Genomic DNA, 230686 nt, shown 5'->3' on the forward strand with positions numbered 1-230686 from the left:
TTACAGCGATAGACAGTTCTTTACCGTTTGGTTTCAGCTGCTCCCTTAATTCTTTTGCAAAATCAGCCAGATAGCGGGCGTCTTCTGCTGAGCGAGGGTGCTCAAAATCGATATCGACTCCATCAAGCTTTTCTTTTTCAGTAAAACTTACAAGCTCGTGAACTAGTTTTTTTCTTGATGCAGAGTTTGATATGGCTGCTTTGAAATAATCATAAGATTCCCCGCCATTGATATGGTACCAGCCACCGATTGCCAGCATAACTTTCGTATCGTGTTTTTTAGCGTTAGTAACAATTGCCCTTAAATTTTTGACAGCATGATCCCCATTCATTAACAGGCTGCCATCCTTGTTTGGATGTGCAAAGGAAAATATCACATGAGTCAAGCTTTTGTAATCGATCTCGTCTGGCTTCCTGAAATCCTGGACATATCCAATCAAAACCTTTGATTCTTGCTTTTTCAATTGAGGTTCTTTTTTAACTGCTGGTATTTTGACTGAATGTGCAGCTTGAGCACTGGTTGCGATCGTTTTGGTTTTTTGCGTATTCGAATAGATTGTTCCAAATATAAAACCGCCCACGAAGATGAGGATAATGACCAACAGGGGCAGAAAGCGTATTTTCATATGTTGTCCTCCTGAGTTTAATCAACCTCAAAATTGTAACAGAGAATACACCGTTATAGCTGTGGAAATATCAGCCTATCTATTAAAGCGATAGATTAATAAACGAGAACCGGGGGAATATAATAAATATACTGAATGATTGGAGCGGATAATATGGACTCAAAGAAGGTTAGAGCTGGGAGTACAGAATTAAGTTATTATGATGAGGGCAAAGGAAATCGAATCGTCCTAATACATGGTTTTGCTGGCAGCAAGCAATATTGGGGCAAAATCATTCCTCAATTGGCAGACGAGCACAGGGTGATTGCACTCGATTTGCCTGGACATGGAGCCTCAGGCTTGGAGAAAGACAAAAATTCAATAGAGGATATGGCTGAAACAGTTAAAGAATTACTTGATCAATTAGAATTAGATCAAGTGACAATGTTTGGTCATTCGCTAGGCGGATATATCACCCTGGCTTTTGCCGAGCTGTATCCTCAGTATTTAAACGGTTTTTCTTTGGTACATTCGACGGCTAATCAGGATTCTGAGGAAGCGAAGGAAGCTAGAGAAACAAATGCAAAAAAGATTCAGGAAGAGGGAGCAGGACCATTTATCGAAGGACTTTCCAGGAAGCTATTTTCTCCTGATAATACTGAAGTGAATGCAAAGGAAATCGAAGAGACTGTCAAAATTGGCATGACGACGAAAGTGGAAGGCCTTGTCAGCGCATTGGTGGCTATGAAGAATAGGCCAGATCGAAATCAAGTGTTAGTGGAGACTGCACTTCCCGTACTCCTGATTGCAGGCGAACACGATCAAATCATTCCTGCTGAAAAAACATTTACTGTGACCAAGTCAAATATCGAAAAGAAGACCATTAAAGATGCAGGCCATATGAGCATGTATGAACAGACGGAAGAACTTGTTACGGTAATGAAAGATTTTCTAGAAAAAATATAATGAGTCCAAGATACCTGTCCAAGGGCAGGTGTTTTTTTTACGCAATGGATAAGTGGTAGAATGGTATTCAGCAAGTCTATAAGGAGTGGATATATTGGTTGACAGAATTATTTTAGGTGGACATCCAATCGTTATCAATAGATTTGACTTGGACAATAGTAGGGACTATGGCGCTAACCTCTTAACAAATCTCCTATTTAAGGTATAATATTATCTGTGAGCAGCTGCTGCCGGAACTTTAAGGCAGCTATCTGATATAAGTTGAAAGAGAGTGGAATTTATGGGTCGTAAATGGAACAACATTAAAGAGAAGAAAGCGTCCAAGGATGCAAATACAAGCAGGGTTTATTCAAAATTCGCGCTTGAGATTTATGTTGCAGCCAGACAAGGGGAACCAAATCCAGAATCCAACCAGGCGCTGAAATTCGTCCTCGAAAGAGCGAAGACATATAATGTACCAAGAGTTATTATTGACAGGGCAATTGAAAAAGCCAAGGGCGGAGCTGAAGAAAATTATCAGGAGCTTCGTTACGAAGGCTTTGGTCCTAATGGTTCAATGGTGATTGTTGATGCACTTACAAACAATGTAAACCGTACAGCATCAAATGTACGCGCTGCTTTTGGAAAGAATGGCGGCAATATGGGAGTAGCTGGATCCGTCTCTTATATGTTCGATAAAACCGCTGTAATCGGTTTTGAAGGAAAGTCAGCTGATGAGGCACTTGAAATATTGATGGAAGCGGATGTTGATGCACGCGATATCCTTGAAGAAGACGATTCCATCATTATTTATGGTGAGCCTGATCAATTCCACGCTATCCAGGAAGCATTTAGGAATGCGGGTATCACTGACTTTACTGTCGCTGAGCTAACAATGCTGCCTCAGAACGAGGTTACACTTGACGAAGAAACACAGGAACAATTCGAGAAGCTTATTGATGCCCTGGAAGATTTAGAGGATGTCCAGCAGGTATACCATAATGTGGATTTAGCTTAATTGAATTTTCTTATACAAAAACAAACCCATTCTACAGAGGAATGGGTTTGTTTTTTAGTTTTTGCTTTCGTTTTGCAAGCTTCAAAGTCTACAAAAAGATCCTTTAACCTGCCAATTTATATTTCGACAGTTCTTTGTCCAGTTTACGTAATAAGATTAATCGGTACATCCTAAAATCTGCACGGAGTGACCAGATGGGATGGCCAAATGTAGCGGGCTTGTTGCCTTCGATAAAGAAATGACTGAACCACGCGAACGCGTAAGCGGTAACAGGCGCCAGCAATACCAACCAAAAGTTCAAGGTAATTAACGCTGCGATTATAAATACGAAAACAAAACTTGTACCGACAAAATGCCATCCTCTTGTTGAACGTTTACTGTGCTGCGATAAATAGAAAGGCCAAAATTCTTCATAATCTTTAAACTCCATTTTCAACCTCCTAATACTATTTACTAAATATATTTCTATGTGTAATAGAAAATCCCTCTAAATTTTCCAGAAGACAGATTTCTTGCAGAATGAAGGGGTAAATTAATAAAGGATAGACGGCGGGTAAGTTTAGCCTTACAAAGCAAGATGTGTTAACAATGCTATAAAAAATTGGAGGTGCAGCATGAATTTTAATGACGGGTTGGTCCAATCAATTAAAAATCATGCAGTAAGAATTGATACATACGAGGATTTGGACTCGATTGTAAAAGCAGCAGCAAATAAACAATATGTGATGCTAGGAGAAGCTTCTCATGGAACTTCAGAATTCTATACAATCAGGGCAGAAATCAGTAAAAGATTAATTGCGGAGCATGGGTTTTCATTTATTGCTGTGGAAGGTGACTGGCCATCGTGTTTCACAGTGAATCAATATATTAAAGGACACAATAAAACCGATGCTCACACCGCCTTACAAGATTTCCACCGCTGGCCTTCTTGGATGTGGGCAAATGAAGAAATTCTGGAACTTGTAAAGTGGTTGCAGAAATACAATGATACAGCAGACAAACAAGTTGGTTTCTACGGGCTTGATGTTTATAGTTTGTGGGAGTCGATGGAAGAAATCATCAAGCAGCTTGAAAGAATTTCTCCTGAGAACGTAGAATCAGTAAAGCAGGCTTTTTCATGCTTTGAACCCTTTGAGCGGCGCGGTGAGAATTATGCGATTTCATCGGTTTATTATGGAGAAGACTGTACGGAGGAAGTAATTAAGGTTCTAATCGACCTTCAGAATAAACGCAAGAGCTACCCAAAAGAGGAGGAGGGTGACTTGAATTTGGAGGTTAACAGTCTTGTCATGCTAGATGCTGAACGTTATTACCGGGCCATGGTGAAAGGCGGTGCAGAGGACTGGAACATCCGTGATACCCACATGGTGAGCGCATTGGAAAAAGTCATGAATGCCCATGGTGAAAGAGCCAAAGCAATCATCTGGGAGCATAATACTCATATAGGAGATGCAAGAGCAACAGATATGGCGGATGATGGCATGATAAATGTAGGGCAGATTCTAAGAGAAAAATATAGTCAACAGGTTTACGCAGTTGGTTTCGGAACCCACCGTGGCACAGTGATAGCTTCTAATCAGTGGGGCAATTCTGTTAATGTGATGGAGGTACCTGATGCTAAGGTTGGCAGCTGGGAGGATGCTTTGCATCAGGCCGGGGCTTTTGATAAATATATTTTATTTAACAAGAAAAATAAAAGGGAGTTCGGAAGTGTTTTGGGCCATCGAGCCATAGGGGTTGTCTATGACCCTGAGCTTGAACATTTAGGCAACTATGTTCCTTCCTATGTTTCCAGAAGATATGATGCCTTCATTTTTATTGATGAGACCAAGGCCTTATCACCAATATTCATATGAACCGAAAAGCGTCCCTGAAATGGAACATTGGAACTATTAAGTTTAATCCGCATGTTATACAGGAATAGACAGATATATTGGAATTGCAGGTGGTAAACATGGTAGATACTTTTATTAGGGACATTTCGCGCGAGGAAATTATAAAACTTGCTATATTTTTAGTGATGATTATTTTAGGAAATTGGCTGATCAAGAGGGCCGCCAAGTTTTCGGCAGCAAAAAACTCAAGATTTTTCCAAAGAGCTCTGCCTATAATCGATTCCCTTACCGATTGGGTAACTTTTTATGGAATCATCATTTTGCTTTTATTAACCTTCTCAAAGAATGAATGGTTATTTGAAACGTTATATACTCATGGGGAAGTGAAAGTATCAATCTTTCTGATTATCATTGCATTGCTCATCGTTTCACTGGCACATAGGCTTATTAAATTATTTAATAAGTATATTTTATCCTCTGTCTATGATTACTATGGAGTAGACAGGGGTTTGGGATATACTTTCAATCAAATCATTTACTATACTGTTATGTTTGCAGCCCTGGTCGTAAGTTTGACCAGCGTAGGGATCAACCTGACTGCGCTAGGGGCAGTTTTTGGAGTTCTTGGAATTGGTATTGGTTTTGGAATGAGGAATGTTGCTGGTAACTTTGTATCGGGTATCATAATTTTGTTTGAAAGACCGATTGAGGTAGGGGAAATTATTCAGATTAATGATAAGGTCGGACGGGTTGAAAATATTCGCTTAAGATCCACCATTATCCGTACTGCAAAGGAAGGTACCTTGATTGTTCCTAACCAGTATTTTATCGAGCAGATCATCAAGAATAGAACTAGTGCAGAAATGATGGCACAGGTAAAGATCAGTGTTGCTTTTGGCACAGATACACATATGGTACAGGCTCTTCTTGAACAAGCAGTTAATGAAATCAAGGAAAATGAAAAGGGTATCCTTGATTCTCCTAAGCCAGATATCCGTTTTATTGATTTCCATAGCAAGGCGATGGAGTTCTTGATTGAAATACCGGTCGTTAACTTTGAAATTAAAGAAAAGATCGAAAGTAAACTGAGACATATGGTTGCGGCGATTTTTGTTAAACACGATATTCAGCTCCCAACCGTAAACTTTCAGATGTTGGATTCAAATTGAACTTTGGATTTTCAGCAGCAGACTAGCAAAAAGAGAGTTTACCAGCATGGGTAAACTCTCTTTTTGTTCCCTATTTAAATACTTCTAATCGCCTCTGCAATATCCATGTCTCCTGAAATTAAATCAAAAGATTTTTTGAATGCAGACTCTTCATTTAAGCAGGCTAATATGGTTTTAGCTACATCGACCCTTGGTATTGTTCCTGTTTTCAGATTTTCAGCAATCTGAACTTTTCCCGTACCAGGTTCGTTCAGTAACCCACCAGGCCTGATGATTGTATAATTCAGGCTGCTCTGCAGCAAAGCTCGATCAGCATAGTGTTTTGCGACATAATAAGGTTTGATGACTTCAGACCAATTCTCACGCTTATGTGCTTGCAGGGCACTGACCATAATGAACCGGCCAATACCCACCTGTTCTGCAGCTTCCACCGTTTTCACGGCGCCATCCAAATCTACTAAGAGAGTTTTATCCAGACCTGTATGCCCTCCTGAACCTGCTGCGAACACAATCGCATCGCAGCCTTTTGCGGCAGATGCGATATCCTCTACAGTACCTTCCAGGCTGGCGATTGTTGTTTCAACGCCTTTGTCTTCAAACTCCGGAGTTTGTTCCGGTTCTCTCAACATCGCTCTTACCTCATGTTCACTACTTTCATTAAGCAGATCAACAAGTTGTTTGCCAATCTGTCCATTTGCTCCTACAACTAATACTTTCATTTTTAAAAACCTCCTTTAATCATCCTTCTATAATCTACCCGTTATTGACTATTGTAAAAGTAATGAATTTAACATGAAAGCCAGATAAGTATGAACAATGTAAATTGGGGAAAATAACAGAAGCTTCGATTTTCCGTTCCGATATCCTATTACCAAGAATGCGCTAAAAAAGTGAAGCTGGTTATAAAGTAGATTGGCTACACACATAGAATGGAGGGCAAAGCAGATGGGTGCTGTAGAACGGGGCGGTTATATTTTCGAACCTGAATATAGTGTGATTAACCAGGACGGAGCTATCCACGTTTATCACAAAGGGGAGTTCATTGAAGAGTTGAAATTCACCTTCGTTGGCGAAGCTCCTGATCCGAGTCTTACTGAGCGATTAATCGGCCAGTATTGCGAAAAGCATGGAATAGACTCATGAGTTTTCAAAAGTCCACAGATATAACCAGCCTTGATTAATCTGAACTAAAAACAGCTGCTCTAATAAAAGGGCAGCTGCTATCATCCTAAGCATTGAAGAAAGAAATCTCTCTCCTTTTATGCAGTAATATTCTCCTCCATTTCACCCTCTCCTAATGTTTCTCCTTCAGAGCGAGCAACATAGACCGCGCAGGCAGCATCCCCGGTAATGTTCACAGCTGTTCTGCACATATCAAGGAGACGGTCAACCCCCAGCACTAAAGCAATAGCTTCGACAGGCAATCCTACTGAAGTTAATACCATTGACAGCATAATCAAACCCACTCCAGGGACGCCTGCTGTTCCGATACTTGCAAGAGTCGCAGTCAATATGACAGTCAATAGTTGGCCGAGTCCAAGTTCGGCTCCATAAACCTGGGCGATGAAGATGGTGGCAACTCCTTGCATGATGGCCGTTCCATCCATATTGATCGTGGCTCCCAGCGGCTGTACGAAACCACTGACACTTTTTGATACCTTGAGATTGTTTTGCAATGTTTTCATTGAAATAGGCAGGGTCGCTGCACTACTGGAAGTGCTGAATGCTACAATCATTGCGGGTGAGAATTCTTTGATGAATTTAATTGGATTCAGTTTTCCAAGCAAGGATACTGCTGAACCATAGGTGATTACCAGATGAAGCAGTAGTACAAACAGAACCACGAACATATATTTACCCATTGCTGCGATTGCCTCCAGTCCCTGACTGCCGATTGCTGTAGCAATCAAACCGAAAGCCCCGTATGGTGCAAATTTCATGATAGCCTGAACTATATACATCAATACTTCGTTGGCCTGTTCGACCAGTTTGATCAGTCCAGATGCTTTTTCACCAACTCTTGCTATACCAAAGCCAATGATAATCGAAAATGCGATCACCTGGAGCATAGAACCCTCGACCATGGCACCAAGAGGGTTGGCAGGAATAATATTCAATAGTGTTTCAATAACCGGCGGTGCCTCTGCAGCTTCAAAACTTGCGCCATCCAATTGGAAGCTGCCTGAACCTGGTTGAACCAGAAGTGCCATTCCAATCGCCAGAACTAAGGCAATTGCGGTGGTGATGAGAAAGAAGGAAATCGTCTTGCCGCCGATCCTGCCGAGCTTCTTAGGATCACTAATTCCCGCAGTTCCTAGTATAAGAGAAACGATGACAATAGGTACAACAAGCATTTTAATCAAATTGACAAAAATTTTACCAAGGGGGACAAATAAATAACTATTGACTGTTTCGAACACTCCAGGCAAAGCTAAGTTAAAAATAAGACCGACAATAATACCCAGTCCCATCCCATACAGGATTTTGCGTGTCAGTGACATTTCATCTCCTCCTAAAAATAAAAAATAAAAGAATGAAAGCGCTTACTAAAATAACTGTTAATTATAAATATTTAGTTACAATTAAAGTATGACTAATTTTCATTGAAATCGCAATATATTTTCTGAATATTTTAATAATATATCTATAAATGAGAGAGCAATTCATTTATGGTATATTTTTGTTAATATTTCCGAAGGTAGTGATATATTGTGAATGCTCAAGATAAATGGAATCAAAAATACAAGGATAGGCTGATAAACCGGAATCCGCCAGAACCAAATAGAAGGTTGCTAGATATGGCTGCTTATTTAAACGGAAGGAAAGCGATCGACTTTGCTTCGGGCCTGGGAGGCAATAGCATTTATCTGGCAGAGCTAGGCTATGACATAACTGCTATTGATATTTCTGACGTTGCTATTAATTATGTGCGAAATCAGGCAGCCAACCGAAAGTTGCGTATTACGGCAAAAGTAGCCGATCTCACGAAAGAAAGATCTGATTTAACCAGCCGTAAATACGATTTAGCGGTAATGACATATTATTTAGACCGGTCTTTATTTCCTCTTATAAAACAGGCCATCAATACTGATGGATATTTATTTTTCGAGACCTTCTATAAAAATGGATCAGCTGGAAACCAGCATGTTTCGAATCAATATAAGTTGGAATCGAATGAGTTGCTCAAAGAATTCAGAGAGTGGAAGATTCTCTATTTTGAGGAAAATGAGCAGGAAGGACGACAGACGATTTTTTGCCAGAATACGCACGAATTTTGATTATAAAGAAAAGCACGAATGAACATTATTAAAGGAAACATATACTGATAAAGGGCCATATTCGCAAATACAAACAACTTTTATCTGAACTTTAGTTCAGGCAAACTCGAAAAAAAGAAGCCATCAGCGAAAATCATACGAAAACACCTTTAAAGGAAAATAAGGAGGGGAGCCATGTACAATATCCTGCTGTTTACGGATTCAGGGGTAGATGATTCATTGGCGCTGATGTATGCCTTGCTGCATCCGGAACTTAATGTTGTGGGGGTAGTTACTGGATATGGAAATATCACTAAAGAACAGGCAATAAATAACACAGCTTATTTATTGCAGCTGGGAGGAAGAGAGGATATACCGATCATCGCAGGGGCATCTGGACCTTTATCTGGTGAACTTGCTACCTTTTATCCGGAAATACACGGACCAGAAGGACTTGGTCCGATCAGGCCCCCAGAGGATTTGGGAGAAGTAAAAGTTTATGATATTGATAAAATCCTTGAAATTGTTAATCAGTACCCTGATAACCTGGTAATCGTCGGTGTCGGAAGGCAAACGGAACTGGCAATCCCATTTATCCTTTATGGCCAGGAAGCGTTCAAAACAGTCAATGCTGTCTATATCATGGGAGGAGCTTTCCTCGTACCAGGCAATGTCACAGCGGAAGCCGAAGCAAATTTTTATGCCGATCCGATTGCGGCTAACCAGGTTTTAGAGAAGGCCCGGAACGTATTTCTACATCCTCTGAATATCACAAATAAAGCCATCATTCCACCAGAGGTAATAGACTACCTTGCCGAAAACAGCCATTCTCCTTTTAAAAATCTGATTAAACCGGTATATGATTATTACTTTGAAGCGTATAAAAAGAATGTCCCTGGCATACAGGGGGCGCCACTCCATGATGTGATTACCTTGAGTGCACTTGTGAACAAGAATCTCGTGAAATATCTGCCAAGACGAGTAACAGTAGAATTGTTTGGGCGCGCCCGAGGTAAAAGTATGGCTGACTTCAGGCCCAAGCCTGAGAAAGAACCAGAAGAGAATTTGGACTGGATAGGCATGGAAGCAGACGTTCCAGCTTTTATTGAAGATTTCACCCTTGTTTTCATGGGAGACACTCAAGCTAAAAGTTAACTGAAAAAGGAACTCCCGTAAAATTGGGAGTTCCTTTTTCAGTTATACACTTTGATTTACTTCCTTATACTTTTTCCTATTAGCATTTGAATATAGCATCACCAAAAAGCTTGAGGTAATCAAGGTTCCATGGAAAATCCAGACCATTTTAGTCAATGACAAAGCTTCTAACAGGATAGGGGCAACGACAAAACCAAGTGCAAATCCTAATGATTTTAACAGCATGCCAACTCCAAATATTCTTCCTCTAATGTAATTATCCGTTTTCTGGAGGATTGTTGCGTGCAAGGTGGTGAAGCAGGCATCAAAAATCCCAGTAAAGAACGCAAACATCAGGACAATCCAAACATTCATATTTGACAGAAAGATTATGAAGCCAGTCGACATCAAAATCGCTGCGAGAAAATATGTACGATACAACTGGTTACCCTGCAGGAATTTCATTCTCGGCAGAAGAAGGGTGGCTAACACAGAGCCCATTCCCCAGACACCCCAAATGAGTCCGTAAATCAAGCTTTGTTTGCTGGAATCTATTGAGTCTGCCAACAAAGGAATTCCAAGATTATGAGAGGCACCGGCAAATGAACCCACGAGGAAAACGATATTGACGTATAATAACATCGGTACTGAAAGGATGAAAGAATATACTTCTTTTAAATCTTTACCAATCTGGGAAACTTTCTGTTTAACTCCATTAGTTATCATTCCTGAATTAGCTGGCTTAGTTGTTTGCCACTTAATTTTGTTTAATGCTGCTGCAGAAAGTAGATAAGTGGCAGCGTCGATGATCAAGGTAACCTGATAACCAAGAAAATCTGTAATCACTCCAGCACCAATGAACCCTAAAACTAAGCTGATTGATGTTAGTCTTGAAATAAGAGCATTTGTCTCCAATACCTTATCCTGGCCGAAAATTTGCGGTATTTCAGCACTGTAGCTAACAGCAAAAAAGCTGCTCGTCAAACCAATCAAGAAGCAAACAATCAGAATCATGACCGGATTAGGGAAGGGAATCAAGCTCAGGATGATGATTGCCCGAAAAACATCGGTCCATATCATGATTTTCCTGCGGTCAAAACGGTCAGCAAGAACACCTGAAAATAAGCTCGATAAAACTCCGCCTAATGTCCTGAACGCCATGGTAGCAGCAAGCCAGGCAGGACTTCCTGTTGCAATATACATTAAAACATTGATTGCGATTAAATCCATAAAGGTTCCAAGATCAGAAAATGCTTTTACATAAAGAAAAACTTTGCGATTCATAAGATCTCCCTTAATCATGAGGTTTAGTTATTCTGTTTTATTTTAAAGATTTTGAATTTGCTTCGCAATACGAAATTTCAGTTTTTTTGTTATAATTGAATAAATTCCTTATCTGGATTGAAGAAACCCCCTGAAGAACAGGGAGCTCTATTATTTTCAATTTACCACCACGGCCTCCCATACCAGGGGCGCCGACCAAATCCATACCACGGACGACGGCCAAATCCATACCAGGGTCTGCGGCCGTACCAGTATCCAGGTCGTCCATAACCATACCATGGACCTCCGAATCCATACCCGCCATAAAAAGCAGGGACTGCAGCGGTAAGGAACAATAGCGGAATAATCCTTTCATCATTCTGCTGATCTTGTCTGTGAAAATACGTTTGGGGATAATTCATTGAGCAACCTCCTGTAATTTATTCATTATAGGATATGTGACTCAAAACCTGATGGTATAAGAAAAGAAAAAATAGACAGTTGCCCATGCTTCTTAGTAAATCTAACGCTAAATAGTAAAAGGAGGGACCTTAATAATGATTCAATTAATTAATCAAACGGTAATGCATAGTTATCCAGGAATGGTCGCACTGGTTACCGTTACACATAAGGGCGAAAATAATATCATGGCTGCTGGATGGCACTCATACATATCCTATGATCCGCCCATTTATGGAGTAGCCATCGGCCGTGAGCGTCATACTTATACTCTGGTTAAATCTGCAGGCAAATTCGCCATAAACTTTGTGCCATCTGAATATTCTAATCTTATTCAACAGGCAGGTGTGTATTCGGGTTCAAAGGTCAATAAATTTGACTTGGCGAACATCAGTTTTGACCATGGATCAGCAACAAACTCACCGATACTCCGTGATGCTTATATAGCATATGAATGTGAAGTTATCGACCGCAATGGTTATGGCGACCATGATTGGTTCGTTGCAAATATCGTACAGTTTTACAGGGATCAAGATAAATTCCTTGATAATGGATTGCCAGATTTCGAGAAGCTTGCGATTCCTCTATATATAGGGAGGTCCACTTATACAGTGGTTGATAATGAGAATCAATTTGTTACCCATACTGTAAAAGAAAATTAATTTTAAATGAGGACATTGGGGATTCAAAAAAAGAAAAGCTGCATTGGATAACAGCTTTTCTCTTATACTAGTTTAAATTTAGGGCGTAAATAAATAATTATCCTGCGAACACCCTGCAAGCCTGGGCACAATGAAAACAAACTTGCGCACATTGCTGTGACATCATGTCAGGGAATTTCGCGCATTCATTTCCGCAGTTTTCGCATATAGCAGCACAAACATGGGCTAACATCCTTGCATGGCAGCTGTTTCGTGCAAGGTATTTGGCCATAAGTGTACAAATATCCGCACAATCCCTCAATAACTGGATTTGCATATCTCTTCGATTATCATGGTGTGCACAAATCAAATGGGTTACCATATGTTCACAGGTTGCTTCACAATGCTGTACCATTGCCAGCAAGGTATCGTGGCCTCCCATAACGCCTGCAACAGCTGCTTTTTGATTATCCATATGACTTCCCGTGTGAATAGGGTTCATATCCATACCTCCTTTTTCTATACGGTTCATGATATGGAAGAACTATCAAAACTGTGCTTTTTCACTTACTGCAATTTAAGGCGGCGGGAAGCAGGGGACACTTAAAAATAATCGTTTATTTCTAAATTAGTGCTTAACTTCTAGCTACTGAACAAAACCAAGTAATCAGGTATACCTTTAACGCTTCTTTTTGAAAAGGGGAATGAGGTGGTAATTATAAAAAGACATTTTTTTCTTTCAGTCATGGCATTTTCATTGAGTTATATATTTCTTTATACCCGATCAGACTGGAATTCCATGCATTCCTGGAACAGAGCATTTGCGGATGTCGCCCTATTTTTTCTAATAATTACAATGATATTAGGCCCGTTAGGCAAAATTCATCCTGTTTTTCAGCGCTTTTTATCCTGGAGAAGAGAATTGGGGATATGGTGCACAATAATGGTATTATTGCATCTTTATATACTTTTCAAGGGTTGGTTTTACTGGGAACCAATTAGATTAATCATTGGAGTTAACCAGGTGACAGGCCAGCTTGATTTTGACCCAGGCTTTACACTAGCAAATCTAATTGGTTTTGTTAGCTTGATCTATCTGCTATTGCTTAGTCTGATATCAAATAATCGCTCTGTTAAGATATTAGGGGATAAGGGGTGGGAGCATCTTCAAAGACAAAGTGGCACTCTGTTCATGTTGGTTATATTGCATACCACTTTCTTTCTTTTCTTTTTCCGATTCGCGCAGTATAACTGGCTGCAAAAGCCATTTCTTGTTATTATCGCTGCTATATTTATATTGAAATGGGCTGCATTTATAATAACTGTAAAAAGGAATCGACCTAAAAAGCCAGAGAAATAAAATTAAAATAGTCATGCATAGTTAACTTAAATGAACAGTTTTTAATTTAAAGAGTTCAAATGCCAATGGCCGGAATCAAACTAATCAAGTATGAAAAGCAAACATCGTTAAGCTATCAACAAAAATGAGTGTAGGTGGCTTAACGAATGCAAACAACTCATAAAGTGACCGTTGTTTGCATTCGTTAATAAGGCAGGAGAGGTTAGCTGGGGCGTTTCTATAAAAATCTTTTTTCTAGTTTACATAACATAAATTCTAGGAAGTCAAATGAATAAACTCAGATGTTGTCTCAATCACAAAGTATACTTAAATCAGTGAGACAGAATCAAATTTTCATAAGTATTTATACATCATATTTTTTTCTTTGAACAAATTAAGTTTTGATCACTAAATTCAGTTTGGTTTTACTTCGTTCACTTTTAATTATTTAACTAAATTAATTGTATACTTCATTTTATTCCAACTGATCCCCTGGATCTTAGAAAAAAATTTAACTTTAAAGTAAAATTGGTCAATTCTTATTATCATCAGTAATCATTAATATTTTTGAACTAAAATAAATTCAATTCTCCTATATACTCTATTAATTCTCTATCTAACAGTTTACATAATATTATTATGTATCTACCTCTGCAATACGTACAGTTTATAAAACAAAGCACAGGTGTCATGCCTGTGCTTCTGGTGTTCTTTCACTATTCACTTTGTTAAGATACGTTCTTGGTGTACCGTAGTAACCTACTTTATTAAATTCTGGATAGATCGATGAAAACTGTACGTAAATTGGCGCATCGAGCAGCCATGGATAATATGTGAAGAAGCTTCTATCTCCATAAATCATCGCAGTCAATGCTAAATCTAATTCTTTCTTAAAAATCATATATCGGATTCTGGACATGTTCAGATCGTACTCTCCGTTGCTGATATACACCTTTCCATACAGCAAGTATTCACCGTTAATTGTGACCCAGTCTGCCAATACTTCATCCCGCATATCGTAATTGATTGCCTGATAGTCATAGACATTTCCGATTCCCAGAAACAGTTCTCCAGTGATGTCGGAATGTGTTAAAGTATACTTCCTGCTGTCTATAGGCACAAAAGCAGTTGCTGGAGGAATAAAGTTAACAGTCAATCGTTCTGGCTTGAATTTGCTCACGTCAGAAGGCTCCTTTCCGAAAAAGAATCCTTTTTCGATAGCTTATGCCAGACGCCAGAAGTTCGTGACAATCGCCTATATTACTGAGAATTCAGGCTTTTAACCTTAGCGTTTTGTAATTGCCATTTTCCATTTTCATATAACCAGGTCGATTCAATATTGGCGATTCCATCCGCATTATAAGCGCCATTTATTCGTTGGCTCCCTTTTAATCCGTAAAGATCATTTTTGACTTTCATCGGCTTTAATCTTCCAAAAGGAAGAACCATTAATTCTGTTGGTTCATTCAATTTTCCATCCTGATAAAGACCCAAGCGGTCGTATTCCTCTTTTCTGTCGCTTAGATCAAAACTGTATGATTGTCCTGTTTCCTCAATATTAATGGAGGCCTTGTAACCATCTTGAAATTGGCTGCTTACTGACAGAGGTTCTGGTACACTCAGATTGGCAACTTTGAAATTCTTTAAACTATATAAATAAAAATTCGAGAGACCCCCACTTCCTCCCGTAGGGACACTAATAAAGATGTCCTTCACGGAATCGTGGTTCAAATCTTTATAATTAGTAGTGGGATCGTATCCACCTTCAAGATCGATTTTATATATTTCCCCATTTGATGCTTTTATTTTCAAGAAAATCTTTTTAAGAAACTGTGCACCTTCTTCATAAGGCACACCTTTGACATAAATCAAATCCTTTTTTCCGTCTCCGGTAATATCAACTTTATCTTCTGAAATCGTCACCGTCTTCTCAATGGACTCCCCTGCATATACGCCGGTAAAGGCGGTAAACGACATAAAAAAGAACGCGCTGAACGTAATTAATAACTCCTTTTTCATTATGCATCACCTCGTTATAGTTAACATCTCCAGTTATGGTAAAAAGATGCACAAAAAACCCCTCTGATTGAGTCAAAGGGGTTGATTATTATCATTTGTTCTTGGATTCTGCGGGCTTTCGGTATTCCCAGGACTCTATTCCTGTCAAGCCTTCAATTGAGTCAGCATAAAAAACTGGGTCTTTTCCTTGTTTTCGCTGTTCTCTATAATCCTTTAACGCAGCCATTGCTATTTTTGCAAGCAAGGTAATAGCTACAAGGTTGATTAATGCCATTATTCCCATGAAAAGGTCCGCCAGATTCCAAACAATGGCTAATTCGGCAACTGAACCGAACAATACCATTCCCATAACAGCAAGACGATAAATAAATAAAGCTGTAGGGCTTTCCTTGATGAAACCAATATTCGTTTCTCCATAATAGTAATTTCCGATAATCGAAGTGAAGGCAAAAAGGAAAATAGCTCCGCCGACGAACGCTGGTGCCCATGAGCCGACATGCGCTGTCAGTGCTGCCTGCGTTAACTGTATACCATCTAAATCAGGATTCGTATATTCGCCTGACATAATGATGATGAAGGCTGTTGCCGTACAAATCAATAATGTATCCGTAAATACACCCAATGTTTGGATTAGGCCTTGCTTTACTGGATGGGTGACTGCAGCAGTAGCCGCTGCATTTGGAGCACTACCCATACCAGCCTCGTTAGAAAATAGACCTCTCTTGATACCCATCATGACCGCTGCTCCCATTCCCCCGCCAACTACTTCCTGTAAGCCAAAAGCGTTCTTGACGATCAGTGAGAGCATAGCGGGAATTTCACTGAAATTCATGATCACAATGAACAATGCAAGGATTAAATATAATACCGCCATGATTGGCACGATTATTTGTGATACAAAAGCAATCCTTTTGATACCTCCAAAAATGACTGCGGCAGTCAAAACAGTTAAAATGATTCCCATCCAAAAGCGATCGATTCCAAATGCCTGGTCAAAGGCAAGGGAAATGGTGTTGGATTGAACAGAACTGAAAACGAGACCGAACGTAAAAACAATAATGACAGCAAATAAAATTCCCAGCCACCTTTTATTTAATCCGCGTTCCATATAGTAAGCTGGGCCGCCACGGAATTCGTCCTTGTCCTTTACCTTATAAATTTGAGCAAGAGTACTTTCGATGAAGCTTGATGCTGCTCCTATTAGGGCAATAATCCACATCCAGAAAACAGCTCCTGGCCCGCCAGCAGAAACTGCTGTTGCGACTCCGGCCAGATTACCTGTACCAACCCTTGAAGCCAAGCTGACCGTAAATGCTTGAAATGAAGACCTGCCCCTTTTCCCTTCAGAAGATACGGTGGCTGGATCCTTAAGTACCCTGATCATTTCAGGAAAGTATTTGAATTGAACTAACCTGGTCCTGAACGTAAAATATGTACCCAATACAACTAGGACAGCAATTAAGACATAGCTCCACATATAGTTGTTTAATTCGGATATGATGTTGTTGAGAATCTCCATAAAAAACTCCTTTATTCGTTTTAGACAAAACTATTTAAATATAGTTTTTAATGTACCAAAATAGTAATCGCTTTACAATGGTACTTCACTCCCATTATCAGCTTTGCCCCAGACAGAGAGGAAGTTACCAATGTAATACCCTCATTATGGTGCAAAAAACAAAAAACACAGCAATTTTACTGTGTTTTTTGTTGAAAATTTTGTTATTGCGAGTCTTTATCTTGTTCATTCTGGCTTTTCCAAATGCCTGTAAGCTTCCCAGTTTCACTTTCATCTACCAGGAATGATCCATTTGTATAACGATCGCTAAACCTTAATTCAGAAGCTTTTGCAGATACAATATGCTGTTTTTCTGACTGGAAGAATACTTCATCCTCGTCATTGACAGCCTCCACACCAACAATCCGGTGAGGATTTGCTTTCAATTCACGCAGCATCACAACACCGCGTTTCGCTCGAGAAGTTTTCTCGAACTCAGACAGCTTCATTTTCTTAACGGCACCACGCTGTGTCGCGATGACAATGGAGTGGTTTTTAGTGTTGTCTATTATTTTCCCGCCGACAACATAATCTCCATCCTTCAGGTTCATCCCCTTAACGCCAGCTGCCCTGATCCCAATCGGGCTGATTTCTTCTTCGCTGAACCATAGACCATAGCCGAGATGTGATGCAAGGAATAAATCCTTCTCCCCATTGGTTACATGTACATCGATAACTCTGTCCTCACCTTTGACATTGATTGCGGTTAGTGGCTTGGAGTACCGCTGTGCTTTATAAAGATTTAATTCAGATTTTTTTACCATGCCATTCTTTGTCACAAATAAGAAGAATAAATTCTGTCCGAAATCTGTGACTGGAACAGCTTTTATGATTTCTTCATCCCGGTCTAACGGCACAAGATTTGCTACATGCTGGCCAAGGTCTTTCCAGCGGATATCCGGAAGTTCATGGACAGGCAAGTATAGGTAGCTGCCTTTATTCGTGAACAACAGCAAGACATCCGTTGTATTCATATTTAACTGCGAAAACAGTCTATCCGTATCCTTCATCGCAAAATCCTGCCCGTTGGATGCGGCATAAGATCTTTGGCTTGTCCGTTTTACGTAACCATCTTTTGTCACTGTTACAATGACATCTTCGCTTGCGATCAAAACTTCAAGGTTAATCTTGATTTCCTCAATCTCTTCCTCGATTTTTGTTCTACGCTCATCTGAGAAACGCTTTTTGACATCCTTCAGTTCCTTTTTGATTACCGATAATAGCTTTTTCTCACTGCCTAGGATTGCGGTAAGTTCCTCTACCTTCTTGGCAAGCTCCTCTGCCTCACCTTGAAGGGCAGTAATATCGGTATTCGTCAGACGGTAAAGCTGCAAGGATACAATGGCTTCAGCCTGGACTTCGGTAAAGTCGAATTTCTTGATCAAGTTATCCTTGGCGTCACGCTTATCCTTGGATGCACGGATTGCTGCGATTACCTGGTCAAGTATCGATAAAGCTTTAATGAGTCCTTCAACGATATGTTGGCGGTCACGAGCTTTTTGAAGTTCATATTGGGAACGTTTAGTCACAACATCCTTCTGGTGGTCAATATATGCATCAAGCAGCTCAGCAAGTCCCATCAATACAGGTCTTTTCTTGTTGATGGCAACCATATTGAAGTTATACGTAATCTGCAAATCGCTGTTCTTATAAAGGTAGTTCAAGACGCCATTTGCGTCTGCTTCCTTTTTTAGTTCAATCACGACACGCAGCCCTGTGCGGTCAGTTTCATCACGCACTTCTGAAATGCCCTCCACTTTACGGTCAAGTCGGAATTCGTCAATGCGTTTGACCAGATTAGCTTTGTTGATTTCATAAGGAATTTCTGTGATGACAATCTGCTGTTTGCCGCCTCGGATATCTTCAATTTCGGCTTTGCCGCGAACGATGATCTTTCCTTTACCAGTTTTATATGCTTTAGTGATGCCCTCAACACCCTGGATGATTCCTCCTGTCGGGAAATCCGGACCTTTTATGACTTTCATTAGATCCTCAACAGTGCATGCAGGGGTGTCCATCCTCATGATGACCCCATCAATAACTTCCGCTAAGTTATGTGGAGGAATATCGGTCGCATAACCCGCTGATATCCCTGTTGATCCATTCACTAGCAGGTTAGGGAACATTGCAGGTAGAACTGTCGGTTCGCTCGAGGTATCATCGAAGTTTGGAATGAACTCGACTGTTCTTTTTTCGATATCCCTTAGTAGTTCACCTGCGATGGCCGACAATCTTGCTTCTGTATAACGCATAGCTGCTGGAGGGTCACCGTCGATGCTTCCGTTATTCCCATGCATATCGACAAGATAGTTCCGCACTTTCCAATCCTGGCTCATACGGACCATTGCTTCATATACAGAGGAATCACCGTGAGGGTGGTAGTTACCAATTACGTTACCGACTGTCTTGGCTGATTTCCGGAAGCCCTTTTCACTTGTATTGCCTTCCACGTGCATAGCGTACAAAATCCTGCGTTGAACAGGCTTGAGCCCGTCCCTTGCATCAGGAAGTGCACGTTCCTGAATAATATATTTACTATAGCGGCCGAAACGGTCGCCCAATACGTCTTCTAAAGGGAGGTCACGAAATTTTTCAACTGAACTCATTCGTCAGCAACCTCCTCTGCAACTGAGATATTTTCATTTTCTAGGATGTTTCCATCTTCCTCCAGGCCAAACGCCACATTGGACTCAATCCACTTCCTGCGTGGTTCCACCTTATCCCCCATAAGGGTCGTCACCCGTCGCTCTGCTCTTGCTGCATCGTCAATACGCACGCGGATCAATGTCCGTGTTTCGGGATCCATGGTCGTTTCCCAAAGCTGATCGGCGTTCATTTCTCCGAGTCCCTTATAACGCTGGATAATATAGCCTTTGCCGACCTTTTTCATCGCGTCCTTCAGTTCCTCGTCACTCCAGGCATATTCAATAACTTCTTTTTTGCCCGTTCCCTTGCTGACCTTATATAACGGCGGCAATGCAATGAATACTTTGCCGGCTTCGATTAGCGGCTTCATATAGCGGTAAAAGAATGTCAGTAAAAGCACTTGGATATGGGCACCGTCAGTATCGGCATCCGTCATGATGACAATTTTGTCATAGTTGACGTCTTCTACATTGAAGTCAGATCCCACTCCGGCACCAATTGCATGGATGATCGTATTGATTTCTTCATTTTTGAAAATGTCCTGTAGCTTTGCTTTTTCCGTGTTGATGACTTTACCACGCAAAGGGAGCACAGCCTGGAACTTTCTGTCGCGGCCTTGCTTGGCAGAACCACCAGCAGAATCACCCTCTACCAGGTAAAGTTCATTTTTTGCAGGATTCTTTGATTGAGCTGGAGTCAGTTTGCCGGATAGCATCGCATCTGATCTCTTTCTCTTCTTGCCGCTTCTTGCATCCTCACGTGCTTTGCGGGCAGCTTCACGTGCCTGGAAAGCCTTGATGGACTTCCGGATCAGCAATGTACTGAAATCAGGATTTTCCTCAAGGAAATAAGAAAGGTGTTCAGAAACGACTGAGTCGACTGCAGATCTTGCTTCACTTGTCCCCAGTTTTCCCTTAGTCTGGCCTTCAAATTGAAGCAGTTCTTCAGGAATGCGCACTGAGACTATGCCGGCCAATCCTTCCCGAATGTCAGCGCCTTCTAGATTCTTGTCCTTTTCCTTAATCAAGCCAACCTTGCGGGCATATTCATTGAATACCCTGGTCATCGCTGTCTTGGCACCCGCTTCATGCGTCCCGCCATCTTTCGTTCGGACGTTGTTGACGAATGATAGGACATTCTCTGAGTACCCATCGTTGAATTGGAATGCAAACTCAACTTCTATTTTGCTGTATTCACCTTCGAAGCTGACAACTGGATGCATCACATCTTTTTCTTCGTTCAAATATTCAACGAATGCCTGGATCCCAGTCTCAAAATGAAAAACATCCTTTACATCATTGCGCTCATCGATTAACTCTATTTTCAATCCTTTTAACAAAAAGGCAGACTCTCTAAGACGTTCCGAGAGGGTGTCATAGTTATATGTCAATGTAGAGAAAATTTCAGGGTCAGGTTTAAAGTGGATTGTAGTTCCTGTTTGGTTGGTTTTTCCGATCTTTTCGAGCGTCGTCACTGGTTTTCCGCCATTCTCAAAACGCTGTTCATAGACGAAGCCATCACGTTTTATGGTAACAACCAGCCATTCTGATAATGCGTTTACAACGGAAGCACCTACACCATGAAGGCCACCGCTCGTTTTATATCCGCCCTGTCCAAACTTTCCGCCTGCATGCAGGACAGTAAGGATAACCTCCGGAGTCGGTTTGCCAAGCTTATGCATCCCTGTAGGCATACCTCTACCTTTATCCTGGACGCTGATAGAATTATCTTTATGAATTTTGACGATGATCTGACTACCGTAGCCGCCTAGTGCTTCGTCTACAGAGTTATCAACGATTTCATATACGAGGTGATGAAGCCCCCGTGTATCCGTGCTGCCGATATACATACCCGGCCTTTTGCGAACCGCTTCAAGGCCTTCTAGTACCTGTATGGCATCATCATTATAATCAAAAGATTGCTGATTTCTTGCCACGAACATACCCCTTTCACTTCTTGCAAACAACATTGACGTTTTTTATGTATAGTGTCAATGAATTCGTTAAGTATTCGTCTTTTTTAATAAGGCTATTTTCGCATTGATGTTGCTTCCCGTATAAAATGTCTTTTCCCGAGCGAACTTATAGGCTTGAGGTTGCATGTCTTGCTGACCGTATTGAATAAAGCCATAAGACTCGTTAAAACCCAGAACCCGTTTTCTTTTCTTCCGAAAACAACAGTTTACGAAAAGAGCCATTGATAAAGAGGATAACGGATTATATATCCTTTTATCAGTATCAGAACAATTGTTCTCTTAGTTATTTTACCATATGAATGGCGTCTATGCTTAATTGTAGCGATTAATTGGGATTTGGCAAACTGATTTCAAGAATTAATTGGAATTTTGTCATAAAAAATCGTTTTTTTGGATACTTATGTGAGAGTTTCATGTCATTTACTATGCTGTTTTGTTATTTTTAGATTCAATTGTTCTTCTCACTTCCACAATCACAATCCCTTTAAACTCCCAGCGATTTCCGCCGTTAATTTTTTAAGTTGTACAGCAACATAAGAACAAATACATTTATGGAGGACTTTTATTTATGAGAAGAACGAAGGTGTTCATTCTTGGGTTATCATTAATCCTTCTTCTTGGCCTTACTGCAGGCGGGGTATTCAGGAGTGATGCTGATAAAAATGATTCTGAAGCCACAACCCATGGCTCGGGTCAACGAATTATGATGGCGCGGTCTATGGCTAAGGCGAATAATGTGGAGATGGGAGAGAAAATCAAAAAGCAACTGGATACACAAGATGAAGTCACACTAATTTTTCATAACAAAAAGGATACAAGCCACTATTATGACCATGAAGCCACAGTTGATTTTGTAAATGAACCAAGCGTAGAGGAATTAGATGAAATTACGCGTGACATCAAAGGCTGGGTCATCAAGCATCTAAACTCCATTTATATTTTCAGGTCAACAGTAATGGAAACTCCGGAAATGATTGAGTACTTTAACCAGAGAAAAAACATCGAATATGCTGAGCCCAATTTTATCTTAATGCAGAATGAAGTGAACGGACCTAACGACCTGCTTTACCAGGAGAATTATCAATGGAATTTGCCAGTGATTGGTACAGAGCAAGGATGGAGGGTAAGTCGCGGAAATGAAGAAATTGAAATAGCGATCGTTGATACTGGTGTAGACTTGGATCATCCGGATTTAAGGAACCGGCTTGTATCAGGCTATAATGTGATCGATGAAAAGGCAGAGCCTGATGATGATAATGGCCATGGTACTCATGTTGCAGGCATCATTGCTTCGGAAACGAATAATAACGAGGGTGTCGCCGGCATGACATGGTTCAGTAAAATCATGCCGATAAAAGCGATGGGAGCAAAAGGCTATGGTACTACTTTCGATATCGCAAAAGGGATCGTCTGGGCGGTCGACCACGGAGCGGATGTCATTAATATGAGTCTTGGCAATTACCAGCCTTCAAAGGTTCTTGAGGAAGCCGTACGATATGCTTATGAACGAGACGTCGTCATGGTTTCTGCAGCTGGCAATGACGGCTCCGATCAGCCTACTTACCCATCAGCATATCCTGAAGTATTGAGTGTATCTGCAGTAGACTATAACGGTAACAGAGCCAGCTTCTCAAACTACGGTGATTATATTGATATTTCTGCACCAGGTGTTTATATACCGAGCACTTATTTCAATGAACAATACGCTGCCCTTTCTGGGACCTCGATGGCCGCTCCACACGTCGCCGGTCTTGCTGCATTAATCAAGTCGGCTAATCCAGAGTTAAAAAGTTCGCAAGTTATCAAGATCATTAAGAATTCCGCGATTGACCTTGGTGAGCAAGGAAAAGATATCGACTTTGGAAATGGCTTAATTGATGTAAATTCAGCACTGCAGGAAGCGAGTAAAGAACGGCCACACATCAGTAAACAACAAAAGTCGTTGCTTGACTGGTTCAGGTAAATGGGTATTTTCTAAAGCAACAAGCCGCCAAAATAATGGCGGCTTGTTGCTTTCATACCAGATGATATAGTTGTTCATCAACTTTTTCGAGAAGCGGACTAAGTTTTCCTTTGGAAAGGACATATAACTCATGCATTGCCCTTGTACACGCAGTATATAATAATTTCCTTTCTTCTGTCCTTGTGTAGGACGATGAATCGTAAATGATCACCGCGTCGAATTCAATGCCTTTTGCGAGATATGTCGGTACAACATTAACCCCATTCTCAAATGTCATGGTCCCTTTTTCAATCAACCTCGCATCATGCGCTTGTTTGACTCCCTCGAAAGCCGCTTTACTCTCTTTGGCAGTTTTGCAAATAACCGCGATGTTTTTATGTCCTGATCTCTCCAACTCGGAAATTAGTTCATTAGCCTTCAGAATATGGTCGCTGCTTTCGTGGCTGCGGACAATAACCGGCTTTGGTCCCGTACGGTTGAAAGGCTCGATCATATCTCCTTCCTCGATGAGTTGGCGGGTAAATTCAACGATTTGCTTCGTTGACCTGTATGTCTTGGTAAGCCTGTATAGTTCCTTTTCTCCAAATTCAAGAGCTGATTCCGCAAGAATTGTTGGGGCTCCTGTTGGTCCCGAATAAATCGCCTGATTTATATCACCAAGCAAAGTCATCTTGCTGTATGGAAACAGCATTTTAATATATGAAAACTGGAAAGGAGTATAGTCCTGAGCTTCATCAATGAAAACATGGCGAATCGACGTATTCGATTTCCTGCCTTCAATTAAATCCTGTAAATAAAGAAAAGGAGTTGCATCCTCATATGCAATATACCTCTTTTCCAAATTACTGATTGCCTGTTCACATGTGGCTGCCCAATTTTCAGGCATTGATTCAGTCCTAAGATGACCATCCTTATAGAAATTCATGTATATGGCTCTGATATTAATGAATTTTAATCTTTTTACTGCATTGAACAATGGCTTGAAACGTCTTTTGACTACCATTTGCGATAGCCACTGTTGCTCACGGTCAAAATCATGGAATGTATCATCGTCTCCACCCTGTTTTTGCTGGCTTTGCTTGTATGCCTCCAGGTAATCTTCTTTTTCAAGAAATTGAATCTCTTTTTCCACCCATTCCTGAGACAATTCTGCTTTTGATTTTCTTTTGAGTTCCTTTAGAAGCCATTCCTTAACAAGCTGAATTCTATTTGGAATTGAAATGTTGTTATCTAGTGAATCATAGTATGACGCGATATCTTCCTTTGAAATGATTGCTCGTTTTTTTATGCCTAAACTCTTAAAAGCAAGAGCCCCCTTGGCTAATTTCTCTGTGTATTGATCCAATAATTCCTTAAACTCCAAACTTGCCTTAAAACGTATGCTTTCAATCCTGTCAAAATAAGTATCATTTTTTTCTGCTTCAAGAAGGAATTCCATTTGTTCAAAAGGATCTTCCAGTTCATATTCAGAGCCAAACCGCGTTGAAAGATACTCCTGGAATGTAGCCTGCTGCATATTTTCCTCTCCAAGCTCCGGCAAAACCGTAGCAACATAGCTATTGAAAAGCGGATTGGGTGAGAATAACATGATATTTTCCGATGTGATGATATTCCTGTACTTGTATAGTAAATAAGCAACGCGCTGCATGGCAGCAGAGGTTTTGCCGCTCCCTGCCACACCCTGTACAACAACCAGACTGCTCGAGTCATTGCGGATGATTTGGTTCTGTTCCTTCTGGATCGTTGCCACAATGGTTTTCATCTGGGTATCGGCATTGTTGCCCAGGACTTCCTGAAGCATTTCGTCGCCAATTGTAACCCCGGTTTCAAACATTGCTTTAATTTTGCCACCCTTTATCACAAACTGGCGCTTTAGCTCCATCGATCCTTCGATGATGTCTGTTTCTGTTTTATATTGGGCCGGACCGGGGGAGTAGTCGTAATAAAGGCCTGATATCGGCGCTCTCCAGTCATAAATCAGGAAGTTTTCTTCCTGTTCATCCATTAGAGTCGCAATGCCTAAGTATATTCTTTCGGCTTTATTTTCACCGTCTTCTTTAAAATCGACTCTGCCGAAATAAGGAGAAAACCTGAGGCGTGATAAAGTCTGAAGCTGCCTGATCATCTGGGATTGTGTCCGTTCACGCTCGGATAAAAGCGCGGCCTGTTGCTTAATACTCGTGAAGGTTTCCGCTACATCATCTGCTTCGTCAAAGTTGACGGTAACATCTTCCCAAAAGGTTTTTCTGATTTGAAGAGCATCTGAGCCAACATCACTTGAACTTTCATTCCATTTCGCTGCTTTTTTATCAATTTCCTCAATGATGGAATTGACTCGTTCCTGTTCCATTTCTAAATCTTTAAGCTGCTTTTCTTCCATGAAAAATCACTCCCCAAACTCTATGCTCTTTTACTTGACTCCCAATATTATTTATGTTAATGTTATAATAGAATTACTATGTGTATGAATACAAGATAAACATTACCAACTTTCATTTTACTATGTACCTATTTTTATTACAAATACCTTTTACCTAATATCACCTTTTAAGGTGCTTTTTTATTTTCTACATATATCTTATATATATTTATTCGAATTCTAACCTTTTTAAACATAAAAACCGCGTGCTTATTTGAAGCACGCGGTTTTTTATAGTTTTTACAAATAATTACTTGCTAAGTTTGATCACGGATGCGATATTCGCAGCAATTCTTTCGACATAAGTGTGAGCATTTTTAAATGCGTCATCCAAAGAAATGACACCTGGTACTACGCTGAATACAGCGTCGATCCCATGCTCGTGGACAACCTCACTGTCCGATGCTACATTACCCGCGATTGCAATTACCGGTACATTGTGTATTTTCGCAGTCTTGGCCACGCCAATCGGGGTTTTCCCAAAGATCGTCTGACCATCAATCTTGCCCTCTCCAGTAATGACAAAATCGGCGTCTTGTAAATGTGTTTCAAGCTTGGTAGCGTCCAGAACAATGTCTACCCCTCTTTTTAATTCAGCAGACAGGAATGCCATCAATCCGCCACCAAGTCCTCCTGCTGCGCCTGCGCCTGAAACATGTTCAATATCCTTGCCAAGATCCGTACGAATGATATTAGCAAAATGGTGAAGGTTGTTGTCCAATACTTCAACCACATCTTGTGTTGCCCCTTTTTGTGGTCCGAAAATATGTGATGCGCCTTTTAGACCTGTTAACGGATTATCTACATCGCAAGCAACTTCAATTTTTACTTCTTCCAGCCGTTTTTCTATACCATCCATTTTGACCGCAGCAAGCGAATTCAAAGCTCCTCCGCCCTCGCCAATTTCTTTTCCATCAGCATCGAGAAGCATGATGCCAAGGGCTCTGGCCATGCCCGCTCCTCCATCATTCGTGGCACTTCCGCCAATTCCAATAATGATATGTTCAACACCATGGTCCAGAGCAGCAGCGATCAATTCACCTGTACCCCGAGTGGTAGTAACCAGCGGGTTTCTGTCTCCGGGTGGTACAAGATGTAGTCCTGAAGCGGCAGCCATCTCTATGACAGCTGTCTTTTCATCACCGGAAATGCCGAAAAATGCATCAACCGGTGTACCGAGAGGTCCTGTCACAGTTTTGGTGATTATTTTCCCTCCAGTGGCATCAACGAGGGATTGAACGGTTCCTTCGCCTCCATCTGCCATCGGTACCTTTACGAAGCTGGCCTCAGGGAGGATCTTTTTCATGCCATTTTCGATCGCCGTAGCTGCCTCAAGCGCGGTAAGGCTTTCTTTAAATGAATCAGGTGCGATTACAATTTTCATGCTCGTTTTCTCCTCTCAATGGATACCCTGAAATCAAAAGTCCGGACTTTAAAGAAAATCCAGACCAATTTTACTTATCCGAAAAACTTGAAGATACCAAAGATTAGTGTCGATACGATTGCAAGAGTTAAACCGACAGCTGTTTCGTAAGGAATCAATTTCAAACGTTCTTTGATTTCCATATTGACACTTCCGCCTGTTGCGTGGAAGAAGCTTCCGTGTGGAAGGTGGTCAAGTACAGTTGCACCAGCGTGAACCATTGCAGCACCAGCTAATGCAGTGACACCCATTTCCAAAATGGTTGTTCCGAATACTTGGGATGCAACTGCTGTTCCTGCTGTTGTCGAAGCAGTTGCAGCTGACATGAAAATACCAGATACAGGAGCAAGGACGAATGCTGGAAGACCAAGTGCATCCAGGCTGTTAATTAAGACATCCTTTAACCCAGAATTAGCGATGATTCCCGCAAGTGTACCTGTACCAAGGAGCATAATAGCTACACCTGACATTTTACCGAGACCTGCCACTGCAAAGTCATTGATATGTCTGATTCGGCCCATTGCAAGAGCTCCGGCAATCCCCCCTGCAGGCAGGGCGATCATTGGGTCGATGTTAATATCAAATAAAGGTCGAAGGGCAAGCAGGATAATCGTTACTAAAGGAGCGACAACAGCAGGAACAATCATCGGGAGCTTCCCGTTAATTGCTGTTTCACTTTCTTGAGCGGTGACGTTTGACCCCTTATTTACAAGCCTTTTAGCTAAAATATAAGTCACAGTCAACCCGAATATTGCCGGGATGATTCCCGCAGCCATGACAGAAGTCAATGGAATTTGGAATGCATCTGCCGCAGCAATGGCATTCGGGTTCGGGGACATAATATTACCGGCTTTACCGCCACCAATCATTGCAAGCAAGATGGCTGTTTTGGAAATACCTGCTCTGTTTGCGATCGCTAAAGCGATTGGAGCAACAGTGATAACAGCAACATCAACGAATACCCCAACAGTAGTAAGGATCATTGTCGCGATGGCAAGTGCTAGCAGCGCCCGCGTCTCGCCAACCTTTTTAACGATTGTTTCTGCGATTACTGCAGCAGCACCTGATTCAATCAGGACTCCCGCAAGTACACCGGCAGCCAGGATTCTTAATACTGCGGGTATAATTCCTTTCGCACCCTCCATCATCAAGGCAACAGTATTAGTGACATCTACTCCGCCTACAAGTCCTCCGATTAGGGCCCCTGCGATCATTCCATATGCAGGTGAAACTTTCTTTAAAATAAGGAAAATAGCTACTATGAGTGCTACGACTGCACCGAAAGCGCTTACTTGAATATCCAAGGTGATTCCTCCTCAAAACTTTTTTGTAACCCAATTGTAAGCGCTATCTATTGGTTTTACATTAGTCAAACTATCAAAAAAAGACCTGTAATAGAACAGATCTTTTGTGCATTTGCACAATTTCATTCCAGCTCATTATTTAGAAACGATAAATACAGATGTAGCAAGTCGGTCGTTTTTCGGGGATCCTTTCCTGTTATTTCTGTAATCTTATCAAGCCGGTACCGAAGGGTATTCCGATGTACAAACAGCTTTTGCGCAGCCTTGTTCATATCGCTGTTTGTTTCGATAATCGCTTTTAAAGATTCAGTAAGCTCTCCCTTAACATCCTTCTCTTTTAAAATTTTATAGAATGGTTGCAACTCTTCTGTGAGGCCTGTTTTAGAAGCACTTAACAAGAATACTGGTAGGTAATAATCTTCATACATGAAAATGTCATTTTGTGGAGTTAATTTCAGACCGGAGTTTAGTGTATAACCCGCCTGCCGATAGGACTTTGAGAACCCTGACAATCCTTCATGGTATGGACCAGCTCCAATTTTAACCTGAATATTAGCATTTTTTCTTAAACCGTTACACCAGTCTCCGGTTATTTTTCTTAGGTAATGATCAAAGTCGACCGCAGGTACTACTTTTAATACAACAATCCTGTCATTCTGCATGAGCAATAGGTCTTCTTTTTTTAATCGGCTTTTTAAATAGGCAAATGTTTTCTTTCGGTCAGGAGTCATAAGGATGAGAGCGGCCCTGGGCAATTCTAAATCAATCCCGAGACGCATAGCTCTTTCCAGGAAAAGTGGGTCATGTTTCCCTTCATAATGGATGATTTGGCTGACGAGCTCCTCTTTTAACCTTTCATCCCATTGGATCTCGTTCATCAATACCGCCTGCTGAAGGCTAAGCTCAGCCGCCATGCGCACGAGTTCTCCGAAGCTTCTAATTTCATCCGGGGTACCAGTAATCCCTATAACACCCATGATTTTGCCATCAAAATAAATGGGCAGGTTGATGCCCGGCTTTACCCCTTGGAGACTTTTAGCCTCCTCATCGGTTATTTCAAAACCAGTCCCTTGTTTGATCACGATGACTGCACCTTCATGAATGTCGTCGATGCGTTTTTTGTCCCCTGATCCAATGATTACACCTTGGTTATCCATGATATTGATATTCTTTCCAATGATTCCCATCGTCCTGTCAACAATTTCTTGAGCTAGCTGTTTATTTAAAAATTCCATATCAAAATCCCTGCCTTGCAAAACTTGAATACATATCATTATGACCGATTATTTACGATTACAAAAGAGAAGCGTGAGAACATGAGTCCTCACGCACAATAATTATTTTGTTAAAGCGTGTTCCACTTTTATGCATCTGTCCATGATTACGGTATATCCTTTATCTGTCAGGAAGTTATACGCCTCCTCGTTCTCTAGGCCAAGCTGTGCCCAAAAAACTTCAGCATCCATTTCCGCAAATTCTTTCGCAACCTCCAACAAGTATTCCGAACGACGGAAAACATTTACGATATCTACGTGGCCTTCTATTTCATTAAGCGTTTTAACAGCTTTAACCCCAAGCACCTCCTCAACAGTTGGATTGACTGGAATGATTTCATAGCCAGCTGCCTGCATTGCCTTTGATACCATATAGGAAGTCCGTTGCGGATTGTCGCTCAATCCCACAACTGCAATCCTTTTTGCCTTCTTAAGGATTTGGCCGATTTCTTCCCGGCTTGGATTTTTAATTGCCATATACTATCACTCCTATGGATTATTATGACCCTTACCTTATTTTATCGCACTATTAGGAAGACTCAAATCAACTTGCCTAACGGTAACTTATGAAAACAGCCTTAACAAACTAAGAAGATTTAACTTTGTTCATTCTCCTTTTCTGCATAAGTGTGAATTGGTCAGCGACGACGGCAATCAACGTACCCAGGATTAAACCATTGTTAAGGATGGACACAAGGACAGGCGGGATGTTGCGGAAAGCTTCTCCTGGGATGAACATTGCCCCTACACCGGCCAGAAGGGAAGTTCCAATGACGACCCGAATCCTCATTTTATCGTTCTCACGATCGAACTCCGAGAAAGCAATTCCAATCATATTTACGAATATAACAAAAGTGACGGAGTAGCCAACAGGTGCAGGCAGTGCCGCGAATAAAGACATCACGTGTGGCAGCATGCTAGCTAAAATAATTAGCAAAGAACTTATGATAAAAGGCAGAATCCTTGTAATTCCAGTTGTAGCGATAAATCCTGCTGCACCAGAGATTGGAACAGAGCCAATCGCTGAGAAAACTCCTCCAAGGATCTGATTGATGCCTGCTGTAAAACCGCTGGCCCGATAGCGAAAACCAGAATTGTCCGATCCCATATCTTTTAAGACTTGTCCAGTAACCCTTATGCTCGCTAACATATTTGTGATTAATAGGAAAGTGATAAAAATAGAAGTCACGATTAACCCGGAATCGAAGATGGGCTTGCCAAATGCGAAAAACTCCGGAATGGCTATTGTTGCCCCATTGTATCGTTCGTATGCTTTTCCCAGGTCCAAAATTGAAAATAGCACCCAGCCAGCGGCTAGGCTTATTAAAATTGCATACTGGCTAACCCACTTAATCCGATGTCGTGTTAAATAGAAGGTAATGCCAACCAATAAGATGCTGAAATAAGCGGTAGGAAGACTGACTTCACTTCGTCCCCCACCGAGTCCCACCATTCCATTCAGGAATGAGCCGCTTAGTTGAATGACGAGTAAAAGTAAATAAATCCCGCTGACTACAGGTGTGAACAGCTTTGCCAGTTTATCTATAAGTTTTAATAAACTTAATAGGAAAAAGACAATTCCGCTGATGATCATGGCTCCTTCGAGGGACTGCAGGGTTTCAATGTTAGATGAAAACAGTGTCGTACTTAACCCAGCATATATTGTAAATACACCCCACCATAGGCCAGCTGGTCCCTCGTTAATTGGCATACGATGGCCAATCAGAGCCTGCAGCAGACTCGAAATCCCCAATACAAACATCGTCCTCTGGACCAGTCCTGTCGTCTCCAAATCATTCAATTGGAATAAGTCGGCGATTGCAATCGGTGCAACGATTGAACCTGCAATAATAAATGCCATCCACTGTATGGCGGATAGTAATGTCTTCATATGAATTCTCCATTTTCTTGGCATAGTAATATTTATAAACATTAAAGCATCGGATTCATATTCTTTTTAGTGGAAGGATATTTATCCTAATTCTATATGGGAATCCCTTATTCCTGTGCCTATAATATTATCGTATTTAAAGATGTTGTACATGAGAAGCGTTTTTTAGGATTATCCTTTTGATCATGCAACCGATTCAATATAAAAAGGGCATCCCACATAGGGTGCCCTTTTCGCTAATAGCTTGTGAACCATAATATTCTTTGAATCCAGTAGATTATATATTTAAAGGGAGTCAACTTGTCCTTATTTTCTTCGTAATCAAGTGTGAACCTTGCTCCGTCGTTATTCCAGATTCTATTGAAATAATCATCAACACCCTTGATGAATTCACTATCGGAGGCTGCTGTTATTTTCATGTTGGTTTCAAGATTTAAATCATCAAGATTCCTACGGGTGAAGTTGGCGGACCCTCCGAGTACCAGGCTTTTTTTACCGCGTTCAAAGTAGATCATTTTTGCGTGATATTGCTCTTGGCCAGCATTGTACCATTTAATCTCAATGTTATTGCTGCCAAATTCCATGATTTCTTCTGACACAGGAATATTGGGCAGACCCGATTTCTGATTGCCAAATGCATTAGTATTTGGGTCAAGTATAATATTGATTTTCGCACCCCGGTCTGCTGCCTTGTCGATTTCGTCGATTACTTTCCTTTCGGCAAGATAGAACATACCTAACCAAATATGATCCCCTTCCCCCGTTTTTTTCAGTTCGTGCAGGAGATGCTTGAGGATTTCCCCCTCTGTTAGAACTTGGACCTTAATAGGTCCTTTTTCTTTTACAGATGTGTATACAGGGAGTTTTCCTCCTCCTGAGAAGTCGATTACAGCCTGCTCAGATTCAAGAATGTCTCCGATTATATTTCCGCTTGTTTCAAAGGCGATGTTTGAGTGGAATCCGCTTGCATCATGCGGATTCGCAGATGAAACAATAGCTGTTTTCTCAGTGACGAACACTTTCCTGTGATTCGCCTTCAGGTTTAGTAGTTCAAGATAGGTGCGGAGCGTCACGTCAGGAGCATTCTTTGCCATCGGGTTCGGAATCCAGCCTTCCCCTGATTCACCGAACCACTGGAAAAACACGCGCCAAACAGCTGTATATAATGGATTGGAATCCCTTAACGGATCCAGGTTAGTGAAGATAACTTTTATGTCATTTTCCCGAAGTTCCTTCAAGATGCCGGATTTGTGGGATCCGTATGTCAAATTAATTTCATCTGTGATGAATACGATTTTGAGATTTTTATTCTTTTTCTTTTGGGCAATAAGTTTTTCAGCAATCGATTCGCTTAATTCGGGATAGCCCATATCTTTCTTATAATAGCCATTGAATAAAAACATATCCAGGACGATGAAATCCTCAGCTTCCTCTATCCTTTGCAGTATCGTATCGAAAATATGATGCTCGTACTTTTGTTCACCATCTTGCCCTTTGTAGGTTAAATCGTATAAAAAGCGGACATCCTTTACGTTATGGACATCCCCCTCATACGATAAGCCTTCAGGAAGATCTTTGTGCGTATGATAGACAGCAGTGATGACTACTATTATTGCAAGGATCATTAAAATAAATAACGAATTTTTTTTAGACAAACTCTTTCTCATCCTCATTTAGAAGGACTCCTTAAAATTGAATAGTTTACTTCCTTATTCACTTATTCAGCAAGCTATAAACTTAGCAAGCAAGGAAGTGAGCCGATTAATGAATCAAAGTGTCATGGATTTAGTCTAAAAAATACTATATAACCAGCTGGCCATCCGTCCGGATTCAGTTTTGTTCAAGAATTGCATGGAGTTTTTAAGAGAACATGGTAAAATAGAAGAACCTTAAAATCTTAAAAGGAGAATATTTCATGGTATTAAACGCAATTATAATTATTCTAGCTTACTTGCTGGGCTCAATACCTTCTGGCCTCATTATCGGGAAAGTATTCTATGGCAAAGACATCCGTGAACATGGGAGCGGAAATTTAGGCGGTACAAATACATTCCGGACATTGGGGGTAAAAGCTGGTTTAGTAGTAAGCATTGCTGACGTTTTGAAAGGAACTCTTGCAGCAACTCTTCCTTTGCTTCTAAATGCTGATCTCCATATGCTATTGGTAGGAGTTTTTGCTGTGATTGGACACATGTATCCGATTTTCGCAGGATTTCGAGGCGGAAAAGCGGTCGCTACTTCCGGTGGTGTTTTACTCGCATATATACCGGTATTATTCTTGTTCATGCTCATTATCTTTTTCATCAGCTTGTACATAACAAAGTATGTTTCTCTATCTTCCATTCTAACTGGTATAGCCGCGTTCATTTACGCACTGTTTACCCAGGACCTTCCTTTGATAGTCGTTGTTGCGGTCCTGGCTACCTTCGTTATTTACAGGCATCGTGCTAATATTGCGAGAATCCGCAATAAAACAGAGCCAAAAATCAAGTGGCTTTAACATTTTTAAACAATCAAAAATTAGTCGGCAAACCTGCAATCAGGTTTGCCGGCTTTTTATTTACGGACGATTCCAAAGGCCTTCAGTGCCTGTCCCAAATTGCTGTACATTTTTACGTTATCAAAATTGATGCCAAGGGTAACCACTGATTGAGCCAGTTCTGGCCGCATTCCTGTCAGGTTCACATCAACTCCTGTAAGTTTAAGGCTGTCTATTATTTTAAATAGCTCCTGGGCGACCATTGTATCCACTATGAATACACCTGAGAGATCAATGATCAAGCAATCAACTTCCTTATTCTTCGTTTCACGCAAGGTATGTTCCATCAAGATCCTTGCTCTATGTGTATCAATATCGCCAATAATCGGCAGGACGGCCACTTCATCGACAATAGAAATGACAGGTGTGCTTAGTTCATCAATGACCTCCTGCTGTGCTCGCAGGCGTTTAGTGGCCTGACCCGTAAAGGAATAAGTAAAAGTGAGAATCAGGTCGTCAATGAAGTCATTAATAAGTTTACCTAACCTTAAGCTTTCCCCAGCACTAAAATTATTCGTTCTCTCTGCCATTGCAGAGATTTCTTCCCACAATGCACCGCGGACACTGTTGAAGTGGTGAACTGATTGACTAAGTGAGAGACCTAAACGCACATTATCTTCACTCACCCTTTTACCCCAATCGTTAATTTTCTCGTCGTCTGATTCCCCTATTAAAAAGCGTTCAAGCAAATGGATTAATTCTGTTATTTGTTCTTTATATAAATTGAATTTTGTTTGGTTTGTTACCTTGCTGAATGCTTCTGGCTGATTTTCATCAATTGAATTTAATATATTCGTAATTACTTTTTCTTCCCTGCTAATCAAAAAATCTTTAAATAAGTGAATTGCTCTAGACATCGCTTAGCTCCTTTTGGAAAAATAGTTCATTATAAAATATTTTTTGTTCTTTATAAGAAAAAAACAGACTTTTGCTGGTATAATTTAAATGAATATGTCATATACATTCGAAAGAAATCGAAATTGGGTTGCCTAGGTTAAAGATTGTGAATTCTTGATGAAAATACCCGAATCTATATTACTTCAAACAAACCCAATCCAAAGAATATTAAAAAAGAAGGGATCCAAATGAAAGCTTTGAAATACTCTAACCCCTCTCATTTCAGCTTTGAAATGAAGGAGAGACGGGCAAATGCAAGTGGTTTAATCTTAGATGGACCATTAAAAGAGTATCCCGGTTACTTTCCGACTTTCTTACCACTCGAAAAATCTTTCCCAAATCATAACCTGGCAATGACGAAGGATGAGTTGACAATGGTTGATTTATATCTAAAAAAAGAAGATCTCGAAAGCAAAAGTTTAAAACTGGAACAGGAAATAGCTGAAAAACAGCAAACCTTAAAAAGGCTGCAACAGGCGATTGAATCTGCCACGGGAGATATTCAAGCTGCTTCAGCAAGCCATTTGGCGGCCGGGTTAGCCCATGAAATAAGAAATCCTCTGACAACAATCAAGGGTTTTATCCAGTTACTTAAGCCGGAACTTCAGGCTGCAGGCAGGCAGGAGTTTGCAGATGTAGCTCTTGATGAAATAAGTCGAGCTAACAGCTTACTGACTGAATTTCTTTCCGTATTGAAACCTGCCTCTTCTGAGAAAAAGAAGAAGCTATCTATAAACCCCTTAGCTATGAGCATGATCAAGCTTTTTTTAAGCGAGTCTATAATGAAGGATATTGAAATCAGTGATGACCTTCCAAAAGTCGAGATATATGTATTTGCAGATGAAAATGCAATTAAACAAGTGTTAGTCAATTTGTTTAAGAATGCAATAGAGGCCGTTGAAGGAAATCATAGAAAAAAAGGTTCCATAAAATTGGTTGTCAACAAAGACGGGGGTTTTGTTTGCGTTAGTGTAATAGATAATGGCGGTGGCATTGATGAATACTCTCTGAAGAAAATCTTCACTCCTTTTTACACAACAAAAGCAAATGGCACCGGAATGGGACTGGCGATCAGCAAGCAAATAATTGAAAATCACGGCGGTGAAATGAGTGTCACCACTCAGCCATACGAAACAACATTCAAATTTTCACTCCCTGCCATATGAAATAACAGCCTTCCGATTAGTCGAAAAATTGTCAAATTGAATCCGGTTCACCCCTTCTTTCGTTGGTAAAATGTAGGTAAGAACAAGGGAAAGAAGGCGGGTTGTAATGGAAGAAGTTATAAAGCTGGCTGAAAATTTTGTGTACACAACCACAACAGCTGATGTAACGTCGCCAGATGATTTTGTTGTAGAATTTCTAACTGATATTTATGACAATGAAAAAAATGATCCTTCTACAATCAAAGTAAAGAATATGGATGAACTGATAGATTTCCTGGAAAAAATGGAGTGGTAGATTAGTTTATTTCATTTTTTGAATTACGAGTGGAACTTTACTTTTTAGTTGTGCCTCTAAACAGGATGAATTGGTTATCTAAATTCAAATATGCCATTGAAAAACATGCGGTCTAGAACCGCATGTTTTGTTTTTTAACCCTTTACACTTTTAGCAGTTTGAATTTCCCCACACCAAAAACATCTTTAATATAATCTAATTTCGTATCATTGAAATAAACCAAATCCCGCTCATGAATCAAGATTGGTACCTCGTCGAATGTAAAAACCTGATCATTTGTTAATGGCTGCTCCTCCAGAGCAACTCTAAGCTGCGGTCCTCCTCAGCCAATCCCCATCGTCAGTCGGACATATAGCTTTTCCTCATCCTTGCTTTCCTTTTTGATTGCCTTAAGCAATATTTTATATGCGCTTTCTGTTATGTTGAACATCTTAGCTCACCCTTTCATAGCTACAATTATTAATATACCTTTTTTGCAAAGAAGTTTATCGAATTATGACAAAAATACGAAAATCTTACTGAAATTTATACATTTATCACCATTCTTATAATATATTATCTTTAGAGGCTTAAAAATAAAAATGCCTCATCATATATCTGGGGAGATTAATATGAGAAAAAAGAAGAAAAAAGCTTATGGTCTGGCCTTGTTTGCTGGGGTGGGTATTTTGGCATCAACAATGACATTCCAGATGTACCACGAAGCCCAGGCAAAAACACCAACTATAACTGTGAAATCACAAAAGCCACATCTCGAAAGAAGCTTTGATGTCTCTGGCAAAAGTTTTGTGGAAACGGTTAAATTAGGCGCAATCGGTGATATCCTGATTCACGATACTGTTTACGAAGATGCCTTCCTGAATCCTGGTTATGATTTCAAACCAATGCTCAGTAATGTAAGAGGTTATTTAATTGAACCTGATCTTTTGCTAGCGAACCAGGAAACGCTTCTTGGAGGAGTGGAAATTGGACTATCTAGCTACCCGATGTTCAATAGTCCTGTAGAAGTTGGAGACGCATTGATAGATGCAGGGGTCGATATTGTATCAAACGCAAATAACCATTCGCTAGACAGATCTGAAAAGGGTGTCCTGGCTTCCATTAAAAATATGGAAGCGGCAGAACTTCCTTATGTGGGGTCTTTCAAAGATGAAGCTGACCAGCAAAAATTGCGGATATTAAATAAAAATGGGATTAATATTTCTTATTTATCATACACCTATGGAACAAATGGGATCCCAGTCCCTATTGGCAAGGATCACCTCGTGAACCTGATTGACCGTGAAGCAATGAAAGCTGAGATACACCGCGCTCGAGCAGAATCTGATGTTGTGGTCATGAGTATCCACTGGGGAAATGAATATCAGCGTTTCCCTACGAATGATCAAAAGAATCTTGCACAGTTTCTCGTCGACGAGGGTGTTGATATCATCTTTGGGCATCACCCGCATGTGCTGCAGCCCATGGAATGGCTGACGGCGACAGACGGCAGAAAGGCATTGGTTGTCTATTCTCTGGGTAATTTCCTGTCTGGGCAAATGTGGGACTATAAGGATATCGGCGGTCTTGCCACTGTGGAAATAACAAAAAACATCACACCGGATGGTAATGAAGTCGTATTGCAAAACCCTGAATTCCTCCCAACCTTTGTTTCAAGCAGCAGACAAAGTAATTACCGGGTTGTTCCTTTGCAAGAAGCCGGTAATTTCGGACTTGCTGGTGCTGAAAAAAAATATAATGAGATCATGCATCATATGACTCAATTCATAAAAGAATAAAGGTGTGAATGCCCGGTCCGTGAAGACCGGGCATTGCTTATGTTATAATCGGTCTATCTGGTATGGAAGGAGAACAATATGAAAATTACAGTTAATGATGATGCAGCAGCATGGTATGAAAATGAAATGGACCTTTCATCCGGAAGTTATTTGCGATTCTTTGTCCGGTACGGCGGCTTCAGTTCTATCCAGAAAGGTTTTTCATTAGGTGTCTCCAAGGAAGAACCGGATCATGTCGGTGTGAAAACAGAAAAAAATGGTGTCACCTATTATATTGAAGAAAAAGATATTTGGTATTTTGACGGCCATGATTTAATTGTAGAGCTCCACCCGGTTGGCCAGGAACCTGACTTCAAATTCGAAAAGTAATAAGGCAGACGCGATTGCGCCTGCCTTATTTTTTACCTTTTAAAAGAGGGTTCTCAAAACCCTCCTGTTTCAAGATTTCAGCTTGCTTCGTTCCTAAAAGATCGAAGTGAGGGTAATCTGTCTTCCTTTTATCAATCCACTCTGGCTGCAAACCATATTTTCTTCCCCACTCAGCTAACTTTTCAAGATCCCTGCAACCTACTTTCGTAACCGTTGAACAATCTGGGAAGCGGTCATCAATCCAGTAATGGGTCAGGAAGGCAAGCTCGCCACGATCGATTTTAGCTTTCCATTCATCAAGCTCATGGCGTTTTATCCCGAAAGCCAATCAGACCTGCTCCCTTTCATCTTCAGGCTTTTTCATTGCCTGTAAATAAGCTTCATGCCAGTCTGGAAAGCTCCTTTTTAACGATATCGGCCGGAAGTTATCCTTTTTAACACAGACATGTTTTGAGCTGCCAGTCAATGCGAGCTCACCTTTACCATTGAAGATTTCATATTTATAGACGGACCGAATCCCATCATATTCCTCCACCCAGGTCTTGATTGTAGCTGTATCTCCATATCTCAATGGTTTTTTATAGGAAGCTTGTATATCAAGTACAGGTGAGATGATTCCATCCTTCTCCATTTCTGCATAATTAAAGCCAAGTTCCTTAATCAATTGTGTTCTGCCCAGCTCCATCCACACCAGATAATTAGCGTGATACACGACACCCATCTGGTCTGTTTCTGCATATCTTACCTCGATTTCCCTAGAAGATATTTTCATTGGTATTCCCCTTTATTTTTCTTGTATGTTTTATCCTATAAGCTTTTTTAAAGCCGCTTCAAAATCCTGTTTTTCCAAGTAGAAAACATCTTCATCCAGATTCTCGACATTTCCCCCGTCAATCAATCGATATGCCTGGGATTGAATCGCTTCATCCACTAAGTTTGTGGCAAAGCGACCATTCCCTTTCAGTTCTGTTGTTGAAAGTTTCTCAGACAAAAACGCTTCAGCTTCGGGGTTCATCCTATATTGATACTTGCCAGCGTAGTTCTTGATGATGAGCAACAAATCACTCACACTATAGTCCGGAAAGTGGAAAAACTTCTTGAACCTTGACCTGAGGCCAGGATTGCTTTCGAGCAGCATATCCATTTCAGCAGGATATCCAGCTAGGATCACAACAAGATTTTCATTATGCCTGGTCATTTCATCGACAAGAGTATCAATAACTTCCTTGCCAAAATCACCTGAGCTTTGACCCAGCAAAGAGTATGCCTCATCTATAAATAATACTCCTCCGAGTGCCTCTCGAATTTTTTTCTTTGTCTTGATTGCAGTCTGTCCGACATAACCAGCGACAAAATCGGCCCGGCTGCTGATAATAAGATGTCCTCTCTTCAGCATTCCGCATTCCTTCAGAAGTTCTGCGTAAATCTTTGCTACAGTAGTTTTTCCTGTTCCCGGATTACCGGAAAAGACTGAGTGAAGCTGTATCGGCACAGCAGGCAGTCCCTTTTCCTTTCGCAGCTGCTGCATCCTGACGAAGGAAATCAGGGAGGTAACCTCTGATTTCACAGTGTCCAATCCAACGAGTGCATTCAGCCTGTCGAGTGGTTTTTCAGCTGAAATAGTTGAAGGAGATTCAAAATCCTCTTTTTCTAATAAGGTATAAGTTGAAAAGTCATCTTCTTCACTCTGCCTGGATCCCTTTTTGAAAATTGCTTCCAATACAAGGTTTCGTACCGTCCTGGCATTTCCGAAGGTATCATCGACTCTTTCCTTTTCAATACGATCCCTAAGCTCAAGCTTTGCTGCATCTGTCATCGCATAATCGTTATCCTGTGCCGCTTGATCCGCAATCTGTAACAGTTCACCATCCGAATAATCTGGTAGATGAATCAAATTTGATTGAGGGAAACGTGATCTTAAACCTGGGTTCGCATCAAGAAATTGACGCATTTCTTCTGGATAACCAGCAAGAATCACGGCGAATTTACCTCCATACTCTTTCCCGGTCATTAAAGAAACGAGTGTATCGATAGCAGTTTGACCATAATCATTTCCAGTCTGGCCTTCCCGCTTAAGACTGTACGCCTCATCAATAAATAGCACCCCTCCCAGGGCTTGCTCAACGACCTTCCTGACATTTTCTTCTGTCTGCCCGACATAAGCACCAACAAGCTGTGAACGGTCAGCCTCGATGATTTCTTCTCGCGGCAGTACTCCAAGCTGGTGATATATTTTTGCAAGCAATCGTGCCAATGAAGTTTTTCCTGTTCCCGGATTACCAGTCAGGACCATATTCAAGCTTTGATCATCCTTCGTCTGCAGACCAAGCTCTTTCCGCTTTTGCTGATACTTCAAGAATCGGTAAAAATCATTCACTCTCTCCTTGACCGATTCAAGTCCTATCATTTTATTAAGTTCAGCCAGAGGATCGATTTCAGACTGTTTTTGCCTCTCCGATTCCTCAGCAAATTCTTCTTCCCATTGCAGCTTGATCTGTTCCAGACTTTGAAGTCTTTTCTGTATTTCTTCATAATGGATGGCTGTGTGAAATACTCCGGTAACCGACTCTTCATATAGCTCTGTCGCTTTCAAGAGAGCTGCAGTCTCTTCTACAGCCTTTTCCAGCATATCGGTCAACCTCTTGAACTTAGCCTCAACTTCAGACCCTTTTTCAACCGTCTTGGCTTTTAGGTCATCAAGCTCTTCTTCAGCGTGTGAAAGGAATTGCTGGGAAATATCGATATACTGCTCGGCTGTTTTCTTTTTTAAGGCTCGATTATCAGTTTCCCTGATCCGAGGGAAGATTAGCTGTTCAAATAAATTCCCTTTATCTTTCCACTGATTCCTGGCGAGCAAGGATTTTGCCTTCTTGTTTGCCGAATCGTGTTCTATCGCAGTCTTTAACCACTCAAGGACGAGAGAATCATACCCATTTCGTTGGGATCTAGATTGTGCAGCCAGAGTCAGGGTTTGAGAAAGTTGCTTATGCTCTTCACTTTTTGTCAGCTTCTTGATTGCTGTGATCAAACTGGCTTCATCCTGAATAAAGCCTTTTGTATTTATCTCTTCCTCCCATAGCAAAATCTGTTCATCTATAGGAATTTGTTTTTTATGTAGTTCCATCAAAATCACTTCTTTATCTAAAGTTTGAAAAATATACTTTCATTGTCTGTGTTTACATCCCGTATATTATCACATTTTTAACCAAACGGAAAAAGACCCGCCTGTTGACGGGTCTTTTTCCGATTACTGCTCGTTATGTGCTTCATCCTTGATTTCAGCCCTAAAGGCATCAATACTTTCTCTGCGGCGCTCATTTTTAGCCTTGATTCTTTGTTGGTCTTCAGGACTAGAATTGACCATTGCAGCTTCAGCATCTTCCATGTTCTCAATCGTATGATGGATCATGGACTGCAGCTTTTCAACATTATCGCTTCGATCATCCGGCTTTGGTGTATTATTTGCCATGGTAATGTACCTCCTTCTAAAAAGTACATCATTAGTATGCGACTTCTTATATTGATTATTAGCGGAAAACAGTGGGATAACTTTTGTTTGTAAAATAAATGCCCGCCAATAAATTGGCAGGCGTATCATTCGCTATTCACCTTTAGTTTGCATTACCTGGGCATGTTCACCCGACTTATCGTTCATTTTCTTTCCTTTATTGCCACTGAAACCACGTGGCTGGGTTCCAAGGTGGCTTGGAACATAATGCTTGCTGTCCCTTTTAGGATTGCTCATGTATATCCCTCCTCTAAAATAAGTTTTTCCTAAAGAAGAGGTATTCATAAATGGTAATGTATGATATTTACTCAGCTTTACCCAAGTGTTTTTGCTCTAATTTAGCCTCGATTTTCTCGAGTGCGTCACGGTCATTTAGAAGTTGGCGTTTATTTTCCATAACTAGCTCTTGAAAAGAACGCTTTCTAGGTTTTCTCATCGTGTTCACCATCCTTTATCATCATTGTAACAGTTATTATGTCCGGAAACGGTTGCAATTATTACAACTTTTTGAAAATTTAATCGTATTTTATTCATACCCGATTATTTCGTGTATCTCTCATGCAATATTTACCATAGAAAAACACCAGCAGCTAGTACTGGTGTTACTTCGTAAGTTCCTGCATTTGTTCGTATGTCATGGAACCAATATGCTTTTTTAGGATCAATCCCTGCTCATCAATAATAAATGTGGTAGGAATTGAAATGATTGAGTATGTTTGCTGTGTGGCTCCATCTTGATCAAGTAAGATCGGGAAGGTTATTTCATTATCCTTCACAAACGCCTTTACCTTGTTTTGAGGATCCAGATTGACTGCGAGAATTTCAACATCCTTTGACTTTTCTTTATAAAATTTCTCCATCGCCGGCATTTCCTCTTTGCAAGGCGGACACCAAGTAGCCCAAAAATTCAGCATTACCTTCTTACCTCTGTAATCTTTCAAGCTCACATCTTCACCAGCAAGGTTTTTCAGTGTAAAATTCGGAGCTACCATCCCAGCTCCAATTCCAATTGTTGATTTTGATGCTTCAATTGCTTTCGGTTCCTCGATTTTATAAAGATGCTGGAATAGAGCAAACAAAACTAAGCCAGCAAGAATTCCAGCTGCAATCGCTTTTTTGACCACAGGATAACCCCCTTTGGTTTATTTACAAGTAGGATATCCCAAGTATACAAAGATAATGAAAGTGGAAAAGTGAGAAAATTTGAGGATTATGTGAATTTTAATTGATATTCTCTGCATGGTTCGACTTTTCGATTGATCCTCAAGGCAGTTTAAGCAACCAAAAATGCCAGGGAGTGCATCCCCGGCATTTAACAATGATTATTTATCAAACAAACGCGGAAGTTCTTCGCTGTAGTTTCCTCGCATGATTCCTTTTTCAGTAATGATCGCGGTAATTAAGTGGTTTGGTGTAACATCAAAGGCGGGATTGAAAACCTTAACGCCTTCAGGTGCTGTCGATTTCCCGAATCCAGCAGTGATTTCCTCAGCTGCCCGTTCTTCAATTGGTATTTCATCACCTGTTTTTGTTTCAAGATCAATTGTCGATAGTGGCGCAGCGACATAGAAAGGGATGTTATGTGCTTTTGCAAGTAAAGCAACACCATATGTTCCAATTTTATTGGCTACGTCTCCATTGGCTGCTACACGGTCACAGCCTACGATTACTGCCTGTACCTTTCCCTGTTGCATGACCATGGCCGCCATACTGTCAGTAATGAGGGTGACATCGATTCCAGCCTGCATTAATTCCCAGGCTGTCAGGCGTGCACCTTGCAGCAATGGTCGAGTCTCATCAGCAAATACCTTGATATCCATTCCACGCTCTTTAGCCAAATAGATAGGCGCAAGCGCTGTTCCGTATTTTGCTGTAGCTATTCCACCTGCGTTGCAATGAGTCAACACAGTCATCCCATCTTTAAATAAACTCAATGCATTTTCGCCGATGGAACTGCAGACATTTTCATCCTCCTGCCGAATCAAATGGGCTTCTTCTTCCAATAGCTTTTTGATATCCTTTACCGGCTTTCCACTTTCAACCTTAGCTCGAGTATCCATCCTTTTGAGTGCCCAGAAAAGATTGACTGCAGTCGGCCTTGATGTAGCTAGGTAATCCGCTTGCTTTTTGAAATACTCATAAAATGTCTCGAAATCCTTCTCTGGTGCACCATTAATACCTAGCACCAGACCGTAAGCAGCGGCAATGCCAATCGCCGGAGCTCCCCTTACTTTAAGCTGTTTGATAGCATCCCATACATCATCTATATTGGTGATTTCCAGGAATTCTGTAACTTGGGGAAGTTTTGTTTGATCTAATATATAGAGCTTTTCACCTTCATACTTTACGGATTGCAAAAATATTTCTTCCATACTAGTCCTCCTTCTGGCATTTGAGACAATTCTGAAACTAAATTTCATTTTATCAATTATCTTGTTTACAGCAAATAAAAATCCACCTAATAAAAAAAATATCTAATTTTTAATTTTCTAAATTATCAATCAATATGTTATGTTATAAACAGGCAATTGAGTTGATTAGAAATATTTAGATAAGACTGGGGGCTGATTATGAAAATTCTAGTAATTGGCGGAAGCCGTTTTCTTGGAAAGGCATTTGTCGAGGAAGCGCAAAAAAAGGGCCATGAAATCACGGTATTCAATCGAGGGAATAATAATGAAGTGCTGCGTAATGTAGAGGTATTGATTGGCGATAGGAATGGAAATCTTGAACAGCTAAAAAACCGTAAGTGGGATGCCGTTCTGGATACTTCAGGCCTAATCCCTAATTCTGTCCGGAACTTAACATCAATTCTTAAAATGCAAACAGATTTCTATGCTTTTGTATCAAGTATTTCTGTTTACAAAGACTGGATTCCAAAAGGGATCGAAGAGGATTATCCGGTTCAAACAATGCCCGTTGAAGAAGCAGATGAACTCACAAAGGACCCAAATGGCGACTTATTACAATATTATGGAAAATTCAAAACATTGTCAGAACAAGAAGCCGAAAGGAACATGCCAGGAAAAGTGTTAAACATTCGCGCCGGACAGCTGGTTGGTGGAAATGACTATACTGACAGGCTGCCGTATTGGGTTAATCGTATTTCTGAAGGAGGCCAGGTGCTTGCGCCCGGAAATCCTCAAACCTCGTACATACAATTAATAGATGTGAAGGACTTGTCAGAATGGATTTTAAAAATGATGGAGGAAAAAAATGCCGGCACTTATAACGTGACTGGAAAACCAATGCCGTTGCTGGATCTTTTCACTAATATCAGAGAATTTACAGGCAGTGATGCTGAATTTAACTGGGCAGGTGAACAATTACTTCTTGAAAATAACGTTTTACCCTGGACAGAAATGCCTCTTTGGATTCCAGAAGAAACACCGTTAGGGCCCAACCATCAAGAACCATGGAAAGGAGCCTTCCATATTAATATAGACAAAGCCCTTCAATCCGGTCTTACCTTTCGACCGATCGAAGAAACCATCCGTGAGGTACACGAATGGATACAATCATTGGATAGAACTAATTATGATTGGAAAGCGGGAATAGACCGAGACCGTGAAAATATTCTTCTTGATGCTTTAGCTGCACATGAATTGAAAAACACTTAAAAAACAGCGCCCTAAACGCTGTTTTTTACTGTTTTCCGGTAGTATAGTACGGCGGCACTCTCAACCAGCCTTTTTCTTGCATAAGTGCTTTGAAAGTTAAAGAAAAAGTAATTTTCATCATATGGTATTTTGCGAATAAGTAACCTACATCCGACCTGACAGATTCTGTGATACCTCTAGTCGCCGATGTGATTCCCACGACCAAATTGTAAGAAATCAAATTCGCTATTTCCTCATCGTTCAAACCAGCGCCTTCGGGTAAATCCTTGTATTCCCCTATGACTTTTTCCGCACCGACATCAGGTAATGGTATTCCTTCGTCCTTGAAAAACTGGGTTAATTCATTGATCATTGGCCTGTGAACGTTTTCAATGATATCTGCGATTTTTTCTTTGAGCTCAGGATCCTTCACTAAATTGTAGGCGTTTTGATCGTACCTAAGAGTTTGTTCCGTCCCATGAAGATAAAACCAAAGATTCATGACTTCTCCGACGTGCAAAGGCTTTTTTTCACCGTCCATAAAAGGTCCGAAAGCATCTTTCATTACTTCAAAAAAGTTCATAGCAAGGCCATCTTCCTTTCAACTACTTAATTTGAAGTTATTATTGGAAGATTAAAGCCTTGTTATTCATAACTGCTTTCGTCGAGGCCGAGTCGTTCCTTGATCATTTCAATAAAATTTCTTGCCGGACTAGAGAGATGATGATCCTTAAGCCAGATTAATCCAACAGACGATATTAGCGTGGAATCAGTGATTTTTCTGGCAAATAGATTCTCCTGCCCATATGATTTAAAAACGGATTTAGGGACAATGGTTGAACCTATACCGGATGATACCAGCTGCATAAGCACATTCATATCTGAACATTCACAAATGACCTGAAGCGGAAGCTGCGCTTTTGTAAACGACTCGTGGATAATATTATAGCTCCCAAGTCCCTCTGTTGAAGGAAGGATTAACGGGTAACTGCTAATCTCTTCAATTGATATATTATTTTCATCATTATTCCTACAAACAAAAACGAATGGCTCATTGTACAAATGAAGGTAATTTAGATTATGGCTGGCCAATGGCAGCCTGACCAGTCCTAGTTCAATTGCGCGAGTTTTTACGAGTTCAGCTAAATAGGCTGAATCATTTTGCACGACCCGCAAATAGACAAGCGGGTAGTATGAGTGAAACGCTTCAAGCCAATCAGGAAACTCAGGAACAGATAGAGTATTGATTCCGACAGATAAATTTCCCTTCCTTCCTTCATCCGTTTCTTTAAGTTCATTTTTCACTTCCTCAAATGAGTGGATGATATTAAGTGCGTGTCTGTACAGCAGCTCTCCCTTATCAGTCAATTCGAACTTTTTCCCATACCGTTCTACCAGCATTACACCCAACTCTTCTTCCATTTGTTTTAACTGCAGGCTTAATGGCGGTTGTGACATGTGAAGCCTATGTGCTGCAGCCGTAATATTTTTCTCTTCGGCAATCGCAATGAAATATCGCATTTGTCTTAAATCCATGAATGGCTCCTCTATTTAAAAAAGATATGGTTTATATACAAATTATATATTTTTAATATACTAAAAGTCTATGGTACGATATTTTCATTCGTTTCAAAACGGAAAAATTTATCTGTAATAGAGAGAGGAGCAAAAAATGGATAAATTATTTCAACTAACAGCACACAATACAACGCTAGGGAGAGAGTTATCAGCTGGACTTATTTCCTATATAACGGTTGTGTATATTATCATTGTCAACGCAACAATCTTATCAGCAGCTGGGATTCCGCTTGAAGCAGGAATCATTGCAACCATTATTACAGTGTTCGCAGGATGTTTGCTCATGGGATTTTGGAGCAACACTCCGATTCTTGTGATTCCTGGGATGGGACTAAACGCGATGTTTACCTATACCATCGTTCAGTCAGGTGGGTTCACATGGCAGGAAGCACTCGCAATGGTATTTGTCTCAGGAGTCCTATTCATGTTATTAGCCTTCACCCGGCTCGCTAAAACAATCACCGCTTCCATTCCCGATTCATTAAAGGAAGCTATTACAGTCGGAATCGGAATTTTATTGATTTTGATTGGATTTGATAATAGCGGGATTATCACAAGCTCTGAGCACACTTTGCTTGCAATCGGGGATCTTAGCACCTCAACTGCACTCATAACATTGATCGGCTTGATCGTAACGGTCATTTTATTCATTAAAAATGTTCCTGGAAACCTATTGCTGAGCATTGTATTTACATCAGTTCTTTCCGTGCTGTTCGGAGACCTGAAGAGTGGAGAAGTTTCATTTAAAATGCCTTCATTTGGGGAATACACATCGGTGTTTGGGCAAATGTCATTTGCACAGGCTGGCAATTTTGTTTTCTGGCTGACAGCCTTCTCCTTGGCGATGGTCGTCATTTTTGAAAACATTGGATTGATTCACGGACATACAAAGATGCTCAAACAGCCTGAAAAATACAAAAAATCTCTTCAGGCAAATGCAATATCTGTAGCAACCGCGGGAATCTTTGGAACAAGTCCAACAGTTTCTTCTGTTGAAAGTGCAGCAGGTATAGCGGCTGGCGGCCGTACAGGACTAACAAGTATAGTGACCGGCGTCCTGTTTCTTGCATCCATTGTTTTGATACCTGTCATTAAATTAGTTCCAGAAAGTGCAGTTTCACCAGTATTAATATTAATTGGAGTTCTAATGCTTCAAAATATCACGCAAATCAAGCTTGACGATTTGTTGGAAAGCTTCCCTGCGCTTTTGATCATTGTGCTGATTCCTTTAACATACAGTATTGCAGATGGAATGGCGATTGGTTTCATTCTTTACCCTTTAATGAAACTATTAATGGGAAAAGGCCGGGAAATACAGCCAGCACTATATATGATCGCTCTGCTGTTCCTCGGTAACTTCGTATTGCAATATGCACTTTAGAAATAAAGAAAAAGCCTTGGCATCCAAGGCTTTTTTAATTTGCTTTTTTAAGAACAATCGATGATGCATGAGTATTAACATCTGGAATGAACTTAGCCGCTTCATGTAGCAAATGGATTTGTGCAGCCTGTGCCTGGTCAACTGTTCCCATACCGAACATTTTTAATGATTTTTCAAATTCAAGCATTGGTTCCTGGCCATTTACATAATAAAGACTTTCACCAGATTGAGGATAATATGATTCCAGCGGCTTTGTATTTGAGATGATATGGTACTGCGACTCCCCATTCTGTGAGTAACCAGCCAGTACTGCTTCAAATGACAAACCGTCCATCCTCTCCATCGAATTATTGAAGGATGACTGGATAGATTCAGCTATTTTTATGAGGCTGAGCCCTTGCTTCACAAGCGCTTCAGCTGCGGCAGCAGCCATCATGATATATTGCTCATCACCTGAGAAAGCAATGAAGGCTGTGTCCGGTATCAATTCTTTTATCATGACATCGTCATACATTTGATGATTACCCAAATCCGAAACCATAGATATAAAATCTTCTCTAGCTACTATCGATACAAGGCCCATACAGTTCACTCCTTATGTTCCATCTACCTTTAACATACCTTTTTGGCAGCAATTTTCAATAGGAGAAGTTGTCGATTCATTAGAAGTTTTATCAATTTATGCAAGATATGTGAATAATAAGGATTTCCCAAGGTAAAAAAAAATTATAAATCTAGATTTAATAGACATTTTACTCCATTTAAATAGCTTCAAAATAACAAGAAACCAATTACCAATATCTCTTTTTAGGCCCACCAAGTGAAAAACTTATGACAGGTTCATGGCCAGCTAGCGAAAAGTTGTCAAGAATAAACCGGTTTTCTGACAGGTTCAGGACCAGCTAGCGAAAAGCTGTCAAGAATAAACCGGTTTTCTGACAGGTTCAGGGCCAGCTAGCGAAATGCTGTCAAGAATAATCTGCTTTTCTGACAGGTTCAGGACCATCTAGCGAAAAGCTGTCAAGAATAAGCCGGTTTTCTGACAGGTTCAGGACCATCTAGCGAAAAGCTGTCAAGAATAAGCCGGTTTTCTGACAGGTTCAGGACCATCTAGCGAAAAGCTGTCAAGAATAAGCCGGTTTTCTGACAGGTTCAGGACCAGCTAGCGGAAAGCTGTCAAGAATAAAGCGGTTTTCTGACAGGTTCAGGACCATCTAGCGAAAAGCTGTCAAAATCAAGACCGTACTCTGATAGGTTTCATACCGAAATAAAGGCAATGCTATGGTGCAATGCAACATATCAAAAACCCCCAGGTCAGGATAACGACCAGGGGGTTTTGTTTATTTATGCTTTTAATTTATCACGAAGAACCATTTGCAGGATGCCGCCGTGACGGTAGTAGTCGATTTCTACTTCTGAGTCGAAACGTACAAGTGCTTCAAAAGTCTTCTTGTTGCCGTCTTCGTCAGTAGCTGTCACAGTGATGATGTCACGTGGACGGACATTTTCATCAATTTGGACATCGAATGATTCTCTTCCTGTCAGGCCAAGAGTTTCTGCGTTTTCACCAGCTTTGAATTGAAGCGGCAATACGCCCATCAATACAAGGTTTGAACGGTGGATACGCTCGAAGCTTTCAGCGATAACAGTCTTGATCCCTAATAGGTTAGTACCCTTTGCAGCCCAGTCACGTGATGATCCCATTCCGTAATCCTTGCCAGCAACAACCATTAGTCCTGTGCCCTGCTCTTTGTACTTCATGCAAGCATCAAAGATGGACATAACTTCACCTGTTGGCCAGTAAGTTGTGAAACCGCCTTCTGTGCCAGGAGCGATTTGGTTTTTGATACGGATGTTTGCGAATGTTCCGCGCATCATGACTTCATGGTTACCACGGCGTGAACCGTATGAGTTGAAGTCGCGAGGTTCTACACCCTTTTCACGCAGGTATTTTCCAGCTGGTGTATCTTTGCCGATCGCACCTGCAGGAGAAATATGGTCAGTTGTTACAGAGTCACCGAACTTGCCGACTACACGAAGGCTGTTCAATGGAGCCACTTCTCCAGCTTCTGGAGTCAAACCTTCGAAGAATGGAGGGTTTGCGATATAAGTTGAATCCTCATCGAACGTGTAAAGCGGATCGCTGTTTGTTTGGATCTCGTTCCACTTCTCGTTATCAGTGAATACAGTTTCGTACTCTCTGCGGAACAATTCTGGAGTTACTACTCGGTGAACAACTTCGTTCACTTCTGCAGTTGATGGCCAGATATCCTTGAAGAATACATCGTTTCCATCCTTGTCTTTTCCGATTGAATCATTCTGAAGATCGATGTCCACTGTTCCTGCTAGTGCATAAGCAACAACTAATGGCGGTGAAGCCAGGTAGTTTGCTTTTACAAGCGGGTGGATACGTCCTTCAAAGTTACGGTTACCAGAAAGGACAGATGTAACAAGCAGATCACTTTCAGCTACAGACTTTTCGATTTCCGGCTTCAATGGACCAGAGTTACCGATACATGTAGTACAGCCATAACCAACAAGGTTGAAACCAAGAGTTTCAAGGTAAGGCAGCAATTCTGAATCACGAAGGTATCCAGTAACAACCTTTGAACCAGGTGCTAAAGAAGTTTTTACGAACTTAGGAACTTCCATTCCAAGCTCAACTGCTTTTTTAGCAACTAGACCCGCACCTACTAGTACATATGGGTTAGAAGTATTAGTACAGCTAGTGATCGCTGCAATTGCGATGGCACCAGTCTTCATTGTTGTTTTGTCGCCATTAGCGAACTCAACAACAGCTTCTTTTTCGATTTCTTTCTTGTCTAAGCCGAATCCCTGGTTTCCTGCAGGAGAAGTCAATGCTTCCTGGAAAGACTTCTGCATTTCTGATAGTGGGATCAAGTCCTGTGGACGCTTAGGGCCTGACAGGTTAGCTTCGATTTCAGAAAGGTTGATTTCTACAACATCTGTATAAACTGGCTCTAATGCAGGATCAAAGAATAGTCCGTTCTCCTTGCAGTATGCCTCAACCACGTTAATGTGATCTTCGGAACGTCCAGTTAAACGCATGTAATCCAATGCTTCTCCGTCTACTGGGAAGAATCCGCAAGTAGCGCCGTATTCAGGTGCCATGTTGGCAACAGTCGCACGGTCAGCAAGTGGAAGTGTAACCACGCCAGGTCCGAAGAACTCGACGAATTTACCAACAACGCCTTTGCTGCGAAGAACCTGTGTCACTTTAAGTGCAAGGTCAGTTGCAGTGGCGCCATTCGGCATATCTCCTACCAATTTTACTCCTACTACTTCTGGTACTGGGAAGTATGAAGGCTGGCCAAGCATTCCAGCTTCAGCTTCGATACCGCCTACGCCCCATCCAAGAACGCCAATACCGTTGATCATAGTAGTATGTGAGTCAGTACCTACCAATGAATCTGGGAAAGTTTCAAATTCGCCATCTGCATTTTCTACAGCGTGGACAACGTTTGCAAGATACTCAAGGTTAACCTGGTGCACGATACCTGTTGCTGGTGGAACAGCACGGTAGTTATCGAATGCTTTTTGTGCCCAGCTTAAGAACTGGTAACGTTCAGCATTACGTTCGAATTCAAGCTCCATATTTACATTAAGTGCATCTGGAGTACCGTATTTATCAACCTGTACAGAGTGGTCGATTACTAGATCAACCGGCTTTTCTGGATTGATTTTTTGCGGATCTCCACCCATGTCGGCCATTGCTTTTCTTAGTGATGCAAGGTCAACGACTGCAGGTACACCAGTGAAGTCCTGAAGAATAACACGTGAAGGCTTGAAAGGCACATCCACTTCTTTCACTTCGCTAGTTCCCCATTTTGCTAAATTTTCAACATGCTCTTTTGTGATTACAAAGCCATCATGCTGGCGAAGTACGGATTCAAGCAAAACCTTCACTGAGTAAGGCAGTTTTGATACATTGCCGATTCCAGCCTTTTCTAATGCTGCCAGGCTATAGTAATGATAGCGTTTCCCGTCAATTTCAAATGAACTGCGGGCGTTAAAAACATCTTGGTTTGACATATGTTTACCCCCTTCTTCTACGTAAACATCATAAACTAATTATAGGTAATTGTCGAAAAGTTTGAATCTTTTATCCCATCCTAACTTTTCTCACAATTCCATATTAATATAACCTTGTGTATAAGTAAATAACAAGAAAGTTATTGTGATTGATAAGTTTTTCTTATGAAATTTATTATAAATATGATTAAAACAATCTTAATGCGATTTTATCATAGGGAAATTTCTCTTCGCCATTAACTGAATATGAAGCAATACTATTTCACAAAAATGAAAAAGCTGGATTGTCTGATGGATTACGGGAAAAAATATGGCAGATGGAGGTGAATCTTGTGGTAAAAAGGAAAGCAAATCATGTCATTCCCGGAGCAAATGCTGCCAAAGCGCAAGGAAATGGCGCAGGCTATAATGAGGAAATGGCAAATGAACCATTAACTGAAATGGAAAAGCAAAATAACAAGAAACGAAAGAAAAATCAATAGTCAAAAAAAGCGGAAGGCATTCCTTCCGCTTTTAATATCCTATTCCATATTCACTTCTGTCACGATACTTCTAAGATCCTGCTGGAATCTTTCAAGCTGTGCCCGTTGATGTTCAGAAGCGTTTTCCAAAGCGTTTTCTATCTGCTGGAATGCCTCATTCACTTCATTTTTCAGATGTTTTAACTGGTGCCCATAGCTTGCACTGTCCCGGACTATTTCTGAATATAGACCTTGGGCATCCTCGAACCCTTGCTGCGCTGCCTGGAAGGCTTGTTGTTTATCTTTATGATAAGGCATGTGTAATTCCTCCTGATGTATTAAATCTATACCGTTAAATTGCTCAGTTATATGTAATTTATTCAGTATAAATTCAGGAGAAAATCTAATCCTAAAATCAGGAGGGATGAGCAATGAACAAAAATGATTCCAAGGATATGCGCAAGAATGCTCCTAAAGGTGATCAAGACAGCCAGCCTGCTCCATTAAGCGGCTCTAAAAAAGTCAAAAACCGCAACCATACACGCCAAAAACATAATTCAAATCACGACATGTAGGCAAATAAGGGCTGCCGGTCAATCGGCAGCCCTCATTGCTAAATTTTTTTCAACGCTTCCAGAAGATGTTTTACTTCCTCAGCATCAACCGTGCGTAAATCAATTTGAACCTCTTCCTTATGTATCCTGACGATGATCGCTGGATAAAACTCCGTCCTTAGCTTTCTGGCAATATATTCAGCCCGCATTGTCGGATGGCTAATTGTGACTAAATAAGTTGGCAGCTCAACATCCGGCATCGTCCCTCCGCCTACCTGGCTTGTTCCTTCAGAAACAGCTGCTTTCAGCTGTCCTTCGAAAGAATGAATGGACTGGACAAAACTTTCAGCCCTGGATTTCAGTTCCCCAGGTGGTACAAGCAAGCATCTTAGAGTCGGGATATTCTGCATCCCCTTTACTCCTCTAAGATAGTCCATTAAAGTTCCCTCCAATGCTGCAAGGGTCATCTTATCCACGCGTACGACACGTGCCAGTTGGTGTTTCTTCAACTGATCGATCAGCTCTTTTTTGCCTGCGATAATTCCGGCCTGCGGTCCGCCAAGCAATTTGTCTCCACTGAATGATACGATGTCTGCTCCCATTTTCAGCACTTCACTGACAACTGGCTCATCCCCGATTCCGTGGCTCTTGAAATCATAAAGCACACCACTGCCCAAATCCTCGTAAAAAATCACATGCTCGTGCTTGCTGGATAGCTCTGCCAACTCATCGGTCTCAACTGTCTTGGAAAAACCAAATATTTTGAAATTACTCGTATGAACTTTAAGGATCATCGAAGTCTGATCGGTGATGACATTGTCATAGTCATGTAAATGCGTCTTATTGGTTGTGCCCACTTCAACTAATCGGGCTCCGCTCTCTTCCATAATGGAAGAAATCCGAAAAGAACCCCCAATCTCCACTAGCTGGCCCCGTGAAACAACTACCTCTTTCTCCTTTGCCAGCGCACTAAGGATGATAAAAACCGCTGCCGCATTATTGTTTACTACCATTGCTGCTTCTGCGCCCGTAATTTTTTTAATAAGGGACTCCACATGACTGTGACGCGACCCACGCTCACCTTCGTCAATCTTATACTCCAAGTTTGAATAATTCATCGCAGTATCCATCACATGCTTCATCGCATTTTCACTTAACCTGGCCCTGCCAAGATTCGTATGTAAAATGGTGCCCGTAGCATTGATGACTCTTTTCAGGGTATAATCCAACCGTTCTGCTGCAAATGAATCCACCAATGCGAATATCTGTTCAACGAAAGACTCTGTGCCTGGCTCAGGACCGCTCCAGTTCTCGTTTACCATATCTGTTCTTATATCATTCAGCACATCTTTAATGATCTCAGTTAAATAGTCGGTTTCAATTCCATACTTATTGGCTAAATCCAAAAAACTGTTATCTTTCTGCAATTCATGGACTGCAGGAAGCTGCCTTAACAAATGTTTCAACGTCTATCTCCCCCACAACGGTTGTGCATTCATTAATTATATCATTATTGCCCAAGTAAAAGTTTTTTCAAAACGGTGAACTTGAATGGTATGAAAAAAGCCCGGCTATTTGCCAGGGCATTAATTCATCGCTTCCATTTGTTTTATCATTTCGTCTGAAACAGGAAAAACACCTGTATCCAATTTCGAATAGATTGTCTGGCCATTTATTGTTACTTCAAAAGCTCCTTTGGAAGCTGGAATCAGCTCCATCTTCTCAATCTGACTTCGGAAATGTGTGAACAGTTCTTCCGCGAAACTCGCGGCTTTTGGTGCGTAATTTCATTGCATACAAAATTTGATCTCTACTTGAAATTTTTCCATCGTAATACCCCCTCTAAAGATTTTATATGTTCTTCTATATGTATTTACTGTCATTTTAGTGTAAAGTCTATCTCGGTGCAAATAATAATATCTTAAGGATGATTTTAAAAACAAGAAAGAGTATACTTTCTTTTGAGGTGATAAGGTTGAGTGAGCATGAAAAAATCCGTTTGACGTCATTATCGACAAAAGCTGGCTGAGGATGCAAAATCAGTCCTGAGGACTTGACGCAAGTTTTGCGTCTACTGCCAGAACAGGAACCGGTTCCTGAATTGCTCGTCGGACATGAAACATCCGATGATGCAGGTGTATATAAACTATCAGATACTATTGCCCTGATCCAAACAATTGATTATTTTACCCCAATTGTTGATGATCCTTATATGTTCGGCCAGATTGCTGCCGCCAATGCACTTAGCGATGTGTACGCTATGGGAGGAGAGCCTAAAACTGTCCTGAATATTGTAGGGTATCCTGTTAAAAAGCTCGGCCCAGAAATTCTTGCGGAAATTTTAAGAGGTGCCAGCGACAAAGTAAAGGAAGCTGGTGCAGTGACGGTTGGCGGTCATTCCATCGATGACCAGGAACCAAAATTCGGTTTGTCAGTAACCGGCCTGGCCCACCCTGACGCCATCTGGAAGAATGTCGGTGCAAAACCAGGTGATCTGCTGGTACTTTCAAAACCAATCGGGGTCGGCATCATGACAACAGGTATCAAACGCAGTGCAGTTACTGCAGAGCAAGAGCGAGAAGTAACCGAAACCATGGCTTTACTGAACAAGTCTGCGGCAGATGCGCTGAAAGATTTTACACCGCACGCGGTAACGGACGTGACAGGGTTCGGACTGCTTGGGCATGGTAGTGAAATTGCCCGTGGGAGCAATGTCAGCTTTGAAATTTCACTGTCCTCCGTACCTGTCCTAGACGGTACATATGAATTGGCTGCACAAGGTGTCGTACCTGGAGGATCAAAATCCAACCATAAGTGGCTGGAGAATGATGTTGTGTATGAAGACATTTCTGCAGAAGAGCAGTTAGTACTTTGTGATGCGATAACTTCTGGAGGACTTCTCGTTTCCCTTCCTGAAAGTGAAGCTGGGCAGTACGTGGAAGCCTTGAAGAACAAAGGGCTTCTTCATGCGGCTATTGTTGGGAAAGTTACAGAGAAGAAAGATAAAATAATCTATGTAAAAAGGTGAAATCAATGAGATTTCACCTTTTCCTTTTATCTATAGCTTTGTTTTTAATTTTTCCAGCATGTCAGCAGTCATACTTGAGAGATCATACTTCGCATTGAATCCCCATTCTTCAGCTGCAGCTGATGCATCAATGGAATTCGGCCAGCTATTGGCAATTGACTGTCGTACAGCGTCGACATTATAGGAAATTTCAAAGCCAGGAATATGCTTCTTGATTTCCGCTGTAAGTTCTTCTGGATCAAAGCTCATTGCCGTAACGTTAAAAGCATTTCTGTGGATCAACTTGGAAGGATCAGCTTCCATCAGGTCAATGATTGCTCCAAGTGCATCTGGCATATACATCATGTCCATGTAAGTGCCTTTATCAATATATGAACTGTATTTCCCATTCTTGATTGCTTCATAGTATATTTCAACCGCATAATCAGTTGTACCGCCACCTGGAGGGGTCACATATGAAATCAATCCTGGGAATCTTACTCCCCTTGTGTCTACCCCGAAACGGTGGAAATAGTAATCAGCAAGCAATTCTCCAGCAACTTTGTTTACACCATACATTGTAGTCGGGCGCTGGATGGTGTCCTGAGGAGTATTGTCCTTAGGCGTATTTGGCCCGAATGCGCCAATGGAGCTTGGTGTAAAAAATTGCAAATTGAGTTCTCTGGCTGTTTCAAGAGCGTTCATCAGGCCGCCCATGTTAAGGTTCCAGGCGAATACTGGTTTCGTTTCAGCAGTGGCAGATAGCAATGCTGCCATATGCATGATGGTATCGACATTATATTTTTTTGCCAGTTCGGTCATTTTGTTTGCGTCCATGACATCAAGGATCTCAAATGGACCGTTCGCAGCAGCTTCTGAATCAGTTTTCCTGATATCCGTCGCAATTACATTATCCTGTCCATAAATTTCACGTAGTTTAACAGTTAATTCAGAACCAATCTGGCCAAGTGCGCCAGTTATCAAGATTTTCTTCATTTATGTATTCCTCCCGGTTACTCTGAAAAAGGAAGCCAGCCTGTCAAACAAACCGGCATATCCAATTTAAATAATCTCTAATTCCTTGCCTACTTTTTCGTAAATAGAAATGGCCTTGTCAAGCATATCTTTCGTATGTGCCGCCGAAGGCATATTCCTTACACGGCCAGTTCCGCGGGGTACTGTAGGGAATACGATTGATTTAGCGTACACTCCCTCTTCGTACAGCCTTTTGCTAAACTGCTGTGTCTTGACTTCATCACCAATGATACAAGGAGTGATAGGTGTCTCAGAATGACCAATGTCGAAACCTAGCTTTTGCAGTCCGTCCTTCAGATAGTTTGCATTCTCCCATAGACGCTCGTTCAATTCTGTGCTGTCCATCAAGATTTCGATAGCTTTAATGCTGGCAGCAACGTCAGCCGGAGTAAGTGAAGTTGAGAAAAGGAACGGGCGGCTTCTTACTTTCAGCCAATCAATCAGGTTTTGTTTACCCGCCACATATCCTCCGACGACCCCAATAGCCTTTGATAGAGTTCCAATTTGGAAATCGACTTTATCTGAAAGACCGAAATGCTTAACAGTTCCAGCACCTTCACCAAGAACTCCTGAACCGTGTGCATCATCCACATATGTAATCAGGTCAAATTCTTCTGCAATTTCAACAATTTCCGGAAGCTTTGCGATGTCTCCGTCCATAGAGAAAACGCCGTCGGTGATAACCATGATTTTATTGTACTGGCCGGACTCCTTCGCTTCTTTTGCTTTTGCACGAAGGTCTTCCATATCTGAGTGGTTGAAGCGGATGATTTTTGCTCTAGACAAACGGCAACCATCAATGATTGAAGCATGGTTCAATTCATCAGAAAGAATGGCATCATTTTTATCCATGACAGCTGAGATGGCAGCCATATTGCACATGAATCCGGATTGATATGCAATCGCAGCTTCTGTCTTTTTGAATTTTGCCAGTATTTCCTCAAGTTCAATATGAAGTTTGAGAGTACCGTTGATTGTCCGTACTGCGCCTGCTCCCACTCCAAATTTGTCAATAGCTTCATCTGCAGTCTTTTTCAATCGCTCATCAGTAGCAAGTCCAAGGTAATTATTAGAGGAGAGGTTGATCATTTCTTTCCCATTGATGGTTATGACTGGTCCATTAGGGCTTTCCAGCGGGTCGATCACATTATATAAACCCTTCCCCTTTAAATCCTCCAGGTTTTCATTTAAAAATTGATCCAATGTTTTACTAGACATCGTAAATCCCCTTTCTGCCGTCACATTTGGCATGTCATTATAATGGATACATCTGTCTTTTTGGAGAGGACAATTATTTTACCTCTTTTTCCACGTTTATTGTGCGTTCACAAAATATACTTTATCATATTTATTTTATTTGTACATCTATGAAGGACAGAAAACGCTTTCTTTTTTATCTATTTAGTTTCCCCTATTTTTTGTCAAAATGCATGATATTTTATGAAAGGCCACTTTTGCATTGAAGGTAGCATCCTGGCAAACCTCAGGCATAAGGTTTAAAAGGAAGTTCTCCCAAGAAACAATTTAACGCCAAGACTATAAAGAAGGTTTGAAAGTATTTATTAGGGTATAGAAAAGGGAGCCAGTCTGCAGGCAAGCAGTTTGGCGGGGGCAGTGAAATTTTGAGTTTTACATAATAAATCACTTCCTCCTTATTTCATATAGAAATAGATACTGAATATGGAGGCTACTTATATGAAACACCCTTTGAATGTTACTTCTGAAATTGGCGAGTTGAAATCTGTGGTTCTGCACCGGCCAGGAAAGGAAGTCGAAAACCTGACACCCAAATACCTGGAACGGCTCCTTTTTGATGATATCCCTTATTTACCTGCAGTCCAAAGAGAACACGATTATTTTGCGGATGTATTAAGAAACCGCGGAGTAGAGGTTCTCTATTTGGAAAAATTAATGGAAGAAGCATTAAAAACAGATGAATTACACCATCAGTTCATAGATCAAGTATTGAATGAAAGCAAAAGCAACTTGAATGGCTCGAGGCAAACGGTTGAAGAGTATCTTCATTCTCTTTCAACTGATGAAATGATTCGAAAAGTTATGTCTGGAGTTCTTAAATCAGAAATCGAGCAAGAGAAAAAAGTTCATTTACACGAGCTGCTCGATGATTACTACCCTTTCTTTCTGGATCCAATGCCAAACCTTTATTTTACAAGGGACCCGGCAGCTGTAATTGGAAATGGTGTCTCTCTTAACAAGATGTGTGAAGGTGCAAGAACAAGAGAATCATTGTTCATGGACTTTATCATTAAACACCATCCGCGGTTCTCCACTCATGATATTCCACACTGGTATGACCGTGATGAATATTATCCATTAGAAGGTGGAGACGAGTTGGTCCTTAGTCCTGAGGTAATTGCGATTGGGGTTAGTGCAAGAACGTCTGCTCAGGCAATAGAAAAAATGGCGAAACGAATCTTTTCAAGAAACAACACTATAAAAAAGGTAGTAGCTGTTGAAATCCCTAAACTAAGAGCCTATATGCATCTCGATACCGTTTTTACCATGGTGGACCACGAGAAATTCACAATCCATCATGGAATTGAAGGACCAAATGGAAATATGAAAATCTATATTCTCGAAAAAGGTACGGACCCTGACAAGCTTAAAATATCCGAGCGCTCAAATCTGACAGAAACACTAAAGGAAGTCCTTGGACTACAGGAGCTTGTATTGATTCCTTGCGGAGGTGGGCATGAAATAGCAGCTGCCCGCGAGCAATGGAACGACGGCTCCAATACACTTGCTATTGCCCCAGGTGTAGTCGTTACTTATGACCGCAACTATGTTTCGAATGACCTGCTGCGCAAGAATGGTGTGGAAGTTATTGAGATTGCTAGTTCGGAGCTATCAAGAGGACGCGGCGGCCCGCGTTGCATGAGCATGCCAATTTACCGAAAAGATATAATATGAAGATTAAAAAAGCAGTCCTCAAAAAACTGAGGACTGCTTTTAAGTTTACTTTAATAAGGAATATACCTTCTTGCACTTAGGTTAGTGTCTAGCTCCAGCGCCTAGCCCCTCGAGTCGCTTCGGTCCGCCCAATGAAGTCAAAGAACGACTTCACCGGTCAGCCCTCCAGCGCTTGTCGGGGCTGACCAAGGCGCTTACGCTTTTCAAGTTCTAGTTGGTAGCAAGATAGCTTTGCAGTTCTTTGATCAATTGCTCAGCTCCCTCTTTGCTTAAGACGATTTTTCCATCTGCTAGTGACATATTATCACTGCTGATTGTACCGGTTATGAGGCATGTCAGATCCGGCTGATATTTCTTCAGGATAATCATATCCTCATCAACAAATATTTCGAGCGGATCACTTTCACCAATACTCAGTTTTTTCCTAAGCTCCATCGGAATGACCACTCTGCCAAGTTGATCTGTTTTCCTCACAATTCCTGTAGCCTTCATATAGCATCCTTCCCTTCAAAAAAATTATGGGATGTGGATGTCAGTTCTTTGAATAAATTCTAGCCCAATACAATTATAGCAAAACGAGGCATAATTTTACATTGTTAATGTCTCCGTTTAAGCAATCGGTGATTGACCGTTACAATAATCTATACAGCTTCATCTAAGCATCAAAGTAATCGAATTTGAGTATATTCCAAATACAAAAAGACTAAATTCTCATATTAGAATTTAGCCCCAAATCTTATTTATGGTGAAAAGGACATTTGCCTTCTATCGGTTTACTGTCGTCTCCGATAAAATACATTTTCCATTCTCTATGATCCTGGTCGCCATAATGGCTAATATTAGGGTGCTTTGGCAGGTTGTCCCATTTCTCAACGCGCTCCCTTACCTTTTCCCGAGACATAATTCCGCCCTTTGACGTTCCTTCAAGTCCCTCGAAAATTCGACGAGGCTGGAAACCAAGAACAAGACTATTGCCCAAGTCCCTAGTTTTTCGCTGTTTATAGGCGGGTGCATTTCCGAAAGCAAAAAATGGCTCCCCAGCAAACGAAAATGCCCATAAATGATGGTCAGGATCTTTTGGATAATCTGCAGGCCATGGCTGCGTATCTTTTTCATGTAAAAATTGTAAAACATTCCAAAAATATTCACGATAGTAATCAATTGTTTTTTCTTCCATTTCAGGCTCAACGAATACGAACAATCCATGTCTTATAAGAGGCTTGGAACCATCAAACAATGCAATGAATTCTTCAATAGCACCGGGTAATTGACCCCAATTGTCCCGGCTAATATATGAATAGCGGAGTTCTCCTTTTTTCTCGGCAGACATTCCAAAATAGCAAGGAAACTCTCGATTAGTAACAACATCCCGGAAATTTTTGTATTCTTTTATCACCCATTCAGGCACAAGGTCAGAATTGATCATATCTTCCTTTGTAAACAAATTACTATTGGTAACTGCCATGTTTTACACCTCAAATTAGTTAGTCAGTTACCATTTACCCATTCAATCTCTTAATAAACAAATTGCTTCCTGTCTTTATTTTCACATACCTTCATAAGAAAAAGTAAAAAGCACGCAATCTCAGCGTGCTTTCACCTATAGTTATTGGCTGTATTCGTATTCTTTGTTGCTTTTAATGTGTGGATTTCCACTCAAGGATGCTCGCTTTCCACGTGAAGAATTTTGAAAAAGCCCAACTGCCTGCTAAAACAGCGAAATTATTTTACACCCTGGCTCTGTGTTGTGGAGGAACTATTATTCTTCAATAAAACCTTCAATCCCGATCCAATATCAGATGCAAGAATGTAATTTCTGTCGACAAATACTCCCCACACATTAGATTTTTCAGGGACATATTGTCCAACTTGCACAGGGTTGGCAGTATCTGTGATATCTACTGCATATACTCCCCCTGCATAGTGGGATAAATAAAGTGTATTCCCTTGCACCTTTGGATCATGCACTGTATTCGCGAAGGTAACTCCATCCTCTACGTCATCAACTAAATCAGTCTTGAACTCACTTAGCAATTTAGGATTTGTTTTATCCTTAATATCGAAGATCCTTGTATAGCCATAGGATTGTTCATAACCTTCTTTCGTTGGGTTATAGACTTCCCTTGTCTCAATCAGAACACTTCCTCCTTTTGCGAGGGTAGCCGAGTGTGCGGATCCCTGCTGGTCGGAACCGAAATCAGTACGTCCCAGATATTGAGGGTTTTCGGGATTACTGATATCAAAAATGACGGTTCCCAAATCCCACATGGAGACATACGCATACTTTCCGGTTTCATCTATCATCGTGCTGTGATTGAATACTGGACGGGTTTTTCCGTCAGGAGAATTCCAATGGTATCCGTTAAAATCGTCCGGAATCTCATCGAGTGTTCTTGGGTCAAACTCCCATAGCTTCTGAGGATTCATAGGATCGCTTACATCAACAACCTGGAAGTCCTTCTCCTCCCCACGGCTATAATAGTCAGCATAAGGGTTGGCGGCAAGTACGATTGCGCGGCTCCCCTGCATGGTCAAGTATAACTCATGAGTTCCTCTCGTTTTCTTTGTTACCTCATAGAATCCAAGCTTCTTTGGTTCTGTTGGATTTGTAACGTCATAAAGCAGGAATCCACCTTTTGAATCTGGGTTTTTACTATCTAGTTGCTGTACACTTACCACAGCAAGATCCCCTTTGAATGAAGGCGTATTGACAGTCTTCACAATTACCTTTTCCTGCCATGTGCCCGGGATATCATTATTAGCGAAAACAGCGACTTCTCGAGGATTTGCAGGGTCTTTCAAATCAAATACCCTTACCCCGCCATTTCCGCCATTTCTTGTGTGAGTTCCAAGGTAGGCATAACCTTTATGTGCATAGACATCAGCAAAACTGTTTTGCTTTCCGTCTGCCCTTACCGTGTTCATTTCAGGAGCGGCTGCTTCATGTAAAAATTGAAGGTTTTTACTGCCCTCCATTTTAGGGACAGAAACGTTGCTATATCCAGCCCTCTCTCCTTTTTCAATATTGACATCCCCAAGTTCGTCATGGGCAAGGACATTAAATGGGACAGAAGAGACCGTCAGAGCACCAGCTAAAATAAGACTCGATAACAAACGTTTTTTCATTATTTAAAACCTCCTTCTATGTATTGAATAACAATATAGCAGAGGTGAAAACTTCGCTTCAAATAAAAAACTGTATTTTTTGTAAATTCAGTTAATTATTCCTAATTATGTAATTCGCTACTATGTCTATGGTAATTATTTCGAAACCCGAATTAGGTAAAATTCCACAAAGCTGGGTTAATCAGTTACCATATCTTCCAGCCTAGAAAACTCTGGTCGAAACCCAGAGATTTTAGTATGATTAAGAAATGTGATTGTTGAATATTTGTTATTTAAAATAGATTAAAGCGAGGATTTTATCATGAGTTTATTGAATGTAGAAAATTTAAGCCACACATTTGGGGACCGTACCCTTTTTAAAGATGTTTCTTTTCGTTTGCTGGCAGAAGACCATGTTGGTCTTGTAGGAGCGAACGGTGTCGGAAAGTCAACATTGATGAATATCATCACCGGGCAGTTAATTCACGATTCTGGTAAAGTCGAGTGGACTCCAGGTGTTGAGTATGGATATCTTGACCAACATACAGTTTTGACACCCGGAAAAACAATACGGGATGTCCTGCGCGATGCTTTTCTTCCTCTTTTTAAAAAAGAAGAAGAATTGAATGAAGTTACTGGGAAAATGGCTGATGCCTCACCTGAAGAACTTGAAAAATTACTTGAACAAATGGCTGAAATCCAGGATGCCTTAGATGCAGGCGGTTTCTACTCCCTTGATATGGAGGTCGAAGAAGCTGCGAGGGGTCTTGGTTTAGACGCAATCGGTATAGACCGCGATGTTTCTGCGTTGAGCGGCGGTCAGCGTACAAAAGTTCTGCTTGCGAAGCTTTTGCTTGAAAAACCAAAGGTGCTCCTGCTTGATGAGCCGACCAACTACCTTGATGTCGAGCATATCCAGTGGCTCACAAAATACCTTAAGGAATACCCTTATGCTTTTATCCTGATTTCACACGACACTGAATTCATGAACCCGGTTTCAAATGTCATTTTCCAGCTGGAATTTTCAAAGCTGACGCGCTATACTGCTACCTATGAAAAATTCCTGGAATTGGCTGAGATTAACAAGAATCAGCATATCAACGCATATGAAAAGCAACAGGAATTCATCAAGAAACAAGAAGATTTCATTGCTAAAAATAAGGCTCGCTATTCAACAACCGGCCGTGCGAAAAGCCGACAGAAGCAGCTTGACCGTATGGAACGGATTGACAGACCCGAAACAGCGGTCAAACCTACTTTCGAGTTCAAAGAATCACGAGCGAGCAGCCGTTATGTATTTGAAGGCACTGACTTTGAAATTGGGTATACTCACCCACTTCTCCCTAAAATGTCTGTTACGATTGAGCGCGGCGAGAAGATTGCGATTGTTGGGATGAATGGTGTTGGAAAGTCGACCCTTTTGAAAACAATGCTTGGAAAAATCCCAGCGTTGAGTGGCAAGATCGAACGCGGTGACTTCCTCTACCCTTCCTACTTTGAACAGGAAGTCAAAGCAGGGAGCATCACTCCGATAGATGATGTCTGGAGTGAGTTCCCGGGCATGGATCAGCATCAAGTACGTGCTGCATTAGCACGTGGCGGCCTGAAGAATGAACATATATCACGTCCGCTGAATCAGCTTAGCGGCGGAGAGCAGGCAAAAGTCCGCTTGACCAAATTGCAGATGCATGAGAGCAACTGGCTGCTATTTGACGAGCCTACCAACCACCTTGACATTTCTGCGAAAGCAGAATTAAAGCGAGCATTGAAGGCTTATAAAGGGACGATTGTCCTCGTTAGCCACGAACCAGATTTCTACGAAGACTGGGTAACAAAAGTCTGGAATGTTGAAGAGTGGGCCGGAAAATAGAACTAGAAGCAATAGGAACCTGACGGAAATTCTCCGTTAGGTTTTTCTTTTAAATAGAGTGCTAAAGGCTCTGTTAAAAACAGTCTTTACTGACTATTAACCACTGCTTGGACACCGAATAGACTCTTCTCCCATAATATTCATATTAAATTTTATCAAAATGTATTGAGTTATCCACTTGTTATTGATAAATTTTATAGGGTACATAAAAATTATTTATAAAGGTGATAAACAAATGAAAAAACTGATTGCATTATTAAGCTTGTTGTTGATCTTTTCCCTTGCGGCTTGTTCTGACAATGGAACAGATGAAGGTCAAAAAGACACAAAAACAGAAACTATTAAAATCGGTGCGATTCCCGATCAGAATGCAGCAGATTTGAACAGGAGCATGGAGGATTTTGCGAAGGATTTGGGAGACAAGACAGGGTTGAATGTTGAATATGTCCCTTCTGTCGATTATTCGGCGCTTGTTACTGCATTTGAACGCGGGGAAATCCAGCTAGCCTGGTTTGGCGGCCTTACTGGTGTACAGGCGAGAAACTTAGTTCCTGAAGCCGAAGCTTTTGCACAAAGACCGATCGATGAAAAGTTTAAATCTGTATTTATTGCCAACAGTGATGTAAAGATTGATACCCTGGAAGATTTAAAAGGAATGTCATTTACTTTTGGCAGTGAAAGCTCGACTTCCGGTCATTTAATGCCGCGCTACTTTATGATGGAAGCTGGCATAGACCCAGATCAGGACCTTGATGGAAAGCCGAACTACTCTGGTTCTCATGATAAAACATATAAGCTTGTGGAATCAGGCGCTTTCCAGACAGGCGCTTTAAATATTTCTGTATGGGAAGCAGCTGTAAAAGAAGGCAAAGTAGATGAATCAAAGGTAAAAGTATTTTATACAACTCCTGAGTACTATGACTACAACTGGACATTAAATAAGATGGATGCCGATACCAAGGCTAAACTCAAAGAGGCTATACTTTCAATGACTTCAGAGGATAATGAAATCATGGAATTATTGCAGACTGATAAATTTATAGAAACGAAGAATGCAAATTACGAAGCAATAGAAAAGGTCGCAAAGCAACTCAAGATCATCAAGTAGGTGGATTTCATGCAAGAAGTAATAAGTCTTAATCAAATAACGAAAATCTATGAGCGGAAGATTGCCTTATCTTCCCTCTCTTTTTCTGTTAATAAAGGAGAATTAGTTGCCCTTATTGGTCCAAGCGGAGCAGGCAAAACTACATTGCTGAACTTGCTGGCAGCCCTTCTTCCACCAAGTCAGGGTGAAATCCTGATAGACGGCCACCCTCTCTCTGAGCTAAAGGACCCTAAGAAGAGAGCAAAAAAAATTGGTATCATTCGCCAACAGTTTGACCTTGTGGGAGAGCTTCCGGTTATCCATAATGTTCTTGTTGGCAGGCTCTCTGAATGGGGTATTTTTAAATCTCTTCTTTCCATGCTGATCCCCCAGGATAAGGGATATGCTGCCCAGGCACTTAGTCGGGTGGGATTGGCAGATAAGTTGTATGAAAAAACTTCTTCCCTCTCCGGTGGAGAACAACAACGAGTAGCGCTTGCAAGGCTTCTTGTCCAAAGTCCTGAAATCGTCCTGGCCGATGAACCGGTTGCCTCACTGGATCCAGCGCGTGCGGAAGACGTCCTCGATCTAATGGTTAAAATCGCATTAGAAGAAAAACAAACACTGATCGCAAGCCTTCATTCAGTCGAATATGCACGAAAATACTTCGATAGATTGATAGCCCTTAAAGATGGTGAACTCTTCTTTGATCTCCCTGCTTCCTCTGTAACTGATGACCATATCCAGAGCCTTTACAAACTAAAGGAGATCTCTTGATATGGATAAAAGGTGGTTCAGCTTTGAGCTGCATAAACGAAAAATTTTAACACTGATCCTATCGCTGGCGTTTATCATGAGTCTATTCTCTGTCGAATGGAAGAGCGACTTGATTCATAACAAGGGGTTCGAGACAGCAAAACAAATTGCGGCAGCATTTTTCACTCCTGATTTGTCCAGTGATATCTTGCTTCTGGCCCTGGAGTCAAGCTGGACTACTCTTTCTTATGCTGCTGCCGGCATGAGTCTGGCGATTATCATTGCTTTTTTATACGGCATTCTTGCCGCAGGAATTGTGGTATCAGAAGGTAACATCAAAAGGTATATACGGCCTTTTTTTAGAGGGCAGCTTGGCTTCATGAGAGCCATTCATGAACTCGTTTGGGCCTGGTTATTCGTCGCCTCGATTGGTCTCTCTCCTTTTGCCGCGATTTTTGCACTGGCTATCCCCTACGGCGGTATCCTTGGAAGAATTTTCGCAGATATGCTTGAGGATATATCACAGGAACCGATTAAAGCTTTGGAAGCAGCAGGCGCTTCAAAGATGCAGACTTTATGGTATGGATACTTGCCAATGGTTAGGTCGAGTATTACCAGTTATGCGATGTACCGATTTGAGTGCGCAGTTCGTTCTTCAGCCATCATGAGCTTTGTCGGCATCGGCGGCCTGGGGTATCAAATTCAGTTGAGTCTTGATGACCTTCATTATGATGAAGTTTGGACTTTCGTTTACTTTTTAATCGCCCTAGTCATCATGATCGATCTCTGGAGCAATCAATTGAGAAAGAGGCTGGTACAATGAAGAAACGGAGAATAAGCTTTGTAACGGTCTCTGTTTATGCTCTTCTGCTACTGGCGGCGGGATCATGGGTATCCATATTTATGGTTGAAAAGGCAAGCTTGTCTTTACTGTTTTCTGAAAAGAATCTTTTTTATGCAGGTAAATTCTTCAAAGGTCTTTTGGGCATCGGAGAAGAAAGTCCGGCTTATCTAAATGCTGAAAACTGGAAGAAAGCACTGGATCTTACACTCGAAACTTTGGTCATGAGTGTGATGGCAACTGGCTTCGCGACAATTGCCGCACTTCTAACGGTTGTCCCCGCAGCACGGAATGTTGCTGACGGATCGCTCACACTGGTAAAAAAATGGCATGGGTGGCTCTCATTTGGTGCTGTTCGCGGGGGCTATATATTTTCTCGAGCAGTCCCGGAGCTTGTTTGGGCAATGATCATCATCTTCATCTTTAAACCTGGAATTTTGCCGGGAGCAATCGCACTTGCTCTTCATAATTTTGGGATACTTGGTAAGCTTTTTGCGGAGGTCATCGAAGATTTAGACTCAAGGCCTGTTCGGAATCTTTCTTCATCCGGGGCAGGACGTTTTCAGCTCTTTTTGTATGGAGTACTGCCATCAGCTCTCCCCCGGTTTCTGACATATATTCTTTACCGTTGGGAGGTCATCATGCGAACGACGATTGTCGTTGGTTTCGTTGGCGCAGGAGGTTTGGGCCAGCAATTCAAGCTGAGCATGAGCTTCTTCCATTATACAGATATTACGCTCTTGCTATTTTTCTATCTTGTTCTGGTATTCGCATCCGACTACATTTCAGAAAAAGCAAGATTTTTCATTAAATAAATCCGGCCCAGTGCGGCCGGATTTTACTTTACAAAATATCAATTTTGCTTAGTCCGTTTTCCATGAAGTATTTTTCATAACGTGCTTTCAGCTGGAAAAGACGATTGATTTTTTGTTCTATAGAATCATTGATACTGACTTCGCGCTTCAAATCGATCGTTGCGAGCTTATGGGTAAGCTGGTCCCAAAAGACATCTTCCTCGTATTCGTCTATAATCGCTTCAACCGTATCTTTAAGGTCTTCGGAAAGATAATAATACTCTTCTTCCTTGTCATAGTAGACTCCGTCACCAGCTTCAAAGTCCCTTGCGAGAGAAAAAATATATTGTTCAAGATCCTCCGCTTTACTCACCAGTTCCTGATTGGCTTCAGTCAGTCCAAGCGGCCAATTTCCAAGCTGTAATAATTTCACAAGTGTCAAATATTGTTCCCTTGAAAGGTCAATTCTCATTTTTAACCCTCCCCTTTCATATGCTTGTTTCATATATATGAAAGAACAATGGCTGGCTTTCCTAAATATAACTCATATTGGAATCTTTTTGTTAACCAGCTCTCTCTCCGCTTACTAGCTGGTATTGATGCTTCTCAAAATAAAAACGGCAAGCCGCTGATTAAGGGCTTGCCGGAATCAATTTGATCCTAGTTATTGATATTGATTGCTTTACCTAATAACTGAATATCTTTATATATCTCGTTTTTCAGTTCCTTATCCTCGCATTGTGCGTACTCATCGAATAAACGGCCAAGTTCTTTTATAAATAACAGATGTTCTTCGACTGCAACCATACAGAGACCCCTTTACACAGAAGATGACCAGTGGCTAATGCTGCGATTCTATTTCTGTTGACCAGAATATTTACCCTTTATAACCTATATCAAACTACCAATTTTTATATTTATATGAGGATACTGTCCACTATATGACAACCAGTTTGTTTAGTGGCCAATCCTTTAAGGTAAGTAATAAGAAGAGACATAAATATTCAGGGGGTAACGACATGTGGATTCAACGACCTTTTTTTAAATACGCAACCGGGACGATTCTGCTGCTTCTTATCATTTTCCTCTTTGGAAAGATAGACTACTTCGTTTGGCCGCTGCAAAACTTTATTATCGCCATTTTCTTTCCTGTTCTGATTTCAGGCCTTATTTATTATATATTGCGGAAGCCTGTTCAATGGCTAGGCAAATTCATGCCAAAAATCGTGAGTATATTGATTGTATTCGCCTTAGTAGCTGGGTTATTTTCAGGATTTATTTATTTTGCGGGATCCTTATTAGGTGGGCAGATCAGTGATTTGACGGAAAACTTCCCTCAAAAGGTAGATGAAATAACGGAAGAATCGAAAGATATCATCAATGATAATCAGTTTAGTTTTATTAATGCGGAGGAAATCAAGCAAAGGGCATTAAGCTATTTAAGCAAGGCTTCACAAAATTTAGGGGAAAATATTATAACAGTATTTTCTGTGATAACCAGTGTCGCGACAGTTCTGGTTGTAGTCCCGTTTCTTGCTTTTTTCTTTCTGAAGGATGATGAAAAATTAAGGCCTTATATTATGAAACAAATTCCCGAAGAACATGAGCAGGAAGGAAATAAAATCTTAAAAGATATAGATAAAACACTATTCACTTATGTAACTGGCCAATTCATCATTGCGCTTGTCGACGGAACGCTTATGTATATTGGATACAAGATTATCGGACTGGATTACGCTCTTATCTTAGCTATATTTACGATGTTTTTTACAGTCGTTCCCTTTCTTGGACCGATCATTGGTGTAATTCCAGCGTTGTTTGTAGCTCTCACTATCAGTCCAATGATGATGCTGAAAGTACTGCTTGTCCTGCTTATCGTGCAGCAGCTTGAAGGGAATCTTGTCACTCCACAAGTGATGGGGAAAAAGCTCAGTATCCATCCTATTACAGTTATCCTTCTGTTAATCGCGGCGGGGTCCTTGTATGGTTTTATTGGAATTCTGATAGCCATACCGCTTTATTCAGTTGTGAAGATCGTTATAAAAGACGTTTGGAAATTTTATAAACTCAGAGGAAAAACAATATAAAACCAAAAGACGGCCAGCACTCTCGCTGGCCGTCTTTGCAATTTAGTTTGTATTAGCTCCGCCATTTTCCAGGCCTGTTAGAATCAACGGCCGAACCGACCCATCTGACAACAGACCACTATGGCTTACTCCGCTGATTTCAACATTCGCTGCCCCGTCAATGATCGAGCTTGTGTATGGATTGATAATTGTATCAGCACTGCTGTAAATTGATGTGTATTGAATTACAGCTGATGTGTCACTTCCATTTGGTGTTTCATCCACACTGTTTAAGTCGTTCAGGAAAGCACTTCCCGGAACCATTTCTCGTGCTCCTTCAGTCCACAACCCAAAATATGAAGAATTCGTTCCGTGATGAGGTGAACCCAATGTGACTACATCATCGACTTTTTGAGCACCCTCCAGATGTTTTACATAGTATCGAGTACTTAGTCCACCCATACTGTGTGCGACTATATCTACTTTTGACGCTTTCGTCTGACGTAAGACGTTTTTCACGAACATTTGCAATTCGTACGCATTGTCAATACTGCTTCCTGTAGTATTTGAGTATTGAATGGCATACAGGTAGTTGGATGGCCATCCCTGGCTAATAAGCCATTGTTTCATGTTATCAAAACTGGAAGATGAACCTGTAAAACCATGGACAAAGACAACAGGATTTTTGTCGGAAGCAGCCGGGACTCTTTTAGCTGCTGCTGCAGGCGAAAATGCGGATAAAAGAAAGACAAGTGAAACTGTAAAACTTATAAAACCGCGCACCATTTTCATAGAAACCTCCTAAAGATTATAATCTATAAATTTTATGGTGGCGCTTTCATAAAATTACCCAATCCTGTTAAATATCATAATTACCATATTTACCCATTACGCAATTGGTCAGCAAACAGGATTCTTTACTCACTTAGTTAAGTTGGGGAAAATCACGAATAAAACTACGTCGATTGGGACATTCTATTTGCGATTCAAAAATTAGGAGGATTTGCCAATGAAACGAATTAGCCTACAGATGCTTATTCTTATTATGACCGTCCTTTTGTTCACTGGGTGCAATACATATACGGATGAGGGAGCAGAAACTTATCAGGTAAATAATGATGGTGCACAAATCCAGAAAATCAACCAGGAGTACACCTCCAATTCATATAACCAAACATCCAGGATTCATGTGGATGAAAATGCGGAGGACCAAGTAGAAATGCTGAATGAAGTTCAAAGTGCAACCGTTATTACCATTCAGAAAAAAGCGTATGTGGCCGTTGTTCTGGAAAATGGGGACACAGATGGAGTTCCAGGTGATTTAAAGGAAAAGATTTCGCAACAGATCAAAGTCACCGATGAGTCAATTACAGATGTTTATGTATCATCCAATGCGAAATTTGTTGTCAGTATGACAGACTATAAAGAGCAGCTTCAAAGCGGAAGACCAATTGTGGGGCTTACTAAAGACTTTAATGCGACAATAGAAGGAAATTTCCCTGGCAGCCGTTAAATAAACAGCCAGGTTCGGCAATTTGTAAGGGCATCGGGACAATACCGATGCCCTTATTGCATTTAAGAAGGCAATTGTGTTCCTCCCCCAATTTCTCCGTTCATAAGCTTTTCATCAATCATTTTATCAAGCCTGATAATGCTTTTCTTAGCTCGCTCATGTTCTATTTTCCTGTAATGGTGCTTTCCGCCTTCTTCTTCGTCTTTTTCATCTGCCCATTTCACTACCTGCTGAAGCGGCGTACGGACAATATCATTTGAAGGCAAAAAAGAATCAGTGTGGAATAGGATTGCTAGTGAAGTGGCTTTCGCCTGTACGGGGTTTTCTCCCAGTCGGATCAGGAGCTTATGTGCTCTTTCTGCTCCTTTTATAGGATGGATATCGTTCTTCCGGTATAGTTCATAGTCCCACTTGCCATTCCTGTACCAGGTGAAATGGCCGATATCATGGAGGAAACCGGCTTTCGCTGCCATATCAACATCTACCTTATGCTCCCTGGCAAGATGGAATGCGTGGTAAGCAACCGCAATCGCGTGGGCCATTCCAGAACGCTTCAAGTATTTCTGGGCTATATGATGTTCAAATATGTCCAAAAGTGTTACATCCCTCATTTCATAACCTCCTTAGCTGATGTGATACCCTCATTTTTATGAATGTTAACAGAAATCTTATCTAAATGCACCTTATAAACTTTCTAACTTATCCTTTCCTAAAATAAAAAGCCGGCAAAGGATTGACTGTTTTCCCTTTGCCAGCTTCTATTAATTCCAGTTTTTCATTTTCATGAGTAAGCTTTCTTTTAACTTTGCTAGGAAAGTTTTCTCCCCTCTAGCTCCTTTTTGTTTATTCCACTCATTGAAGCTGGCAACACTGATTAGGATCGAACCGGCGATCAAGAGGTAACCCCACCAAGGGAGATTTCCCCAGAATGGACGGGTTTGCAGGAGCACATTGAGAAGTAAAACTCCCGCTCCAACAAAGAAATAAGCTTTTACTCTCAGCCACATACCGGCTAGCATTGAAATAAGTGACAGCGACCCAAGAATCAGGGCATCATAAACCGTATTACTTTCCAGGCCATCCTGAATGAGCAAAAGCGAGACCATAATCAATACTGCCCATTGGATATAGCTGGTGATTTGTTTGCTTCTCTCTTTGAAAATAGACCGTACAAAAATCGCAAGAGCCACGAACGGAAGTACATATACTTCCCTTTCCAATAAGGCAGGGATTGTAATCTGCTCTACGGCTGCATAATAAGGAACCAGCAGGTACGCACCTGTGATAAAAAGAATTACACTTTCTCCTCTACCATGAACCCTGTTCCTCTGCAGCCATATCCCTGCTGATAGAAAGAGTCCATGGATAATGAGCGCCCAGAAGGTTTCGCCATTCATTAGTGCTACGGAAACAATGAACAAGAATCCAACTAATGAATAAGCATCCAGGCTTTGCAATCCAAAATTGCCTCCTCTTTCCCAGAGGTTCTTATATTTCCTTCTGCCTGAAAAAATAAGCAAAATTCCAGATCCTGAAAGAATAGCTATATCCCAATACTCATGAAGCTGTGCCTGGAACAAGATTTGGATTGTGCCGTTAAAGATCATTAATAATGGGATCAACGCAGCTAAATCCCATTTCACTCTATGAAGTAAAGCCAATATCGCTGCTGCATAACCAATTGTTATTCCGAAAAGCAGCCAGCTGTATGGATATGCTGCCAGGAAGCTTGCTACTCCTAACATCGAAATCGGAACAAGGTAATATAAAGTTCTTTGTTTGTAATTTGTGGATGACAATACCCAGAATACAAACAACAAAATACTTGTCATCAGGAAGGCGTAGTGGCCTGAATCTGTTTCCGTAAAATAACCGATCCCTGTCTTGATCGCTAAGAACAACGTAGTGAATGCCCCGTATAATAGTGATTTCACTTTCCATTCCTTTTTTACAAAGAAAATACTCGCTGCATAAACTCCTGCTGCAATCAGGTAGCTAAAGGTCGATTCCTCACCGTAGATGATAAACGCAACTGCCATTATTGGAGCGAGATAGACATGGGCAATCCATGAATAAGCGACTGCAAGCCCTCTTCGCTTTTGAAAAAGTAAAGCCGCTGCCACCAGCAATAACCATCCGCCTCCAGGAATGAGTAAAGACTCAATTGTTGTACTAAAATTAAATATCTCTTCATTAATAGAGTCCACTGTGATTAGGTACCAGGCAAGGCTGACTACACCTGATATAAATCCAACCAGGGATTCCTTTGTCATCTTGTAAAGCAAGAGAGACATCAAGATTCCACCAAACCAAATGATTGATTCACCATATATATTTGGTATCGAAGACGTGAATGTGTAAAACAGTCCTGCTGCATAGAAACCATGTGCACTGAAAAATGCATTTTCTGAAAGGATGGTTTCCCTAGTTTTGCCAAGGACAACACCGGAACCTAATAACAGGACTCCCGCGAGCGCGAAATTTCCGGGCATTCCAATAAAATCGCTATAAATGCTAGAATTTATCCGTATTTCCTCCCCGAACGCAGCGGCTGACATACCGAGTGAGATGGGTGCTGCCCATTGAGCAATCAACAGCAATATCGCCCTTCTGTCAATTTTCAACATGACATAAAAAGTATAGCTGGTAAGGAAGAACATCAGTGCCAGCTCCCACCAGTTCAACATGAAAAACGTAACAAGAATCATGGAAAGCATGATCACCATTCCGACATCCCGCGAGCTGGTTTTAATGACTTGAAGATATTTAAGCTTAAGCAGCCAGCCTGCAAGTATGAAGAGTAAGAATCCAATCAAATAACTTGGCAAAACCAGGCTTTCGAAACCTAGCCATTTCCCAATCTGCAAGATGGCTTCAAACATGGCAGATGCAAGAAAAACCGGACTTAAATATTTGAAAATGATATTTCCATTGGTATTCGCAAGATAAATGAAGTTGGCTGAAATGATCAGGTAAGCTGCCATAAGAATAAAGGATGGGTTTTCTGTTTGAATCATCATCCCTTCAGCCGTGATGTATAAAAATGCAAGACCTGATACAACAGCACTAGTAATTTGAAAAGCTTTTTTCAAGGCGTATCTCTCATCCATGAACCTTGGTACGAACAGAAACACTAATCCAAGTAGTGCGTAACCTAGTATGCTTACCTCTGTAAATCGCCAATTTTCAAGAATTTGATATGCACCATATATGAATATAGCGCTGAAAACAAAATGATACTCTTTATGGCCATTTACAAAAATCATCGAAAGATAGACAATAGCTGTCAAAATCAAATTAAAGCCATTGAAAACATGATTGTCATAAAAGAAAAGCATTAGTAAGGTAGATAACACTATGTTGGCCTGTGAATAAAGGGCAAGTTCCTTTGTAAAAAGTGGCAGCTTACCATTCTTTTTAAGCTGATGATAGGCTGCAATCAAAAGTGTATTGAAAATAATCAGGCCAAGGTAAAATCCGTCTGTTTGCAATCCAATCGCTCTCAACAGGTATGCTGCGGCAATGGATGTCGTAATAAACGTAAACCACACAAATAACCTGGAAGACATCCTATTGGCTAGAAACGCATATATCGGGATCAAAACTGAACTGCTGATTGCCCCTAATATGAATCGGCCTTCACCATGGAACGATAAATAAGGACCGAGCAATTCAAACCAGCCTAGTGATAAGGTGAAGATTGGCAGGAAAAGGCTGCCAAGGACTACAAATGCAAAGGCCGTCTTATCTATTTTTATGATCTTGTAGCTAATATAGGCAATACCGTAAAATAAAGCCGAAACAAGTGCGATTGACCCAGCCTTCATCCATGGAGTCATCGTTTCCCAGTTGCTTGTTGCTACAAACAAACCTCCAATCAAAAGCATGATGACACCGATATTCAATGACCAGGAAATATTCCGTTCACGAATTTCTTCTGCTGATTTCCTGGGTCTGACTTTTATTGGACGTGGTTTAGGCTGTTGTATTTGATTCTCCTTCACCGCCATGCTTGCTGATGACTGAACCTCTTTTTGGCTTTCAGGTCCAAAGGCTATAGAATCATTCTTCCTGTTGCTGGCTGCCTCTTTTTCCTGTCGTTCTTTTTCCAGTAAATCAAAGAAATATTCATTATGGGCTTCTGATACACTTTTGTATTCCTCTCGAGAAACATAACCTAATTCTTTTAAATTATAGAGCTCATTACGGAAAATCCTGCGTCTTTCCTCTTTAGGAGCATGTTCCATTTTTATCCCCCATTTCCTCTTTAATCCAACATGAACCATTTAGTGTAATTTTACACCTTTTATAAAATAATTCAATAATCTAGATAAAAAAAGCAAAAGTGATTTTTCGACAAATTTCTATTCCAACATTGCTCGTGCGCATTTATAATAGTGAAGGTGTTAAAAGGTTGCTTTTCTTGCACAAAGCGACTTCTTTCTTCAATTCTGTTTTGACTTATCAGGTTCAGAATCAGGAAGGTTAAAACAATTTGGTAAGAAACTAATTAAAAGATTACGAGGTTAAAAAAGATGGCTGATTTTTTTTGGTTAATGTATTTAGGGTTTATGGGCACGACGGCAATTTGGTTTTTGATCAAGGGTAAATATAAAAACAATGTCACCAGGCTGGATTTTGTCATTTCAATCATCACTTGGTTTGGTTTATTTGGATATGTGACTGAAACAGAAATGCTAACCCCTCTAGTATGGAAAATCGTCTTCGTCTTCGGTCTTCTTTGGGATGTGATATTTACAATATTCTTTGCGGAACGTTATGCAGGGGATTTTGGCCTGGAAGAAGAGGAAGAACCAATGCCGCTTGCAGCTAAACTGAGTGGATTGATATTTGTACTGCCCCTTTATTATGGGATATTCCAGTATGCTTTTTAAAACGGCTTAGGCCGTTTTTTTGTTGCTTTTCTTAAGTTATACCAAAATAATAGTATCGTTTTTTAATATAATAATAGCCGATTGGGAGGCTGGGACAGCATGTATTAGCGCTATTTCACCACCTAATTAGCAGCAGGTACTATTAGCGATCTCTAGTGTATTTTCCAGGAGGACACTTCAGGTTTTGTTTGGATTTGCTGAAAAATAAAAAAGAGGATAAAACCTTTGTTAGTTCTATCCTCCTATTGATTATGGATTTGTAGACCACATTCCAGCTGTTTTGATGAAAACACGGCGGTTCAATTTTAGCTGCGCTACCATTAACTCAGCAAGATCTTCTGGCTGCATGACTTTTTCCGGATTGCCATCTGTTAAGTTCGACTCAATGGCAAGGTCAGTAGCTACTGTACTTGGTGTAAGTGCGCTGACCCGAATGTTATACTTTCGAACTTCAAGCATTAACGATTCAGTCAACCCGAGCACTCCGAATTTTGATGCGCTATATGCACTTGTTACCGGCGCTCCCTTTTGCCCAGCTGTGGAAGCAACATTGATGATGTCACCTGTTTTTCGCTCTATCATTCCTGGCAAGACAGCACGAGTCACATTATATGTGCCCATCAAATTGACCTGGATAATTTTTTCCCATTCTTGTGGCTCCAAATCAAGAAAGCCGCCAAATTTAGCGATTCCTGCATTGTTAATCAGGATATCTATAGGACCGAGTTCTTCTGTTACATGCTCGACAGCATGCTGTACAGATTCCATATCAGATACATCCGCTACAGCTCCTGAAACATTTACCCCATATTCCTCAAGTTCAGTTGTAACCTTCTCCAGATTGGCAAGTGTTAGCCCAATCATGCCAATATTAACGCCTTCTTTCGCCAGAGCAATTGCAGCAGCCCGGCCGATACCTCTGCCAGCACCCGTTATCAGCGCTGTTTTCCCTTTTAAAGATTGCATAAGATGACTCCTTTCAATTATGTAGTCAAGGGTTAATTATAGAAAACTTTATGATTGAAAACAAATCATGCGACTCTTTAAATAAGACGGCAGACGATTTGGCGCACAAAAAACCAGCAGTAAAAGATTACTGCTGGCCATTACATTATATTGGCAACAATGCCACATTTTTTTTATTATTCAGCTGATCCACCATCTTATTCCACTTCTCTGGTTTCTGTTCGAGAACGGAATAATAAGTGGTTAGGAAATCAGTAATTAACGCTGCAGGTAGTTCATGCGTATTCTCATCAGTCGGCATAAAGCATAAATCAAGTCCCTCTACTGATTCTCCGTCATTTTCCCATGATGGATGTACGTATTCCATATCCAGACGCTTATACCCAAGGTGAGATAATACTTCGCGCCTTACAAACGGGTCCATCGTTTTTACATTGCCAAAATCATGATCTATCTTACGGTACGGATCATAAATTTCTGCGAACATCCCAAACAATTCTACCCCTTGTTCACCAGCGAGTTTCTGCAGGTCTTCCATTCTTTTATTTGCAAGGAATCTCCCAAGACTTAGTCCAGGTTTTCCGACAATGGTAAAGTCAGTCATCGCTATATTCCAGTCAGGATAATAGCGGTATTCGGTCACTCCGACCACTTCATTCTCATGTACAGCAACAAAAACCCTAATGCCTGGATCTTCGAGTGGTCCTTTCCATAAATCAAACTCCAATACTTCCTCCGGAGGGAAAACTTCCTTCATTAAATTATGGAGCTTTGCAAAGAGTGGATCATCAATACTGTTAACGCGGATGTATTCCATGTAGAGTGCTCCTTATCGTTTTAAATTTTTTCTGCTTGTTCCCAGTCTGGATAAAGGTCCGTCCGGCGGTCACGCCATGTAGTGACAGAACCTCGTTCGCGTACTTCGTACAATAGCTCCAAATCAAGGTCTGCTGTGACAATCATATCATTATTAAGCTCACCTTCAACTTGAAGTCCTTTAGGAGGAAATGGTATATCATTCGGCGTTATGACTGCCGCCTGACCAAAGTTAGCTCGCATGAAATCAACAGTCGGCAGTGCTCCTACTGTTCCTGTCAAAACCACATAAATCTGGTTTTCTATAGCTCGTGCATGACTTGTGTATCGTACACGGTGGAAACCGTGACGGTCATCTGTACAAGATGGAACGAAAATAACATCTGCACCTTTTGCTTTAGCCATCCTTACGATTTCAGGAAACTCAATATCATAGCAAGTCAGTAGAGCTATTCGTCCCTTTTTTGTATCAAATACCCTGAAATCTTCCCCAGCACTCATATTCCATTCATTTACCTCAGTAGGTGTGATATGAAGTTTTGCCTGCTCGACAATCCTTCCATCAGGGTAAAACATGTGCGCGACATTATAGAGCTTGCCTTCCCGAGCAACGACATGTGTTCCGCCAATGATGTGCATACCTGTTTTCAATGCGAAATTCTGGAAAAGGTTTCGATATTGTTCGGTAAAACCGGGGAGCTCATTGATGGTCAGCCTCGTACCCTGCTCACTGCCGATTGATAATAATTGAGTAGTAAAGAACTCAGGAAATAAAACGAACTCTGAACCATACTCCTGTGCTGTTTTTACATAATGCTCACATTGCTGAGCAAACTCTTCGAACGACCTGATCGTGTGAAGATGGTATTGGACTGCGGAAACTCTCATTTTCATCCATCATTCCCCCTGTATCAATAAACATTTTTCATCTTGAATTCAAATTTTCGGAAATACGAAAATCATTATATAGCATTTTGCTTTTTATGAATATATTTTTATGTAAACTTAGGCAAGAATTTTAGAAATACCTAACTTGAGTCATGGTTTTTTTACATTAAAAAATTTGTTCCTTTTCCCAGTAAATTAGAATACAATCTAATTAGATTAAATTCTAATTAGATAACCGTAATGGAGGGTACTATGTTCAAAACATTCACCTTTGAAAAATCCTACCGCAAACTATTCCTCGCTGGGATCATCAATGGAATTGGTGACCGGTTCAGCCAGGTTGCACTGCTGGCTTTAATACTGCAAATGACTGGTTCTGGCCTGTCAGTCGGAATTACAATGGCTCTCAGGATGATTCCATTTTTATTCTTTAGCACTTTGAGTAGCTCCATTGCAAGGAAGTTCGGAAGAAAAAGAATTATGATCTTTACGGACTTATCAAGAGCGGTTATAGCCTTGTCTTTTCTTACCGTCAACTCTCCGGCTGAAATGTGGATTGTTTATGCCGCATCCTTCCTGCTGGCCTCAGGAGAAGCTATCTACTCACCGATTAGGAAGTCCAGCATCCCAGCCATAGTTTCCTCAAAATCACTAAAAGAAATTAACGGTTGGGAACAGGTTTTAATGGGATTTGTTTTAGTTATAGGAGCGTTAAGTGGTGGGATTGTCTCATACTTTCTAGGGGCAAAAGCAGCATTTCTACTTAATATAGTCTCCTTTCTTGTCGCAGGCTGGATTTTATCGACCTTGCCTTCACTTGATGGCAAGAATGAAAATGAATTAATCAGTAAACCAAATCATGAAAAGTACAGTGAATTACTGCCTGTTATTGCGGCTTCATCCTTCCTGTTTATGTTGATGATGTTTGAGCTTATCATCCCGTTGATTAATGGGATTGAGAATGTTTTATTAAGCGTGTATGCCGTAGAAACGTTTGAAAAAGCTGACTTGGGAGTGGGCATCTTTTACAGTGTTCTTGGTCTGGGCTTAATTATCAGTCCATTATTAACGAAGATGATAAAAAAGAGGTTTTTATTATTTTCGTTCATATGCATCATAGGCGAAGGGTTGTTTTTAACGACGATAAGCCAGACCAAAGCTTTCTGGTTGGCCGCTGTTCTATTTGGCATGACTGCAGTATTCAGCGGGATCGGCAACACACTTCTTGACACGATAGCAATGGAGACAATTCCTTCAAAATGGCATGGAATGTACTTTGGCCTTACAAGCATGTTATCGAATACTTTCATCGGTGTCTCAATGTTCTTTACCGGCATAGCCCTGGAATGGCTTAATCCAAGATTGGTGGGCATGTTTGGCGGAATCATGTATATAGCTGCCGGAACCTTTTTCTTACTATGGTCCCTAAAATATAGTGTTGATCAAGAAAAAGCTAAATTAATGAAAAAAGCAGTGTAAAAAAGCAACCAACTCCATCGTCCCGGACGGTGGAGTTGGCTGTTTCAACGAAACCCATTTTATTTAAGAGAATTCAATCCATAATACTCCATTAAAGATACGATATTAAATTGCTAGCAGTTGATATCATATTGTTATCGAAAGCTAGCAAAAATGGTCAGATACTGTCGAAACACCTTCTATAAAGCTGTTTATGTGCTTCCCGACCTGTCGGATTGTCGATTTTCCTGATTCCGGATCTGAAAGGCTATCAATCAAAACAACAATAAATGCCTGCTTCTTCCCATAGGTTATAATACCGCAATCGTGTTCGACACCGGGAAGTTCCCCGGTCTTATTCCCGATTTTTAATAGAGTATCATCCATATAAACTGGAAGCTTTTCTTTAAATTGTTGTTGGTTGAGAAACGAATGAAACGTCTCTCTGGAGTGTTTATTTATTAACCTGCCAGCAACAGCTTCTTTCAGGCATAATGCGATATCAGCTGCGGATGTAAAGTTATCACTGCTGGATTGAATGGCTTGGAAATCCAACATTTTTCGCTGCAATATAGAGTTCTTCATTCCAATCCTGGACATAGTCGAATTAATTGAATTTACCCCTATTAAATCAATCAATAGATTAGTAGCCGAATTATCCGACACAATGATCATAAGTGACAACAAATCCTCGACTGGCAGCTGCTTGACTTTCATAGCCTGAAGAACTCCCGTGTCACCAATTTTGTCACTTTCTCGAATGGTCACGAGACTGTCTTTTTGCAGCTTACCTGCTTCAATCTGTCTCAAAGCCTCGAATAATATCGGAAGTTTTATCAAACTAGCAGACTGGTAAACTACATTGCTGTTAAATTCTATAGTTAATCCTTCAATTTCCAAAAACAAACTCGCCCGGCCTTTGCAGCTAGCGAGTTCTTTTGATAGTTTATCTCTTAATTCTTCAATGTTCATGGGTTTTCTATTCCTTATCTGATATTGACAAGCATTTCATTTTTATTTTTTTCATCTAAATGTTCGTCATATAAATGACAGGCAACATAATGGTCTTTATCAATTTCCTGCCACACTGGTTTCTTCTGGGCGCATATGTCCATGGCGTGCTGGCATCTGGTTCTGAATACACAGCCGCTCGGCGGATCCATTGGACTTGGCAGTTCTCCCTGCAGGATGATACGCTCCCGCTTATCTTCCACATCAGGATCTGGTATTGGTATAGCAGATAGCAAGGCCTGAGTATATGGATGCAGCGGTTTATTGTAAAGCTGGTTACTTGCTGTGAGCTCGACGATATGACCAAGATACATAACACCAATACGGTTGCTGATTTGCTTAACCATTGAAAGGTCGTGAGCAATGAACAGATAAGTTAATCCCTTTTCTTCTTGTAGTTGCTTCAGCAGGTTTACGACTTGTGCCTGGACTGATACATCAAGTGCGGAAATAGGCTCATCTGCAATGATAAAATCAGGATCAAGTGCAAGTGCCCTTGCAATTCCAATTCTCTGTCGCTGCCCACCGCTAAATTCATGGGGATAACGGTTAGCATGATCACGATTCAATCCTACATCTTCCAAGAGCTGATAAATTCGTTCCAAGCGTTCTTTTTGGTTTGGAAACAGTCCATGGACTTCCATCGGTTCAGATATGATTTCCTTTACCGTAGAACGCGGATTTAATGAAGCATATGGATCCTGGAAAATCATCTGCATCTGCTTATGGAACTGGAATTTCTCTTTTTCCGAAAGCGAATGCACGTCTTTGCCGTTGAAAACAACTTCTCCATCTGTCCGGTCATAAAGTCCAATCATTGTTCTTCCGGCAGTGGATTTGCCGCATCCAGATTCCCCAACAAGGCCAAAGGTCTCGCCTTTATAAATATCGAATGAAATGCCATCAACTGCTTTAAGGATTTCATTTTTACCCATAGTGAAATGCTTCTTTAAATCTCTTACACTTAATAAAACTTCATTTTCCATAATTATTCCTCCGTATCAATCCAGTAGCGTCTCGCTGCACAGAGTTCTTTTTCGTAAACTGTTCCTTTTAGAGAAATGATCTCGATATTCTTACCAGTGTTTGGTGAGTGGAGAAGTTTGCCGTCTCCATAATAGATGCCGACGTGATGAATGCTGCCCTTTCCTTCCTCATAGGCGAAGAAAAGAAAATCACCTGGCTGAATGTCGGATAAATCGACTTCTTCACCAGCGGCGGCCTGTTCATGGGCATCCCTAGGTATGATGTAACCATTGGCGAGACACATGTTATAGCTAAAACCGGAGCAATCATACCCGTAGCTGCTCATGCCGCCCCAGAGATAGGGTAATCCAAGGAATTGTTCTCCAGCAGCGACGATTGCTGCCCCATTCCTTTTAGGGATTTCTTTTTCTGAAGGAAAGACCGAAACATCTTCTGCCCTTAGGATACCTATTCCTGTCGGGGTCTTAACGCGAATCCGGTCGACGATATCCTCCACCACAGGCAAAATCGTTTGGTAGCTTAGTTCCATGAGCTTTTCATTTTTTTCTGAATAAAGCAAAGCTTTTTTACTAGTAATAACCGCAACAGGCCCTTGCTTGATATACCAATCTGATTGCTGTATCAGCTGGTCTTTGGGAATCCAGCCAGGATATCCCCGTCCGTCTTTTCCGGAAGGCTGTTCAGGGACAACCACATGTGCCCATTCATCCACTTCATCAATAATTAAAACCTCGTGTCCAAATAAGACCTGTGATTGAACCAAATTATCATCGCACAATTGGAGTCGTGGCTCATATGTAAGTTCTTCAAGCCATTTTTCGATATTCAGGGTACCGGAAATTGCGTTCATGTCGATTTCCCTCGCTGAATCATGGGAAGTCCACAAAGTCGCCACAGGGACATTGACGAGCCAAATATTATTGCTTTCCATTGTAATCTCCTCCTTCTGAAAGAACCTGTTCTATACCAAGACCTGGCTGGTCCGGAAGTGTAATTTTTCTACCATTATACTTTATTCCGCCTGAAACAGCTTCTTTTGCAAGCATTAATGGCGCATCAAAATCAAAACGTGTGATGTTTTTCTTGCTTGCAGCAAAGTGGGCAGCAGCTGTTATCCCCAGCCTAGTTTCAATCATGCTGCCAACCATGCATTCAATCCCAGCAGTTTCAGCCATTTGGTTAATCATTTGTGCTTGATAAATTCCGCCAGACTTCATTAATTTAATATTAATTAGGTCTGCGCTTCTCCTGCTGATCACCTCAAATGCCTGTTTAGGTGAAAATACACTTTCATCAGCCATTATTAATGTATCTACTGAATCAGTTACCTGCTTTAAACCATCCAGGTCTTCTGCTTTAACTGGCTGTTCAACCAGCTCGATATCAAGTCCAAGGTCCTCCATTTTTCGGATCGCCCTGACTGCATCCTTCGGTTTCCATCCCTGGTTCGCATCAAGCCGAATTTTAATATCTTTTCCAATCTTGCGGCGGATTTCCTGAATCCTCGCAATGTCAGTTGCGATATCACCAATTCCTACCTTAACCTTAAGTACATTGAATCCATTGCTTACATAATTAATAGCATCTTCGCCCATCTCATCAGGACTGTTGACACTTACGGTAAAATCAGTTTCTATTTCGTTTCTGTAGCCTCCAAGGAATTGATAGAGCGGAAGGCTGCAATTTTGCGAGATACAGTCATATAGTGCCATATCAACGGCTGCCTTTGCGCTAGTATTGTTAACAAGGATCGTTCTTAAACCCTGGAATATAGCTTCATAGTTCAATAGATTCTTTTTTAATAAGAACGGTCCGATCACGTCATTTATTGCACCCTCAATACTTACGAGACTGTCCCCTGTAATAACCAATGTAGGCGGTGCTTCTCCCCAGCCTGCAATCCCGTTATCACAGGTGATTTTCACAAAAATTGCTTCAGCTACAGTGACTGTACGGAGTGCGGTTTTAAATGGCTTTTTCAAAGGGACAGCATTTCGGAATGTCTCGATTTTTTCAATAATCATCACTCTATCTCCTTTGGTTCTATTTGATCCCGCTCTCGACAAAAAGCGTTTTTTCTTCGGTATTCATGCGGGCAACCGCCCCGAGTGGTACTCCAATGTGCGGGGAGCAATGCCCCATTTTGAACCCTCTGAGTGCCGGCCTGCCTGCAAGTTTAATGTAATGGTCAATTACTTCTTCCAGGGTTAAAGACAGCTCTCTATCTGGCACGCAGTTATTAAAGTCTCCAATAATGATCCCCGCTGATTCCTGCAGCTTGCCAGCCATATACAGCTGATTCAGCATCCGGTCTACAGCCCGTGGTTCTTCATTAATGTCTTCAATAAGCAGAATCTTACCTTCTGTATCAATTTCAAATGCTGTGCCCATAGTGCTTGAAAGAAGCGAGAGGTTTCCGCCAACCAATGAACCTTCGGCCGATCCGTGAACCAGTTCTTCTATCTGTGAAATGGTTGAACTATAATTCAAGTCTGTCGAGGCAAACAATTGTTGGAATGTATCCTTGGAAATTTGATTGGCCTCTTCTTTGCCAATATCTGAAGCAAGCATTGGACCATGGAAAGTTACCAGTCCTGTCTCTTGCCTGATTGCAGTGTGCAGGAATGTAATATCACTGTATCCCCAGAATATTTTAGGATTATTTTTGATTACTTCATAATCTATAGCTGCTGCAATACGAGCAGTGCCATATCCGCCGCCAGCACAAATTATTCCTTTTACTTCCTCATCAATGAACATTTCATGCAGATCGGCTAATCTATCCTCATCATTGCCGGCTAGATAACCATATTCAGCATACAATGATTTCCCTAATTTATAATTGAGGCCTAAATCTTCGACGAATTTTAAGCCTCGCTTAAGGTTTTCTTTATTAGGAGGACTCGCTGGTGCTATGACTGCCACGGTATCCCCTTTTTTTAGACGATCGGCCTTCATTGTCATTTCAATCGACTCCCTAATATTATCATTTTTTGAAGTAGACATAATTATTTTATTGCCTACTTCATGGACGCAACGGATAAAGTCAAAAACCCTGCTCTGTCCGAAATTTAGTTACTGGATAATTTTGGGTAAAAACAGACGCACTGCTTTGCCCTAAATTCAGTTCCCTGACCATTTTGAGTAAAAGCAGATGCACTACTTTGCCCCAAAATCAGTCCTCCGGATCTTTTAGGTAAAAGCAACCGCTCTGCTTTGCCCCAAAATATAATCTTATGTTATAAATAAAATATTATTGAAGAGTATGTACTAGTAAAAAAAGAGGTGTTCCAAGATGAACACCTCTTTCTTAGAATGATTAATTCTTATCTGCCCATTTAAGTTCAAGGTATCCTACTGGGTGGCGTACAACACCGCTAACCGCTTCATTTTGAAGATAAACCTGGTTATAGTAGTGAACAGTGAATATTGGTGCTTCTTCAAACAAAATCTTCTCTGCCTGATACATTAAGTCAAAACGCTTTGCTTCGTCAGATTCATTCTTTGCTTGTTGAATCAACTCATCATACTTCGGATTGCCCCAGCCAGTACGGTTCATGGAGTGTCCAGTCTGGAAGTTTTCCAGGAAGTTGATTGGGTCAGCATAGTCAGCAAGGAATGAACTGCGTGAAAGCTGGTGCTTCAGTGCTTTCTGTTCTTCCGCGAAAACGTTCCATTCCATGTTCGCAAGCTTTACTTCTACGCCAAGGTTTTCTTTGAACATTTGCTGCAATGCTTCAGCGATTTTCTTATGGACATCACTAGTGCTGTACGTAAGGGTTACTTCTGGAAGTTCAGTGTAACCTTCTTCTGCCATTCCCTTCTTTAACAGTGCTTTTGCTTCTTCTACATCTGTTTTGTTGAAATCTCCGTTTACTTCACGGAAATCCTTGCCTGACGGATCCTGGAATCCCGGAGAAACAAATCCATAAGCAGCTTTTTCTTTGTTCTTTGTAACAAAGTCAACGATCTTTTGCTGGTCAACAGCAAGTGCGAATGCTTTACGGATATTCACGTTCTGAAACGGTTCTTTTGTTACATTGAAGCGGTAGAAATAATCTCCTGCCTGATCTTCAACCTGTACCTTTCCTTCTTCGAATAACTTATCACTTAATTCAGCAGGTACATCGGAAACATCCAAATCCCCAGCTTGATACATTTGATACTCAGTGTTTGTGTCATCCACGATTGCCCATTCGACACGATCAAGATTTACGTTTTCCGCGTCCCAATACTGATCGTTCTTTTTCATGACGAATTTTGTGTCATGCTCCCAGCTAGCAAGGTTAAATGGTCCATTTCCCACGAATGATTCAGCTTCAGAAAACCATTCCGGATTTTCCTTCGCAACATTTTCATTGATCGGGAAAAATGCCGGATTTGCAATGACACTTAAGAAATATGCCTGCGGGCTTGTTAAAGTAACTTCAAAAGTCTTGTCGTCAACCGCTTTTACTTTTACGTTGTCAGCAGAACCATCTCCGCTGTTAAATTCCTCTCCGCCTTCAATGAAGTACCCAAGGAAAGCAGCTGCTGAACCCGTTGCCGGATCTAATAGTCGCTTCCATGCAAATACGAAATCATTTGCTGTGACATCGTCACCATTGGACCATTTTGCCTCTTCACGGATGTGGAATGTGTATGTCTTACCATCTTCAGATACATCCCACTTTTCTGCAGTTGCCGCTTCTGGCTGATGGTCTTTTCCTAGACGTGTAAGACCTTCCATCAGATTGTTCAAAGCGTTCCATGATGCTGAGTCGAAACCGATTGGCGGGTCAAAGGATGTTGGTTCCTGTCCGTTGTTGAGGTAAAGAACCTTTTCCTCGCCTTTTTCACCATTGTCTTTTCCGTCTGTTTCTTTGCCTGTGTTGTCAGTTGCAGTACAAGCCGCCATTGTGAACACAAGCAATGTTGCCATTAGCATGGTTAATAATTTCTTCACTCTGTTTCCCCCTTAAGTTGGTCTGATATATATATCAAAAAGGCAATAGCCTGATTGAACATTACCTGCTTGCGAGCAGTTTTTGTGCTCGCTCATCCTGAAGCCAGCAGTCAACACCGTGGCTATTGGAAAGCTTTGTTCCTGCTGGATAAACTTTGTCACAAACCTCCATTGCAAATGGGCAGCGGGCTGTAAACGGACACCCAACTGGTGGAGAGAATAAATCTGGCGGTGTCCCGCCAATCGGTATTAGCTCAGCACCGTCAACATCCAAACGTGGGACAGAGTTCAATAGCCCTTTCGTATACGGATGCTGTGGATTGTAAAAAATCTCTCTCCTTGTACCTGTTTCGACGATTTTACCAGCATACATGACGGCGATTCGATCAGCGACTTGTGCAACAACCCCTAAATCATGAGTGATCAGGATGATCGAGACGCCTGTTTTTGTCTGAATATCACGGAACAATTCCAAAATCTGCGCCTGGATTGTCACGTCAAGCGCTGTTGTCGGCTCGTCTGCAATCAACACCTCCGGCTGGCAGACCAGCGCCATAGCTATGACTATCCTCTGTCTCATCCCGCCGCTGAATTGATGTGGGTATTGCTTCAGCCGGACTTGTGGGCTTGGAATTCCGACGAGGTCAAGCATTTCAATCGCCACTTTCTTTGCCTGTTCATTTGTAAGCTTCATATGCTGCAATATTCCCTCTGTCAGCTGGTCACCAATTGTCAGAGTTGGATTCAGCGCAGTCATCGGATCCTGGAAGATCATCGAAATATCTGACCCGCGAATCTTTCGCACCTCAGAATCCTTTAATTTTGTCAGGTCCTTGTTTTTAAAGAGAATTGAACCACCATCAAACTTTCCAGGCGGTTCCGGAATCAGTCTCATGATACTTTGAGAAGTTACGCTCTTGCCACAACCAGACTCGCCTACAATCGCGAGGGTTTCCCCTTTATGTAAATCAAAAGTTACTCCACGGACAGCTTTTACCTCGCCGCCGTATGTTTTGAATGAAACATGAAGGTCTTTTACTTCCAGTACTTTTTCCATGGTGCTTACCTCCTTAGCTTCGGGTCAAGTGCATCCTGAAGCCCATCACCTAATACGTTAAACGAAAACATTGTCAATGAAATGAAGAATGCCGGGAAAAACAGCCTCCACCAGTCACCTGATAAAATGACCGGCAATGCATCGCTTGCCATCGATCCCCAGCTGGCCAATGGTGCTTGGATTCCCAGGCCAAGGAAGCTCAGGAAAGCTTCAGCAAAAATTGCCGAAGGAACCGAAAGCGTCATTTGAACGATAATTGGCCCCATCGTATTAGGGAGAAGATTTTTGCGGATGATCCTGCCGGTTTTGGTTCCGAAAGTTTTAGATGCTAAAACGTATTCGTAGTTCTTGATCTGCAGGACTTGGCCGCGGACAATCCTCGCCATTCCTATCCATCCTGTAATAGTCAGGGCGAAAATGATCGTTGCAAGGCTCGGACCCATCACTACGCTGATTAAAATTACAACAAGCAAATATGGAAGGCCATATAGAACCTCTATGATTCTCATCATGAAATGGTCTGTCCTGCCGCCTTTATAGCCGGCAATTCCGCCATAGATAACCCCGATAAGAAAATCGATCAATGCAGCAGCTATGCCGACAAATAAGGATATACGCGCGCCAAACCATGTTCGGGTAAAAACATCTCGACCGAGCTCATCGGTTCCAAACCAATGCTCACTTGACGGCGGAAGATTCTGATTGACCAAATCCTGATGGTCAACAGTGTGTGGAGAGATGATAGGCCCGAAAATCGCCATGAAGGTGAGAACAGATAAGAAGAATAATCCCATCATAGCCAGCTTGTTTTTCAGGAGCCGTCTCCATGCATCCTGCCAATACGACAGGCTTGGCCTGACAACAGCTTCTGCTTCCGAGTCACTTTTTTCAATAGGAACAAACCAGTCGTCAGGAATGGACGAGACTGCAGGTGGTTCCTGATGCTTTCGCAGAGCCATCATTTTCCCTCCTTTTTATGAAGCTTGATTCTTGGGTCAAGGATGCCGTAAGCGAGATCTACAAGGAAAAGCATCATGATCAAAACTGTACTGTAAAAAATTGTTGTTCCCATTATGACAGGATAGTCACGTTGATTGATACTTTCGACAAAGTACTTGCCCATTCCTGGAATCGCAAAGATTTTTTCGATTACGAAAGTTCCTGTAAGTATGCTCGCCGCCAATGAGCCGAGTATCGTGACAACTGGCAATAATGCATTCTTTAAAGCATGTTTGAACACGATTTTTACAGGCGACAGCCCTTTTGCCTTTGCTGTCCGTATGTAGTCTTGAGTCAAAACCTCAAGCATGCTGGATCTCGTCAAGCGGGCGATGATTGCCATAGGCCCTGTAGCGAGTGCCAGAGTCGGCAGGATCATATGCATTGGACTTGTCCAGGTGGCAACCGGAAGGATCTCCCAGGTAACAGCCAGCTGCTGGATCAGCAGGGTGGCCATAACAAAGTTAGGAACCGAAATACCGACTACCGCTACTGTCATTGCTAGATAATCAATCAAGCCGTTATGGCGGAGAGATGCAATGATTCCCAGGAGGATGCCAGAAAAAATAGCGACGATCAGCGTAATCATCCCCAACTCGAATGAAACAGGAAATCCCCTGCCAAGCATTTCGTTTACAGTCTGTGAGGATTTTTTAATAGAAGGTCCGAAATCGAATGTCGCAATCGATTTCAAGTATAAAAAGTATTGAACGTATAAAGGCTCATCCAAATGGTAAAAACTTTCAAGGTTCTTTTGGACGGCTTCGCTCGTTGCCCGCTCCTCGTTAAAAGGGGAACCGGGAATTGAATGCATCAAGAAGAAGGTCAGCGTGATGATGACCAGCAAGGTCACTGCCATCGAGCCCAGTCGTTTGAGTATGTAATGGAGCATTAACTCACATCCTTATCATGTCTTTATGTCAGTTCTTGAGGTGAGGAAAATCATTCTATGAAAATGCTGTCCTCATTGCGAGTTCTGTCATCACAAGCATAGCTTGATAGGCTTCAAGAATGTCCTTAGCATGGTACCGTACAATCGTGGTCCCTTCTTCGATTTCTGTACCCGGCATCAAGTTTGCCCACTCTGCTTGTCCATAGTTGGCAAATTCAATTCTTAATACAGGATTATCAGGAGGAGTAAGCGGTTTCATTTTATCCAGATTCTTAATAGCCTTCTCTGTCTTTTCAGCGAGCAGTTCACCAGCTTTCACTGGAGTTAGAGATTTTGCTGCAGACCTCGAAATTGACTGTTTAACTACGGCGGTTGTAATGTTAGGAATTAATGCCTCTGCTTCACGGGCAGCTCCATCGTCCCCTGCGACCATAATGACAGGTACACCATAATGACCTGCTACATAAGCGTTGAATCCAAGCTCCCCTATTTGAACATCATTGATCCACATATGGCGAACACCAAAAATCATTGAATGCGACATCACTCCGTTCATCGAAGCTCTTGCATGGTAGCCGACAAAAACGGCTCCACCAAAGCTCTCATCCAACCCTTGGACCATGGAATAGGGCTTTACATCCCCGGTAATCAACTGTGTATCCGGATGAAGTTCCTCTATTAAAAGGTTGTTCATCTTGGAGTGGCTATCATTGACGATGACTTCCTGGCAGCCAGTCTCAAAAGCTTTCTCAATCACATAGTTTGCTTCCTGCGTCATGATTTTCCGTCCTCGTTCGTAATTGTGCTTAGAAGAGTCCACATGGGTATGGTCGACCAGACCAGTAATCCCCTCCATGTCCACGGATATGTACAATTTCATTTTCTAACCAACTTTCTATGAATAATTATCTTAAAATTATAAATAATAAATCTACCAATCGCAACCTTTTTTCCTATTAATTTCTGTTTTTTCAAGTAAATAGGAGATTTGTCACTGGTAGTAAATTGTCAATAAAATTATTCATAGAATAATATTTCCCTCTTAATTATTTACAAAAATGGAATTGGATATGATTTTTCGATTCACTTTCTAGTACCACGGGGAGTTTGTTAAACAGTTTTATCAAGATAATGGTTTATGGGCAGAAAAAAGAGCGCAAGGATATGCGCTCCTAATCTTTGAGATTATGCTGCTCCATCAGCTCAATAAAGTGGGTCAGCACCCTGGCTGTTAGTCCCCAAATCACCTTGCCATTCGAGCGATAGAAATATTCATCCATCGATCTTGTCTGCCAATTGTAATTCTCGCCGCCAATGATCAAATCAAAAGGAAATCCGTCTTCTGGTTCCACTTGAAAGTTGATCTTATAACTGTCGGGCTGGTTTTTTTTAAAGAAGGACAGAGGGACAGTAAATACCTCCCCTACTTCTGCTTCGTTAGGAATGATGGCGTTTAAATCACTGATTCTTCCAGCAAAGGGATAGATGATTGTGCCGAATGCAGACACCATATAATCCAAAGGAAACACATCGATGATCTCGCTTTCCTTTATGCCGAGTTCTTCCGAGGTTTCCCTGACCGCTGCTTTTTGAGGATCCTCACCCTTTTCTATCTTCCCTCCTGGAAAACAAACCTCTCCAGGCTGTCTTCTCATCGTCAGGGATCGCACCTCAAATAAAATGTGGACTTCATCGTTCACTTCCACTAAAGGCAGCAAAACTGCGAATTTGATAAACTGTTCATGGCCCAAAATTGAGGGTGTCCGCCCCAATAAATTATTTGATATCTGGTTTATATTCATTATTGGACATCCACTCTCCCTGTTTTAGTATGTATTATATTCTATTATGAAGACCACTATAAAATAAAGAAAATGGCTTTTTTTTAAGCTGCACATTTAGTAAAGCACTGATATTAGCGCGCAAACTATTAATATCCTATGAAGGAAATATATCTAGGAGCAGTTTTCTGTTGGGGTACCACAAGACTCAGGGTCTAAAAAAAAATGAAAAAGCAGCGACCGAATGCCGCTGCCCAATCAATTAGATTATGATCCCGTCGCTCGGCCTTTGATCGCTTTATATGCAATCAAGATTAAACCGATTACGAGCAGAATGTGAATGATGCCGCCGGCGATTTCGAAAACCAGCCCCAATAACCAAAGCACCAGCAATATTCCTGCTATAGTCCACAACATTAGGATCGTCTCCTTTCGCTGTATTCTTAATAAAAGTTTACCCACTTGCCTTTTTCATTAAACAAGCCTCTGGTGCATTGGGTTTGATCAAATATTTGATAACTATGAATTCGGTATGTCACACTATAATAACAACAATTTAAGGAGCACAGCTTATGCCAAAGTATAAAATATTATTCTTAGATATAGATGGAACGATTTTAACTCCTGATGATACGATAGAGGATTCGACTAAGGTCGCCATCAATGAAATGAAGAAACAAAATATTGAGGTCGTTCTGGCGACCGGGCGTCCGATTCATGAGATTAAAGAGTTTGGGCAGGAACTTCACATCTCCTCCTATATAGGATACAACGGTGCATTGGGCATTTATGAAGGGGACACGATTTTTGCCGAATCAATGGATACTAAGGATGTAAAATACATCCTGGAGGTAGCAAAAAAAAATAATCATGAGGTTGTCTTGTATACCGATTCAAAAAATTTTTTAACTGACCTTGACTCCGATTTAGTTAAAGCTTTCCTTCAGCAATTCCATTTGCGCCAGAATGATCTTTTTACAGAGGATGTCATCGAATATATTCTCGGCATGACGATTATCACTACAGGAGATGATGGAGACGCACTATATCAGTTCAATGATGGCATTCATTTGTCACAAGTCAATGTAGAGGGAATGCAGCATTGCTTTGATGTCATTCGTGATACGGTAAATAAAGGTGCAGGCATTCAATTCTTGTTAAACAAACTCGGTATAGAACGCGAAAGCTCTATTGCCTTCGGGGACGGAATGAATGATAAAGAAATGCTTTCTTTTGCAGGAGAAGGCTTTGCCATGGGAAATGCCCATCCAGACTTATTCCAGCATGCAAAGCATAGGACGACAGATGTTACTGCCTCAGGAATTTATAATGGTTTGAAGTCGCTTGGCTTATTGCAATGAAGGCTGTTTTCGCATCGGTATGAACGTAACAAAGTTTACAAAAGGGCCTAATGAAAAATGGAACCTCTCACATTGGAGGTTCCATTTATTTTGTTTAAGTTATGGATAGCGACTTATTAGGTGCAGGGCGTCCGTTCGAGGCACATCCGCCTTTTTTCCTACCATGCTACCCTTTTTTGAAGGCTTGCCTATGAAATTTGATTTTCCGGTTGCACCTTTTGTTTTCCGATGCTCTCCAATAAAATAATGCGATAAAGACACCTCCGCTTACTATGTTTCCTAAATAAACTGGCACAAAAATTAGCGAATAATCCACCCAGAAAACAGTTTTCATTTTTTTGACATTTAAATATTTATAACATATCATAATGATATATCACTTTGATATATATTTATTAAGGGGTAATGAACATGTCAATTGAACATTCGATTCTTGCAGTGATTAGCTTCCGTCCTAGTACCGGTTATGATATCAAGGCTGAGTTTGAGCATAAAGCAGCCGGACTTTTCTGGGGTATGAGTTACGGCAGTCTGTATCCAAAACTCAAGAAGCTTGTAGAACAGGGTTTTATAACTGTAATTGAATCTGAAACAGAAGGCCGGAAGAAAAAGCTTTACGAGCTGACAGGAAAAGGATGGAAGGAGTTAGAAATCTGGTTAAAAAAAAGTCCTGAGCCTCCTTCGATCAAGGATGAATTATTTATTAAAATCGGTGCATGGCATGATGAAATGGATCTAAGTATACTGGCTGGCCATTTACAAGCAAGAGCTAAGGAATCACAGGAAATTTTAAATTACGTCAAGGAGTGGAAGCAAAATAATACTTCTTATATAAGCAGCCTTGGAATGCTGGCAATGCGATACGCAGAATTAAAGCTCGAGGCCGAGCTTCAATGGATACAAGAGGCCCTTGCTTCCATAAAGAATGAAAATCTGCCTGTCGGGCAGGATCCTAAAAAATTAGGTGAGAAACAGCTTGCGCGGAGAGAATCTGCATTAAAAGCTGACAAATAGGAGGTTGGACATGAAGACGGGGATGTTTAAACCGTTAAGAAATAAGGCTTATCGTTCACTTTTTGGCGCACAGGTATTTTCTGACTTAGGGAATTGGCTTGATTTTATCGCAATACAGGTGATTGTGGCTTACCATTGGGGACTGGGCGAGGCCGCAATCGCATCAGTTATCATAGTTATGGGTATACCCTGGGTCATCATTGGACCGCTTGCTAGTGTGTTTGTTGACAAACTTCCGAAAAAGATTTTCATGATTTCATGCCTATGGTTAAGAATACTGTTTGTCGCCGGGATGTTTTTTGCACCCAATCTGTACGTCATGCTGCTGTTTGTATTCCTCAAGGCTGCTGTTGCCGCCCTGTATGACCCTGCAAGGCAAAGTGCAATCAGACATACGGTTCCTGAGGAAGAGCTTCCTGAGGCTGTTACTTTAAGTCAGCTTTCTGTAAATACAATGAAAATTGTCGGTCCTGCTTTAGGCGGTGGAATGATTGCGCTATATGGCGTCAGGAGCCCATTTGTCTTTGAAGGTGCAGGGTTTTTGATTGCTATAGTGCTTTTATTGACATTGCCTAAAATTGAAACAGAAGATAACCTGCAAGAGCCTCAAAATGGATCTTACTTTAAAGAGCTTTCTGAAGGAATAAATCATATCTTCTCTGCTAGCATTTTAAAAGCAGCAATAATCCTCTCCTCCATTGCCTTTTTCATAATTTTTCTATACGATGGATTATTTATTTTTGTTGCACAGGAACTAGGTTTTGTCCAGGAAGAGTTTGGCTTGCTCGTCAGCTCTGTTGGTTTTGGCAGTGTAGTCGGCGCCCTTCTCCTCGGCAGGTGGACGGACTGGAAACATAAGCCGATTCACATAATGGCTTCTGCCTCCGTCATAAGCGGTTTATTGATTCTTGTAATCGGAACAGGTGTGATGGGATTATTTGAATTGCCTAAGGTGCTTTGGATGTCCGGGGCGTTCCTGCTTGGAATTCTCGCCTCTGCTGAAGGCGTCCCCTATGGTTATGTCCTTCAGTCGGAAACCCCAAAGCAGATGATGGGAAGAGTTTCAGCAGCGGCAATGTCTCTGCAGACATTCTCCATGCTAGTCGCTCCCGCCGCCGGTGCACTGCTCGCAAAATGGATTGGTGTTTCTGGAGTCCTGATCGGTGCTGGAATAGCTACATTTTTCATGGGTACAATCGCTTTGGCTATGCGGTTAAAGCAAACAAACAGCAAAGCCGAACTTAATAATTTTGGGAGTTAAATCGTCAAAAGCCGTTGTCTTCGGACAACGGCTTTTTGCACTCAATCTTTATTTAAAAGCTCTTCTCCTGCAATTCCAGGGTTTGTCATTTCATATGGATTTAAGATCAAATCGAGCTCTTCTTCTGTCAGGACATCGTAGGCAAGACACAATTCTCTTACTGATTTTCCTGTCAGGATTGCTTCTCTTGCTATTCTCGAAACGGCTTCATAGCCAAGGTGAGGATTGACAGCAGTAATGATGCCTACACTCCTCTCAACATCCTTTTCAAGTTTTTCTTTGTTCGCTTCTATCCCAACGAGACAATGGTCAGTAAACACCTTAAAACCATTGTTCATGATGCTGATTGATTGGATCAAATTGAAAATAAGCACTGGTTCCATGACATTCAACTCAAGCTGACCAGCTTCGGAAGCAAGACAAATCGTATGGTCGTTTCCGATAACCTGGAAAGCAACCTGGTTGATAACCTCAGGCATGACCGGGTTCACCTTGCCCGGCATTATGGATGAGCCCGGTTGCCTTGATGGAAGGAAAATCTCGTTAAAGCCCACTCGTGGACCGGAAGCCATCAGTCGCAAGTCATTGGCTATTTTAGACATATTCATCATACAAACCTTCAAGGCAGCAGAGACTGTTGTATAAGCATCGGTATTTTGTGTCGCATCTACTAAATGGTCAGCATTGGTTAAGGGATACCCGCTGATTTCAGCAAGGTGCCGGACAACATTTTTGATGTACTTAGGATTGGCATTAAGCCCGGTCCCTACAGCTGTCGCTCCCATATTCACTTCAAACAGGTGGCTGCGGGTATGCTTTATTCTGTCAATATCGCGTTCGATTACCCTTGTATAGGCTTCAAATTCCTGGCCTAGACGGATTGGAACAGCGTCCTGCAGGTGTGTCCTGCCCATTTTAATGACAGCATCAAATTCCCTTGCTTTCTGGGAAAAAACTTCGCGCATGATTTGCATCGTATCCAATAGCTTGTCCAGAAGCGACAGAACAGATATGTGCATTGCAGTAGGAAATGCATCATTCGTTGACTGGGCCATGTTTACATGAGAGTTGGGACTTAGTGTGAAATAATCCCCTTTCTTCTCGCCAAGCAATTCCAGCGCACGGTTGGCAATAACTTCATTCGTGTTCATGTTGATGGAGGTCCCTGCTCCTCCTTGAATTGGATCCACGATGAACTGCTCATGCCATTGCCCCTGGATAATTTCGTCAGCAGCTTTTACAATGACCTCCCCCAGGCCGCCGTAGAGCCTTCCTGTTTCCATATTGGCAAGTGCCGCTGCCTTTTTCACCATGGCCATTGCCTTTATAAGTTCACTATGGATTCTGTATCCTGTTATCGGGAAGTTTTCAACCGCCCTTAAAGTTTGGATCCCATAATACGCATCGGCTAATACTTCCTTCGTACCCAGAAAATCCTTCTCAATTCGAACTTTAACCTCAGACATTTCTACCCCTCCAAAAAGCATGAAATTTCGATAATGATCCTAAATTATGTATTGAGGGCAATCACTTTCCGACAATCTTCTTGTACTCTTTTATCCCCCTTGAACTTTATATTGGCCTACATGGACTATTGTAAATCAAAATGAAGAAATCATCACGACAAATCATAATTTTCCTAAGTGCCAGGGTTGCGAACCCTGTATGATTTCTTGTTGTTATGCTGAAACCCCACTACTTTTGAGAGCTTTTGTCACCATGCAGGAAAAAAGGAATGTACGTGCTGAATTCTAATAGGACATCTAATTTTTCATAAACCAAAACAGAAAGGAATGTTCATGATGACTGACACTCAATTCATGAAGGCATACACCATCAAAGAGGTGTCCAAAAAAATTATGGTTCCGTCTGGCACCATTAGACAATGGGAAAAAGATCTTGCCGGTTTGCTGATCGTTCCAAGAACGAAACAAGGAGCAAGATTTTATACAGATATCGAAATAGACCAATTGATGAAAATAAAACAAATGCGAGATAAAAATTTAAGCAAAGATATGATACGGGAGCTATTACAGAGACATATGAGTACTGATACGGTTTCCGAACAAACTTCAAATGAAAACAGCCTTACTGTAAAGGAGAAAATGCCGGCCGTTCCCCTGACAGGCAGCCATAATGATTATGATACTTTTATGATGGCAATGGAACAATATAAGCAGTCCCTGCTAGAAGAAGTCAAGGCAGAGATCAGGAACGGCATTAGAAAGGAAGTTCTGGAGGAAGTAAAAAAAGAAATCTCCAAAGGTACTTTAACAACAGTAAAGACACTTTCCGATTCTATCTATAAAACAGGTGAAAAAACCAATGAACATATTATGGTCCTTTCTGAAACGGTGGCCAGAGGCTCGGAAGAAAGTTCCGAACGTCTCGGAACCATTTCATCAGAGCTTACGAATGTTTCGAAAGGCACTTCCGAAATCAGCACAAGCCTTGCAAAAGTTTCAAAAGGCACGAACGAAATGTTCAGCAAGCTTACCGATCGTGTAACCAAAGCTTCGCAGGGCACCACAGAAAAAATTGCCCAGTTATCTGAAAATATTCAGAGGAGCTCCACAGGAACAACTGATAAAATTACCAAGCTGACAGAAAGTGTTACAAAGGTTTCAAAAGGTACTTCAGAAAAAATCAATGCACTTTCCGGAAGTATTTCGAATGTCTCAAAAGGTACTTCCGAACGAATTGCATCGTTGACATCGAGTTTGACTAAAACATCAAAAGGGACGAATGAAAAAATCATAAAACTCGAAAGCACGGTTGATAAACTATCATCCGGTACAAATAAGGAATTATCACTTTTGGCAAAACGTCTGAATGAGACTACCGAAACGGTTTCCGAGGAGTTTAAAATACTTGCGGATTATGTTTCAAATAGCCGTGAGACAACAAACCAAGAGCTATCTAATTTAAACCAAGTCATCAGTCAGGAGCGCGATTTTTTTGTCAGCACTCTTCAAAGTGAACGCGAAGAATTACGCAGGGAAATCAGGCAGCGTGACGAAATGTTTAAAGATATGGTCGATAGTTTCAGGGAAACGGCAGCTTCGAAACAATCAAAACGCAATTGGTGGAAGGTTTGGAAGTAGTTTTCATAATAACTGACATATAACTTGTAAAGATGTAAATAATATTCACACTTAAGCGGCACCCGTTTTTATAAGTCTCCATAATGCAATGCAAGAATTACTCTTGGGAGGGAAATTGGAGATGGTCGGATATATTCGCTGTATAGCAATCGCAGCATTGGTCATTTACTTATTAGGAGCATCATTAGATATTGCTATAGCGGACATTTCCTCGGATTACGGGCAAGTAAAGGCAATTAATATCTCCCACCGGGGTGCCTCAGGCCATGCGCCTGAACATACATTGCATGCCTATGAACTTGGCAATGTCATGAAAGGGGATTACATTGAAATCGACCTTCAAATGACGAAGGATGGAGAATTGATTGCTCTGCATGACGAAACCATTGACAGGACAACGGGTAAAAAGGGACTAGTCAAGAACCTTACTCTGAAGGAATTAAAGAAACTTGATGCAGGCTCATGGTTTAATGAAGCTTTCCCTGAAAAAAAGAGTACCGAGTATATGGGACTTCAAATCCCTACCCTGCGTGAGGTGCTCGATAGGTTCGGTCCAGATTCGAAATTTTTTATCGAAACAAAATCACCTGAAGTCTATCCTGGAATGGAAGAAAAGCTGATCAATATACTGAATGAATACAATCTCATCGGTGCCCATCAGACATTTGGAAATGTTATTATTCAATCATTCAGCATTGAAAGCTTAAGAAAAGTCCATCAAATGGATGAATCCATCCCTCTAGTCCAGCTGTTGTCCTATTATGCTCCAGCGGTCATTACCGATAGTGAAGTAAGCAAAATATTAGAATACGCAGTTGGAGTTGGTCTGCATTATACGGCGGTGAGTCCCGGATATATTCAAAAGGTCACAGATTCTGGATTAATGATTTTCCCTTATACGGTCAATGAAAAGGACGACATGAAAATGCTTCTGGATTGGGGAGTTACGGGCATGTTTACCAATTATCCTGACCGGTTGGACGAAGTCATACAAAGCAGAAAGCCTAAAAACTCGTAGACCTTTGAAAACTAAAACAAAGCTGCCTATTTGCAGCTTTGTTTTAGTTTGGAATCGAAATAGGTTTGTTATGGAGATGCCCTCAATAAAGTCTATTTTTATACCCTTCTTCTAATCTTTTCTTTATATCAGCTTCTGTGGCTCCAGGGAGTTTGGAGTGCGCTGCCAATATTTCAGCACCTGATGGCAAAGTGGAGGAATCTGTCCAGCTTTCAGGATTCCATAAGCGTGATCGCTTCAACGCTTTTCCGCATTGTATATAACATTCCTCTACTTCTACTATGATTCCTAGCAGTGGGTTCTTACCGCCGGCTTTCATCCTTTCTAGAAGCTCTGGCTCCTGTGACAAGGTGGCCTTGCCATTCACTCTCAATGTTTCAGGCATCCCAGGTATAAGAAATAATAGGCCTACCCTTGAATTTGATAAGATATTTTTCAATGAGTCCATTCTCTTGTTACCGGGACGGTCTGGAATTACTATCCGATTTTTGTCCAGAACTAGTACAAAACCAGGAGCGTCTCCCCTCGGGGAAGCGTCTGTGTACCCTTTTTCGTCAGAGGTAGATAAGACAAGAAATGGTGACTGGGCTATGTAGTTAAGGCAATGTTCGTCTACGAAAGAAATAACCTTCCGTTTGGCCAGCTCACTTGGCTCTCCGAACAAGGTCCTTAATTCTTCAAAGCTATTAATTTCATGAGTCATTTGATCATCTCCCAGGGTAGTTTAATTAGTGTTGCTTAGTACATATTTTCAATTGAGCATAACAGTGAAAATAGCCATTTGACTTATTCTGGCTTTACCGGTCCAACTCTGCCATCATCAGTGAAGGATTTATGACAATTGATGATAGGCGGATATATTGGCATGCTTTTAAAGCCTGAGAAATTGGAGAAGAAAACATCAACAATCATTCTCGCATTGATAAGTGGATTCTTGCTTGTGATTGGATCTTTGGTGTTAAGTTTCTTTTTATCAGACGCTTTAAAAATCAATATAGTTACAGGTTTTCTGAGTTTGGCGCCAGGTGGAATCGGACTAGATGGGGATAATAGCCAATGAGGTAAGGGCTGATATATCAATTGTTTCAGGATTTCAGCTGTTTAGGCTATTCTTCATATATTTTATAGTTCCTCCAGTTTTAAGGTTGTATTTCAAAAGAAAATTAAACAGTAAAGAGGATTCTCTTTAATATTCAGGGGTATATTAACTAACACCTTAAAAATGAATAGATGGAGGACTGAACTTGAACAATTCGTTTAATACTTTGCTAAATAAAGCAAAAAAATCTTTGAATCAGGCATTTAGTCACGCGAAGGATACCCTTTATTCCATCACAGGGACATCGTCAGCTTCTGTTCAGCAAATAGCTGATTTCGTCAGGAATCATCCTGATGCAAAAGTTGTAAAAAAAGAATATATAGGGATTACTTTAACATTTTATGAACTCATCCAGGGTGAAATGAGATATTATCTTGAGACCAATTACGCAAAAATTTTGCAGCTTGATGTCCATTCCCATAACCACACTGTGGTAGCTTACCGATCATACCGAGATAATTTATCCGTTAATACTCCAGTAAAGTTTCCAGATTTACAAAATGCAAAATAAGCAATGACAGCGCCCCCTATTTAATTATTTACCTGGAACTTTACTTATCCACCATCATGAAAATTATGTGCCTTGAGCAAAAAAAAAGAGTACATTATACAAAAAGAAGGGTGTCTCAAAGTACTTTCGGACACCCTTCTTTACTTCCTTATTTCAACCCGGACAACTGGTCCCGGTCGTCAGCCATAGGAGGTTCCTCCAACCATGAGTTTTTGATCATGATATTCGCTCCATCCTCCGCATATAAAGCTATTTCAGGAATCAGTGAAGCATATTTCACCCCAATATCCTTCCGCGGGCTTGCTGCCATTGCCGCACCGTAATTTCCTATCCCTGCGGCAATCATTGCTGAAACATGGAATAAAATAAGCTTATCTGAAAAAACCTGTGTTGTACTATCTGTTATTGCTGAATCCCAAAACATTGGAGCCGGAATGTCATTATTCTTAAGGATATCGCTGAATAAATCGACATGTTTTTGAGCGATTTTCTTCCCTCGCTGCAGGTATCCTTTGACCTCTTTGTCCTGAGCCACTTGTATGAATCCCATGATCAGTGCCTTACCTATTTGATTTGTTTGTATATTCAAGAATAAATGTGTGATTTCTACCGAGGTAAGTGCGCGTCTCCTGCTCTTGATTCCTGATAGGAATTTTTGTTTCTCAACAAAGTCAACCTTATCTGGCACTGAAATAAATGGAGGCCTTATGTAAGTCCCTTGCTCAAGCATTATCTCCCTTGTCAAATCCTGCAGTCCAATCGAAGATTTCAAAACACTTTTATGCAGGGAAATCACATCAGGCCGGGTTCCAAGACCGATTGCCGCACTATTTGCGGCCATTCCAAGAATCGACATATGTCTTAAATACATCATTACGAATGTATCGGAAAAAAGCCGTGGTGCATGAACATTCACATCTTTCTTAGTAAAACCCATTGGGCACGGAAATTCCTCCCCTTCGAAAATTTCCTTTAAAAGAGAAATGTTTTTTTGTGATGCACCGATAGCAAACTCAACGATTTCTTTTACCTTCTTATCGTCGATGTTGTTCAGAAAATAGCTCAATACACAAATAGAGACTGTATCATTTATATATTGCGACCACAAACTGGACATTTCTGCCGCAGTCAGCCGGATTTTTGTCTTGTCTTCCATCTTAACACCCCAATGCACTGATGATATCTTTATCTTTCCTTAACTTGTCGTTATTTATTTCGTACTGCAGCGGAAATCAACTCCCATGATAAAAACAACCTATCTATTTTCCAAAAAACAGTAAAACAGAAGTATGATTTACATTTAGGAGTGAGCAAGCTGAGTGCAATTTCTTTGTTAATTATTTCAGCTGTTGGGATATCAGTGACAGCAAATTTAGTAAGATTTTATGTAAGCGCTTTTCTGAATCACGTTGATGGATACTGAAAATATCCTTCCTTTGGCAAACCAGGCTGCGATAGCACTCGACCATGCTAACCTTTACGAGCAAATCGAAGAAATGGCTCTGCGTGATGGTTTGACAGGTCTTCTCAACCAACGGGCATTCCAGACAATTCTTAACGAACACTTCCCGTCTGAAGAAAATGGGGTCGGCCCCCTTTCGCTAATCATATTTGATATCGATTTCTTTAAAATTTTCAATGATAAAAACGGCCATCTGCTGGGGAATGAAGTGCTGATGAAGCTGGCAAGAGTCATTGTAAATTCTTTAAGGTCCGGTGATTTTTCCTTTCGGTTTGGCGGAGAAGAATTTGTGATCCTTTTGCCTGGCACGTATCTGGAGCAGGCTGAAGTCATAGCAGAGACAATTCGATTGAACGTAGAAAAAGAAAGCTTTCCAGGTGAAACAACACAGCCTAACGGCACATTAACTGTGAGTATCGGAACAGCTTGTACAGATCATTCAGCAATAACCACTAAAAATGAATTGATAGAAGCTGCCGACCAGGCACTTTATAAAGCTAAAAATGCAGGCAAAAATTCGGTAGTTTCTTTTAAGGAGTTCGTGAACATTGATTGAACTGGCATTTATTCTAGCTTCCCTTTTCTTTTTCATCGCTTCCGCTTTGACAAGCAGGTCTCTATATAATCTTTCACAAAAGTATTATTCCAAGCGGGTCACTGCACATTATGGTTTTAAGCTATCAGACCTGCATTATTCATATGATCAAATGATCTATTTTATCTCAATGCCTACTACTTTGCCGTATATAAAGGATACGTTAAAGGAGGAATTGGTTATTGAACAAGACTATTCATCTTATTTTTTCCCCGTTTTGAAAGGCACCAAGATATCATTGAAACAAAACAGGGAGAGTATGTATCTTGCATATTTGCCAATTGGCAACTTCCGTCTGCCACATCTCGATAAACTGCAGCAAGAAGGCACGAATGATGAACAAACGTATTTACGAATAAGCACCGGTAAACTGCTTGATCCTGGCACATTGCAGGAAGTCCGTGAAGAAGTTTATAAGCAGCTTCAAGAGGGCCGCTATTAGATAGGAAAGAGCCAGCATTACATGCCGGCTCTTTCACTTTCCACATCACCGTATATCTCGTCTTCCACCAATTTTTCTACAGAAGGCTATCAATAAAACAAATTAATTACTCTTTACTTCCAGGCTTCCTTAAGAGTTACTCGGAACAATTCATTAAGATCCTCTGTATGATCGACACTTTTTTGAGTGACAAGGCTCGCGTAACTGCCGAGCTGTTCAATTTCATGTGTTATAAACTCATTAAGTATCTTGTTTTTCTCTGTAAAACAATGTTCCCCTCTTTGTTTCATCGAAAGCAATTCCCTTACTTCACTCTCTACTTGTCTGTTTTCTAAAATACATACAAGTTCACTGAACCCGACTGGTGGAATTTGCTGATGTATTTGTAACCATTTTGCCGACAGGATTGACCGGAGGATATATAAATATACCTTTCCCTTCCATTCCTCCTTCTTTTGGAGCTCAATGAAATTTCTTTTTGCCAGGTTCAGATGATGGTTTATATATGGTTTTTGTGAAATGACTGTCTCTTGCAATAACTTTAATTTTTCGACCAAGCCAGTATGATTGCTATACACGTATTTCGAATTAAGCCATTCCAGCAAGGAAGGATTAGACTTCCTGTAAAGCCTGAGAGTTTTGGTAAGCTCCCAGCCGACGACATCCAATTTGGGATCGACAAAAATTGAAAGCGTATCTTCTTTTGGAATTTCGATAACATCCCTAGACTGATCAATTGATAAATACCAATCTTGTTTGTGTATATAGATGAAACGGATATCATAATCACTATCTTTTGCTGCAAATCCCAGTGCCCTGCTCCCGGCGTCACATGCAAAAAGTATTTTTACCTCATATTCTTTTTCAATTTGATTTAATACTGTTATGATATGGTCCTCCATTTCAAGTTTTGCCCCTTTCATTTCTCACACTTAGTAGTTTGCCTTCCTTTTTAAAGGGTATAAAAGAATATACTCAAATAAAGGAGGCCATAATCATGAATGACAAACAAACAAAAGGTGCATTTGACCAGGTTAAAGGTGAAGCCAAAAAGCAATTTGGAAAACTGACCGACAATGAATCTATGGAAGCTGAGGGCCGCCTTGATAAGGGAAAAGGAAAACTGAAAGAAACAGCTGGTGATATGAAAGAAGATGTATCACGTGCTTATAACGACTCGTCCAGAGATTAATAAATAGTTTTTACAAAAAGCCTTTGCTGAATCAGCAAAGGCTTTTTAACTTTGTAAGAAAGTATACAATTTTCCCACTAAGATTAGTGTCTAGCTCCAGCGCCTAGCCAGTTTTCATCACTGGAATTGCTTCCTGGAGTATCTTGCGAGAAGCGTTAGCTTTGAGCAGCTCGAGTCGTTTCGATTCCTGCCAGTGAAGTCAAAGAACGACTTCACTGGCAGGACCTCCAACGCTTGTCGGGGCTGACCAGGGCGCTTCCGCTTTTCTTATACTAATCAATATTATTTTTATTTTTCCCTTTAACAAAGCGATAGGCCAAATACGCTACATATAGTGGAGTAGCAATATAAATCAAGTATGGGAATTGGCTGTAGGTACCTTTCCAAATGACAAACAGCAAAGAACCAAGGAATATAGTGACGATTGTTCCATACTTAGGGAGCGGTACTTCCTTGAAGCTTGGAATCCTGATTCTGCTGACCATGAGGAAGCTCAGCGCAGTAAAGACAACAGTAGTGACGATATTTGGAATCATGTCTCCAAATAATGTAAGAATGGCCATAATTCCGCCTGCTGCAGTTATAGGCACTCCAATAAAGTAATTGAGCGAAGATTTATCAGTACTGATATTGAACCTCGCAAGGCGATAAGCCCCGAATAATGGGAATAGCCCCGCTACCATCAAGCCCAATAATCCAAATTGGTAAAAGTATGTATAATATACAAGGAAGGAAGGTGCTACACCGAATGTGACGATATCCGCCAGTGAATCGAGTTCCTTACCGAGCTGGCTGTCCGCTTTTAGCATCCTCGCCAGCCTTCCGTCCATGCTGTCCAGCATCATGCCGATCAAAATTAAAATGGCTGCATTGTTAAATTGGCCATTAGCCGCAAATCCGATTGATAGAAAACCGCAATACAGATTCCCAAGCGTGAACATATTGGGAATCATTTTTGTAAACCGCATCAGTTGTCATCACTCTCCGAAACTTTTCTTATTTTTGCTTATGCCTATTTTTACCCCAGCCACCTAATAATCATGTTTATTTTATTATAGAATCGCCGAAAATATAGTTTAACTATATCATTTTTTCTCATTCTGAGTAGAGGGTAACAAGAAAATTCTTATTCGAAAATTATATCATGTACCTCTTTGGAAGAAATATGTTAAAGAGGCTTTTAAAATGATTCATCAAATTGTATACTAATTTGGGGCTGGTGAATTATGATTAATACAAATTTGCGTAGGTTAAAATTCCTTCTAATTAAATTATTTAGAATCAAAGAGAACGCTCATAATGTGTCTTTAGGGTTTACCCTGGGTTTTTTAATCCACTTCATCCCGTCATTCGGTATGGGGCCTATTCTTTCGACTGTGGGTGCCAAGCTCTTCAAGGGGAATCCGTTAGCTGGATTCATTAGTGGTGTAGCACTCATCTGGCTTTTCCCGTTTTTATTTTATTTAAATGTCGTAGTCGGCGAAACCCTTTTCCCTTATGGGATCTTCCCCTCTGCAGCGGGTATGCCCTCTCATGGTTTAGATGCAGGAATTCATTTAGGTGCCGTTTTTTTTATGGGCATGATCATTAATATCATTCTTTTCGGGATGGTTGTTTACTATATAATTTATACAATCATGAGGAAATACCGTTTAAGCTTCCTTACTTTAATAAAGAATTGGGATATAAAAAAATAAGGAATGGAAAAAGAGATGTCCTCTTCCATTCCTTATTTTTTTCCTAGGTGACTTCAAGGAATTCAATTACCTCATTGTCCGGACCCAAGTAGAAAATCGTCTTCCAACCGTTGACCAATGTATATGGCCCTTCAAAAGGATCATATTCTCTTTCACTCATTTCCTTCATTTTTTCATCAAGATTATCCACCTCAAAGCAAAAATGAAACCTTTCACCAATACCTCCATCCGCCTTTTTCTGATACAATTCAAGTCTGAATCCGTCCTGTTTCAAAAAGATAATTTCTTCCTTATTAAAATATATTCTTTCGCTTTCATTGAACCCAAGAAAGGTTTCATAAAAAGTTTGTGATCGTTTCATATCGTTTACTTCAAGTGCAAAATGATGGAATCTCATTGTTAACTTCCCTCTTTCAATTAGATGATCAGGTTTATATCACCAAATTCGTGCCATAGATAGTGTTGTTGAATGGCAATATTATAAGCTTCAAAAAGCATGTTCTCATCAATAAATGCCGTCAGCATATCCAAATGGCTCGCCTTTGGTTCATGAAACCCTGTTATAATTCCATCAACGAGCTGCAATTCATAATCCGAAGTGATATATAGATTTGTCCAGCCTTTAATAGTTGAATTAGCGGCGGCAGTTTCAAGTGCGCGGACAACGGTAGTTCCGGCAGCGATGATCCTCCCTCCAGAACCTTTAGCTTTTACGATTGCCTCCATATCTTCATGGAGAATAGAATATTCCTCGAAATGATCTTCTGGTGAATGGGCATACTCATCATCTAGAAGATAGCTAAGGCCCGTATGAAGTTGTAAAAAAGCCAATTTAACTCCTTTTTGCTGCAGCTTTAATAGGAGTTCCCAGCTGAAAGCACGGCCTGCCGAGGGCATTTCGACTGACCCTGGTTGACTTGCAAAAACAGTCTGGTAATAATCCAGGTTCCACGGGTGATGAATATATTCGTACCTTATTGGTTCACCCATTGAGTAAATTTCTTCGTATAAATCTTTCCCTTGTAGAGTGAACTGGATCATCTTAAGTGGGGATTTAAATACTTCTCCAACTACCTTTGCCGCAAATGCTTCCGAGAATTTAAAACAATCCCCGGTTTCTACATTTTTTGCTATGATCAAGGCTTCCCATACAGAGTCATTCTTTTTCCTTGCAAGCCGTAATTCCACGTTCGTGCCGAATACCTTCCCGTTTCTATGCCATTCTCCTTTCAAAATAGCTGGAATGGTCCTGCTATTATTTAGTACAAGTATATCCCCTGCATTCAAATATTGTTCTAATTGAATAAATTGGTCATGAACTACATTTCCCGTTATTCTGTCCAACACCATCATCTTCACCTGATCTCTGCGGAGGCCTCTCCTTTCTGGTGGATGAGAAGCATTAAGGAAAGATGGCAGATAAAAATCATGTTGGTGTGCCTTTGTTTTCAACTCCATTATAATTCCTCCCGTTTAAACTCTTGTGCCTCGAAGCGTTGACCATTGACTCCATTTGATTCTTCTGAAGCAAGGAAAAGAAAAACATCGACAACATCGTCTGGTCTGGCTAACTTATAATTACAGTCCGGAACTGCAAGAGAATGCATTTCGGTATCCATCTCACCAGGATCGACCATATTCATTCTTATACTTGTGCCGTTTAATTCATCTGCCCATGTTTGGGTCAAACCCTCAACAGCAAATTTTGAAATTCCATATGCTCCCCAGCCTGCATATCCAACATGACCAGCTTCTGAAGTTACATTTATAACTGATCCTTCCCCTTGTATGAGCATGGCAGGAAGTACCCGCCTTGCCATTAGGAACGGACTGATGCTGTTCACCCTGATGACCTCAGTGAAATCTTCCTCCGGGTAATCCATCAGAAGTGGCATAGGACTAGGTCCCAGAATCGAGGCATTATTGATCAGCACATCAATTCGCCCGAATGTTTCGATCGTCAGAGCTACAAATTTTTCAGCATCGCGCGGCTTTGATACATCTGCTGTTACTGCGAGCACTTCAGCTCCATGTGATTCCGCTTCCTTTTTTACTTTTTCAAGTTCTTTTGCCCTTCGAGCGCAAACAGCCAGTTTCGCACCTTCCTTTGCGAATCTTAGGATCATTGCTTTTCCCAATCCCTGTGTTACCCCGGTAATCATCACTACTTTATTTTTCACCATGTTCTACTTCCTCCTTGGTTTTCTTCTTGTCTTTATCATAAGATTTTCAAGAAAACCAGACCTCGTCGAGAAGCTTTATATTTTCTACGACTTTAGTCTGAAGAGTATAAGCATGGCCTCTAATTAATGAATTCAAAAATAAAAAAGGCTGCAAAATAGCAGCCATTTTCAATGATTAATTCTGGATTAGGTATACAATTGCTTCATACGGCCTCAATGGAATGGCAGAACCGTATCCTGCGCTCGCTTCGTAATTTGAAATCAATATTTCATTTTTCTTACCCTGCAGGTCAGCAGGAACATCAAAGCTCTGCTCCTCATTAGTGAAATTCAATAAAACAAGTAATTTTTGCGACTCAAGTGTTCTAGTATAAACATAAATATTCTCATCTTCGGGAACAAGTATGTCGTAGCTGCCATGGACAATAATTTGGTGCTCTTTCCTAAGCTGAATCAGCTTCCGATAATAGTGGTAAATGGAATTATCATCTTTAACAGCCTGACTGGCATTAATTTCCTTATAGTTTGGATTCACCTGAAGCCATGGGGTGCCTGTCGTAAATCCTCCGTGCTCACTATTGTCCCATTGGAACGGAGTACGAGCATTGTCCCGTCCTTTTACATAGATTGACTCCATTACCTTCTCAGGGTCTTCTCCATTTTGCTTCACTTTTTCGTTGTACATATTAAGAGTTTCTATATCCTTATACTCATCGATGGAATCAAATCGAACATTTGTCATCCCAATTTCTTCGCCCTGATAAATATAAGGAGTTCCTTTTAGCATATGAAGAAAAGTGCCAAGCATTTTGGCAGACTCAACACGAAACTCTTTATCATCACCGAACCGTGAAACCATCCTTGGCTGGTCGTGGTTATTAAGGTACAAGCTGTTCCAGCCTATTTCCTCTAGACCCATCTGCCATTTTGTAAAACTCTTTTTCAGGTCAGTAAGCTTCAAGGGTCGCAAATCCCATTTTCCTCCTGGTCCTGAATCCAGATCCACATGTTCAAATTGGAAAATCATATTGACTTCATTTCGGTCCTCGTCAGTATAAAGCTTCGCCAGTTCGACATTCGCACCAGGCATTTCTCCCACTGTCATCGCATTGTAACGGTCCAGGACTTCACGACTCATCTCTTGAAGGTAATCATGAATTTTAGGACCATTCATAAAGAATTGGCTGCCGGAAGCATACGGTTTGCCTTCTGGGTTTGGGGCATCTGGCAGACCATCAACCTTGGAAATGAAATTGATGACATCCATGCGAAAACCGTCGATACCTTTATCAAGCCAGAATTGCATCATATCGTAAATTTCTTGTCTCAGCTTTGGATTTTCCCAATTCAAGTCTGGTTGTTTTTTACTGAATATGTGGAGATAATATTCATCCGTTGTTTCGTCATACTGCCATGATGAGCCGCTGAAGACGGATTCCCAATTGTTTGGTTCTTTTCCATTCTTGCCAGGTCTCCAAATATAATAATCCCGATAAGGGTTATCTTTCGATTTTCTAGACTCAACAAACCACTGGTGTTCATCAGAGCTATGGTTAACGACAAGGTCCATGATCAGCTTCATTCCTCTGTCATGCATTTCTTTTAATAATAGCTCCCAGTCTGCCATCGTTCCGAGATCATCCATGATGTCTCGATAATCGCTGATATCATATCCATTATCATCGTTAGGAGACTTGTATACTGGTGAAAGCCAGATAACATCTACTCCCAGCTCTTTTAAATAGTCAAGTTTTGTAATAATACCAGGGATATCGCCAATCCCATCTCCGTTGGAATCCATGAAGCTTCTCGGGTATATTTGATATATGACTGATTCCTTCCACCAATGCTTTTTCAAAAAAAACCACTCCAAATTAATTTCTTTAGTAAAGACTCTTTTCGTAAACTTTGTTGCTTTCACGATTATTATTAATTCAAACCCTATTCGGAAATCTCCTAGAAAAGAGCCTCGATTCATAGAAGAATGAGGATATTAGAATGACTTCGAAAAGCAACAATCAATTTGATAACAGCCTTAGTAAACGTTTACGGTTTCAGGTAAATTTAATTTCCTTCACACTTTCTCGCTCAATGACCGAGTGAGGCATAATTCTGCTTTCCACTCTTCTTCCTTGATCCATCATCGTAAAAAGCATTTCTGCTGCGACCATTCCCATTTCTTCCAATGGCTGAGCTACTGTTGTAAGCGGTGGTATAGCCATTTCGGCAATCGGCAGGTTATCATAACCGATAATTGAAAGGTGATCCGGTATTCTAATGCCAAGCTTATATGCAGAAGATATCGCACCTAGGGCCAATGCGTCGCTGGCTGCAAAAATAGCTGTTAAACCCGGAGACTGTTCAAGGAGTTTAGGCAAACCAGTAAAACCGTCTTTAAACGAAAACCCTTGTGATTGGACTATATTTTCTTCTTTTATGGGCAGTCCTCTCTGTGTTAACGCTTGCTTATAGCCATCTATTCGTGGCTGGCCAGCTATGATGTCATCTTTATTTCCACTGATCATCCCGATTTTACTATGCCCCATTTTCACTAAATAATCGGTAGCGGTGAAAGCAGCATGCTTATCATCCACTTTCACGAAAGGCAAAGGATATTGATAAGATTCTGTGGAAATAAGGACAACCGGTATTTGCATTGACTCAAGCTTTTTATAATACTCTTCAGTAATCGTTTCACTAACAAACAGGATACCATCCACCCTTTTTTCGGTTAAAAGCTGTAAGTACTTTATCGTTCTCTGTCCATGTGATGCCGTATTGCAGACAATCACGCTCGAATCTAGACGGTGGGCAGCTTCTTCAACACCTCGAAGGATTTTTGAAGAAAATTGGCTCGATACCTCCGGAAACAGAATTCCTAATGAATTGGATTTTCTACTGATTAACCCTCTGGCGAATGCGTTTGGCTGATACCCAAGCTCTTTAATGGCAACAAGTACTTTTTCTTCAGTTGCTTTCGAATAACCACTCTGTCCATTGAGGACCCTGGATACGGTAGCGATTGAGACATTTGCATGTTTCGCTACATCTTTTATTGTATAACTCATAAACAATCAAACCCTTTGCGTAAACGTTTACGTTTCCATCTTAATAATATTATGGTTTTAGCTTAATATCAACCTTGTTTAAAAGAATGTTAAAATCGTTTTTAAAAAAATTGAAGGCCGAAGCCTTCAATTTCACTTTACTCATTACTTTGATTTTCTTCCTTCACTTTTGCTGGCCTCGGCCTTTCATCGCTAGTAATTCCAGTTAATACATCACGGTCAAACTTACTGCGATCTTCCCCCATAACGGGCAAAGTATTACCCATTGGCAGCTGTTCAAGTTCTTTCCCTCTTGGCAATGTAGACACCTCCTGCTTATAACGTTCCTCAATTTGCTTGAACTAACACAAATCATTCTAGAAGGTATTCTGGAGACATTTGGTGAATTAAATAACAATACTATATTGATTAGGATGATTAAAATGAAAATCGGATTGTTACGTCATTTTAAAGTGACATTGGGGTATCCAAGTAAGTTCGTCACCTCCAAGGAGCTTCTTATTTGGCAACAAGAGTATAATGAATCCCGAATCGAAGAAGTTGACATTCATCATCAGGGGCAAAAATGGAGTAGATGTTACTCAAGTGATTTAGAAAGAGCGAAAATAACTGCATCGAGGGCTTTTGAAGGAAATATTACTTTTTTGGAGGACCTCCGGGAGATGTCACTTTACCCAGTCTTCCGTGCTGAAATGCGCCTTCCTCTCTGGCTCCATGTCACTTTAATCAGAATTGCCTGGTTTTTGGGCCATAAATCACAAAAGGAAAGTAAAAAAGAAGTCATGAGGCGGATTAACAGGGTTTTAGATGAAGCAATAGCCGAGGGAGAAGATATATTGATTGTCGGTCACGGAGGAATCATGATGTTCATGAGGAAGGAGTTATTAAAAAGAGGATTTTCAGGCCCTAAATTTAACAGGCCCGAAAATGCCAAAGTATATATTTTTGAAAAAACATAATGGTAGGAGGTAACTAGAGGCGCTCAACTTTAAGCGTCTTCTTTTGTGATGGCGTACATTTTCACATCATAATGGGCGCCTTTAACATAAATGAATTTTCTTAAAATGCCTTCGAATTTCATTCCGGCCTTCTCCATCACACGCTCTGATCCTTTATTTGCTACAAGGCTTTTTGCCTGAATCCTCACGAGGTCCATTTCAGTCATTCCAAACCTGATCAGTTCATTAGCTGCTTCCGTCGCAATTCCCCTTCCCCAATAGTCCATGGACAGCGCATAACCGATTTCTGCAGTTTTATGCTGAGGATTCCAGGAAACGAAGTCTACGGTACCAATTAGTATATTGTCCCCTTTATAGTGGATGCCCCACGGTGCAATTTTCCCTTCTTCATAAAGAGCCAGAACCATTTTCACATATTCCTCAGTCGCTTCTCTTGTTTCATGGGCTCCCCAGAAGACATATTTAGATACCTCTGGGTTGGAAGCATAAGTATGTATATCATCAATATCCTCATGCCTGATTTTCCTTAAAATCAGGCGCTCCGTTTCAAGCTGTGGCAGATTTCCATAAATATCTTTTATTTGCATGATTGTCACTCCTGACCTGGTGATTTACAACTGTTATTTTACTCTAATGGTGAATCATTTACATGAATGAATTGAATCGGTAATGGAAAAAGTAACGACGAGCCATATAACAGGAGGTACTATTATGGAAAATACCCACGAATTTGTTCAGAAGCTACATGATAAGCAGAGAAAAGACGAACAAAACAGAAAGCGGCAGGGAAAAGAAAATCCGAGCGATAAATTACCAAATAAACAACATTAAAATGAAAAGCGCAAGCGTCTTCGTCAGCCCCGACTAGCGCTGACCGGACACTAAAATAGACCGCAATCTGCGGTCTATTTTAGTGTATGCTACCTGCTTCTTCGGTTTCTTGTACCGCTACTTTTTGCTATTCGGCCTCCAGGTGAGCTGGGGTTCCGTCTCTCTCTGCCCGTTCTTTCCTGATTAGGTTTTTCTGCAGTATTTCTTCTTCTTGTTCTTTCGTCACGCGCACCAGTTGAAGACTTTTCCGTTCTTCTACCACCCGCACGAGAGGAACTTACTTGCTGCCCTTCAGGATAGCTTCTTCGTTCACGCTTTGATGATGGTTGTTCCCTATCTCTGCGCCCTTGACCATCGTACCGAGCTTCACGCCTGTCGTCAGCCTGTCTCCGGGAAACTGGTTCTTTTCCTATTTTTTCACCCCGGTGGTCTCTTTCGGGTTTCCTATCGTCTCGTCTTCTCGATCTGGTATTCTTTCCCTTGTAATCACCAGATCTCTGTTTGCTTTTATTGCCGGCATTGTAATCATCTGTTGGGGATTCGCCTTTTTTTGCGTTCCCCATGTTTTTCTTTTCAATTCTAATATTTAGCTCTGTTTCAATCTGATCCAACAATGGTCTATCTTTTGGCGAATAAAACGTTAATGCAAGCCCTTCACTGCCTGCCCTGCCCGTACGGCCGATTCGATGGATGTAGCTTTCTGTATCCAGCGGGATGTCATAATTGAAAACATGTGTGACACCTTCAACATCAAGCCCCCTTGCCGCAACATCGGTAGCGATCAGATACTGGATCTTTGCCTCACGGAACTTTTTCATGACCTGTTCCCTTTTGGCCTGCGAAAGGTCTCCATGCAGTTCATCACAATTAAAATGGTTCGCTTTTAAAGCGTCATTCAGCTTGCTAACCCTTCTTTTCGTCCTGCAAAAAATCACACCTAAAAAAGGCTGATACAATCTAAGTGATTCAATTAAATCATTTTGTTTTGCCCGGTCGGTCGTACTGATGGCAACTTGCTTTATGTTTTCTAGCGGAGCCTGTGTTTTCTCAACCTGAATATATTCAGGTTTGTACATATGTTGTTTCGCTAGCCTTTTGATCTCATCAGGCATTGTCGCTGAAAAGAGCAAGGTTTGCCTTGTTTTTGGTGTCTGCTTGATTATTTCTTCAACCTCGTTCAAGAAACCGATATGAAGCATTTGATCTGCTTCATCAAGTACAAGAAAAGCGGCTTTGGAAAAATCGACCGTTTCTCTGCGGATATGGTCAAGCAATCTTCCAGGGGTTCCAATGACAATATGGATGTTTTTCTTTAGCTTTTTGAGCTGTGATTCAACATCCTGACCTCCATATACAGCAAGAACATTTATTCCATCTATACCCTCAATTAGTTTTTTTACTTCATGAGTAATCTGCAATGCAAGCTCTCTTGTAGGTGTAACAATCAATGCCTGTATATTTGAGTTCTCGATATCGATTTTCTCCAGGATCGGCAGCACGAAAGCAAAAGTTTTCCCTGTACCCGTCTGTGACTGCGCTATGACATCCCTGCCACCGAGCAATAACGGTATGGCTTTTTCCTGAATTGGTGTAGGCTCGTTAATTCCATGTTGGTTTAGCTTTTCTGCAAGCTGTTCTGATATTCCTAAAGATCTAAAGTGATTCAAATTCAATCCCTGCTTTCTATAATAGGTTGGACCCACCAACCATCCTTATCATTATTGCTATTTGAGGAGGAAAATATCAAGTGTAATATTGATTCATTTATCTAAGTCCGACTTCATACTAATCCACGCGGTCTTTATTGTCATGAGAACCTTTCTATCGGAAACTCTCATGGTTTTTCCTTCAAAAGGTGTTCGTTAGAAGCTCTCTATTGGAGAATCGCAAGGCTTTTTCATCAAAAAGTATCCGTTAGAACACTTTGAAAATTTCTTCCCCGCTATCTATCTTGGGTCATGCTCTTTCTGATTGGGTAAAATAATAATATGTGGATTTTCACTTTTGCCTGTGGTACGATTTACTAATTGAAGAATAGGAAGTGATTATAAGTGATTAAGATTGAACTACCAGCACCAGACGTAGTCATTACACGGAGCAAGCAATTAGGAGAAAAGGTTGAAGCGGTCATCAGCAGTGAATATGGTTTTACTGATTACCACCGGATCCCAAGGGATAAAGGCGGAATCATCTTATTTTTCAACGCCGATGATGAATTGATGTTTGTAGGGAAAGCACGCAAGCTCAGACCTCGCGTTAAAAAACATTTCGAGGATAATGTTTCCCCTATTAAAAACCATCGTCATGAAGTTAACAAGATTGCTGTCATTACCGTGATAGATCCGATAGACAGAGAAATTTATGAAACCTATGCAATCAACACACTTAAAGCTAAGTATAATATCGATAAGGTATTTTATAAATAAGAAGAGCCTGTTTTAGGCTCTTCTTTACTTAAACCATCCTTTTTCCTTTGATTGAGTGATTGCTTCTATCCTGTTAGTAACTTGAAGCTTATCTAGGATCGTTGAAATATAATTTCTTACGGTGCCTGTCGTAATACTTAACTGCCCTGCGATTTCCTTCGTATTTTTTCCATCGGCGACAAGCTCGAGTACTTCCATTTCCCGGTCAGTCAGAGGATTTTCTTCACTGTATACATCGTCCATTAGTTCGGGTGCGTAAACGCGCCTGCCCCCCATCACGCTGCGAATCGAGCTTGCAAGCTCCTCAGATGGACTATCCTTTAGCAAATACCCGCTCACACCAGCTTTCAGCGCTCGCTGAAAATATCCAGAACGTGCAAAAGTTGTTAAAATAATCACCTTGCAGCCTAGCCCTTTCAATTCTTCCGCTGCTTCCAGTCCTGTTTTACCAGGCATTTCAATATCCATTACGCATACGTCCGGCTTAAGCTCATTCGCAAGAGCGACAGCTTCCTCTCCGTTGCTCGCCTTTCCTACAACTTCCATATCATCCTCAAGACTCAACAGGGAGCCTAATGCTCCCAACAGCATGCGCTGGTCCTCCGCTATGACAATCCGAATCATATCAGGTCCTCCCTGTCACTTTGTTTTAATACCTTTGGTATCTTGATTAATAGAGTCGTACCGTTTTCAGAAAAAATCTCTAGGGTTCCATTCACGAATTCAAGTCGTTCCCTCATGCCCTGAAGTCCGCTCCCTTTATATAAGTCCTCATCTGTTATATTTCCAACTCCATTGTCACTTACTTCAGCAAACAGTTCTTTTGCCGTTTGTTTAATGGAAATGCTGCATGTTGATGCCTTACTATGCTTGACTACATTCGTAACAGCTTCTTTTAAACACATGCTTAGGATATTCTCTGAGAGCAAGGAAACATTGTTGATATTAAAGTCCTCTTCATTGCCGATAAACTTGATTTCAGCTGCTTTTAAAATCTGTCTGACATGTACTAGTTCATCCCGGACCCGGATACCCCGCATTTCGGCAACCATCTTTCTTACTTCATTAAGTGCAGTCCTTGCCGTCTGCTGGACATCCTTCAATTCTTCTTTTGCCAATTCGGAATCTTTATTGATTAATTTCCGTGCTAAGTCACTTTTCAATCCTATCAGAGAAAGTTTTTGACCGAGGGTATCATGTAAATCTCGGGCAATCCTTTGTCTCTCTTCCAATTTAACCAACTCTGAAATCCGTTTGTTCGCATCCTCGAGTTTCTCTTCAAGCTCTCCTCTTTCATTTCTGTTATGGATACTAAACGGCAGTAATATGGCACCGATCCACACAATCACAATGATTGGCAGCTGCCTGATGAAAAAGTCCTCCTTAAGGACAATTTCAAAGTTAATGACGATCGATGTCCCTACAAGATGGATGAAATACAGTACAAGGAAGGGAATCCGGTCTTTAATATTCCCAATAAAATATGCGATAAAAAAAGCGAAATATATGTAACTGAACAGACTTGTTGACGCTATGGAAATACCTATTAAAATGCAAGTCCATAGATATACCGTCCATCCTTTTGAGACAAAGGCCACCCAGTATACGAGAAAGAACAAAAGAGTCAGGATGATACCGACAACTTTGCCGACCGTCGTTGGAAGCTGCCATATGAAGTAAAAAGGCAATATTCCAAGGATCGTCCAAATGTATGGCGAAATCCCGGTACTTCTAAGTGAATTGAAAAACTTTTTAATCATATCAAAACCTCTGCTTTTATACATATCTGCTTTTATTTTAACATAAGAAAAATTTGTCAGCTTACAAAAAATTACTCCCCTTATTCCAGGAGAAATACGTCCTGATTCAAGGGGAGTTCAATGTTATAGTTCAGGCTTCGTTTGAGGCGTCAATTTGCTGTTTTGCTTATATACTTTCATTTCCTTGAAGCTGATAAACTGCTTATTTTGTTCATCCCATAAACGGAATTTCAGTGAAGTCAAGCTTGTAGAAAGTGTTATTGTCGGCACATTCTGCAAAGGCTTCGTATTCTTGTGAACCTCTTCAAGCTTATAGTTTGGAACCCTTGGGCTTAAATGGTGAACATGGTGGTAGCCGATGTTGCCAGTAATCCACTGGAGCACCTTAGGCAACTGATAATAAGAACTTCCTTCTACCGCAGCTCTTACGTATTCCCAATCCTTATCAGCTTCAAAGTAAGAATCTTCGAATGTATGCTGTACATAGAACAGCCAAATGCCGAACATTCCAGCAATGAAGAAGATTGGACCTTCAACCATTACAAATGCCTTCCAGCCAATTGCCCAAATCATAAGACCAGAAATTCCGAAAATCAACACATTCGTTAAATAAGTGTTCATGCGCTCCTTCATCCTTGCACCTTTCCGGTTGAAACGGTTCGTGATTAGAACAATATAAATCGGACCCAATACAAACATCACAAATGGATTACGGTACATTCTGTATGCAAGCTTCTGCCACATCGGTGCTGCCATGTATTCGTCAACTGTCAATACCCATATGTCTCCTGTTCCACGCTTGTCCAAATTACTGCTTGTTGCGTGGTGAACAGAATGTTCATGGCCCCACTGGCTATATGGGAACAATGTCAAAACTCCAGTAAGCGTACCAACCACTTTGTTGGCTGTACGGTTTTTGAAGAATGAATGGTGCGTACAGTCATGGAAGATAATGAAGATCCTGATCATGAAACCGGCGGCGAAAACTGCGATTCCCAGTGTTAATAAATAGGAAATCTCAATGCTTTGAAAGGCCAGAAACCATAAAACCAAAAATGGAATGATCGTATTGATTATTTGAATGATACTATCTTTAGTGTTTGAGCTTTCATAAGGGGCGACCTGTTTTCTAAGTTCTTTTGCATTGTGAGTTGCCATCTTGTTATAAATTCCCCTTTCGGATTTGTTAGTTACACAAATTATAAATAAGGGAAAAGATTCTGTGCAGTAGCAGGTGTCATGTATGACACATGATAAATGTCATGTTTCGATAAAATTCTTCATAAAAACATTGATTTATCAACGTTTACTCTTATGACCAGGTAATAAAATTTGTTGTAATTTTTTTTACTTCTTGCAACCATCTCCATAAAATAAGAGGGATTAGCGGTTAAAGTTTTCTAAACGGCCAAACCTCCTTTTAATAATAAACGTATTTTTGGACCAAAAATTACCCGCCACATACGAACGCAAAAAACAATGTTATTCAAATAACCTCCATTAACATTACTTGTTATAAATCATTAAATCTTTGAGAGATTGTTTCTCACCTGAGTGAATATTCATCCAACCATTCAAAATATGCACCCTCATTACTTGAGGTTGCTATGATCTCCTTCAATGTAGGGGGATAAGGATTGGTCCTCATATGCAGGGCCAGTTTCTTTAACACAATGCTGTAATCCATTGACTCACATTTGGCCATCCAACTAAGAATTGTTTCACTTTTCAATGTTACAAGCGGATATACTTTTTCAATCAGATTCAGGACCTTGTATGTGTCAATCTTCGTCATATGCTTGCTCCTTTTCATGGAAATTCCACAGTATTAGATTTTTTCCATGTTTGCTAGAAAGATACATTCGATCATGTTCAAAATAATCTTTTACCTGTAAAATTATTTAAAAAGACGTTTAAGAAGGTGAAGTTTTTGAAAACTGCGATAGTAACAGGTTCCTCGAGCGGGTTTGGTGAATTGATCGCCATCGAATTAGCTAAATCAGGTTATACTGTGGTCGCCACGATGCGGAACCTCCAGAAAAAAGGTTCTTTGCTGAAAGCAGCAGCTGCTGAAAGTGTGACAGATAAGATTACTGTTTTTCCATTAGATGTAACGCTGCAAGATTCAATCGAAGAATTTAAAGACTTTGTGGGATCTCTTGTTTCTGTTGAATTGTTAGTAAACAATGCTGGTTATGCTCAGGGCGGCTTTTGCGAGGAACTGTCAGTAGATGAGTATCGAAAACAATTCGAAACGAACTTTTTTGGCGTTATTGCTGTCACCCAGGCTCTCCTCCCCTCCATGCGCAAGCAGGAATCAGGTAAAATCATAAATATGAGCAGCATTAGCGGAAGATTTGGATTCCCAGGATTGTCTGCATATGTTGCATCGAAATATGCGCTTGAAGGATACAGTGAAAGTTTAAGGCTCGAGCTAAAGCCTTTTGGAATTGACGTCGTACTTGTCGAGCCGGGTTCCTACAGGACAAACATTTGGCAAAGTATAGATAATATTTCTATACAGGAGGATTCACCCTATGAAAAATCCATGGCTGCCATATTGAATGAAATGAAAAGCAGTGAAGCTTCCTACGGAGACCCCCGGGACGTCGCTAAACTCATTACAAAAATCGCTACCTCAGCCAGCGAACCTGACTTAAGGTACCCCATAGGAAAAGGCGTAAAGAATATGATACGTCTGAAAAATCTATTACCCTGGAAAGCGATTGAGAAAATGGTCATAAATAAGCTGAAAATTTAACCGCATATACTTTTATAAAAAAAGAACTTTTGGCGAATATGGAAAGTACGCCAAATCGGATTTCAAGCGAAAGAAAAGCCTGACGTTAAAGCAGATTAGCCAGAACCTACTTTGGGAAAGTTTAGGAAGTAAATAAAAAGGTGCTCGATCAATAGATCGGGCACCTTTTTATCCTAGTTTGACATTGCTTTATTATTGAAAATATTATTGATAGGGTTAAGCAGCATCGCGCCAATTCCCTGAATGATGGTTTTTACGATTACCTGGCCTAAAATCGCAGCGGGAACAGCTTCCCATGGAAGGAAGTTTGCTCCTAGCGGACTTAATCCAATCACGACAAATATGACTGAATCCAGAAGGCCGCCAACTAATCCGCTGTAAAAAATTCTCCAGCTCATTGGAAGCTTTAGTCTTGTGTAAATTTCAGTATCGGTCGTTTCAGCAACAGCGAAGCTCATTGCCGAAGCAAAGACGATCCACATTGTATCTCCAAGAATAAAAGAAACGATTGCTGACAGAATGAGTGCCAAACCAATAAACATATAAGTCTTCGCACGGCCGTACTTATTCTGGACAAGGTCCCGGAAAATGAATGTGGCCCCTATCAATAATGTCCCCATAGGCACAATGAACATGCCAAATTGAAGTGGCGCAAGCGCCGCTGTAATCACATTGGCAGTAACAATTGAAATTAAGTATAAAAAGATTCTCATCATTTACCTCCTGTTAGTCTAAACTCCTCTTTTATTTCCCCAAACATAGACATGAAGCTGTGGAAGTACTCTGACATTGTTCATTTCCATGTCAGAAACAACCTTATTAATCAGCCATTCATACTTATCGACCAACGATGACATTAGGTTCATCTGGTCTTCTGTTGCAATATCGTCATTTCCTACCTGTAAAAAAAACGGTAATTCTGGATAGCGCTGATGAATCAGTTTGGCAAATTCATAATCAACTGCATCAAAAACGACTATTTTAAGGCTGGCGTTTTTTAAAGAACCGTTCTCTTTCAGACCATTTACGATTTGGTCTAAAACCTCAAAATCTGTTTTCATTCCTGAACTTGGCGGTTTTGGGGACAAGGTCAGTGCATCAATTTTCAAGAACCACTCCTGCCATTTGCTGCCTTGAGTCTCCAGGCATATGCTGATCTTGTTTTCCTTTAGTAATTCAATCAGTCCAGATAGGTTTTTCAGGAGAGCAGGATTTCCACCTGAGATGGTAACATATGAAAAACCATCTCCAGCCAACGCTCTCATTTCACTCCAGATTTCATCAGCATCCATTTGCCGGACCAAGTCTTTTCCAGAACCGTCCCATGTAAATGATGAGTCACACCAGGCACAGGAATAGTCACATCCTGCCGTTCGAACAAACATTGTCTTTTGTCCGATGACCATTCCCTCTCCCTGAATTGTCGGTCCGAAAATTTCCATCACGGGAATCTTACTCAATCTCCATCCACTCCCGTCTAGCTTCAGCATAGCTTGTAGGAGTTTCGTAGAGTTTCACAAACTCGACCCTTGCACCGTCGTATAAATGCTGTCTAATTGCCAGGGCTTCAGCCATTTTTTCATAAATCCAGACAACCATGTTTTCAGCTGTTGTATTCATCGGCGGCAATGTTTCATTCAAATATTTGTGATCAAGATATATTTCTATTTCTGATTTCCAGATATCCTTTATGTCCCCAAAATCAATCATTAATCCTCGGTCATCGACAAAACCACTCAGGCCGAAAATGACTTTATAAGTATGGCCGTGGAGGTTTTTGCATTTACCTTCATAGTTATGGAGATGGTGTGCGGCGTCGAAGGTGAATTCCTTGCTGACTAGGACACGTTTTGAATGATATTTAAGTTGTTCCTTGTTTATATCCTGATCTATCTTTTGAAGCTGTTCTACGATGCGAAATCCGAACATGTTTATACAGCTCCTCTCAAAAAATCATCAAGTCCATTTTTCCTAAGCTTGCAGGCGGGGCACACTCCACATCCATCAGCGATGATGCCGTTATAACAAGTTAGTGTTTTTTCTCTTACGAATTCGAATGCTCCCAGTTCATCAGCCAGCTTCCAGGTTTCAGCCTTGTTCAGCCACATCAATGGAGTATGGATGACAAAGTTTTGGTCCATTGACAAATTAATCGTGACATTCAAAGACTTTATGAACACATCCCGGCAATCAGGGTAGCCGCTGAAATCTGTTTCACAAACACCTGTAATGATATGTTTAGCATTAACTTGGCTTGCCAATACACCTGCAAAAGACATGAACAATAGGTTGCGTCCTGGGACGAAGGTGGAAGGTAATCCACCCTCTTCCCCGTCCTTCACTTCAATTTCGCTTCTTGTCAGTGCATTTGGCGCCAATTGATTCAACAGACTCATATCGAGAATATGATGATTTATCCCAAGTTCCTTCGTGATTTCTTTTGCGCAGTCTATTTCTGTTTTGTGCCTCTGGTTATAATCAAAGGTCACTGCTTCCACTTCTGCAAATTCCTTCATAGCCCAGAACAGGCATGTCGTGCTATCCTGGCCGCCGCTGAAAACGACTACCGCTTTTTCTTTTTTCATTTCGAGAATCTCCTTTTAAACGGAAAAAAACAGCACCACTAAGACAGCAGTACTGTTTTCCCTTAGTTTTTTTGAGAGGGTAGCTAGAACCTCTTCCGTAAAGACGGAATATCTAATTTTGACTTATTTATTTTATCATACATTTTATAAAAGAAAAGTAATTTTTATTCCATATTTTTTGGTTTTACAAGGTCCTGATGCCTGAAGCGTTGTGCTGACCATTTTTCGTCCAAAGAGACATTGCTGACAGTCCTGTACTCAGATAGTTCCTGAACCAGCCTGAATAATACGTCACGGTTAATGCAAGTATTAATTTTTGAACTTTTCTTTGGGAATGCGACCCAGAAGATAGCTTCCTCGTTTAATCGTATAATGGCTTTCGGAAACCATGTTCTAACTTCCTCACTGTCGTTCGCGAATAATAGCACAAATTCCTATTGTCGGTCTAATTGTCAGACTCTTCGATTAACGCCTGGTATCTTTCAGGTGCATTCATTACCTTGGCTGTGCCTTGTTTTTATCGCAATTTCTTTAATAATGCATCCATTGAAACCATCCTATCTAACCCTTATTTTTGTTTATGATTTAGTTTTTAATTGGGACTCAAACACCTCTAATTCAAATTATGAATACATTGAACAGTAGAGGTGATGTGTCTTGCCGGAATGGATTGTGATTTTTTACCCTATTAATTTCCTGTCCGCGTATGTTCTATATATCTATCTATACAATCGAAGAAAGCGAATCGGATTTCATTTAGGAATGAACATAACAATCGTTGCTGGTGGAGGTTTGGCCCTTGCAACAGGGATTATTTTTATTAACTTATATCCATTTCACTTCTTGGAAGCTACCTTATTTTCTGTGATTATAGGTGGTATTTCAGGGATTCTGTTTGGCAATCTATTTGACTTTCAAACCTTATTCTCTGGCTATATAACCGGGTTGATCATGGGAGTCATGGCGCCTATGATAGGAGCTGCCGGATATGAATGGGTTGTGTTCTTAATCATGATTGAGGTTTTCATACTCAGCTGTTTTTGCATAGCGGCCTCCTCGGCCTACAAAGCCTGATTCAGTAATCTAGCGAGGGTGTTAGTTTCCTTAGCGCATGTGAAACTCTTAAGTAATGACAAAAGCAGCCTTATCTGGGCTGCTTTTGTTTACTTCACTGAAAAGCCTTCAAATAACCTTCCCCCATAGGGTTTTAAAACTAGGTCGGCTATTTCTATGACCATCTGTTTTTTACCCGTTTGGTAATACTGTGAGAATGCTTCTACAAATTTTTCTGTGAAAATGGGATCATAATGATTTAATTCCCTCACCACCCATTTTGATTTTCCGACCCAACGCTTGTTTGTCCTTAACACAAATTCTTGCAGCTGTTCAGCCAGCGTGCCTGCAATGAAAATTCCCTCTCCCTTGTTGTTCGATCCAATGAAATCATCAAGTGTATCTGTAATGAAATATCGTTTGAACTCGATCTCTTTCTTGGTCCACTCTTCTGGTCCTTTCCTGATAATCCTTTTTGCTTCATCTATTACTTCAGGGAGAAATTCGTTTTTTCTGATAACCATTCCTTCAGCAACCATTCTCGGCAAGCTTGGTCTCGCCCTTTTTATATCACTCTCAAAGAAAAGCTTATAGGACTGTAAATTATGGACGAAAACCTCGATGGGCCATCCATGCGCAATCAATGACTCTCTGTATGCTGATGGAAGGTTCTTATCGAATATCACAATATCTAAATCCGATGTAACAGTTGCTTCTCCCCTGGCTACACTCCCAGCAAGCAGTGCTGCGTCGCAGTCTGGAAAGCTCTCCTCCACAAACTTTTTAGCTGTTTCAAAAGCCGATAATTTAGCGGGCATGTCCATGTGTAAATCCCCCATTAAATATTCATACAGCTATTATTAGACAAAACTCATAATTTGTCGACAATATTGCGAATGTTTCACAAAGCAAGCCAAGTGGTATCCTAAAATATAAAAATAGTTGTACCAGGAGGATATTACTCATGACATTTTCATTAAATAAATTGTTTATACCTGCAGGATTGGCAGTCATGCTCATCTCTGGCTGCAGCATTGATGAGGCAGAACAAGGAGTGAAAGAATTAGAAGAGGAAACAAAGAATGCTGCTGAAACAACAGAGGAAAAATCAAAAGAAGTAGTGGATAAGGTGAAAGAAGAGGCTCCTGGTATCATCCAGAACATGAAGGATACGTATAAAGAAAGCGAACAAGAAGTAAAAGACAACACTCTCCAGGCCGGCGACAAGGTAACTATACAAAAAGATGCCTATCTCGCCCTTACACCGGAAGCATACGATGAACTCTATCAATTGATTGAAATCAATGATTTAGAAGGTGTAGATAAAATTGTACAGGAGAATAAAGTAAAAGAAGTCAAGCAAGGCAGTCAAGCAGAAGTTTTGGAAAGAGATATAAGACGAACGAAGGTAAAGTTAAAAGATTCCGGTGAGGAAGGATACCTGCCCACTACAATGCTTGAACCCGTCCAATAAGCAGAGTAAAGACCCTGATTGATGCTCAGGGTCTTATTTTTCGGACGATTATTTTGCTGTAAATGTATCTGGCATCACGACAGCGATCACTTCTCCTCTAGCACAAAGTGTTTCCCCGGCAAAAACTTCTGTTTCAACTCGATATTTTTTTGGATGAATCTCATGGACGGTACCTATTGCTTTTAAGGCTGTTCCTTGAGGCGTCGGTTTCATGAAATCGACATGCAAGGATGCTGTTACAAATCTTGGCGGTTCTTCCCCGTCTCCTGGTTCATAACCATTTTTTCGGTGCAGGTAGAGTGCAGCCGAACCGGTGCCATGGCAATCCACAAACGAGCCAATCACGCCGCCATATACGAACCCTGGCAGGGCCATATGCTCTTTTTTTGGATTGTAGATTGATATTGTCTTGTCCCCATCCCAGCCTGTCCGGAAATGGTGTCCGTGCTCATTCATCCTCCCGCAGCCGTAACACCAAGAGAAATCATCTGGGTATTCATCCTGGATGGCTTTCAACACCCTTTCTTCCATTGCGCTTCCCCCTTGTCAATTCGTAATCTATAATATTTTCTTCGACAGGGGTTTGAATTCCTTTAAAATAATTCGATTTCCTTTGTTGGTGTATACAATAGTTGTATTTGTGCAACATAGTTTTGTTCAAAAAGGACAAATGTTAAGATTGACGTAAATTATTTAAGGGGTGATGGAATGAAGTACAGACGCTTAGGAAAGACAAACCTTGATGTATCTGTTATCGGAATCGGAACCTGGCAGTATGGCGGTGAATGGGGAAAGGATTTCGGGCAATATGAGGTCGATGCTATCCTGGACAAAGCAAATGAAAAAGGAATCAACTTCCTCGATACAGCCGAATGCTATGGAGACCACTTATCGGAAAGTCTTATTGGAGATTACCTGAGCCGGGGCAACCGGGAGGACTGGATTGTGGCAACTAAATTCGGCCATCATTTCCATGGTAATTTTGAAAGGACACGTCACTGGAGTGCAAATGACGTACTAAAGCAGCTGGATGCTTCGCTGAAGGCGTTAAGAACTGATTACATAGATTTATATCAAGCGCATTCATGTACAGATGAAGAATTCAACAACGATGAATTATGGACAATGCTCCACAAGCAAGTGGAAAAAGGAAAAATCCGGCACCTCGGCATCTCACTTCGATCCAATGAAGAAAGCTACCAGACTGACCGCGCTTCAGACGTAAACGCAGGTGCCATCCAGGTCGTATACAATCGTCTTGACCGTAAGCCGGAAGAGCAGATCTTCCCTTCAAGCCAAGATCAAAATCTGGGGGTACTTGCAAGAGTTCCGCTGGCAAGTGGATACTTAAGCGGTAAATATAAACCAGGTGCGACTTTCAGCACTGACGATGTTCGCTCCAAACATGATAGCGAAGAAACAACGAGATTACTCCAACAGGTCGAAGAGATTCAAGATAACGAAGTCCCCGAAGGTGTTCCAATGGCCACGTGGGCATTATCCTGGGTCCTGAAACACCCTGCAGTCACTGCCGTCATTCCAGGTTGCAAGACACCAGAACAAGTGGAACTCAATGCAAAAGCAGCACAACTGGCCGTTGATAATCATCCTCAGAGTTTAAAATAATCGGATTTTGCCCCAGCATACTGCAGGGGCATTTTTTAGATGACTTTTTAAAGAGGCATCGATTAATAATTTAAGACATTAACCATTTAACGGTTAAATATCAAGTATTCAACCTATACACTAAGAACCTTTCATTCGGGTTATTTTCAGGCAGTTTCATTTCAAATACTAGTTCAAATGGTGTCTGATTCTCTAAATAAAATATATAGTCCTCAGATGGATAATATAGAATCAGGTCGATTTCCCTTTGATATTTTTCAAAAGAAATCATTATATTTTTTAATACACTCATCAGAATTTGAACCGTAAAAGGGTTAAAGAAATAAAACTTGTTATTATTAGGTGAAATTTCATAATCCTCTGCCAAAACGCAATAAAAGTTTATTCTATCCGCTCTGTTTCGAAAATTCTTTAAGTAACACTGTTTGTTTTCGAGGGCTTCCATGTAGAATGTTTCATTCATTTCAACTCCAGAGACATTGATATTGAAATGATAATTCAGATGAAAATTCAATCGCCCTTTCCCACATCCAAAGTCGACTACATGATCATGACGGTTCAATTTGTATTCATTGAAAAATAATTCAAGCGCACTATATGGAGTTGGTTCATACCGATGGTAATGTAATGAAGTCAAGAATCCTTTTTGTTCACCAGTTGTTTTAACATTCAACAATTTATCCTGTTGTTGTTCATTCATAAAATCGAACTCCATTCTTTAAGGGTACGCGAAAAAATCTTTGACTAAGCTGTTTCACATTGAATATTGTTTTTAAAGAGCACTGATTAAAGATCTTTGTTTTTCCGAACCCTTACTTCTAGCATCTTCTCATAAAAGTTTTCTTCCAAATCTATATCAAAGTAGTTATAAAACTTCAATAGTTAGGCAAGGTAATCAGCGAGTTCTTGCAACTCTTTCATTTCCCTACCTCTTTATGTAAAATTAACCTTGTTGTGTTATTGGCATACATATGTTTATTTTAACTTAAAGGTAAATGATTCAACATAACTATTATTATGAGGAGAATAGGGCAAAGGATGTTTTCGAAAAAAATGAACAGAGATAGAGCTGTGGTAATAGGTGGTGGTATTGCGGGCAAGCTGGCTGCACGTGTACTGTCTGAGTTTTTCCAAGAAGTAATATTAATAGAAAAAGATAAGAAAAATGATCATTTCACTAATAGGAAAGGTGTTCCACAAGGTAATCAGGGGCATGTTTTGCTGAAAAGCGGAGAAGAGATTATAGAGGAGCTTTTCCCGGGAATCATTCAGGAATTATCTCGAAATGGAGCCAAGAAAACGGACTTCGCGGGAGATCTATTATGGTCACATCACGGTACTCAAAAGATCCGATTTGATTCAAACGTGTTCATTAGCCAGCAAAGCCGACCTCTACTTGAGTGGCAGATCCAGCAAAGACTGGAAAAAATACATAATATCAATTTTCGATTCGATTGCAAGGTGCAGAATCTTAAATTCAATACCGATGAAATGAACACCATCGTCATCGAGGATATAAACGGTGTCGTAACGGACCTTTTAGCGGATTTAGTAATTGATGCATCTGGTGCTGCCGCGCTTCATAACCAATGGCTAAGGGCCTCAGGATATGGGATTCCGACCAAAACAGAAATCAAGATAGATTTATTTTATGCTAGCATGGTCTTTAAGAAAATTGCTCATGAATCTATTAATTGGCACAGTCTCCTCGCCTTTCCCAATCCCCCAGAAGTCGAACGTGGCGGCATGATTTCACCTATCGAAGGGAATCGTATGCTGGTTACCCTGATTGGCTATGGTACGAAGGAAATTCCAAAAAATAAAGACAGCTTTCTGGAATATGCACAGACACTTAATCAACCTGAAATGTATGAAGTGATTAAAAATGAATCACCACTCTCCGAGGAAGTACAAGTCTACCGGTTCCCTGCCCTCCGTCGTTATCACTTTGAAAATCAAAGAAATTTTCCAACCGGATTGTTGGTAATTGGGGATGCTTTTTGCCGGGTAGACCCTGTTTTTGCACAGGGGATGAGCCTTGCTGCAATGGAAGCAAAGGCATTAAGGGAAATTTTAATGAAGGGGCCTAAACAGGCAGCAGTTAACAAAAAGCTATCATAAAAAAGTCAGCAGGATTCTCGATATTCCCTGGCTGATCGCATTAACAGAAGACTTTCGATTTCGCACCACGAGCGGAAACAAACCAATAGGTCTTGCTATTTTGCAATGGTATATAAAAAAAGTTGTGGCGGCCTGCTCTCATAATGAAAATGTTTATACACGTTTCATCCAGGTTCTACATCTAAAATCGCATCCAATAAGTCTTGCCCGCCCCGGTATTCTTGCTAAAGTGTTTAGAACTACTAAGTGAACCTAAATGAACCCTCGACTTTCAGGTCGGGGGTTCTCCATTTCTCCCTTGTGTGTATGTGTGTCTACGCCATTTAAATTTCTCCCATTTTGAAGACTGTCCTCGAAATATTTGTTGCTTATCAGACGTGTTTGCAATTGTATTCTTAAAGGCACCCTAGCACTGTCCAGCGCAATGTATTGAAAAGATTGAAGAAAGCAATTAAGTTATGAAAAGCTCTTTATAGAAGAATTTCCCAACTGGCATTTGTCCCTTTATGTCAAAAAGTGTGTTAGGCTTGAGAGAATGATAAATACCTAGGGTTATTCGACTTTTCTTAGTCACCCTCTTTTGGGAAGGAGATCGAGAAATGAATGAAATCAGTGTTTTCCTAGATGATTACCGCCAGCCGCCAGAAGGTTATGTTTTGGCAGAAACTATAGATGAATGTCTCATTCTTTTGAAAAATTATGAAATCGACCACTTGTCGCTAGACCATGACCTTGCAAGCTATACCAGGAATGGCTTGTTGCTTGTAAAAATAATGGTCGAGAAACAGCTATTTGCCAATCGAATCACAATCCACTCTGCAAACTCGGTCGGCGGGAAAGCTATGTATAATTGCTTCAAGAAAGCACAGAATGATTACCTTATGCCTCAGTCTATAAATATTCTTTTACGTCCCCTGCCCCTGCATTCCTTTACTTCACGGATGATGTCTATTTATTAAAGATAGTCAGTTTTTATATTCCCACCTGTCTCTTGTTAAAAAGGATTTGACTTCCATTTTGTAGAATAAGGAATCAAAATTCATTTTTCTCATGTTACCTATCTTATCCTGACCTCCCTAACAGCTGCAGCAGAAGAAGAAAAAAAGAATTATCGTACGGCCTGGTATAAAATACGTATTTACAGGAAAGAAAGTTATTTTGTTCAGATGTAATAGAGAAAAATGGACCAGAACTCTGGCCCATTTTTCTCTATTTAATATTTAGCGCCTTTTCAACTGCTCCATGAGCATGTATCACCGTGGTGTCAAATAGGGGAACCGATGCATCCTCTTGCTTTATCAACAGGCCGATTTCAGTACAGCCCAGAATGATTCCTTCTGCCCCTTCTGAAACAAGGTTTCCGATGATTCTTTTAAAACAATCCCTCGAGGATTCCTGAATATTTCCAAAGCATAATTCATTGAAAATCGTCTTATTGATTACATCCCTCTCTTCTTCATCAGGAATTAGCACTTCGATATCTTGGGATTCAATTCTTAATTTATAAAAATCATGCTCCATTGTATACTTAGTGCCCAACAACCCAATCTTTTTCATTCCATGCTTTTTGATTTGTATAGCAGTTTCATCTGCTATATGAAGGATAGGAATACTTATTTTCTGAGAAATCTGGTCAATCACCTTATGCATTGTATTGGTGCAAATCAAGATAAATCCAGCCCCTGCTTTTTCCAATGAAAAAGCTGCATCACCTAGTATTTGCCCTGCTTCGTCCCATCTGTTCTCAGATTGACATTTTTCAATTTCATCAAAATCCACACTATATAAAATACACTTTGCTGAATGAAGTCCGCCAAGCCTTCTTTTTATTTCTTCATTTATAATACGGTAATACTCTGAAGAGGACTCCCAGCTCATACCGCCAATCATACCAATCGTTTTCATATCTAAAGCCCCTTAAATGTATTGTATATAATTACACTTTCGATAGTAATGACGTCTAATCCTTTTTCATCAAACCGAAAATTTCTTTACAGGTAAATCGGAATAGTTAATAATTAACAAAACAACCTGTTTTGTAAGGAGAAATAAATTTGAATTCATTTTTAAAGTTTAGAAAACAGCTTTTGCATAATTATATATTAGGTTCAACTTTGGCTGTTCTAGGAGTGGGAGGAATCTTTATTTTCTTCACTCTTACTCTTACAAAAAAGGAATTCTTCATCATGGGAGCTATTTTAGGAATCTCCTTCATTTTTATGACTTTCATAGAGTATTTTGCTTTTACAAAAGATATCAAGCCGATATTTGATGTATATAAAAATGATCAATTGAATTTATCTACTTTACAACGAGCGTTTAACAGATTGCACTACTTTCCGATTCTCACCTTCAAAAGAATTATGGGCCCGCATTTATTCGGCCTCTCAACTCCTGCAGTTATTATGGCAATGTTCTTTATCCATATCGAATTGTTGAGTATCCCTTATACCTTTGTAATTCTCGCAATAATTGGGGCTGTTTTAGTAGCTGGAATGCATGGTATAATTGAGTTTTTTCTCACTATTAAAGCTATTCAGCCTTTGTTGAAGGAGCTCTCTCAAACAGCAGTTAATCGTTTCAGCCAGTCTCTTTCTCTTGAGGGTAAAAGTGTAATTTCGATCAGAAGGAAATTCCAATTAAGTTTCCTTTATATATCCGTTTTTCCGATTTTATTATTCGGCCTTGCAACCCAGGTCAAGCTAGATATATTGAGAGAATCAGTCCAAAATTACTGGACCTGGGCAGTCTTAATTATTCTTATAGGTCTTGCTTTTGCCTACTTTGGCTCCAAACTGTTATTTTTGGATGTACACCAACCTATAGTTCAACTACAAGAATCTATGAAGAATATACAGGAAGGAAATCTAACGATAAAGACAGAGGAATTATATTCTGATGAATTTGCAGGTTTAGTTAGCGGCTTTAACCATATGGTTGATGCAATCAACATTCGGGATAAACAGAATCAATTGATGTTTGAGAGTTTTTTGGAAAGTTTATCCGCGGCATTGGATGCGCGCGATCCATACACCGCCGGACATTCTGCAAGAGTCGCAGCATATTCTCTTTCAATAGGAAAAAAATATGGATTATCGAGCAATGAACTTTCGTTGTTAAAGAAATCTGCCATATTGCACGATATTGGCAAGATCGGAATTCCAGATGGAATATTGCTGAAGGATGGGAAACTGACAGATGAGGAATTTGACGAAATAAAAAAACATCCCGTAATTGGTGCGAATATCGTTAAGCAGGTCCAGGGTTTTTCAGATATGGAGTTAGTGATCGAGGGTATAATGTTTCACCACGAACGATATGATGGATGCGGATATCCCAGAGGGATTTCAGGGCATTCAATTCCTCTTTTTGGGAGAATCATTGCAGTGGCGGATGCATTTGATGCAATGACCTCCAACAGACCTTACCGAAACGGCATGGTAATCGAAAAGGCCCTGGCAATTATAGAAGAAGGCAAAGGTACTCAATGGGATCCAGAATTTGCTGGCATCTTTGTGAACTTGATGAGAAATCCAATCAATACGGAAAATACCGTCTCATTAGACACGAGTCAAGAATACTTAACGAATACAGTTTAATAGAAGTTAAAGAGCAATGTCCTCCCATTGCTCTTTTTTGTTGGTATGGAAATAAATGATTAATTGTGGATAACTTTATGCAGTATTTTTAATCTAGCTCCAGCGCCAAGCCCATCGATGCTCTTGCGCTTTTTGTTCCTGACAATTAATATCTATCCAAATACCAGTCGCGTGCAGCCTCAACCTCATTAAGAGTTAATTGGTGACCATTGTTCTCCCAATGTATTTCTACATTTGCGTTTGCATTAACCAATAAAGATTTCAAATCCTCCGATTCTTGTGCGGGACAAATCGGATCATTTTTACCAGCAGCTAAAAATACATCTGTTCCTGATAAATCCGGAAGTTCAATTCCTCTTCTCGGTACCATTGGGTGGTGGAGGATTGCTCCTTTAAGGGCACTCTTACACTGGAAAAGCAGACTTGCGGCAATATTTGCACCATTTGAATAACCAATTGCTACAATGTTATCGCGGTCAAAACTGTATTTTTCCGAAGCTTCATCCAAAAACTCATGCAATTCCTGTGTGCGGAATATCAAGTCCTCTTCATCGAAGACACCTTCTGCAAGCCTCCTGAAAAATCGGGGCATTCCATTTTCAAGGATATTCCCTCGAACACTCAATACTGATGCTTCCTGGTCAATCATGTTTGCCAAAGGGAGCAGATCATTTTCATTTCCACCTGTCCCATGCAACAATAATAAAGTTGGTTTGGATGTATTACTTCCTTCTTTATAAATATGTTTCATTTCAACTCTCCTTACATTTTAATAAGGTCAAAAGACACTTAAGAATTCACTTGCAAAATATCTGACTTTTTTACTTCAAATGATAATAAGGATATTTCAGATACTGTTGCGGAAGCATGAGCCTTTCACTCATCCTATCATGAGATTCATCAATGGAAAAGCCTGGAGGGTCAGTTGCTATTTCGAATAATATTTCACCGTGAACTATAAAATAAATCGCATTGAAATAATTTCTGTCCTGGAGTGTCGTTACCGTGTTGTACAGCAGCCCTTCTGTTTTTATCAATAATCCTTTTTTAATAGAAATATATCTCGAAATCAAGATAATTGTATAAATTAAAGGTGTCTGTGTCAAGGAAAGGATAGGAGAAAGATGATTACCAATGGATACAAATCTTTTGATTGTATATTTTGTGAACCAGTAGAAAACATTCCAAACTTCTCGCTAAAAGGTTGCCTTCTGCCTGCTCAAATAGTGTCAAATGATAAAATATATGCGCTTACTGTAACAGCTATAACAATCAGGACACCTGCGAGCCAAAAATTAATCCCCAAAAATAATATGGTTACCAATATTGAAACCCACATCAGACTAAGACTCAAAACCTTATTTTTTAGGGTGATCCCGTTTTTCTCACGGAAGTCCCTTATGTATCCGCCCAACCATTTGTTTCTGATTAATCTGCGGTACAGTTTATCTGACGCTTTGACATAACAGGCTGCGCCGAGTAAAATCAGCGGGGTCGTTGGCAAAAGAGGAACGACAATCCCAATCACTCCAAGGGTTATTGAAAGTGTCCCTATGATGATTAAAAAAACTTTAACTGCGATGTTCACCTTGCATCCCCCTAGATTTTTATATAGTCCTATTTTCATATCAACGTTGATTTCCGAATCACGCCCCTACATTCGTAACATATAGCTATCGGGTCTCTTTTCGTCCCGTGAGGCAACTGATTTGTAAATGCATTAATTGGTTTTACAAGCTACAAGCTACAAGCTTTGCCTTAAGAGCCCTTCACAAAATGTTTTCTAATCAAACTAGCTGACAGGTATACCAGCTTCTATGTAACTTCTGATAAGCTTCCAGCCAAAATCGTATGTGTATGTCTGAAAGAAGAGGTTGCCTGTTTCCAGGGGATTTCCCCCGATGATTAATTTGGCAGTAATGATGGATAAAACCTCGTGCTCCCTTAAGTGAATTCTCTTAATCTCGTTTAATTCCCATTTTGCATTGTTTTCCCTGACAAAATTGAAACCCTGCTCCCACCCTCTTATTGACTCGTCATAACCAAAATCAGAGATTTTGCCTCCAGTAATTTCCCTTGCTTGATATTCCCGTGAAATCATAGGTTTTAATTCTGACAGTGAAGATTTTTTCCAAGCTTCAAGATAGTTTTCATGAAAACGATTAAATGACGATTCCATCTAGTACACTCCTTAAAACCAGCATTGAAAAAATTATCCTACAACATTAAGCCGAATTCAATACATCTTTTATGAAATCCTCATAAAATAACAGCTTCCTCTCGGACAGCTTTTCTATTTGAACTTGATAGAATGTCTAGTGTAATAATGGCTGTATCTATAGAAAAATTTAAGTTCTGCTTCTTCGCCTTCTATTAAAAAGTATAAATCGTTTTTCTAGGTTCAGAGGTTTTTTTGTAGTAAATACCTTGCCCAGCAACATATTCTTTCTAAAATAATTCCAACTCTTTTTTCTTTATTGTAATTGGGACCTTGATCCAATTCCGCAGGGATTTGCAGAACATGATGTGAATCTTGAAACCAAGATGTTGTCTTCTTATATTTTTTATTTAATATACATAAAAAACATGGCAGGTGGTGCTTTGTCTGGTTTCGAATGAATGGCTAGAGCAGCCACCATTATAAGTAGACAGAAAAGGTCTTTCAAAAGGATAACATAGTGAAAAAACACCCCTCAAAAGGTGTTTTTTTTGGTCCATTTTTATTTTAATTTTTGTTATTGTTGACGATATTAACAATAGGATTGGAAATTTAACTTCCAAAGGAGTCTGCCATGGGATACTCTAAAGAAATACTCACGAGGAAAATCGAATTGTTTAGAGAAGAAATGATTAGAATTGGCCTGGAAACTGGTTTTGATAGTCCTGAAACGGTGCAAATCAGCCAAAATCTCGATGAGTTAATTGTGCTTTATCAGGAATTAGTCCATTAGAGCTTGTCGATAAAATTCACATCCCATAAATAGTCTTTAATGGAGATAGATCTTTCGGTTTTAAAGATAACCCCTTCAGCTTCTAGCAGCATTTTCTGTGTTAAAAACATTTCTTCATCCTGGATGCCAATCTCGCCTTTTGAATTGATCACTCTATGCCACGGAAGCCCGTATTTCTCCGACATGGAATGAAGAATTCGGACTACTTGTCTGGCTGATCTCGGGCTATCTACAGCTTTTGCAATCTGTCCGTAAGTCATTACTTTTCCGTAAGGTATGTTTTGAATTATATTAATAACATTCATAGTGAAATCCGTCATTCTCCCACAACCTTTCAACGAGTTTACTATACCATAAAAAACACCTGGCTATAGAGCCAGGCGATTGAATTACTTTTCATATGATTTGAATTTTTTAATGATAGCCCAACACATTAATCCTAAAGACCAGTAGATTGGAAAAGAATATACATGTTTCCAGGTAATTTCCTTATAAATACCCAGGTAGACCATAGACGGTTCAGCAATGAATGCTAAGAAAAGAGATAACAAGCCTGTCGAGATAAAGAATTTCTTAAAAGAGAAGCCGTACTTTTGATAAACAAGCATAAAAGGGATGATGACCACTCCCACATCATATGGATATAGCTGCGGATTTAAATAGGGAGTGAGCCTTACCGGATATGTCCATACCATAGCGTTGCTTCCGATTGAATCCAGAAAGATGGCTGTAACACCATAGAATAGACCAAACGCTGTGTTTTCGATCAACCTTGTTTTATCAACTCGTATCCACCAGACAATGGCCGGTACCACAGAAAGAACCACCAGAAACCACCATTTATATGTAAGGAAGTTATTTTCATGCCAATACAATCTTAATATCCTATGAAAGTTCCTCTCGGCATCTAATAGCTCTTGTAACGATATGGAACTTAAAATGCTCAAATAGTCATTGATTTGGTATCCAAATATACCAATGGTTGAAGAAAGCATTAAATCACACCCTTTGTATATAGAGTGTGATTTTTTGTTCTTAATATGTAAGTTAACCGTGGGGATTTCTGTAATTTTTATTGTTTTACCTTCAAAATTTTTAAAAATTCATTGTAAATAGCAACATCAGCTAATTTATTTTTTAATTTCTTTATATACCTGAAGAATCCGATCCGGCTTCTCATGCGTTAAATAAGGGTACACTCCTCTAGTTGTATGTAAATACAGAAATCCTTTCTTACCGGACATGTTCTTGAATGTTATATCTAAAACGTCCTTGAGATAAAAAATATCAGAAGCTGTGGTGATCCTGTCATGATACATTCGGATGAATTGTTCGTTTTCTTCATAAACTTGCTCATTATCCTCGATTCTGCGATCCACTTTCAAGTAACTATGTGAACAAAGCATTCACAGCTTCCTCCCTTCTTGTCAATTTCCTACTTTTTTATTTTACTCATGTTGTTTAACAATAACTAATATATTTAACAATATTAACAGGTCTTCATTATGAGGAGGAATTTTTTGAGATGCATCGGTGAACTTCTGGATCAGGAGAAGTACGGTGTCAATGGGAGAATTGCAATCATTGAAAATAAGGAGGCAGTATTAACGGTATTTGGATTTAAGAATGGAAAATGGCTTAACTTATGGGATATCGATTCCCGGATTCTGTCCTTGTTTTATAAATCCTATGATGCTGAGTTTGATTGGTTCATCGTTGTATATGACTATGCAACCTTCTGTGCCGACAAAGATATAAAAGAAGCGATAATCTGGCATGAAATAGGTCATATTGTATATCCGGTTCTTGAACAACAGCTGAATATAGAAAGTGAAATACAATGTGACGGGCTTGCTATCAAAAACGGGCACCAGGAAGGCATCCGTAAAATACTGAATCTTACTATGAAGATGGCTAAGACACTCAACAATGAAACTTTAACTTATATTACTTTCGAACGGCAAATGAAACTGCCTGGCTGAAAATTTGATTTGCAAGACTATATAAATGTACATTTGAGGCTTGCCAGCTCAAATGTATTTTTTTAGTACCATATCAGCCTGATTTGATCAGAAAAACAATGTTCCGATATTGCCTTCCATACGTAAGAAAAAGAAGTCCCAAAAATCACATTTGGGACCTCCTCTTTACATCAACCGGTATTCCTTAATCCTGCAGCAACGCCGCTGATTGTTAATAACACCTGAGTCAATAATTCATCATCCGGATCTTCAACCTTGCGAAGCTCTTTTATCAACTCCACCTGAATGAAGTTAAGCGGATCGACATATGGATTTCGTCTGTGGACAGAGTCTTTGATATTTGGTGTATGGTCAAGAAGTTCTTCATCTTCTGTTATTTGCAGAAGGATATTCTTGGTTCGTCCATACTCCTCTAGAATGTTGCCAAAGATACGGTCAGCAATTGCTTTATCTTCCACAAGTGAAGTATATTCCTGTGCGGTGGTGATATCCGCTTTCATCAAAGCCATTTGCAGGTTATCGATGGTACTGCGGAAAAATGGCCATTCAGCGTACATTTCCTGCAATCGTTTTAAATTTTCAGGACTTTGCTGTGCGAAGCTCTGCAAACCAGATCCAGCCGCATACCATGCCGGGAAAAGCTGTCTGCTTTGTGTCCAGGCGAATACCCATGGTATTGCACGAAGATTTTCGAATTTGGCACTGTTTTTACGGCTCATCGGACGGGAACCGATATTCAGTTCAGCTAGTTCTTTCAACGGTGTAGCCTGGTTGAAATATGTGATGAAATCTGGATCTTCAAATACAAGTGACTGATATTTTCTTAAGGAGACAGCAGAAATTTGCTCGATGGCATCGACCCATCTTGGGTCACGCAAATGACCCTGCTCAGATTCCTTCAGTACATTAGCTGCAGCCTTCATCATCGTAGATGTAGCCTGTTCAAGGCTTCTATAGGCAATATCCTTCAATAGATAACGAGAGGATAAAACTTCACCTTGCTCGGTAATTTTTACTCCCTGGCCAAGTGTTTCGACAGGCTGGGAAAGCAGGCTCTTGTTCAATGGTCCGCCTCCACGGCCTAGTGAACCTCCTCTGCCATGAAAGAACTTGAGTCCGATTTGATATTTCTTCGCCATTTCATTGATCTCCAGCTGAGCTTTGTAAAGCTTCCAGTTGGCTGTCAATGTTCCGCCATCCTTGCTTCCATCTGAGTACCCAAGCATGATTTCCTGCTGGTCCCCCATCTTCTTCAAGTGATCGCGGTAAATTCGCAAATTGAATAATGTTTCCATGATTTTAGGGCCTGCTGTTAAATCGTCGATTGTTTCTAGCAATGGAGCGACGTTCAGATCCGTCTCAAATGTACCGTCTGCATGAAGTCTGTAAATTCCAGCCTCCTTTGCAAGGACAAGGACTTCAAGCAAGTCGCTCGCAGATTGAGTCATACTCACTAGGTAAACGGAAATCGATCGCTTCCCGAATTCATTGTGCGCTCGTTTTATCATTTCAAAAACTTGAAGCATTTCCTGCGTCTCTTTTGAATAATCATCATGAAGAAGAAGCAATGGACGTGGGTCTTCAAGAATTTTCACAAGCAATTCCTGCTTTTCATCTTCGGATAGGGAAGGATAGTCCTGGGTGATTCCTACCTTTTTCAGTATTTCAGCGATTGCTGATTCATGTTCTCCGCTGTGGTTACGGATATCTAGAGTAGCAAGGTGGAAACCGAACAACTGTACTTGCCTGATCAACTTTTGCAAAGTTTTAAGTTCATGATGGACAGGATGATGCTGATAGATGCTTTGTTTTATGATAAAAAGGTCTTCAAGCATTTCCTCTGATGATTTGTAGCCGATATCTGATTTTCCAGCTTCCTTAAGCCTTTGAATGATGACAGCAAATTTACGGCGATATACCTCTCCTTCAATATTCCATTTTTGATCCTCTGTTAGATATCTTTCCTCATCTTTAATGACCGATGCCATTAACTCTTCACTAACAGCTGCTCTTGTTGTTGAATGGCTGAATCGCTTCATCAAATCAACCAAAACCGCTTTATACTTTTTAAGCACCAGACGTCTTTGTCTTTGCAATGTCTCCCATGTAATATCGGGAGTAACATTTGGGTTCCCATCCCTGTCACCGCCTATCCATGAACCAAAACGAAGGAAATGGGGTACTTTCCATTCATGTTCCGGATAATGGTCTTTCAGGCTAGTTTCAACTTCCTGATGGATTTCAGGCAGGACATCGAACAGTGTCTGGTCAAAATAATAAAGACCATTCCTTACTTCATCAATGACGGTAGGTTTACGGTCCCTCAATTCATCTGTCTGCCACAGGACGGAAACCTCATTGAATAAGCTTTCCTCGATCCTCTCACGCTCTTTCTTGGATAAGAGTGGATTGTCCAGACTTTTGAGGATATCTGCTATCCTTTTTTGGATCTCCAGGATTGAACGTTTGGTGGCTTCCGTTGGATGGGCTGTAATAATCAATTCCAATGAAATGGTATTTAGTACATTTTGGATGATATCAGAGGATATATAATTGTCTTTCAATGAAAGGATTGCTGCTTCAATAGAGCCTGGCTGTGTGCTGATTTCAGACTTGAGCAGATAGTCGCGGCGCCTGCGGATCCGGTGATTTTGTTCCGCTGCATTGATTAAATGAAAATAGACGGAAAAAGCTCTGATGATATTTTTCCTCATAGGAACAGACAAACCTGCAATTTCCTCTTTTAAAGCAGGGTATGTATCACGGTCATGTTCATTCCTCAGTGTTTTGCACATAGCACGGATTTTTTCTACTTTTTCAAACAATTCCACTCCGCCATGGTAGACTAGAATATCTCCAAGGATGTTTCCAAGCATTTTAACATCCCGGCGCAATGGCAAACTGCTGTCGTTCACTTCAATTCCTGATGTCATTTTGTCACCTTCCTATAACTAGTGAGAATATTTTAAATATTAATATATCACAAAAGTACCGAGATTGTGAAGTGATAAGCATATTGAACAAGGATGCCGGCAATAACTTACCTGTTTTATAAGTGTAAGTATTCCTTATTTATTTTTCCACTCAAATGCCTTTCAAACAATCCCTATCAAAGAAAAGGCTTCCCTATATGGGAAGCCAATATCAATTCGAATTCCTATTCGTTAGCTTGCTTTATCTTTCTTCTCAGGTTTACCGGTTACAATCAGTTTCATTGATTTTGTGGCCTTGCTTTTCCCCGCGAAATTCTCGGCTTCCACAAGCAAAGTATGCGTACCATTATCAAGATCTAATTCCACCTGGAAAGTACCGTCCCGTCCTGTTTTAACCGAATCAACCAGGAATACTTCATTTCCGTGCTGTTCGTAAATATTTACTGTTGTTCCAACGGATGCTGTACCTTTTATTAAGACTGGCACTCCCTTCACCATCATTTCCTCCTTGTCAAATGTTGGTTCTTCAGGGATTTCCTGCTCTGCATCCTTTGACCAGCGCAAAGCATTTACAAACAACTGTCGGCCCTCATCTGTCCAGCCATAGTCTGGTCCGATGATATTCGTTACCGCAAATGTAGACATAAGCAGGTGCATGTGCTCCTTGCTCCTGAATTCAAATTCAATCGAATTACCTTTACTCTCACTGTCTACAAACAAGTTAGCAACAGGTACGCCTGAATAACCTTTGAACGTAGAATATGGACTCTTCTCCGTGTGGATTTTGACCAGGCCATTTTCGTCCAAATTAATACCAGTGAAGATTGGATGTCCATCAGCTGCGTTGACATAAACGGCGCCTGCATTATACCCTTGCTGGTCCATTTCTGGATTTCCCATTATCTCTTTTAGCAATGGAATAGAACCTTCAGCGACGCCCCATGTTCCTGTAAAGACAAGACTTGTTTTATGTTCATCGCTCTCTTTGATCAGCTGTTCGAACTGTTCCCTGGTTCCTTTGTTTGTATTGACCAGGATGATGTCGTATTTTCCGACATTGCCAAGGATATCCCATTCTTTTTCTTCTGCAAAAAGTTTTTGCTCGTTTAATAACGCTGTCAGGGATCCGTTAACATCTCCAAGCACTGCAGCTTCAAATGCATTTAATTCAAGGCTTAATTCCATATCTTCGGTTCCGATCTCTAACTCGAATTTTTCATAAAGGTATCCTTCTGCAACAACTTCCAATGTGTACTCACCAGGAAGTAAATTCTCAAATGCGTACGTTCCATCATCCTTGCTGTAGCCACTCATCTTAAACTCCGGCTCATCCTTTGGAATAAGAGTCAATGCAGCACCAGTTACCAGTTCTTTCCCTGTCTTGCCGGAGATCACTCCATTCAAATCTGAACCATCAATTGCTTCGAGTGTGAAGTTCAGCTCAATATTGCTTCCAAGTTCTTCTACATTAGCTTGTTTTGTTTGTTCAGCAAACCCTCTTGCCTGGACCTTTAATTCATATTCACCAACACCAATCCCAAACCTGTACTGACCAGCCGCATTGGTTGTGGTCTTGTGGCTTGTTCCCTCGATGGTGACAAAGGCACCTGCAATTGGCTTACCCTGACTATCCAAGACTTCACCTTTGATCTCACCCTGGCTGGCTGTCAATGCGTAGTCTATCGCATTCAAGTATACCTTTTTCGCATTTTCAGTCCATCGATCATTAGGGTGACCATATCCGCTAATTTGCAGTTCGGACAGTAAAATATGGACACTATTTGATGAACTGAACTTATAGCCAATTGTGCTTCCCAGATCTCCCTTTTGAGGGTTTGTAAGAGTTGCAAGAGTTGTACCACTGTAATTTGTAAAAACCGAATATTGTACAGCACCTTTTGGATTCAAAAGGAAAGGTACTTCTTCTCCTTTACTGAACCCTTTCAGGATAGGATGATTTTCTTCCACTTTCAGATTAAGTTCTTTGTCAACATAACTTCTCTCAAGTGTTTCTGGATCACCATAGGCATCACTCAAATCACCGATTGTCCCGCCGTAATTGGCAGTGAAAATCATGCTGACTTCGTTCTTATTGGCTTTTTCAACCATCGCTTTAAAACTGTCTTCTTTCATGTAATAAGAAGTGTCATTCACAATGACAAGTTTGTAATTTTGCAGCTCCTCAATCAGACTTTCGTATTCCGTATACGGATAGAAATCAATGTCATACCCATTTGCCTCAAGGAATGGCAAGATCCTATCCTTCTGATAAGGATTTGCAAGAACGGCTATTTTTTCAGAAACAACAAGGGAAACATTCATATCAGTCTGCTGCCCAGTTGTAATTTCGACTGACTTGTAAATCGGCTTATAGCCTGTTGCTATTACCCTAATCTCATAGCTGCCAGCAGGAAGTGTAGCCTGATAACTTCCTTCCTCATTTGTCTTAACTGTCACCGGTGTTCCAATCACGTCTATCCTAGCTCCAGCAATGGCATCTTTAGTTGATACATCGATAACTTTACCAGCAAGGATACCGGAAGCAACTGATTTGATAGCAAAACCTTCTGATACTGCTTTACCCTTGTTAATTGTAATTGAAAAATCTTTTGCTTCGTGTCCGAAAGCTTCAACAGTCAGGGTATAGGTTCCTTCCTCAAATGCAGCAAAGAATTTCCCTTTGTCATCCGTTTGATAGGTTTTTCCCGTTTCCTTCACCTTAATTGTCGCCATTACTGGCCCATTCTCATTCTGGACTGTACCATGTAGTTCACCGACAAGCGCTTCTTTCTGGTCGAGTGCCCAGTTCAGCGCATTGTTCAATAACCTCTCCCTTGCCGGGTCAAAAGAAGCATTCGGCTTGAATACATGGCTGATTGTCATATTGGCAAGAAGGATTTCCACCGAATCGATTGTCCTGCCCTTGTATGCCACCATGCTACCCTTCTCGCCCGTTTCAGTATGCGAGAAATCCACGATAGTTTTACCAGAATAGCCGTCAAATCCATAGTAGTAACCTGACTTGCCAGGTATCTCGATAGTCTCCCCGGCCTTGAAACCAGTTGTCAAAGGATGTTCTTCCAACACCTTCCCTTGCGCTCCAGCTTTGTTGTTATGTTCAAAAATTGTTTTCGGTTCATTATTGAATTCTTGCAAGTACCTGATCGAACCACGCCCTCCGGCCTGGCCTGTCCAGATGACAGATTTCCGCTTTTCATCCAGGGCTTTTTGGAATGCCAGGAAATCTTCCCTCGATGGAACGAGGCTTGGTGCATAATCAGAATTGGCGAAAATAACATCCACCTCATCCAATTTGTCTAGATCCTGATAATTCAGGTTCATGACCTTGTAGCCTCTTTCCTCAAGATATTGCTTATAAGATGTTCCTGAAGCAGTCAAGTCCACAATTACGCCAACTGTCGGTGAAAGTCGCAATTTTATATTCAGGGACACTTCTTGATTGTCTGTAATTTTCACTGCAACATCCTGGCGTACATATCCTTCCTTTTCAATCCTTGCTGTATAGTCTCCAGGCTCAACTTTTGAGAGGTTATATTGCCCTTGTAAGCTTGTCACCGCTTCTCTTGGTATTCCTAAGAGTGTGATTTTGGCTCCTTCTATCGCATTTCCATCCTTGGAATCTTCTACGGTTCCAGAAATCGACCCAACATTTTCAGCAACTGAAAGTTGAATATTCTTCGGTTCACTATCCATCTCTGCTGTTGCTTTTATTGTTTTGGAAGCATATCCATACGCACTGATTTCAAGTTCGTATTCTCCGGATAACAACGCTATTGAAAAGTTGCCGTCTTCTCGGCTTGACTTCGTTTGGAACGGCTGTCCCTTTACCTTTATATCTGCCTTTAATGGGTTGCCTTGTTCATCGACAATCGTGCCATTGATCACTGGGTATTTGACATTTGCTGCCCATAAAACCGAGTTAATGAGGAGTTGTTTCCCTTCCTCTGTATAGTCTTTAGCTCCGTGGTAATAAGCAAAGCCATGGCCACTCATCAGCAATTCAACGCTGCCGGCTGATCTAGGCTTATAAGCGATTCCAATGCCATGTGTGACATCCGATCCTTCGTGCTTGATCTCCGCAAGCGGATAGCCGCTGTAATCCTTGAAGTATCCAATATAGCTGGCTGCAGGTGTGAGGATTTCAACGAGATCGCCTGTTTTTGCTCCATTGAAGATTGGGTGCTCCTCTAGAACCTTATACTGTGCAGCTTCGGTTGTTTTTCTAATTGTTTTGAATTCCTTTGGATCCTGTCTATAATCTACAAGCTCTGATATACCGCCACCCCATACAGCGTCACCATAAATCAGGCTGGTTTGTGCTTTATCTGCTGCTTCCATCATTTCATCAGTTATTGCTGATGAGCTTGGATCATTGAAGAAAATGACATCAAAATCACCCATTCTCTTAACTAGATCGGGAGGCTGCACATCTAATACATTAACACCGATTTCTTTAAAAAGAGCTTTGAAGTTTTTCTCGGAAGAATAGTAATCACCTACTACACCTACTGAAGGCATAGTGTGCATCTGAATGTCAAATTCAGCCGAATGGCGGGCGACATCGACAATTTGAGTTTGTGCGATGTATCCTTCCTTACTGAATTTAAGTTCATATACTTCTTCCTCTAACCCAGAAACTTCATACCGTCCGTTAGAAGCAGTTTGAACTTCTGAAATAGTTTCGTCTGCTGAGTTTTTAACTGTAATATTGACACCTTGAAGCTCCATACCTGATATGGAATCCGTTACAGTGCCTGCTAGTAATCCTTTTTCTGACTCACCTAAGGAAATTTGGACTGTGGCAGGCGCCTCCTTAGATACAGTAACGGTTTCTGCTTTAGAACCTAATCCTTTTGACCTGACTTCCAGATTGAAGGAACCTTCATCGTGGAAAACCGTGAAGTTTCCATTAGCGTCAGTCTTTGCTTTAACTCCCGTTTCAAGCACTTCGATATTTGCCACGACAGGTTCCCCTGCTGCATTAGTCACTGAACCTGTTAGCTTTCCGTATTCAGCTTTGTACAGATAATCTATACTGTTAAACAAGATTTGCTGCTGACCGTGAAGCCAGGACTTGGAACTCTCCCAAGGTACTGTAGCATGGCTGGATAATAACAAATGTGCGCTGTCTTCTGATACAGCGTTATAGGCAATCCCGGATCCGACAAAACCAAGGTCAGTGTTGCCGATTTTACCGATTGTCCTTCCTGAATACTGGTTAAACCAGGCAAAGTCCGCGTTATTTTCTAACACATTGATTCTGTCTCCAGGTTTATATCCCTTGAAAATAGGATGTTCAGTTTCAACCTGTATTCTAACTTCTCCGCCATCATAGTCATGACCAAGCTCTTTAGGATCCATGTAGAAGTCTTTCAGATGATGAATGGAACCATAATTTGAGCCCCACTGGTCCGTTAATATGATGCTGACATTTTGAGTTTTTGCTTTTTCGGCCAATTCTTTAAACTGGGCCTCTGTTGGCTTTGCCCCATCCGAACCATATGCGCCATTCAAGTAAAGTACTTTATAACGGCCAACATCCTCAATCACGTCCCAGCCCCGTTCTTCAGCTGTATAACCATTAACGTTCAGCAAGGTGGTGATTTCGCTCTTATAATCATTGAGAACTGCAATATCGATAGGCTGCAATTCGAAGGTCAGGTCTGTATTTTCACCAGCTTTTACAACAATTTCAATGCTGCCAGCCTTATAACCTTTTAATGAGATTGCTGCCATATATGTTCCCTCGAACACTTCATTTGTTGCAAATGTTCCATTGCTGTTTGTTTTCCCCTCAACTGGTGACTCACTAAGTTTAACCATAGCTCCATCTACTGGCTTGCCAGTACGCTGATTTTTTACCAGGATGGAGAACGAACCTTGGGCTGCATCTTCAAGTTCATAGCTTTTCGTGAATACATAGCCAGAAGAAAACTTTACCTGTTCGGTTATTTGCTTTTTACCATAGGAGGAAATCCGAATGGTATACTCTCCAGGTGTGTTCTTAAGGACAAAGTCTCCATTTTCATCTGTTTCGACTGACTCCCCTGTTTCCACTACTGTCACAGAACCCTGGGCAGCATTTCCATTCGTATCCTTTAATGTACCTTTTACAATACCAGGTGACTTGTAGCTCTGTACACCTGTCTGATAAGGGACGAATACCTGTCCTGGAAGAATTGGGATCCCGGAAGTGCTATAAACTGGAAGGCTGAAATCCTTCAACCTTTCACCGGTATACACATCAAGGATTGACAGGTTTCCACTTGTCCCTGCAAAGAATAAAAGGCCGTTCGCGGAAACAGAACCATTGTTTAACGTGGCGCCAACAGAACGGTTATTCCATCGTTCTTCACCAGTGTTTGCATCAAATGCGCGCAATACCGGCTGAACAGCTGAACCAATGACGACGATATCTTCATAGACTATCGGTGATCCAGCCTGTGTATCCCCGATTCCGCCAGCTTTCCATTTTTCTTCACCCGTTTTCGCATCTAGAGCATAAAGCGTACCGCCTTCAGTATTAAAATTGGTACCTGCCACGTATAGCGTTCCTTTATCGTATACCGGTTTGGAAGCAACACCTTCATTTACAAGAGTTTTGCTCCATACCTCGGTTCCGTCCTCTATACTGAGTCCTCTCAGTTTTTGATTATCATAGCTTCCGATAAAAAGCATACCGTCTCCCGCACTAGGCCCGAAATAGGTAGGCGCGTCAAGTTCGACACTCCATTTCTTTTCACCTGTTTCTGCATTCAGCGCGGTTAGCTTTGCATCCTTTGAAAGATCTGATGCAACAAACAGAGTCCCATCAATAAATAACGGAGATTCATAGACTGCTATGGCACCTATATTTGCCGTCCATATGATACTGCCTGATTTAAGATTGAGAGCATAAACCTTCCCATCTTCTCCACCTGACAGATAGACTTTATTTCCTTCGATCGTTGGTGAAGACCTGTTCGTACTTCCGATTTTCACTGACCATTGCTCTTTTCCTGTTACAGTATCAATCGCAATAACATATCCACTGTCAGTAACAAGAATCATTTTTCCATTAGCTGTTGCAGGAGTGGAAAATAAGACTTTTCCTTTACCTGTTGCATCGTATTTCCATCCTTCTTCTAGCGCATCCAGGTCTATAGCATTTCCGGAGACAGCATTCCGGTGTATGTTCCCATTCGCCATTTCCCAGCCTTTATTTAACGGTGAATCATTAGACTTCACCTTCAAATCAATGGATGTATCATTACTAACATCTATCTCTTTTGCCAACCCAATTATCCCTTCTCCAGAAACCTGGAGAACATATTGTCCGGCAGGCAGATTTTTAATTTCATATGTGCCACTAGCATTTGTCCGGAATGTGGATAGAGGTGTCCCTTTTACTCTTACATATCCATAAGGTATAACCTCTCCTGATTCATTTGTTACGCTTCCTTTAACAGTAAACGCCTGGGCGTTCTCCAATATCCAATTCACTGATTGTGTTTCTCCTTTTTTCAGCTCTATTGTTGATTCCAAATCTTTATAGCCAAAGGATGTAACTTTAATCTTATGACTGCCTTCCCTGATCTTAAACTTGAAATTCCCGTCTTTTCCAATGTCATAGGACAGGGCTTCTTCCTTGATTTCAAGTTTTCCTGTAAGTGGCTTGCCATCCTTATTTGTCAGCTTACCAGTAAGCTCACCCGCGAAAGCTGTTTCGGTGACAGCCTGATAAATATTCATGATTCCTGAGCCATATGAATCATTAGGCAACGTTCCCATATGCGGCTCTACTCTGGCTGTCTGCGTGAGTGATTCTTTTACCTGGTCCACTGTCAGGTTAGGATTCGCCTGCAGCAAGAGAGCTACCGCTCCAGTGACATGGGGAGTTGCCATTGAAGTACCGCTTATTGTATTGTATTTCCCTTCATTCCTTTTAGCAGGCCAGGCTGAATATATCCTGTGGCCCGGTGCAGAAATGTCTGGCTTAATAAGCCTTTGCTCATTTCCATTTTCATCTTTCCAGAAAACCGGTCCGCGACTTGAAAAATATGCTATTTGGTCATAGATATCGGTTGCGCCGACAGCGAATGTTTCTGGAAAGCTACCAGGGGACCCGATTGTTTGTGAGCCAGGACCATCGTTTCCAGCTGCGAATGCAGGGAAAATCCCTGCCGATATCCATGCTTTGACATCTTCATAGAATTCGAGATTATACGTATTGGCATTGCCCCATGAATTGTTGACCACATGCGGAGCTTTTGAAGGATCCCCGCCTGGTGCCATGAACCATTGGAATGCCTGGTGGATGGCCGATAGCGTTGTCGAGCCACCGTCGTTGAAAATTTTAGCTGCGATCCATTCTGCTTCAGGAGCTACCCCTATCGGTTCTCCATCCCCGCCGCCAACCGCAGTACCCGCAACATGGGTTCCATGGCCATGTCCGTCATTTGGAGTTTTGTATCCCTGGCCTGATAGGTCAATCCAAGAATATTGATGATTTCCATCCCGGCCACGGTAGTTTTGCTTTAGTGCTTCGTGGTTTCCATCAACTCCAGAGTCCATAATCCCGACGATTATACCCTCACCTTTCAATCCGTATTGTCCCCATACTTTTGGTGCATAGATTTTTTCCAGTCCCCATTCAGGCAGTCGCGGGGGATTTTCTTCTACCGTCACTTCTGGGAGGCTTAGGGTTTCGTCGAGAGAGATCTCGGCAATATCCTCACGTTTTTTCAGTTCATCCACTGCTTCTTTTGTGACAGAAGCAGTGAGTCCATTGATGATCCAGAGAGAACTTTTCTTTTTGGCTTTTCCTTTTGTTTCTAGATTAGCGAGTGCCTGTTGGATTCCTTTTTGAGAATTGTTCGCTTTTTCTTTGAGGTGTTCTTGGATGGTTTTGATTTTTTCTGCGCGGTTCTTCTTTGCTTTTACCTGAGGATAAATCTCATTGAGGTCTGGTTGGTCTTTCATCCTGATGATGACATCGATTTCTTGCTCCTTCTCAAGGGCTTTAAGGAGAGCAGCTTCTTTTTTCATTTCAGCAGCTGTTCCTTCATCACCTTTCAGAGGTGGAGGTTCAATTCCCAGTCCATCTAATAGGTTTGTCAGCTGATCACTTCCTGCCGACGTTGTTTCTTGCTCTTCTGTTTTTCCTAAAGCATAAATTTGCTCCCGCTGTTTCTCCAGTACGAGTTCTTCTTTTGAAAAACTCTTGGGTTTTTGTTCGGCGGCCGATGCCAGCGAAGTTGAAAATGATGAAAAAACCATTAACATTGCCAGCAACACAGCCGAAGTCTTTCTTAAAGTTTCCTTCGTTTTTCTTCTCAATTTTCTTGCCCCCCTGAAAATTTGATTAACGAAGAAATACTGCATAATTTTGTAAAAACCTTCTATTTTATTGAATATTTATACTATTCTGAATAAAATGAATACAAAGTATTACTATTTTTGTAATTTATAGGAAATATGTAATGGTTGTTTGTAATGAAAAAAGACCATGAAAATGGTCTTGGAGATTCGTGAAAAAGAGGTCACCAATAGACCTCATTGGTGCCCAAAAAACCGAGATTCCAGAAAAAGAGATCACCAATAGACCTCATTGACTCTCGAAAAACCTAGATTCGAGGAAAAGAGGTCACCAATAGGCCTTATTGGCGCCCAAAAAACCGAGATCCCAGAAAAGGAGGTCACCAATAAGTTTAATTGGTGACCAACATCCTCGTTCATAATATGCCCTTTGTCCGTATTCTGAAAGACCATAAAAATGGTCTTGAATTTTGAATTAATTCATAAAAGGAATTACTTTAGCGTGACAGGTATTCTCATAAAATTCAATTGGTCCGGCATTATCTATGTGTATTTCTTTATACCCTCTATTTTTCATGGCATCCAGGCAAAAATGCAGCAAAGATTCTCCAATTCCTCCAGCTCTGTTATTTTTTGCGACACCCATTGGTCCAAAATAATGTGGTTTATGAATATCAAAAGCAGCGAAGCCAACTATCCTCTCTTCTTGATCTTCCGCGATAAAAATAGAAGGCTGCTGCTTCCTCAACTCGTGTTTAATCGACTCAGTCCAGCGGGTGCCAAATTCTTCGTTTATGAACAGAATCAACCTTTCAGCATCTTCATTGCTAACTATTCTAATTTTCCTGTAGAGTGTATCCGGTTTCTTGTAGCCTGTTAAATCCAGGGACATATCCCGGGAAACTGTAGCAACACTGAGAAGTGTGTTATTCATTTCTTTAGTCAACAGCTTTTCAGTTTGCCCGGTCTTAATCAGAGCCTTCAGGACATGCCCTTCGTTTAGATAAATTTGATTGTAGTTTCTCATATAGCTGATTGCTTGTTCAATCACTAGTTTCGTTGATTGACAAATTGGAATTTTTAAAGGTTCGCAGATTTCATAAGAAAGGTTATCAGGACTCGGGTTAAATGTATTCTTCAAAACATCAATATCGATACCGCTTTTTTGTTTTGCCTCCTTTATAGGGAAGGAGCCATCGTCCAAACACCCGATCAACAGATGCTCAGGCACCAGGCATGCGCTCTGCGTCATTTGGCAATCCTGTTGTGCGATTCTAAATACTTTTTTCATGTGTTTTGTAAGTTTTACATCCTTTAGCTCCATTCTATTCTCCCCCTGAAATGCTCGATAAAGTGCGCATTGTTTTAATATTCCAACCAGTTGGCGTAAATTACGTTTCAGGGAAGGAAGGTCCCGACTGTACAGAAGATACCCTTACCTTTTCGTGATGGAAACGAGCCTTTTCTGTCACTCAATCGACTCCTATTGCGTAATACCAATCTTAGGCACTTACTTTCAATTGCCCTTCTTTTCTCCTGATTGATGAATAGCTGTGAAGTGCCATTCCGAGCATGACAAGGATGATGCCGATCCAGGATAAAGGAGATGGAAGAGGCAGTGATAAGATAAAAAATTCACCCGCTAAGGCAAACAGCACCTCCATTGCCTGGGTTGCCTCTACCGCAGCGAGTTTCTGCATATTTCCTCTCACTAGATCTGTTGCCTTGAAAAATAACACAGTCGCAATTACACCAGATGTTATGGCCACTAAAAGTGACTGGAAGCTTTGGTTCCCTGTAGGGACTCCTTCCGTCCAAAAACCATATAGAGCTAAGAGTAACCAGAATGGCAAACTAGCCAGAGTCATTCCAAGGACACGTTGATATGCATCAAGATTGCCATTGGTTACTTCCATCATTTTTCTATTTCCTAATGGATAGGCGAAAGAAGCGATAAATACGGGGATGACTCCGAGAAAAACCATTTCGATTGGTATATGCTTTGCATGCTCAAATTGCATAAGCAGTATACCTGCCAAAATGATCACGGACATCCCGAGTCCCTTAAAAGGTATTTTTGCCCTGACTGTCCTTAAACCTTCATTAGTCATTGTTATTTCATAAAATAAGGGACTAAGCAAAGCACCCGAAATGATCGTGATTTGCCATGTACCTGCAATCAGCCAGCCGGGAGAAAAGGCTGCAGCATAGGTAAGGGGTGCATAGAATAAGACAAAGCCAATAAAGCTCCAAATAAACCATTGATTTGGATTTTGCATCATATTCTGGATTAATGGCTTCAAATTCTTCCTTGCTGCCACTATGGCCAAAAGGAATGGAACCATGAATATGTATCTCAGTGAAGCACTCCATATCCAGCTTCCTCCAGATAATTCCATTGATTGATTCAGAACAAAGGTGAATGCGAAAAAGAAGGCCGCTAAAATGCCTAATAAAATAGGTCCCATTAACTCAATCCCCCTTAATAAATAGGCTCTATTTGTTAGCTCTATTTGTTAGCTTTATTTGCTAGCACCATCAGAAGAAAAAAACCGGCATCCTGGCTTTTACTAATAGTTCTGAGGCATAGGTTAGGCTGGAAAGCGTGGCCATAAAGCTACTATCGATTTAAGACAGCCATTATTTAAATTCCTTGATCAACGGTGCTATCTTTTCGATTTTATTTGTCCAGATGATTCCCTGGTAATCGTCTGGTAAGCGATCAAGATCTGCCTCTGTATCAAATCCAGAAGAGAAGCCGCTGCCATTTCCTCCGACGATGACAGTACTTGTACCTTTTTGCTCCATGCGATCAACAAATTTTTCTGGCCAGCCCCAAAGCCATGGGCCAATTTTTTCAGGAATCTGCAAATGAGTATTCGTACAGGACTCTGGTAAGTATCCAGTCCAGCCAATAGCAATATAGGGCAGTAAACAGCTTTTTAGTGTTTCTTTTGACATAACTTTCGTATCAGGCATCCGCGATTTTAAAACTGCGATAGGTTCATCTCCCCCATAAACAGTCAGGTGATTTACTGTTTCTTTTGGGTAGTTATTCAGGTAGGCTGCAAGGAGTCTGCCTTCATCGGGGTCATTGCTTTTTATGTGAATCATCAATTGTTTACCGCCAAATTCCTGCAATACTTCCTCCAGTGTTGGCATCATGCCAACGCCTTTTCCTCGAAAGGGATAAGTTTTTCCATTATCAGCAGTGTATCCATATCCTACATCAAGAGCCTTAAGTTCTTTCAAGCTATGTTCCCTGGTAACACCCACCCCTTCTGTCCGGCAATCCAGTGTCCAGTCATGAAATACAACAAATTCACCGTCAGAGGTTGGGTGGACATCTAGCTCCACAATATATGCGCCAGCATTGAAAGCAGCTTTTATCGACGGAATAGTGTTTTCCAAAAATTCATGTTCCGGATTATGTATCTTTTCAGCAGTACAGCTTTCCCCTGTAACACCCTTCATATCAAACGTCTGTGCCATGCCTCTATGGGCCAATAAAGTCGGCTGCTTCGCAGAATTTGTAAGTAATGTAGTATTATTTATGAAAATAAATAAAATCAAGACCAGCAAGAATATCATTTTTTTCTTTTTTAAAACTTTCATCTTCTTCCTCCATCCTTCTTAACAATATAACATATCCAGAGCGGAAGAATCACCAAGTTTTACCATAAAAAAACACCTGGGATACAGGTGTCCTAAATGCTATTTCTTATTGTTCATATTGGATCTCATTTGGTTTTTCATACGTTACATATGTTCCTGCAATGAAATCATGAATCGCTCTCTTATCCTGACGAATACCTACCATGAAGGCGCTGACGATTACACCAATCCCTAATGTAAGTACATAAACAAGTCCTGAAACGATCGTTCGCATAAGCATCGTACCGAAACCAAGTTTTTCTCCATTAACTTTTGCGATTCTCACACCTACAATTTTTTTACCTACTGTATACCCTGACCACACAATTGGAACAAGCAGAGTGTATACCAGGTTTAGTGAGGAAGTAAAAGCATTGTCTTCCGCACTGCCTGTTACTAAATAGCTAATGATCGAAAGCGGCACTCCGATAATTAATCCGTCTAAAATTGCTGCACCCAGTCTTACCCAAAAGCCAGCTGGTCTGTTCATTGAATTTCCTCCTAGTTGTTCGTTTATTTTATTTTAATAAATCTGCGATTTCTTGCTCACCTGATTGCAAAGCGTGCATCCTCGCAGTCATACCCGAATAATCTTTTAACTGGATGTCTCCCCCCAGCTCTATCAATAATTTTACCGTTTCAACTTCTCCACTGAATACTGCGTATGTCAATGCTGTATAGCCAGAGCTCATTTCTTGATAGTTTGGATCACCGCCAGCATCATGCAGCATTTTGATCATTGACGCAGTCCCTTTTTCAGCAGCAGTCATGAATGGTGTCATGCCATAATCGGATTCGAAATTTGGGTCGGCTTTTAAATCCAAAAGCAATTGAACCATCTGGATATTGTCATCCATAACAGCCCAGTCCAATGCTGTGTATCCATTATAGTCTAATTGGTGGATATCTTCGCCATTTTCTATTAAACTTTCAACCTTCTTCGTATTTCCACTGATAACAGCATCTATTAACGGAGATACTTCTGTTTCATCAACGTAATATTCCTCTTCAGCAAAGAAAGCTGTATTCACGTCATTATAGACCCTAACTCCACCAACTATGGCCAAAACAGTAAGCATAATGGAGGCAGCCACAAAAGCAAACGGTCCCTTTGATTTTTTGGAATGAATAATGACTGAATCATCGGTTTCGCCAAAAAAGACGCTTATTTCATTTATTCTTTTTGGAAGAGGTGGATGCGTTGATAAGATTTCTGCCAGCCAGACAACAAATCCTTTTTCCTTATTAATTTGTTCAAGGTATTCTGTTTTGTTCACCCTTCTAAATAAGGCTTTCCCAATTGCCAGCATGGTAAGTCCATTTTTCGCCGCTGCAGGATTTCCTGTATAGAAAGCCGCATAGCGGTCACACGTATACTCACAGGCGCGCAGATACATTTCTGCAATCCCTGGTATCCACATGGAAGGAAGGATGAACATCATTTTACCCAGATGATTCCGTTTTATATGAGCCAATTCATGAGCCAGGACAAATTGAAGCTCCTCTTCCGCATTTTGTTCAATAAGCTCGAAAATTTCGGAGTAAACAACGACCATATTCCTTCCGAAAAAGCGCGTGGCAAAAGCGTTCATTACTCCGCCAGACTGCAGCACGTATATATCAGGGGTGCGTTTTATCCCCATTTTGATACAAAGATCTTTTACCGTAGCATCGATAATCGGAAATTGATTCACACCGATTTTTACCGCGTTAAGCCGTATTTGACCAATCATCAATAAATGAAGTATTAATGAAATCAAGACGAATGCTGCAATGATAAATATTCCTACAACGGATAAAGCAAACAGAATGTAAGAAGCAATACTAATACTTAATACAATCCAGAAATATTTATTCTCATTTTTATGTAACAGGTTTTTTTCGTTAAAGGTTTCTTCTGTCATTTCCCAATGTCCCCTTAATCACAATTAAATAGATTATAGGAGATTTTTATTAATTGGAATAGCTGTTTTTCATAGGGATAAAGACCTTATTTTACCTGTCCAGATACCAAGTACTGGAAAAGATTCCATTACACCAAGGAAGTAGTTTCGTTCATTTAAAACGCTTTGTTCCTTTTATAAAACCTTTTCTGCTGTTACTTTCTGTATCTACCTTTCTATTTTGATATTGATCAATCAGCTCATTTAACCGGTCAAGCTGAAATGCGTAGTCATAAATCGCGGAACCAATTATCGTGAGACGCAATCTATCATTCCGTTCGATTGACCTATCCTCCATGATCGATTCAAGGAATAATCCGCTTTTTCTATGACGACTTTCCATATCTAGTTCTCTGATTTTCCCTGAATATTTAAGGAGGATCATCTCATGATATTGAATCAGCTCTTCGAATTGATCATCAAATTCATTTGTCTCCTGCGGTTCAGGCCGGCTTTGAAAGAAATGGTCCTCGACGATATCCAAAAGTCTCAAGCCATGATGAAGGCAGGCAAGCATTTGCTTAAACACCACCAATTCTCTCACATCAAGAGGTTTCACCTTCGATATTTTCTTTCTTTCCTCATCTAGTATTTTATAGAGGTCTTCAAGCTTGGCAATGTCCTTTCTCAACTGACTCCATTGATCCTGAAATGTTTTCTCTGTCAGTTCATTGGATATGGCTGTCCTGATCAGCAGGGACATGGTTTTAAAGCTATCATCCATTTTTTCGTTAAAATTCTTGTTGTAATTTGGTGGTGAGATGATTAGATTAACAAGGAAGGCGGAACCCATCCCAACAAGAACAATGATAAATTTGTTTGCTGCTGTTATTATTCCGTTAAATTCACTTGAACTCATCATAATTAAAACTGTGATTAGCGTTAAGGAGATTGAACTTTCCATTTTCAGCTTCAAACTGATGATAATGACTATAACGGTTACAAACCCAATGACAATTGGGTTGTTTCCGAATAGATAAATGGATGCGATTGCGATGATCGCACCGAGCGTATTTGCCTGGAACTGCTCCAACACTTGCTTCCAGGAACGATAAATAGACGGCTGAATCGTAAAGGTAGCTGCGATTGCAGCAAAGACCGGAGGCTCCAACCCTATCCATTTTGTTATGTATAAAGCAAGTGCAACGGCCACTCCTGTTTTTAAAACTCTTGGACCTAAAGTAATCATTTAAACCCCTCACTCTCTAATGAGAACGCTTATATTCTAACATAACCTTCCTAAATGGAATAAAACCTATTTGAAAAATACTGATTAATTAAAGAGTGGTATTTTTAAAGCATGAAAAGATTATCTTTCCCCTTAAAGGGAAATAATATTCAAGCAGTTTTTTTAAAAGGTGGGAACAAGATGGTAGTAATAGATAGAAATCATGATCCTAGAAAAAATGCTGAACTAATTTCACGATTATCAGGAAAAAGTTTAAAAATAGCTGAACTGGTTCAAGAGACAAACGAATTATTTAAAGAAGCAAGCGAGGATTACCGACCTCTAAACATGAATACAAATTCAGGTATCTTTTCCTTTTTCACCAATTTCACTGCTAGTTTACGGAGAATAATCCAGACTAAATCGGCTTTCGATAATGCTAAAGATTATGATACCATTGTTGACTCTAACGGCAATGTCTTTCCTGAATGGATGAAAAGTTTGAATGAGCAATATAAACACTTACTTAAGGAAATACATCGCGAGGTCTATATTGATGATTTTGGTGCCATTGGGGATGGAAAAACTGATAGCACTGAGGCTTTCAGAATGGCAATTGGTAAAGGGCGAGTGAAAGTATATATTCCTGAGGGTGTTTATGTCGTAAGAGAGATAAAACTGCCATCCTTCATCTATCTGGTCGGCGCAGGAAAAGGAAAAACGGTCATCAAACTACATGATTCAGCACCTAAAAGCAGAAGACTTATAACGAATAAAAACCATCGTACCGGAAATCGAAATGTATATGTGAAAGGAATGACACTGGATTGGAACGTCGAACGATTAGGAAATGCCGAAAAAACCAGTACCTGGGGTAATCATTCTAGTTGCCTTCTATATGCCAATGTGAAATATGGTTGGGTGAAGGATGTAGAAGGTGTTAACCCCGGTCTTCACTGTTTTGATATTTCATCTCCCCTATACAATTATTATGGTGATGGCTATCGGGCTCGTGGCGGAAGTGAGTTTATCTGGCTCGACAATCTGAATGGCTATGGTTTCGGCGATGACGGCATTACGACTCATCATAGCGATAATATCTTCATTTCAAACTGCCATATGAGTGATCCAAGCGGAAAAACCCATAAAAATGGGTTTTCAAATTCAAATGGAATCGAAATAGATGATGGATCGCGAAATGTTTGGCTATTGAACAATTCATCCGCAAGATGCTTTGGCGGAGTTGAAATCAAAGCGCATCATACTTCTTCAGCAGCTAATAATGTTGTCATCATAGGCCATCTATCTGTAAATGACAATCGTTCTTATAATTTCAGGCATATAGGACATCACAAGGAAAAAGACCCAGAGTCAAAAACAGCAATCAATATACGAGCGGCAAATATTATTTCATATAAGCCGATCCATACCGAGTTATATGCAAACTCTTCGCCAAGGGCGATGGTACTGTCAGCCTATAAAAATGTAGCTGTTAACCATTTTACGGCGATTGGTGATCCTTCTTATGACTATGGTGGTGAACCAGCAATCGCCATACAGTATCGTTCCAGAAATATAATTTTAAAAAATGTTGAATTAAGCGGATTTACAAATGCAGGCTCTGATATAAAGGTATTTGGCGGCAGTAATCACGCAGATAATGTTAAAATCCGGAATTTGCTTTCAAGACATTCGGCACCTAAAACGATTCAAATAGGTAAAGGAGTCGCAAACTCAGCAGTTGAGAAGGTATTCGCAGAAGCTGTTAATGGACAGACTGTAGTCGAACTTGCAGAGAATAAAGCTCTGGTGAAGGAAATTGATTCAAAAGGTTTCAAGGAGGTTATTTTAGGAGGTTCTTCCCAAAATCAAACCACCGTCTAAAATATATAGCAAAAAAATGTAAAAGGAAGCAGTGCAACCTGCTTCCTTGATTATGAGAGCACCCATTTTTGGATTGCCTGGGCAACTCCGCCATCTTGATTTGTACCTGTTACATCATCGGCAGCTTCCTTTACTGTTTCCTGGGCATTGCCCATCGCGATTCCAAGACCTGCCTCAGTAATCATGGCAATGTCATTCAAGCTGTCTCCCACTGCCATTACATTGTCCATTGAAATTCCCAATAGATCACAAACCTTCTGCAACCCCCTGGCCTTATTGATGCCCAGAGCATTGACTTCAATATTTTTCAGGCTTGAATTGCTAATTTCGAATATTCCCTTATCTTTTAACTCTTTCAGTACACTCTCTCTAATTTCATCTTCTTCAATGTGGAAGCCGAATTTAATCCATTCTTGAGAAAACAGGTCCTCTGGCATTTTATTGCGCCAGACGTCTTCACTGCTAGTCGCCCAAAATCCTGCCCTGTGCTTTTGGGATAGTTCATACATCCATTTAATGTGTTCGGTATCTACCATGCTTCGTTGAACCAATTCTCCATTTGGACCCCAGATTTCTCCACCGTTGATCGTTACAAGATAAGAAGACAACTCTAGAGATAATACATAATCCCTTGCTGTTTTGAGACTGCGGCCAGTACTTAGTACAACACGCACCCCTTTTTTTTCTGCTTCTTTGATCGCTCGTCTATTTTCCTCTGACACCACATGCCTGTCATCTAGAAGCGTTCCATCCATATCCAATGCAATTAGTTTGATATCTGGCTTTTTATTACTCAAAGCGATCCTCCTATAGTTGCTTTATATTTCTTTATTGATACTATCAATGGCCTGTTTTACAGTAGCGAAAGTATTGAAGTTTGAAAAATCCACCCCACCCTCCACTGCAGCCTGGGCAAGTTCCGGTCTCATTCCAGTAGCAATAGAATTCACACCTAATAATCGTAAAACATTATGGATATCAAAAATGTGCTTGGCTATCGTGGCATCGATTGTGACGATTCCTGAAAAATCAATGATTAACGACTGTACTTTTTGCTTTGTAACCAACGGAATAGCTCGTTCCATTATCAATCCTGCCCGGTCATGGTCCATTTTCCCTACTAAAGGCAACACTGCTACGTTTTCTTGTATCGGGACTACGGGAGTTGATAAAGTATCCACTTCATCCTGGACTTCCTTCATCAGCTTCGAGGTTTGCCTTTCAAACGCAAATACTGTTTCATTAATGCTTATATCAAGCATATTGTTCACTCTTTTATTAATCCAGATTAAATCTTTCGTGCTAACACTATGCTTCAAACTAATTTCTGCCATTTTATCGATGAAAACGATCCTTGTAGGAGGATACCTAAGAAGGATGTCAGAAATTCTGCCGCCTTTAGCTGCTTCGCGTTCTCCATTTTTCTGGCTCCATTCAAGAAGTCCCTGAGAAGTTGTCTCATCCTCATTCCTAATTGAGTCGCCCAGGAATTTAAGATAATCAGTAAATACAATAATTGCCTGGTCAATTTCCTGCTTAGGTATCTCGACACCAATTAATTCAAGTATGGAATTTACCATTTCCTTTGCAAGGGATTCGGAATTTTGTATTAGTTCATTCGCTACTGCTGAAGTTGGATTCACAAAGGTCACTTCCCCTTTACTTAGGTTATTTTGTAAATTTCGTCCGTTTTTACAATAAAAGTTTACGAGTACTTATGCATTTTGTTTTCACATTCGGATGCAAAGAAATGTTAGTAAAGCTAAACAATCAATGCGTAAATCGTCTTTACTTAACAATAGGATACACCTTTAACAACAATTATTCTTCTTTGAACCTGCGAATACATGATGTTGTTATGAAAATAATCTGCTTGGCCTAGGTAAATGATCCTCCTGTATTTCAAGAAATCCAAGCCAGTGAGAAGTAGAATCCATTAATCAATATTCCTTAGATATTTTCGTCAACTCAAAAAATTCTTTCTGTGGTTTCATCCATTTCGCCCCTTTATCAGAGACGAAATAAACCCCTTTTTCCAGGTCGTAGTATACATCAATTGATATGCCGCCAAAATCAATAACGCTTTTTCCGTTATAATAAATCTGTTGTGGATCCACTACTAAAGCTCCATTAATCAAGCTGATTATTTGTCCAATTGTTTGCTTGTCGGTCATTTTGAAGCACTCATCGCTACGATCCGGCTGTTCGTTGATACAGATTTCCAAAGTTTCTACATCGATCCATGGGTCAGCCTTCAGTCCTTCACTTTTATCAAAAACGACCTCTGTTTGATTCAAGTTCATAAAATATGCCGCACTTATTGATAATACCCAAGGTGTGTTTTCTTTTTTCCAATAAGAAGTAAATCCAGCTCCATCCTCTGAATTATCTGATGATGTTTGCGACATTGTTAAACTCCATCCATTTTTCGGAAGTTCATTCTCGTAAAAGTGCAAGATTTCTTCCCATTGATCCCCTTCAGTAATATAAACCGGACTAGCTGGCTTCAAGCCGCTATATAGAGGAATATCCGTTGTACGCTCTGGTATGATCGGAAGACCGTTATATTTTTCTGCCTGTTTCTTTTGAAAATAAAAAACTCCGCCAACTATAAGCAAAATGATTAAAATTAGTAAAGCCAGTTTCCAAAACTTCAAGCCTATCCCTCTTCGCCTTTTTACTTAAGCTATTTCGAGTTTATTGTTGCTTTTAGTATAATCATCCAAGCCTATGCCGAACTATTCATATTGTTCGTTTCTATTCTAAACATGGGCTATTTAAAGCCAATTTATAGTTTTTATAGAACAGCAACAAGTCCACGAAACAAGCCCTACTTTATAATAAAGTAAAAAATGGTAGAATTGAATACTAATTGGTCGCTATATTATATAAAAGAGTATATTAGAAAAAAATTGTGGAGGGTTATACATGTCCAATAGAAAAGATGGCAGAAACCGAAACGAAGTCAAACCTGGCTTGAAGGTAAATATTGTCCTTAAAGCTGACCAGAAGACCGGTAAGCTCACTAAAGGAATCGTTAAAGATCTCCTCACAAATTCGAGCACACATCCTCATGGCATTAAGGTGAGGTTAGAGGACGGACAAGTAGGCCGTGTAAAGGAAATCCTGGAGTAAGTTATTTTACCTTCCGCTGAAAGCAAACCAGAAAGTTTCCAAAGACAATATAAAAAGCATTAAAGGGAAGTCCCATTAATGCTTTAACTTGTCTTTTCTTGCACTTTTTCAACGATCAATTTATTCAACCTCGGTGCCAACTGAAACATCATTGTTCCTATGATGGCAATTACCAAAATATAAATACTGGAAAAAATCTTTAACTCCCCGGTTGCCAGCGCAGCTATGATCACGGAGAATTCACCTCTTTGAGTCAGTGATAGGCCTGCCTTCAATGAATCACTTCTCGAAAGACCATACCATTGCCCTCCTACATAACCTACAATCAATTTATGGATCAATGACCAAAGTACGAGCACAATCAGTAGTCCTAAATACGGAATGTCGCTGGTCATTTCAATATGGAGGCCAAAGTTCAAGAAGAAAAATGGAAGGAATATATTCCTTACTGGCAATGCCGCCCTTTCTACCTTGTCCTTAATTGAAAGCTCAGAAAGCATCATTCCAGCAAGGAATGCCCCGATCACCTCTGATAAGCCGAGCATCATCGCAATGCCTCCGTAGGTTAGCGCAATCCCCGTGATCAACACAATAAAGATGTCATCTTGGTCGATTTCTTTTAAAATTGATTCAGCTTTTTTGATGACAACCCTTGCAAAGAACACGGCAATACCTGCGAGAAGTACAATTTTCAATAGAATTAAAAGAAAATCAGTTACCGTAAACCCTTCACCCGAAAGACCAATCAATACGGTTACAAGAACTGGTGCAATCAAATCCTCAAAAACCAGGATTAGGAGCATGAATTCTGATTCTTTGTTTTCAGTCCTGTTTTTATCTTCAAGCAGTTTCGCTGTAATAGAGGAACTGGTAGCATAGACAATCCCTCCGACAATTAAAGATGAGACCAAGTCCAGTCCGAACAGCAGGCTGATTCCCGCGGTCACAAAAATCCCCAGGAAAGCATCCAGCAAGCCGCCTTTCCATACCCTGGCACTGTTAGTAATAAGCCTCTTAATTGGAAATTTCATCCCTAAAATCAAAAATAACAGGACTAAACCAATCTCTCCGGCCACTTCAATTACCTTTGATTCCTTAATAACCAAGGATAAAATGAGACCAAGTATAATATATAATAATATATCTGGAATTTTTATTAATTTGATGCCGATTATACCTATCAAAAATAGCACAAGTAGAAATAGTCCAATGACTAAAGTCAAATTCAATCTGCAACAACACCTTTTAAATTTTTAAAAGCAATAACCTTCCTATTTACTACCCAAATCCCTTCATTCCAACACTGGAAATATAAATCCTTAAAGCTCTTTAATTCAGTATCGTTAAAAAATTATGATAAAATAAGCAATATAATCTGTTTGGAAGAAATTTATTAAGGGGGAAGAAATGAACAGCAATCCGGAGACAGCCCTTGTCCAGCAGCAGCATAAGGGCATCACAAAAACAAAACTCGCAAAAAGAATTTTTTTCATCATTTTAGGGGCTGTCCTGATGGGCGTTGGTATCGAGGAATTTCTGGTCCCGAACAGAATACTTGATGGCGGTATTGTTGGTATCTCAATCATCCTCTCACATTTGACGGGCTGGCGCCTCGGCCTCTTTATCTTTATCCTGAACATCCCTTTCTTTTTCATTGGCTATAAACAAATCGGAAAAACCTTTGCATTATCAACCGTATTGGGAATCACTGTGTTGTCTTTAACGACCAGCTTCCTGCATGATTGGCCTGTTTTTACAGAAGATTTACTTCTGGCAACTGTATTTGGCGGTATTGTTCTTGGAGCTGGAGTTGGAATAGTGATCCGATATGGGGGCTCTCTGGACGGTACGGAAATACTTGCAATTCTGGCAAACAGAAGACTGCCCTTTTCTGTTGGGGAAGTCATCATGTTTTTCAATATCTTCATATTTGGCACTGCAGGGTTTGTCTTTGGATGGGACCGTGCGATGTATTCAATCCTTGCCTATTTCATCGCATTCAAAACGATTGATATAGTCATTGCTGGACTTGATGAATCGAAAGCAGCCTGGATCATAAGTGACCAGCACAAGGAAATTGGTGATGCCATCCTGGCTCGACTTGGCCGTGGTGTCACATATTTAACCGGTGAGGGTGCCTATACGGGGGATGATAAAAAAGTCATCTTTTGTGTCATCACACGTCTAGAGGAAGCAAAACTGAAGTCCATTGTCGAGGAATTGGATGAGTCAGCCTTCCTTGCTGTTGGAAATATTGCGGAAGTGCGTGGTGGCAGATTCAAAAAACGGAATATCCACTAGTATACAGACAAGACTAAAAGCTCAGAAATCTGAGCTTTTTGTCTTGTTACATTTAAATAATGCAAGCGAACTACTTCAGAAAGTGTAATAAAGATCGATTAACTGAGTTTTGTTTCCAGTTATTATTAATTCGCTAATAGTGAGTACACATAAGTATCATACGAAACTCCACTTTGAATCATATAACTTCTCAGAATACCTTCTTTTTGAAAACCGAGTTTGAGGAGCAATTCATTTGAATTTTTATTTTCAAGGAAAACAACCGCGCCAATTCGTTTTAACTCCATTTCTTTCAATCCGTACTCAACAGCTATCCCGATTGCTTCTTTAGCCAATCCTTGTCCCCAGTATCTCTGGTTTAGCTCATAGCCTATTTCTGCTCTCCTATGTTTTGTTGAAACGGCATGAAAGCCAACAGTACCAATAAGCCTTTTTGTGTTTTTTAATTGGATGCCCCATCTTATACCTTTATTTTCATTAAATCCTATCTGGAAAGAATGGATCAGGCCTAGTGCTTCTTCAATATTTTCGATCGGTTCCGAACCATAATGTTTCATTACTTCAACGTTGGAAAAGTTGATAAATAAATCTTCAGCATCCTCCGTAGTAATTTCCCTGAGAATGAGCCGATCTGTTTCTAAAACAGGAAATTCCATATGTCCCCCAAATTAAATAATTTTTATTTTTTATTTCTACAACAATTACAAAAAATCCTTCAAAAAAAGCCGCCCAGTTTGGACGACTTTACTCAATCTTCCGCAGGTGCGGCATCAACAGCAATTTGATAGGCATCGAGCAATTGTGACTTTTCAAAGTCACTCTCAAGGCCAACGAGGAATTGATCACTACCTTGCTCTTCGACTTTCATTAACACTGTTCCTTCTTCATCCCTAAGCATAGCGTAGGATTCTCCATTCATTTCAAATAATGCTTCTACTTCGAATTGCCTCTCCTTGCCCCTATCATCTGTTACTGTTACCAGGTCCCTGATTGAATCATTTTTCAAAACAGCCCACCTCCTATAAATCGTCACTTTATCTTTCCCTTCCTTGAAATTAATATAATTTCTTGCATGAAGGCTATTTCAAATCAAAATACTTAATGAATTTTAAATAAACTTTTAAATTCACTTCTTTATTTTCATCTATATAATATTTTTTACACACTGTTTTTTTGGAGGCGTCGTTTTTGAAGTCAGCAGGAATCATCATTGGCTCAATCATTGTTTCATTTGCATTTAACCTTTTCTTAATCCCCCACGGAATCATGAGCAGCGGGATTAGCGGTCTTTCCATCATTTTATCTATGCTAACATCCATCAATACCGGTGTTTACAATTTCCTTTTAAACTTCCCCCTATTAGTTTTAGGGTATTTAAAATTGGGACGTAAATTCATCTTATATACGATCCTTTCCGTCATTTCTATTTCTATTACTCTTTATGTTATACCAGTATATAAACTTGCAGAGGATCCGATACTTTCCTCTATATTCGGCGGAGCGATTGTTGGATTGGGTATCGGGATTATATTCCGTTCATCTGGTTCATCTGGAGGCTTTGACATTATTGGGATGCTTTTGGCAAGACGCAAAGACTTTCCTATGGGAACCCTGTTATTCGCAATGAACTCTGTCGTTATTTTGTTATCAGGCTTTTTGTTTAGCTGGGACGCTGCGTTGAATACGCTGGTTTCCATCTTCGTTCTTGGCAAAGTAATCGATAAGGTACACACCCATCACGTAAAGCTAACGTTGATGATTATCACCAGAAAAGGCGAAGAAGTAAAGCAGCATTTGCTAAAAAACGTCTATCGTGGAGTAACAGTGATCGACTCTGTTGGAGGCTTTTCGAATGAAAAGAGCAACGTCATCATTACAGTCATTTCCCGTTATGAGCTGACAGAAGTCAAAACACTAATAGAAGAAATCGATCCAGAAGCATTTGTTAACATAACCGAAACACTCGAAGTAATGGGACTTTTTCATAGAAAACAGCACTAAAGAAATTCACGAAGCTGGGATTACAGCTTCGTGAATGCTATCTAAATTTTAAAGGGAAATTTATCTTGAAATTCTCACAGATTCATCGTATAATAATTGAGTCGCTGCAATAGAGGATTACCATTCATGTCCCAGTAGCTCAGCACGCCCGAAACCGCTTCACTGTAATTGCTTCAGCGTACTCATCGAGCCGCTTCTTGGTCTACATTCCGAGATGAAGACGGGATAAAACACTGAACTAATAACTTTTTCGAAATTTCATTTTTAAATTTTATCATGTCCCAGTAGCTCAGCAGGATAGAGCAACAGTTTCCTAAACTGTAGGTCGGGAGTTCGAATCTCTTCTGGGACGCTTAAAAACCTTGATTATAAATCAAGGTTTTTTTATTTTATATATCCCTTCCTCCCATCCAACGAACATTCATCCTTCTTGTTCAGGCTTTTTCTTGACAGCTTGTCGCCTATTGATCCGAAACCTGTCTAGATTCCAGCTTTTTCTTGACAGCTTTTCGCCTGGTGATCCGAAACCTGTCTAGATTCCGGCTTTTTCTTGACAGCTTTTCGCTTGTTGACCCCAAACCTGTCTAGATTCCGGCTTTTTCTTGACAGCTTTTCGCCTATTGACCCCAAACCTGTCTAGATTCCGGCTTTTTCTTGACAGCTTTTCGCCTGGTGGTCCTGAACCTGTCTAGATTCCGGCTTTTTCTTGACAGCTTTTCGCTTGTTGACTCCAAACCTGTCTAGATTCCGGCTTTTTCTTGACAGCTTTTCGCTTGTTGACTCCAAACCTGTCTAGATTCCGGCTTTTTCTTGACAGCTTTTCGCTTGTTGACTCCAAACCTGTCTAGATTCCGGTTTTTTCTTGAAAGCTTTATGCTGGCGGTTCCTTCTATATATGATGCAAAATCCTCCTTTATCTTCCAAACGGTGACTTTGAATTTCTCACTCTTCATGTTGTAAACTGTTTCTCCTTTTGTTTGAGATCTTCCATTATGATGGTGTCACCAGCAATTGAACCTTTATGTCTTGCATTGTTCCTTGTATTTAAAAAGTTGAGCACTAAATAAGAGTATTTATTAGGTAGTTGGAACTAAACCCCTATTAAATGCGTCTATATAGTTGATAGGACTAATGGTTGCAATTACTATATCAATCTAATGAACGAGGATTAATTAAGTTGGTTTGTGGTATTTATACACCATGAGCAAACTAGCAAAAGGGGAAGTGACAGATGAAAACCAAAATAAAAGAATTACCTTATTTATTGGCTTTGCTGGTAATGCCAGTACTGGGCTTAATTTATAAAATATTGAATAACAACCCACGAGAAGCTGTAATCCTTTCGACAGATATAGACAATAAGATCCCTTTCCTTCCAATCTTCATTTTACCGTATATCATTTGGTATGCTTTTATATTGGGGTATCTAATTTATTTTTGGTTTAAGGATACGCGGGTATATTTAAAAACATTGACTATGATTGTCGTTGGGGAGTTAGTATGTTTCGTCATTTACTTCTTCTTCCAAACAACCGTACCACGCCCTAACCTTGTTGGTGAAGGAATCTTTATAGAGCTTGTTGGCATGATTTACAGCCATGATCAACCATATAATGCTTTCCCCAGCATTCATGTATTAACTACTTTTGCCATTATTCTTGGCAACATTAACATTCGCAACAAACATATCACCCATTCGATTTTCGTACCGGTAATGGGTTCGTTGATTATTATTTCTACATTGTTTGTTAAACAGCACTATATACTTGATATGTTCGCATCGATGTTTTTAACTTCATTTATTTATGGAATTGTCTTTGAATTATTTGAATTTAAAGTTGCCGAAAAAGCAGATACGGTATATGTAAAAGATTGAAATATCTGCTTCATACAAAAGAGCTGCGAGTGCAGCTCTTTTTTATTGCATTAGAATTTATTGTTATTTTTCGATATCCTCTTCGCTTCTCACATCAGGTTTAACGGGATATAGTTCTTCAGACGCTACCGTTTGATATTGGTAACCCGTATTCCGATATTGCCATAAACTTTTGCAAATTGCGTTATTTTGCTCCACTTGCTTTGTTCCATACTTTTTTCTGTAAAACAAAAGATATCATACCAATAAGCAAGACAACAATTATGCTAATAAAGAAGCCCATACGAATGCTCTTTTCCATTATCGTCCCGCTAACAGCAGCAAGAATAAGGGCAATCCCTATAAAAGAAATGATCTTCCCCCATGGTTTCAATTCAAGTAATTTCAAAGCCGAAAGAATAATGAAAGCCCAATTGAATAAAATCAGGATTCCTGCTGCTGTAGTAATGTACTCATAAATTTTGCCCGGAAGCAGCAAGGCTGTAATGATTGATGCAATTAAACCAACCACTGCCAGTCCCAGCGATGGAAGGGGAAGCTCTTTCAACTTTTTAATTTTCTTGGCGAAGACCATCGGAGCATCTCCATCAGCAGCTAGCGTAACGAGCAAAGTGGTCACTCCAAACAACGAAGCTGTCATGGTTGAAAAGCCTGCAATGATGATCGCTGCGTTGAACACATGAGGAAAAAAGGCTAGTTTATATGACTCAAGGGCTGTAACAAATGGACTTTCTTTATGGTGAAAGGCACCGTGTGCTGCCATAATGACCGCAAGCCCCAAAGCAAGCACGTAAATGATAACCAGTAAAACAAGCATGATAACTCCCGCTTTCGGAGCGTCTTCTTTATTCTTCAACCTTGTTGCCATCAGGCCTATTACTTCGATCCCTCCATATGCATAAAATGCATATATCAGCGACGACCAGAATCCTTTAAAGCCTTCAGGAAACAGCTTTTGTGTAGAATTTGGCACAATCACTTGTTTCGTTTCTAAATCAAACCAGCCAAACAGAGCCGCCACAGCAATTAAAATGAACATTATAATGGCAGCCGTTTTAATGATGGCTAAAAAATCTTCTACCTTGTCAAATCCCTTATTTCCCGTAAGGACAACACCTATAGAAAGGATGGCATAACCAGTAGCGAAAAGCCACAAAGGTATATTAGGAAACCAAAATTGTGACAAAATTGAAAGAGCAGTAAGCTGGCTTCCCATAATCAGGATATTGGAACTCCAATAATTCCATCCACAACTGAACCCGGCCCATTGACCATAAGCCTTCTTTGCATAATAGCAAAACGAGCCATCTTGAGGATCCTGAGCTGTCATTTTTGCCAATAAATTATAAACGACATATGTGCCAAAAGCAGCAAGGAGGAAAGAAAATACGATGGATGGGCCGGTAATTTTAATCCCAATAGCTGATCCAAGAAAAAAACCAGTTCCAATCGTACATCCAACACCAATTAGTGACAGTTGCCACCATTTCAAATCTCCCTGATTTGAACTATTTCCGCTTCCCTGCTTTGATGATGGCAGGAAATAATCCATTGTTTTACCCCCTTCCTCAGCAAGTATTATCATTCGAGAAACAACTGCATTTTATGTGCATACTAAGAAGGCTAGAAAAAAGCCGAGTCTCAGGGACTCGACTTTGCTTATATTATTTCTTGCTTTTATCTGATTCGGAGTTATTACTCAGTCCAGTCATTGTTCGATACATCTGAGTGTACATACTGCCTTGCACGATGTTTTCCAGAAAGAATTCCCCTATGAGCTTTTTATACTCCTCGTCCTCAAACATCTTTTTGTTTTGTAGCTCCATTTCTGCCAGTCCCTCATATGTGGATATTAATGCATATGTATGGTCTTCGCCAGAAATCGGCGACAAAAGCTCCACCCTGTGGTCATATTGCTCATTCCGGAAATTTTGGATCAAACGCAAATTTTTGATACCGCCTGGAAATTTATCCTGTTTCATTTCAAATGTTTGAATAACAATAACTGACATATCCTATCCCCCTGTGACGTAATCGATAGGATTAGATTTTTCCTAAGTTAGACAATCTATACATTATCAATTCCAGGGCTATCTGCCATCAAATTCCCCCACCAATTCACTGGTCACCTACAGCGTAATTGGGATGGCATTGTATAATGAGAAATTATATTTGTTTTTCAAATAAAGTATTCCGATCATTATATTTTGTCATCAATTTTAATAAGAGAAAATTTAAAACCAAAATGATTACACCTATTAAAGCAAGTAAATAAGGCTTAATGACAAGAAAGCCCGTTGCCTGGCCTATGAAGAGAACCATAATAGGTAGGATGAGGATTCCACCGAGCTGCTGTGCCTCCTGAAACCCTTTTGCCCTAGCGGAAACGAACACATTCACCAGGATTGTGAGGATTGTAATCATTGGGACAACCCATAACATCAGGATGATCCAGTTTGCATTTGGGAATATGAAATAACCAAACATATTGTAGGTCAAGCTTATAGTGATAACTCCAAACAGAAAGAAGCTCACCCAAGTTATAATAATAGAAGGAATTAATGCTGCAAGTACTTTTCCAATAAATAATTCCCTGACAGTAATAGGAGAAAACAACAGTGTTTCCAAGGTCCGTTTTTCTTTTTCACCAACAAAGCTATGAAGGGCAATCAACATAGCATTAAGTGTCGGTATAAGCAGAAAGATCGAACCAAGCAGGTAATTCACAACGACGAAAATAATTTGGTGTTTCATGCTTGGGAGGCTGCCTATCACTTCCCCGCTCTTTGTACCTTTAAGACCCTCTACAACATTATCTACTAAATCAATCAAATCTGGGGACGAAATTGGTACATTCTTAACCAAAAGAATAAAAGCTAACGGAAAAATCACCGAGAAAATCAATGGCAATAAGATTAACCCTAACCATACCTGAGCCGAGCTGGTTATTCCTCTAATATCTTTAGCAGCTACAAGCCATATTAACTTCTTATTCAATTACCCCACCCCTAATCTTAAAGTATAAGGATTCCAAATCGTTATTTTCAATCTCCACATGGTGTACCCAAAAATTACTGATGATTTTTTGAAGCAGTGGGGTTATATGTTCACTTGAAGGCAATAAAAATTGCAATGTATTTTTATCTTTTATTAAAACAGGATATCCGCACCAATGAGCCTCAGAAGGCAACAAATTTGTAATAACATTTAACTTAATTTGGCTGACATACCTTTTTTGAAGTTCACTTATAGTACCAAAGTCAGTTATCTTTCCGTCATTTAGAAAAAAGTATTCCTTACATACATGTTCTAGTTGGTGCAAAATATGTGAACAAAGAAATATTGTCGTTCCTTCCCGCTCATTTAAATCCTTGAGAAATTTAAGCACCAATTTTATCCCCTCAGGATCGAGTCCATTCGTAGGTTCATCGAGAAAAAGGAGTTTAGGCTTATGCAGGATCGCCTTGATGATTCCCAACCTTCGTTTCATCCCTGTACTATAAGCACCAACTTTTTTATGCATGTGCTCATCAAGTTCAAATTCCTCCATTAAAAGGTGGATTTGCTTTAAATCAAAGTTTCCATATAGTTTGGAAAAGAAGATTAGATTATCAAGTCCAGACATTTCATGATATAGACCAGCATTTTCAGTTAGAATTCCTGTTGCCTTCCTGACTGAATCTCCCTCAAGCCCCGGGTCCAAGCCGAGGATTGACAAATTTCCGTCTGTTTGGTTGATGACACCGTTCATAAGGCGGATCATAGTTGTTTTCCCAGAACCATTTGGGCCAAGAAGACCTACAATATCTCCATCTTTTACACTCATAGATACGTTGCTAAGTACCACTTGATCACCGAAATGCTTTGAAACCGCATCCAGTTCAATTACATTTTGCGACATTCTGCTCCCCCTATTTGCTTACCGTTTTTTCATAAGACGTCTAAAATTGAAAATCGTTCAATAAAGTTTGAGTTTGTTTTTTGGAAGATGAAAACGTGTTAGCCGTTGTTCACTAGCCTAACCTGCCAACACTTGCTCCTTTAAAGATCGTAAAAAAGGACCAGTATCCACGACTAGTCCTTCATCTTATTTTCTACAATTAGCTCTATTGATGACTCAGTTTTAAAGAACTTTAATTTTTCAGGCGTCAACCTGCTCTATTGGTGACCTATTTTTCCATAATCTTGATTTTTAGGACACCAATAGGCTTCATTGGTTACCTATTGTTACAGAATCTTGATTTTCAGGGCACCAATAGGTTTTTTTGTGACTCAATTTACCATTATCACTACTAGTATATCGCTTCTTATACTTCTCTTCTCATTGCCTGGAGCACATCTACTTTTGTAGCTCGCTGTGCTGGACGAAGGCCTGAGAGAATCGTGACAAGATAGCAAATGATGAAGCTGATGATTGGCAGCGTATAAGGAATATGACTAAATATCAGACCCTCTGGGGGTTCTTCACCGAAAGCTTGCTTGATAATCAGAGGCAGTCCAAAGTTAACGATAATACTGATAGCATAGGCGACAAGTGTTCCGAGTGCTGCTCCGATTAGTCCTATATAGCTGCTTTCAAGCAGGAATATTTTTTTGATTGTCTTTGGATTAGCTCCAATTGCTTTCATGATCCCTATGTCAGGTGCCCTTTCTGTAACGGCCATAGTCATTGTGTTATAGATTCCTATCGATGCTATAATAATGGCAATCGTCCCTATAAAAATCAATCCTGCCTTTACGATGGTGAACATGACATTGACATCTTTAAGTTCATTAATGACCGAATAGGAGGGGTAATTATTTTCTTCTAATTGTGCAGTGATGCCTTTTATTGCTTCCATATCTTTCGCGTATATCTTTACTTGATCATATTGATCCGAAGGGATGTCTGGCAGCTCCATGTCAGGATTGTTAGGATCCTTCAACATTCCTCGTGGAGTACCCGTAAATTCCTCAACCTGCTTAAGAACTCCTTCGGAAACAAATACAATACTATCGTAAACCCAGTCTTTTGTTGGCTTCTTGCGGATTCCTACTACTGTTACTTCTAACGGTTCTTTTATCTCTTTTCCTTCTTCGACCTTAATGACATTCATGGTAATATTTTTGCCGATCAGTTCCCCTTTATAGCGGAATTCCTCTTTGATTTGCCCCTTCTCATCATACAATTCCTCAGACAACTCTTTATTAGGACGAAGGTCTTCAACAAAATGGTACCCAACAACCACTTCATTTTCTGCTTTTGGAAGCCTGCCTTCCGAAAGTTCAAGTCCTGCTTTTGTTTCAGATGGCATATGGGCAACTACGGCTTGGGCTGATGTCTGGTGTTCCCCCACTTCGAACATATAATTCTGCAGGTTTTTCCGTCTTGTTACAGCTTTGACATCCTCTATTTCTTCAAAGTAAGCAACATCCTCATCCGTCAACTGTTTGAAGCCATTATTCGGCTCCTCTTTCCCTGGGACTTCAATCTCTGTCACGATTCTTCTTTCTAATGTTTCTTTTACGATTGATTTATGAAGTCCAAACCCCACTGATGCAAGCACGATCAGGAAAGCTACGCTCATAGCCGTGGCAAGTATGGTCATGAACAACCGAGTCCGGTTCTTTTTCATATTCTGCCTGACGAATTGAAATTGATCTTTAAGCCTCATTTGCAAATACCTCCTCTACAACTTTGCCATCCCTTAATTCAATGGTACGATGGCCAATTTGGGCAACCTTGTCATCATGGGTAATGATTAAAAATGTAATGCCAAGCTCTCTGTTTAATTTAATGATGAACTTAAGTAAATCTTCTTCTGTTTCCGAGTCCAGACTGCCGGTTGGTTCATCAGCAAGAATGATTGGCGGATTGACTATAAGTGCGCGGGCAATACTTACCCTTTGCTGCTGCCCACCGGATAGTTCGCCAGGATAATGATCCTGATATTCAGATAATCCCACCATATCAAGGATTTCACTTGTACGTATTTTCCTTTCTCCCTCTTTGACTCCTTTTAAAATTAGAGGCAGCTCTACATTTTGATAGGCTGTCATACTTGGAATCAACTGAAAGCTTTGAAAAATGAATCCCAGATGCTGAATCCGGAAATCGGCAAACTTTGTTTCGTTTAGAGCGGATGTCTTAATGCCATTGATTGTGATTTCTCCCTCTTTTGGCCTTATAAATCCGCTGACAAGGTTGAGGAGTGTTGATTTTCCTGAACCGCTCCTTCCTACAATGGTTACAATTTCTCCTTTTTTCACTTTAAATGAAATATCCTTCAACACAGGAATTATCGTTTTTCTTCCTTTTTTGCCGATTTCAAATTCGTGGCTCAAATTGTTTATTGAAATCATCGACACACCTCTTCTACAAAATATTTGAATAAATTATATTTTTTTCCATTAATTTAGCCGAAAAAAATAGGCGATGGTTAATCGCCCAAATAGAACTATTAGGCAGGGTACTTTTCTGACATAACTTTTTTTAATTGTTTTCGTGCTCTGTGGAGACGTGTTTTGACTGTGCCTGATTTAATATTCAATTTGCAGGCGATTTCATCCTCTTTTAACCCGTATTGGAACCGCAATACCAACACTTGCTGGTACTCACTCGTCAGTAAGTACAGCATATGTTGAATTTCTTCTTTAAACAGGATGATTTCAACTTCCTTTTCAAGCGATAGATTGTTATCATAATCACTGAAAATTTGCTCCATAATGCTTTGGTCAGAAGGAAGCCATTTTCTTCTTTTCTCTGCCCGCAAATAATCAATTGCTGTCCTTGCCGCGATTGCCGCTAACCATGAACCGATTTTATGAGTATCTATGATGGTATCTGCCTTTTTATATGCCTTTATGAAAGTCTCCTGGACTACATCCTCTGCCAGATGTCTGTCTTTAGTAATGCTGAAAGCAATTTGACAAAGTTTTTTTCCATGGATCCTATAAAGTTCATCAAAATCAATCTTAGCCATATCCATCCCCCCTTGCCCTGCTACTAACTTTGCAAGCTTTGCTGCTTACAATCTTTGTCTAGTATTTTTACTTAAAATGCTCTTTAATAAATGCTGGTACATCTTTATCGCTAAATGTCCTAATCTCTTTGTAATTCCCCATTTTGTATACGAAAATAGCTGTATACGGCGCTTCATTAAACCATCCATAACCTGCATTCTCAATAGCTGCTAGCACTTGGTCATGATTATTCAGTTTAAGTGCGTTTTTATCGTTCATAATACGATTAACTATTTCCTCTTCAGGATATTCCTTAAATTGTTCCTGTTCTATTGAATCATTTGTTACGACAATATAGTCTATATCATCAGGCGTCACGATTGCTTCTTTCAGCATGTCGTTTTCCTCCAGCCATGAGATGAAGCTCTTATATGAATGCTTTAACTCAATATGGTCGTAATCGTTTATGCCAGACATAATTTCAATCGTTGACCGGTTACCTATTGGATATAAATCAATAGAAAAGGATTCTTGCTCAATTTCCTTTTTCAAGATCCCAATAACTTGGTTGATTTTCTCCTTGTCGGTAATCGTCAATGGGCTGTCAGTAATGTGCTTGTTTATTCTAATTGAGGTAATGTCTTCAGTATTAATTTTAAAAATTGGCTTATGTGCATGCTTATACTCCAGTGATTCATAAATCCCTCTCATATCGGATTCGTAGTCGAATCGATCGATAGTGTACTGGCGAACCACTTTATTACCATTTTTCAACTCATAGATAAAGAGAGCGAATTCCTGGGATTCCATTCCTTGTTCATTCATTTTCTCATTCTTAATGATGCTTTCATGGAACTTTCGGACAGCTTCAATATTTTCTGGCTGGAATAATGGTTTTGGAGCTAGTCGCTCTTCCTGGTCCATATAAATAGTATTTGCATACGTTACACTTTTAATTTCATCAAGTGCAGGTACCTTTTTTTCATAAGGAGAGAATGCTTGAGTGATCAGGATCAAGACCGCCATCGCAACAGCGAAATAACCCAGTCCTTTTACCCTTCCAAAAACTCTCCATGTCTTCTGAAGAACCATCTCGGCAACGAAATATCCGATTACACCACCGGATGCATATCCAAACATCAGCCAGGCAAATTCATTCTGCATCGCATCAAAATACATGCCACCGAGAAGCATCATGCAGAAAGCAGCTCCGTATTTAAAAACAACCTTTAACCCATTAAAAGCGATTGCTTCCGACGCAGCTTCTATTTTCCTTTTCTTATAGATAAATAGGGACAGGAAATATGAAATCAACACAAAGACTGAATATAAGAGAACAGCCTTTGCAGATATTGTCTGGCCCTCTAAAAAAGATAGATGGGTGATAGGTGAAAGATATTCTATATTCCTGATTTGATAATAATTACTAGGAAAACCATACAGCATTAATCCAAGATTATAGATGATCAGCAAGGTGAATCCAGCCGGAAACAAGAGCATAATATACGTCAAGACGCCCTGTACAACTGAGATTCCTGTGACCATTGCTATAAATACTCCTGACAGGAAAAATACAGCGTTAAATAAAATGACGATTCCTGTCCATCTGAAAATGTCCTCAAGCTGGAAATATAAATTTAAGTCATAGGTACTGTGAATAATGGCTGTAAGCAAAGTAATCAAGATTACAGGAATAATCAGAAACACAAAGCCTGTCAGTGTATAAAAGTGAAAAATATGCTGCCGTTTCAATGGCAGACTGTGGATTAAATCCGCTGCCTGCTTGACGTGCAGGAAACGATACAAAAAGATTGCCATAACAACTGGTACTGTAATGAACATAATGAACTGTACAGCAAATTCGAAATCAAATAATCTTTGCACCGGCATGTAATCCCTGTAATTCTTTTCCGAATACAGCATCATAATTCTTAATGGTATCTGGAAAAATAAAACCAGGAAGTAAATGACAGAAATCCAGCCAACATTTCTTCCAACCTGGAGGATCATTTCTTTGTTAAACAATGATGTTTTTGATCGCATAGCCGATATCCCCCATTTCATATATAAAAATCTCCTCTAATGTCAAAGGGAGGATATCAAAGATAACAGGCTCAGTCTGATTGATAACCTTCTCGATTTCAGCCTCTTTTCCCCTGATAATGCACACCATGACACTCCCCCTTCTTTCGCAGTGAAGGATTGACAGGTGATTTTCCAGATGCTTGGGAGTTTCACCCCTATATGCTACCTGAACCTTATGTATATCAGATTTGAGGTCATCAAGGTCTTTTTCCAGGAGAAGTAACCCATGATGCAATATTCCAATGTGATCGCAGATATCTTCAATTTCCCGCAAGTTATGGGATGATATCAAAATCGTCATTTCCCTGTCTGCTACATCCTGAATCAAGAGGTTCTTAACCTTTTTCCTTGCCACTGGATCCAATCCATCCATAGGCTCATCAAGCACTAGTATTTCAGGCATTGTAGATAAGGCGAGCCAGAAGGCAGCCTGTCTTTGTATACCTTTTGAAAATGTGTGTAATTTTTTGTTCATGCTGAAGCCGAATACTTCGGCTAATTTCATAAATCTGGCTTCATTCCATGAAGGGTAAATGCTTTTATAGAACTTCGACATCTGCTTGACGGTGTACTGTGGAAAGAAATAAGGCTGGTCTGATATGTAAAATATCTTCTCTTTTAAACCTTGATTTTCAAAGATCGCCGAACCTTCTAAAAGCACCTTCCCAGAATCCTGTTTATAAATTCCAGCAAGCAATTTAATGATAGTTGTTTTACCTGCACCATTGGACCCGATCAATCCGTATATTGATCCTTTATTTATAGTCATATTGACGTTTTTTACGGCCTCTTGTTTTTCAAATGTTTTATTTATCTCGATCATTTGAATCATCTTGCCCGCTTCCCCCTTTCAACACATCATTTCTTCTAATCATCTCATGCAGCTCTTCCACAGGAATGCCCAGGTACAATGCTTCCTGCAGCAGTTTTTCCAAATCCTGCTTCACTTGCAGGATTTTATCAGCATCTTTGCCAGGGTCCATTGGATTGACAAAACTTCCCTTGCCTTTTAATGAATATATAAATCCCTGTACCTCAAGCTCCCTATATGCCTTTTGAATTGTATTTGGGTTTATTGTCAATTGCTGTGCCATTTGCCGCACGGAAGGCAATTGTTCATCAGGTTTGAGCACTTCATTAATGATCAGCTCTTTCATCTTATCTACTAGCTGTTCGTATATCGGTTTTCGGCTTCTCAGGTCAAGCTCAAACATATTGACCCCCTATCTGTACTAAGTGTACTATTATTATTAATACAGTTAAATTATATGCCAACCTCTTCCAAAAAGATAGGGGATAAATTCTTAATAATTTCTTAAGAAAAATTAAGAAATCGATATCTATTTCTCAGCATTGGAATAATGGTTAAATTATCTATTTAGTGTAATTTTACACAATAACTAAACGTTTTCACAAGGTTTTAAAATAAAAATAATTCGACATAAAAAAGCACCCTAGTGTTGGCTAGAGTGCTTTTTTATAGTCGATAAAATCTCCCTTTTCTTCTGGTTCCTTTTGAAAAAGGCATTTATCTAAAACCTTTTGTGATGCCAGATTATTTTTGGTCGTTTTCGCGCGTAATTCTATTAGGCCAAAATCCTTAGCCTCTGACATAAGCAGTTGCAGCCCTTTTACAGCAGCCCCCTTGCCAGTGTATTGCTGTCCTACCCGATAGCCGATATTGCCATATTTCTTCACCCAATCAATATCGACAAGGTTCATTCGGCCGATTATTTTTCCATTTTCGTCTTTGATTAAATAAAACAGAGACCTTCTATCATCCTGTTCTTCCAATAACTCTATCAAAATTTCACTAAAATCCTCATACCGGAAGTACGAATCAGGCCTGGGAGGAACAAACTGTTCAAAAAAAGCCTTGTTTTCTTTTTCAAACATAAACAATGGCTTAACATCATTCAATGACAATAATGATAAATAAAGGTTCATTATTTTTATCCTTTCATCACAGGGTGTATGTCAGTATTGATTGCTGGTTTTACTTTCATGCCAAATAGGAAACGAAGAACTGGAATTCTTTTAATAAACAATTGATAACTCAAAATAATTATGAAAAAGGATAAGCTGATTAATACAAGCAGCTTAATGGCAATGGGCCAGTCATATTGATAGATCAAAAAGCCTAAAAGCACTATTACAGGTTGATGCAGGATATACATGGGCATCGAAAACATTGTATTAAAATTGAGAAAATCGTTCTTTCGTTGAAAATATTTATTAGCTAGATAAAAAAACAATAAAACACTATTAAAGCTACTCAAGACCTTAACCGTTGTAAACAAAAACGATAACCCTCCAGCCTGTTCAGGCATTCCAATTATAAACCACTTGGTGTAAATAGCCGACATGATTACAGCAAGCACTGAAATCGTTATCCAATGTTTCGTAAGGAATTTATTAAAGCTGTCATTTGAAAAATAGAAAAAACCGATTACAAATGAGGCTAAATAATATGGGATTCCCCAACCGCCAAGACTTACGAAGTTAAAGAAATGAGTAATCAAAATCAATACTAGCAAAATAAGTAAATAATGAACCAGATGAAAAGAGTCCTTTTTGATCTTAATTCTGCTTATTAATGGCAGGGTTAAAGCTGAAAACACCAGAAGGACTAGGAGGTACCATAAATGGAGCCCTACAAAAGCAAAATTGCCAGTCCCCCCTATTTCCAAATAAAGTCCATCAAAATATGCCGGTAAGAATGACAGAAATGTACCAGAAAATTGCTGATGTGAGACACGTTCGATATACACTTGCGGCGGGCTTAAAATGAATATACCAAATATAAGAGGTACTCCCAGCTGAATGAAACGTTCCTTTAGAAATTCTTTTCCTGTCCTTTTTCGAATTGCATATTTTGTACTAATTCCAGACAGAACAAAGAAGATCGGCATTATCCATGTGCCGACAACCAGACTGAACACCAGAATGTAACTTGAATTTATCATTTCATTCTTTATATGCCATGGAAATGGGTTGAAGAACATTGAGCAATGGTATAGGAATACCATGTACGTAGCAATAACCCTCATCCAATCCAAGTCGTTTCTCCTTACAAAAACCATGTTTAACCTTCTTTCTATATCAGAACATACTTTGATTATTCTCCAGAAACTGTCCATCTCCTTTTTTTATTTCCAAAAAACACCACCAAATCCAAAATACATTAAACAGGACCAGCTTAACCATAATAAAACGGGAGGTGAAGAAGTTGAAATGGTTACTGACAATTGGACTTATTCTTTCTAGCAGTACAGCAGAGAATCATGATGAAATCGATGTAGTTTGGGATGGTGAATCCGTTGTAGAGGTTCAGCGATCAGACTTTTCGATTCCATGGTTTGGTTATCCAATCCTTAACCATACGATGCTGGAAACATTAAATAAACAGCTTTCTCTTCAGATTAAAAAAGAACCGACAAATGCCGGGTTGGATGATTATGGAAAAATCATACCTGAAGATGTAGGGTTCATTCTCGATGAAAAAAAGTTCAAGAAAAAATTCACTGCAAGTTTTTTTGAAAACCACCATGCACGAATAAAAGTCCCTACATTGCCTGTATATCCAAAGGTTGACAGCGAAATTATTGCTAGCATTCGATCAAATTTAATTGGCCATTATATAACCTATTTCAATAGCGGTAACAAGGAACGGACGCATAACATCAACTTAGCCGCAGAAGCAATTAACAACCATGTTGTTTTTCCTGGGGAAACCTTCTCCTTCAATAAAGTTGTCGGCAAACGTACCGCCTCACGCGGCTATCAGCCTGCACCTATAATTGTTAGAGGAGAATTGTCAGAGGGAATTGGCGGAGGTATTTGCCAGGTATCTTCAACACTATTTAATGCAGCTGACCGCTCTGGCATGAAGATACTCGAACGATATTCTCACAGCAAGCAGGTTCCCTACGTTCCTCCTGGCAGGGATGCAACTGTCAGTTGGTATGGGCCTGATTTCACATTTAAAAACAAATACAACCAACCCATTCTGATCAGGGCAAAAACTTATCCTGGTAAAATGATTGTAATGATTTATTCATCCGATGAAATCAATATAGAAAAACGCAAAATTCCCAGTACGGATAGTAGTAATATAATACCTGAAGAGGCCATATGATAAGAAAAGCGCAAGCGCCTTGGTCAGCCCCGACAAGCGCTGGAGGGCCGACCGGTAAAGTCGTCTTTGACTTTATTGGGCGGACCGAAGCGACTCGAGGGGCTAGGCGCTGGAGCTGGACAATTCTCGAAGTGAAATTTATACTTTCTTCTCTCGTAATAAAGGAATCCTTGCAAAGCAAGGATTCCTTTTATTTCACAGGAAAACCTTTACATATCAGTAAAACTTTACGTACACTATTGGTAATAGATGGCTTTTACATAATTATATTTTCATAGGATGTGAGATACTTGCCTAAAAAAAAGAATACAACACCAATTAGGGTTAATATTCTGTTCTTTTCAGTCTTTATTCTCTTTTCAATGCTGGTTCTCCGCCTCGGCATTGTCCAAATTGTCCATGGTGAAGACTATAAACGGGAAATTAATCGGAAGGAGGATGTGACAGTCAATAACCCTGTCCCACGCGGTAAGATGCTAGACAGAAACCATAAGGTAATCGTCGACAACAAACCACTAAATGCAATTACATATACAAATGAGGGTGCTTCCCAGAAGGAAATGCTCCAGGTGGCAGCAAAACTGGCCAAAATCATTGACCAAAAAACAGATAAAGTTCGAGAAAGAGATAAGAAAGATTTCTGGATCATTAAAAATCCAAAAGAAGCAAAGAAACTTATTACAGAAAAAGAAATGGTTCTCTTCGAGGAAAAAAAGCTTAAAAACAAAGATTTATATAAATTGCAGCTTGAAAGAATCACAGATAAACATCTTTCTGAATTATCAACGCAAGATATTGAGGAGCTGGCAATATTCAGGATCATGAACAGTGGATATAAATTCACTCCTCAGATTATCAAGAATGACAACGTCAGTCGGGAAGAATTTGCCATTGTTAATGAGAATCTTGAGTTGCTGCCTGGTGTAAATGCAACTACAGACTGGGACAGAGAATACAATTATGAAGAAACTTTTAAACCTGTATTAGGCAGGGTCACAACCAGTAGTGAAGGACTGCCTGCAGAACGAATCGATTATTTCATGTCCCGCGGTTACACACGCAATGACAGAGTAGGTAAAAGTTATTTGGAACTGGAATATGAGGATATTCTGCAAGGAAAAAAAGAAAAAGTCGTCAATGTGACAGATAAAGCCGGAGAGCTCATTGAAAAAGAATTAGTTTCAGAAGGCCAACGAGGTAAAGACTTAATTCTCAGCATCGATATGGATTTGCAAATCGCCGTTGAGGAAATCATCGCGAAGGAATTATGGGCAGCAAAAAGCTCTTCAGGAACAGGTTTACTTGACAGGGCATATGTTGTCTTAATGGATCCCAAGTCTGGCGAAGTATTGACTATGGCTGGAAAGAGAATAGTTAAGGATAAGAAAACAAAAGAAGTTTATTTAGAGGATGATGCTCTTGGAAACATACTCAATACGTTTAATGTTGGATCAGTTGTCAAGGGTGCGACCGTTTTGACAGGGTATAAAACTGATGCCATCTATCCAGGAAAAGAATTCGATGATCGAGGGTTACAATTCAAAGATACACCTTTGAAAAAGTCCTATAGTTATTTAGGTACGCCCAATGACATAGAAGCTTTAAAATTATCGTCAAATGTCTATATGTTCCATACGGCGATTAAAATCGGAAATGGCGTTTACCGTTATAATGACACACTAAACCTTGACCCGTTAGTTTGGGAGAAAATTCGTAATTCATTCGCTTCATTCGGTCTGGGCATTCGCACTGGAATAGACTTACCGAACGAACAAACTGGAGCTAAAGGTGCCAACCAGCCGATAGGAAAAGTACTAGATTTGGTTATCGGCCAGTATGATACATATTCAACAATGCAACTGGCCCAGTATATTTCAACCATTGCCAATGGAGGTTACCGTATGCAGCCTAGAATAGTTAAAGAAATACGAGAACCAGCCATGAATGGTGAACAACTTGGACCTGTATACATTTCCTTCCCTCCAAAGGTGCTTAATGAAATTGGTATGGAGCAGCAATGGCTGGATCGTGTTCATACTGGCTTTAAAAAAGTGATGCAGGAATCCGGAGGTACTGCCTATCGATACTTTGGTAACGCCCCCTATTCACCTGCTGGAAAAACTGGAACAGCGGAGGCATTCTATGATGGACCACTAAGGAAAAAAGATGAGCCATTGATGCAAACAATGAATCTAAGTCTTGTTGGTTATGCACCATCAGAAAATCCTGAAGTCGCAATGGCTGTTATGGTCCCTTGGGCTTACCAGGGCAATGTTGACCACGGAGCTAATAAAAAAATTGGCCGTGCTGTGATGGATGCCTATTTCAACCTAAAAAACGGAGTAAAGCAATCTACTGAAGAAGAATAAGAAAAGCTGTGCCATAGGCACAGCTTTTCTTCATTCATTTTACAATTCTTTTGCAAGAGAAGGCTTGTTCATTTCAAGACTTTCAAATGCAGCACCAATCTTTTCTTCACCCTGTGCGAACTTTTCATCGGCAGCTTCCAAGGCTGGAGCATCCTTCTTAAGCTCTTCTGCTTTTAGTTGATAAGATTCTGCGATATCTGTGAGTGCAGCTTCAAGATCCGCTGTTTGATCTTTCAATTCTGCAGGTACTTCAAGGCCTTCTACCTTTGCAGCAACTGCAGCTGCAGATTCACTTGCTGCTGCCTTATCTTCAGCTGTCGGCTCATCTGCCCCTTCATATGCATTTAGATCAGCATCAGCCTCGTTGATAGAGCTCACAAGGCTCATGTAGAATTTGTACATAACACTCTTAGGATTAGCAGCTGGCTCAGCAGCCTTTTCTGTTTCTGTCTTTTCAGGTTGTGCTTCTTCTTTTTCCGCTGCACATGCAGTCAAACCGATTGCGAATGTGATCGCTGAAAGTAAAATCCAAAACTTTTTCATACTTATACTCCCCTTCAATCTATATATGCCGCTAAATGTGAAAACTGAATTTCACACAGCTTTTTCATTATAAAGGGATTATTTAACAAATTCAAATTTTTAATGGTCTACTTTATAAAAAAGTCCCCATTTGCCAAAAAGCAATAACGCATTACTTTTTCACCACTTTAGCATGATAATGAATTCGTTTGTGTCAGTTTTAAATTCATACGTCTTCTTAAACCCCAGGTTTTCATACAGTTTAATTGCCCTTTTATTAAAATTAGCGACAGTCAGCCTAAAAATCGAATGTGAATTTAAAGTTTCAAGTTCATTTAGTACAAATGAAAAAAATACATAACCATTCCCTTTTCCAGTTAACTCAGGATGCATTCCTACTCCTACATCAATTGCTCCTTCGGTATATGCACCTAATTCCCTTCCTGTCGGAACCTGGGCTGAATGACCATTGCAATAAAACCCAATCAACGCCCCAGTTTCGTCCTCTACCGCTAGATAGCCTTCATGGACTAGTTCATTTATAGAAGATTCGGTAACTTCATTGTTATATAAATCATACGGTGGATCATATTTCCAGCTTAAGATTTCTGCCGCAAGCTCTCTCGTCATTTTAATGCTAAATAATTTCAAGTCTCTTCCTCCAAATCTATTTATCATAAATATTGTCTTATAGTTATTTCACATAAAGAAATAATAACCTTTAATTTTTGTTGTGTGGGTAATTTTTTTTTACATATAAAAATCCTTTTTACTAATTTGTCATATTTTCGTAATAAAACATGTTTAATAGTTTCCTCTGCGGGAATATAAGAAGTAACAAAACAAAAACAATTAATGACAGGAGCGATTACATAATGATCACTACATTCGCATTACTTGGAGGAGCTTTCGCAATCGCCGCTGGATTGAATTACTTCGCAGTTAGTGAAAATGCATTTATAGATGACGAAGCAACCAACTAAAGAGACGCTGCTATCAGCGTCTCTTTTTCTGTGGATTTTGAACTTTTTTTGTATTTTTGATCCTGTGCAGGAAATACTAGAATGGAAGAGAATTAGTTAAACATAAGCGTCTAGCCTCATATCTATTAAGGAGGTATGTAATAATGCAGACACCAGATATATTATCAGGTGAACAGGTCAGGTTGTGTAAAATTAAAGAACAGGATCTGGACACATGGTGGGGCCTAATCCACAATGACGAACATCCTGAATGGAAGAAGTGGGATGCACCTTACTATCCTCTTAGGCGAGAAAGCCTTGATAAATTTAAAGAACAAATGACGAACCTCATTCATCAGGGATATGACAGGAAGTACCTCATTAAAGTAGACGATGAAATTATCGGAATGGTGACATATTATTGGGAACACGAATCTTCACAATGGCTAGAAATCGGGATTGTCATTTATCTGCCTGAATATTGGAATGGCGGGTATGGAACAGAGGCATTAAAAGTATGGATAGCTCACCTTTTTGAAACCTTCCCTATTCCTAGGATTGGCTTTACAACATGGTCCGGCAATTCCAGGATGCTTACGGTCGGTAAAAAACTAGGAATGATGGAGGAGGCTCGCATCAGGAAATGCCGACTCTATAACGGGAAATACTATGATTCCATAAAAATGGGATTACTAAGGGAAGAATGGGAATCTCAGCAACAATAATGATTTGGCGCAATATTAGCAACCCTTTTAAAAAGTCCTATGCTATCAAAAAAAGGTAGAAAAAGCTTGTGGAGCCAAGCCTTTTCTACCTTTTTTTATTTTATTTCATCTCAATTTTCCAGGCAGAATGATACAAATTTTCCTTAAAGTATTCTGGACATATAGAATTCATCTTTATATTGGCCATCGACAAGCAATGAATCCTTCTTGGTTCCTTCTATTTCAAAGCCCATCTTTTTGTATAATTCGACTCCTGCCAGATTCTCTGTCATCACTGTTAGTTCCAATCTATGAATGCTAACTTCCGTCCCCCAGCTAAAAAGCTCTTCAAAAAGTCTTGTGCCAATACCTACACCACGAAAACCTTCCTTAATACCAATAACCAGATAAGCTGAATGCTTATTTCTACTGACACTTCCTCCTTTTGCAATTAAATAGCCTGCCAGATCATTATCATATTCAGCCAGGAAAATATTTGAGTTTTTTTCAGCTCTAAAAGTCTGAATCATTTTCCTCTGGGCCTCAGGATTGAACTTCCTTTCACCAGGACCAAAAAGCATGAAATCTGTAGTACTTTCTACTTCTTGAATGAGTTTTGCAAAATTCTCTGTATCTCGTTCTTCAGCTTGACGTATTTTCATATAAAATCTCCTCACCATCACTCAGTATGTAGTTTTTATTTTTATAATCATTCAAAAAAACAGAGGGGAAATCCTCTGTTTTAGGAAAATATGCTCTTAATGCTATCAATTAATTCTTTAAAGAAGTTTGATACTGATTCGAGAAAGCCCTTATCTCCAACTGCTTCCTCGATTCTCTTTTGGATATCAGTAGAAAGGTTTTCTAACTGATTTTTAACATTGTCAAAATTGATGTTTAGATCGCGCATTTTATTGAACAAGTCAACGAGAAGCTGTCTGTCTTCTGGACTAAGCTGAATTTCAAGGGACTTTAGCTTTTCATCGATAATTTTCTCGATATCCTCCTTTGTTGCTGGGTTTTGAGCAGCAATTTCTTTTTTAATTTCTGTCAGGAGTTCACTCACTTTATCCTGGTCCAGCCCCTCTTTTTTAGCTAGTTTTGTTGCCAGGTTCAATTCTTGATTGGCAACTTCTGTTCGATCCTTATCGAGGGCAGTTCCTTCACCCTCATCATATGCCTTATAGATTCCCACTAGTGCAGAGTGACCGGTGACCTTGACAGGTGAGACGACATCCACGATTGCGTCTTCGATTCCTGCTGTCAACAGTGCGTTGGCATACATTTCATCAGTTACTTCAGTAATATTTTCGGGAGTGACCTGGTTGATCACTAGCCCCTCTCCGGTATCCTTCCTGATAATCTTGGCAGAAGAGTACATATTCGAATGTTCATCGCCGTCAATATAGGTTACAAGATCTTTTCCTGTTACGACGATTTCTTTAACTTTTGAAGGATCTTTGACCCCTAGCAAATTCCTGACTTCATCTTTTTGCTTATCAGAAAGTGCTTCCCCATACACAACAATCGGGGGTCCGTATTTCTCGTTAATGACATCCTCATCATTGTCATTGGAAGCGAGCACTGGAAAAGCTGCACTTCCAATGACAAAGGTAAATAGACTGACTAATGCTGCGAATTTAATTAAGCGTTTTACAATCATGTTTGTTTCTCCTTTTCTTTGAATGGCTGCTTTCATAAACTTTGCTGCTTATCTCAGCAATGATGGCCTACTAGCCTCTAGTAAAATACTTAAGATTCCTTACCCTCTTCAACCTGGAAAGCTGGAACATAAATTCATTTTCTTATGTTCTAATCTAGCTGTCTAATAATATGCCTTTACCCTTCACTGACAGAACATAAAAATCTCCTTTCAACTGTTCCCCTATTATTACGATCTTTTTCGTATAAAGGTTTCAATTATAAAGAAACTCCTATATAGGAAATAGGAGTTTCCATACGGTTTAGTTTTTCTAAGAAGTCTGATTACTTCTGATAAACCTCATTTTCGTTTAAAAATCTAAGGTCCTCCGTAGATTGACCACCGCTGCCAAAGCCATTATTATCCGGATATGACGGATACTCAATGGTACCGTTCTTTGATATTGATTGCCATCCGAAGTAATATTGAGTTGGTGGAAAAAAGCCAGCAAAAAAAGGATCCGGCTTCATTGCTTCCATTTGCTGATTTTCTGCTTCCACGTATTCTTGCCACTCTGGTGGAATTGGAGAGTAACCGTACGATTGCTCTTCAACCTCTGCTCTGAAATCCATTTGGACACCTGGATCATATTGATGCTTCCCCTCGGTGACTGAATAACCACGTTCTTTAATCAAATAAAACGTTAAATAGTCCAAATTGTTTTTTGGATGCAAATTCCACATTATATAATGTGTAGCCGGATCATCAGGTTCTATTTTCCAAATTAGCGGCATGTTTCCAGTAGATAAGCTTGTTAATTGCCACTCGTGTTTTTTCCACTCCCACAAGCTTATACCATGACTTTCCGTTTTAGTGGTAAAAGGAATATACACATGCTCATCATCAAGAAAGATGCTGTCCTGTATTTCCGCTATGTTGATTCTATTATGACGATTCATCAAGGTATCCTTTATTTTTTCCTTGTCAGGAAAGGTTGCTGGAGGAGCAAGATAGAACCAATAAACCATTCCGCCAGTAAGAATTATGATAAAAACAAGAAGCAAGAGTACATTTTTGCGTTTCACGTTACTCCCCCTTCTTCAACAATGTTTTTTCAGCACGAAAGTATACTTGTTTCTGGTCTGTTGAGATCAAAAGTCCTTTACCATCTCGTTCTACAAAGATCTTTGTATGGAGACCGCTTCCCCATCTTGCTTCAGTCCCAACAAGCAGATATGGGAATCTTTCTTCCAGCTTTGAACGTTCAATTCCAGCCTCAAAGGCTTCTTGATACCATTGTTCACTATATACTGGTTCTTCTTCGATTCGATCTATTTGAACATGAAAAGAGTTCCGATCTAATATTTTATCGGCAGCAGACGGGTGCGTTTTAATAATGAATCCTTTGTTGATATCTGAAAGATAGGTTGATAACTCACTGTTAGAATAAATGCCTGAATGCATTAGTGGAAGAATTAGCGACACTGCTAAAAATATATAATTGGCGAAGAAACCTAACCATGCATATTTCCGATACTTATCCCAGCTTATGCCTTCATCTTTCCGTGAATAGATCCCATATAAAATCCATAAACCAAGCGGAAGAATCGCTAATTTTATCTGCTGGTCCATATATGGCAGATTTATAGAAAATGAGAATAAGCCCAGGAAAATAACAACCGTCATTTTCCATATTTTTGGTTTTATACTCTGCTTGCTATATATACGCCATGCCAAAATAAAAATAGCACCCCATGCCAATAAATTCAAAACAACCCCCGGAGCGTTCATATGTTCACCTCAACTTCTATACTATTTGATCCTACCTGAAAACATTGATCATAAAATATTTTGATAGCGCCATGTATTCTCTTGTATATGATTTAATTACTGCCTGAATTGGTGTCTTTGCAGGTAACCCATATATCATCAATTCTTCATTGTCTGCAATCATCTTAGCCCGAAAAATATGGAAATCGTTCGTAACCACTAAGCCATTTTCTGCTTTTTCAGGAATGAGATCTTTAGAAAATCGAATATTTTCGTATGTGTCAGTAGACTTGTCTTCAAGGAATATCCTTGATTCCTCGATTCCATATTGCATTAGTTCCCTTTTAATACATTCGGCTTCTGATATGTCTTCACCTGGTCCTTTGCCACCTGAGGCAATTGCAATAGTATCGGGGTTTTCCTTTAGATACTTTGCTGCGTGGTCAATCCTGTATTGCAGAGCCAACGAAGGAACAGTTCCTTTAACGCGAGCTCCAAGTATGATCATATAATCAGCCTTCTGTGGGACATCCATATTAGCATGCTGAATAATTTTGAAATGGAGGTAACCTACATAGAACATAGAAAAGAGAAGTCCAGTTACCAGAATTTTTTTAATTACAGGTTTATCTTTCATTTTTGATCCAATCCTTCCAATAGCTACTCTAATATTACCATCCTTTACCATAAAAAGTTTGCAATTTTCTTTAAAAATTGGATAACTTGATAAAAAATAACAAAACTCGACTCATTATTATAATAAATCTACGGCAGTTTTTCTTATCAATGTGTTTGTTGGTGTTTCTTCACTTTCTTTGCCGAAAGTCATCTAGTTTTGTCAGCAAGAAAGGAATAGCAAAAGAAAGGGCGAAATTTCTACTATAACAAGGAGGGGTTTAGATGAATACTAGCGCAGTCGCAAAGCTACTCGGGGTTTCACCGAGCACAATTCAACGCTGGGTAAAGCAGGCAAACCTTCAAATGGAGCGGTCGGAGTTGGGTCATTATCAATTTTCTGAGGATAGCATCGAGATATTAAAGGACATAAAAGAACAACTTAATAACGGAGTTTTATTGCAAGACTTGAAAATCAAGGGAAGAAAGCATAGAAAAGCTGCAATACCAGTTGTTAAACCGGATTTCTCAGTGGATAAGCTAATGAAACGCATGGAGGAATTCGAAAACAGGCTTAACAGAAAGGCAGATGAAGTTGTATCTTATCAAATTCTTCAGCATCGCAGGGAAATTGAGGAACTGCAAAATGAGGTAGCCAGGCTGAAAGAAGTGATTACAAGCATGGAGGAAACCGCAGCACAGCAGGAACATGTGGCTGAGGAGGAAAATCAACCAGCTTTAGCACCTATTTCTTCCTTAAGGAAATTTAGAAAACGAAATATAATCGGATCCTTTTTTGGATTTTAATTCGGCACATCAGGGATGTGTTTTTTTTTTGAATTTTAATTAATCCTCAAAAGTAACAAAGTTAATGTGGAATAAATCAAAAAAAACAGACCCAGTAAATCTGAGTCTGTTTTAAATATCCTTAGTTAGGCTTTTTGTACGTTTGTAGCTTGTGGGCCACGCTGGCCTTGTTCAACTTCAAATGTAACTTCTTGACCTTCATCTAAAGATTTGTAGCCTTCACCCTGGATTGCTGAGAAGTGTACAAATACATCTTCCCCGCCTTCACGCTCGATGAATCCAAAGCCTTTTTCGCTGTTAAACCATTTTACCTTACCACGTTCCACAATTGTTGCCTCCTAGCGATTAAAAAAATTGCAATTTAACCTTGCGTGATTATTATATCCTTACAAAAACATTTTAAACTTAAAAAAGAATTTTTTTATCGAAGGTTTAGCTGCTAACTTTTTTATAAGTTTCCTCATCGCAAATGACAAACATCTTTGTACCTTCGGGAATTTGTTCATTATGTTTCCTGGCAATATCAAGCGCGTGACCATCTGATATGAGTGTTGCCCCCAGGTCAAAGAGCTCCATGGCTGCTTGTTTGTATGTAGTCCAATGTGGCTTCTTCTCGATTTTATAGAGGTTTTCTCCTTCCATATTGCTGAGCAATTGTTTAAACAATTTGCTCGAACCAGGGTAAATCGCCGCCTGAGCCATTAGTTTAGATACTGATTCATTGGATAAAATAAATTCATCGATGTTTGCATGTTCAAAAAGGGCAATGTGCTTTTCCTTCATGATCTCTGCAATCGTATAAATATTTCTTTTGGATTGTTTTGAGATATGTTCTACCCTTGATGCAATAAGCAAAGTTTTCCCATCAGCGTATTCAGGAAATTCAATCCGATCATCCGTAAACACCGCTACAGATTTGGACTCGAGAATGTTTGCTTGCATCAGTATTTCCTCTTCAGCAGGATTTCCACTGACAAAATGTACGCGGTCATGCTGCACTGGGGACTCATTGCTATGATCAACAATGACTATATCACACTTTTTATTGGAGTTCAGGATTTCCTCAACAACATTCTTTAGTTTATCTTTGGAGGAACCGATCAGTATATAGTGGTCCTTTCCTTTATAAGCCAACTTCCCTTCCTCCTTCATTTTTTTATATAAAGTCAAGCTATCAAAAATCTTGCCGATGATAATACCCATCGCACCAATCCCGACTGTATATAGCAGCAGCATTGTAAAAATCCTGCCTATATCACTGCTGGGTGAGTAATCACCGTAACCAACCGTCACGACTGTGGTCATTGTCCACCATACTGCATCGAGGTATCTTGGAAAAGTTTCTGGTTCAAGTGTCTTGATAATCATGCTGCTTATTAGGATGACTGCAAGAACGATCAAGATGATTTTCAATAGACTAATTTTCAGCAGTTTCGAAAACAACCTTTGTAAAATCCACATTGACGGACCTCCTTTCTCTTAAGCCAATCCCACCGGTAAAAAGCAAGAAAGGTTGTTTGTAATCTCTCCTCCGACACGGTAACCGAGCGCGGATGGTTTTCCATAAACAAGAAAGCTTCCGGTCAATATATGACCCTTTTTCTTACCTTTTTCTGAATTGTAAGTAACAGATGGCAGTTCGATATACTGCTGATATATGGATGGTACATCATGGTAGTTTTTATTTTTTTCTTCCATTAATAGCTTACCAGTGGAGCTATATATTTGGACTGTGTCTCCTTCTCTCCCAAAAATCGGCTTTTTGACAAATGGAACCTTTTTCCCGTAAAACGGCTCCGCTTCCAAATAGGTTGGCAGGAAATATTGCTCAATCCAATGATGCTCTTCGGATGTGAAAAATGTATCATTATTTTCATGCAATCCCCATATTACAGCCTGCACAGCTTTATTTTGCAATAAGAAGGCAGACGGAGGGTTGATCATAGCCAATTTCTTTGTTTTTACAAGCTCAAGCAGCCAAAGACCGATTTTATTTCCTGATTCATCTTCATCCATAATGAGGCTTTCTATCGGGAAGGTTTGCCGGTATAGGATGTCAATCTTTCGCCCTGTTTCATCATAGAGCCCACTTCCTGGTATGATCCTTAGTTTATCTAGTGCAATGAACCTGGAAGGTAGACCATATAATTCCTGCAAATATAAAACTGTATTTCGATCTTCTATATTGTCTTCATGTGCAGTGAAAACCACATATGGCTCTATCTCGTCCAGCCATTTGGCTGATGCAGCGACAGCAGTCCGAACAGCTTTGGCCAGCTGGTCTTCCATTCCTTCATTTGGGTTCCCAAAACCAAACTGAGTTGCTACAGATCCATTTACCCTAAATAATTCCTTAATGAATGTTGGAGTATCAGAATTTATCTCAATGCACTTGTATGTATTTTTTGTTTTTATCAGGTCCAGCCTTGCGATTACACTTTCAATATTTGAGGTCTTGTGCCGGATAAAATCGAGGGTTTCACCCGGATACCCGAGTTCACTTAAGATATCCAGATGAACATTTCTCAGGAGTTCACTAACTTTGAAAAATATCTTTCCGATTCTATTTGTACAAAGCCTGATTTCTTCAACTTCCCCCAGATCAATGGTGGATATATCATATAAAGCATATTCTTCTCCATACAAATCAGGCCAGAAATCCTTGATTCCTCTATAAAAATTCTCTCTCTTTGTCTTGTAGTTTTCCATGGAATGCCTCCTATCCCATGTCGTTTTCACCAATGGTTTTAACATACAGAACGTAAACTCCCCTGTCTTCATCTACTTCGGTGGAGGTTACAGCCATCTGCCCAAAGCCAGGAACATCAATAATGTCCTTTAATAAATATCTGATTACATCAAGGTGAGTGCGGCAAGGAACAGCTGTAAGCAACTTATAGTTCTCACTTTCCTTGCACCGGCGGAATTCCACGTGGATGCCCAGTCCCCGATAGCTTTTCTCATCAAGGACAGAATTGTTCCTGCCCCTGTCCTCAAGAACAAGTATCTCGTCATCCCCATCCATCTCATTGGATATTAATTCATACTGGCTTCCTTTAATAATGAAATAAGTACAAAGCTGGCGGGCATAAAATTCATCTATGCCGACATTCGAGATCGTATATTCATATAATGGTTCATAGTTATCCTTCCCATCATGAATAAAGTAAGTTAGTTTTTTCATCGATGCTTTTTCCTCCTAATAAGAAAGACTCTTTGCAACGATCCAGCCTACTGCAAGAGAAAGTGAGAAGAGAATAACACCGACAGAACGGTTGTCTTCTTCAATCGCTTGTTGGAGGCTATATCTGACCGTAACAACCTCAGCGACAAAGAATACAATGATTTGCGTGAAAATTCCAACGGAGCCCCAGATAGCCATATCGAGGAGGGATACCGAATATTCCGCAGCTGCACCAAGTACGATTGCAAGTCCCAGCATTTTCCCTCCAAGTGAAAGAGCGGCTGTTATATTTCTTTTACCAATCAGTTCAAACTCCTTAATTTTTGGAGTAGCCAGTACGAATAAACCGACACCTGCAGTCAGCAAAAGCAATCCAAGTCCTAAATAAGCGGCAAAATTCAAATATAAATTCATCACTGTTTCTCTCCCTTAACCGCCAGTAGTGCTTCTTGACCCGCTGCCGAATCCTGAACTGCCCTTTGGCGAAGTATTTTTATAATTGCTGTCAAGTCTTGCTCCCTTGAATGCCGAGCTTTTCTTGTAATTCATATAGTCCTTGCTCTTATAGAGTAATGATCGGTTCGCAAAGAACATACCAGCGAAAAAGTAGTGCCCAAAATATGGGGAGTTGGTATCATCACACTCCCATACACCATCTTCATTGTCCCATTCCCAATCTGAACAATCGGTCCCTTCTGGTACAGGAGGAATATCCTGGCCCTGCTCAGAATTCCAGTCCTGCCCATCATCGCCAGATACATCCGGGTCCCAATCGGGTTCCGGAATGGCCTGTGGATTGTTATTGCATCCTGCAAGCCCCAACATCAAAGCAGTGGCAGAAATACCTGCGATCACCTTTTTTGTTTTGCTCATTTATTTCACCTCTTTCTTATTGACGTAAATATTTACGGAAGACCTGGCAAAAAGTTTCAAATTATTGCTCCCGTTCCATAATATAACCTTCCTTTTATTGTAACACTTTCCTTTGGTGGTGATGCTCTATTCTATAATTAGTTTGGAACTTCCATCCTAAGAAGCGAATTTTCCAATGTGATATACCCGGTTCGTTATGTTCATTTAAAACAATTAATTTTTCCCATTAAAAAATTCCTCGAAATTAAATTCCTCTATTTCCGCGTTTCCTAATGCAATTTTTGCTAAAATAATTTCAAATAGGCATAACCCTGCTAACATAATAATCCCTGAAACCATAATGACAACTCCTTTGTGATCTGTTTGTACATACAATAATTTATGGAACGCGTTTCAGGTCAAGAATAATCTATGCGAGGTTTTTAAATGGCCAATATCCGAGAAATTGCCCGACTGGCAGGAGTGTCGGTTTCCACTGTGTCACGAGTGCTAAATAATCATCCATATGTAACCCCAGATAAACGGGAAGCAGTTCTTAAAACCATAAGGGAACTGGATTACAGCCCTAATATCAATGCTGTTCATTTATCACGCGGAAAGACCAATATGGTCGGAGTCGTACTGCCAACGATTAATCACCCTTATTTTTCAGAACTCCTGGAAGGAATTGCTGAAGAAGCAATGAAGCATAATATCCAGCTGGTTCTATTCCAGACAGGGTATCACCAAGAAAAGGAATTCGAAGCGTTAGAACAACTTCGAGGCCATCTTATTGATGGAGTTATTTTTGCTTCACGTGCAATCCCCTTTGATTCAATTTTGAAGTATAAAGATGCGGGACCGATTGTATTATGCGAGGATTCTGATCAAGATGAGTTTCCAGCTATATCAATCAAACATGTTGCGGCATTCAACCTGGGATTGGATTATTTAATGTCAAAGGGCCATGAGCGGATTGCCATCTGTCTGGGACGACTTGAAGGAACAAATAGCCAGAAACGCCAGAAGGCATACGAGGAAAAGATGAAGATGATTGGCCAGAACGTACACGGGGATTGGATTCTTGGTAAGTGTTTAATGATCCAGGATGGGAAAAGTGTGGTGGATCGCTTTTTACAAATGAAAGAAAAGCCTACAGCCTTTTTAGTGGGTAATGACCAGGTTGCAGCAGGCATTATCACTGAAACTATAAAACAAGGGCTTGCTGTGCCTGAGAATGTAGCAGTATTGAGCTTTGATAACCATCCAATATCTGAAATTATGGGAATCACGACAATTGACATCCCCACTAAACAATTAGGTACATATGCCTTTCATGCATTTATCAAGCGATCTGACGATAGTAAATACGCAAAGAAGGTTGCCCTTCCATTTAAATTAATTGTGAGAAATTCCATTTAAGCAAAAAACCTGCCATTATCGGCAGGTTCCTTGTTATTTTATTCTGCTTTTACGATCTATCAGTTCAATGGTATCGTCTGTCATGTAATAATCGTGGGAATCCTTCAAAATGTCTTTCAATGAGTCAGGGACCCTGATGGCATCATAACCACAAACGGTAATTAAATTTGTGCCCTTAAGCATTGAATCCGCTTCTTTTTCGTAATCTCCAAGATTCTGGAAGATGTCCTCTTGGTCTCTCCATTCAACATGTGCCCAAGTCTGAATCGGAATATTTTTTTCCAAAAAAGGGGCAAGCATGTTTTCTAAATAACTTAAAATAGTTTCTTTATTGAAGTTGCCGCGATAGCAATAGAATTCATAATTATTGATGGTGTGAATCATTTCCTGTTGTTTCTCATCAAACTCAACTTTAATTCTCTTCTGGAGTTCAGGCATAATCCGGTCATTTTCTATGATCATAATGTGGTTGCCGAGTCCGATAGCGGATGCAACATAGATTATCAGATTATCAACATATTTCTCTTCACTTTCATATGAATAAAAAATATGGGCACCAGTTTCTTTTATAGTTGCGATCAAGTCATTGATTTTTTTGTGCATTGTATCAGTCTCCTCCTGAATTCAAGGGAAACAAACAATGAATTCACATATTCAAAATATACTCTTTATATTAACACACTTCTCCACATTAATCGATTAAACTTGTTTGTGATTCAATTAGGTGCAAATTCCAATTAGGGATTAAATATCTCTTTATTTTTACACAAAAAAACTCACCGAGCATTGGCATGATCGGTGAGTTAAGTATTATTCCATAATAAAAGTCTTAAGTTTGTTTGCTTTAGCATTCAAATCACTTAAAGCTTCATTATATTCTGTTTCTAACTGGCTAATAATTTCCGAAGCGGATTGAATTTTATCAATGGCTCCAACTCCCTGCCCTGCTGACCAAATGTCTTTCCAAGCTTTAGCATTTGTCTCTCTTTGCATCGAATCAAAATTAACTGTATCCTTTTTCTTGAGGGTTTCTGGGTCTAGCCCTGCCCTAATGATGCTTGGCTTTAGCATATTCGCATTGACACCAGAAAAAGCATCGGTGAGGATAAGGTCTTCTTGAGTTGCATCGACAACCATTTGTCTGTATTCATCATTCGCCATACTTTCTTTTGCCACAATGAATCTTGTCCCCATATAAGCAAGGTCTGCTCCTGCTGCCTGGGCAGCAAGTACTGCTTTTCCAGTGGTAATTGATCCTGCCAGAACAATGATCCCATCCCAAAAAGTTCGTACAGAATCTACAAAAGCAAAGCTATTCAGTTCCCCAGCATGTCCCCCTGCCCCATTAGCGACTAAAATTAAGCCGTCAACTCCTGTCTCTGCAGCTTTCCTGGCGAACTTTACATCACTGACATCAGAGAAAACAAGGCCTCCATATTCATGGACAATGTCTACCACTTTCTTTGGACTGCCCAGTGACGTGATTACCAGCTGAGGTTTATGTTTTTTTAATAAAGCAAGCTCTTCCTCGAGCCTGCTGTATGTACTATGGACCACCATATTCATAGCCCAGGGAGCTATTTTCCGATTTGGTTCTTGTTTTTTTGCTTCTGCTAATTCGTCATTCAACCTTCCCATCCATTCGTCAAGAACTTCAATTGGTCTTGCATTCGGAGCTGGAAATGATCCAATTACTCCATTTTTGCAGCAGGAACTTACCAAATCAGGTCCTGAAACAAGAAACATTGGGGCAGCTATCGCAGGAACAGATAGCTGCTCCCACCAGTTTTCCGGAATAACTTTACTCATTGTATCATCCCTTCTACATTTCTAAATTTTCTGAATATCTATATCATAGTTTAACTTACCTGATTTTTCAATCTTGACAAGGTTTATTATTTTAAAAAAGAATCCTCCACCTCAATGTGAAGGATCCTTGCGGTATTTCTGCTGAATCTTTTTTATGGTGTTACGAGCACGGACTATAATCGTATCATTTCCTTCTTCTCGGTTCTTTAAATACCTGCGCCAAATAAATTGACTTCCTTCTTCTATCAGCAGCAAAACAATGATTGGCAGCAGCAAGAGCCAAATCCAGGTCCACATTTTTCAGGCTCCTTTCGAATGGATACATTATCCTATTCAATTCTTTACCTCAAAATGTTCGAATGCTAAACATAAACTTGTTTTAGTTTGGGTCCTTGTATTCCATTGCCCTTTTACTGTCTCTGTATCCTTTAGTAGTTGGATCTTGTATGAACCCAAGCATGGCAAGAACCATGAATATACTGTTCACCAACATCAAAACCTCATTCTGCAGTTCTTCTGTTAATCTGAAAGTTGTCCACCCTAACATATTAAAACCTTCAAGGACTATTTGCGCTACGATCATTAATTGTGATATGAAAGCAATAACCCAGGCTTTATTTTTGAATCTAACACCCCAGTTGAACAAATGCATCATTCCTTCCATTGCTTCTATTCTATAAATATATTCAGCAGAAGGAATTGGTTGTCTGTTTTGTCCCGCCTTTTTATTTTCCCCCTCTTTTATCTAATCGTTCGTAAATATCTTCACGGTGGATGAATATTATTACCATTACGAGGAAGCCGGTAATAAGAATGACAAACAGCTGGATACCAAAAAAATAAAAGCTTAACGGAATCAAAACAAAGGAACCGAGACCAGCAAATGTAAAACTTTTTAAAAAGGGATAAAGCAAAAGGAAACCAAAAATGATGACAAAAGCTGTTAGCGGTTCAAAGGCGAGCATCCCTCCGATAAATGTAGAGATTCCCATGCCCCCTTTAAATTTCAAGGTAATCGGCTTAACATGGCCAAGAATTGCAAAACCCAATCCACCCAATAGTAACTCAGGAGACAGTTTAAAATATTCACCAATAAAGATTACAATTGCCCCTTTTAGTGCATCACCAAGAAAAGTCAAAACGAATGACGCTCTTCCATGTACCCGGCCGGCATTCCGCGCCCCTACGTTGCCGCTTCCCTCGACTCTTATATCCTTTCTGCCGAGTAACCTAACAACGAAATAGCCAGCCATTAAGCTGCCAAGAAGATATGAAATTAAAAAATAATTAAAAATAGTCATAGAGACACAACCTGTCCTAACAATATTAGTAGAGTTTATTCGGTATGAGGCCGAAAAATTCCTGCCTATATATTCCCGATAAAAATACCCGGCCTGAGAAGACCGGGAAATTTTTATTCTTGCTTTGCTATTTGAGTTGCCTGGTCAAGCATATGGGGATTCACTACTCTTTCAACTTTCATATAGAAATAGAATAATAAAAATACCGCGCCTGACACCAATCGTAAAACAGATGATAGATTCATAGCAGTATCAATTGAACTTAGCTGGAGCAAGTATACACCAACCTGCGGTGCAATAAAGCCTATTATCGCTAAAAGGATGTTGTATTGTGCGATAAAGCTTCCTCGGTTCTCTTCCTTTGTCACTTCCAGGAGCTGATTGAATAACAAAAGGACGGTTCCCGAAACAAAAAGACCGGATGTAAAATTGACGAAGGTTAGGTAATACATATTTTTCGACAGTATTGTCAGGAAAGGGGCTGATGCCATACCGACCGCAGTAATCGCCAGCATCTTTGCATTGCTGTGCTTATCAGCCATCCTTCCCCACCACTTGAAGCTGATAATCTGACCTACCTGATTCGCCACAGTTATGATGCTAATCCAGAAACCAGTCATATGAGCGACTTTGATATTGTAAATATTGAACAAGGGCCAGGCTAGCTGCCAGGCAAAGTTGAAAAACAATCCGCAGATCAAGAAATAAATAAACGGTTTATGTTTATAAGCATCCCAGCCAAAATTAAAACGTTTCTTGTCTGTCACGATTTCTTTCTTCGGTTCTATATGTCTATTTAAATAAATTACTTCCACAATCCCAAAAAGGAATGCGAGAATGAAGAGAATTTGATATGGCAATGGATTTGATGTATCAAACCATTGAAGCCCTATTCCAATCAGCAATGTCGTAAACATACCAGCAATGGTCAGAATCCTGTTCCTCTCACTAAAGAAACCACTTCTGCGGCTGTCTGAAATGAGGTCTCCGATAAAGGACTGCCAGCTAAGCATTGCGAAGGATCCAGGAAGATTCATAAGACCAATCAGTAATACAAATGCCCAGGCCCTGTATTCTTCCGGCAGGTATATGACCAAAAACATTCCTAGCAAAAATAAACGAGTGAACAAAATTGAGTTACCAGTGAATCTCTTTTTTTCTTTCAGCCTGCTCATGATCACAGTACCAAGAATCATTGCGAACATGCCTACTATTTGAGGCAGGGAACTGATTAATCCAACTTGATAATTCGTAGCCCCAAGAACACCAATTGCAAATAATGCAAAGTAGTTATTACTCATACTCATAACAATCGTAGAAGCGACTCCATTTATTATGCTATTCTTTTCATTCCTCTTTATTATTTGTGAAGGACTTTCCATACATTCCTCTTCTTTCGAATCATTCAATTTATTTTGGATATCGAAATATCCACCTAATTTTACTCCTTCTGGATTTTGCTGACAATAAGTTTTTCTTTCACAAAACAAACTTAAAATCTTCTGTAAATTTAAGTTATCAGGCAGAGAAGATTCCTTATTGTTCGCTCGCACTATATTAAAAATACTATTTAAAGTTTTTCTCCAATAAAAAAAGGAGCACATGGCCCCTTTCCACTTAATTACACGTTTTTTAAAACTAATTTCAATCTGTTGTTACGTTCGCTTCTATCTTCCTCTGTCGCAAGGTCATACTTTTTTAGCAAGTGAAATACATCATTCAAAATGTCCTGAGTATGTTCCTTCTCAAAAAATTGGTCAAACAATGGATGAATGTCCTGCGGAAGGAATTCCTTCTGTGATTGGTATTTCTCCTGGACATCCGCTTTACTGTGGTCTATATTGCATTCTCCCATAATTAATCCCTCCTAATATGTATACCATTAGAATACCAGACTCTCTTTGACTTTACCCAAAACTTATACTTTTATCCTTTCCCTACAGAAGAATCCCGCATTACGGAAAGTAAATAGACCTTGTGTTCTAGGCTTTTATTTTTAACCGAAATATATAGTGAGATAGAGCATTGAAATCAAGCCAAGAATAAAAGAATACGTCGGAAATTTCACTTGATGATCTTCCTGGCTTTCTGGTATCAGTTCTTTATAGATGACAAATAGCATTGCCCCTGCGGCAAAACTCAAACATAGGGTACAAAACCTTCCACTTTAGCAGCAAGGAAATATCCAATTGCAGCCGTTACTATTTCTACAGCCCCTGTAAAGGTAGCGATCATAAGGGACTTCACTTTAGACATTCTCTGATGGATTAAATATAGCCCTACAAGGAATCCTTCTGGTGCATTTTGAAGTCCGATTGCAAAGGCAATGATAGCACCAAGGTTGCCTTCATCCGTTCCATAACTAACCCCGACTGACAGGCCCTCAGGCAAATTATGAAGCGTAATTGCTGTAATGATGACTAAGGTTTTTTGATCTACACCTGTTAATAATTTAAATTCACTTTTGTCCAGGTCTTCAGTCTTTGAATTAATGAAATTTAAAACAAACGTCCCTAATAACATACCGATCGATAACACCCAGATATTTGATGATTTCAAAGACTCTGGTATCAAACTGAAGGTTGTAGCCGCCATCATAATCCCGGAAGCGTAGCCGAGAAGTAAAGATTTTATCGTGGATGAGACATTATTTAGATATAAAACTGGTAGTGCTCCCAAACCTGTTGCCATAGCAGATATGACAATTCCTATAAATGCTTCTGCCATAACTTTTCCCTATGCCTCCTAATATACAAAAGTAAAATACTTTTCCCCTTATATCAGGTAGTTACACTTGGAAAAAATTATCCGATGTCATTCAGGTGCCACCAATTCAACTTTCATACGATCTGGACCTTCGAAAAATACCGCATAGTGATCCACTCCTCCTGCAAAAGGGTGTCTGTCCTGATAGAGGATGGGAATATTCCTTTCTTTAAGCTTTTCTGTCATCCGATCCACCTGATCCCGTGAATCTGCATAAAAAGCAAGGTGATTCAAACCGACTTGGGAACGGTGATATCCTGCTTTAATAAACCTTTCTTCAGTCTGTACAAAAACGATATATGTCTTTTTAAATTTCCAACTTATCCCGCTATCCCATTTTTGATAGACTTCATAGTTCAATTCGCTTAAAAACCAGCCCCAAAATTCTTTCGTTTTATTTAAATCGGTAACATTGATTTCAACATGATGCAGCATTCTTTCTCATCCTCCTGGAACAACACTGTTTTGTATTCTGAACCCTACAATTGGCAACACTAGGATAAAATAATAAAGGAAGTCATGTTATGTATCTTGCTATTGCCGTGGCAGTTCATTTGATACTTGCTTATTTTTTGATTGACTGGAAACGATGGAGGGATTACTATCCAACAATTCAATTTTATATAATAAGTAATTTAATGTATAATTTCTTATTCTTCAACCATACTTTATGGGCTTACAAGCCGAGGTCACCATGGCTGAACCATACATTCATTGATTTATCCTTTAGTTTGATCATGATGCCTATAATATTAATGATATATTTAAGACATATCCCAAAAGTGTTTAAAAATGCTCTGTTCTACATATCAACATGGGTCATTATTTTTACTGTCGTTGAATACTTTTTTCAAAGAAGCGGTTTGTTTATCTATAATAATGGGTGGGGAATAATTAATTCGGCAATCTTCAATGTCATTATGCTTTCAGTCCTCGGGATTCACTATAGACGACCTTTATATGGCATATTGATTTCGATTCCTATTATAGCAATACTGCTGTATTTCCATCACCCTTCATTTGGTGACTTGAAATAGGTTCATACCCTCATGTATTTCCATGCTCATGGTTTATGCTTTGATTCCTATCCTCTTTTGCTAATATAATAATAATAGGTTGTTAAAGTCATTGACGATTTTCTTTACTATGAACAAGCAATCGAGTGATAAAAAAACATCCTAGAAAACAGTTTTTCGGGAGATTTTATGATACGTACAATTTCTGTTAGTCCTTCTGGTGATATCCAAACTGGCCGAAGTATCGACTCTTTGGTTTCAGACAGCGGTCATTGGTATTGGATTGATTTCAATGAACCAACTGATGAAGAAATCGAATTATTGAAAGAACCATTACAGTTTCACCCTTTATCCATTGAAGATTGTATTCATACACTACAAAGACCAAAGCTCGATTATTATGATGATAATCACTTTTTTGTTTTCCAGGCTTTGAATGGAGAGTCCATGGAGAAGGAAGAAGTTGATTTATTCCTTGGACACAACTATATCGTTACCTACCATAGCGTCAGCACACGAGAAGTTGAGGACGTCTGGAAGAGATTAGAGCTTGCGAAGGCACCCGGTGAATGGAACCCATCGATTGTTCTCTATCATGTTTTAGATAAAATAGTCGATAATTATTTCCCTCATGTATACCGAATTGAGGATTTATTGAATGAAATAGATGAAAATTCAGCTGACCGCTCGATGGAGGAACTGCTTGAAGATTTATTCGATACAAGACATGAGCTGCTCTCTTTAAGGCATACCATCACTCCGATGAGGGATTTGGTATACAGGATGATTAATTCCCATCGCCTTTCCGGGATACTTGAACAAGAGGAATACTTTGCGGACATTCATGACCATTTATTGAGATTAGCTGAAAAGGTTGAAGCAAGCCGTGAATTGACAACAGATATGCGGGACAGCTATTTGTCGATCAATTCTCATGAAACGAATCGTGTAATGAAAGTACTTACTGTGATTACAACTATTTTCATGCCACTCACCTTCATAGCAGGGATTTACGGGATGAATTTTCAGAATATGCCGGAACTCTCCTGGCGATATGGTTACTTCGGAGCATTGTTTGCCATGTTTGTCATAGGGATGACCATGTACTTCTGGTTCAGGAAGAAAGGCTGGTTTAAATAAAGTGAAAAACCATTAAAGCTACATGCTTTAATGGTTTTTTTCGTTTTGCCTTTTATCGTCTTCCTGTAGGTTTATAAAATCTTCGACCAGACATTTACTGCTTATAATCATGCCTGACAAGAAAAATGTAATCGTAACCGTGAACGGAAAATAAAAGTACGCTAACAGAGAAGTGGCAATTGTCCACACCAGCCAAAAATATTTTTCATGATATTCAGCCATTTACCTCTTCCGCCTTCCAATAAATCTGGCTGATCGCGTCCGCTAACGCTTCTATTGTATTCTTTAATTCCTTCATATTGTTGTCAACACCGCCAACCTCCACTACTAACGTGTTTGCATGCAAATCTTGATTATAAATTCCATCAACGCCGATTCCTTTTTTAGGCAAAACTCCCTTACTGATCCCTGGATAATCTTTATTCAGGATTTTATGAAGTTCGTTTGCAAACTGCAGGTTCTTTTGGAAGTTCTTATTTTCCTCGCCAATGACAAAAACTAATCTAGCATAAGGCTCGTTATTAATGGTGGTTGTAGTCGAATCCTTTCTGACAGAATCTCGGTGCAGATCAATAAAGTACTCTAATTTCTTATTTCCAGCCATTGCCTTTTGAACCAACGAACGTGAAATCTCATAAGACTTATGTGTCAGCCAGCCTTTCTTATCCAACTCCTGGCCAATATTGGTCTTATCCACGCTCGCTCCAACCCCTCTTTTCTCCAATTCCTGACCTAGCAATTCACCTACAATAGTGATATTTGTCTTGCCGTCAACAGCCTCATTTTCATTCTCTGCTCCTTCCAGACCCAACAAAGGCAAGTAAGATTCCCAACTATGTGTATGGTAAATGAATATCGATTTTTCTGTTGGTGAAGAACCTGAGTATATTTTGCCGCTGTTCAGTTCCTTCAGTTCATTAGCAGCCATATTCCTCTCCTGAAGCAGAACCTCCATTGGAGGGGCAGATTCAATCGGGATATCCGTAAAATCAACACCTTCATCTGCAATAAGAAAGTTTGAATCAAAAGCCATGAAACCCGGAATTTCACTCCTGATCAGACTCCTGATGTCATTCATTTCAACATTTGTAAGCAATTTGAAACCAGTAGAAAGAACCGGCAAATCAGCATTTGACCCTGTCAATGCATGTCCAATCAAAGGGTTCTCATAACTGATGATCCTGAGGAAGACCTCCGCTCCTATATCTCCGTTTACTTTGAATTTAAAAAAGCTTATGTTCGAGGATGAAATAAAACCAGCGACCAGAAAAAAACAGAGTGTACAAACTAATATAATGAAACCTGAGAGCATTTTCCTATAAACATTGGCCAATATTCTTGTCATTCAATCACCCTTTTGCATGTGATACCAATTTGAAAGTTTAATCTCTGTTAATCCATAAATATGTATAAAAGAAGATTTTAGACTAAAAAACGCCCGGACAGATGTCCTGGCGTTCAGCTAGAAATATTTCTTTTTCCAGAAAATGAATGCGGTTAACCCGGCTAGTAACACAGCCATACTGATTGCCAGGAAGAACGCAAATGGATTGTGCTGAAATGGAAGATCTACGTTCATACCGTAAAAGCTTGCCACCATGGTCGGAAACGAAAGAATGATTGTTATGGATGTTAGGAATTTCATTACCATATTGAGATTATTAGAAATGATAGAGGCGAATGCGTCCATCATCCCGCTTAAAATGGAACTATATGTCTCTGCCATTTCGATGGCCTGGGTATTTTCAATGATGACATCCTCCAGCAAATCCTTGTCTTCTTCATACATTTTCAAATAATTGAAGCGCATAATTTTCGCAAGTACCACTTTATTGGATTTTAGTGATGTCGTGAAGTAAACCAAGCTTTTCTCCAAAGCGAGAAAAGCATATAATTCCTTGTTTTTCATCGACTGATGCAACTCGCGCTCAATCTCATTTGTCTTTTTATTGATTTGTTTCAGGTACCTTAAATAATAAATAGAAATAACGTAAAGGATCTGCAGGGCAAATCTCGTTTTCTTAAAAGTATAAAATTCCTTGACTCTGTTTAACTTGAATTCATTTAAGACAGGCGTCTCTTTTAGAGAAACTGTGATGATGCAATTCGCAGTCTGGATAATTCCGACTGGTATGGTTTCGTAAATCGGAAAGCCAGATTCATCATGGGTGATGTATGGATAGTCAACGATTATATAGACAATACCGTCTTCCTTTTCAACCCTTGGTCTCTCTTCATCGTCAAGGGCATCCTTTATGAAATCCACTGCGATTCCCGTTTCACTGGCAACCCTTATGATTTCATCTTCAGAAGGATGTACCATATTAACCCAGGAGCCTTTAGAGATTTCTTCTACACGTGTTAAATGTCTTTCTTCATTGCTTTTAAAGATTTCTAGCATTTGACCAACCTCCTCTTTAATTATTGAGGAAGCCAACTACCTTTTTTCAGAGTTGATAGTCTTGCAGCATTCAATTGTATCAAATCTAATAGATTATCGACTTCCCCGGACCTATCGGGATCAGGTTCTTTTGAATAACCCAAAGATACCAACTCCTTTCTATTTTCACCTCTTACATCTTACTCCTGGCAGGGCAAAACTACAATGGGAATCTTAAAATGAAAATAATATTTAAATAAAGCAATTGAAAAGACGTCTGACTGAAAAAGCAGCCAGACGTTCTATATATTTTAATTCACACTATTCAGGTTTTTAAATTAAGCTGTCATGCACCAAATGCTTCTCCGAAATAAATTATAAGTTTATACTAAAGAATTTATTGAATTGGCATAAACCCTACTTTCCAGACACCATCCAGGTCTTTAATTAACCTGAATCCTTGGACTCCATTTTTACTTTCAAATTTGAGATAACCCTCATAATCACTTGTTTCTACAAATTCACCTGCCTGTATTCCCTGAAAGGCTGCAAGTATCTCCTCACTACTTGATGAGAATTCACTGGAATCCTGTATATGTTCTGCCTTTGACCACCTTACATGTTCTGGACGGGTTGTATATAAAGCATATTCAGTTTCCGGGTCACTATCTAATTGGGCCTGGACATACAGCTTAGCTATACTTAATGGTGGAAGGTCTTTTAAGTGTTTACTTGAATGGTTTTGTTTAAATAGCTCATAGGCAAGCATTTCTTGTTCATCAAGTTTAAAAGGAGTGGAATCCAGTAAAACTTCTCCCGACCGCTGCTCCTCCTCTACCAAACTTCCATCTGACCTTAATAGCTTTGCAAATACTTTCCCATTCAAAGTATAAAACATCGACATTCTCATCACTTTTTCTTCCGGTGACCAGCCGATCCAGAATTGTATTCCAATGTTCTGGCTGCGAAGATTTTCAAAGTCTACGATACCTTTATCAGGTACCTTGCTCACCGTACCCTTATCAACATAGAATTGATAGAGCCAATCCTTGACGGAACCGTCCTCTGCATCAGCATTCACAAATTCATTGAAATCTTGCCCAAATGCAGTTTTGACTTCTTCTTCTGTCATTCCCAATCTGAAATTCTTTTCCAGATATTCTGCCTTTTCTTTAACTTTTTCGTCTTTTATAGCATTGTTTTTTTCAGGACCTATTGAATCGAAAATTTTAATGTTTTTTTCATCTGACATGTCAAGCAGCAGACGCCTTTTAACCTGGGTTTTTGTTTCTTTATCGACAAAAGTAAAAGTTACTAGTTCACGCCCCTTTTCATCAATCTCAACCATTTCAACGTTTATCGTTGAAAAATCAACTTTTTCATAGTATTTCAACACTTCATTAATATTGTTATCGTAGTACTCATACAGTAGCACATCTTTAATGTATACTTCGTCACCTTGTTGTAGTGCATCAAAGTAGAAGACAAGTTCACGGGCAGCATTGGGGGATCCGGTCGATTTGGTTACAGTTTGATATATTTGCTGAAATGCTTCATTATTACCTGTGATGGTGTAAATATCCCTTTCCCTTTCACTCCGTTCCTCCTCGCTCTTGTCTTTCTTCTCGGCATCAATTGTTTTAACAGGTTGACTTTGTTCACTTTCAGACTTAGACCCTATAAGAGAAGCTGTCAATAATGTAAATAACATTACTGCCATAACCACTGGAACTAAAATAGGCCATCGGAATGACTGATTCCCGGAGATAGGAACCTTCCTCCCCTCAATGAGTTCACTTCTAAGTTTTTCAATGAAACTTTCATCAGGCTCAAGATCTGGCCTATGCTTTAAAGGCGCCAGGAACCGTTGGTCAAACGACTCTTTACGATTGTCCATCTCTAAGTTCCCACCCTTCATTATTTGATAAGACCTGTTTTTTTAAGAGTTGTAGAGCACGATGATAATCAACACGTACTTTCGCTTCGCTGCATCCGAGTATTTCAGCTGTTTCTTTTATGCTCGATTCTTTCAATCCACGCAAGATTACAACCGTCCTGTATTGCTGCTTTAATTTTAGCAACGCACTTTGCAACTCTGTCCATTCCCCTTTTCGTATCAGGCGATCTTCCGGTGTATCAGAGTCTTTATCTTTTCCAATCGCCCAATCTGGAAATAAGCTGACAAATTTTCTTTTACGATGTAAATCCATTGCAGTATTCTTTGTGATGGATAATATCCATGTTTTGAGTTTGGTCTGATCCTTTAAACTACCAATAGAATTCATAATTTTTATGAATGTTTCCTGGGTTATATCCTCTGCTTCCTGTTTGTTGTTTGTAAAATAAAGTGCAAAATGATAGACATCACGATAATATAAGTCATAAATTTCATTTATATCTTGCCGCTTAGAACCCACTTATCACTCCCCCGTTCCCAAATAAGTCGCATGAGCGGACATTTTGTTTCAGCTTTTTTGAAATTTTTATGAATTCAAAGAAATGCTATGTATAACAGTGATCATAGCTTCCGCTTTTCCCAATGAGAAAAAATAATATATAATGGAAGGTAAATTAGGATTCCAACCTAATTTTACCAGCCTTTATGGTTACTAAAAAGCTTCATCTTAAAAGGAGAAATCATATGCACTTACTGCAAAGATTCTGGGAGGCTGTTGTTCGATTCTGGAAACGGCGCCACCTGACTCAAATCTTGTTATTAATCTTATTGGTTTTCATATTGCTCTCGATCCTTTGGTTCGCCTTTATCGCTAGCAGGGCGAATGTCCAGACCCTGAAGGATGGATTGAGCCAGGCAACCACCATTTATGATCGCAATGGGGATGAAGCAAGCAAGCTTGCTACCAACCGTACAGGTGGAGTGTCGATAAAAGATATGCCAGAGCATGTCCCAAATGCCGTCATTGCTATTGAGGATGAACGCTTTTATGAGCATAACGGATTCGATATTAAAGGCATTGCCCGTGCTTTTTTCGGAAACCTTTTAGCTGGAGGCATTACCGGGGGTGGCAGTACCCTTACCCAGCAGCTGACCAAAAACGCTTTGTTATCTTCAGAGCGGACATACAAACGTAAAGTAGAAGAATTATTTTTGGCAGTCGAGCTTGAGAAGGTTTATGAAAAGGACGAAATCATAGAAATGTATCTGAACCAGGTGTATTTCGGCAGTGGCGCGTTTGGCATCAACAACGCCAGTAAAAAATACTTCGCAAAGGATATTCAGGATGTCACAATAAGTGAGGCTGCACTGCTTGCCGGCCTGCTTAAAGCACCTTCTGCCCTAGATCCCTATAATAATTATGACGCTGCCATCAAACGCAGGAATATTGTTCTTTCTAAGATGAACGAACTAGGGATGATAACAGATATCGAACATGCAAAAGCCAAGTCTGAAAAGATTGTATTGGAAGACGGAGGCGGCTCTCTCGCCGACCGCAAATATCCTTCTTATGTCGATGCAGTCTTGGATGAAGCCACAAGTAAATATGGCCTTACCCAGGATGAAATAATGACAAGAGGCTATCGTATCTATACTGAACTTGATCAGGACATACAATCTGGTCTGGAAAAAGTGTTCCGACAGGATTATCTATTCCCTGATCGATCCAGTGATGTTTTAGTACAGAGTGGATCCGTACTGCTTAATCCGGAGAATGGGGGCGTCCGTGCACTAGTTGGAGGACGGGGGGAAAAAGTGTTCAGAGGATTCAACCGTGCAACCCACTTAAGGGCTCAGCCAGGATCGACCATGAAACCTCTTGCCGTTTACACCCCGGCTTTAGAAGAAGGCTATGAATATGATTCCATGCTTGTTGACAAGAAGATGTCATTTAAAAACTACAGCCCAAAAAACTTCTCTGATACCTATCAGGGAGAAGTGCCAATGTATGAGGCCGTGGAAAAGTCAATTAACATACCTGCTGTTTGGCTTTTGAATGAAATAGGCTTGAATAAAGGAATTGATGCTGTAAGAAGATTTGGAATCAAAGTAGAAAAAGAAGACCAGAACCTGGCACTCGCCCTGGGAGGAATGCATAATGGTGTTTCTCCGCTACAGATGGCTGAAGCTTATTCTGTCTTCCCAAATGGCGGGAAGCGTCATGATGCCCATGTGATTACAAAAATTGTAGGTCCAACTGGCAAGGTGATTGCAGAGCATGATGGCTCAACAACACGCGTTACTTCCAAATCAGTGGCCAATGAAATGACGTCAATGTTATTGAATGTCGTTGAAACAGGTACTGGTAAAGGGACAAATATTGAAGGTGTTGAGATTGCAGGAAAGACTGGGTCTACTCAGCTGCCTTATGCAGATATCAATGGAACAAAAGATCAATGGTTTGTAGGATATACACCGAACATCGTCGGGGCTGTATGGCTGGGATATGATAAAACTGACCGGAAGCATTATTTATCCAGCAGCAGCTCAAAGGATGTAGTGCCACTGTTTAGAGCGATCATGGAAGCAACAGTGCCCCACATCGAGCAGGAAGAATTCAAAGTCCAATCAATCAACGATCGGCAGTCCGGTGCCATCGTTGATTATGAAGAGACAGAAAAAGCAATTAAGGAAAAAGCAAATGAACTGGAGAAAGAGTTAAAAGAGCGTGCTGGCCAAGTGGAGGAAAAACTAAAAGAGGAAGCGCCAAAGTGGAAAAAAGTATTTGAAAAAATGCAGGAAGACGCCGGTAAGGTTGGCGACAAAGTGATTGATAAACTTAGAGAGTGGCAAGGGCAATAAAAGTAAATGTGAGCAGCTGGAATTAGCTGCTCACATTTTATTTTGCTGACGATAAGCCCCTTTTGATATGGTGGTGTTCTCGGACTAGATAACCTGTTGACGACGCCGATATAACCGAACCAGGCATGACTTCGGATAAAATCACAGGATCTTACTGCCATTTTGTCCAAACACGGCATCACTTCAGACAAAGTTAAAGGCAACCCTCGCCATTTTGAACGAACAGGACATCACTTCGGACAAAGTTACTGGCGATCCTCCCCATTTTGTCCGAACCTGGCCTCACTTCAGACAAAGTTACAGGCAATCCTCCCCATTTTGTCCGAACACGGCCTCACTTCAGACAAAGTTACACGTAATCATCGCCTTTTTGTCCGAACATGGCATCACTTCAGACATAGTTACTCGCGGTCATCGTCTTTTTGTCCGAACATGGCATCACTTCAGACATAGTTACAGGTAATCACCTCAGTTTTGTCCGAACCTGGCCTCACTTCAGACAAAGTTACTGGCGATCCTCCCCATTTTGTCCGAACACCGCCTCACTTCAGACAAAGTTACACGTAATCATCGCCTTTTTGTCCGAACATGGCATCACTTCAGACATAGTTACAGGTAATCACCTCAGTTTTGTCCGAACCCGGCATTACTTCGGACAAAGTTACTGGCGATCAACTCAGTTTTGTCCGAACCAGGCATTACTTCGGACAAAGTTACAGGCGATCACCTCAGTTTTGTCCGAACCCGGCATTCCTTCAGACAAAGTTATAAGCAAACACCTTGTTTTTGTACAAACCTGGTGTTTTAGAATATTTTAGAATAAATACATGTATCCCTTAACTCACCGTCAACTGAAACTGAATCATTCTTTAGTATGCCATCGAGAGCAAACCCTAATTTTTCAGGGATCGCCCTGCTTTTTGTATTCAATGAATCACACCTAATTTCGATTCTGCGGGCCTTAAGCTCTCGAACGGCAAAATCAGTGATTCCCTGGACGGCCTCTGTCATATACCCTCGCCTGCTATATCGAGTGTCAATCCAATAACCGATTTCGAATTTTGGGACATCCCAGTTGATTCTATGTAGACCGGATGAGGCAACAAATTCCCTGGTATCTTTCTTAAATACAAGGAGCCTCAGGTCTGACCGATTTAAAAAATTCAAATATCCTTGTCTGATCACTACTTCTGTTTCTTCAACCGTTTGTTCCTTTTGGGCAAATGGCATCCATGGTTGAAGTTCTTTTAAAGATGCATTTATTGATTCACATGTGACAGCACCGTCACCAGGCAGCGGCATCCTGATAAAAAGCCGGTCTGTTTCGAATTCAGTTGGAAAATCCAATAAAATAGGATTCACCTTAACCTCTCTCCTTTCAATCTTCCATTTAAAAAGAGCGGTCACAAGACCGCTCGTTAATTTATTCTGCTTAAATACTGATATCCCTCTTTTGGAAAAAGAAAAATGTAAGCATCATAAATACTGCGTAATATACAGCGAGGATGGACAGCGATACTGGCAATGTTATATCCTCAAGTATTCTTTCCTGAAGAGCATAGACTGTCAAATCCAAATGCGGGAAAATCAAAAATTTCGCCCATGTATACTTATCAGCAAGCATCAAGATAATACCGCCGAGTGTAGATGAAAAGAAGAGGACAAAAATTCCTATTCCGACCGCTAGAGCTTGGCTTTTAAACAATGTTGACAGCATAAAGGCAATCGTCATGATGATGAGCAGGCTTGGAATGAAGTAAAGCATTTTTAACATGAATTGTGTACCGACAATGGCTACCTTTCTCCCTTCCAGCGTGATTTCAAATATCTTCATATTGAAATCCCCACTGCCAAATAGGAGCAATCCAATGATATATCCAGATACGATTAGTGTTAAGACCAATAATAATGCATAGAAAATGACAGCTATGTACTTTGAAAGAAGGATTCTCCATCTTTGATGCGGTCGAATCAAAAGCTGCTTTATTGTTCCATCGGAGAATTCTGCAGCAACATTGGCACTGCCGACAACAACCACGAACAAGGTGACGAGTGAGCTTACACCCACCACGACATCATTCATGAAGTGCCAGTTTGTTTTTTCATGCGGATTTATGTCTTGATCAAGAAATTGCTGGGTTTGCTCAATTTGGTTTTGAATCATTTTCTTTTCGTCACCGGAAGCAGATGCCATCTGGTTTTCAAGCATGGCAATTTCATCCTGGGTATCCTGTCTCCAATTAGGGTTCGGATCTGCACTGAATTTAGAATAGATAATTCCTGCGATTAATACTGCCAGTACAATAACGATCATATATATCCAACTTGCCATTTTGCCAAATATCTTCATCAATTCATTTTGTATTAAAGGAATCATACCATTTGCTCCTTTTTATCTTTATTTGTGATTTCCAAGAAGCGGTCTTCCAGCGTTGCTTTCACATTTAAAATTTCATAAACATCTATATCATTTTCAACAAATAGCTTGTTGATCATCGGTATTTGTTCTTTGCGAGTTGATAAGGTCAGACGCGAGCCTTTACTCGAGGTCACTTTGACATCTGCCATATATTCTGTTAAAAGCTTAGAAGCAAGGGCGGGATTTGACACTTCCACTTCTATCGTTTTTACCTTTTTTTCCTCCGATGTTTCATTATCATGCATGGAAGATATATGGATCAGTTTTCCCTTTTCGATAATTGCAAACCGGTCGCACATTAGCTGCATTTCTGATAATAAATGCGAGGAGACTAACACAGATGTTCCCTGGCTTGCGAGCAAGCGCAAATAATCACGGAATTCACGAATTCCCTGAGGATCTAGTCCATTTGTAGGTTCATCCAGTATTAGGATGGACGGCTTATGTAAAATTGCTTGGGCAACCCCTAGGCGTTGGCGCATCCCTAAGGAATAAGTACGAACTTTATCATGTATTGCAGTATCAAGTCCTACCAGCTCGGTTACTTCGTTAATTCGATCTTCAGTAATTTCGCTTAATGCCATACGAGCGTAATGCCTAAGGTTTTTATATCCACTAAGGTATTTATAGAATTCCGGGTTTTCCACAATGGCACCCAATTCATTCATTGCCTCTGTAAAGGAATCATCTAAATCATGTCCATTTATTAACACAGTTCCTCCTGTACGATTAATCAGACTAACGATCATTCGGATGATTGTTGTTTTCCCCGCACCATTAGGACCAAGAAGTCCAAATATTTCACCCCGTTCTACTTGAAAACTCACGTCATCAACGATTGTCTTTTTACCAATCGTTTTTGTTAACGCGTTTACCTCAAGGGCAAATTGCGACATAGAATCTCCTCATTTCATAAAAAAGTTTATATTTCATTGCCTCACAAAGATTATTACGATGAAAATTGTAAAAAGTTACAAAAAAAGCAAAAAAAGATTATCGTATCAGATCCTTTATCTTTATTCTGTATATTGCCCATCCTTAATACACACGATATAAATGATATTCGTACGAATATCGCGTGTTTCAAAAATCCATTCATGAGGTGATTGTATGAGTTACAAAGATCATTTGGATCCACACTCACAACTTTTTCACCACAGTAGGTCAAGGCGCAAGCATACAAACTCGCAGATAAATGGTGAAACTCAGGTAGCACATAATGTTCTTCTTGCGAGGAGTAACGCGAAAGCGCACCGCATGTTTTGATTTTTTGAAACCAAAAAAGGAAAAGGCGCACATTTGCGTCTTTTCCTTTTTAAAAGCTTCCATAGCCTATGCAGCAATAACTATCAATCAAAACTTTGCCGATATTAAAGGTTTTAAAGGAAAATAAAATAAATCAGCCCTGCCAAAATAATCCGATAAATAGCGAATGGCATTAATTTAATTTTATTGATAAGTTTCAAAAAGAATCTAATGAAAATTAACGCGAATACGAATGCGCTGATAAAGCCTACAGTGAAAAATGGCAAAGCATCAATCGTGAAATACTCCCAATTTTTCAATAGGGAAATGCCGCTGGCACCGAGCATGATCGGAACCGCCATAATGAAGGTGAAATCGGAAGCCGCGCGATGGCTCATTCCAAGAATAACTCCTCCAGCAATTGTAGAACCAGACCTGGAGAATCCAGGCCATAAACCAAGGCACTGGAACAAACCTACTCCCAGTGCTTGTTTATAGCTGATTTGATCAACGTCTTCAGTCTTGAGTTTTTTCGGTTGTAAGCGGTCTGCGATGATTAATAGGAATGCACCGACTACTAATCCAATAATCACTGTTTCTACGGAGAATAGGTGTTCATCAATATAATCCTCAAATAAAACGCCTGTAAACCCGGCGGGAATCAAGCCAACAATCACTTTAGGCAAGCTTAACCTGCCTTTGGAATCTCCTAATGAAACCCCTTTTTGCAAAGCTAATAGGTTTATGAATCTTTCCTTAAACACAATAACCACAGCTAAAATAGATCCTAATTGAATCACTACTTTAAAAGTATTGGCAACTGGTTCTGTAAATAATTGTTTAGAGTGCAATAGCAGGTCATCGACAATAATCATATGACCGGTAGACGATACAGGCGCAAATTCAGTTAATCCTTCTACTAGACCGAGTATAAATGCCACAAATAATTCCCAAATGTTCATGTAGTGGTCTTACTCCTTTTAAAGTTAAATTTAGATATTGATTACTTGCCATGTTCAGAAAACCTTACCAACAAAAAGATAAAAATATAAATTGCACTCATTAATTTTTATCCTTAATTGGAGTTTTAGTCAAGAACAAAAAGCGCAAGCGCCTTGCTCAGCCCCGACAAGCGCTGGAGGTCCGCTCAACCAAGTCGTTCTTTGACTTCATTGGGCGGACCGAAGCGACTCGAGGGGCTAGGCGCTGGAGCTGGATTAAGAATACTACATGTAGTAATCAACTTATTGACTTTTAAAATCCAGATTAAAAACAACAAAAAAGCAGCATCAAGAGCTGCTTTGAGAACTATCCTTAAAACAAAGGATTTTTGTCCAATATAGTTTGTGATTGTGTATATGATTGCCCCAAGTAGTATCGCGATATTGTCCGAATCGATAAAAAATTGCCTTACTGTAATGGAGTCCATTGCCCCCGTTATCACTCGGCTGATCGAGAAGGAAAGGAAGTAACACGCTAGAACAACTATAATAAACCTTGGTCCCCCAATCTGAATGGGAACACTGCTATTAAATGTAAAAGTTCGATTCAATAGAAAACTAACTGCAGCACCTATAGTATTTCCTGTGAATGTGGCATACCAAAATGGCCAATCCAGTCCATTCTTCAGTAACAGCATCAGCCCCATTCCAACAAATGTATTCAGCACGCCAACTAACAGGAATTTCAGGAATGGGGGAAAAGTTGTAGTTCTCAGGACAATCTTTTGCGCCAGCTGATTAGTTATTCTCAGATAGCTTCCGAGTTTCAACGATTGACTCATAATCTGCCCCTTCCATGTTCATCAATTTCCTGGACACAGGCAGGTTAAAGAGATCGACATCGATGATATACTTCGGTCTCCGCTTTGTTTCTTTATAGATTTTACCTATATACTCTCCGACCAAACCAAGGGCAATTAGCTGCAGTCCCCCTATCAGCCATATCGAGGTAATCAGGGATGTCCATCCAAGTTCTGTGTTCCCAAAAAGCTTCAATGTAAGAAAGTATAAACCGAATACAAGGCTTACAAAAAAAGAGAGACATCCTATAAGCATAACGAATCTTATCGGTGTAACTGAAAATGAAGTGATTCCGTCAAAGGCAAACGCTAGCATTTTCCTTAATGGATATTTCGTTTCCCCTGCAAGCCGTTCCTTTCTTTCATAATAAACAGCAGTAGAGTTAAAACCGATTAATGGAACAATTCCACGAAGAAACATATTACTTTCCGCAAATTGCTCCAATTCTTCAACGGCCCTCTTGCCCATCAAGCGAAAATCGGCGTGGTTGAACACCAGTTTGACCCCAAGCTTGTCCATTAGCTTGTAAAAACCTTCTGCAGTGAAACGTTTGAAGAATGTATCACTCTCCCTGCTGCTCCGCACACCATATACAACCTCGTAACCCTCGTTGAACTTTCTTACCATTTCTTTCATAGCAAGAATATCATCTTGCAGATCAGCATCGATGGTTACCATGCAATCGGATGCCTCTTTTGCTGAAAAAAGCCCGGCAAGCAAGGCATTCTGATGCCCAGCATTTCTTGATAGCTTTAGTCCTTTTACCATTTCGTTAATTAAACTTGCTTTGTATATCAAGTGCCAAGTACTATCCTTGCTCCCATCATCGACGAATAAGATTTTACTTTTTTCTGATATCAGGTTTTCCATGATCATTTCACTAAGATTTGATGTTAACTGATCAATAGTGTCTTCTAAAACTTCTTCTTCATTATAACAAGGAACGATAATTGTTAAGATCGGCATATTCATTTATGGCCCTCCTTGGTGTTATAAAGCTTCATAGAGGTAAATTTTCCAGGCACTATCCTTTGAGGTAAAAACTTTACCAAGCTTCAGGTTATTTTCTATTGCGTTATCAATGGGAACAGAAGAAAAGATATATTCCCCGCCCATTTGTTTAAACGGCTCTAAATTCAATTCGATATTTTTAATTCTTCTTTTTGATGTTTTTTTAAACATATAATGTTTTCCCAATTCATCAGTAAAGATGTAACAGCGTCCGCCCCACTCATCAAAATAAACTCGGATCCGTTTATTTTTCTCAAGTTCTTTTTCGAAAATCTTCCTGAATTGATATTTATAACTCAGAGGATAAAAATTATTGTAGGTATCGAGTGTGTAAAATCCATTATATTGTGCAATGGCTGGATGTAAGCCTATACTGGCGACACGATAGCTATTTTGAGGTTTTCCTATGTGGTTTTTAATCGCTTCAAATTGTTCCTCAGCATAAAATTCCCTAACACTAGGCTTTTTGTGAAAAACAATCTCTTCATTTGTTAACAACAGCAAGAAGATTTGGGCAGCTATCAGCCAGGGAACTGATCTGCGAAATACTTTTTCATTCCAGAGAATCCTCAGGCCAATGGCAAATAAAATGTACACCACTAATGGACGCAAAAAGTGATACCTGGCAAAATTAAATGTATCTAAAAAATGGAACCTCTCCGTTAATGGAAGCCATCCTTTATAAAACCAAAAGGCATACCAAGCGGATAAGATAAAATTCAGCACAAATAAGAAAACGAAGATACGCTCTTTCCCCCATTTTCGATGCTTCCAAATCAAAAACATCGCTGCAATGATGACCGGCAAAATAATAATTGTATGTACAGTCATTACATGGTGATGCCCAAGGAAGAAATTTTTGAACGTAAGCCTGACGGAATGCCAGAAAGTCAGGCGGGCATGAAAGTATTCATCCCTGCTATTAGGTTCTCCATCAAATAAAAAGGAATATACCAGCCTGTAATCAGTGATTAAGTAAACAGCAGTCATATAAGCTATTGCTATGAAGAATCTCCAGTTCCATCCTTTACCCCGAATTACATCACTAAGCCAGAATAAACCCATTGCACTAAGGAAAAAGAAAAAACCCAAAACAATACTTGAGTAAAATGGCAAGAGAGTAAGGGCAAGATAATGCAACCAGGTACCTCTTCCATTTCTTATATGAAAAAAAGCCCAAAGTGCCAGTGGCATACCCAATGTACTAAGCATTCCTGACGGCCAAAAAGGAGTAAGGGCAAATGCAAGCGCGGTTCCAACACGAATCAGGCTCTTATCTTTTCCCTTAACAAAGTGGTCCTTCAAAACCAAATACATTCCGAGGAAGGCAATAAACCTTGTGATTGTCTGGCTTATTCCGTATGCAATCATGGTAGGGAACCATACATACAGCCAAACAATAAGGCTATACTCGGTTCCAAGCGCGTTCCTTGGCAGCCCATTAATGATTTGAGAAATCCTGGATTCTAACGGTCCGGCAATCTGGCCACTTTCTGCAAGTACCTTATACCATGCCAAATTTGAGTCAAGATTGTCATGGACCCGGATATGGGCATCGTCTCCTAAAATAAAATATGGGGATAGGAAGAGTGAAATCACAATCAGAGAACACACGATGAATATCCGCTCTTTATCCTGCAAGTAAGACAAATCTCATAACACCTCAAATTTCATATTTGCTTTTATTAAGTTTTGCACATTTTTAGAAACTATTCCCTCAACTGCCAAACAATCAGGAAGAGGTCCACTAACCATCATATAAGATGGTAGTCAAAAATCAGTAAATAAAAGAGTACAAAAAGTACTGAAAGAGCCAGCGCGATTATAGGCTTCTTATAGTGGAGCCTGAGCATAGGATACATCGTAGCATAGAAAAATACTTCCCAGCCCATAGACCAACCGTGTGCAAATTTAATGGCTCCTAAATTTAGCGCAATCGCCTCTATAATGACCGACAATGATATCCACTTTACGTAATACCACAACCTTCCAGTTGTTTTCTCTGGAAAGTTGCCCAAAAACAGGATAATGATACTTGGGTAAAAAACAAACGTATAAAGTGTTTCTGTGACAAATAGACTGATGAAATTCTTATCAAACTCCCACAATTGTTTGTTGCCTATGTACGAAATATACTCATAGAAGCAGCTAAACAAGGCCCAGTAATAAAAAGTAGGTAAATACTCTTTCCACCTTTGCCATTTTCCCATTCCAACTGACAACACGATCCCACCAACAATGACTACAGCATGGAACAAGCTCTCCCCTCCCTTTTATAACCATCGCCTTAAGAACTTCCTGTTAGTTTCCATTAATCAATCAAATGTATTTTCTACCAATCACGTTGTTTTATGTATGTGGAGTTCCCGAGTGCTGGTGATAATAGGTTTAATATTTCCCTATAAAAAAACTGTACTGGTTATTTTAACCAGTACAGCTTTTTATCCCTCTTCTGTTAAATTGCTCTCTGCCTCAAGGATAAAAAGATCCTTTTTCGACTGAAAGAAAATGATGGATGTCAGGGCAACCGCCAGTAGCAATCCCAGAGCCGAGAAAGCAATGGTGACAGTTTGTAGTTTTACTACTTCCGCTAAATAACCCAATAGTAAGGTTAAAATGATTTGAACCATTGCCTGAAAGAAGGCAAACGCGCTGCTGAACCTTCCCATCAAGTCAACCGGTACATTGTTTTGGAAAAAAGTAGTGTAACCAGTAAACGAAAATGGAGAAAAGAACCCAATAATGATAAAGCCAATTACAGCCAGAGGAACCGTGTTTGATGAGGCAAGATAAAACATCAAGTAACCTGTTACTGACAAAAAGGATCCCAATCCTAATAGCATTTTTATTGAAAGACGATTCGCCAGGGCTGACACTGCAAATGACCCAGCCACATACCCTGCTCCAGTGAGACTTACCAACAACCCATAATTCTTTTCGGATAAGCCAACAACCTGCTGTATGAAGGTTACCTCCTGAGAATCAAGTGCAAATGAAATTAATGTAATGAACTGAAAAATCAGGAAAACCACCATAAATCCTGCTGCTGTTTTCCCAAAATTGATCACAGCCTTCCAGTCAGCAGCGATCATTTTCATCGTAATCCGATCTCTATATTGTTCATCATTTAGCCTTTCATCAACATCCGGCAGGAAGAATATTGCCACAGCACATAAAAAGAAAGTTACAGCATTAATATAAATACTTGTATTTATGCTTCCATACATTATCAGCAGTCCTGACACACTCGGTCCAACCAGCATAGCCCCAGATGTTGCAAAGGAAAAAATTGAATTGAATCGTTTTCTCTTTTCGGGAGGAACAAGCTTTGTTATGTACGTTTCTGAAGTGGGACCAAAAAATGCACCTGCTATATTAGTTAAGAACATAATAATATAAATTGGAACTAGCGAATTAAATAATGGGATGATTGCAATTAAAACACCACGAAGGATATCAATGGAAACCATTAACCTTCTCTTATTGACACGATCAATGACGCTACCTGCCCATGTATTAGTTAAAAGGATTGCCAAAGGCCTGATGATGAATAATCCTGCAATTGCCGCGGCAGAACCTGTTAATTTTAATACTAATAAATTAATAGCCACAAAATAAATCCAATTACCGATGTTTGAAATCCCAATTCCGAGAACCAAAAGTATAGGATTCTTCCAGCCCTTCAAACAGACCCCTCCTGAGTGCAGAAAATAAATGTAAAATTATAACTAAACTATTTCTCTTTTCATCCTATCTTTCCCTTCCAAAAGTTTCAAGAAGCCATTTATTTCTTTTTGAAATTTTTACCAATTTAAATAATAGTCACAATTTGTCCACATAAATTTTCCCAACATTAATATAAAAAACTCTTTATTCCCGCATTCGTACCCACATTAAACCTCATGCCTATTAATTTCATTTATTTACCACTCCGAGTCATACAATTTACCCATTTATAACATTAGTATATTACTTATAATGGTATATAGAATTGATAAGGAGCTGAAACCATGAATTCTAATCCGAAGTTTGTTTCTAAGATCCTTCCGCTTTTTGCGGTGTTTATGGTTATAGTTACGATAGCAGCGACATTTGTCGTTCAAAATACTGATGATAAAGTATCTGTCCCATTCTCTTCCCTTGTCAAGTCAATAGAGGGCCTAAATGGTGATGAAGCAACTCTTATTGAAAAAATGGATGGAACTCTACTACTCAAGACTAAAGAAGCAACATTAGTTTCCCAAGTTCCACCCGGCAGCGAGATGGTCGACAAATTAGTAGAAAAATATAATATAAAGTATGAATATATGAATAACAGCAGATATGGCGCTTGGATTCTTGGTGGTGTGTTAGTGCTTTTGATGGGCGCAGCCTTCGTGATTCAAAAGAAAACTGGAGGTATAGGTACAGGCAATAGAATGAAAAATAGTTTATCAAAGCCTAACCCTCTGCCTTCCATTACCTTAGAAAATGTAGGTGGATTGCAGGATGAAATGAAAGAGGAAATCATCCAGACTCTATCAATCTTGAAAAATCCAGACAAGTCGGCAAAGATGGGCATTAAGCCTCCTAAGGGAATTCTTTTGTATGGACCTCCAGGTACAGGTAAAACCTTGCTTGCTCAAGCTATTGCGCGAGAATTGAATGCCAACTTTTTCACAGCCAGCGGATCTGCATTTAATGAAATGTTCATCGGTGTAGGTGCATCACGTGTCCGAAGCTTATTCCAAAGTGCCCGGAAGCAAGGTCCAGCAGTAATTTTCATAGATGAAGTCGACGCTCTTGCAGGTAAGCGTAAACCCCATGGCGGTGAAGAAGGCGAAAAGACATTGACAGAGCTACTTGTCCAGCTTGACGGGGGACATCCTAATGATGGTATCCTTTTCATTGCTGCAACAAACAGAAAAGACATGCTGGATGATGCATTCCTGCGGCCTGGACGTATTGATTTCTCATTCAATGTCCCTCTTCCGGATACGAGAGGTAGAAGGGAAATCATTGATATCCATATTAAAGGGAAAAACCTTGCTGACAATGTTGTCTCATCATTAGATGATCTGGCTGAAAGCACTTCTGGATTCTCTGGTGCCGAGCTGCATTCATTGTTTGAGACTGCAAGTAGACGGGCTTTAAGAAATGGACAGGATTTCATTTCAAAGAGTGATATAGATTATTCTCTTGACCGAACTATCCTTGGAAGCACTTCCCGCACTCTTCAGGATGCCGACACAAAGCGCAGGGTTGCAATCCACGAGGCAGGCCATGCTCTTGTTTCTGCTGTCACTAAACCCGGGTCAGTTCGCAAAGCAACCATCATACCCCGGGGACAGGCACTCGGTTATGTAGCTCCAATTCCTAAAGAGCTTCAATTGTCTACACATAGCGACTTGATTGACCGAATTGCCATGATTCTTGCTGGTGGTGTTGCTGAACGGATGATTCTAGGTGAACACAGTATCGGAGTAAGCGGAGATGTCCAACAAGCTAAACAGATTATTGAACAGATGGTTGACACCGGTTTGCTGCAGGAAGGTTTCTCACTAACATTCAGCAAAGGCTTGAAAGAAACAAAAATGCAGGAACTTTTTGATGACGCTTTAGAAAAATCCGAAATGATCATAAATGCTCACCAGAAACAATTTGAACGACTAGTGGAAGAATTGCTAAAGAAAGAAACGCTGGAAGGTTCGGAAGTGGATGAGATCGTTCAGGATAAAACAGGTTCTTTTGAGGATCAATATATAATGGCTTAATAAGAAAAGCGCAAGCGCCTTGGTCAGCCCCGACAAGCGCTGGAGGGCTTGCCAGTGAAGTCGGTCTTTGACTTCATTGGCAGGACCGAAGAGTCTCGAGGAGTTAGGAGCCGCAGCTAGACAAGCGACTCGAGGGGCTAGGCGCTGGAGCTAGACATTTCTCGAAGTGAAATTTATACTTCCTACACTACAAGAAAAAGGCTTTCCGCAGTGGAAAGCCTTTTTTTTATTTTTGCTCCAGAGCCTGGGCAAGGCTTGCTCTAACTTCCGTATCTTTAAAAGAAAGCCCGAGCTGTACGGCTGTCTGGGCGATTTCAGGCCTTATGCCAGAAAGAGTAGTCTTTACGCCTATTAATTTCAATGCATTAAAAAGCTGGAATAACTGATGGGCAACCATTGTGTCTATCATCGCCACACCGGATAGATCGACAAACAGATGGTTTATACCGCTTTGACTGCAATGCTTCAGTGTATTTTCAAGGATCATTTTCGCCCTGGTTGTATCAATATCTCCAATAAGAGGCAGCAACCCTTGATGGTTGCTTAACGAAATGACCGGTGCACTTAATTCGTTAATTGTCTCTTGCTGGGCTTTTAATACGTTTTGCGAGTATTTATATGTAGCTTCAACAAAGCGTAAAATGACTTCATCCATTTCTTTAAGGATGACGTCGTACCAGACATCTACTTCTTTTCTTGTTATATCTGGGTGTAACTCCGCAAATTTTCGGACATAGTCAAAATACTGATTTCTGACATTTTTAAATTCCCTTATAATGTAATGGATGGGCGTATTAATATGTTCAAAATCACTGGCTATTTCGATAATCCACGGTTCAAAATCCTGGAAAAAATCTTTTTCCCCTTTGTTGAATAATTCAATAAAATGCAGATGAAATTCATGGTTTTGCTCTTTTAAGACTTTTATAACATCTGGATCATTTGATGCATAAACACCTGCCGCCTTTGTCTTATCGATTTTTTCATACCATTCTTCCGTTAAATTTCGGGTGTTTTCTTTCAGATATATATATAAGTTTTGATTTCTGTGCATCATGCTTCCCCCAGTCTGGAAATGCACCACAGTGAACTATACTTAAGAACAAAGTAGTATTTTATTGAATTATATCAAATATCTCCCCTTTTAAAAATAAAAACGAGGTTGTGCCATGGACTTTGATCCTATCTGTCTTTTAAACTAGTTTATGCTTTTCCTTTAATTCAGTGGGAGCCATTTTTATAATTTGCTGAAAAATGATAAGCAGCACACCTACATCATCTACGACCCCAATCAGGGTTAAGAAGTCGGGGATGATATCGAACGGCAACAGAAAATAGCCGATGATCAAACCAACTGAAATTACTTTTTGCTTTACTGGAACCATATTAGAAGTAAAGAACTCTATTAAAAAAGGTACAAACCTTTTCACTTTAAATACAAGCCTCATTCTTTTGAAAAACTTTTTCATAAGAAACCCTCCTTCATACTAGTATTACCCTCATTCACCTCTTATAGACTTTCAAACATTATAAGCAAGAGACATGGACACTTTATCTATATACGGTGGAAATGGAGATATGTTTCAATTAGACATCAAAAAACAGCCAAAATCTTGGCTGCTTTCCTAGCTGGATAAATGATTTACTTTTCTTGCTGATCACAATAGTAATGTATTGCTTCTTTAAAGAAAGCTGCTAGTCCTTGTTGGTATTTATCTATATTTTTTGTGAACCTTGGGTCATCGACATATAAATCCCCCAGACCGCGAAAAATGTCCAATCTGCAATCATAATAATGGTCAGTGATAAACTGGCGCCAATCCGAGACTGCCCGCTGTACTCCTGGATCTTCTGGACCATGGTCCATTCCGGCAATGATCCGCTTATAAATTTCATCTGTCTTACCCTGGATGTTCCCCCAATCTTCAGATGAATACCCAGCTGTCTTCTTCTCTACGTTTTCAACAGTCTCCTTACCGTACCTTTCTTTCGCTTCCTCACTATATTTCTTCTGGTGTTCTTCAATTTCCTTCATATCAAAACCTTTGAACATATCTTTATTTGCCATTTGGTAACCTCCTTCTATCGAATCAATTGTCATTTCCACTGTTCGGATCATCCCTTCTAGCCGCTTTTTTTTTGCTAAAAGCAATTCTTTATGCTTTTTTAAATTTTCTCTGCGGTTGAACTCTGGCCGTTCAATAATATCCTTGATTTCATGAAGGGAGAAATCCATTTCTTTGAAAACTAAAATTTGCTGAAGGCGCTCAAGATTCTCTTTTGAATAAAGTCGGTAGCCCACAGATGACACTGCCTCTGGTTTGAGTAATCCAATACGATCATAATGATGCAGCGTACGCACACTCACTCCGGTCATTTCCGCAACTTCTTTTACTTTGTACATATCTCGATCACCTCCACATTTAAATCGTAAACTATGACGCAACGTCAGGGTCAATATATTTTTGTTCAATCCATATTCTGAAAATTCATGTATAATAGAGAAAACTTTTAAGGAGATATGGAAATGTTCACTTTTATTAAAAATTTTGTCCCCGGTTACAAGAAGCAGCCTGTTTCATTCCAGCACATCAAACAGAATAAACAAGCAAGCTCCCTCGCAGTCATGCTCCCTGGAAGAGGATATACTGTACAGGGTCCGTTATTTCATTATTCAACAGGAGTCTTTTTAAATAAAGGGTTTGATGTCCTTCATGTTAACTATGATTATAATACTGTTCAATCGGAATCTATGACCTTAGAGGAAGAAATTAAGCAAATCACAGAAGATGTTAATGCGGTACTTGATTATATCCTGAAAAACCAACCATACGAAAATTATACTTTAATCGGAAAATCGCTGGGGACCATCGCCCTGTCTTCAATAATTGATCAAAAGGCTTTCATGGACGCTAAGGTTATCTGGCTTACCCCGCTCCTGCAGCTGGATTACGTTTTGGATAAGATGATTTCCTCAACACAAAAGGGTTTATGCATCATCGGCGATGAAGACCCATGTTTTGTTCCTGAAAGATATGAGAAACTTAACATAAAGGAAAATATGCAGACGCTTTTAATTCCTGGTACAGAACACAGTCTTAACTACGTCGAGCGCCCAATAGATTCAATTGATGTACTGAAAAAGGTGATAGCAAAAATTAGCAGCTTTTAACGGAATGGGGGAATGAGCATGGCCATGCTGGAACAATACATCAGGAGAATTGCTGATCTCCCTTTAAAAGAAAGTTATTCCCGAGCCGACCTATTAACTTCAGATTTTCTGCTGGCGAAGGAAGGAACTATTGAAATTTACTATTGCACTCATAACGAATATATCAACAAAAAGGCCAAGGTGTTTATTGTAGGTATTACACCCGGTTTTCAACAAATGAATAAATCCTTTGCTGTTGCCCGAAGAGGTTTAGAGGAAAACCTTTCAATTGAGGAAGTATTTTATATTTGTAAGCGCGAGGCAAGGTTTTTTGGAGTGCTTCGGAGAAACATCACCCAAATGCTCGATGATTTAGATTTGAATAAAATGTTGGATTTGCAAAGCTGTGAGGAGCTTTTTAACGATAAAGATTTCCTGCTCCATACTACTTCTCTCATACCGTATGCTGTCTTTCTCAATGGAAATAACTACACTGGACACAGCCCGAAAATCATGAAGAATAAATTACTGACTCGTTTTCTGGCAGAATACTTTGAGCCACAGGCATCAGCACTTCGGGATGCGTTGATCATCCCGCTTGGTAAAGGAGTCGAGGAAATCATATACGAATATACTCGTGGAGGCCTATTCAAAAAAGAGAACGTTTTATTCGGGTTCCCACACCCTTCAGGCGCGAATGGCCATCGCTTTCTCCAATTTAATAGCCATAAGGAAAAAATGAAGAAAACCATTAAAGATTTTTTCTAAAAAGAGTTAAAAGACCAATGATCTTGGTCTTCTAAACTTACACAAATGGAATTTCTTCCTGATACGCCTAACATTCCATTATCATTAGAAGTTCCTGACTGTACAATCAGGATGTCTCTAGATAATGGCATAGCTTCTCCATACATCGGGCAGCAGCGACTGATATTTTTGCTGTAAGTACCGATCATCTATCAACAAAATCGTGCCTGTATCTTTTTCTGACCGTATAAGTCTGCCGCCCGCCTGCAGCACTTTATTCATGCCTGGATAAACATAGGCGTAATCATATCCATTTTTCCCTGTAGAGGAGAAATGCTGCTTGATCAAATCCCGCTCAAAGCCTATCTGAGGCAGACCAACACCCACTACTAACACTCCATTCAGTCGGTCACCCTTTAAATCCACCCCTTCTGAGAAAATTCCTCCCAGTACAGCGAAACCCACAAGGGAACCGGATCGGTCTGGTTTGAAGGATTCAAGAAACGCTTCACGTTCGGCATCTGCCATTCCTGTACCCTGTACAATTGTAGGTATGCCGTGATTGCCAAGATTCCATTCTTCCAACACCGAATTAAGATAAAGATAGGAGGGAAAGAAGATTAAATAGTTGCCAGGCTTGTTATGAATCGTTTCAGATAGTGTTTTAACTATTGGCTTAATAGACTTTTCCCGGTCTTTAAATCTTGTCGATAAAGACTGAATCAGTACATGAGACTGTTCACTTGAAAATGGAGAAGGAATACGTACTACATAATCTTCTTCGTCTCCGCCTAACATATCTAGGTAATACCCAATTGGACTCAAAGTAGCGGAAAAGTAGACACGAGATTTAAAATTTTTACTAGCTTGTTTGAGTAAATAAGAGGGATCAAGGCAAAATTGTTTTAATTTGACCTCATTCCTTTGAACCTCTGCATATAAAATAAACCGTTCATCAAATAGCTTGCTGATTCTTTGCCAATTCTGCGCCGCGAAATAGGATTCAAGCAA

Annotated in this window: 227 protein-coding genes, 1 tRNA gene, 3 pseudogenes and 1 riboswitch (2 of these 232 only partly in view); of the genes and pseudogenes, 72 read left to right on the plus strand and 159 right to left on the minus strand. The window is 40.1% G+C overall.

Going from position 1 to position 230686, the window contains the following annotated elements:
• On the minus strand, positions 1 to 625 hold the 5' portion of the coding sequence (locus DYI25_RS06745; RefSeq protein WP_213367644.1) for a glycoside hydrolase family 18 protein. 524 nt of this gene lie to the left of the window's left edge; 625 of the gene's 1149 nt are visible here — the first part of the coding sequence; the start codon lies at positions 623 to 625; its stop codon lies off the left edge, out of view.
• 153 nt (positions 626 to 778) lie between these two features.
• On the opposite strand from DYI25_RS06745, the gene DYI25_RS06750 reads away from it, so the two are divergent.
• Positions 779 to 1570 (plus strand): alpha/beta fold hydrolase, encoded by a 792-nt coding sequence (locus tag DYI25_RS06750; protein ID WP_213367645.1) that lies wholly within the window; start codon positions 779 to 781, stop codon positions 1568 to 1570.
• Positions 1571 to 1850: 280 nt separating this feature from the next.
• Positions 1851 to 2567: a YebC/PmpR family DNA-binding transcriptional regulator gene (locus DYI25_RS06755; protein WP_213367646.1), complete on the plus strand. Its 717-nt coding sequence runs from the start codon at positions 1851 to 1853 to the stop codon at positions 2565 to 2567.
• 103 nt (positions 2568 to 2670) lie between these two features.
• Here DYI25_RS06755 and DYI25_RS06760 read toward each other — a convergent pair whose 3' ends face one another.
• Entirely contained in the window at positions 2671 to 2997 is a 327-nt protein-coding gene (locus DYI25_RS06760; RefSeq protein ID WP_213367647.1) for a DUF962 domain-containing protein, read from the minus strand.
• Positions 2998 to 3181: 184 nt separating this feature from the next.
• On the opposite strand from DYI25_RS06760, the gene DYI25_RS06765 reads away from it, so the two are divergent.
• Together DYI25_RS06765 and DYI25_RS06770 are read left to right on the plus strand one after the other, a co-directional pair.
• Positions 3182 to 4423 carry an erythromycin esterase family protein gene (locus DYI25_RS06765; protein WP_213367648.1) on the plus strand — a complete coding sequence of 414 codons (1242 nt, stop codon included), beginning with the start codon at positions 3182 to 3184 and terminating at the stop codon, positions 4421 to 4423.
• Between the two features lie 98 nt (positions 4424 to 4521).
• Positions 4522 to 5571: a mechanosensitive ion channel family protein gene (locus DYI25_RS06770; protein ID WP_213367649.1), complete on the plus strand. Its 1050-nt coding sequence runs from the start codon at positions 4522 to 4524 to the stop codon at positions 5569 to 5571.
• A gap of 74 nt (positions 5572 to 5645) precedes the next feature.
• Here DYI25_RS06770 and DYI25_RS06775 read toward each other — a convergent pair whose 3' ends face one another.
• Positions 5646 to 6290 (minus strand): SDR family oxidoreductase, encoded by a 645-nt coding sequence (locus tag DYI25_RS06775; RefSeq protein ID WP_213367650.1) that lies wholly within the window; start codon positions 6288 to 6290, stop codon positions 5646 to 5648.
• A gap of 226 nt (positions 6291 to 6516) precedes the next feature.
• Between DYI25_RS06775 and DYI25_RS06780 the strand changes: the two genes are divergently transcribed.
• The gene (locus DYI25_RS06780; protein WP_213367651.1) at positions 6517 to 6714 is read left to right on the plus strand and encodes a YbxH family protein; all 198 of its coding nucleotides are present in this window, start codon (positions 6517 to 6519) and stop codon (positions 6712 to 6714) included.
• A gap of 116 nt (positions 6715 to 6830) precedes the next feature.
• Here DYI25_RS06780 and DYI25_RS06785 read toward each other — a convergent pair whose 3' ends face one another.
• Positions 6831 to 8072 (minus strand): dicarboxylate/amino acid:cation symporter, encoded by a 1242-nt coding sequence (locus DYI25_RS06785; RefSeq protein WP_213367652.1) that lies wholly within the window; start codon positions 8070 to 8072, stop codon positions 6831 to 6833.
• 210 nt (positions 8073 to 8282) lie between these two features.
• Here DYI25_RS06785 and DYI25_RS06790 point away from each other — a divergent pair, with 210 nt between their 5' ends.
• Both DYI25_RS06790 and DYI25_RS06795 read left to right on the plus strand, forming a co-directional pair.
• Positions 8283 to 8849 (plus strand): class I SAM-dependent methyltransferase, encoded by a 567-nt coding sequence (locus tag DYI25_RS06790; protein WP_213367653.1) that lies wholly within the window; start codon positions 8283 to 8285, stop codon positions 8847 to 8849.
• 174 nt (positions 8850 to 9023) lie between these two features.
• Positions 9024 to 9983, plus strand: a complete 960-nt coding sequence (locus DYI25_RS06795; protein ID WP_213367654.1) for a nucleoside hydrolase — start codon at positions 9024 to 9026, stop codon at positions 9981 to 9983.
• 42 nt (positions 9984 to 10025) lie between these two features.
• Here the strand turns inward: DYI25_RS06795 and DYI25_RS06800 are convergent, their stop codons facing one another.
• Complete coding sequence (locus DYI25_RS06800) at positions 10026 to 11246, minus strand: MFS transporter (RefSeq protein WP_213367655.1); 1221 nt, start codon at positions 11244 to 11246, stop codon at positions 10026 to 10028.
• A gap of 161 nt (positions 11247 to 11407) precedes the next feature.
• Positions 11408 to 11647: a hypothetical protein gene (locus DYI25_RS06805; RefSeq protein WP_213367656.1), complete on the minus strand. Its 240-nt coding sequence runs from the start codon at positions 11645 to 11647 to the stop codon at positions 11408 to 11410.
• 135 nt (positions 11648 to 11782) lie between these two features.
• Here DYI25_RS06805 and DYI25_RS06810 point away from each other — a divergent pair, with 135 nt between their 5' ends.
• Positions 11783 to 12346: a flavin reductase family protein gene (locus tag DYI25_RS06810; RefSeq protein WP_213367657.1), complete on the plus strand. Its 564-nt coding sequence runs from the start codon at positions 11783 to 11785 to the stop codon at positions 12344 to 12346.
• 97 nt (positions 12347 to 12443) lie between these two features.
• On the opposite strand, the gene DYI25_RS06815 is transcribed toward DYI25_RS06810, so the two are convergent.
• On the minus strand, positions 12444 to 12827 hold the full coding sequence (locus DYI25_RS06815) for a four-helix bundle copper-binding protein (RefSeq protein ID WP_213367658.1): 384 nt from the start codon (positions 12825 to 12827) through the stop codon (positions 12444 to 12446).
• Between the two features lie 522 nt (positions 12828 to 13349).
• Here DYI25_RS06815 and DYI25_RS22420 point away from each other — a divergent pair.
• Positions 13350 to 13685, plus strand: coding sequence for a hypothetical protein (locus DYI25_RS22420; protein WP_249745271.1), 336 nt, complete (start codon positions 13350 to 13352; stop codon positions 13683 to 13685).
• Positions 13686 to 14352: 667 nt separating this feature from the next.
• On the opposite strand, the gene DYI25_RS06825 is transcribed toward DYI25_RS22420, so the two are convergent.
• The 5 genes from DYI25_RS06825 to parE form a co-directional block, all read right to left on the minus strand.
• Positions 14353 to 14844: a staygreen family protein gene (locus DYI25_RS06825; RefSeq protein ID WP_213367660.1), complete on the minus strand. Its 492-nt coding sequence runs from the start codon at positions 14842 to 14844 to the stop codon at positions 14353 to 14355.
• An 80-nt stretch (positions 14845 to 14924) separates the two neighbouring features.
• Positions 14925 to 15683, minus strand: coding sequence for a hypothetical protein (locus DYI25_RS06830; RefSeq protein ID WP_213367661.1), 759 nt, complete (start codon positions 15681 to 15683; stop codon positions 14925 to 14927).
• A 91-nt stretch (positions 15684 to 15774) separates the two neighbouring features.
• Positions 15775 to 17202 carry an alanine/glycine:cation symporter family protein gene (locus DYI25_RS06835; RefSeq protein WP_213367662.1) on the minus strand — a complete coding sequence of 476 codons (1428 nt, stop codon included), beginning with the start codon at positions 17200 to 17202 and terminating at the stop codon, positions 15775 to 15777.
• A 203-nt stretch (positions 17203 to 17405) separates the two neighbouring features.
• Complete coding sequence (gene parC / locus DYI25_RS06840) at positions 17406 to 19847, minus strand: DNA topoisomerase IV subunit A (RefSeq protein WP_213367663.1); 2442 nt, start codon at positions 19845 to 19847, stop codon at positions 17406 to 17408.
• Positions 19844 to 21823: a DNA topoisomerase IV subunit B gene (gene parE / locus DYI25_RS06845; protein WP_342032482.1), complete on the minus strand. Its 1980-nt coding sequence runs from the start codon at positions 21821 to 21823 to the stop codon at positions 19844 to 19846. The genes parC and parE overlap by 4 nt, the downstream gene beginning before the upstream one ends.
• A 607-nt stretch (positions 21824 to 22430) precedes the next feature.
• Here parE and DYI25_RS06850 point away from each other — a divergent pair.
• Positions 22431 to 23825 (plus strand): S8 family peptidase, encoded by a 1395-nt coding sequence (locus DYI25_RS06850; RefSeq protein WP_213367665.1) that lies wholly within the window; start codon positions 22431 to 22433, stop codon positions 23823 to 23825.
• 52 nt (positions 23826 to 23877) lie between these two features.
• Here DYI25_RS06850 and helD read toward each other — a convergent pair whose 3' ends face one another.
• The 7 genes from helD to DYI25_RS06885 form a co-directional block, all read right to left on the minus strand.
• Positions 23878 to 26205: an RNA polymerase recycling motor HelD gene (helD, locus tag DYI25_RS06855; RefSeq protein WP_213367666.1), complete on the minus strand. Its 2328-nt coding sequence runs from the start codon at positions 26203 to 26205 to the stop codon at positions 23878 to 23880.
• Between the two features lie 289 nt (positions 26206 to 26494).
• Positions 26495 to 27628, minus strand: coding sequence for a glycerate kinase (locus DYI25_RS06860; protein ID WP_213367667.1), 1134 nt, complete (start codon positions 27626 to 27628; stop codon positions 26495 to 26497).
• A 74-nt stretch (positions 27629 to 27702) separates the two neighbouring features.
• Positions 27703 to 28971 (minus strand): GntP family permease, encoded by a 1269-nt coding sequence (locus DYI25_RS06865; RefSeq protein WP_213367668.1) that lies wholly within the window; start codon positions 28969 to 28971, stop codon positions 27703 to 27705.
• Positions 28972 to 29093: 122 nt separating this feature from the next.
• Complete coding sequence (locus tag DYI25_RS06870; RefSeq protein WP_213367669.1) at positions 29094 to 30206, minus strand: sugar diacid recognition domain-containing protein; 1113 nt, start codon at positions 30204 to 30206, stop codon at positions 29094 to 29096.
• Between the two features lie 102 nt (positions 30207 to 30308).
• The gene (locus tag DYI25_RS06875) at positions 30309 to 30722 is read right to left on the minus strand and encodes a CoA-binding protein (protein WP_213367670.1); all 414 of its coding nucleotides are present in this window, start codon (positions 30720 to 30722) and stop codon (positions 30309 to 30311) included.
• A gap of 109 nt (positions 30723 to 30831) precedes the next feature.
• On the minus strand, positions 30832 to 32136 hold the full coding sequence (locus tag DYI25_RS06880; RefSeq protein ID WP_213367671.1) for a purine/pyrimidine permease: 1305 nt from the start codon (positions 32134 to 32136) through the stop codon (positions 30832 to 30834).
• Between the two features lie 236 nt (positions 32137 to 32372).
• Positions 32373 to 33791 (minus strand): phospholipase D family protein, encoded by a 1419-nt coding sequence (locus DYI25_RS06885; RefSeq protein WP_342032483.1) that lies wholly within the window; start codon positions 33789 to 33791, stop codon positions 32373 to 32375.
• Positions 33792 to 34051: 260 nt separating this feature from the next.
• On the opposite strand from DYI25_RS06885, the gene plsY reads away from it, so the two are divergent.
• Positions 34052 to 34636, plus strand: a complete 585-nt coding sequence (gene plsY, locus DYI25_RS06890) for a glycerol-3-phosphate 1-O-acyltransferase PlsY (RefSeq protein ID WP_213367672.1) — start codon at positions 34052 to 34054, stop codon at positions 34634 to 34636.
• Positions 34637 to 34692: 56 nt separating this feature from the next.
• Here the strand turns inward: plsY and DYI25_RS06895 are convergent, their stop codons facing one another.
• Positions 34693 to 35532: an STAS domain-containing protein gene (locus DYI25_RS06895; protein WP_213367673.1), complete on the minus strand. Its 840-nt coding sequence runs from the start codon at positions 35530 to 35532 to the stop codon at positions 34693 to 34695.
• 228 nt (positions 35533 to 35760) lie between these two features.
• Between DYI25_RS06895 and DYI25_RS06900 the strand changes: the two genes are divergently transcribed.
• From DYI25_RS06900 to DYI25_RS06915, 4 genes are all read left to right on the plus strand, one after another.
• The gene (locus DYI25_RS06900) at positions 35761 to 36738 is read left to right on the plus strand and encodes a two-component system sensor histidine kinase NtrB (RefSeq protein WP_213367674.1); all 978 of its coding nucleotides are present in this window, start codon (positions 35761 to 35763) and stop codon (positions 36736 to 36738) included.
• Positions 36739 to 36844: 106 nt separating this feature from the next.
• Positions 36845 to 37033, plus strand: a complete 189-nt coding sequence (locus DYI25_RS06905) for a hypothetical protein (RefSeq protein WP_213367675.1) — start codon at positions 36845 to 36847, stop codon at positions 37031 to 37033.
• A gap of 611 nt (positions 37034 to 37644) precedes the next feature.
• Complete coding sequence (locus DYI25_RS06910; protein WP_249745272.1) at positions 37645 to 38811, plus strand: CapA family protein; 1167 nt, start codon at positions 37645 to 37647, stop codon at positions 38809 to 38811.
• A gap of 78 nt (positions 38812 to 38889) precedes the next feature.
• Complete coding sequence (locus DYI25_RS06915; RefSeq protein WP_213367676.1) at positions 38890 to 39180, plus strand: HesB/YadR/YfhF family protein; 291 nt, start codon at positions 38890 to 38892, stop codon at positions 39178 to 39180.
• Positions 39181 to 39205: 25 nt separating this feature from the next.
• On the opposite strand, the gene DYI25_RS06920 is transcribed toward DYI25_RS06915, so the two are convergent.
• The 8 genes from DYI25_RS06920 to mtnA form a co-directional block, all read right to left on the minus strand.
• Positions 39206 to 39508, minus strand: coding sequence for a hypothetical protein (locus DYI25_RS06920; RefSeq protein ID WP_213367677.1), 303 nt, complete (start codon positions 39506 to 39508; stop codon positions 39206 to 39208).
• Positions 39509 to 39952 carry an acyl-CoA thioesterase gene (locus DYI25_RS06925; RefSeq protein ID WP_213367678.1) on the minus strand — a complete coding sequence of 148 codons (444 nt, stop codon included), beginning with the start codon at positions 39950 to 39952 and terminating at the stop codon, positions 39509 to 39511.
• A 30-nt stretch (positions 39953 to 39982) separates the two neighbouring features.
• The gene (locus tag DYI25_RS06930; RefSeq protein ID WP_213367679.1) at positions 39983 to 42304 is read right to left on the minus strand and encodes an AAA family ATPase; all 2322 of its coding nucleotides are present in this window, start codon (positions 42302 to 42304) and stop codon (positions 39983 to 39985) included.
• Between the two features lie 123 nt (positions 42305 to 42427).
• The gene (tlp, locus tag DYI25_RS06935; RefSeq protein WP_213367680.1) at positions 42428 to 42649 is read right to left on the minus strand and encodes a small acid-soluble spore protein Tlp; all 222 of its coding nucleotides are present in this window, start codon (positions 42647 to 42649) and stop codon (positions 42428 to 42430) included.
• Between the two features lie 132 nt (positions 42650 to 42781).
• The gene (locus tag DYI25_RS06940) at positions 42782 to 42925 is read right to left on the minus strand and encodes an acid-soluble spore protein N (RefSeq protein ID WP_192472351.1); all 144 of its coding nucleotides are present in this window, start codon (positions 42923 to 42925) and stop codon (positions 42782 to 42784) included.
• Positions 42926 to 42992: 67 nt separating this feature from the next.
• Entirely contained in the window at positions 42993 to 43124 is a 132-nt protein-coding gene (locus tag DYI25_RS06945) for an FbpB family small basic protein (protein ID WP_144480839.1), read from the minus strand.
• Positions 43125 to 43290: 166 nt separating this feature from the next.
• Complete coding sequence (locus tag DYI25_RS06950; protein ID WP_213367681.1) at positions 43291 to 43812, minus strand: peroxiredoxin family protein; 522 nt, start codon at positions 43810 to 43812, stop codon at positions 43291 to 43293.
• A 198-nt stretch (positions 43813 to 44010) separates the two neighbouring features.
• A complete protein-coding gene (gene mtnA / locus DYI25_RS06955) occupies positions 44011 to 45060 on the minus strand; it encodes an S-methyl-5-thioribose-1-phosphate isomerase (protein WP_213367682.1) in 1050 nt (349 codons plus the stop codon).
• 198 nt (positions 45061 to 45258) lie between these two features.
• On the opposite strand from mtnA, the gene DYI25_RS06960 reads away from it, so the two are divergent.
• On the plus strand, positions 45259 to 46308 hold the full coding sequence (locus DYI25_RS06960; RefSeq protein ID WP_213367683.1) for an NAD-dependent epimerase/dehydratase family protein: 1050 nt from the start codon (positions 45259 to 45261) through the stop codon (positions 46306 to 46308).
• Positions 46309 to 46333: 25 nt separating this feature from the next.
• On the opposite strand, the gene DYI25_RS06965 is transcribed toward DYI25_RS06960, so the two are convergent.
• A complete protein-coding gene (locus tag DYI25_RS06965; protein ID WP_213367684.1) occupies positions 46334 to 46870 on the minus strand; it encodes a DUF3231 family protein in 537 nt (178 codons plus the stop codon).
• 62 nt (positions 46871 to 46932) lie between these two features.
• A complete protein-coding gene (locus DYI25_RS06970; RefSeq protein ID WP_213367685.1) occupies positions 46933 to 47823 on the minus strand; it encodes a LysR family transcriptional regulator in 891 nt (296 codons plus the stop codon).
• A gap of 136 nt (positions 47824 to 47959) precedes the next feature.
• Between DYI25_RS06970 and DYI25_RS06975 the strand changes: the two genes are divergently transcribed.
• On the plus strand, positions 47960 to 49246 hold the full coding sequence (locus DYI25_RS06975) for an NCS2 family permease (protein ID WP_213367686.1): 1287 nt from the start codon (positions 47960 to 47962) through the stop codon (positions 49244 to 49246).
• 34 nt (positions 49247 to 49280) lie between these two features.
• Here the strand turns inward: DYI25_RS06975 and DYI25_RS06980 are convergent, their stop codons facing one another.
• Together DYI25_RS06980 and acnA are read right to left on the minus strand one after the other, a co-directional pair.
• Positions 49281 to 49829, minus strand: coding sequence for a hypothetical protein (locus tag DYI25_RS06980; protein WP_213367687.1), 549 nt, complete (start codon positions 49827 to 49829; stop codon positions 49281 to 49283).
• A gap of 761 nt (positions 49830 to 50590) precedes the next feature.
• Complete coding sequence (gene acnA, locus DYI25_RS06985; RefSeq protein ID WP_213367688.1) at positions 50591 to 53299, minus strand: aconitate hydratase AcnA; 2709 nt, start codon at positions 53297 to 53299, stop codon at positions 50591 to 50593.
• Positions 53300 to 53631: 332 nt separating this feature from the next.
• On the opposite strand from acnA, the gene sspO reads away from it, so the two are divergent.
• Positions 53632 to 53781 carry a small acid-soluble spore protein O gene (gene sspO, locus DYI25_RS06990; RefSeq protein ID WP_102262881.1) on the plus strand — a complete coding sequence of 50 codons (150 nt, stop codon included), beginning with the start codon at positions 53632 to 53634 and terminating at the stop codon, positions 53779 to 53781.
• A 39-nt stretch (positions 53782 to 53820) separates the two neighbouring features.
• Here the strand turns inward: sspO and DYI25_RS06995 are convergent, their stop codons facing one another.
• Positions 53821 to 54078 carry a hypothetical protein gene (locus tag DYI25_RS06995; protein ID WP_041964970.1) on the minus strand — a complete coding sequence of 86 codons (258 nt, stop codon included), beginning with the start codon at positions 54076 to 54078 and terminating at the stop codon, positions 53821 to 53823.
• A gap of 113 nt (positions 54079 to 54191) precedes the next feature.
• Here DYI25_RS06995 and DYI25_RS07000 point away from each other — a divergent pair, with 113 nt between their 5' ends.
• Positions 54192 to 54335: a small acid-soluble spore protein P gene (locus tag DYI25_RS07000; RefSeq protein ID WP_213367689.1), complete on the plus strand. Its 144-nt coding sequence runs from the start codon at positions 54192 to 54194 to the stop codon at positions 54333 to 54335.
• Positions 54336 to 54373: 38 nt separating this feature from the next.
• Here the strand turns inward: DYI25_RS07000 and selA are convergent, their stop codons facing one another.
• Positions 54374 to 55780, minus strand: a complete 1407-nt coding sequence (gene selA, locus DYI25_RS07005; RefSeq protein WP_213367690.1) for an L-seryl-tRNA(Sec) selenium transferase — start codon at positions 55778 to 55780, stop codon at positions 54374 to 54376.
• A gap of 120 nt (positions 55781 to 55900) precedes the next feature.
• Positions 55901 to 56089: pseudogene (locus DYI25_RS22720) on the minus strand (Rdx family protein); the annotation flags it as partial.
• 152 nt (positions 56090 to 56241) lie between these two features.
• On the opposite strand from DYI25_RS22720, the gene selD reads away from it, so the two are divergent.
• The gene (gene selD / locus DYI25_RS07015) at positions 56242 to 57342 is read left to right on the plus strand and encodes a selenide, water dikinase SelD (protein WP_213367691.1); all 1101 of its coding nucleotides are present in this window, start codon (positions 56242 to 56244) and stop codon (positions 57340 to 57342) included.
• Between the two features lie 30 nt (positions 57343 to 57372).
• Here selD and DYI25_RS07020 read toward each other — a convergent pair whose 3' ends face one another.
• A complete protein-coding gene (locus DYI25_RS07020; protein ID WP_213367692.1) occupies positions 57373 to 58317 on the minus strand; it encodes an L-threonine 3-dehydrogenase in 945 nt (314 codons plus the stop codon).
• Between the two features lie 66 nt (positions 58318 to 58383).
• Positions 58384 to 59574 (minus strand): glycine C-acetyltransferase, encoded by a 1191-nt coding sequence (locus DYI25_RS07025; protein WP_213367693.1) that lies wholly within the window; start codon positions 59572 to 59574, stop codon positions 58384 to 58386.
• A 477-nt stretch (positions 59575 to 60051) separates the two neighbouring features.
• Between DYI25_RS07025 and arcA the strand changes: the two genes are divergently transcribed.
• Positions 60052 to 61287 carry an arginine deiminase gene (gene arcA, locus DYI25_RS07030; RefSeq protein WP_213367694.1) on the plus strand — a complete coding sequence of 412 codons (1236 nt, stop codon included), beginning with the start codon at positions 60052 to 60054 and terminating at the stop codon, positions 61285 to 61287.
• Positions 61288 to 61497: 210 nt separating this feature from the next.
• Here arcA and DYI25_RS07035 read toward each other — a convergent pair whose 3' ends face one another.
• The 3 genes from DYI25_RS07035 to DYI25_RS07045 all read right to left on the minus strand — a co-directional run bounded on the left by DYI25_RS07035 (position 61498) and on the right by DYI25_RS07045 (position 64413).
• Complete coding sequence (locus DYI25_RS07035; RefSeq protein WP_213367695.1) at positions 61498 to 61779, minus strand: AbrB/MazE/SpoVT family DNA-binding domain-containing protein; 282 nt, start codon at positions 61777 to 61779, stop codon at positions 61498 to 61500.
• A gap of 244 nt (positions 61780 to 62023) precedes the next feature.
• Positions 62024 to 62752, minus strand: coding sequence for a YqcI/YcgG family protein (locus tag DYI25_RS07040; protein WP_213367696.1), 729 nt, complete (start codon positions 62750 to 62752; stop codon positions 62024 to 62026).
• A gap of 257 nt (positions 62753 to 63009) precedes the next feature.
• The gene (locus DYI25_RS07045; RefSeq protein ID WP_213367697.1) at positions 63010 to 64413 is read right to left on the minus strand and encodes an LVIVD repeat-containing protein; all 1404 of its coding nucleotides are present in this window, start codon (positions 64411 to 64413) and stop codon (positions 63010 to 63012) included.
• A 301-nt stretch (positions 64414 to 64714) separates the two neighbouring features.
• On the opposite strand from DYI25_RS07045, the gene DYI25_RS07050 reads away from it, so the two are divergent.
• The 5 genes from DYI25_RS07050 (at position 64715) to DYI25_RS07070 (ending at position 69761) form a co-directional block, all read left to right on the plus strand.
• Positions 64715 to 66262 (plus strand): ABC-F family ATP-binding cassette domain-containing protein, encoded by a 1548-nt coding sequence (locus tag DYI25_RS07050; RefSeq protein WP_213367698.1) that lies wholly within the window; start codon positions 64715 to 64717, stop codon positions 66260 to 66262.
• 235 nt (positions 66263 to 66497) lie between these two features.
• Positions 66498 to 67370, plus strand: coding sequence for a putative selenate ABC transporter substrate-binding protein (locus DYI25_RS07055; RefSeq protein ID WP_213367699.1), 873 nt, complete (start codon positions 66498 to 66500; stop codon positions 67368 to 67370).
• A 9-nt stretch (positions 67371 to 67379) separates the two neighbouring features.
• Positions 67380 to 68126, plus strand: coding sequence for a phosphonate ABC transporter ATP-binding protein (locus tag DYI25_RS07060; RefSeq protein WP_213367700.1), 747 nt, complete (start codon positions 67380 to 67382; stop codon positions 68124 to 68126).
• Between the two features lies 1 nt (position 68127).
• The gene (locus DYI25_RS07065) at positions 68128 to 68928 is read left to right on the plus strand and encodes a PhnE/PtxC family ABC transporter permease (protein WP_213367701.1); all 801 of its coding nucleotides are present in this window, start codon (positions 68128 to 68130) and stop codon (positions 68926 to 68928) included.
• Entirely contained in the window at positions 68925 to 69761 is an 837-nt protein-coding gene (locus DYI25_RS07070; RefSeq protein ID WP_213367702.1) for a PhnE/PtxC family ABC transporter permease, read from the plus strand. Before DYI25_RS07065 ends, DYI25_RS07070 begins: the two co-directional genes overlap by 4 nt.
• Positions 69762 to 69789: 28 nt before the next feature.
• On the opposite strand, the gene DYI25_RS07075 is transcribed toward DYI25_RS07070, so the two are convergent.
• Positions 69790 to 70212: a hypothetical protein gene (locus DYI25_RS07075; protein ID WP_213367703.1), complete on the minus strand. Its 423-nt coding sequence runs from the start codon at positions 70210 to 70212 to the stop codon at positions 69790 to 69792.
• A gap of 188 nt (positions 70213 to 70400) precedes the next feature.
• Positions 70401 to 70547, minus strand: a complete 147-nt coding sequence (locus DYI25_RS07080; protein WP_213367704.1) for a hypothetical protein — start codon at positions 70545 to 70547, stop codon at positions 70401 to 70403.
• 212 nt (positions 70548 to 70759) lie between these two features.
• Between DYI25_RS07080 and DYI25_RS07085 the strand changes: the two genes are divergently transcribed.
• Positions 70760 to 71827 (plus strand): AI-2E family transporter, encoded by a 1068-nt coding sequence (locus tag DYI25_RS07085; protein ID WP_213367705.1) that lies wholly within the window; start codon positions 70760 to 70762, stop codon positions 71825 to 71827.
• Between the two features lie 42 nt (positions 71828 to 71869).
• Here DYI25_RS07085 and DYI25_RS07090 read toward each other — a convergent pair whose 3' ends face one another.
• On the minus strand, positions 71870 to 72598 hold the full coding sequence (locus DYI25_RS07090; protein WP_213367706.1) for an esterase/lipase family protein: 729 nt from the start codon (positions 72596 to 72598) through the stop codon (positions 71870 to 71872).
• Positions 72599 to 72815: 217 nt separating this feature from the next.
• On the opposite strand from DYI25_RS07090, the gene DYI25_RS07095 reads away from it, so the two are divergent.
• Positions 72816 to 73319, plus strand: coding sequence for a YhcN/YlaJ family sporulation lipoprotein (locus DYI25_RS07095; protein ID WP_213367707.1), 504 nt, complete (start codon positions 72816 to 72818; stop codon positions 73317 to 73319).
• Between the two features lie 62 nt (positions 73320 to 73381).
• Here DYI25_RS07095 and DYI25_RS07100 read toward each other — a convergent pair whose 3' ends face one another.
• Positions 73382 to 73930 (minus strand): HD domain-containing protein, encoded by a 549-nt coding sequence (locus DYI25_RS07100; RefSeq protein ID WP_213367708.1) that lies wholly within the window; start codon positions 73928 to 73930, stop codon positions 73382 to 73384.
• Between the two features lie 150 nt (positions 73931 to 74080).
• Positions 74081 to 77566, minus strand: a complete 3486-nt coding sequence (locus tag DYI25_RS07105) for an SCO7613 C-terminal domain-containing membrane protein (RefSeq protein ID WP_213367709.1) — start codon at positions 77564 to 77566, stop codon at positions 74081 to 74083.
• Between the two features lie 288 nt (positions 77567 to 77854).
• On the opposite strand from DYI25_RS07105, the gene DYI25_RS07110 reads away from it, so the two are divergent.
• Positions 77855 to 78214 (plus strand): hypothetical protein, encoded by a 360-nt coding sequence (locus DYI25_RS07110; RefSeq protein WP_249745273.1) that lies wholly within the window; start codon positions 77855 to 77857, stop codon positions 78212 to 78214.
• A gap of 249 nt (positions 78215 to 78463) precedes the next feature.
• Here the strand turns inward: DYI25_RS07110 and DYI25_RS07115 are convergent, their stop codons facing one another.
• From DYI25_RS07115 to DYI25_RS07125, 3 genes are all read right to left on the minus strand, one after another.
• Positions 78464 to 79180 (minus strand): 3-ketoacyl-ACP reductase, encoded by a 717-nt coding sequence (locus DYI25_RS07115; protein ID WP_213367710.1) that lies wholly within the window; start codon positions 79178 to 79180, stop codon positions 78464 to 78466.
• Positions 79181 to 79325: 145 nt separating this feature from the next.
• Entirely contained in the window at positions 79326 to 79997 is a 672-nt protein-coding gene (locus DYI25_RS07120; protein WP_213367711.1) for a GNAT family N-acetyltransferase, read from the minus strand.
• Positions 79998 to 80017: 20 nt separating this feature from the next.
• Positions 80018 to 80890, minus strand: coding sequence for a carbon-nitrogen hydrolase family protein (locus tag DYI25_RS07125; RefSeq protein WP_213367712.1), 873 nt, complete (start codon positions 80888 to 80890; stop codon positions 80018 to 80020).
• Between the two features lie 246 nt (positions 80891 to 81136).
• On the opposite strand from DYI25_RS07125, the gene DYI25_RS07130 reads away from it, so the two are divergent.
• On the plus strand, positions 81137 to 82363 hold the full coding sequence (locus DYI25_RS07130; protein WP_213367713.1) for an MFS transporter: 1227 nt from the start codon (positions 81137 to 81139) through the stop codon (positions 82361 to 82363).
• A gap of 144 nt (positions 82364 to 82507) precedes the next feature.
• On the opposite strand, the gene DYI25_RS07135 is transcribed toward DYI25_RS07130, so the two are convergent.
• The 12 genes from DYI25_RS07135 to DYI25_RS07190 form a co-directional block, all read right to left on the minus strand.
• Complete coding sequence (locus tag DYI25_RS07135; protein WP_213367714.1) at positions 82508 to 83314, minus strand: serine hydrolase; 807 nt, start codon at positions 83312 to 83314, stop codon at positions 82508 to 82510.
• 14 nt (positions 83315 to 83328) lie between these two features.
• On the minus strand, positions 83329 to 84339 hold the full coding sequence (locus DYI25_RS07140; RefSeq protein WP_213367715.1) for an ABC transporter ATP-binding protein: 1011 nt from the start codon (positions 84337 to 84339) through the stop codon (positions 83329 to 83331).
• 2 nt (positions 84340 to 84341) lie between these two features.
• A complete protein-coding gene (locus tag DYI25_RS07145; RefSeq protein WP_213367716.1) occupies positions 84342 to 85271 on the minus strand; it encodes a C40 family peptidase in 930 nt (309 codons plus the stop codon).
• Complete coding sequence (locus DYI25_RS07150) at positions 85258 to 86364, minus strand: mandelate racemase/muconate lactonizing enzyme family protein (RefSeq protein ID WP_213367717.1); 1107 nt, start codon at positions 86362 to 86364, stop codon at positions 85258 to 85260. The genes DYI25_RS07145 and DYI25_RS07150 overlap by 14 nt, the downstream gene beginning before the upstream one ends.
• A gap of 19 nt (positions 86365 to 86383) precedes the next feature.
• On the minus strand, positions 86384 to 87304 hold the full coding sequence (locus DYI25_RS07155) for a S66 peptidase family protein (protein ID WP_213367718.1): 921 nt from the start codon (positions 87302 to 87304) through the stop codon (positions 86384 to 86386).
• 355 nt (positions 87305 to 87659) lie between these two features.
• Positions 87660 to 89285, minus strand: coding sequence for a peptide ABC transporter substrate-binding protein (locus tag DYI25_RS07160; protein WP_342032484.1), 1626 nt, complete (start codon positions 89283 to 89285; stop codon positions 87660 to 87662).
• Between the two features lie 61 nt (positions 89286 to 89346).
• Positions 89347 to 90342, minus strand: coding sequence for an ABC transporter ATP-binding protein (locus DYI25_RS07165; protein ID WP_213367719.1), 996 nt, complete (start codon positions 90340 to 90342; stop codon positions 89347 to 89349).
• Positions 90343 to 90347: 5 nt separating this feature from the next.
• Entirely contained in the window at positions 90348 to 91301 is a 954-nt protein-coding gene (locus tag DYI25_RS07170) for an ABC transporter permease (protein WP_213367720.1), read from the minus strand.
• On the minus strand, positions 91301 to 92233 hold the full coding sequence (locus tag DYI25_RS07175; RefSeq protein WP_213367721.1) for an ABC transporter permease: 933 nt from the start codon (positions 92231 to 92233) through the stop codon (positions 91301 to 91303). Before DYI25_RS07175 ends, DYI25_RS07170 begins: the two co-directional genes overlap by 1 nt.
• 55 nt (positions 92234 to 92288) lie before the next feature.
• Positions 92289 to 93113, minus strand: coding sequence for a M55 family metallopeptidase (locus tag DYI25_RS07180; RefSeq protein WP_213367722.1), 825 nt, complete (start codon positions 93111 to 93113; stop codon positions 92289 to 92291).
• Between the two features lie 292 nt (positions 93114 to 93405).
• Positions 93406 to 94035: an NUDIX hydrolase gene (locus tag DYI25_RS07185; RefSeq protein WP_213367723.1), complete on the minus strand. Its 630-nt coding sequence runs from the start codon at positions 94033 to 94035 to the stop codon at positions 93406 to 93408.
• Between the two features lie 246 nt (positions 94036 to 94281).
• Positions 94282 to 94431 carry a lmo0937 family membrane protein gene (locus DYI25_RS07190; RefSeq protein WP_213367724.1) on the minus strand — a complete coding sequence of 50 codons (150 nt, stop codon included), beginning with the start codon at positions 94429 to 94431 and terminating at the stop codon, positions 94282 to 94284.
• 155 nt (positions 94432 to 94586) lie between these two features.
• Here DYI25_RS07190 and DYI25_RS07195 point away from each other — a divergent pair, with 155 nt between their 5' ends.
• From DYI25_RS07195 to DYI25_RS07205, 3 genes are all read left to right on the plus strand, one after another.
• Positions 94587 to 95375: an HAD family hydrolase gene (locus DYI25_RS07195; RefSeq protein ID WP_213367725.1), complete on the plus strand. Its 789-nt coding sequence runs from the start codon at positions 94587 to 94589 to the stop codon at positions 95373 to 95375.
• 411 nt (positions 95376 to 95786) lie between these two features.
• A complete protein-coding gene (locus DYI25_RS07200) occupies positions 95787 to 96389 on the plus strand; it encodes a PadR family transcriptional regulator (RefSeq protein ID WP_213367726.1) in 603 nt (200 codons plus the stop codon).
• A 10-nt stretch (positions 96390 to 96399) separates the two neighbouring features.
• The gene (locus tag DYI25_RS07205; RefSeq protein ID WP_213367727.1) at positions 96400 to 97650 is read left to right on the plus strand and encodes an MFS transporter; all 1251 of its coding nucleotides are present in this window, start codon (positions 96400 to 96402) and stop codon (positions 97648 to 97650) included.
• A gap of 41 nt (positions 97651 to 97691) precedes the next feature.
• On the opposite strand, the gene aspA is transcribed toward DYI25_RS07205, so the two are convergent.
• A complete protein-coding gene (gene aspA, locus DYI25_RS07210; protein WP_213367728.1) occupies positions 97692 to 99116 on the minus strand; it encodes an aspartate ammonia-lyase in 1425 nt (474 codons plus the stop codon).
• Between the two features lie 333 nt (positions 99117 to 99449).
• Between aspA and DYI25_RS07215 the strand changes: the two genes are divergently transcribed.
• Entirely contained in the window at positions 99450 to 100754 is a 1305-nt protein-coding gene (locus tag DYI25_RS07215) for a MerR family transcriptional regulator (RefSeq protein WP_213367729.1), read from the plus strand.
• A 121-nt stretch (positions 100755 to 100875) separates the two neighbouring features.
• Entirely contained in the window at positions 100876 to 101772 is an 897-nt protein-coding gene (locus DYI25_RS07220) for a glycerophosphodiester phosphodiesterase (protein WP_249745274.1), read from the plus strand.
• Between the two features lie 82 nt (positions 101773 to 101854).
• On the opposite strand, the gene DYI25_RS07225 is transcribed toward DYI25_RS07220, so the two are convergent.
• A complete protein-coding gene (locus DYI25_RS07225) occupies positions 101855 to 102475 on the minus strand; it encodes a pyridoxamine 5'-phosphate oxidase family protein (protein WP_213367730.1) in 621 nt (206 codons plus the stop codon).
• Between the two features lie 141 nt (positions 102476 to 102616).
• On the opposite strand from DYI25_RS07225, the gene DYI25_RS07230 reads away from it, so the two are divergent.
• From DYI25_RS07230 to DYI25_RS07240, 3 genes are read left to right on the plus strand one after another with little or no spacing between them, the layout of a single operon-like run.
• The gene (locus tag DYI25_RS07230; RefSeq protein WP_274609510.1) at positions 102617 to 102832 is read left to right on the plus strand and encodes an AbrB family transcriptional regulator; all 216 of its coding nucleotides are present in this window, start codon (positions 102617 to 102619) and stop codon (positions 102830 to 102832) included.
• Positions 102813 to 102962 (plus strand): AbrB family transcriptional regulator, encoded by a 150-nt coding sequence (locus tag DYI25_RS22790; RefSeq protein ID WP_213367732.1) that lies wholly within the window; start codon positions 102813 to 102815, stop codon positions 102960 to 102962. The genes DYI25_RS07230 and DYI25_RS22790 overlap by 20 nt, the downstream gene beginning before the upstream one ends.
• 54 nt (positions 102963 to 103016) lie before the next feature.
• Positions 103017 to 103382: a hypothetical protein gene (locus DYI25_RS07240; protein ID WP_213367733.1), complete on the plus strand. Its 366-nt coding sequence runs from the start codon at positions 103017 to 103019 to the stop codon at positions 103380 to 103382.
• A 148-nt stretch (positions 103383 to 103530) separates the two neighbouring features.
• On the opposite strand, the gene DYI25_RS07245 is transcribed toward DYI25_RS07240, so the two are convergent.
• A complete protein-coding gene (locus DYI25_RS07245; RefSeq protein WP_213367734.1) occupies positions 103531 to 104538 on the minus strand; it encodes a DUF3231 family protein in 1008 nt (335 codons plus the stop codon).
• A gap of 256 nt (positions 104539 to 104794) precedes the next feature.
• On the opposite strand from DYI25_RS07245, the gene DYI25_RS07250 reads away from it, so the two are divergent.
• Entirely contained in the window at positions 104795 to 105400 is a 606-nt protein-coding gene (locus DYI25_RS07250) for a GGDEF domain-containing protein (RefSeq protein ID WP_213367735.1), read from the plus strand.
• Positions 105393 to 105881 (plus strand): hypothetical protein, encoded by a 489-nt coding sequence (locus tag DYI25_RS07255; protein ID WP_213367736.1) that lies wholly within the window; start codon positions 105393 to 105395, stop codon positions 105879 to 105881. The genes DYI25_RS07250 and DYI25_RS07255 overlap by 8 nt, the downstream gene beginning before the upstream one ends.
• A 113-nt stretch (positions 105882 to 105994) precedes the next feature.
• Here DYI25_RS07255 and DYI25_RS07260 read toward each other — a convergent pair whose 3' ends face one another.
• Positions 105995 to 106783: a nucleotidyltransferase domain-containing protein gene (locus tag DYI25_RS07260; RefSeq protein ID WP_213367737.1), complete on the minus strand. Its 789-nt coding sequence runs from the start codon at positions 106781 to 106783 to the stop codon at positions 105995 to 105997.
• A gap of 95 nt (positions 106784 to 106878) precedes the next feature.
• Between DYI25_RS07260 and DYI25_RS07265 the strand changes: the two genes are divergently transcribed.
• Positions 106879 to 107073, plus strand: coding sequence for a CsbD family protein (locus tag DYI25_RS07265; protein WP_213367738.1), 195 nt, complete (start codon positions 106879 to 106881; stop codon positions 107071 to 107073).
• Positions 107074 to 107345: 272 nt separating this feature from the next.
• Here the strand turns inward: DYI25_RS07265 and pssA are convergent, their stop codons facing one another.
• On the minus strand, positions 107346 to 108041 hold the full coding sequence (gene pssA / locus DYI25_RS07270) for a CDP-diacylglycerol--serine O-phosphatidyltransferase (RefSeq protein ID WP_213367739.1): 696 nt from the start codon (positions 108039 to 108041) through the stop codon (positions 107346 to 107348).
• A gap of 258 nt (positions 108042 to 108299) precedes the next feature.
• Here pssA and DYI25_RS07275 point away from each other — a divergent pair, with 258 nt between their 5' ends.
• Entirely contained in the window at positions 108300 to 108770 is a 471-nt protein-coding gene (locus tag DYI25_RS07275) for a DUF2062 domain-containing protein (RefSeq protein WP_213367740.1), read from the plus strand.
• A 43-nt stretch (positions 108771 to 108813) separates the two neighbouring features.
• On the opposite strand, the gene DYI25_RS07280 is transcribed toward DYI25_RS07275, so the two are convergent.
• From DYI25_RS07280 to DYI25_RS07305, 6 genes are all read right to left on the minus strand, one after another.
• Positions 108814 to 109167, minus strand: a complete 354-nt coding sequence (locus tag DYI25_RS07280; RefSeq protein ID WP_213367741.1) for a VOC family protein — start codon at positions 109165 to 109167, stop codon at positions 108814 to 108816.
• 20 nt (positions 109168 to 109187) lie between these two features.
• A complete protein-coding gene (locus tag DYI25_RS07285; protein WP_213367742.1) occupies positions 109188 to 110228 on the minus strand; it encodes an S-adenosylmethionine:tRNA ribosyltransferase-isomerase in 1041 nt (346 codons plus the stop codon).
• Entirely contained in the window at positions 110228 to 110953 is a 726-nt protein-coding gene (locus tag DYI25_RS07290) for an SDR family NAD(P)-dependent oxidoreductase (RefSeq protein WP_213367743.1), read from the minus strand. Before DYI25_RS07290 ends, DYI25_RS07285 begins: the two co-directional genes overlap by 1 nt.
• 175 nt (positions 110954 to 111128) lie before the next feature.
• Positions 111129 to 112811 (minus strand): glycoside hydrolase family 13 protein, encoded by a 1683-nt coding sequence (locus tag DYI25_RS07295; protein WP_213367744.1) that lies wholly within the window; start codon positions 112809 to 112811, stop codon positions 111129 to 111131.
• Positions 112812 to 113007: 196 nt separating this feature from the next.
• Entirely contained in the window at positions 113008 to 114021 is a 1014-nt protein-coding gene (locus tag DYI25_RS07300) for a LacI family DNA-binding transcriptional regulator (RefSeq protein WP_213367745.1), read from the minus strand.
• Positions 114022 to 114158: 137 nt separating this feature from the next.
• Positions 114159 to 114320: a hypothetical protein gene (locus DYI25_RS07305; protein ID WP_213367746.1), complete on the minus strand. Its 162-nt coding sequence runs from the start codon at positions 114318 to 114320 to the stop codon at positions 114159 to 114161.
• A gap of 123 nt (positions 114321 to 114443) precedes the next feature.
• Here DYI25_RS07305 and DYI25_RS07310 point away from each other — a divergent pair, with 123 nt between their 5' ends.
• Positions 114444 to 114980: a histidine phosphatase family protein gene (locus DYI25_RS07310; RefSeq protein ID WP_213367747.1), complete on the plus strand. Its 537-nt coding sequence runs from the start codon at positions 114444 to 114446 to the stop codon at positions 114978 to 114980.
• A 29-nt stretch (positions 114981 to 115009) separates the two neighbouring features.
• Here DYI25_RS07310 and DYI25_RS07315 read toward each other — a convergent pair whose 3' ends face one another.
• A complete protein-coding gene (locus tag DYI25_RS07315) occupies positions 115010 to 115567 on the minus strand; it encodes a GNAT family N-acetyltransferase (RefSeq protein WP_213367748.1) in 558 nt (185 codons plus the stop codon).
• A 124-nt stretch (positions 115568 to 115691) separates the two neighbouring features.
• On the opposite strand from DYI25_RS07315, the gene DYI25_RS07320 reads away from it, so the two are divergent.
• Positions 115692 to 115811, plus strand: a complete 120-nt coding sequence (locus DYI25_RS07320; RefSeq protein ID WP_041965366.1) for a DUF4023 domain-containing protein — start codon at positions 115692 to 115694, stop codon at positions 115809 to 115811.
• 89 nt (positions 115812 to 115900) lie between these two features.
• On the opposite strand, the gene DYI25_RS07325 is transcribed toward DYI25_RS07320, so the two are convergent.
• On the minus strand, positions 115901 to 117478 hold the full coding sequence (locus DYI25_RS07325) for a DEAD/DEAH box helicase (protein WP_213367749.1): 1578 nt from the start codon (positions 117476 to 117478) through the stop codon (positions 115901 to 115903).
• Between the two features lie 384 nt (positions 117479 to 117862).
• Here DYI25_RS07325 and DYI25_RS07330 point away from each other — a divergent pair, with 384 nt between their 5' ends.
• Positions 117863 to 118237, plus strand: a complete 375-nt coding sequence (locus DYI25_RS07330) for a nucleotide excision repair endonuclease (protein ID WP_213367750.1) — start codon at positions 117863 to 117865, stop codon at positions 118235 to 118237.
• A gap of 24 nt (positions 118238 to 118261) precedes the next feature.
• On the opposite strand, the gene DYI25_RS07335 is transcribed toward DYI25_RS07330, so the two are convergent.
• The 4 genes from DYI25_RS07335 to DYI25_RS07350 form a co-directional block, all read right to left on the minus strand.
• Entirely contained in the window at positions 118262 to 118861 is a 600-nt protein-coding gene (locus tag DYI25_RS07335) for a response regulator transcription factor (RefSeq protein WP_213367751.1), read from the minus strand.
• A complete protein-coding gene (locus DYI25_RS07340; RefSeq protein WP_213367752.1) occupies positions 118858 to 119997 on the minus strand; it encodes a sensor histidine kinase in 1140 nt (379 codons plus the stop codon). Before DYI25_RS07340 ends, DYI25_RS07335 begins: the two co-directional genes overlap by 4 nt.
• Before the next feature lie 123 nt (positions 119998 to 120120).
• Entirely contained in the window at positions 120121 to 121155 is a 1035-nt protein-coding gene (locus DYI25_RS07345; RefSeq protein ID WP_213367753.1) for a fatty acid desaturase, read from the minus strand.
• Between the two features lie 388 nt (positions 121156 to 121543).
• Positions 121544 to 121792 carry a hypothetical protein gene (locus DYI25_RS07350; protein ID WP_213367754.1) on the minus strand — a complete coding sequence of 83 codons (249 nt, stop codon included), beginning with the start codon at positions 121790 to 121792 and terminating at the stop codon, positions 121544 to 121546.
• A 135-nt stretch (positions 121793 to 121927) separates the two neighbouring features.
• On the opposite strand from DYI25_RS07350, the gene DYI25_RS07355 reads away from it, so the two are divergent.
• Complete coding sequence (locus DYI25_RS07355) at positions 121928 to 122758, plus strand: SDR family oxidoreductase (RefSeq protein WP_213367755.1); 831 nt, start codon at positions 121928 to 121930, stop codon at positions 122756 to 122758.
• 173 nt (positions 122759 to 122931) lie between these two features.
• Here DYI25_RS07355 and DYI25_RS07360 read toward each other — a convergent pair whose 3' ends face one another.
• From DYI25_RS07360 to queC, 4 genes are read right to left on the minus strand one after another with little or no spacing between them, the layout of a single operon-like run.
• A complete protein-coding gene (locus tag DYI25_RS07360) occupies positions 122932 to 123471 on the minus strand; it encodes a VUT family protein (protein WP_213369466.1) in 540 nt (179 codons plus the stop codon).
• A gap of 18 nt (positions 123472 to 123489) precedes the next feature.
• Positions 123490 to 124218, minus strand: coding sequence for a 7-carboxy-7-deazaguanine synthase QueE (gene queE, locus DYI25_RS07365; RefSeq protein WP_213367756.1), 729 nt, complete (start codon positions 124216 to 124218; stop codon positions 123490 to 123492).
• A complete protein-coding gene (gene queD, locus DYI25_RS07370; protein WP_213367757.1) occupies positions 124211 to 124687 on the minus strand; it encodes a 6-carboxytetrahydropterin synthase QueD in 477 nt (158 codons plus the stop codon). Before queD ends, queE begins: the two co-directional genes overlap by 8 nt.
• A 2-nt stretch (positions 124688 to 124689) precedes the next feature.
• A complete protein-coding gene (queC, locus tag DYI25_RS07375) occupies positions 124690 to 125343 on the minus strand; it encodes a 7-cyano-7-deazaguanine synthase QueC (protein WP_213367758.1) in 654 nt (217 codons plus the stop codon).
• A 56-nt stretch (positions 125344 to 125399) separates the two neighbouring features.
• Positions 125400 to 125442, minus strand: a riboswitch (PreQ1 riboswitch).
• Positions 125443 to 126105: 663 nt separating this feature from the next.
• On the opposite strand from queC, the gene DYI25_RS07380 reads away from it, so the two are divergent.
• A complete protein-coding gene (locus DYI25_RS07380; RefSeq protein WP_213367759.1) occupies positions 126106 to 126417 on the plus strand; it encodes a hypothetical protein in 312 nt (103 codons plus the stop codon).
• Between the two features lie 89 nt (positions 126418 to 126506).
• On the opposite strand, the gene DYI25_RS07385 is transcribed toward DYI25_RS07380, so the two are convergent.
• The gene (locus DYI25_RS07385; RefSeq protein WP_213367760.1) at positions 126507 to 127220 is read right to left on the minus strand and encodes a nucleotidyltransferase domain-containing protein; all 714 of its coding nucleotides are present in this window, start codon (positions 127218 to 127220) and stop codon (positions 126507 to 126509) included.
• Between the two features lie 140 nt (positions 127221 to 127360).
• Here DYI25_RS07385 and DYI25_RS07390 point away from each other — a divergent pair, with 140 nt between their 5' ends.
• Complete coding sequence (locus tag DYI25_RS07390) at positions 127361 to 127870, plus strand: hypothetical protein (RefSeq protein WP_213367761.1); 510 nt, start codon at positions 127361 to 127363, stop codon at positions 127868 to 127870.
• Between the two features lie 48 nt (positions 127871 to 127918).
• Here DYI25_RS07390 and DYI25_RS07395 read toward each other — a convergent pair whose 3' ends face one another.
• Positions 127919 to 128401 carry a PaaI family thioesterase gene (locus DYI25_RS07395; RefSeq protein ID WP_213367762.1) on the minus strand — a complete coding sequence of 161 codons (483 nt, stop codon included), beginning with the start codon at positions 128399 to 128401 and terminating at the stop codon, positions 127919 to 127921.
• 177 nt (positions 128402 to 128578) lie between these two features.
• On the opposite strand from DYI25_RS07395, the gene DYI25_RS07400 reads away from it, so the two are divergent.
• Positions 128579 to 129496 carry an aldo/keto reductase gene (locus tag DYI25_RS07400; RefSeq protein WP_213367763.1) on the plus strand — a complete coding sequence of 306 codons (918 nt, stop codon included), beginning with the start codon at positions 128579 to 128581 and terminating at the stop codon, positions 129494 to 129496.
• Between the two features lie 100 nt (positions 129497 to 129596).
• Here DYI25_RS07400 and DYI25_RS07405 read toward each other — a convergent pair whose 3' ends face one another.
• Entirely contained in the window at positions 129597 to 130196 is a 600-nt protein-coding gene (locus DYI25_RS07405; RefSeq protein WP_213367764.1) for a methyltransferase, read from the minus strand.
• Between the two features lie 353 nt (positions 130197 to 130549).
• Here DYI25_RS07405 and DYI25_RS07410 point away from each other — a divergent pair, with 353 nt between their 5' ends.
• Positions 130550 to 131617 carry an FAD-dependent oxidoreductase gene (locus DYI25_RS07410; RefSeq protein ID WP_213367765.1) on the plus strand — a complete coding sequence of 356 codons (1068 nt, stop codon included), beginning with the start codon at positions 130550 to 130552 and terminating at the stop codon, positions 131615 to 131617.
• Positions 131618 to 132216: 599 nt separating this feature from the next.
• Positions 132217 to 132576, plus strand: coding sequence for a cyclic-phosphate processing receiver domain-containing protein (locus DYI25_RS07415; RefSeq protein WP_213367766.1), 360 nt, complete (start codon positions 132217 to 132219; stop codon positions 132574 to 132576).
• Between the two features lie 250 nt (positions 132577 to 132826).
• On the opposite strand, the gene DYI25_RS07420 is transcribed toward DYI25_RS07415, so the two are convergent.
• A complete protein-coding gene (locus DYI25_RS07420) occupies positions 132827 to 133522 on the minus strand; it encodes an aspartate/glutamate racemase family protein (protein ID WP_213367767.1) in 696 nt (231 codons plus the stop codon).
• A 149-nt stretch (positions 133523 to 133671) separates the two neighbouring features.
• Between DYI25_RS07420 and DYI25_RS07425 the strand changes: the two genes are divergently transcribed.
• Positions 133672 to 135216 (plus strand): HD domain-containing phosphohydrolase, encoded by a 1545-nt coding sequence (locus tag DYI25_RS07425; protein WP_249745275.1) that lies wholly within the window; start codon positions 133672 to 133674, stop codon positions 135214 to 135216.
• Between the two features lie 145 nt (positions 135217 to 135361).
• Here the strand turns inward: DYI25_RS07425 and DYI25_RS07430 are convergent, their stop codons facing one another.
• The 4 genes and pseudogenes from DYI25_RS07430 to DYI25_RS07440 all read right to left on the minus strand — a co-directional run bounded on the left by DYI25_RS07430 (position 135362) and on the right by DYI25_RS07440 (position 137395).
• Positions 135362 to 135967: an alpha/beta hydrolase gene (locus tag DYI25_RS07430; RefSeq protein ID WP_213367768.1), complete on the minus strand. Its 606-nt coding sequence runs from the start codon at positions 135965 to 135967 to the stop codon at positions 135362 to 135364.
• A gap of 70 nt (positions 135968 to 136037) precedes the next feature.
• Positions 136038 to 136220, minus strand: a pseudogene (locus tag DYI25_RS22425) (ring-cleaving dioxygenase); the annotation flags it as partial.
• 215 nt (positions 136221 to 136435) lie between these two features.
• Entirely contained in the window at positions 136436 to 136804 is a 369-nt protein-coding gene (locus DYI25_RS07435; RefSeq protein WP_213367769.1) for a YbaN family protein, read from the minus strand.
• A gap of 204 nt (positions 136805 to 137008) precedes the next feature.
• On the minus strand, positions 137009 to 137395 hold the full coding sequence (locus DYI25_RS07440; RefSeq protein WP_213367770.1) for a flavoprotein: 387 nt from the start codon (positions 137393 to 137395) through the stop codon (positions 137009 to 137011).
• 613 nt (positions 137396 to 138008) lie between these two features.
• Between DYI25_RS07440 and DYI25_RS07445 the strand changes: the two genes are divergently transcribed.
• Positions 138009 to 138167, plus strand: a complete 159-nt coding sequence (locus DYI25_RS07445) for an aspartyl-phosphate phosphatase Spo0E family protein (RefSeq protein WP_213367771.1) — start codon at positions 138009 to 138011, stop codon at positions 138165 to 138167.
• Here the strand turns inward: DYI25_RS07445 and DYI25_RS07450 are convergent.
• The 3 genes from DYI25_RS07450 to DYI25_RS07460 all read right to left on the minus strand — a co-directional run bounded on the left by DYI25_RS07450 (position 138164) and on the right by DYI25_RS07460 (position 139573).
• Positions 138164 to 138487 (minus strand): MGMT family protein, encoded by a 324-nt coding sequence (locus DYI25_RS07450; RefSeq protein WP_213367772.1) that lies wholly within the window; start codon positions 138485 to 138487, stop codon positions 138164 to 138166. The genes DYI25_RS07445 and DYI25_RS07450 overlap by 4 nt on opposite strands.
• A 69-nt stretch (positions 138488 to 138556) precedes the next feature.
• Complete coding sequence (locus DYI25_RS07455; protein WP_213367773.1) at positions 138557 to 138994, minus strand: CBO0543 family protein; 438 nt, start codon at positions 138992 to 138994, stop codon at positions 138557 to 138559.
• A gap of 303 nt (positions 138995 to 139297) precedes the next feature.
• Positions 139298 to 139573, minus strand: coding sequence for a hypothetical protein (locus DYI25_RS07460; RefSeq protein WP_213367774.1), 276 nt, complete (start codon positions 139571 to 139573; stop codon positions 139298 to 139300).
• Positions 139574 to 139687: 114 nt separating this feature from the next.
• Between DYI25_RS07460 and DYI25_RS07465 the strand changes: the two genes are divergently transcribed.
• On the plus strand, positions 139688 to 140149 hold the full coding sequence (locus DYI25_RS07465; protein ID WP_249745277.1) for a hypothetical protein: 462 nt from the start codon (positions 139688 to 139690) through the stop codon (positions 140147 to 140149).
• Between the two features lie 170 nt (positions 140150 to 140319).
• Here the strand turns inward: DYI25_RS07465 and ppc are convergent, their stop codons facing one another.
• The 8 genes from ppc to DYI25_RS07505 all read right to left on the minus strand — a co-directional run bounded on the left by ppc (position 140320) and on the right by DYI25_RS07505 (position 159186).
• Positions 140320 to 143082 (minus strand): phosphoenolpyruvate carboxylase, encoded by a 2763-nt coding sequence (ppc, locus tag DYI25_RS07470; protein ID WP_213367776.1) that lies wholly within the window; start codon positions 143080 to 143082, stop codon positions 140320 to 140322.
• Positions 143083 to 143313: 231 nt separating this feature from the next.
• A complete protein-coding gene (locus DYI25_RS07475) occupies positions 143314 to 152421 on the minus strand; it encodes a carboxypeptidase regulatory-like domain-containing protein (protein ID WP_213367777.1) in 9108 nt (3035 codons plus the stop codon).
• 454 nt (positions 152422 to 152875) lie between these two features.
• Complete coding sequence (locus DYI25_RS07480) at positions 152876 to 153724, minus strand: GNAT family N-acetyltransferase (RefSeq protein WP_213367778.1); 849 nt, start codon at positions 153722 to 153724, stop codon at positions 152876 to 152878.
• Between the two features lie 178 nt (positions 153725 to 153902).
• The gene (locus DYI25_RS07485; RefSeq protein WP_213367779.1) at positions 153903 to 154868 is read right to left on the minus strand and encodes a DMT family transporter; all 966 of its coding nucleotides are present in this window, start codon (positions 154866 to 154868) and stop codon (positions 153903 to 153905) included.
• Between the two features lie 172 nt (positions 154869 to 155040).
• On the minus strand, positions 155041 to 156015 hold the full coding sequence (locus DYI25_RS07490) for a glycerophosphodiester phosphodiesterase family protein (RefSeq protein ID WP_213367780.1): 975 nt from the start codon (positions 156013 to 156015) through the stop codon (positions 155041 to 155043).
• A gap of 106 nt (positions 156016 to 156121) precedes the next feature.
• On the minus strand, positions 156122 to 156544 hold the full coding sequence (locus DYI25_RS07495) for an RDD family protein (protein ID WP_213367781.1): 423 nt from the start codon (positions 156542 to 156544) through the stop codon (positions 156122 to 156124).
• A gap of 28 nt (positions 156545 to 156572) precedes the next feature.
• Entirely contained in the window at positions 156573 to 157958 is a 1386-nt protein-coding gene (locus DYI25_RS07500; RefSeq protein WP_213367782.1) for a M48 family metallopeptidase, read from the minus strand.
• 151 nt (positions 157959 to 158109) lie between these two features.
• Positions 158110 to 159186 (minus strand): FUSC family protein, encoded by a 1077-nt coding sequence (locus tag DYI25_RS07505; protein WP_249745278.1) that lies wholly within the window; start codon positions 159184 to 159186, stop codon positions 158110 to 158112.
• Positions 159187 to 159366: 180 nt separating this feature from the next.
• Between DYI25_RS07505 and DYI25_RS07510 the strand changes: the two genes are divergently transcribed.
• Positions 159367 to 161049, plus strand: a complete 1683-nt coding sequence (locus tag DYI25_RS07510) for a glycosyl hydrolase family 28-related protein (RefSeq protein ID WP_213367783.1) — start codon at positions 159367 to 159369, stop codon at positions 161047 to 161049.
• Between the two features lie 50 nt (positions 161050 to 161099).
• On the opposite strand, the gene DYI25_RS07515 is transcribed toward DYI25_RS07510, so the two are convergent.
• The 3 genes from DYI25_RS07515 to DYI25_RS07525 all read right to left on the minus strand — a co-directional run bounded on the left by DYI25_RS07515 (position 161100) and on the right by DYI25_RS07525 (position 163706).
• The gene (locus tag DYI25_RS07515; protein ID WP_213367784.1) at positions 161100 to 161846 is read right to left on the minus strand and encodes a Cof-type HAD-IIB family hydrolase; all 747 of its coding nucleotides are present in this window, start codon (positions 161844 to 161846) and stop codon (positions 161100 to 161102) included.
• Between the two features lie 21 nt (positions 161847 to 161867).
• Positions 161868 to 162692 carry an STAS domain-containing protein gene (locus DYI25_RS22725; protein ID WP_342032485.1) on the minus strand — a complete coding sequence of 275 codons (825 nt, stop codon included), beginning with the start codon at positions 162690 to 162692 and terminating at the stop codon, positions 161868 to 161870.
• 297 nt (positions 162693 to 162989) lie between these two features.
• The gene (locus DYI25_RS07525) at positions 162990 to 163706 is read right to left on the minus strand and encodes a hypothetical protein (RefSeq protein ID WP_213367785.1); all 717 of its coding nucleotides are present in this window, start codon (positions 163704 to 163706) and stop codon (positions 162990 to 162992) included.
• Between the two features lie 271 nt (positions 163707 to 163977).
• On the opposite strand from DYI25_RS07525, the gene DYI25_RS07530 reads away from it, so the two are divergent.
• Positions 163978 to 164184 (plus strand): YwbE family protein, encoded by a 207-nt coding sequence (locus DYI25_RS07530; RefSeq protein WP_213367786.1) that lies wholly within the window; start codon positions 163978 to 163980, stop codon positions 164182 to 164184.
• Positions 164185 to 164267: 83 nt separating this feature from the next.
• Here DYI25_RS07530 and DYI25_RS07535 read toward each other — a convergent pair whose 3' ends face one another.
• Positions 164268 to 165413 carry a cation:proton antiporter gene (locus tag DYI25_RS07535; RefSeq protein WP_213367787.1) on the minus strand — a complete coding sequence of 382 codons (1146 nt, stop codon included), beginning with the start codon at positions 165411 to 165413 and terminating at the stop codon, positions 164268 to 164270.
• Positions 165414 to 165591: 178 nt separating this feature from the next.
• On the opposite strand from DYI25_RS07535, the gene DYI25_RS07540 reads away from it, so the two are divergent.
• Complete coding sequence (locus DYI25_RS07540) at positions 165592 to 166485, plus strand: YitT family protein (protein WP_213367788.1); 894 nt, start codon at positions 165592 to 165594, stop codon at positions 166483 to 166485.
• 125 nt (positions 166486 to 166610) lie between these two features.
• Here DYI25_RS07540 and DYI25_RS07545 read toward each other — a convergent pair whose 3' ends face one another.
• Together DYI25_RS07545 and DYI25_RS07550 are read right to left on the minus strand one after the other, a co-directional pair.
• Positions 166611 to 167141 carry a GNAT family N-acetyltransferase gene (locus DYI25_RS07545; RefSeq protein WP_213367789.1) on the minus strand — a complete coding sequence of 177 codons (531 nt, stop codon included), beginning with the start codon at positions 167139 to 167141 and terminating at the stop codon, positions 166611 to 166613.
• 92 nt (positions 167142 to 167233) lie between these two features.
• Complete coding sequence (locus DYI25_RS07550) at positions 167234 to 167491, minus strand: DUF1292 domain-containing protein (protein ID WP_213367790.1); 258 nt, start codon at positions 167489 to 167491, stop codon at positions 167234 to 167236.
• 182 nt (positions 167492 to 167673) lie between these two features.
• Between DYI25_RS07550 and DYI25_RS07555 the strand changes: the two genes are divergently transcribed.
• The 3 genes from DYI25_RS07555 (at position 167674) to DYI25_RS07565 (ending at position 170362) form a co-directional block, all read left to right on the plus strand.
• The gene (locus DYI25_RS07555; protein WP_213367791.1) at positions 167674 to 168486 is read left to right on the plus strand and encodes a YitT family protein; all 813 of its coding nucleotides are present in this window, start codon (positions 167674 to 167676) and stop codon (positions 168484 to 168486) included.
• Between the two features lie 278 nt (positions 168487 to 168764).
• Positions 168765 to 168838: transfer RNA gene (locus DYI25_RS07560), tRNA-Arg, on the plus strand.
• An 879-nt stretch (positions 168839 to 169717) separates the two neighbouring features.
• Entirely contained in the window at positions 169718 to 170362 is a 645-nt protein-coding gene (locus DYI25_RS07565) for a phosphatase PAP2 family protein (protein ID WP_213367792.1), read from the plus strand.
• 184 nt (positions 170363 to 170546) lie between these two features.
• Here DYI25_RS07565 and DYI25_RS07570 read toward each other — a convergent pair whose 3' ends face one another.
• From DYI25_RS07570 to DYI25_RS07625, 12 genes are all read right to left on the minus strand, one after another.
• Positions 170547 to 171914: an amino acid permease gene (locus DYI25_RS07570; protein ID WP_213367793.1), complete on the minus strand. Its 1368-nt coding sequence runs from the start codon at positions 171912 to 171914 to the stop codon at positions 170547 to 170549.
• A gap of 112 nt (positions 171915 to 172026) precedes the next feature.
• Positions 172027 to 172374, minus strand: coding sequence for a hypothetical protein (locus DYI25_RS07575; RefSeq protein ID WP_213367794.1), 348 nt, complete (start codon positions 172372 to 172374; stop codon positions 172027 to 172029).
• Between the two features lie 154 nt (positions 172375 to 172528).
• Positions 172529 to 173359: an ABC transporter permease subunit gene (locus tag DYI25_RS07580; protein WP_213367795.1), complete on the minus strand. Its 831-nt coding sequence runs from the start codon at positions 173357 to 173359 to the stop codon at positions 172529 to 172531.
• A complete protein-coding gene (locus tag DYI25_RS07585; RefSeq protein WP_213367796.1) occupies positions 173352 to 174263 on the minus strand; it encodes an ABC transporter ATP-binding protein in 912 nt (303 codons plus the stop codon). The genes DYI25_RS07580 and DYI25_RS07585 overlap by 8 nt, the downstream gene beginning before the upstream one ends.
• A gap of 406 nt (positions 174264 to 174669) precedes the next feature.
• Positions 174670 to 176016: an ABC transporter permease gene (locus DYI25_RS07590; RefSeq protein ID WP_213367797.1), complete on the minus strand. Its 1347-nt coding sequence runs from the start codon at positions 176014 to 176016 to the stop codon at positions 174670 to 174672.
• On the minus strand, positions 176006 to 176704 hold the full coding sequence (locus DYI25_RS07595; protein WP_213367798.1) for an ABC transporter ATP-binding protein: 699 nt from the start codon (positions 176702 to 176704) through the stop codon (positions 176006 to 176008). Before DYI25_RS07595 ends, DYI25_RS07590 begins: the two co-directional genes overlap by 11 nt.
• Positions 176705 to 176802: 98 nt before the next feature.
• The gene (locus DYI25_RS07600) at positions 176803 to 177324 is read right to left on the minus strand and encodes an RNA polymerase sigma factor (RefSeq protein WP_249745279.1); all 522 of its coding nucleotides are present in this window, start codon (positions 177322 to 177324) and stop codon (positions 176803 to 176805) included.
• Between the two features lie 67 nt (positions 177325 to 177391).
• A complete protein-coding gene (locus DYI25_RS07605) occupies positions 177392 to 179347 on the minus strand; it encodes a DUF6449 domain-containing protein (protein WP_213367799.1) in 1956 nt (651 codons plus the stop codon).
• A complete protein-coding gene (locus tag DYI25_RS07610) occupies positions 179322 to 180221 on the minus strand; it encodes an ABC transporter ATP-binding protein (RefSeq protein WP_213367800.1) in 900 nt (299 codons plus the stop codon). The genes DYI25_RS07605 and DYI25_RS07610 overlap by 26 nt, the downstream gene beginning before the upstream one ends.
• Positions 180196 to 180603 carry a GntR family transcriptional regulator gene (locus DYI25_RS07615; protein WP_213367801.1) on the minus strand — a complete coding sequence of 136 codons (408 nt, stop codon included), beginning with the start codon at positions 180601 to 180603 and terminating at the stop codon, positions 180196 to 180198. Before DYI25_RS07615 ends, DYI25_RS07610 begins: the two co-directional genes overlap by 26 nt.
• Positions 180604 to 180853: 250 nt before the next feature.
• Positions 180854 to 181336 carry a GNAT family N-acetyltransferase gene (locus DYI25_RS07620; RefSeq protein ID WP_213367802.1) on the minus strand — a complete coding sequence of 161 codons (483 nt, stop codon included), beginning with the start codon at positions 181334 to 181336 and terminating at the stop codon, positions 180854 to 180856.
• Between the two features lie 5 nt (positions 181337 to 181341).
• Entirely contained in the window at positions 181342 to 182448 is a 1107-nt protein-coding gene (locus DYI25_RS07625; RefSeq protein ID WP_274609492.1) for an acyltransferase family protein, read from the minus strand.
• A 170-nt stretch (positions 182449 to 182618) separates the two neighbouring features.
• Between DYI25_RS07625 and DYI25_RS07630 the strand changes: the two genes are divergently transcribed.
• Complete coding sequence (locus DYI25_RS07630) at positions 182619 to 183527, plus strand: VanW family protein (RefSeq protein WP_213367804.1); 909 nt, start codon at positions 182619 to 182621, stop codon at positions 183525 to 183527.
• A gap of 362 nt (positions 183528 to 183889) precedes the next feature.
• Positions 183890 to 185896 carry a peptidoglycan D,D-transpeptidase FtsI family protein gene (locus DYI25_RS07635; protein WP_213369476.1) on the plus strand — a complete coding sequence of 669 codons (2007 nt, stop codon included), beginning with the start codon at positions 183890 to 183892 and terminating at the stop codon, positions 185894 to 185896.
• Between the two features lie 39 nt (positions 185897 to 185935).
• Here the strand turns inward: DYI25_RS07635 and DYI25_RS07640 are convergent, their stop codons facing one another.
• Both DYI25_RS07640 and DYI25_RS07645 read right to left on the minus strand, forming a co-directional pair.
• A complete protein-coding gene (locus DYI25_RS07640; protein WP_213367805.1) occupies positions 185936 to 186439 on the minus strand; it encodes a hypothetical protein in 504 nt (167 codons plus the stop codon).
• A gap of 159 nt (positions 186440 to 186598) precedes the next feature.
• Positions 186599 to 187069: a GNAT family N-acetyltransferase gene (locus tag DYI25_RS07645; RefSeq protein ID WP_249745280.1), complete on the minus strand. Its 471-nt coding sequence runs from the start codon at positions 187067 to 187069 to the stop codon at positions 186599 to 186601.
• Positions 187070 to 187544: 475 nt separating this feature from the next.
• Between DYI25_RS07645 and DYI25_RS07650 the strand changes: the two genes are divergently transcribed.
• The gene (locus DYI25_RS07650; protein WP_213367806.1) at positions 187545 to 188105 is read left to right on the plus strand and encodes a GNAT family N-acetyltransferase; all 561 of its coding nucleotides are present in this window, start codon (positions 187545 to 187547) and stop codon (positions 188103 to 188105) included.
• A gap of 143 nt (positions 188106 to 188248) precedes the next feature.
• Here the strand turns inward: DYI25_RS07650 and DYI25_RS07655 are convergent, their stop codons facing one another.
• The 5 genes from DYI25_RS07655 to DYI25_RS07675 form a co-directional block, all read right to left on the minus strand.
• Positions 188249 to 188746: a GNAT family N-acetyltransferase gene (locus DYI25_RS07655; protein ID WP_213367807.1), complete on the minus strand. Its 498-nt coding sequence runs from the start codon at positions 188744 to 188746 to the stop codon at positions 188249 to 188251.
• Between the two features lie 80 nt (positions 188747 to 188826).
• A complete protein-coding gene (locus DYI25_RS07660; RefSeq protein WP_213367808.1) occupies positions 188827 to 189747 on the minus strand; it encodes a DUF1002 domain-containing protein in 921 nt (306 codons plus the stop codon).
• Positions 189748 to 190070: 323 nt separating this feature from the next.
• Entirely contained in the window at positions 190071 to 190811 is a 741-nt protein-coding gene (locus tag DYI25_RS07665) for a hypothetical protein (protein ID WP_213367809.1), read from the minus strand.
• A gap of 1 nt (position 190812) precedes the next feature.
• Positions 190813 to 191496: a hypothetical protein gene (locus DYI25_RS07670; protein WP_213367810.1), complete on the minus strand. Its 684-nt coding sequence runs from the start codon at positions 191494 to 191496 to the stop codon at positions 190813 to 190815.
• A 52-nt stretch (positions 191497 to 191548) separates the two neighbouring features.
• Positions 191549 to 192133 carry a YdcF family protein gene (locus DYI25_RS07675; protein WP_213367811.1) on the minus strand — a complete coding sequence of 195 codons (585 nt, stop codon included), beginning with the start codon at positions 192131 to 192133 and terminating at the stop codon, positions 191549 to 191551.
• A gap of 263 nt (positions 192134 to 192396) precedes the next feature.
• Here DYI25_RS07675 and DYI25_RS07680 point away from each other — a divergent pair, with 263 nt between their 5' ends.
• Positions 192397 to 192918, plus strand: coding sequence for a MerR family transcriptional regulator (locus tag DYI25_RS07680; RefSeq protein WP_213367812.1), 522 nt, complete (start codon positions 192397 to 192399; stop codon positions 192916 to 192918).
• A 125-nt stretch (positions 192919 to 193043) separates the two neighbouring features.
• Here the strand turns inward: DYI25_RS07680 and DYI25_RS07685 are convergent, their stop codons facing one another.
• From DYI25_RS07685 to DYI25_RS22580, 7 genes are all read right to left on the minus strand, one after another.
• Positions 193044 to 193244: a cold-shock protein gene (locus DYI25_RS07685; protein WP_023614065.1), complete on the minus strand. Its 201-nt coding sequence runs from the start codon at positions 193242 to 193244 to the stop codon at positions 193044 to 193046.
• A gap of 106 nt (positions 193245 to 193350) precedes the next feature.
• Positions 193351 to 194379, minus strand: a complete 1029-nt coding sequence (locus DYI25_RS07690) for a potassium channel family protein (RefSeq protein ID WP_213367813.1) — start codon at positions 194377 to 194379, stop codon at positions 193351 to 193353.
• A gap of 18 nt (positions 194380 to 194397) precedes the next feature.
• Complete coding sequence (locus DYI25_RS07695) at positions 194398 to 195627, minus strand: glutathionylspermidine synthase family protein (RefSeq protein WP_213367815.1); 1230 nt, start codon at positions 195625 to 195627, stop codon at positions 194398 to 194400.
• A gap of 10 nt (positions 195628 to 195637) precedes the next feature.
• On the minus strand, positions 195638 to 196102 hold the full coding sequence (locus DYI25_RS07700; RefSeq protein ID WP_213367816.1) for an RNA helicase: 465 nt from the start codon (positions 196100 to 196102) through the stop codon (positions 195638 to 195640).
• 15 nt (positions 196103 to 196117) lie between these two features.
• Positions 196118 to 196516 carry a DUF350 domain-containing protein gene (locus DYI25_RS07705; RefSeq protein WP_213369478.1) on the minus strand — a complete coding sequence of 133 codons (399 nt, stop codon included), beginning with the start codon at positions 196514 to 196516 and terminating at the stop codon, positions 196118 to 196120.
• Between the two features lie 15 nt (positions 196517 to 196531).
• On the minus strand, positions 196532 to 196975 hold the full coding sequence (locus tag DYI25_RS07710) for an aminotransferase yhxA (RefSeq protein WP_213367817.1): 444 nt from the start codon (positions 196973 to 196975) through the stop codon (positions 196532 to 196534).
• Positions 196976 to 197188: 213 nt separating this feature from the next.
• Positions 197189 to 197314, minus strand: a complete 126-nt coding sequence (locus tag DYI25_RS22580) for a hypothetical protein (protein WP_274609493.1) — start codon at positions 197312 to 197314, stop codon at positions 197189 to 197191.
• 87 nt (positions 197315 to 197401) lie between these two features.
• Here DYI25_RS22580 and DYI25_RS07715 point away from each other — a divergent pair, with 87 nt between their 5' ends.
• Positions 197402 to 198376, plus strand: a complete 975-nt coding sequence (locus DYI25_RS07715; RefSeq protein ID WP_213367818.1) for a LacI family DNA-binding transcriptional regulator — start codon at positions 197402 to 197404, stop codon at positions 198374 to 198376.
• Positions 198377 to 198409: 33 nt separating this feature from the next.
• Here DYI25_RS07715 and DYI25_RS07720 read toward each other — a convergent pair whose 3' ends face one another.
• The 9 genes and pseudogenes from DYI25_RS07720 to DYI25_RS07760 all read right to left on the minus strand — a co-directional run bounded on the left by DYI25_RS07720 (position 198410) and on the right by DYI25_RS07760 (position 204687).
• A complete protein-coding gene (locus tag DYI25_RS07720; protein ID WP_213367819.1) occupies positions 198410 to 198979 on the minus strand; it encodes an MEDS domain-containing protein in 570 nt (189 codons plus the stop codon).
• Between the two features lie 207 nt (positions 198980 to 199186).
• The gene (locus DYI25_RS07725) at positions 199187 to 200185 is read right to left on the minus strand and encodes an NAD(P)H-dependent flavin oxidoreductase (RefSeq protein ID WP_213367820.1); all 999 of its coding nucleotides are present in this window, start codon (positions 200183 to 200185) and stop codon (positions 199187 to 199189) included.
• Between the two features lie 111 nt (positions 200186 to 200296).
• A complete protein-coding gene (locus tag DYI25_RS07730; protein ID WP_213367821.1) occupies positions 200297 to 200482 on the minus strand; it encodes a hypothetical protein in 186 nt (61 codons plus the stop codon).
• Between the two features lie 82 nt (positions 200483 to 200564).
• Positions 200565 to 200849: a phage holin gene (locus tag DYI25_RS07735; RefSeq protein WP_249745281.1), complete on the minus strand. Its 285-nt coding sequence runs from the start codon at positions 200847 to 200849 to the stop codon at positions 200565 to 200567.
• A 61-nt stretch (positions 200850 to 200910) separates the two neighbouring features.
• Positions 200911 to 201486, minus strand: coding sequence for a glycerol-3-phosphate acyltransferase (locus DYI25_RS07740; protein WP_213367822.1), 576 nt, complete (start codon positions 201484 to 201486; stop codon positions 200911 to 200913).
• A gap of 113 nt (positions 201487 to 201599) precedes the next feature.
• The gene (locus DYI25_RS07745; RefSeq protein WP_213367823.1) at positions 201600 to 202868 is read right to left on the minus strand and encodes an MFS transporter; all 1269 of its coding nucleotides are present in this window, start codon (positions 202866 to 202868) and stop codon (positions 201600 to 201602) included.
• A gap of 239 nt (positions 202869 to 203107) precedes the next feature.
• The gene (locus DYI25_RS07750; RefSeq protein WP_213367824.1) at positions 203108 to 203341 is read right to left on the minus strand and encodes a group-specific protein; all 234 of its coding nucleotides are present in this window, start codon (positions 203339 to 203341) and stop codon (positions 203108 to 203110) included.
• Positions 203342 to 203482: 141 nt separating this feature from the next.
• Positions 203483 to 204213: pseudogene (locus DYI25_RS07755) on the minus strand (ZIP family metal transporter).
• A gap of 87 nt (positions 204214 to 204300) precedes the next feature.
• The gene (locus DYI25_RS07760) at positions 204301 to 204687 is read right to left on the minus strand and encodes a VOC family protein (RefSeq protein WP_213367825.1); all 387 of its coding nucleotides are present in this window, start codon (positions 204685 to 204687) and stop codon (positions 204301 to 204303) included.
• A gap of 89 nt (positions 204688 to 204776) precedes the next feature.
• On the opposite strand from DYI25_RS07760, the gene DYI25_RS07765 reads away from it, so the two are divergent.
• Positions 204777 to 205289: a CBO0543 family protein gene (locus DYI25_RS07765; RefSeq protein ID WP_213367826.1), complete on the plus strand. Its 513-nt coding sequence runs from the start codon at positions 204777 to 204779 to the stop codon at positions 205287 to 205289.
• A 168-nt stretch (positions 205290 to 205457) separates the two neighbouring features.
• On the plus strand, positions 205458 to 206408 hold the full coding sequence (corA, locus tag DYI25_RS07770) for a magnesium/cobalt transporter CorA (protein ID WP_213367827.1): 951 nt from the start codon (positions 205458 to 205460) through the stop codon (positions 206406 to 206408).
• Positions 206409 to 206435: 27 nt separating this feature from the next.
• On the opposite strand, the gene DYI25_RS07775 is transcribed toward corA, so the two are convergent.
• From DYI25_RS07775 to DYI25_RS07795, 5 genes are all read right to left on the minus strand, one after another.
• Positions 206436 to 206630, minus strand: a complete 195-nt coding sequence (locus DYI25_RS07775) for a hypothetical protein (RefSeq protein WP_213367828.1) — start codon at positions 206628 to 206630, stop codon at positions 206436 to 206438.
• Complete coding sequence (spoIIP, locus tag DYI25_RS07780; protein WP_213367829.1) at positions 206623 to 207753, minus strand: stage II sporulation protein P; 1131 nt, start codon at positions 207751 to 207753, stop codon at positions 206623 to 206625. Before spoIIP ends, DYI25_RS07775 begins: the two co-directional genes overlap by 8 nt.
• 117 nt (positions 207754 to 207870) lie before the next feature.
• Positions 207871 to 208809, minus strand: coding sequence for a magnesium transporter CorA family protein (locus DYI25_RS07785; RefSeq protein ID WP_213367830.1), 939 nt, complete (start codon positions 208807 to 208809; stop codon positions 207871 to 207873).
• A 376-nt stretch (positions 208810 to 209185) separates the two neighbouring features.
• A complete protein-coding gene (locus DYI25_RS07790) occupies positions 209186 to 210685 on the minus strand; it encodes a hypothetical protein (protein ID WP_213367831.1) in 1500 nt (499 codons plus the stop codon).
• Positions 210672 to 211205, minus strand: a complete 534-nt coding sequence (locus DYI25_RS07795) for an RNA polymerase sigma factor (RefSeq protein ID WP_213367832.1) — start codon at positions 211203 to 211205, stop codon at positions 210672 to 210674. Before DYI25_RS07795 ends, DYI25_RS07790 begins: the two co-directional genes overlap by 14 nt.
• Positions 211206 to 211429: 224 nt before the next feature.
• Between DYI25_RS07795 and DYI25_RS07800 the strand changes: the two genes are divergently transcribed.
• Positions 211430 to 213547: a transglycosylase domain-containing protein gene (locus tag DYI25_RS07800; protein ID WP_213367833.1), complete on the plus strand. Its 2118-nt coding sequence runs from the start codon at positions 211430 to 211432 to the stop codon at positions 213545 to 213547.
• An 804-nt stretch (positions 213548 to 214351) separates the two neighbouring features.
• Here the strand turns inward: DYI25_RS07800 and DYI25_RS07805 are convergent.
• From DYI25_RS07805 to DYI25_RS07815, 3 genes are all read right to left on the minus strand, one after another.
• On the minus strand, positions 214352 to 214909 hold the full coding sequence (locus DYI25_RS07805; RefSeq protein ID WP_213367834.1) for a GNAT family N-acetyltransferase: 558 nt from the start codon (positions 214907 to 214909) through the stop codon (positions 214352 to 214354).
• 70 nt (positions 214910 to 214979) lie between these two features.
• Positions 214980 to 215924, minus strand: coding sequence for an ABC transporter permease (locus DYI25_RS07810; protein ID WP_213367835.1), 945 nt, complete (start codon positions 215922 to 215924; stop codon positions 214980 to 214982).
• Positions 215921 to 216862 carry an ABC transporter ATP-binding protein gene (locus DYI25_RS07815; RefSeq protein ID WP_213367836.1) on the minus strand — a complete coding sequence of 314 codons (942 nt, stop codon included), beginning with the start codon at positions 216860 to 216862 and terminating at the stop codon, positions 215921 to 215923. The genes DYI25_RS07810 and DYI25_RS07815 overlap by 4 nt, the downstream gene beginning before the upstream one ends.
• 214 nt (positions 216863 to 217076) lie before the next feature.
• On the opposite strand from DYI25_RS07815, the gene DYI25_RS07820 reads away from it, so the two are divergent.
• Positions 217077 to 217232 carry a YpzG family protein gene (locus DYI25_RS07820; RefSeq protein WP_213367837.1) on the plus strand — a complete coding sequence of 52 codons (156 nt, stop codon included), beginning with the start codon at positions 217077 to 217079 and terminating at the stop codon, positions 217230 to 217232.
• Between the two features lie 113 nt (positions 217233 to 217345).
• Here DYI25_RS07820 and DYI25_RS07825 read toward each other — a convergent pair whose 3' ends face one another.
• The 6 genes from DYI25_RS07825 to DYI25_RS07850 form a co-directional block, all read right to left on the minus strand.
• Positions 217346 to 218173: an undecaprenyl-diphosphate phosphatase gene (locus DYI25_RS07825; protein WP_213367838.1), complete on the minus strand. Its 828-nt coding sequence runs from the start codon at positions 218171 to 218173 to the stop codon at positions 217346 to 217348.
• Positions 218174 to 218358: 185 nt separating this feature from the next.
• Positions 218359 to 218994 (minus strand): GtrA family protein, encoded by a 636-nt coding sequence (locus DYI25_RS07830; RefSeq protein WP_213367839.1) that lies wholly within the window; start codon positions 218992 to 218994, stop codon positions 218359 to 218361.
• Positions 218951 to 219985, minus strand: a complete 1035-nt coding sequence (locus tag DYI25_RS07835) for a glycosyltransferase family 2 protein (protein WP_213367840.1) — start codon at positions 219983 to 219985, stop codon at positions 218951 to 218953. Before DYI25_RS07835 ends, DYI25_RS07830 begins: the two co-directional genes overlap by 44 nt.
• Positions 219986 to 220003: 18 nt before the next feature.
• The gene (locus DYI25_RS07840; protein ID WP_249745282.1) at positions 220004 to 221674 is read right to left on the minus strand and encodes a DUF6044 family protein; all 1671 of its coding nucleotides are present in this window, start codon (positions 221672 to 221674) and stop codon (positions 220004 to 220006) included.
• 104 nt (positions 221675 to 221778) lie between these two features.
• Positions 221779 to 222282 carry a CBO0543 family protein gene (locus DYI25_RS07845; protein WP_213367841.1) on the minus strand — a complete coding sequence of 168 codons (504 nt, stop codon included), beginning with the start codon at positions 222280 to 222282 and terminating at the stop codon, positions 221779 to 221781.
• A 183-nt stretch (positions 222283 to 222465) separates the two neighbouring features.
• Positions 222466 to 223710 carry an MFS transporter gene (locus tag DYI25_RS07850; protein WP_213367843.1) on the minus strand — a complete coding sequence of 415 codons (1245 nt, stop codon included), beginning with the start codon at positions 223708 to 223710 and terminating at the stop codon, positions 222466 to 222468.
• Positions 223711 to 224034: 324 nt separating this feature from the next.
• Here DYI25_RS07850 and DYI25_RS07855 point away from each other — a divergent pair, with 324 nt between their 5' ends.
• The gene (locus DYI25_RS07855; RefSeq protein WP_213367844.1) at positions 224035 to 225777 is read left to right on the plus strand and encodes an AAA family ATPase; all 1743 of its coding nucleotides are present in this window, start codon (positions 224035 to 224037) and stop codon (positions 225775 to 225777) included.
• Between the two features lie 226 nt (positions 225778 to 226003).
• On the opposite strand, the gene DYI25_RS07860 is transcribed toward DYI25_RS07855, so the two are convergent.
• From DYI25_RS07860 to DYI25_RS07870, 3 genes are all read right to left on the minus strand, one after another.
• Complete coding sequence (locus DYI25_RS07860) at positions 226004 to 226831, minus strand: STAS domain-containing protein (protein ID WP_213369481.1); 828 nt, start codon at positions 226829 to 226831, stop codon at positions 226004 to 226006.
• A 139-nt stretch (positions 226832 to 226970) separates the two neighbouring features.
• Entirely contained in the window at positions 226971 to 227246 is a 276-nt protein-coding gene (locus DYI25_RS07865; protein WP_213367845.1) for a YkvA family protein, read from the minus strand.
• A 173-nt stretch (positions 227247 to 227419) separates the two neighbouring features.
• Positions 227420 to 228181, minus strand: a complete 762-nt coding sequence (locus DYI25_RS07870) for a MerR family transcriptional regulator (RefSeq protein WP_213367846.1) — start codon at positions 228179 to 228181, stop codon at positions 227420 to 227422.
• Positions 228182 to 228304: 123 nt separating this feature from the next.
• Here DYI25_RS07870 and DYI25_RS07875 point away from each other — a divergent pair, with 123 nt between their 5' ends.
• Positions 228305 to 228949, plus strand: a complete 645-nt coding sequence (locus tag DYI25_RS07875) for an alpha/beta hydrolase (protein WP_213367847.1) — start codon at positions 228305 to 228307, stop codon at positions 228947 to 228949.
• Positions 228950 to 228967: 18 nt separating this feature from the next.
• Positions 228968 to 229696: a uracil-DNA glycosylase family protein gene (locus tag DYI25_RS07880; protein WP_213367848.1), complete on the plus strand. Its 729-nt coding sequence runs from the start codon at positions 228968 to 228970 to the stop codon at positions 229694 to 229696.
• A gap of 117 nt (positions 229697 to 229813) precedes the next feature.
• Here the strand turns inward: DYI25_RS07880 and DYI25_RS07885 are convergent, their stop codons facing one another.
• Positions 229814 to 230686 carry the 3' portion of an ATP-dependent DNA helicase gene (locus tag DYI25_RS07885; protein WP_213367849.1) on the minus strand. The gene runs 1413 nt beyond the window's last position, so the window shows 873 of its 2286 coding nt (coding positions 1414-2286); the start codon falls outside the window, past its right edge — the gene reads right to left on this strand; the stop codon is at positions 229814 to 229816.

This window comes from Mesobacillus boroniphilus, from assembly GCF_018424685.1.
GTDB classification, from domain to species: Bacteria; Bacillota; Bacilli; order Bacillales; family Cytobacillaceae; genus Mesobacillus; species Mesobacillus boroniphilus_A.

Excerpts from the sequence above, each read along its gene's own strand:
- DYI25_RS06750 (WP_213367645.1), top strand. The coding sequence starts at position 779 with ATGGACTCAAAGAAGGTTAGAGCTGGGAGTACAGAATTAAGTTATTAT.
- DYI25_RS06755 (WP_213367646.1), top strand. The coding sequence starts at position 1,851 with ATGGGTCGTAAATGGAACAACATTAAAGAGAAGAAAGCGTCCAAGGAT.
- DYI25_RS06760 (WP_213367647.1), bottom strand. The coding sequence starts at position 2,997 with ATGGAGTTTAAAGATTATGAAGAATTTTGGCCTTTCTATTTATCGCAG.
- DYI25_RS06765 (WP_213367648.1), top strand. The coding sequence starts at position 3,182 with ATGAATTTTAATGACGGGTTGGTCCAATCAATTAAAAATCATGCAGTA.
- DYI25_RS06770 (WP_213367649.1), top strand. The coding sequence starts at position 4,522 with ATGGTAGATACTTTTATTAGGGACATTTCGCGCGAGGAAATTATAAAA.
- DYI25_RS06775 (WP_213367650.1), bottom strand. The coding sequence starts at position 6,290 with ATGAAAGTATTAGTTGTAGGAGCAAATGGACAGATTGGCAAACAACTT.
- DYI25_RS06780 (WP_213367651.1), top strand. The coding sequence starts at position 6,517 with ATGGGTGCTGTAGAACGGGGCGGTTATATTTTCGAACCTGAATATAGT.
- DYI25_RS06785 (WP_213367652.1), bottom strand. The coding sequence starts at position 8,072 with ATGTCACTGACACGCAAAATCCTGTATGGGATGGGACTGGGTATTATT.
- DYI25_RS06795 (WP_213367654.1), top strand. The coding sequence starts at position 9,024 with ATGTACAATATCCTGCTGTTTACGGATTCAGGGGTAGATGATTCATTG.
- DYI25_RS06800 (WP_213367655.1), bottom strand. The coding sequence starts at position 11,246 with ATGAATCGCAAAGTTTTTCTTTATGTAAAAGCATTTTCTGATCTTGGA.
- DYI25_RS06805 (WP_213367656.1), bottom strand. The coding sequence starts at position 11,647 with ATGAATTATCCCCAAACGTATTTTCACAGACAAGATCAGCAGAATGAT.
- DYI25_RS06810 (WP_213367657.1), top strand. The coding sequence starts at position 11,783 with ATGATTCAATTAATTAATCAAACGGTAATGCATAGTTATCCAGGAATG.
- DYI25_RS06815 (WP_213367658.1), bottom strand. The coding sequence starts at position 12,827 with ATGAACCCTATTCACACGGGAAGTCATATGGATAATCAAAAAGCAGCT.
- DYI25_RS06830 (WP_213367661.1), bottom strand. The coding sequence starts at position 15,683 with ATGAAAAAGGAGTTATTAATTACGTTCAGCGCGTTCTTTTTTATGTCG.
- DYI25_RS06835 (WP_213367662.1), bottom strand. The coding sequence starts at position 17,202 with ATGGAGATTCTCAACAACATCATATCCGAATTAAACAACTATATGTGG.
- parC (WP_213367663.1), bottom strand. The coding sequence starts at position 19,847 with ATGAGTTCAGTTGAAAAATTTCGTGACCTCCCTTTAGAAGACGTATTG.
- DYI25_RS06850 (WP_213367665.1), top strand. The coding sequence starts at position 22,431 with ATGAGAAGAACGAAGGTGTTCATTCTTGGGTTATCATTAATCCTTCTT.
- helD (WP_213367666.1), bottom strand. The coding sequence starts at position 26,205 with ATGGAAGAAAAGCAGCTTAAAGATTTAGAAATGGAACAGGAACGAGTC.
- DYI25_RS06860 (WP_213367667.1), bottom strand. The coding sequence starts at position 27,628 with ATGAAAATTGTAATCGCACCTGATTCATTTAAAGAAAGCCTTACCGCG.
- DYI25_RS06870 (WP_213367669.1), bottom strand. The coding sequence starts at position 30,206 with ATGGAATTTTTAAATAAACAGCTAGCTCAAGAAATTGTTGACAGGACG.
- DYI25_RS06875 (WP_213367670.1), bottom strand. The coding sequence starts at position 30,722 with ATGGCAATTAAAAATCCAAGCCGGGAAGAAATCGGCCAAATCCTTAAG.
- DYI25_RS06880 (WP_213367671.1), bottom strand. The coding sequence starts at position 32,136 with ATGAAGACATTACTATCCGCCATACAGTGGATGGCATTTATTATTGCA.
- plsY (WP_213367672.1), top strand. The coding sequence starts at position 34,052 with ATGGTATTAAACGCAATTATAATTATTCTAGCTTACTTGCTGGGCTCA.
- DYI25_RS06895 (WP_213367673.1), bottom strand. The coding sequence starts at position 35,532 with ATGTCTAGAGCAATTCACTTATTTAAAGATTTTTTGATTAGCAGGGAA.
- DYI25_RS06900 (WP_213367674.1), top strand. The coding sequence starts at position 35,761 with ATGAAAGCTTTGAAATACTCTAACCCCTCTCATTTCAGCTTTGAAATG.
- DYI25_RS06905 (WP_213367675.1), top strand. The coding sequence starts at position 36,845 with ATGGAAGAAGTTATAAAGCTGGCTGAAAATTTTGTGTACACAACCACA.
- DYI25_RS06910 (WP_249745272.1), top strand. The coding sequence starts at position 37,645 with ATGAGAAAAAAGAAGAAAAAAGCTTATGGTCTGGCCTTGTTTGCTGGG.
- DYI25_RS06915 (WP_213367676.1), top strand. The coding sequence starts at position 38,890 with ATGAAAATTACAGTTAATGATGATGCAGCAGCATGGTATGAAAATGAA.
- DYI25_RS06925 (WP_213367678.1), bottom strand. The coding sequence starts at position 39,952 with ATGAAAATATCTTCTAGGGAAATCGAGGTAAGATATGCAGAAACAGAC.
- DYI25_RS06930 (WP_213367679.1), bottom strand. The coding sequence starts at position 42,304 with ATGGAACTACATAAAAAACAAATTCCTATAGATGAACAGATTTTGCTA.
- tlp (WP_213367680.1), bottom strand. The coding sequence starts at position 42,649 with ATGGCAAATAATACACCAAAGCCGGATGATCGAAGCGATAATGTTGAA.
- DYI25_RS06940 (WP_192472351.1), bottom strand. The coding sequence starts at position 42,925 with ATGAGCAATCCTAAAAGGGACAGCAAGCATTATGTTCCAAGCCACCTT.
- DYI25_RS06945 (WP_144480839.1), bottom strand. The coding sequence starts at position 43,124 with ATGAGAAAACCTAGAAAGCGTTCTTTTCAAGAGCTAGTTATGGAAAAT.
- mtnA (WP_213367682.1), bottom strand. The coding sequence starts at position 45,060 with ATGGAAGAAATATTTTTGCAATCCGTAAAGTATGAAGGTGAAAAGCTC.
- DYI25_RS06960 (WP_213367683.1), top strand. The coding sequence starts at position 45,259 with ATGAAAATTCTAGTAATTGGCGGAAGCCGTTTTCTTGGAAAGGCATTT.
- DYI25_RS06965 (WP_213367684.1), bottom strand. The coding sequence starts at position 46,870 with ATGAACTTTTTTGAAGTAATGAAAGATGCTTTCGGACCTTTTATGGAC.
- DYI25_RS06970 (WP_213367685.1), bottom strand. The coding sequence starts at position 47,823 with ATGGATTTAAGACAAATGCGATATTTCATTGCGATTGCCGAAGAGAAA.
- DYI25_RS06975 (WP_213367686.1), top strand. The coding sequence starts at position 47,960 with ATGGATAAATTATTTCAACTAACAGCACACAATACAACGCTAGGGAGA.
- DYI25_RS06980 (WP_213367687.1), bottom strand. The coding sequence starts at position 49,829 with ATGGGCCTTGTATCGATAGTAGCTAGAGAAGATTTTATATCTATGGTT.
- acnA (WP_213367688.1), bottom strand. The coding sequence starts at position 53,299 with ATGTCAAACCAAGATGTTTTTAACGCCCGCAGTTCATTTGAAATTGAC.
- DYI25_RS06995 (WP_041964970.1), bottom strand. The coding sequence starts at position 54,078 with ATGCCTTATCATAAAGATAAACAACAAGCCTTCCAGGCAGCGCAGCAA.
- DYI25_RS07000 (WP_213367689.1), top strand. The coding sequence starts at position 54,192 with ATGAACAAAAATGATTCCAAGGATATGCGCAAGAATGCTCCTAAAGGT.
- DYI25_RS07020 (WP_213367692.1), bottom strand. The coding sequence starts at position 58,317 with ATGAAGAAAATCTTGATAACTGGCGCACTTGGCCAGATTGGTTCTGAA.
- DYI25_RS07025 (WP_213367693.1), bottom strand. The coding sequence starts at position 59,574 with ATGTCTAGTAAAACATTGGATCAATTTTTAAATGAAAACCTGGAGGAT.
- arcA (WP_213367694.1), top strand. The coding sequence starts at position 60,052 with ATGAAACACCCTTTGAATGTTACTTCTGAAATTGGCGAGTTGAAATCT.
- DYI25_RS07035 (WP_213367695.1), bottom strand. The coding sequence starts at position 61,779 with ATGAAGGCTACAGGAATTGTGAGGAAAACAGATCAACTTGGCAGAGTG.
- DYI25_RS07040 (WP_213367696.1), bottom strand. The coding sequence starts at position 62,752 with ATGGCAGTTACCAATAGTAATTTGTTTACAAAGGAAGATATGATCAAT.
- DYI25_RS07045 (WP_213367697.1), bottom strand. The coding sequence starts at position 64,413 with ATGAAAAAACGTTTGTTATCGAGTCTTATTTTAGCTGGTGCTCTGACG.
- DYI25_RS07050 (WP_213367698.1), top strand. The coding sequence starts at position 64,715 with ATGAGTTTATTGAATGTAGAAAATTTAAGCCACACATTTGGGGACCGT.
- DYI25_RS07055 (WP_213367699.1), top strand. The coding sequence starts at position 66,498 with ATGAAAAAACTGATTGCATTATTAAGCTTGTTGTTGATCTTTTCCCTT.
- DYI25_RS07060 (WP_213367700.1), top strand. The coding sequence starts at position 67,380 with ATGCAAGAAGTAATAAGTCTTAATCAAATAACGAAAATCTATGAGCGG.
- DYI25_RS07065 (WP_213367701.1), top strand. The coding sequence starts at position 68,128 with ATGGATAAAAGGTGGTTCAGCTTTGAGCTGCATAAACGAAAAATTTTA.
- DYI25_RS07070 (WP_213367702.1), top strand. The coding sequence starts at position 68,925 with ATGAAGAAACGGAGAATAAGCTTTGTAACGGTCTCTGTTTATGCTCTT.
- DYI25_RS07075 (WP_213367703.1), bottom strand. The coding sequence starts at position 70,212 with ATGAGAATTGACCTTTCAAGGGAACAATATTTGACACTTGTGAAATTA.
- DYI25_RS07080 (WP_213367704.1), bottom strand. The coding sequence starts at position 70,547 with ATGGTTGCAGTCGAAGAACATCTGTTATTTATAAAAGAACTTGGCCGT.
- DYI25_RS07085 (WP_213367705.1), top strand. The coding sequence starts at position 70,760 with ATGTGGATTCAACGACCTTTTTTTAAATACGCAACCGGGACGATTCTG.
- DYI25_RS07090 (WP_213367706.1), bottom strand. The coding sequence starts at position 72,598 with ATGAAAATGGTGCGCGGTTTTATAAGTTTTACAGTTTCACTTGTCTTT.
- DYI25_RS07095 (WP_213367707.1), top strand. The coding sequence starts at position 72,816 with ATGAAACGAATTAGCCTACAGATGCTTATTCTTATTATGACCGTCCTT.
- DYI25_RS07100 (WP_213367708.1), bottom strand. The coding sequence starts at position 73,930 with ATGAGGGATGTAACACTTTTGGACATATTTGAACATCATATAGCCCAG.
- DYI25_RS07105 (WP_213367709.1), bottom strand. The coding sequence starts at position 77,566 with ATGGAACATGCTCCTAAAGAGGAAAGACGCAGGATTTTCCGTAATGAG.
- DYI25_RS07110 (WP_249745273.1), top strand. The coding sequence starts at position 77,855 with ATGGCTGATTTTTTTTGGTTAATGTATTTAGGGTTTATGGGCACGACG.
- DYI25_RS07115 (WP_213367710.1), bottom strand. The coding sequence starts at position 79,180 with ATGCAATCTTTAAAAGGGAAAACAGCGCTGATAACGGGTGCTGGCAGA.
- DYI25_RS07120 (WP_213367711.1), bottom strand. The coding sequence starts at position 79,997 with ATGGAATACATCCGCGTTAACAGTATTGATGATCCACTCTTTGCAAAG.
- DYI25_RS07125 (WP_213367712.1), bottom strand. The coding sequence starts at position 80,890 with ATGAAAATGAGAGTTTCCGCAGTCCAATACCATCTTCACACGATCAGG.
- DYI25_RS07130 (WP_213367713.1), top strand. The coding sequence starts at position 81,137 with ATGTTCAAAACATTCACCTTTGAAAAATCCTACCGCAAACTATTCCTC.
- DYI25_RS07135 (WP_213367714.1), bottom strand. The coding sequence starts at position 83,314 with ATGAACATTGAAGAATTAAGAGATAAACTATCAAAAGAACTCGCTAGC.
- DYI25_RS07140 (WP_213367715.1), bottom strand. The coding sequence starts at position 84,339 with ATGGAAAATGAAGTTTTATTAAGTGTAAGAGATTTAAAGAAGCATTTC.
- DYI25_RS07145 (WP_213367716.1), bottom strand. The coding sequence starts at position 85,271 with ATGGAAAGCAATAATATTTGGCTCGTCAATGTCCCTGTGGCGACTTTG.
- DYI25_RS07150 (WP_213367717.1), bottom strand. The coding sequence starts at position 86,364 with ATGATTATTGAAAAAATCGAGACATTCCGAAATGCTGTCCCTTTGAAA.
- DYI25_RS07155 (WP_213367718.1), bottom strand. The coding sequence starts at position 87,304 with ATGACAATGAAGGCCGATCGTCTAAAAAAAGGGGATACCGTGGCAGTC.
- DYI25_RS07165 (WP_213367719.1), bottom strand. The coding sequence starts at position 90,342 with ATGGAAAAAGTACTGGAAGTAAAAGACCTTCATGTTTCATTCAAAACA.
- DYI25_RS07170 (WP_213367720.1), bottom strand. The coding sequence starts at position 91,301 with ATGGCTCTGCGAAAGCATCAGGAACCACCTGCAGTCTCGTCCATTCCT.
- DYI25_RS07175 (WP_213367721.1), bottom strand. The coding sequence starts at position 92,233 with ATGCTCCATTACATACTCAAACGACTGGGCTCGATGGCAGTGACCTTG.
- DYI25_RS07180 (WP_213367722.1), bottom strand. The coding sequence starts at position 93,113 with ATGAAATTGTACATATCCGTGGACATGGAGGGGATTACTGGTCTGGTC.
- DYI25_RS07185 (WP_213367723.1), bottom strand. The coding sequence starts at position 94,035 with ATGAATATAAACCAGATATCAAATAATTTATTGGGGCGGACACCCTCA.
- DYI25_RS07190 (WP_213367724.1), bottom strand. The coding sequence starts at position 94,431 with ATGTTGTGGACTATAGCAGGAATATTGCTGGTGCTTTGGTTATTGGGG.
- DYI25_RS07195 (WP_213367725.1), top strand. The coding sequence starts at position 94,587 with ATGCCAAAGTATAAAATATTATTCTTAGATATAGATGGAACGATTTTA.
- DYI25_RS07200 (WP_213367726.1), top strand. The coding sequence starts at position 95,787 with ATGTCAATTGAACATTCGATTCTTGCAGTGATTAGCTTCCGTCCTAGT.
- DYI25_RS07205 (WP_213367727.1), top strand. The coding sequence starts at position 96,400 with ATGAAGACGGGGATGTTTAAACCGTTAAGAAATAAGGCTTATCGTTCA.
- aspA (WP_213367728.1), bottom strand. The coding sequence starts at position 99,116 with ATGTCTGAGGTTAAAGTTCGAATTGAGAAGGATTTTCTGGGTACGAAG.
- DYI25_RS07215 (WP_213367729.1), top strand. The coding sequence starts at position 99,450 with ATGATGACTGACACTCAATTCATGAAGGCATACACCATCAAAGAGGTG.
- DYI25_RS07220 (WP_249745274.1), top strand. The coding sequence starts at position 100,876 with ATGGTCGGATATATTCGCTGTATAGCAATCGCAGCATTGGTCATTTAC.
- DYI25_RS07225 (WP_213367730.1), bottom strand. The coding sequence starts at position 102,475 with ATGACTCATGAAATTAATAGCTTTGAAGAATTAAGGACCTTGTTCGGA.
- DYI25_RS07230 (WP_274609510.1), top strand. The coding sequence starts at position 102,617 with ATGATAGGCGGATATATTGGCATGCTTTTAAAGCCTGAGAAATTGGAG.
- DYI25_RS22790 (WP_213367732.1), top strand. The coding sequence starts at position 102,813 with ATGGGGATAATAGCCAATGAGGTAAGGGCTGATATATCAATTGTTTCA.
- DYI25_RS07245 (WP_213367734.1), bottom strand. The coding sequence starts at position 104,538 with ATGGAAGACAAGACAAAAATCCGGCTGACTGCGGCAGAAATGTCCAGT.
- DYI25_RS07250 (WP_213367735.1), top strand. The coding sequence starts at position 104,795 with ATGGATACTGAAAATATCCTTCCTTTGGCAAACCAGGCTGCGATAGCA.
- DYI25_RS07260 (WP_213367737.1), bottom strand. The coding sequence starts at position 106,783 with ATGGAGGACCATATCATAACAGTATTAAATCAAATTGAAAAAGAATAT.
- DYI25_RS07265 (WP_213367738.1), top strand. The coding sequence starts at position 106,879 with ATGAATGACAAACAAACAAAAGGTGCATTTGACCAGGTTAAAGGTGAA.
- pssA (WP_213367739.1), bottom strand. The coding sequence starts at position 108,041 with ATGCGGTTTACAAAAATGATTCCCAATATGTTCACGCTTGGGAATCTG.
- DYI25_RS07275 (WP_213367740.1), top strand. The coding sequence starts at position 108,300 with ATGATTAATACAAATTTGCGTAGGTTAAAATTCCTTCTAATTAAATTA.
- DYI25_RS07280 (WP_213367741.1), bottom strand. The coding sequence starts at position 109,167 with ATGAGATTCCATCATTTTGCACTTGAAGTAAACGATATGAAACGATCA.
- DYI25_RS07285 (WP_213367742.1), bottom strand. The coding sequence starts at position 110,228 with ATGGAGTTGAAAACAAAGGCACACCAACATGATTTTTATCTGCCATCT.
- DYI25_RS07290 (WP_213367743.1), bottom strand. The coding sequence starts at position 110,953 with ATGGTGAAAAATAAAGTAGTGATGATTACCGGGGTAACACAGGGATTG.
- DYI25_RS07300 (WP_213367745.1), bottom strand. The coding sequence starts at position 114,021 with ATGAGTTATACAATAAAAGATGTAGCGAAACATGCAAATGTCTCAATC.
- DYI25_RS07310 (WP_213367747.1), top strand. The coding sequence starts at position 114,444 with ATGAAAATCGGATTGTTACGTCATTTTAAAGTGACATTGGGGTATCCA.
- DYI25_RS07315 (WP_213367748.1), bottom strand. The coding sequence starts at position 115,567 with ATGCAAATAAAAGATATTTATGGAAATCTGCCACAGCTTGAAACGGAG.
- DYI25_RS07320 (WP_041965366.1), top strand. The coding sequence starts at position 115,692 with ATGGAAAATACCCACGAATTTGTTCAGAAGCTACATGATAAGCAGAGA.
- DYI25_RS07335 (WP_213367751.1), bottom strand. The coding sequence starts at position 118,861 with ATGATTCGGATTGTCATAGCGGAGGACCAGCGCATGCTGTTGGGAGCA.
- DYI25_RS07340 (WP_213367752.1), bottom strand. The coding sequence starts at position 119,997 with ATGATTAAAAAGTTTTTCAATTCACTTAGAAGTACCGGGATTTCGCCA.
- DYI25_RS07345 (WP_213367753.1), bottom strand. The coding sequence starts at position 121,155 with ATGGCAACTCACAATGCAAAAGAACTTAGAAAACAGGTCGCCCCTTAT.
- DYI25_RS07350 (WP_213367754.1), bottom strand. The coding sequence starts at position 121,792 with ATGACGAAGATTGACACATACAAGGTCCTGAATCTGATTGAAAAAGTA.
- DYI25_RS07360 (WP_213369466.1), bottom strand. The coding sequence starts at position 123,471 with ATGAGAATCTTTTTATACTTAATTTCAATTGTTACTGCCAATGTGATT.
- queD (WP_213367757.1), bottom strand. The coding sequence starts at position 124,687 with ATGTTCGGATTTCGCATCGTAGAACAGCTTCAAAAGATAGATCAGGAT.
- queC (WP_213367758.1), bottom strand. The coding sequence starts at position 125,343 with ATGAAAAAAGAAAAAGCGGTAGTCGTTTTCAGCGGCGGCCAGGATAGC.
- DYI25_RS07380 (WP_213367759.1), top strand. The coding sequence starts at position 126,106 with ATGAACATAACAATCGTTGCTGGTGGAGGTTTGGCCCTTGCAACAGGG.
- DYI25_RS07385 (WP_213367760.1), bottom strand. The coding sequence starts at position 127,220 with ATGGACATGCCCGCTAAATTATCGGCTTTTGAAACAGCTAAAAAGTTT.
- DYI25_RS07390 (WP_213367761.1), top strand. The coding sequence starts at position 127,361 with ATGACATTTTCATTAAATAAATTGTTTATACCTGCAGGATTGGCAGTC.
- DYI25_RS07395 (WP_213367762.1), bottom strand. The coding sequence starts at position 128,401 with ATGGAAGAAAGGGTGTTGAAAGCCATCCAGGATGAATACCCAGATGAT.
- DYI25_RS07400 (WP_213367763.1), top strand. The coding sequence starts at position 128,579 with ATGAAGTACAGACGCTTAGGAAAGACAAACCTTGATGTATCTGTTATC.
- DYI25_RS07405 (WP_213367764.1), bottom strand. The coding sequence starts at position 130,196 with ATGAATGAACAACAACAGGATAAATTGTTGAATGTTAAAACAACTGGT.
- DYI25_RS07410 (WP_213367765.1), top strand. The coding sequence starts at position 130,550 with ATGAACAGAGATAGAGCTGTGGTAATAGGTGGTGGTATTGCGGGCAAG.
- DYI25_RS07415 (WP_213367766.1), top strand. The coding sequence starts at position 132,217 with ATGAATGAAATCAGTGTTTTCCTAGATGATTACCGCCAGCCGCCAGAA.
- DYI25_RS07420 (WP_213367767.1), bottom strand. The coding sequence starts at position 133,522 with ATGAAAACGATTGGTATGATTGGCGGTATGAGCTGGGAGTCCTCTTCA.
- DYI25_RS07430 (WP_213367768.1), bottom strand. The coding sequence starts at position 135,967 with ATGAAACATATTTATAAAGAAGGAAGTAATACATCCAAACCAACTTTA.
- DYI25_RS07440 (WP_213367770.1), bottom strand. The coding sequence starts at position 137,395 with ATGGAATCGTCATTTAATCGTTTTCATGAAAACTATCTTGAAGCTTGG.
- DYI25_RS07445 (WP_213367771.1), top strand. The coding sequence starts at position 138,009 with ATGGGATACTCTAAAGAAATACTCACGAGGAAAATCGAATTGTTTAGA.
- DYI25_RS07450 (WP_213367772.1), bottom strand. The coding sequence starts at position 138,487 with ATGACGGATTTCACTATGAATGTTATTAATATAATTCAAAACATACCT.
- DYI25_RS07460 (WP_213367774.1), bottom strand. The coding sequence starts at position 139,573 with ATGCTTTGTTCACATAGTTACTTGAAAGTGGATCGCAGAATCGAGGAT.
- ppc (WP_213367776.1), bottom strand. The coding sequence starts at position 143,082 with ATGACATCAGGAATTGAAGTGAACGACAGCAGTTTGCCATTGCGCCGG.
- DYI25_RS07480 (WP_213367778.1), bottom strand. The coding sequence starts at position 153,724 with ATGGAGCTAAAGGATGTAAAACTTACAAAACACATGAAAAAAGTATTT.
- DYI25_RS07485 (WP_213367779.1), bottom strand. The coding sequence starts at position 154,868 with ATGGGACCTATTTTATTAGGCATTTTAGCGGCCTTCTTTTTCGCATTC.
- DYI25_RS07490 (WP_213367780.1), bottom strand. The coding sequence starts at position 156,015 with ATGAAAGTTTTAAAAAAGAAAAAAATGATATTCTTGCTGGTCTTGATT.
- DYI25_RS07495 (WP_213367781.1), bottom strand. The coding sequence starts at position 156,544 with ATGAACAGACCAGCTGGCTTTTGGGTAAGACTGGGTGCAGCAATTTTA.
- DYI25_RS07500 (WP_213367782.1), bottom strand. The coding sequence starts at position 157,958 with ATGACAGAAGAAACCTTTAACGAAAAAAACCTGTTACATAAAAATGAG.
- DYI25_RS07505 (WP_249745278.1), bottom strand. The coding sequence starts at position 159,186 with ATGATTACTTTAGGTCCAAGAGTTTTAAAAACAGGAGTGGCCGTTGCA.
- DYI25_RS07510 (WP_213367783.1), top strand. The coding sequence starts at position 159,367 with ATGGTAGTAATAGATAGAAATCATGATCCTAGAAAAAATGCTGAACTA.
- DYI25_RS07530 (WP_213367786.1), top strand. The coding sequence starts at position 163,978 with ATGTCCAATAGAAAAGATGGCAGAAACCGAAACGAAGTCAAACCTGGC.
- DYI25_RS07540 (WP_213367788.1), top strand. The coding sequence starts at position 165,592 with ATGAACAGCAATCCGGAGACAGCCCTTGTCCAGCAGCAGCATAAGGGC.
- DYI25_RS07545 (WP_213367789.1), bottom strand. The coding sequence starts at position 167,141 with ATGGAATTTCCTGTTTTAGAAACAGATCGGCTCATTCTCAGGGAAATT.
- DYI25_RS07565 (WP_213367792.1), top strand. The coding sequence starts at position 169,718 with ATGAAAACCAAAATAAAAGAATTACCTTATTTATTGGCTTTGCTGGTA.
- DYI25_RS07570 (WP_213367793.1), bottom strand. The coding sequence starts at position 171,914 with ATGGATTATTTCCTGCCATCATCAAAGCAGGGAAGCGGAAATAGTTCA.
- DYI25_RS07575 (WP_213367794.1), bottom strand. The coding sequence starts at position 172,374 with ATGTCAGTTATTGTTATTCAAACATTTGAAATGAAACAGGATAAATTT.
- DYI25_RS07585 (WP_213367796.1), bottom strand. The coding sequence starts at position 174,263 with ATGTCGCAAAATGTAATTGAACTGGATGCGGTTTCAAAGCATTTCGGT.
- DYI25_RS07590 (WP_213367797.1), bottom strand. The coding sequence starts at position 176,016 with ATGAGGCTTAAAGATCAATTTCAATTCGTCAGGCAGAATATGAAAAAG.
- DYI25_RS07595 (WP_213367798.1), bottom strand. The coding sequence starts at position 176,704 with ATGATTTCAATAAACAATTTGAGCCACGAATTTGAAATCGGCAAAAAA.
- DYI25_RS07600 (WP_249745279.1), bottom strand. The coding sequence starts at position 177,324 with ATGGCTAAGATTGATTTTGATGAACTTTATAGGATCCATGGAAAAAAA.
- DYI25_RS07605 (WP_213367799.1), bottom strand. The coding sequence starts at position 179,347 with ATGCGATCAAAAACATCATTGTTTAACAAAGAAATGATCCTCCAGGTT.
- DYI25_RS07610 (WP_213367800.1), bottom strand. The coding sequence starts at position 180,221 with ATGATTCAAATGATCGAGATAAATAAAACATTTGAAAAACAAGAGGCC.
- DYI25_RS07615 (WP_213367801.1), bottom strand. The coding sequence starts at position 180,603 with ATGTTTGAGCTTGACCTGAGAAGCCGAAAACCGATATACGAACAGCTA.
- DYI25_RS07620 (WP_213367802.1), bottom strand. The coding sequence starts at position 181,336 with ATGAACCTTTATTTATCATTATTGTCATTGAATGATGTTAAGCCATTG.
- DYI25_RS07635 (WP_213369476.1), top strand. The coding sequence starts at position 183,890 with ATGCTGGTTCTCCGCCTCGGCATTGTCCAAATTGTCCATGGTGAAGAC.
- DYI25_RS07640 (WP_213367805.1), bottom strand. The coding sequence starts at position 186,439 with ATGAAAAAGTTTTGGATTTTACTTTCAGCGATCACATTCGCAATCGGT.
- DYI25_RS07650 (WP_213367806.1), top strand. The coding sequence starts at position 187,545 with ATGCAGACACCAGATATATTATCAGGTGAACAGGTCAGGTTGTGTAAA.
- DYI25_RS07655 (WP_213367807.1), bottom strand. The coding sequence starts at position 188,746 with ATGAAAATACGTCAAGCTGAAGAACGAGATACAGAGAATTTTGCAAAA.
- DYI25_RS07660 (WP_213367808.1), bottom strand. The coding sequence starts at position 189,747 with ATGATTGTAAAACGCTTAATTAAATTCGCAGCATTAGTCAGTCTATTT.
- DYI25_RS07675 (WP_213367811.1), bottom strand. The coding sequence starts at position 192,133 with ATGAAAGATAAACCTGTAATTAAAAAAATTCTGGTAACTGGACTTCTC.
- DYI25_RS07680 (WP_213367812.1), top strand. The coding sequence starts at position 192,397 with ATGAATACTAGCGCAGTCGCAAAGCTACTCGGGGTTTCACCGAGCACA.
- DYI25_RS07690 (WP_213367813.1), bottom strand. The coding sequence starts at position 194,379 with ATGTGGATTTTACAAAGGTTGTTTTCGAAACTGCTGAAAATTAGTCTA.
- DYI25_RS07695 (WP_213367815.1), bottom strand. The coding sequence starts at position 195,627 with ATGGAAAACTACAAGACAAAGAGAGAGAATTTTTATAGAGGAATCAAG.
- DYI25_RS07700 (WP_213367816.1), bottom strand. The coding sequence starts at position 196,102 with ATGAAAAAACTAACTTACTTTATTCATGATGGGAAGGATAACTATGAA.
- DYI25_RS07705 (WP_213369478.1), bottom strand. The coding sequence starts at position 196,516 with ATGAATTTATATTTGAATTTTGCCGCTTATTTAGGACTTGGATTGCTT.
- DYI25_RS07710 (WP_213367817.1), bottom strand. The coding sequence starts at position 196,975 with ATGAGCAAAACAAAAAAGGTGATCGCAGGTATTTCTGCCACTGCTTTG.
- DYI25_RS22580 (WP_274609493.1), bottom strand. The coding sequence starts at position 197,314 with ATGGTTTCAGGGATTATTATGTTAGCAGGGTTATGCCTATTTGAAATT.
- DYI25_RS07715 (WP_213367818.1), top strand. The coding sequence starts at position 197,402 with ATGGCCAATATCCGAGAAATTGCCCGACTGGCAGGAGTGTCGGTTTCC.
- DYI25_RS07720 (WP_213367819.1), bottom strand. The coding sequence starts at position 198,979 with ATGCACAAAAAAATCAATGACTTGATCGCAACTATAAAAGAAACTGGT.
- DYI25_RS07725 (WP_213367820.1), bottom strand. The coding sequence starts at position 200,185 with ATGAGTAAAGTTATTCCGGAAAACTGGTGGGAGCAGCTATCTGTTCCT.
- DYI25_RS07730 (WP_213367821.1), bottom strand. The coding sequence starts at position 200,482 with ATGTGGACCTGGATTTGGCTCTTGCTGCTGCCAATCATTGTTTTGCTG.
- DYI25_RS07735 (WP_249745281.1), bottom strand. The coding sequence starts at position 200,849 with ATGGAAGGAATGATGCATTTGTTCAACTGGGGTGTTAGATTCAAAAAT.
- DYI25_RS07740 (WP_213367822.1), bottom strand. The coding sequence starts at position 201,486 with ATGACTATTTTTAATTATTTTTTAATTTCATATCTTCTTGGCAGCTTA.
- DYI25_RS07745 (WP_213367823.1), bottom strand. The coding sequence starts at position 202,868 with ATGGAAAGTCCTTCACAAATAATAAAGAGGAATGAAAAGAATAGCATA.
- DYI25_RS07750 (WP_213367824.1), bottom strand. The coding sequence starts at position 203,341 with ATGGGAGAATGCAATATAGACCACAGTAAAGCGGATGTCCAGGAGAAA.
- DYI25_RS07760 (WP_213367825.1), bottom strand. The coding sequence starts at position 204,687 with ATGCTGCATCATGTTGAAATCAATGTTACCGATTTAAATAAAACGAAA.
- DYI25_RS07765 (WP_213367826.1), top strand. The coding sequence starts at position 204,777 with ATGTATCTTGCTATTGCCGTGGCAGTTCATTTGATACTTGCTTATTTT.
- corA (WP_213367827.1), top strand. The coding sequence starts at position 205,458 with ATGATACGTACAATTTCTGTTAGTCCTTCTGGTGATATCCAAACTGGC.
- DYI25_RS07775 (WP_213367828.1), bottom strand. The coding sequence starts at position 206,630 with ATGGCTGAATATCATGAAAAATATTTTTGGCTGGTGTGGACAATTGCC.
- spoIIP (WP_213367829.1), bottom strand. The coding sequence starts at position 207,753 with ATGACAAGAATATTGGCCAATGTTTATAGGAAAATGCTCTCAGGTTTC.
- DYI25_RS07785 (WP_213367830.1), bottom strand. The coding sequence starts at position 208,809 with ATGCTAGAAATCTTTAAAAGCAATGAAGAAAGACATTTAACACGTGTA.
- DYI25_RS07790 (WP_213367831.1), bottom strand. The coding sequence starts at position 210,685 with ATGGACAATCGTAAAGAGTCGTTTGACCAACGGTTCCTGGCGCCTTTA.
- DYI25_RS07800 (WP_213367833.1), top strand. The coding sequence starts at position 211,430 with ATGCACTTACTGCAAAGATTCTGGGAGGCTGTTGTTCGATTCTGGAAA.
- DYI25_RS07810 (WP_213367835.1), bottom strand. The coding sequence starts at position 215,924 with ATGATTCCTTTAATACAAAATGAATTGATGAAGATATTTGGCAAAATG.
- DYI25_RS07815 (WP_213367836.1), bottom strand. The coding sequence starts at position 216,862 with ATGTCGCAATTTGCCCTTGAGGTAAACGCGTTAACAAAAACGATTGGT.
- DYI25_RS07820 (WP_213367837.1), top strand. The coding sequence starts at position 217,077 with ATGAGTTACAAAGATCATTTGGATCCACACTCACAACTTTTTCACCAC.
- DYI25_RS07825 (WP_213367838.1), bottom strand. The coding sequence starts at position 218,173 with ATGAACATTTGGGAATTATTTGTGGCATTTATACTCGGTCTAGTAGAA.
- DYI25_RS07830 (WP_213367839.1), bottom strand. The coding sequence starts at position 218,994 with ATGAGTCAATCGTTGAAACTCGGAAGCTATCTGAGAATAACTAATCAG.
- DYI25_RS07835 (WP_213367840.1), bottom strand. The coding sequence starts at position 219,985 with ATGAATATGCCGATCTTAACAATTATCGTTCCTTGTTATAATGAAGAA.
- DYI25_RS07855 (WP_213367844.1), top strand. The coding sequence starts at position 224,035 with ATGAATTCTAATCCGAAGTTTGTTTCTAAGATCCTTCCGCTTTTTGCG.
- DYI25_RS07860 (WP_213369481.1), bottom strand. The coding sequence starts at position 226,831 with ATGCACAGAAATCAAAACTTATATATATATCTGAAAGAAAACACCCGA.
- DYI25_RS07865 (WP_213367845.1), bottom strand. The coding sequence starts at position 227,246 with ATGAAAAAGTTTTTCAAAAGAATGAGGCTTGTATTTAAAGTGAAAAGG.
- DYI25_RS07870 (WP_213367846.1), bottom strand. The coding sequence starts at position 228,181 with ATGTACAAAGTAAAAGAAGTTGCGGAAATGACCGGAGTGAGTGTGCGT.
- DYI25_RS07875 (WP_213367847.1), top strand. The coding sequence starts at position 228,305 with ATGTTCACTTTTATTAAAAATTTTGTCCCCGGTTACAAGAAGCAGCCT.
- DYI25_RS07880 (WP_213367848.1), top strand. The coding sequence starts at position 228,968 with ATGGCCATGCTGGAACAATACATCAGGAGAATTGCTGATCTCCCTTTA.